Here is a 230,686-nt window from a genome sequence, read left to right as displayed (position 1 = left end):
CAAAGAAATCGGTCAGTGCGTATTCATCTTTCACCATCAACTCAATGGCTCGATAAGCACCTGAAAATATAATGCAAAACCTTGCCCAGTCGCAATACCACTTTCAATACATTTTGTACCTATCCCTATATCTAGTATTTTTTGGTTACTGACTAAATATCGGGTGGCATCTAAATACTTTCTTACCCCCGGATATCCAGATAATTTTATGTATTTACTGCCATTTTTCCCGACATATTCCGTTGCCGTTACCCCACCCCCTTTAATTTCCATCACGATTCTGCTAACAGACACCGCTTCTGCAATATTCCCAGCAAACGATGAGACAGGATCAGTACAGCCAAACATGGCTGTTTTCCACGATTGATTAGGATTAGGTGTGCATAACGTTTGTAAGAAATACGTCGCTTCCTGCGCAGTCAATATGGCATGAATGTTATCGTTATTTATTTAATTGAGTTGAGTTGAGTTGAGTTGAGCATGTAATTTCTGATAGTTAATATCTGCATGCTGTTTTTTAAAATCAAGATGATCTTCTAACCGATAGTCATCATCAACAAACGTTTTTAAAACCGGATCATATTTCACAAGTGCCTCACTCCCTCGAATTTTACTTAAGTCAACAAACTATTTCCCTGTAAGTGTACTTTAACGGAAAAATGATAGTTTTTAAATGTTAATAACATTCAATCTGCAATTTTCCATTCCCACCAAAAGAAACCCATTACTTGAAAACATTACGAAAATAGGTCATCAACAATACGTTATTTAAGAGCTACAGGCATTGAGCGATGGCGCAGTGCAGCCTCGATAATAACCAGACAGCAGTGCTGAGTACCGTGAATAGGCTGCCTGTACGGCAGTGAACTGCAGCAGACCTACGCCTTAGAGTTTGGTGCTTTTCTAAGCTGCCTGTGCGGCAGTGAACTGACTGACACCGCGTGAGCGGTCAGTGTCATATTTCTAAGCTGCCTGTACGGCAGTGAACCGAAACCAGTTCAACCTCACTCCGCTACTTAATTTCTAAGCTGCCTGTGCGGCAGTGAACAAATTCTGCCAGGCGGAGTTAGTTTTCTCCTCTTTCTAAGCTGCCTATACGGCAGTGAACGCATAGGCAAAAGTACATACAAGTTAGGCATGTTTCTAAGCTGCCTATACGGCAGTGAACATTTCACCAGGCCCCATAAACATACCTGCATCTTTCTAAGCTGCCTATACGGCAGTGAACGTAATACCCATCGTTTTCCTCTACATGCCAAATTTCTAAGCTGCCTATACGGCAGTGAACCTGAGAGAGCCTTTCTGCGCTTTGATTGTGTTTTTCTAAGCTGCCTATACGGCAGTGAACGAGAGGTTCGCGCTTTCCTGCTGAAATACTATTTTCTAAGCTGCCTATACGGCAGTGAACCCACTTGAGCAATAAACATCGCTTGTGCCACTTTTCTAAGCTGCCTATACGGCAGTGAACCGCGTGCCGCCACATTATTGGTTATTTTATGATTTCTAAGCTGCCTATACGGCAGTGAACGAACTCATAGTTACTCGGACGCTATTTACCTTTTTCTAAGCTGCCTATACGGCAGTGAACGGCAGGGAATAACGGTAAAATCTGTTTGGCCATTTCTAAGCTGCCTATACGGCAGTGAACCTGCGCCGCCTGCTGCTGCGCCTGCGCTCTCTTTTCTAAGCTGCCTATACGGCAGTGAACGATTTACGTAGCCACAGCGGGAAAGTGTGGCATTTCTAAGCTGCCTATACGGCAGTGAACAACTCTGGGTATTGCTCAGCGGGTTATGCGTTTTTCTAAGCTGCCTATACGGCAGTGAACCTGGTGGTGGCTAAACTAGCCGATGCCAATGATTTCTAAGCTGCCTATACGGCAGTGAACTCGGCGATGTGCTTGATTTTTGATAGGCGACTTTTCTAAGCTGCCTATACGGCAGTGAACTGGATTGACCCGCTGCTGACTGCGATTGATCATTTCTAAGCTGCCTATACGGCAGTGAACATAGGTTTCACCAACCTGATCGATCACATCACTTTCTAAGCTGCCTATACGGCAGTGAACAATTCAGCCATCATTGCCCGGAGTCTCTTCCATTTCTAAGCTGCCTATACGGCAGTGAACTCGTCGTGGTCGCCTGCGCTTCTTCCTGTGCGTTTCTAAGCTGCCTATACGGCAGTGAACCTAAAGACAGCCCTAAAGCCTTCCTGTTAAAATTTCTAAGCTGCCTATACGGCAGTGAACTGCCGCTGGCGGCGTCTGATTGGGTGCGATGTTTTCTAAGCTGCCTATACGGCAGTGAACTGAAATTTCGGGTTTCTGACCTGCTTGATATCTTTCTAAGCTGCCTATACGGCAGTGAACCATTATTAGACGGAGACAAAAAAGCGGACATATTTCTAAGCTGCCTATACGGCAGTGAACTGTAGCTCGATCACTCTAACGATTTGTTTTATTAGCAGCAATTGCCATTTTCTTCGTAAAAACCCTTTTTTTAACCCCATCTGTAACTCATTGATTTTTAATCCTGTGAAATAGGCCAAATAAAAAGGGTCTACGTTTGGGTAAAATTTTTTGCGGTCATCATTTTTCACATGCAACTGTGATAGTCTGATTTTCATCAGTTTTCTTAAGATTATATTTTTTCTTATCAAATAGTTAGCTTGCGATTTATTTCGCTGGCGTCATGGCTATTATCTATTACGGCAGAAAATACATTATGGATAACGCCTTTAGCCCTTCGGATTTAAAAACCATTCTGCATTCCAAACGCGCCAATGTTTATTACCTCCAACATTGCCGTATTCTCGTCAACGGTGGTCGTGTCGAATATGTCACGGAGGAAGGAAACCAGTCTCTGTACTGGAATATTCCCATCGCCAATACCAGCGTGGTGATGCTGGGAACCGGCACCTCCGTAACTCAAGCCGCCATGCGGGAATTCGCCAGAGCAGGCGTGATGATTGGTTTTTGTGGCGGTGGTGGTACACCGCTGTTTGCCGCCAACGAGGCTGAAGTCGCAGTATCCTGGCTATCGCCACAGAGCGAATATCGACCAACCGAGTATTTGCAGGACTGGGTCAGCTTTTGGTTCGATGATGAGAAAAGGCTGGCCGCCGCCATCGCCTTCCAACAAGTGCGAATAACGCAAATTCGTCAACACTGGCTGGGTTCTCATCTGCCCCGTGAATCGCGCTTTACCTTTAAATCCGACCATCTTCAGGCGCTTCTGGATCGTTATCAAAAAGGATTAACCGACTGCCGCACCAGCAATGACGTGCTGGTACAGGAAGCGATGATGACCAAAGCCTTGTACAAACTGGCCGCTAATGCCGTTAGTTATGGCGACTTTACCCGCGCCAAACGCGGCGGCGGCACCGATCTGGCGAACCGCTTTCTCGATCACGGCAACTATCTGGCCTATGGGCTGGCCGCCGTCTCAACGTGGGTGCTGGGCCTGCCGCACGGGTTAGCGGTGTTACACGGTAAAACTCGCCGTGGCGGGCTGGTATTTGACGTCGCCGATTTAATTAAAGATGCGCTCGTGCTGCCGCAGGCTTTTATTGCCGCGATGGAGGGCGAAGATGAGCAAGAATTTCGTCAGCGCTGTCTGACCGCATTTCAACAATCCGAAGCGCTGGATGTGATGATCGGCAGCTTGCAGGATGTCGCCAGCAAACTGAGTCAGGTAGTGCGATGAACATTCTGCTGATTTCAGAATGCAATAAGCGTGCGCTGGTCGAAACCCGCCGGATACTGGATCAATTTGCTGAACGCAAAGGCGAGCGCAGTTGGCAAACCGCCATCACGCTGGAAGGGCTGAACACGCTACGCAAGCTGCTGCGCAAAACAGCCCGTCGCAATACGGCAGTTGCCTGCCACTGGATTCGTAGCACAAACCACACCGAGCTACTGTGGGTCGTCGGCAATCTGCGACGTTTTAATGCGCAGGGAAGTGTTCCTACCAATACCACCAGCCGAGATGTTCTGCGCACAAAAGATGAAAATCCGTGGCACAGCGCAGAAGTATTCAGCCTGCTGGCCGCCATTGCTGGGCTATTTCACGATGTTGGCAAAGCCAATGCGCTATTTCAGGCTGGCCTGAGCGGTACTGGCCCACGCAGCCAACCCTATCGACATGAATGGGTATCGCTACGACTATTTCAGGCCTTTGTCGGTGAGCAGGACGATAAAGCCTGGCTAACCACGCTCAGCATGATTACCTCAGAAGCAGAAGTCGCGCTGCTGGCGACGCTGCAACAGGATAAACCGACGTTCAGCGATAGTCCATTCCGTACCTTGCCGCCGCTGGCGCAAACCATCGCTTGGCTGATTGTTTCTCACCATCGCCTGCCTGTGTTTAATAAATCGACAGAGCTTGCACCAAATAGTAGTGAACCGCAGTTAAGTTTCGCTGAGACATGGCTAACCGACCATCTTTCTCCACAGTGGAATGCACTCAACCATTGTCAGATCGGCTGGACGCCACACGAGCGAGAGCAAAACTGGCAGTTCCCTAATGGCACACCGCTGTACAGCGCGGTCTGGCGCGAGAAGGCACGAAAATTTGCGGGTCGCGCACTGAAGCTGCCCTCATTTATGCATTTCAGCCAGTTAGATCAACGGCTAACCGTGCACCTAGCCCGTCTCGCTCTAATGTTGGCAGACCACCACTACTCGGCAGGAGCGGCAACGGTTGGCTGGCAGGACATCACTTATCCGGTGTGGGCTAACACCGATCGTAAGACTGGGAAATATAAACAGAGGCTGGATGAACACTGCGTCGGCGTTGGGCAAAATGCCTTACTGCTGGGGCGAAGTCTGCCGCACCTGCGTGACACACTCCCCGCCATCACTCGCCACAAAGGGTTCCGTCAACGTAGCACGCACCCGCGTTTTCGCTGGCAAGATCGCGCGTTCGACCTTGCCTGTTCTATTCGTGAAACCAGCAAGCAGCACGGCTTCTTCGGCATCAACATGGCATCGACAGGCAGAGGAAAAACGTTCGCTAATGCACGAATTATGTATGGCCTGTCGGATGAATCTACCGGCTGCCGCTTCTCCGTCGCGCTGGGGTTACGCACGCTGACGCTGCAAACGGGCGATGCACTACGGCAGCGTTTGAAGTTGGACGAAGACGACTTAGCGGTGCTGATTGGTTCACAGGCGGTGCAAGATCTCCATGAAATGCGGAAAGAGAATCAACAACGCCAGCAGAATACGCCACAGACCGGCAGTGAATCCGCCGATCCGCTGTTCTCTGAACATCAATATGTTCGCTACGATGGCTCGCTGGATGATGGTCGGCTAAAAGCATGGCTGGAACGCAGCCCAACTCTGCATCAATTACTGAGTGCGCCGGTGCTGATCACTACCATCGATCACCTGATGCCCGCGACGGAAGGGCTACGCGGCGGCCACCAAATTGCCCCAATGCTACGATTATTAACCTCCGACCTGGTACTCGATGAACCGGATGATTTTGGTCTGGAGGATCTTCCTGCACTTTGCCGACTGGTTAACTGGGCGGGAATGTTGGGCTCACGCGTGCTGTTGTCGTCAGCCACGCTGCCGCCTGCGTTAATTCGTGCGTTGTTCGATGCCTATCTTGATGGCCGCGCCGCCTGGCAACAGGCTTACGGTACGCCAAATACGCCACTAAACGTCTGCTGCGGCTGGTTTGATGAATTTGACTGTCAGCACGAACAATATGGTGACGTGAAAGACTTCATGGTCAGACACGATGCGTTCGTTCATCAGCGGCTGAAAAATCTGACGAAAGATGAACTCCCGCTTCGACTGGCCGCTATTGTTCCCGTCAGTAGCCCCAGCAAAAACAAAGATGATGTTCATCTGTCCGTCGCGCAGGCGATCCATCCACGGATGTTCGATTTACATTCTCAGCATCACCAACAGCATGAAAACGGGAAAAACGTCTCACTGGGGCTGGTCAGAATGGCAAACATCGATCCGCTGGTTGCCGTCGCTCGACAGTTACTTGCCATCCCTTCACCGCCGGATACCTGCATTCATTACTGCATTTATCACAGCCAGCATCCGCTGGCGATGCGATCCCACATTGAACAGCGGCTTGATGCCGCGCTGATGCGTAACGATGCCGATGCTCTGTGGCAGGTGGAGGAAATTCGTCAGGCGATAGAAAATTCGCCGCAACAGCATCACGTCTTTGTTGTTCTGGCAACCTCAGTCGCTGAAGTGGGTCGCGATCATGATTACGATTGGGCGATTGTCGAGCCTAGCTCGATGCGTTCACTTATCCAGCTTGCCGGACGCATATTGCGTCACCGGCAGGACAAGCAGTATGTGCCTAAAACCCCCAATATCTATCTGCTTAGCCACAACATTCGAGCGCTTAGAGGGAAAGACATCGCGTACTGCAAACCTGGCTTTGAGTCGCAGGATGACAGCCTGGATACACACGATCTCCACCAGCTATTGCAGGAAAAAGAGTACCGCCACCTCAATGCCGCGCCGCGTATCGTGCAGCCAGCATCGTTTACCAAACCGCTTTCGCTGGTAGCGTTAGAGCATGCCGTGTTGGGGAAAACGCTGCTTGGTCTCAAAAATAAAAAGCTCGATGATCTGAAACGCCCTCCCGCGGCCTTTTGGTGGCGCGCGCATCCGCATTGGAATGGCGAACTACAGCGGCGTACGCCATTTCGTCAATCAGCGAAAGATGAGGCGTACACCCTGTGGATCGCCGATGACGATGAAGAACCGGTTTTCATGGTGCAGGACGATGGTCCGAGTGGCTGGAAGCAAAGCGATATTGCTCGCCCCGTTACGCTGAACATGGCAGAAGGCGTCAGTGCCTGGATAGAACAGGATTACCACGCCTTGTACCAACAGTTGGCGGAAGAAAAGCAGTGGGAACTGAGCTGGGTGAGCGCCCGATTCGGCGAAATTCGTCTGCGGGAAGAAGAAGACTGGTACTGGCACCCGATGTTAGGGGTATTTGGACAATGACAATAATAACAAGAGGAGGAGGAATGGAAGAGAATAAGCTGGCACAGTTCATTGTGTCCTACATCAGCACGCGAAAGCAGGCCAAGCTGGATGCTTTCGATAAAGAGGCGGAGAAGAAACGTGCGGCACTCAGCGGTGAAGCGCTGGCTGTAGCGGAACGAGAACTGGCACAGGCGCGGCAGGAGATAGAGCAGAAGCACGAGGCGTGCAACTGGTTAACCGATGCCGCCAGCCGCGCTGGACAAATCAGCCTAGTCACGCATGCGTTGAAGTTCACCCACAGTGATGCCAAAGGCAGCAGCGTCTTTAACGCCGAAACGGTAGCGAATGCTAAAACGCTCTCCACCGCGACGCTGGCACAACCCGCCATTGATGCCGTCGGCAACGCAGCCGCACTCGATGTCGCCAAGCTGCTACAGACTGAACACGACGGTGATTCGCTGGTCGCCGCCTTACAGCGTGGTGACAACCGCGCACTGGAAGCGCTGGCTGAAAACCCAGAGCAGCTTGCACAGTGGCTAACAGGGTTTCAACAGGTGTTCACCAATCGCCAACCCAGCTCACATAAGCTAGCCAAACAAATCTATTTCCCGCTAGCAAACGGCGAATACCATCTGCTCAGCCCGCTTTACTCCTCTTCGTTGGCACACGCGCTCCACCAGCGGATCAGTGCGGTGCGTTTTGGTGACGAGGCAAAAGCGATTCGTCAGGCGCAAAGAACAAATCAGTGGCACGACCAGCTCTCTATCAGCTATCCCAATCTGGCAGTACAGAATATGGGGGGCACTAAGCCGCAAAATATTTCCGCGCTAAACAGTAGCCGCAGCGGTCGTTCTTATTTGCTCAGCAGTGCGCCACCACAGTGGAATAGTATTGAAAAACCGCCGCAGCAGCATGAATCCATTTTCCGGCCACGCGGCGAGGTGGACTATCACACCAGAGCGACGTTAGCGCAGATGCAGCGCTTTTTACTCAGCGTCAAAGACGTAGAAAACAATCGCGACATTCGTCAACAGCGCCTGCGTTACCTCGACCAGTTGATCGATCAGCTCTTCTTCTATGTCGCCAGCGTGCAGAATCTACCCGTCGGTTGGAGCGCAGAGTCTGAACTGAAACGCGCCCAGCAGCTATGGCTCGACCCTTATCGTGCAGAAACGGATACGGTTTTCCGCCGTGAACGCGAAGCGGGAGACTGGCAACAGGCAGTAGCCTACGAGTTTGGCCGCTGGCTGAACCGTCGCCTCAAACATGAAAACCTGATTTTCGGCGAGGTCGAACGTCGGGAATGGTCTACCGCAGCCCTGTTCAAACGTCGTATGCGTGAAATGGAAAGCGCACTGAAAGAGGAGCTGGCATGAGCACGTTGATTATCCTCCGCCGTATCCAGGTCGAAAACGCCAACGCCATTGCTGGACTGACCTACGGCTTCCCCGCGATTACGCACTTTCTCGGTTTTACCCATGCGCTATCGCGTAAGTTACAGGCCAGCCACGGACTGACGCTGGAAGGCTGCGGCGTAGTAAGCCATCAGCATCAGCTACATGCCTATGGTTCTAGCTGGGAGCGGAGTTTTGCCCTGACCCGTAATCCACTCACCAAAGAAGCCAAAACGGCCGCTTTTAATGAAGAAGGCCGCATGCATATGACCGTCTCGCTGTTAATACGCTGCGACGGACAGATTCCGGCGGACACGACAGCGCTATGTGAACATTTGAAACAGCAGGCGCAATGCCAACGTCTGGCAGGAGGAACAGTGATTGATATCGAGCGGGTCACCGTCCAGTCGTTACCGGTGGACGAAGCGGAAACCCGTGGAGTCATGCGCCGCCTATTACCGGGCTTTGTGCTGCGAGATCGCACCTCACTACTGCATCGCCATTTTCAGACGTTACAGCAAGCCAACCCGCAAGCAGAAATGATCGATGCCTGGCTGGATTTTGCCGCGCTAAAGATGCAGGCAGAACGCGATCCTAGCGATGAAACCGTACAGTGGAAATACCTTCCCAAACCCGGCGACGGCGGTTTTCTGACGCCATTGATGATTGGCTACCGTGCCATTTCGCCACTTTATGCGCCCGGTGAGGTTGATAAAACCCGCGATCCACACACGCCGTTCTGTTTTGCCGAAGCCGCCTACGGCATCGGAGAATGGCAAGGGGCGCACCGCATCAGCGATATCCGCCAGATACTCTGGGAATATGACTATCAGAACGGCGATTATCACTGCCGCCAATTAGCGGATACCCATCCTGTAGCTGAAGACACTTCCTACGAATTCGATTACTAAAAAGGACGACATCATGGCAAAAGCAGCAACGACGTTAAAGACCGCATCAGTACTGGCTTTTGAACGTAAATTGGCTAACTCGGATGCATTGATGTATGCAGGAAACTGGGCGCAGCAGGATAACTGGACGGCCATTGCCATTCAGGAGAAATCGGTACGCGGGACAATCTCTAACCGCCTGAAAAATGCCCTCACTAGCGACCCAGCCAAACTGGATGCGGAAATTCAGAAAGCCAACCTGCAAAAAGTGGACGTCGCCGCCCTTCCCTTCGGGGCCGATACCCTGAAAGTCGTGTTCACTCTGCGGGTATTGGGTAATCTGGCGCAGCCCTCGGTCTGTAACGATCAGGAGTACCAAACCGCGTTGGGGCAAATCATTACCGGATACGCTCAGGAACAAGGTTTCAGCACATTAGCAGCACGCTATGCAGAGAACATCGCGAACGGTCGTTTTCTGTGGCGCAACCGTGTCGGCGCAGAGGCGATCCGTGTGGTCGTCACCAAGAAAGGTGAAAGAAGTTGGGAATTCAACGGTGAAGACTATTCACTGCGCCAGTTCAGCCAGCCGGCAGGCGATCTTGCCGCACTGACACAAGCGATTGAGAAAGGGCTGGCGGGTGACACCTCGGCGCTTTTTACCGTCGAAGCTTATGTACAGCTAGGTAACGGTCAGGAAGTCTTCCCTTCTCAGGAACTGGTGCTCGACGAAAAAGCGCGTAACGGCAAGAGCAAGATCCTCTATCAAGTGAATGATGTCGCGGCCATTCACTCACAGAAAATTGGCAATGCATTGCGCACCATCGACGACTGGTATCCGGCGGCTGATGAAGCGGGTCCGATTGCCGTCGAACCTTACGGCTCCGTAACCAGTCGCGGTAAAGCCTACCGACAGCCCAAAGAGAAAATGGATTTCTACACGCTGCTGGATAACTGGGTGATTAAAGGCGATGTTCCCATGCCTGAACAGCAGCATTACGTGATCGCCACGCTGATTCGCGGCGGTGTGTTTGGTGAAAAAGGCGAATAAGGTGGCGGTATGGATCACTACATTGATATTCGCGTCCAACCCGATCCCGAGTTCACTGCGTCTCAGCTATTGAACGCGCTGTTTGCCAAACTGCACCGGGCTCTGGGGCAATTGGCCGATGGCAAGATTGGGATTAGCTTTCCCGAAGTGGGTAAAACGCTGGGGGAATGCTTGCGGCTACACGGTACGGAAGACGCGCTCTCTGTGTTAGAAAAAACATTCTGGCTGAAAGGATTGCGGGATTACACACAGGTTTCTGAGTGCAAGGCCGTACCTGATGGTGTGAAGTTTCGTACCGTGCGCCGCATTCAGCTCAAAAGCAGCGCCGAACGTCTACGCCGACGCTCCGTTAGCAAAGGCTGGCTGACGGAAGCGGAAGCTGCGGCACGAATTCCCGACGCAATAGAGAAACGCAGCGCACTACCGTTTGTGCAAATAAAGAGCTTGTCCAACGGGCAGATGTTTTTTGTATTTGTGGAACATGGCCCGCTACAGAACGCCCCTACCGCAGGCCGTTTCTCTTCCTACGGTTTAAGCACGGAAGCCACCGTTCCGTGGTTCTAACCCTTTTTTAACGGCCAACTGCAAGCTATTGATTGTTAATTGCAGTTGGTCGTCTTAATAAAAAAGGGTTTTTGAGAAAAACCATATTCTCTTTAATAATCTGGTTGTTAGTGTGAAAACCTAACCGTTCACTGCCGTGTAGGTAGCTTAGAAATGATTGAAGTCGGCTTTCTGAGGCGTAATGTTGTTCACTGCCGTATAGGTAGCTTAGAAACATGCACCTTGGTTCAGATCAGCTTTTTGCGTATTCACTGCCGCACAGGCAGTTTAACAAGCCTCTGGGCTTCCATTGCGTTGGAACACGTCCAGCCAATCAGAGCAATTATTTAACCCAATCTTCCAGTATCAGTTCCGGTACTCGCTCAAATTCTCTCAGATTATTGGTGACTAGTATGGCCTTAGCGCTGATAGCATGACCAGCAATGGCCGTATCGTTTGGACCAATAGGTGTACCAGCGGCAGCTAGTGAAATTTTAATTTTTGTGGTGACGTCTACCGCTGCGCTATCCCAAGGTAATATCGCATCAAGTCGGCGGCAGAAAGCATCAACCAGCAGCATATGGCGCGGCGAAGCTTTTTTGCCAACCGCACCGAAACGCATTTCAGCGTACGTGATCGCTGATACCACGATTCGATCGCGTCGCAATGTGCATTGCTGCAACTTTTCAATCACCGCAGCCGGGTGTTCACGCATAATGAAGGAACAGATATTGGTATCCAACATGAACAAACGGCTCACAGTTCGAATCTCCCCTCTTCGACTACATCCTGACGTTCTGTCATAAAGTCAGCGTCAGCGCGCTCTTCTTGCAGAAACGAATGCCAATTGGGCTTGACCGGGCGCAACATGATGGTATCCCCCTCACGCACGATCTCTAGTTCATTGACGCCTTCAAAGTCCATATCACGCGGCAAGCGAATAGCACGGTTATTACCGTTTTTAAATACCGAAACAATACGCATAATGCACCTCCTCTTAATACAGAATTCAGCCAGCCGCTAGCCTAACTAAAATATAGGCTAAGTATAGATTTGAATCGTTCTCTTGTATATCCGCGGCATATGTACGCACCTAACATAGGTCTACCGAGAATAGATAAAATCGTTGCCACAGGGTTGGCACCCTTTTTTCACGGACACTTGTAAATAATTGATTTTTAATATCAATTAAGCGCTATGATAAAAAAGGGTTTTTCGGGAGAAATAGTTTATTTTCTTTTAAAATTAGGTAACTACCGTAAAATAGGAATGGTTCACTGCCGTATAGGCAGCTTAGAAATGCCGCAGAACAAAAAAATGTGGCCGCTGCTCGTTCACTGCCGTATAGGCAGCTTAGAAATGCCGCAGAACAAAAAAATGTGGCCGCTGCTCGTTCACTGCCGTATAGGCAGCTTAGAAACGATAAAAACCCCGACATGTGGGCGCAAATTAGTTCACTGCCGTATAGGCAGCTTAGAAAATAACGGACTTTCCGGCCACACCAATGTTTGCGTTCACTGCCGTATAGGCAGCTTAGAAACAGTCTGATGATCCGCCGAGCCCCGCAAGCGGCGTTCACTGCCGTATAGGCAGCTTAGAAAGTCACGACACCGAGCTATCAGAGTGGTTTACCGTTCACTGCCGCACTGGCAGCTTAGAAAAACAAACCGATTAGTGGAGTGATTGCGAAAATGTTCACTGCCGTGCAGGCAGTTCAGGGCTTATCGGGGATACGTTGCTGGTACGACTCGCTTCAAGGGTGTTATTCCCCATTCAGCGTGACAACCAGCGAGCGGCTGCCGCCGTGGTTGCGGTGTTCACACAGGTAAATGCCCTGCCAGGTACCGATGTTCAGGCGTCCGTTGGTGATGGGAATCGTCAGGCTATTTCCCAGCAGGCTACCTTTCAGGTGCGCGGGCATGTCGTCGCTACCTTCATAAGTATGGCGGTAGTAAGGTTCATCCTCCGGCACTAAGCGATTAAAAAAGCTCTCGAAATCCTGCAGCACCGTGGGATCGGCATTCTCATTAATCGTCAGCGCCGCCGAAGTATGTTTGATGAACACATGCATCAACCCGACTTTTATCTGGCGCAGTGCGACAACCTGCGCCAGTATTTCGTCAGTCACCAGATGGAAACCTCTGGCTTTCGGCTTCAGGCGGATTTCATATTGCGTCCACATGATTTGGCCTCTCGCTATCAGGCTTCGCGAGCCAGAATAGGTCGCAGGAAGCGCGCGGTGTGGGACTGTTCACAGTCCGCCACCGTTTCCGGCGTGCCGGAAACCAGAATTTCTCCGCCACCGCTGCCGCCTTCCGGCCCTAAATCGACAATCCAGTCCGCCGTTTTAATCACATCAAGATTGTGTTCAATCACCACGATGGTATTACCCTGATCGCGCAACTGATGCAGAACGGTAAGAAGCTGTTCAATATCAGCAAAGTGCAAACCGGTCGTCGGTTCGTCGAGAATATACAGCGTCTGTCCGGTTCCACGTTTTGACAATTCACGCGCCAGTTTCACACGCTGCGCCTCACCGCCGGACAACGTGGTTGCCGACTGCCCAAGGCGAATATAAGACAGGCCAACGTCGATCAGCGTTTGCAGCTTCCGCGCCAGCGCCGGAATGGCATCAAAGAACTCACGCGCTTCTTCAATGGTCATATCCAGCACTTCATGGATACCTTTGCCCTTGTATTTAATTTCCAGCGTTTCGCGGTTATAGCGCTTGCCTTTGCACTGGTCACACGGCACATAGACATCCGGCAGGAAGTGCATTTCTACCTTGATCACGCCGTCGCCCTGACAGGCTTCGCAGCGTCCACCGCGCACGTTAAAGCTGAAACGGCCGGGGTTATAACCACGGGTACGAGATTCCGGCACACCGGCAAACAGCTCGCGAATCGGCGTGAAAATGCCAGTGTAGGTTGCAGGGTTCGAGCGCGGCGTACGACCGATCGGGCTTTGATCGATATCGATCACTTTGTCGAAATGCTCCAGCCCCTGAATTTCACGGTAAGCGGCAGGTTCTGCCAGCGTTGCGCCGTTCAACTGGCGCTGCGCCAGTGGGAACAAGGTATCGTTGATGAGCGTAGATTTACCCGACCCAGACACACCGGTGATGCAGGTAAACAGGCCAACCGGCAGCGTCAGCGTGACGTCTTTCAGGTTGTTGCCCTTCGCGCCGATCAGCTTCAGCACTTTGGTTGGATCCGCAGGTACGCGATGCTTCGGTATTTCAATCTTGCGTTTGCCGCTAAGGAATTGACCCGTCAGCGAACCCGACACCGCCATAATCTCGTCCATCGTGCCTTCGGCGACAATCTGCCCGCCGTGCACACCCGCACCGGGGCCGATATCAATCACATGGTCGGCAGCACGAATCGCGTCTTCATCGTGTTCCACCACAATAACGGTATTGCCCAGATCGCGCAGATGAACCAACGTTTCCAACAGGCGCTCGTTGTCGCGCTGGTGCAAACCAATGGACGGCTCATCCAGCACGTACATGACGCCAACCAGCCCAGCGCCGATCTGACTTGCCAGACGAATACGCTGCGCCTCACCGCCGGACAGCGTTTCCGCCGAACGGGAAAGCGACAAATAGTTCAGCCCGACATTCACCAGAAACTTCAGCCGATCGCCAATCTCTTTCAGCACTTTCTCGGCGATTTGGGCGCGCTGCCCACTGAGCTTCATGTTCTTGAAAAACGTCATCGCATGGCCGATGCTCATATCGGAAATCTGCGGCAGCGTGGTCTGTTCGACAAACACGTTACGCGCTTCTTCACGCAGACGCGTCCCGCCGCAGCTGGCACAGGAACGGTTGCTGATGAATTTCGCCAGCTCTTCACGCACCGCCGTGGATTCCGTCTCTTTATAGCGACGCTCCATGTTGTGCAGCACGCCTTCAAACGGATGACGACGCACGGAGGTGTCGCCGCGATCGTTGATATATTTGAATTCGACGTTCTCTTTACCGGAGCCGTACAGAATCACTTTCTGCACTGCGGCGCTCAGTCCCTCAAACGGGGCATCTACGTCAAATTTGTAGTGCTCCGCCAGTGAGCGCAGCATCTGGAAATAGTAGAAATTGCGGCGATCCCAACCGCGAATCGCGCCGCCCGCTAGAGATAGCTCTGCGTTTTGCACCACGCGAGCCGGATCGAAGAACTGCTGCACGCCCAGACCATCACAGCTTGGGCACGCCCCCGCGGGATTGTTGAACGAGAACATACGCGGTTCCAGTTCGTGCATGCTGTAGCCACACACCGGACAGGCAAAGTTCGCCGAGAACAGCAGTTCAGGCTGCGTTGGATCGTCCATATCGGCCACGACTACGCTACCACCGGACAAATCCAGCGCGGTTTCAAACGACTCTGCCAGCCGCTGTGCCAGATCTTCTCGCACTTTAAAGCGATCGACGACAACTTCGATGGTGTGTTTTTTCTGTAGTTCCAGCTTCGGCGGATCGGACAGATCGCACACTTCACCGTCGATACGAGCACGGATATAGCCCTGTGAGGCCAAGTTTTCCAGCGTCTTGCTGTGCTCACCTTTGCGATCTTTCACAATCGGCGCCAGCAGCATCAGGCGTTTTCCTTCCGGCTGCGCCAGCACATTGTCCACCATCTGGCTGACGGTCTGCGCATCCAGCGGCACATCATGCTCTGGGCAGCGCGGTTCACCCACGCGAGCAAACAGCAGGCGCAGGTAGTCATGAATTTCGGTAATCGTCCCGACCGTAGAGCGTGGGTTGTGTGAAGTGGATTTCTGCTCGATAGAAATGGCGGGCGACAGCCCTTCTATATGATCGACATCCGGTTTTTCCATCAGCGACAAAAACTGACGGGCATAGGCGGAGAGGGATTCCACATAGCGTCGCTGCCCTTCGGCATACAGCGTGTCAAACGCCAGCGATGACTTACCCGAACCAGACAGACCGGTGATTACGATCAGTTTGTCACGGGGGATTATCAGATTGATATTCTTGAGATTATGGGTACGAGCACCACGAACTTCGATCTTATCCATTCACACACTTCCCGGAATAAAAACGGTTTGTCATCGTCTCCCGAACGGAGAGAACCGGTACGAAACGAACAATTATGGCACAAAAAAAACTGAATGAATATCCAGTATTAAACCCGTTTACTTTTGCAAACGCTGCAAATCTGACTTTCATTTCTGAAGCTATTTCGCAGGTATGACATAGAGTTTTCCACATGGTAAGATTGATCGTTTAGACTTAGAAAATAAATCTACCGATTCATCAGGAGAGACGAGCATGGCCAGCAGAGGCGTTAATAAAGTGATTCTTGTCGGGAATCTGGGTCAAGACCCGGAAGTCCGCTATATGCCGAATGGTGGTGCAGTTGCCAACATCACGCTGGCTACGTCGGAAAGCTGGCGTGACAAGCAAACCGGTGAGCAGAAAGAGAAGACCGAATGGCACCGTGTGGTTCTGTTCGGCAAACTGGCAGAAGTCGCGGGCGAATACCTGCGTAAAGGCTCTCAGGTCTACATTGAAGGCGCACTGCAAACCCGTAAATGGGCCGATCAGGCTGGCGTAGAGCGTTACACCACCGAAGTGGTCGTTAACGTCGGCGGCACCATGCAGATGTTAGGTGGACGTCAGGGCGGCGGCGCACCAGCAGGCGGTGGCAATGCAGGTGGCGGTCAACAGCAAGGCGGTTGGGGTCAACCTCAACAACCGCAGGGCGGCAACCAGTTCAGTGGCGGTGCGCAAGCTCAACAGCGCCCAGCTCAGAACTCGTCTTCCTCACAAAATAATGCTCCGGCACAAAGCAACGAACCACCAATGGATTTCGACGACGACATTCCTTTCTAAGGCTAACCTTAGAGATTATTGTCAATAATTCCATTATAAGCCTCCGATTTATCGGAGGCTTTTCATTTTATAGCGTACAGGAAAGTCACCAGTAAACAATCAACCAAGGAAATCATCACATCATGTGCGTTTCGTGCTCATCGAGATAATCAGAGCACAATCTGTACAGTTATTTCTCCATCGCTGCCGAAAAATAGCAGCGCCTCATCAATGAGGAATAAACGCTATATATGGAGATATAACGTATGGACAAAAATAGTGCACACCGCACCGCTAACAAAAACCTATCCCAAAACACCGCCAATAAGGCACCCTCGCCATCTTCTGGCAACGCGACAACCGATTATTCTTTGCCACCAAACACTTCTTTCAGGCTCGCAGCACTTGCTGTCACCGTCTCAGGTTTGCTTTTTTCTTCATCTACGCTAATGGCGGCAGAAACGGCAGAGACTGCCGATTTAGTTTTACGTAACGGCAATATTTACACCGTCAATCAAGGTCAGCCGTGGGCAGAAGCTGTTGCAGTACGTGATGGTCGCTACGTTTTCATCGGTTCAAATGCACAGGCAGCAGAGTTTATCGGCCCGAAAACGCAGGTGGTTGATCTCAACGGCAGCATGGCAATGCCGGGCATTAATGATGTCCACGCTCATCCGTTAGACGGTGGCTATGAAGATATTTACTCCTGTAATTTCTCACAAACAAGCTCACTGGATGACATGCTGAGCCAGGTCAGTGAATGCGCGCAAAAAGCCGGACCGGGAGAATGGGTGATCGGTTCTGCCTGGGGCAGCCCACGTATGGCGGAGCTTTCTACCGCTGAAGCGCTGGCGAAATTGGATAAAATCAGCAACGGGCGTCCGGTCATTCTGCGTGATGATTCTTACCATAACCGCTGGATTAACAGCGAAGCGATGCGTCTGGCCGCTATCACCGCGCAGTCCGTTAGCCCAGCCGGTGGCGTCATTGTTAAAGATTCAAAAACAGGCGAGCCAACCGGCCTGTTGCAAGAATTCCCCGCGTTCCAACATGTGCAAAGTCTGGTCCCCGTACGCACGGAAGAGCAACGGCTGACATCAGGGCGCGGAGCCGCCAAAACGATGGTGTCGTTAGGTATTACTGGCGTGCAGGAAGCGGTTAGCTCAGAAGTCAATCTGCGCATCTGGAGCAAGATTGACCGGGCAGAAGGTCTGCCTCTGCGTATTATCGGCTCGATCGTCTCCACTCCGCTGTTGGATGAAGGCGCTGCGGGTCTGGAGCTGGTTGCCAGACGTGATGTCTACCGCACCACAAACTTCTTCCCCGATCGTTTTAAATTTGTTTTGGATGGTGTTCCACCAGCTCATACCGCAAAGCTGATTGAGCCCTATCTGCCAACTCAGGCACACGGCGCTCACTATCACGGCGATACCCACTACACCACCGAGCAAGTCGTTGAGATCCTCTCCAAGCTAGATAAACAAGGGATTTCTACCAAGCTTCATGCTGCGGGAGATGGTTCACTCCGTCTGGCGCTGGATGCCGTTGAGCAAGTGCGTAAAATTAATGGGTCAAATGGCCCGATGCATCAAATCGCGCATACGCATTTGATCTCACCGCAAGATATGCCACGCTTCGCACAGTTGCGAGTTGCCGCCGATCTCTCGCCGATGCTGTGGTTTCCTTCCGATATGACAAACGCCAGCGTCGTGACCATTGGCGAAGAGCGTATGAAGGATTTTGTCCCCACGGTTAAATTGCTACGTTCTGGTGCGGTGGTCGCTGGCGGTTCTGACTGGCCAGCGGGTGGCCCAACGCCATCTCCCTGGATCGGAATTGAAGGGCTGGTGACGCGGCAGAATCCGCTGGGTGATGCGCCCGGAACACTGGCTCCCGAAGAGGCCGTCGATCTGCCTGAAGCAATTCGTATCTATACCATCAATAGCGCGAAAGCGATGGGCATAGAGAAAGAAACGGGATCGGTTGAGCTGGGTAAATCCGCCGATTTGATCGTGTTGGATCGCCATTTGTTTAACGTCCCGATCAAACAGGTTCATCGTGCCAACGTGGTCAAAACGTATTTCAAAGGTCAGCTCGTCCATTCAGCGCCAGAGAAATCCTAATGCGCGGCGCTGTCAGTAACATGAGATAAATATCAGGGGCGTCGATGCGGACGCCTCTTTAATCCCGCCTTCACTTTCTCCTAATTGGTCTGCACCTCTCTTAATAAGTGGAGGGGTATATCCGTCTATTTCATTGCTATAAATACCAACCTGATTTTCAGTACCTGTCGCCTAACAACATGAGAGTAAAAATGATGAATTCAGATCAGGAAATTATGGTTAACCCCGTTGAGTCAGATGATTACGATCAATGGCTGCCCTATTGGAAAAGTTATCAAACGTTCTATAACGTCCAGCTTACCGATGAAGTGACGGAAACAACCTGGGATCGTTTTTTTAAAGCGGATATTCCCGTGCACTGCGCCGTGGCAAGAGAAGGTTTACGCATTATCGGCTTCGTACACTTTGTTTTTCACGATTCCACATGGGGCGTAAACCGCTATTGTTACCTTGAGGATCTTTTTGTTGATCCCACCGAGCGCGGCAAAAACGTGGGGAAAAAACTTATTGAGTACGTGAGAGAAAAGGCGCAAGAAAAGCACTGCGATCGCCTGTATTGGCATACTCAGGAAACCAATAAAACAGCGCAGCGTCTTTATGATTGGGTTGCGGAAAAACCGGGTGTTATCGAATATAGAATGCCGCTTTAATTATCAAACATTCGGCAGTAAAGTGACGCGTCGAAAACACCGTATATATAACCTAAATAATTCGAGTTTCAGGAAGGCGGCAAGAGAAGGAATCCCGATGAGCTTACTCAGGTAAGTGATTCGGGTGAGTGAACGCAGCCAACGCACATGCAACTTGAAGTATGACGGGTATAAATGGATTTATAAAATGAACTACCAATCAACCCCCCTTTTTATCTACACCGTCAGGATCTTTTTTACGATTTGCCTCTGTGGCGCGCTGGCAGTTGCCGGTATCAGCGCCCCGGTCTTCTACCTTCTGGCGATGAAACTGGCTTACCCCGTCATCCTCTCTCTGCGATTACACAGTCTGAGTGAAAAAGGCATCGCTTTCTTGCCTAAGGAAAAGAGCGAATGGATGGTCTATGTACACGGTATCCCCGTGCGAGAAACCAGAACATCATTGACCAATCCGTATTTCTTTAGCGCCGAAAGCATCAGGACGTTTTCCCTACGAGCCTACACAGGAAAGCTGTTGATTCAGATCTGCGCCGTCATCTTGTTGGTGCAACAGGCTATGGCAATCAACTGGCCGTGGCTTTATCTTGGCGTGATTATTGTCGCGCTGTGGTTTGCTTATGCGCTTGCCATGACCGTGATTGAGCTCGTTTCAATTATGAGAGATCGCTGGTTTATCGAGAAACTCATCTCTCCCAGCCAAAGTGAGTGGTACGGCGGATATATCGATTTCCGCGACTACCGTGTCGCGGTTTTTGAACGACTGCTGTCACTGAAATAGCATCCTGCCTATTTCAGTCGCCGTACTGATTCTCAGACTCCCACCAGCCCCGCCCGTTCGGCGCGTTGGGCAATACAGTGATAACGTCATTTGCTGCGCCTGCAAAGCAGGCTCCATACCTTATTGGCGCATGCCGATCGCCAAACGATTAAAGGCACTCATCAGCGCGACAGCAAAGCTCAAATCGGCGATCTCTGCATCGCTGAAATGCGCCTTCAGCGGTTCGAAATCTTCATCAGGCGCGTGGCTACGAGCCACATCCACAAGCGATTCAGTCCAGGCTAGCGCCACACGTTCGCGTTCATTGAACTGCTCGCTCACACGCCAGCCAGCTAGGCTGTCCAGCTTAGCATCCGGCACGCCATCAGCACGCAGAGCCGACGCATGCATCTCCAGGCAGAAAGCACAGCCATTAATTTGCGAAACACGCAGATAGACCAATTCGATCAGTTGTTTTCCAAGGCTGCTCTTGTTCAGAGCTTTCTTGGCAATGCCGAACCCTCGATAGGCTTCTGCCGAAAGGGTTTGGTAGGGCAAGCGAAGCGTACTCATAGAAGATCTCCAATAAGAAATGAAAGAACGAGAAAATAAGTCAGCGCATGGTGTGTCTGAGCCCATGTTTCAACCGTCGGGGTAACCCGACCTTGCCACCCAGAGTGACCGCAAAGCAGTGGGTTCATGGCTCTTCACACCTATAGCGCTTGGCTGAAATGCAGGCCTTTGGAAAGTAAGCCCTGACGAAAATAGAAGCGTTGCGCCAGCGCATTGCTCAAGGCCGTATCGAGCACCAGATGAGCACAGTTTTGCCGCTGCGCTTCCTCGCGCATTGCCTCGATCAGCTGACCGCCAAGCCCCTGATCGCGGACACCTACAGCAGCCACAAGATCATCAACATAGAGGAATCGGCCATACAATAGATTTTCCTGAACGCGGTAACCCACCAACCCCATGACCAGATCGTCCTGCCATGCCGCCAGCAGACGATAGCCTTGCCCAGCTTGACGACGGGCCTGCGCAGTGAATGTGGCTGCATCAGGAAGATGAGGCCGCAGCTCCCGCATAACATCGAAGCAAGCCAGGTAGTCCTGATCACTCTCAATGAGGCTTAATCGAAAGGTGCTCATGCCAATCTCCTTGTAATGAAGCCAGTATGTTAGGAAAATCATGACCCACAAGAAAGGTGCAAGAATTGAGTAAATGAATGGGGCATAACGTATGGACATGCAGCAACTAAAGCCAAGCAGGGAACACGATGCACCGCTCTATTTACAGCTGTATCGACGCTACCGAGACGCTATTACCGCCGGAAAACTTCATCCAGGCGATCGCGTACCGTCCGTACGCAGCCTTGCCAGTGAGCTGAATCTGGCACGAGGCACGGTTGAAATGGCTTATCAGATGCTAGCCAGTGAAGGCTATTTCCTGGCTCGCGGCCCAGTGGGTACTATCGTCTCACCCCAGTTGGAAAAGCTGACCGAATCGAGATACAGCACCACATCCCTTTCTCAAATACCTTCGCGCTCGCAAATCGAGACCGCTCAAGTACAACCTTTCCAACTCGGCCTGCCTGCACTGGATGCCTTTCCCCGCAAGACCTGGGCGCGCCTAGCCGGGCACAATTTACGCACTCTGGATACGGCAGCCATGATCTCTCCAGATCCGGCGGGCTATGAACCGCTTCGTCGAGCCATCGCTACCTATCTGGGGATCTCGCGCGGCATCACTTGCACACACGAGCAGGTGTTCATCACCGCTGGCTACCGGGGAGCGCTGGAACTGGTGTGCCGTACGTTGTTGCAACCCGGCGATAGTGGATGGTTCGAAGATCCCGGCTATATCTTCGCTCGCCAGTTTTTGGCGCGAGCAGGTATGCATCTGGAACCCGTTCCGGTGGATGAGGAAGGCCTGAATGTGGACATCGGTCAACAGCGAGCCGCAGAGGCACGTTTTGCCGTGGTAACTCCCACGCACCAAAGCCCCATGGGGATGGCGTTATCATTGCCCCGACGACTGCAACTACTGGAATGGGCCAATCACCGCCGATCATGGATCATTGAGGACGACTACGACAGCGAGTTCCGTTACCACGGCCGGCCATTGCCTGCGCTGAAAAGCCTGGATCGCGACGGGCGCGTGCTCTACACCGGCACCTTCAGCAAGGTACTGTTTCCCGGCCTACGCTTAGCTTATCTGGTTGTCCCTGAACCGCAGATCGAACGCTTCAAGGATACGGCAAATCATTTTTGCTGCGCGGGATCGATCCTACCCCAAGCCACAGTGGCGGATTTCATGGAGCAAGGTCACTTTGCTCGCCATTTGCGCAGGATGCGTTCGCTGTATGCCATGCGGCGCGGCTATCTCGTTGATGAGCTTTTGCAAGCATTAGGTTCACACTTGACCGTCCAGCCACAGGCAGGCGGCATTCATGTGTTAGCTACGCTGGCCACCCGTGGCAACGACCAGTCTCTGGCAGCCGCCGCTCAATCTCATGGCCTTGCCATTCAGGCGCTGAATGACTGGCGAACAAGCAAAACATCACGCGGAGGGCTTCTTATGGGATTCACTAATGTGACCGAACCTGCGATGGCAAAGGCATTGGTGCATCGACTGGCAGCGGCCATCGGATTATCGTGAAAGGGTTATCCCACAGCCGGATCGCGCTGCTGCCCGTGAACTCAACCGGTAGTAGTCCCTACTCGCCGCACTGATTCTCTGACGACCACCTGCCCCGCCAGTTCGGTGCGTTGGGCAATACCGAGCGCCTGTGAGGGCGTCATTTGCTGCGCCAGCAGCTGAAGCGCGGCACGGGCGATCGTTTCAAACGGCAGATGTACCGTGGTGAGCGAAACCGGCAGCATGTCGAATGGCAGAATGTCGTCCATGCCCATCACCGACATATCTTCCGGCACCCGAAGTCCGTGCTGATACAGCGCGTCGATCACGCCGATAGCCTGATTATCCGCAGCGCAGAAAATCGCAGTGACGCCTAATCTATCGGGGTTCGCCGTCAGCCAGCGCAACAGCGCATCACGTGCCGTGCGCGGGTGGAAATCCGGCAGTGACAGAATCAGATCGTCATCCACCGCAATACCCGCCTGTGCGAGCGCATCACGATAGCCACGTTCACGCTGTTTGATCGTCATGCGCGACGTCCAGGTCAAATGCAGGATCCGCGTATGGCCCTGATCGATCAGGTAACGCACTGCGGCGGCGGCGGCATAGTGGTTGGCTGGCGTGACGCTACTCAGACGCATTGAGGGATCTTCACCATTGATCAGCACCGCCGGAATTCCACTTTCCGCGACGGCGTTCAGCAGCGTTGGGTGATCATCATTCACGATCAGAATGCCGCTCTCTTTTCCGCCCTGAAGTTCACGCAACAGCTGCTGTTCGTTAATGGTGTCGTGTTCCCCCAGAAACGGACGCAGTTGGATATTACGTTGTAAACACAGCGTTTTCAGGGCGTTAATCAACGTCAGCGACACCAGATTGTACTCACTTTCCAGCATCAGGTTGCGCGGCGTCGCCAGCAGAATGTGGCGCAACGGTTCCGTCGGTGCGACGGTCGCTTTGCCCACTTTATGCAGCGGATAGCCCTGTTCGGTCGCAATCGCCATGATGTGCTGCCTGACTTTGGCGCTGATCGGTGCCGTCCCGTTCAGCGCGCGGGAAACCGTGCTGATAGAAACCCCAGCGCGGTCGGCAATATCCTTGAGTGTCGCCATTATTTCATCCCCGTGTTGGCAATCCCCGTCGTGATGTATTTTTGCAGGAAGACGAATACCGCCGTCACCGGCAGAAGAGAAAGCATCGTCATTGCCAGTATATAGTGCCACTGCACCGAGAACTGCCCCTGAAACGCATTCAGACCGATTTGCAGCGTAAAATTATCCTGACTGGAGAGGACGATCAGCGGCCAGAGGAAGTCGTTCCAGCGCCAGATCACCGAGAAGATCGCCAGCACCGCCAGCGCAGGTGCGGTCAGGGGCAGGATAATCTTCCAGTAAATACGGAACTCGCTGGCGGCATCGATCCGCGCCGCCTCGATCAGCTCATCGGGGATCGTCAGCATGTATTGCCGCAGCAGAAATACGCCCGTCGGCGTCGCTATTGTGGGGATAATCACGCCCCACAGGTTATCGCCCATGTTCAGACCAATCACCACCAGAAACGTCGGCACCATCACCACCGACAGCGGGATCATCATGGTCGAGAGGAACAGCGTCAGCACCGTACCGCGACCGCGAAACTCGTATTTCGACAGCGCAAAGGCTGCCATCGAACTGAGTAGCAGAGTCAACAGTGTCGCCATCACCGTCACGAATACGGTGTTCTTCAGGTAGGTGGCAAAGTGGAACTTCGTGATCGGCGTCGTGTAGTTCTCCGTCTCCAGATGCAGCGCTTTCATCGGCACCAGATCCTTGGTCGACACACGCACCACCTCACTCGGCACATCTGGGTTCACCAGCTGTGCGATCAGCCCGATACGCCTGACCAACGCCATGGTTTTCGCTTCACCGTCTTCCTGCTTAACCTGCCACAGTTCCAGCGGCTTCGGGTACTCCGGCAGCGTGATGGTATCCGCCGCCTGCGGCAGAAAACTCGGCGGAAAGCGGTTAATTTCCGCGGGTGTTTTGAACGACGACATGGCAGCCCACATGACCGGAATCATCACCAGCAGCGTGCCGACCACCAGCCAGACCCAGCTCATGATGTCCGTAATATGGATGCGCCCCGGATGACGGGTGCGGGTAAGAAAGGCGATTATCTTCATCATCATGGCTCCCGTTATTTTTTCCCTTCCAGCCGACGCGTCAGCAGGAACTGCAATGCCGTCAGGATCATCAACACCACGCCCATCAGCACCGAAGCCGCAGACGCCAGTCCGTAAAGCGACGCATTCGACGAGAAAGCGGTCTGATAGATGTACTGCACAATAAAGCTGTTGGCCGTGCCGGGGCCGCCACCATTGGTTAACACCCAGGCTTCATCGAAGATCTGCACACTGTTGATGGTCAGCAGAATCACCACGACCAGAATGTTCGGAGCCAGCAGCGGCAGCGTCAGCCGATAAAAACCGCGCCAGCGCGAGGTGCCATCCACCGCCGCCGCCTCGTAGATATCACGCGGGATCGCCTGCAATCCGGCCAGCAGAATCAAGGTATAAAATCCGACGTGAAACCAGACAGAGACAAACACCACCCAGAAACGCGACAGTGTTGGATCGAGCAGAAAGGTAATCGGCTGTCCGCCCAGCGACGACAGCACCAGATTCAGCAAGCCGTTACGATTAAGAAACCACTGCCAGATCAGGCCAACCACCACCGGCGACAGCAGTACCGGATAGAAGAACATCGCGCGGAAAAAGCCCCGGGCGACAATCTTGCGATTGAGGATCAGTGCCGTCACCAACGCCACTAGCAGCGTGCAGAGCACGTTGAAAAAGGTGAATGACACGGTGTTGTAGACGCCGGTCCAGAACAGATCCTGTTCACAGCTCGACGGATCGGCGTAGTTGCCGCAGCTCAGCAGCGTGGAAAAGTTAGCTACGCCCACATACGGGCGCTCCCACAGCAGGATATTGGTGCCGCCGGTAAAGGCGTAGCACACCGACAGCAGAATCGGAATAAAGACAAAAACGGCGAACAGCAGCATGTTGGGCGCGATAAAAAACCACGGCATCACTTTGCGGCCACCGAACTTTTGTAGCAGATTCACCGCTTTTTCCACTGGCGTCACCAGCTTATCGATCAGCGATCCTGCGGGCAGTAAGGCAATCTTTTTCATGTCGTCCTCTCCCGTCGCGATAATTAATGCTCGGTGCCGCGCGGCAATGTGTCATCCGTTTCACCATCGAACAGATGGCAATACGTTGGCGGAAAGCGCACAAACACCGACTCGCCCGCAGCGAACTCACGGTGCTGCGCCAGATGGACGATCATCTCGTCGTCAATGCCGCCCATCCGCCCATAGATGAAAGTCTCATGCCCCATCATCTCGCAGCGATCGACGTACAGTGCAATTCCCTCGCCTTCTTCCACGACTTCACAGTGTGAAGGACGAATCCCGAGCGTGACGTTCTGCCCGACGGTGCCGATAAACGGCAGCACCAGACGATTGCCGGACGGGCACTGCACCTCGACGCCGTCGGCACAAGTGGCGACAATCTGCGCCGGGAACATATTCATGCGCGGTGAACCGATGAAGCCCGCGACGAACTTGTTTTTCGGCCGATTGAACAGCTCCAGCGGCGTACCAACCTGCTCGATGCGACCGGCATTCAGCACCACAATGCGCTGTGCCATCGTCATCGCTTCTACCTGATCGTGAGTCACGTAAATCATGGTGGTACGCAGTTTCTGATGCAGGCGGGACAGTTCGCCGCGCGTCTGCACGCGCAGCTTGGCATCGAGATTGGAGAGCGGTTCATCAAACAGGAACAGGTCAGGCTCACGCACAATAGCGCGACCAATGGCAACGCGCTGCTGCTGTCCACCCGACAGCGCACGCGGCCTGCGATCCAGATAGGGTTCCAGCCCCAGCATGCGCGCAGCCTCATCAATACGACGGATGATTTCGTCTTTGGGGAAGTGCAAGTTTTCCAACCCGAACGCAAGGTTCTTGCGCACCGAGAGGTGCGGGTAGAGCGCATAAGACTGGAACACCATCGCAATCTTGCGCTCTGCTGGCGTGAGATCGTTCACCTTGCGGTTATCGATCAGCAGCTCGCCGTTGCTGATTTCTTCCAGACCGGCAATCATGCGCAGCAGCGTGGATTTTCCACAGCCCGACGGGCCGACAAAGACCATGAACTCGCCATCATGAATCGTTAAGTCCACGCCTTTGATGATGCTCACCGCGCCGTAATTTTTGTGGACGTTTTTCAGTTCCAGACTCGCCATTGTCAGCCCTCGCAAACAGAATCTAACTGTGCCAATAACATCAGCATCACCAGCGCCTGCCCGTAAGGCACGGCAACATTGGGAATATCGCGATAGAACTGCAAATCATGTCCCATCGCTGTGCCGTCCGAGACACCTTGCACCACACCCTGTGCGTCAATCTGCGCCACCACGGCGGCATAGCCTTTTTCCAGCACGTCCTGCGGAAAATCGTGCAACATCCCTAGCCGACGCGCCGTCAAAATCCCTGCGATAAACCCCGCGCTAGCGGAGGTTTCCAGCGGTGAATCCGGGTCATCCAGCAGCGTGTGCCACAGGCCAGAATCGTGCTGGACGCGCGCCAGCGTTGTCGTTTGCTGTTCCAGAATCGCTTCCAGCGTGCGTAATACCGGTGCGGACAGCTGATCCTCCGCCAGCACGCGCATTTCCGGCAGCACCAGCGTGATCCAGGCGTTGCCGCGTCCCCAGAACGCATCGGCATAGTGATGGCGACCAACGAACGTCCAGCCGTGATACCACAGCCCGCTGCGCACGTCGGCCAGATAGCGCGCGTGGGTGAGGAGCTGATATTCCGCCTCTTCGATCAGATCGCGACGGGAGAGTAATTTCCCCGCGACCACCAGAAACAGACCGGCCATAAACAGCGTGTCGTCCCACAATTGCCCGGTGTTTGGTCGCTCTTTCACCGTGTGCTGGAAGCCGCCATCCTCGGTTTTTGGCAGCGAGTGCAGCAGCCAGTCCGCCCAGTCGCTCACGGTTTCACGCCACTGTGCAGACGCATCCGGCTTGTCCTGACACAGCAGCGCCAGCACCAGCATCGGTGCCGTCGAGTTGATCTGACGCGGCGGCAACCCAGCATCCAACTTTTGTTGATACCAATTCGCCAGCGTCGTCAGCATGGTGTCGTCCTGCGTCAGATGCGCCAGCTTCCAGAAACCGTACAGCCCGACGCCGACCTCCCAATCCCACTCCTCAAATTGAATCGTCAGCCCAGCATCCGGTGCGTCGTCCTGCGTTACGCTATCAATCGCTTTCAGGCGACAAAACGCCCGCGCCACCTGCGCCAGCAGCGCTTCGGTTTGTTGTCGGTTAAGTGAACCTGTCTGCATGTCATGGGTTTCCTGTGTTGAACTGCGGGACGACCGGGACATCGTCGGGAAAAATGAAAGGCCGCTGCGCCACGCTGAATCCTGCTTTGTGGCTAAAGGCCAGTTCGCCGTAATCGGGATCGTCAATACGCACGCCGTTGCTATCCTGAACCAAAGAGTGCCCTCGGAAGCGGGCAGCGAACGCGGCGAATCCTTGCGCGCCGTCGCCGCTGTCTACGGCAACGAACCAGACGTTCTGTTCGCCATATGCCCGTAGTTCGCCTTCTGCCTGCTGGCCTGCGGTCGAAAACGGCTGTAGCCCGGCGGGATTATGGAAGGCGGCATAGCCGTTGCCACCGCGCACGAAGCACCAGACGTCTTCAACGATGACGTCATCCAACGCGGTTTGTGGCAGATAGAGGTGAGTCCACGGGCGGATATCCTGTTGCAGATCGAATACCATCAGCGCGCGATTACGGTGCTGCATCAGGTGTGGCAAACGTCCGTTGCCCGCCCAGTAAGAAGGTCGGTGCACGCCGTCAGGGCGATCCTCGCCGGGATGGTTCACCCACAGACGGGCGGCATAGTGCGTACCTAGTCGCACATCCAGCAGATGTTGCTGGTGTCCGGGCTCGCCGGGGTGATGGTCGAACACGGAGGAAAAGGCGACATCACGCTGTTTCCAGGCAATGATACGGGCGCTACGGTTCAACCCCTGTACCCAGCGCGCCTCCGCGCCGTGCGGCAGTGACCAGTGCGCAATCCGATCCGTTGCTTCCGGCGGCTGATAGTCGCTCAGGCACAGCAGCGGCAGCGCGGCACAGTGTGGGATCAGCCAGCCTTCGCCCCACATCAGCGCACACAGGCCAGACAGCTCGGTCAACATGCCGGAACGAAGTTCTTTATCGTAGGCGCGTCCCATGGTGCCAACCGCGACACCGTTCTGATGCACCCACGCCGTCATCAGCATGATGCGGTCAATCACCACGCGGGATTTCTCCCGTAGATCGGCGTCCTGCGCCAGTTCATACAGCGCCACCAGCCCAATCAGATCGATGGGGTAATAGGCCGCCGAATTCCACTCCACCAGACCGTGTTCCAGAATGGAATCAAACCAGCGCGTCAGGCGTTCGTGGGCAATGGCTTTCTGCTCTAGACCACGACGGCTGCTGCACGGGAAGGTGTCATCAGGGAAGTTTTGTCCAGCTAGATATTGCGCGACGTGGAAACACAGGCAGTGGTTCTCACTCCAGAACCACATGGTGTCGTTGCCCGGCTCATCAATCCAGTAGCGGAAACCGAGAATGGCACTGCGCACGCGCCGCCAGTCCTGCGGCGGTAACTGTTGCCCCTGATAGCGCTGCCACAGCCAAATCAGCGGCACCAGTTGGAAATCAGCACAGTCTTCACGGCGGCTGATTTTTTGCAGCGCACTGTTGAGAATCGGCACAGCGGCATCGTTGCCCTCACCCGTCGCGACAATCGCCAACAGCCGTCCGAGGCGCTCAAAACCGTGCAGCGCAGTATGCCGCAACACCGTTTCACGCCGCGCTGCCAGCGTCGACAATGCGGGCAGCGTTTGCGATGGCAAACGCCCGAAGCTGAGGGTTCGCGTCAGCGTAATGCGATTGCAGGTCGCGGCGCAGACCAGATCGTAGTAGCCAACCAGAGCGGAGGGTAAATCCACCTGCCAGCCCAGATTCCCAGCGGGTAGCGTTTGTTTCTGCTGCCACACAGGCACTGACTCGTTGACGTTGCCAATCAAACAGTGCGCCATCGTCACGGACTCCGGCAGCGGCTGCGTGCTATTCAGCACCAGCACGGGCGGTTGGATCAGGTTGTTTTCCAACGTCAGCCCGTTAACCCAGCTATCCAGTGCAGTCAGTTGTTCGCTGAGCGCCGCATCGTCGTCAAGCTGCCAGAAGAGTGTGTCCTCTCCCTGATAGCACAGGCTGAACAGGTAATCGGTATCGCGCTCGCACAGCTCTTCGCTATGCACCACCAGCGTGTTCGCCCCGGCTTTCAGCGGCAGCGTGATATCACAGGTTTGTTCGGTGTTGCGGGTAAAGGGCGTAAAGCGAGTAACCAGTTCGCCGTTCAGCCACAGCGTGACGCCGCCGCAGGTGCTGAGCGTAAACGGTGCCGACTGCGCGCTGTCGCTATGAATCACGCAGCGGGAAAAGCGCTGAACGTGAACCGGACACGGCCAGAAATCACTGAAATTCACGCTTCGGCTTTCATCGCCGCCGCTCCACATCAGCGGGAAATGAAGATCGTCGGGTAACGTCACCTCGCGCTTTGCCTCTTCCTGCAAAAAGCGCACACGGCAGGGTAAAACGCCGACATCGACAAAGCCGTTGATAAAGCGGTAATTCACCTTATCCGGCAGCGTATCCGGCTCGGCGAAATAACGTTTTTCCGTCAGTTCGGTAATCAGAAACCGATTAATGACACCGTTCTTCTTTAATTTCCAACCGATATTCATGCGGAATCCTGTTTACGGTTTTGACGAATAAAATAACGAAAAGGTATGGCTGAATTTATTTGCACTCTCGCTGTGCATGCACTGCCAATATTTAGGGCACCGGGCGATTACCTGCACCATCAACTCGCAATCTCAATGCAAATTTGCATTAAATTGCCTTTTGCATTCATTTATTGACATTTCGCATTAATAAATAAGATTCTCATATTTATATATGTGATTAATATCACAAAAATACTTTATTTAAACCAACATTTAAAATATCTTTAATCTGCCTCACATAAATCAGTCGGGCTTCTGTCCATGATTGCATGATGAAAATGACAGATGAATGCAAATTTGCATTAATTAGGACAGAGAATAAATCACAGGAATAAAAATAACCTCGCAGGCAACGCCAGGGTATTTCAGCCATTAATCAAACCTATGATGTGGAGATGTTTATGATACGTCCCAATACCGCGTTATTTTTTTCCGCCCTTGCGCTGGGGTTATTCAGCAACAGCGCGTTAGCCGCCAAAACGCAAATAACATTTTTATATAGTGATGACGATCCCGAATTAGTGCATTTCATGGAGCAGAAAGTTAAATCCTTCTCCCAAAGTAATGACCGCATCGATGTGAATTTCGTCAGCACTGGCTATAACGCGCTGCAAACACAGCTGCCGATGCAGTTGGCGGCGGGCCTAGGTCCCGATATTGCTAAAACGACGCAGATGGGTCTACTCGGCTATACGCTGGATTTGCGCCCCTACCTGAAAGATCCTGCCGCCTTTGAGAAACGCTACAGCACGGGTATCGAAAAGGTTATGCGCGTCAAAGGCGTGCATAAAGCGGATGCGCTGCCGGGCTTTGTCGCGTCCTGGACCGCCGACCTGCCGTTTATTAACGTGACGCTGTTTGAACAGGCAGGCGTTCCGCTACCACAGCCGGGCTACACGATTGATGATTTGATGAAAGCCTCGAAGCTGGTCGCGGAAAAAACGGGTGTGCATATTCCCTTCACTATAGACCGCAGCGGCTTCCGCTTCTCCGGCCCGGCCTATTCTTACGGCGCACGCTACGATAAAGACGGGCTGATCAACTTCCCGGATGCGGCGGCACAGCAGTGGATTAAAGATCTGAAACGCTGGTCGGATGAAGGCGTGTTCCCACGCGAAATGTGGGGCGCGGCAGGCGGCGGTCAGTACAAGAGCATGGCGGACGATTTCGTGAACGGTAACATCGTGACCTATTTCTCCGGCAACTGGCTGTTGAACCAGTTCAGTAAGCAAATTGGCGACGGTTTTGACTGGAAAGTGCTGCCAGCGCCGTGCAAAGAGAAGTGTATCTCGATGGGTGGTGCGACCTTCATCATGCCATTCACCACCACCAAACATCCGCAGGAAGTCGCCGAGTTTATGGAGTGGCTGGGCAGCGAACCGCTACAGCGTGAGATCGCCGAGCGCTTCAATATTATTGTCGGCGCGGATATTGCCGATCTGCACTACCAGACTAAAGATAAGCACGTGATCGACGGCCTGAATACCGCGCGCGACGAGATCAAAAAGATCCCGTCTTACGTTTTCGACTGGGAACGCATGGAAAGTCTGGGCGCGAACGAGCTGTACCCCATCATCCTGACGCGCTTTACCCAATACCTTAACGATCAGGTGTCGTTTGATGAGTATCTGCGCCTGACGTCAAACGATGTGAAACGCCTCAACGAAACGATCGCGACCAATCAACAACAGCGGAAAAATGCGCCGTGAAATGGCTACTGAGGGAGATCGACATTGATGGCGATCGCCCCTTTGATCGCACGCGAGAAAGCGCATGGTGCGAACAGCGCTGGCCGGGACAAAGCCGCTATCTGCTGGTGACGGGCGGTTTTACCCGGTTGCTGCACTGGCATGACGGACTCCTGACCTGTCCCGGTAGTGACTGTTTCCCCATCGGCAACCCGGCCAGCCTCTCGCGGCTAGGGCTGTGGGCGGTGCAGGAGATGCTTCAGGCGGTTGAAGGCATCACTCCGCTTACGCCACTCAGCGACGCGCTGTTTCAACACTTCAATAAGCATGTCGATCGCGTGATCGACTGGTCAAAGCAGGCGCAGGCGACCGATTACGCCACGCTTGGGCATGTTGTGCTCACGCACCCGCAGGACGCGCTGGCGGTGCAGTTGCTGACACGCTGCGCCAGCGAGTTAACCCTGCTGCTGAGCAGTCTGCCGGACTCACTGACTGACACCGTTAGTCTCAGCGGCGATCTGGCGGTTGTCTGTCTTCCCTATCTGGATTCAGGAGCGAGCACATCATGACGACATGGCTCTATGCGGGTGTGGATGGCGGCGGCACAGGCTGTCGGGCGCGTATTTATCAAGCCGATGGTACACCGCTCGGACAAGGACACGGCGGTCGCGCCAATCTGCTGCTCGGCGTGGAGAGCGTGCGCCAGTCGGTGGACGATGCCATCGCACAGGCGTTGAAGCACAGCGGGCTTTCACCGGATGACGTATCACGGCTGAAAGTCGGACTGGCACTCGCCAGCGCGGAACATCGCACCGCCTATGATGCTTTTCTGGCGTTGCCTCACCCTTATGCCACTCAGGTGCTCAATACCGATGCACTCGGTGCCTGTCTGGCCGTCAATCAGGGGAAAGATGCAGGTGTGGTCATTGCCGGAACGGGCTCTTGTGGGCTGGCGTGGCAGAACCAGACGATTACTGCCTACGGTGGCCATGAGTTTCCGATTTCCGATCAGGGCAGCGGCGCACGCCTCGGACTGGCGGCGCTGCAACACACCTACGATGTGCTGCAAGGCTGGCGCGTGCCGTCTGCGCTCAGCCAGAACATTGACGATTTCTTTTCTGCCAGCGCAGCACACGCGCAGGCCGCGAACACGCTTGAGGCACTACAGACGTTTAGCCAAAAGGCGAAACCGGGCGACTACGCGCAGTTCGCCCGTCGCGTCTTTGATTGTGCTCAGCAGAATGATGATGTTTCCCACGGGCTGCTGGCGCAGACGGCCAGTGAAATCTGCCTGCTGTTGGCCGCCGTGGCACGCCACACCTCTCCCCGCTTATCGCTCATGGGCAGCATCGGCCTGCATATTCGGCCGTGGCTGCCGGACGAGTGGCAATCCCAACTCGCCGCGCCGATGGGCGATGCGCTCGACGGCGCACGATTGATTGCCTGTCATGATTATGCGCTATACAGCCATCCGTTATAAAAAATAAATAATGCCGGAGACATCAATGACATCACTCACTCGTAGAACCTTCGTCAAGCTCGGTGCAGGCAGCGCCATTACGCTAGCTGGCGGCTTTTTTCACGCGAATGCCGATGCAGAAACGCCCGCAGTGCCGCTGCGCATTGCCATTATTTCGGATGTTCACGTCCACAATATCTACGGCAACTACGATTTTGACGGCCTGCCAGATGCGCAGACCGGAAAGAAGCTGACCATTCGCACCCTGAAAGATTCGGTGAATTCGACCCGCATCTTCAACGAACCCTACTTTGCACTGCTGGCTGCGCTGGACGAACTGGCAAAACAGCAGGTGAAATACGTGGTGCTGTCCGGCGATTATTCTGATGACGGGCAACAGCCTACCGTTGAAGGCATTGCCGCCATCCTGACGCAGTATGAACAGCGTCACGGCATGCGCTTTTTCGCCACACCGGGCAACCACGACGTTAACCGCCCACAGGGTGATGATTCCTCAGAGAGAATGCTCAACGCTGACGGCAGCAACACCATGCTGAGCAGCAAATCCGACGTCAAACTCGGTGATGCACAGTCACTGATCGTCACGACCAAGATGCAGGCGCTCGGCTATGAGCGCGGCCTGCCGCTGATGAAACCGTTTGGTTTCTTTAAACGCGATGACTTCCTGCACTGGGAAACACCGTTTGGTGGCAGCGATGAACTCAGCCAGCGCCAGTATCTCGCCCGTTCACCGGACGGCAGCAAACAGTGGAACATTGTCGATGCCTCCTATCTGGTGGAACCGGAAGCGGGGCTGTGGCTACTTTCCATCGATGCCAACGTGTATCAGGTCAAAGACGGCCCGGAAAAACGTGAAGAGATTAAAGGCTACTCTACCAGCAGTGACACTGGCTGGAACGCCCTGCTGACGGAAAAGCCCTTCATGCTGCCGTGGGTGAAATCGGTAGTACAGCGGGCGAAAGCGCAGAATAAGAAGCTGCTGGTGTTCTCGCACTATCCACTGGTCGATTTCCTTGATGGCACGGTGGAGGACGAAAAACAGCTCTTTGGCAGCAACAGCTTCATCAAGCGTACGCCACGGCCGGAGGTTGCCGAACAGGCGCTGGCGGCAGGTATCCGTCTGCACTTCAGCGGCCACCTGCACGTCAACGACACGGGCGTGTATCGCGGTTCACAGGGGACGCTGGTAAATGTGGCGGTGCCATCGTTGGCCGCTTATCCGCCCGCCATGAAGTTGGCGACGCTGCATAGCGACCGAGTCGATATTGATACGCTGGTACTGCGCAACGTGCCGCAGTTCAACCACCTGTTCCCGTTTTATCAGAAAGAGCTGGATCGCACCGGCGAACCGCTGGGCGATATCCTGAAAAGCCGCGATTATTACGACTTCTTGCACCACCATCTGGCGCTGCTGGTACGTCAGCGCTTTCTGGTGAAAGACTGGCCGGAAGATTTATCGCCCCTGATCAATACGCTGAACTGCGCCGATCTGCTGTGGATCGCACAGCAAAAAGAGCCGCTCAGCGCCAAAACGCTGCCCGACATCGCCGAGCGTAAACCGAGTGCGGTAGCAGGCACCGATGGGTTACAGGATATTTCTCTGCTCACACTGGTGACCGACTGGTATTGTCTGCGCAACGGCAGCGATCTCGCCTGGCAGGATATTCCGGCAGCGCGGGTGAAACAGTATCGCGCACTGCTGGCAGCCTACACGCCGACGACCACACTACCGTCGGACAGCCTGCAACACCGCTTCGGCCTGATGCTGAAAATCCTCGCGGGCTATATCAACGATGAGCCCGCTACTCGCTTTGTTGTTGATATGCAGGGGAATTTATCAGCGGTGTGATGTGTTCCCATCTTCAAGCACGCTAATCGGTTTTATCTGTGAGTACTGGGGTGTTTCGTGCGCTTCGAGTACGGTTATCTTCATGCTACGTCGTAGCACGCGCCCGACATAGGGGGCTACGCCAGCCCCCTATGAACCCCGGCTTTTTGGCGGGAATTATGCCGCTAACGCGGTGCCTTCGGTGCTCATGACCGCTTTTCGAGCCGCCAGTGACGCGTTCCCTACGCGGCACTGGCTTTCGCGGCATCCATGCCGCTCACTCGGCGTTCATGTTCTCCTCAGCATAATTTTTTACGCCGGGAAGAACCATCGCGATATGCGTTGGCTGGGGTTTGTCAGCAGTGCTCGAAGCGCACGAAATCCCCCCATACCTGTCAGCAATCACACCAAATCCCTCTAGCGGCTGCTTACATACTTTTTTACCTATTGCCCCTATCGTCATCGCCAAAAAGTGATATGTTATAATATAACAATTGATATTTTACCGATGATAATGACAAGTTTTTACTCTCTCTCCGCGCTGAAGCGCGTGTTACTGGTTTCCCTGCTGTTGGCTCTGTTGTGGCTGATGGTCGGGTGGGCGGTGATGTTGCCATGATTGCCCTACAGGAATTGGCCTTTGGTTACCGTGGTCAACCGCCACTCGCGACGCTCAGCGGCTGTTTTCATCAAGGATCGCTGACGGCGATTATTGGTGCGAACGGTACGGGGAAATCCACGCTATTGAAAACGCTGGCGGGTTTGCTGCCACCGCTTTACGGCACGTTCAGCCTCGGTAACGGCGGCAAAGAGAATGCTATCGGCTATTTACCGCAGCTCTCCGAATTCGATCGGCAGTTTCCGATTAACGTACGCGATCTGGTGCTAATGGGGTCGCTGCCCCATCGCGGGTTGTTACGCAGCATTAACGCCAACTGGCACCGTAAAGCCATTGACGCACTCGACGCCGTCTCCATGGGAGATTTTGCCGACCGTCATATTGGCGTTTTGTCCGGTGGACAGCTACAACGCGTGCTCTTCGCGCGACTATTGCTGACACAGGCTCCGATCATTCTGCTGGATGAGCCTTTTACCGGCATCGATAGCCAAACCACGCAGACACTCTTGCAGATTATCGAACAGCTTCACGCCGAAGGCAGAACCATTCTGGCCGTGCTACACGATATGGAGCTGGTCGATCAGCACTTTCCGGCTGTCTTGCAGCTCACGCCGTACGGCCATCGCTGGGGAGATGCTCAACCTATATTACATAGCCTGCGCAAGGCCGAAAGTGATACGCCAACGCTCAGGATCGTTACGTCATGATGCTGTTTCACCTTATTGCTTCTCCTTTTGCCGAGTTCGGTTTTATGCGCCGCGCGCTGGTTGGTTGTCTGGTGCTAACGCTGAGCGCCGCGCCGCTGGGCTGTTTCCTGCTGCTACGGCGCATGAGCCTGATTGGTGATGCGCTGTCGCATGCGGTATTACCCGGTGTGGCAATCGGCTACCTCATTTCGGGGATGTCACTGCTGGCAATGGGAATCGGCGGCTTTATTGCCGGGCTGTCCGTCGCCATGCTTTCCGGCTTCGTCACCCGCCACACGGAATTAAAAGAGGACGCCAGCTTCGCCGGGTTTTACCTTGGTTCGCTGGCGCTTGGCGTCACGCTGGTTTCACTGCGAGGCTCCAGTATCGACCTGCTACATGTGCTGTTCGGATCAATTCTCGCGGTGGATCGCGCCGCACTGATCGACATTGCGCTGATCGGATCGTCGTCCTTGCTGGTGCTGGCGGTGATCTATCGGGCGCTGGTGATTGAATCGTTTGACGTGACTTTCCTGCGCATCAGTTCAGGCCGCTATCGGGCGCTGATCCACGGTCTGTTTCTGTCGTTGGTGGTACTGAATCTGGTCGCAGGATTTCAGCTGTTAGGCACGCTGATGACGGTCGGCATGATGATGCTGCCTGCCGCCAGCGCACGATTCTGGACGCAACGCCTGCCCGTCATGCTCGGTATTGCCGTGCTGCAAGGAATGGTCGCCAGCCTGATCGGGCTGCTGTGGTCTTACTATGCCGAGCTGCCTGCTGGCCCCGCCATCATCCTGACGATGACACTGTTTTTCTGTTTCTCGGTCTGTGTTGGTCACCACGGCGGGCTGCTACGCCAACGCCGCTGACCCACTCTTTGTCATTTCTCGTTATCTACAATTTTTGTGAGGGAAGAATGAAACGTTCACTGTTAGCCATAGCTCTATCCAGCCTGCTGCTCAGCCCACTGGCGATGGCAAAGAATCTTGATGTTGTTGCCAGTTTTTCCGTACTTGGCGATATGGTCAGCCACATCGGCGGCGACCGCGTCACCGTGACCGATTTGGTTAAACCGAATGGCGATCCGCATGAGTTTGAACCGTCGCCAAAAGATAGTAAAACGCTGGCTCATGCCGATCTGGTTTTCGTTAATGGACTGGGTCTGGAAGGCTGGCTTGATCGTTTGGTTACCGCCTCCGGCTACCGTGGCGACGTCATCACCGCATCCAATGGCATTGAAACACGCTCGATGGTGGAAGATGGCAAAACTGAAACCGATCCGCATGCCTGGAACAGCATGAGTAACGGTGTGGTCTACGCGCAGAACATCGTCAACGCGCTGGCAAAAGCGGATCCCGCGAATGCCGATTACTATCGTCAGCAGGGTGAAGCCTACATCAACCAGTTGCAGGAGCTGGATCGCTACGCGAAGAAAACCTTTGCCGACATTCCACCGGAAAAACGTAAAGTGCTGACCAGCCATGACGCGTTCGGCTACTTCAGCCAGGCCTACGGCGTGAAGTTCCTGTCGCCAGTGGGCTACTCTACCGAATCCGAAGCCAGCAGCAAAAAAGTGGCCTCGCTGATTAAGCAAATCAAGCAAGAGAAGGTGAAAAGCTACTTCATTGAAAACCAGACCGATGGCCGTCTGGTGAAGCAAATCGCCAATGCCAGCGGTGCACAGCCCGGCGGTGAACTGTATCCAGAAGCCCTAACCGACGCATCCGGCCCAGCCTCAACCTATACAGTTGCGTTTAAGCACAACGTCGATACTCTCGCCGCCAGCATGAAGTAAGAGCATGACCATTTGCCAGCACTCGGGGATATAGGAAAGAAAATGCCACGGATGGCACCCTCGCTTACACGAGCGTCAGATTGAACGTTTTGCCTTTCAGTTGTTCCTGCACTTCAGGGGCTAACGCACTGTCGGTAACAATATCCGTCAGCTCCGACAACGGCGTGACGCAGAACAGGGAATACGCACCATATTTACTGCTGTCAGCCAGCAATATCCGACGGCTAGCATTTACACCGAGATCTTGCTTCACACCCGCTTTCTCTTCCGTCGGCGTGGTGACACCTTTGTCCAGACTCCACGAGTTGCAGCTGATAAAGGCAATATCCGGATAAATGCTGCGTAACAGACGGCGGCCATGTTCGCCAATACAGGACTGGCTGCTGTCATCAATACGCCCACCGATAATCGTCACTTCAATCTGCTTGAACTCAGACAAAAACAGCGCAATTTGCAAATCGGCGGTAATCACACGCAGCGGCAGGTGCGTCAGGTTCCGCGCCAGCTCCAGCATGGTCGTTCCCGCATCCAGCACCACTGCACTGCCTGGCTTAACCAGCGTCGCCGCATAGCGCGCTATCGCCTGCTTTTCCTGAAGGCTACGCTGTAATTTCTCATTCGTGGTCGGCTGGGAAGGAATAAAACGATTGAGCGTCACGCCACCGTGACTGCGGCTGATCACACCCTGTTCGTCCAGTTTGATCAAATCACGACGGATCGTCGCCGGGGAAGCGTCGATCACGGACACCAGCTCATCGACCGTCACCAAATTATGGCTTTTTAGATAATCCATAATCTGATCAAGACGGCTTTGCCCTTTTACTCTATCCCCGCTCATGCGGAAAGCATCGGTTAATGTAGGATCCACGGCGATATCCATCTTGCTGTTGTTAAGCTATCTCAAGCGGTTAGTTCTTGGTTGCAGGATACCAGAAACCTTCCCAATCGCGGGAAGGAAGATATCCTGCAATGCGCACTGTATCGCGTTTTATTCGCTTACAAAACCGTGCTGACAGCAGCAGTCGTCACCGCCAATCAGGCCAGTTGCATCGCGAGCTGGATAGAGATCGCCATGCTTTCGCACTTCGCTTTACCTGTCCAGGCGATGTCAAACGCCGTGCCGTGGTCAGCGGACGTGCGGATAAATGGCAGCCCAGCGGTGATGTTCACACCATCATAGAAGCCCAGCAGCTTGAGCGGGATGTGACCCTGATCGTGATACATCGCCACCACCATGTCGTACTGGCCTTCATACGCCTGTAAATAGACGGTATCCGGCGGGCACGGGCCATAAACATCAATGCCTTTGGCCTTCATCGCTTCAACCGACGGCGACACGATCTTGATCTCTTCATCACCAAACAGGCCATTCTCGCCCGCATGCGGGTTAACCCCAGCAACGGCGATACGTGGGTGGGTAAAACCGACGCGTTTCAGGAAAACATCCGCCATCTCGATCACCGTTTCCACGCGATCGCGGTTCAGCGTATCCAGGAATTTACGCAGCGCGATGTGCGTTGAAACATGGATAACCTTCAATTTATCGGTATACAGCACCATCGCATAGTCGCGGCTGTTGGTCAGTTTAGCCAGCAGTTCGGTGTGGCCCGGATAAAGATGGCCTGCCGAGTGCAGCGCTTCTTTATTCAGCGGTGCGGTCGCAATCGCATGGACTTCACCCGCCATCGCCAGCGCGGTCGCTTTCTTGATGCAGCGGTAAGCCAAATCACCCGCCTGAGCCTGAACGACACCCGGCTTCAGCGCCTGCGGATCTTCCAGCGGTTCATCAATCATGTTGATTACGCCTGGCGCGAATACCGCGTCAGCCGGTTTATCAATGATTTTCAGCTCTACAGCTGGTGCCACATTCAGCGCCAGAATACGTCGCATCGTCTGTACGCAGCCCACCACCACAGCAGATGCGCCGGACAGCTCGCCTTCGGCCAGAGATTTGATAATAATTTCCGGTCCAATCCCTGCCGGATCACCCATCGTTACCGCAATAATTTTACTCACTGACCTTCTCCTCAATAAAACGTAAAACGTCGAGCAAAGTAGTTTCGTTGCCAAAACCCCCCGCTTTAGTCATCACAGGGGTCGTGCCGACAACGCTGTTCAGCAGGTATCCCCAAGGCACACAGGATGCGATTTGCCCCTTAATCTGAAAGCCGGTAGCGCCCAGTGCCGTTGCCACGGCAATCGCAATGTCACCACCGGATAAATACAGCCCACCCGGCAGATGTCGGTTAGCACTGTCCGCCGTCAGGCTGTCTAGCGCCTGAACAATGCTGCGCGTAAGTTCCCCCAGATAGTGGCTGATCGTTTCGCCAAGCTGCTGTCGGCTAAGGCCGAGCTGCTGGCACCGCGCATCGATCTCGAAGCGCTGATTTTCGTTGTGACAGGTACGAATGATGCAATGGTGGCCGTTCGTCAGCGCCTTCACCGCTTCCCGACACTGGGACGCCATGACGGTGGATGAATCGGGTGAAAAGAGCGCATTAATGTCGATCTCAACCAGCGCGACATCACTGCGCAGTTTGGCGGCTGCAATCTGTTTTTGAGCAATATCGCTCATCGACCCGACGACAGCCAGCAGTGGCTTTTCGGTGTTGCGCGTAAAATCCTGCGCGGTCGCCAGCGCTTCACTCAGGCCAGCCGAGCCGACCAGCAAGGGGCGAAACGGTAATGTTCTGGCGGCATTAACGATATGTGTCAGATCGTCCTGTACGTCGGTATCAAGAATAATCAGGCGTACGCCCTCGTCCGCCAACTGCTGCAAACGGTGGGCTAAATTGGCCTGACGCACCTCATCAAGGTGTATCTCCGCTACCGGTAAAGCCGTTTGCTCCGCCAGACGGGCAGCGATAGAGGCCGAGGTCACCGGCGTTTTTGGATCGCTGGCAAATTCCGTATCAGTAAGCAGACGACCATTAACCCAAACTTCACCTTGTCGGGTAACACGCCCCAGCGTCGGCGACGCAGCGGCAATCAGCGCGACAGGTACTGCTGCCGCCGACAACGCAGCAGCGACTTCCGCTCCCAGATTCCCACGCAGCGTCGAGTCAATCTTCTTAATAATCCAACCTTGTCCACCCGCGGCCTGCCAGGCGGCTACCGCTTCTGCGGTGCGTTGGGACGCCACGTCATCACGCGCCGCACGGCTGTCGGTGTTGATGACCACCGCATCGCCCAGTAAATCCGCATGCAGTTTATTAACGTCAAATACAACGCTAACTCGCGCGCCATGCTGCGCCAGACCGACGCCTGCATCATTGGCACCCGTAAAGTCATCAGCGACCACTAATACCTGTTCTGCTGATTGCTGCACGTTTGGCATACCTCATCCCCGGTTCATGATTACCTGATGATGATTATATTGAATCACATTTGATTATATGTGAGCAATATCAAATTATTTAAAAGGAATTTCACCTATAAATTATCACCACGATGTGGCAAATGGCGTTTAGTAGTGACTAAAACCGATCCATTTGACTGAAAGTAATCACCATCGCAACCATTATCATCGCGATAACGCTCTGGCGAAGAAGAGAAAAGGCAAGGTAATAAGCATGAATATCAATAGCACTATCCTCAGCGGTTACCGGGTACTTCAGGACATTAGTCACCTGTTGACAGGGAAACAGCACGTTTTATTTGTCACCGACAAAAACATCGTTGGACTACCTGACGTTCAGGCGCTGATCGCACAAGTTAAGCAAGCCGTTCCGCAGGTTCTGCTGGTTGATAATGTTCCTGCCGAGCCAAGCCAGCACGACGTTGCCCAGATATTGAGTCAGCTCACCCAAACCCAGACCGATCTGGTGATCGGCGTGGGCGGCGGCAGCGTATTGGATGTTGCCAAACTGCTTTCTGTGCTGTGCGCAGGCGATGAAACCGTCACGCTGGATAACCTGCTGGCAGGAGAAAAGCCGACTCGCCGCACGACATCTCTGCTTATCCCGACCACCGCAGGAACCGGCTCAGAAGCCACGCCGAATGCGATTCTGGCGATCCCGGAAAAAGAGACCAAAGTCGGCATTATTACGCCAGTGATGCTGCCGGACTATGTTGCGCTGGTGCCGGAACTGACCATCAGCATGCCGCCACATATTGCGGCCTCAACCGGTATCGATGCACTCTGCCACCTGATCGAGTGTTTCACCTCGACGATTGCCAACCCGGTCAGCGACAACTACGCGCTGATTGGCCTGAAGAAGCTGTTTGCCAACCTTGAAACGTCGGTGCGCGAACCAGGCAATCTGGAAGCCAAACTGAATATGCTGTGGGCGTCCTATTACGGCGGTGCCGCCATTGCCCACTCCGGTACACATCTGGTTCACGCCATGTCTTACCCGCTCGGCGGCAAGTACCACATTCCACACGGCGTGGCGAACGCCATCCTGCTCGCCCCTTGCATGCGTTTCGTGCAGGACGCCGCACAGGACAAATTCGCTCAGGCGTATGACTTACTGCCGGATGCCGATCTGACGCTCAGTACCGCGGAAAAAGCGCAGGCGCTGGTGACCTATTTCAGCGAGTTGGTCAAACGACTCAATCTGCCCAACACCTTACAGCAGCTTGGCGTGGAAAAAGATCACCTGCCCTATCTGGTCGATGCCGCGTTACAGGTTCAGCGCCTGATGAAAAACGTACCGACGCAGGTCAGTGCCGACGATGTGCGTGAGGTGTACCTGACTCTGTTTTAACAGCGCGGTGTTGAATAGAACGATTTTAAGTTTTCACCTTTTTGATTACGTGTTACGAGGAAGAACAATGAGTAAGAACATTACCGGCGTCCTGACCGCCATCGTCACGCCGTTTGATAACCAGGGCGAATTTAACCCCGCAGCCATGCGTCTTCAGGTTCAGCGCCAGATGCGCTATGGCAACGGTATTTTCTGTAACGGCACCAACGGTGAGTTTTTCGTTCTGCACACCGATGAGAAAGTCGCCGTCACGGAAACCTGCGTTGATGAAGTTGCCGGAAAAGTGCCGGTTGTCGGCCACATCGGTGAAATCTCCACGCGGGAAACCATCAAGCTCGGCAAGCGTATCGCCGCGCTGGGTGTCGATGCCGTTTCTGTCATCACCCCGTATTTCATTCCACTAAAACAGGAAGAGCTGATCGCCCACTACACCGCCGTCGCCGATGCGCTGACTGTGCCGGTGTTTCTCTACAACATTCCTGCACGCACGGGGAATACGCTGGCGCCGGAAACGGTCCGCACGCTGGCGGATCACCCGAACATCATCGGCATCAAAGACAGCGCAGGCAGCTATGAAAGCCTGAGCGGTTATGTGCAAGCGGTGAAAGGTGTGCAGGGTTTTAACGTACTGAATGGCCCAGACTCGCTCATTCACCAGGGCTTTGTTGATGGCTGCTCCGCCTGTATTTCCGGGCTGGCTAACGTGGCACCGGAACCGATCAGCCAGATTTGGCATCGTTTCCATGCAGGTGACATTGAAGGCTCGCGTCAGGCACAAGAACAGGTTGCCGAATTGCGTAAGACACTGTACGCCATCGCGTTCTCACCGGCTGTGGTGAAGAAAGCGCTGGCAATCATGGGTGAAGATGTCGGCGTCAGCCGCTATCCGATCCAGTTTTCCGCACAGGATGAAGACAACATCCGCAACATACTTAGTCAATTCTCGCAGTAACAGAGAAATTTCAATTTCCACTTAAGGCCGAGAAGATATGAACCATTTTAACTTAACTGATACCCTCATAATCGTTGGGATGATTGTATTTTATATCGCATTCACCTCATGGTTAACCTACAAGCTCCGCAGTAAATCGAACACCGAGTTCATGGAAGGCTCACGCGCGCTACCGGCGTTTATCGTCGGTATCCTGCTGATGACGGAATTCATCGGTGCCAAATCCACCATCGGTACGGCGCAGTCTGCCTTTGAGAACGGCTTTGCTGCATCATGGTCGGTGATTGGCGCCGCCATTGGTTTCCCGCTGTTTGGTATCATTCTGGTGAAGAAGATTTATAACACCGGGAAAATTACCATCTCCGGCGCGATTGCCGAGAAATACGGTACCAGCACCAAAAATATTATCTCGATCATCATGATCTATGCGCTGTTGCTGGTTAACGTGGGCAACTACGTCAGCGGCGCGGCAGCCATCGCCACCGTGTTGAAAGTCTCCCTGCCTGTCGCAGCCGTGATCACCGCTATCGTCAGTACCTTCTACTACTACTTCGGTGGCCTGAAAGGGACAGCCTACATCACGTTGATCCACAGTGCCGTGAAATACGTGGGGGTGATGATCATTCTGTTTGTGGCGTTAAAAATGACCGGCGGCTTCAAACCGATGATTGAACAAATGCCGGATTACTACTGGACGTGGGATGGGAAACTCGGAGCCAGCACCATCTTCGCCTGGCTGATCGGTACTATCGGTTCTATCTTCTGTACGCAGTTCGTGATTCAGGCCATTTCGTCAACCAAAGATGCCGCTAGTGCGAAACGCGCGACTTGGGTTGCCTTCTTCTTCTGTATGCCGATTGCTCTTGCTATCGCGGTCATCGGTGTCGCAGCGAAGTTTGCCCACCCTGAAATCAACAGCCTGTACGCGATGCCGGTCTTCCTGCAAGACATGAACCCATGGCTCGCCGGTCTGGTCACGACATCACTGGTCGCGTCTATCTTCATCAGCGTGAGTATGGTGGCACTGGCTATCGTTTCCCTGCTGATTAAAGATTTCTACGTTCCTTACTGGAAACCAACGCCAGAAAAAGAAATGAAAATGACCCGAATCCTCTCGCTTGTCGTAGGTTTCGCGCCGCTCGTTTTCGTTCTGTTCGTTCCTGAAATTCTGAAGCTGTCGTTCTTCACCCGTGCCATTCGTCTGTCGATTTCCGTGGTTGCCGTGATTGCGTTCTATCTGCCGTTTTTCAACAGCGCACGCGGTGCAAACGCCAGCCTGATATCAGCCTGCGTAGTTACCTCTGTTTGGTATATTCTCGGCAACCCATATGGCATCGATAACATGTATGTCGCATTGGTTACCCCAGCTGTCGTCATGCTGATCGACCGCATGATTCCGAACAAAGCGACCAAAATCAAAATTTCTCAAACTGAAAATAAATCAGGAGCCTGAGTCATGAGTAGCGAAACCATTACTGTGGAACGTAGCGGAAAGATTCATCACGCAGAAGGCGATGCCGCGCGTCTGGATGCCTACATTCCATCGGAATGTCCGCAGAATCATGCGGCCAACCTGCTCCACCTGCCGAACGGCGATGTGCTGTGCGTTTGGTTCGGTGGCACACAAGAAGGGATTGCGGATATCTCTATCTATATGTCCCGTCTTGTGAAAGGCAGCGATAGCTGGAGTAAAGCCGCTAAGCTGTCTGAGGATGCCACGCGCTCTGAGCAGAACCCGGTTCTGTTCCTCGCGCCGGATAACGTGCTGTGGCTGCTGTACACCGCGCAGAAATCCGGTAATCAAGACACGGCGATTGTGCGCTACCGCCAGTCCACCGATTTAGGTATCACTTGGGGCGAGATCGGCACGCTGCTCGATCAGCCGGGCACGTTCATCCGCCAGCCCATCACCGTACTGGAAAACGGCGACTGGCTGCTGCCCGTGTTCTACTGCCGCGTTCAGCCGGGTGAGAAATGGGTCGGTAACGATGATGACAGCGCCGTGAAAATCTCCAGCGATCAGGGTAAAACCTGGCAGGAATATCCGGTGCCAAACAGCACAGGCTGTGTGCACATGAACATCACCCCGTTGCTGGACGGCTCCCTATTGGCGCTGTACCGCAGCCGCTGGGCTGATTTCATCTACCAAAGCCGTTCAACGGATGGCGGTAAAACCTGGTCAGATCCGGTAGCAACCGACTTGCCGAACAACAACTCGTCTATTCAGGTGACTACGCTGAAAAACGGCCATCTGGCACTGGTGTTCAACCACATGAGCGCCGCCGATGCCACCGATCGCCGCCTGTCGCTGTACGATGAAATCGAGGATGAAGAAGACAAAGCCAGCGGTGCCAAAATGCCGGAAGTGCAAGCCGGTGGTCGTAGCGCTTTTTGGGGCGCACCGCGCGCACCGATGACGCTCGCCATTTCGGAAGACGGTGGTAAGAGCTGGCCGTGGCAGCGCAATATCGAAGTGGGTGACGGTTACTGTATGACCAATAACTCAACGGAGAAGCTGAACCGCGAGTTCTCTTACCCCAGCGTCAAGCAAGCGCCGGACGGTAAACTGCACGTGGCATTCACCTACTTCCGTCAGGCGATCAAGCACGTCGTGGTGAGTGAAGAGTGGGTCAAGGCGAACTAAACCGAGCTCAGCCCCTTGGCAAAACTATTTGCAAAACGAAAACGGTGATAATGGGATAGAAGAGTAAAGCGTCCGCGCCAAGGACAAAAACGTCAGGAACGTTTTTGAACGTCGCTTGCGACGGCCCTGAAAGGGGGAATCTCAAGGATGAGATTCCTATCTGCGCGGCTCGAGCTTACAGGGACGTACTTGCAGCGTCTTTACGATCTACCCATTATCACCGCTCGATGCACCTTGTCAGCGAGGGGGGTCTCTCTCGCTATCTTCAGGACACTATTATGATTGCAGGAAACCTCAACGCCCTCAAACTCGCCACGCTGCCCGATGCACTGTGGGCCATTCTGTCTGCACCGGGCATGTCGTTGGCTGAATTGAATGCGTTGCCAGAAGGCCGTTATCAGCCAGAAGGTGCCGAATGGTTTTATAACATCGGTACTGTAAATACCGCGCCGCGCGCCACACGACATACCGAATTCCACAGCAACTATCTCGATATTCAACTGATTCTGGAAGGTGAGGAGATTATCGGTTACGGTCTGAATGATGTGCATGGTCAGCCCGCGACTGAACGTAAGCCAGATCTCTATATTCTGGATAACCCACAGGTGCCACATCAGATCCATCTGCGGGCAGGCGACTTCGTCACCTTCTATCCAGGAGAAGCTCATCAGGCGTTGTGCGCCATTAACGACAGCCCTGCACCAGTCAAAAAAGCCGTGTTTAAAATCCCAGTCACGTTGTTGTGATTAGAACAGTTATACCCTAAATAATTCGAGTTGCAGGAAGGCGGCAACCGCGCGAATCCCCAGGAGCTTACATAAGTAAGTGACTGGGGTGAGTAAGAGAAGCCAACGCACATGCAGCTTGAAGTATGACGGGTATTAAGGAGACATTGCATGTCAGCGACAGCCCCTAAACACGCCCTGATTACTGGTAGCAGCTCAGGGATCGGTGCCGCCATCACACAAAAATTACTGGCGGAAGGCTGGCGGGTAACCGGCCTGTCACGCAAGCCGGGTGACCATTCACATCCACACTTTACCCACCGCGCGGTGGATATCATGGATACGCCCGCGCTGACGGCCATTCTGGACGAAATTGTGCAGGTTGATGCCATCATCCATGCCGCGGGCATCATGAAAGCCGCCCCGCTCGGCCAGCTTTCGCTAGAGGACGGTGAAACGCTGTGGCGATTGCATATCAACGCGGCGCAGGTACTTGCCGACCGTCTGGTCGATAAGCTGCCGCAAGGTGGCAGAATCGTGCTGCTGGGTAGCCGCACGTCCAGCGGTTCAGCGGGACGCAGCCAGTACGTCACGACAAAATCCGCGATGATCGGCATGGCAAGAAGCTGGGCAGCGGAACTGGCTCCGCGCGGTATAACGGTAAATATCGTCGCCCCGGGCGCAACAGAAACCCCGATGCTGACGATGCCGGGTCGCCAGAGCTCTCCTCCGAAGCTGCCACCGATTGGGCGCTTCATCCAACCACAGGAAGTGGCCGATCTGGTAGGTTACCTGCTCTCCCCTTCTGCCGCAGCCATTACCGGCCAGCAGCTGGTGATGTGCGGTGGCGCATCGCTATAATTCATCACGATTTCCATAGTTCATAGTTCATAGTTCATAGTTCATAACTACAGGCCAATATTCTTAAACGGAGATTGGCCTGAATTATTCCCCCTCCTCTCTTACGCCCCACTGTAACTCGCATTATATATGCGACACATCACTCCACTTTATTATTAATACATCCAATCGAAATAATTAACAAAATAATAATAAAACATCCAGCGACTAATAAAATAGAATGAGTTGATCCTAGTCAACTTATTAACACCATTATCAATCACTATTATTTAAATAGAGCCTACAATAGACCTGTGCGTATAAAATAATAAAAAATAAATCAGAAAAACATTCGTTAACTAAGAGTGATTTATTACCCATTGCCTAATGAGATAAAGATATAAATTTAAGATAATGATAATTAAAGATAAATACATAAAAATCAAACAACTTACAAATAAAAAATAACCACCATGAATAGTGATTCCAATATTCAGGCCGGTATTTTCCTGCCTATTCCACCATTCAGATATGACGCATTTATTTTCCCTTATCGCGCTTTATTGGAGTAGATAAATAACAGCAGGAGATTTTCGTATGAATAGTGACGCATTAGCACCAGAAAAAAATCATTTCCCGTTTAATAACAGTATATTGAATAATGAAAAACTGGCTACGTCGGGTGGCGTAAAAAAATCCTCCAGCGTCGTGGAGCAAGAGCCCCTTACCCCACGCATGCAACGTCTTCGCATCCGTTATTTAGAAGCGCGCCCCAGTATTTCTATTTATCGCGCACTGGCCTTCACCGAGGTAGCGAAGCACAATCCTGGCCTGCCGCCTATTCTGTTACGGGCAAAATCCTTTCGTAGAGCCTGTGAAACTGCCCCGATCCTGATTCAGGATGAAGAACTGATCGTCGGGCATCCCTGCGGTAAACCGCGAGCGGGGGCATTCTCTCCCGATATTGCCTGGCGCTGGGTACGAGACGAACTGGACACCATGAGCACGCGCCCTCAGGATCCGTTCCAAATTTCAGAAGAAGATAAAAAAATCATCCGTGATGAGATCGTACCGTTTTGGCAAGGTCGCTCGCTGGATGAAGTGTGCGAAGCACAATATCGTGAAGCTGGCCTCTGGGAATTCAGCGGAGAAACCTTCGTCAGCGATCTCTCTTATCACCAAATCAACGGCGGCGGCGATACCTGCCCAGGTTACGACGTGCTGCTCTTTACTAAAGGGATGAAGGGCATCAAAGCCGATGCGCAAGCAAAACTTGCTGAACTTGGTATGGAAGACCCAGCTCATATCGATCGTATCTATTTCTATAAAGCGGCGATTGAAACCTGCGACGGCGTCATGGTCTATGCCAACCGCATCGCAGCACAGGCACGTGAACAGGCGGCACAGGAAAACGATGCCTTACGGCGTGCCGAACTTCTGCTGATTGCCGACGTAAACGAGAACGTACCTGCCAATCCTCCCAAAACGTTACAGGAAGCCCTGCAAAGTATTTGGACGCTGGAGTCTTTGTTTGAAATTGAAGAAAACCAAACCGGAATCTCGTTAGGACGCGTCGACCAATACTGCTACCCAATGTATGAAGCCGACATGCAATCCGGCCGCCTGACGCGCGAACAGGCACTGGAAATGATGCAGATGTTCATTCTGAAATGTGCGGAACTGATGTGGATGTCCAGTGAGAGCGGTGCAAAATATTTCGCGGGCTATCAGCCGTTTATCAACCTGACAATCGGCGGGCAGAAGCGTAGCGGAGGCGATGCCTGTAACGACCTGACTTACCTGATCATGGATGCGGTGCGTTTTGTGAAAGTGTATCAGCCTTCACTCGCCTGCCGGATTCATAATCAATCGCCGCACGAGTACATGGAAAAAATTGTCGATGTGGTCAAATCCGGCATGGGTTTTCCGGCATGTCACTTCGATGATTCCCATATCAAGATGATGCTGCGCAAAGGCTTCGATTTTGAAGATGCGCGCGACTACTGCCTGATGGGCTGCGTCGAACCGCAAAAATCAGGCCGCATTTATCAGTGGACCTCCACGGGCTACACCCAGTGGCCGATCGCTATCGAGTTTGTCTTAAACCGTGGCCGTATGATTCGGTTCGATCGCGTTCAGGGGTTGGACACTGGCGAATTGAGTACGCTGGAGACTTTTGAAGCGTTTGATCGCGCTGTGAAAACGCAGATCGCGCACATTATCCGCCTGTCCGCGATTGGCACCGTGATCAGCCAGCGCGTACATCGTGATGTCGCCCCCAAGCCGTTGATGTCCTTGCTGGTCGAAGGCTGTATGGAAAAAGGTCAGGACGTGGCTGCCGGTGGTGCATTAATCAATCATGGGCCTGGACTCATATTCTCTGGATTAGCCACCTACGTCGATTCCATGATGGCCATTCGGAAACTCGTTTATGAGGATCGTAAGTACACACTGGAGCAGATGCGTGATGCTCTACTGGCTAACTTCTCAGGCGATGAAATGCTGCACAGAGACTGCCTGAATGCGCCGAAATTCGGTAATGACGACAACGCCGTTGACCAGCTCGCGCGCGATATCACCGAATGGACAGAACGCGAATGCCGCCAATACAAAATGCTTTATTCCACCTTTAGCCACGGCACCTTATCTATCTCCAACAATACGCCGATCGGCGCATTGACCGCCGCCAGCGCAAACGGGCGTCTGGCGTGGACGCCGCTCTCCGATGGAATCAGCCCAACCCAAGGGGCTGACAAAAAAGGGCCGACGGCAAGCATCAAATCGGTCAGCAGAATGAATGTGGAAAGCATGAATATAGGCATGGTGCATAACTTCAAATTCCTTAAAGGCATGCTGGACACGCCAGAAGGTCGCAACGGGCTTATCACCCTGCTGAGAACATCGTCCATTCTGGGTAATGGGCAGATGCAATTCAGCTACGTTGACGATGAGGTGTTGAGAAAAGCCCAGCAAGAACCGGAGAAATACCGTGATTTAATCGTCCGCGTGGCGGGTTACAGCGCGTACTTCGTTGAGCTATGCAAAGAGGTTCAGGATGAAATCATAAGCCGCACCATGATTGAAAAATTCTGAACCATCAGCAGACGAATATGAGTAAGGCGCACACCTTGAACAAGGATGTTTATCTTGCCGCAGGCGGGATGACATGTGGAGAGTGAGATGGAATCAGCAAAAGAAATCACAGGTCGAATATTCAATATTCAGAAGTATTCGATCTACGATGGGGACGGCGTTCGTACGCTGATCTTTATGAAAGGCTGCAATATCCGTTGCCCCTGGTGCGCAAACCCAGAGGGGATCAGCAACGCCTATCAGATCATGTTCTCTCAGGATAAATGCATCAACTGCGGCAAATGTGTGGAGGTTTGCCCGACGGGCGTTCACCGTATGCAAACGGACAGCAGCGAATGGCACCATCATCTCGATCGCACAGCGGACTGCATTGGCTGCCGGAAGTGTGAAACCGCTTGTCTGTCCGGCGCGCTGGACGTCATAGGAAAAGAGATGACGGTTACGGAGCTGATGGAAATCATCATGCAGGATTACCCTTTTTATATGTCCTCTGGCGGCGGCGTCACGCTGAGCGGCGGAGAAATGAGCCTACAAACGGACTTCGCTGTCGATCTGCTCACCGCCTGCAAGCGCATGATGATTCACACCGCTGTCGAAACGCAGGGCACAACCCTGAAATCCCACTACAGCAGGTTAGCCGCCGTGACGGATTTATTCCTTTTTGATATCAAACACATTGATACCCAGCAGCACAAAGCGCTATTTGGCATCGGGAATGAAAACATACGGCGGAATCTGGAACATCTGGTTGGGCTGGGAGTCGATATCGTCATTCGTATGCCACTCGTTCGCGGCTATAACGATTCGTACGATGCAGTTACCGACGCCATTCACTATGTTCAGGCGCTGGCACAGCGCGGCAGCATACGGCGCATCGACGTGCTGCCCTACCACCAACTAGGCCGCAAAAAATACGAAAGACTGGGGATGATTTACCCAATAAAAGAAGATCCCAGTTACAACGAGGAAGAGTTAAATCATTTGGAGACGTTCTTTAACGAATTTGATTTCGATATTCGTCTGGTTCGTCATTAAAGAGCAAACCAGATAGCGCATTCTTAACATAAATCAGGAGCAATATATGTCACTTAGAAAGCAATCCTGGCTTTGGATGTTATTAGTCATCCTGTCAGAAACGTCTGCCACCTCCACGTTAAAAATGTTTGATAATAGCCAAGGGATGACAAAATTCGCGTTATTGGCCGTTATTATTATGCTGTACTGTGTTTGTTATTATTCACTATCAAAAGCCGTAAAACATCTTCCTGTGGGGTTAGCCTATGCAACCTGGTCCGGTACGGGGATCTTATTGGTTTCGACGCTCAGTATTATTTTTTATGGTCAACATCCTGATATCCCAGCAATCGTTGGAATGATCGTTATTGCTACTGGCATAACGATCATGAATCTCTTTTCTAAAATGGGCGTGGATGAACCACCTGAAAAATTGGACAGCAGTGACCAAGTTCAGCCATTAGAGACAAAAATTATTCATTAAAGACAAGGATATTCATCATGTTCAACGGATTCTTATGGTTGGCGCTTTCGATTGGTTCGGAAATTACTGGCACATCGATGATAAAAAAAACCGATGGATTTAAAAAACGTACGCCTTCCATTATCGTTATTCTCGCTTACTGTCTTTGCTATTTTTCGTTAACACGTGCGATGGGCTATCTACCCGTGGGGATTGCCTATTCGTTATGGTGCGGCTTTGGCATCGTCGGCGTAACATTTATTTCAATGCTGCTCTATAAACAAAAACCTGATTTACCCGCTGTATTTTCAATGGCACTCATTATTAGCGGCGGTATTATTATGAATTTATATTCAAACATGTAAAAGACGTTCATTTTTATCCGCACCATCATAAATATTTATTATCTTATTCATCGCAACAACATCTACATCGCGGAGTCTTTCAGGCTCCGCCAGTTCCCTCATCACTCCCTCTTATCGACATTCCTAGCAGATATTTCCATCGCCAAATTTCCCCCTTCAGCAGCCAGATATGTGCATCGTTACTCATGAATAAAAGATGTCAGACCACACAAAAATCGTATGAATAAGGTAAAAATAAAAACAACTTTAATTATCTATCCTTATGAAATAGCTAATTAATTAAAGTATAAAACAATGATATTGATAATATGTTAGCTACTTAATAGCCAGCGATAGATATTTTCACACTTGAATAAAACAAACTCGTAACTATACTGAAAACCGCCTATTAATAAGAAACACCTATATTTTCTTAATATTAAATCCAATACCCAATCGGAGGGATGAGCATGGCTTATAATGATAAGATTAGTAAAATAATAGAAATGAAGCTATTTGACCCAAGAGTAAGGCATCATATTACATCACGTGATTATATGGATTTAACCGTAAAAAGGATGCGAGTTATTTTTCAAGAGGGATTGATTAATAACGAAATGTGGTTGGGGCAAGCGAATCAGGCCCAGTTCGATGAGCTGTGTAAAAACGTAGCACTATTCGGCACGTTAGACTTGTCATTAGGTATATCTCTTTCGGCACATCTTATCGCAGGCAATGTGATATTTACACAATCCAGTCCTCATCAGCTAAAACAGTATCGTGATGAGGTGGTTAATTTAGATCGTATTTACGCTTTTTGCTGCACAGAAATCGCCTGTGGTACTAATTTGCGTAATATAAAAACAACCGTGACTTACGATCATAAACAACACCGATTAATACTTGATTCCCCAACCCCAGATTCCGCTAAATTTTGGATCGGGAATGCGCTCTATTCTGCAACGGTCGGCATGGTACTGGCGAGACTGATCGTAAATAATCGTGATGAGGGCATTCACTGGTTTCGGGTTCCGTTGAGGGAGAAAGAAGGTGAAAGTCTGTTGCCTGGAATCAGCGCGATCTCTTGCGATCCCAAAGGCGGCGTTGAAGGGTATCAAATTTCCGGCCTGCGGTTTAATCAGGTCAGTTTACCGCCTGAAGCGATGATGCAGCGCCATTCTGAAATCACGTCCGATGGCGTGTTTCATAGCCAAACCTCTAAATCCCTGCGCTTCGTGTTGCTGTTTGAAACCTTTTTACAAGAGCGCATTTTTCCATTGAGCAGCGGTAGCCTGTCTGCAGCAGCCGCACTTTATATTACCTATAAATTTTCTGAGCACCGAGTCACATCATTAAAGCCAACATATCAAACCTTAATTATGGAGCCATTATTTTGTCAACGATTATACCCAGAGTTACTCAAGGCATTCTCTCTACACACTTTGAATAACATTATCATTGAGCAATTCAAAATAAATTGGGAGGATAAAAGCACGCATAAGCAATTGCAGATTTTAGTCGCCGTCGGGAAATATTTAGGATCCTCATTAGGGTTGGAAATCCTCCGCAAATGCCGAGCGATGTGCGGAGCTCAAGGTCTACATCACTACAACCAAATTATGTCCATGCAGATTGACTATGAGGCTAATATTACCTTTGCTGGTGATAACTCCGTCATGTCTTATCAGATTGCCAAGTATATCATTGGATTAAATAGATTTAAAAATCATGATATTAAACCAGAAAATGTCGCACAAGAAATAGAAAAGAAAGTTGTTAGTTCCTGCAATCAGCGCCGATTCACTCATGCAGAAGCACAGGCTCTTACCTATGCCTACGCACTGGATCTTATTATTCTAAACATCCAAAAAACAGAAGTTTTAGATAGTGAAATGCTACAAGATCTCAGCAATAGCTTTACACCATATATGTCAGACACTCTATCTTTCAATGTTATTAATCCTACGATAGAAAAGATAAATTACTTGATGAAGATACTTACTCCACCAATTTAATTAATTACCGCACCAATAATTAACCCTAATTACACAGAAGAGTTTACCTCAGATCTTTACGCGATGTCATAAATAGTCAATTAACATCTCACCTGCATCCCGGAGAAATATACTATGAATGTACCTATATCTAACCTGATAAATAGAGATGATAGCGAAAAATCAAAAAAAATCAGAAAAGTCATTATTGAGAATGGTAAGGAACTGCGAAATAAACACCCTATTCTAAATCACCAGAACCTATTAGGATTTAGTGCCTTAACTGCAATCACAGTCGTGATGGTGATCAGTTCCTTATTCTATATTTATGGTTATATTCCCTGGTGGGTGTGCCTAGTCGTCAATACGCTGTGCATTTCCGTTGCACATGAAATTGAACACGACCTCATTCACAATTTATATTTCAGAAAAAATCGTTTTCTCCACCATGCCATGATGACCGTCGTCTGGTTAATGCGCCCTAGCACCGCAAGTCCTTGGATGAGACGTGATGTGCACTTAATGCACCATCAGGTATCAGGATCTGAACATGACGTAGAAGAGAAGTTTTTGGGTAATGGTCGTAAGTGGGGGATTTTGCGCATCTTAATGCTCGGTGACTTAGTCGTCTCCGCGGCAGTGATGATGCACAATGCCAAAACTCCACAGGAAAAAAAGAAGCTGCTTGCCTTCTCTATCAAAGCCTTTTTCCCTTTCGCGGTGATCTATTCTGTTATCTGGTATTCTTTTTTAATTTTCCACGCGATGAAATTTTATTTCATCGCAACTGGAACCCCTATTTCCTGGTCTGACACGACGGCGAGCGTCGTTAATTTTATTAATATTTCCGTCGTCATTATTGTGGGGCCGAATATGCTGTGGTCATTCTGCCTGCATCTTATCTCGTCAAATTTGCATTATCATGGCGACAATGAAAGCGGCAATGTGATTCAGGAAACGCAGGTTCTTAACCCTTGGTGGCTCTACCCTATTAATTTCTTCTGCTTTAATTTTGGCAGCACACATGCGATACACCATTTCGTCGTGAATGAACCATTTTATATCAGACAGTTATCTGCACCTGTGGCGCTCAAAATCATGAGGGATATGGGGGTTCGTTTTAATGATTTTGGTTCTTTCAGTCGTGCTAACCGCTGGAACCAGAATCAATAATGAAGAAAGACAGCGCTTTCTGAAGCATGCCCTATGAAAGTGGCTGTCACCATCGCAATATATGAACGGCCGAAACTGATGTTTTGGCTGTTAATGTCCGAGGCTTATCTAATTCGTTATTGTTTTATCAATGACCATGCAGCAACATGCAGTGTGACGCGCCTTTCCGATACTTTTTATCCCCTGCTAGCTACTGCCGCGGGGTTCAAAGATGAATTTTACTGTTTCCAGTACCGGTGTGTGATCGTCGCTATCCATCATGGTTAACACCAGATGCCCAACCTCCGCACCCAGTTTTTCATAATCAAGCCGCATCGCGGTCAGTGCTGGGAACGAGTGTTCACATTGCTCAGAACCATCCAGACAGGCAATCGCCAGATCGTAAGGAACTTTCATTAGACGACGCTGGCATTCAAAAAGCGCGCCTAGCGCAATTTCTTCATGGCTACAGATGATGGCGTCCAGTTCCGGCTGATTTTGTAGCAGTTCCGTCATGGCATAGCGGCCAAACTGTAGGCTAGGTGCTTCTGGGATCGTGATCTTCAAATCCGCATTGTGATAATGCGCCAGCATGGCTTTATTCCAACCGTTCAACTGCTGTTTTTGCAGTCGGTTATCCGTGTGTGCACCGATATAAGCAACGTGACGATATCCCTTTTCCAGCAGCGAAAGGGTTAACTGCTCAACTGCATCGGCAAGGGCGATATCAATATTGATATTCGCACTCAGCGCGGCAGCGCCGGAAACGTTCACCGTAATGACGTTACTGGCCTGAATGAGATCTTGGGTACGTTGTGAAAGCTGCGCACTGAATAACACCAGCGCCGCTGGCCGCTGCTGCAAGAGCTTTTCAACCATTCCCGCTTCAGTGTGCTGACGATATTCATGGCAGCCCATGATCAACGACACGTTATGCTTACCAACCGCCTGCTGTAACGCTTGAACAAAACGAACGCTGGCGCGATCTTGCTGAAAAGGATAAAGCACCGCAATCGTCGGCTGATAGGCGGATGCCAACGCACCGGCCGCGCGATTAGGTACATAACCCAGTGTTTTTATCGCATTGTCGATTTTCTTCTGCGTGGCATCAGAGACTAGCCCCGGCTCCTTTAATGCACGGGACACCGTCATCGCGCCGACCCCCGCATGGTTCGCAATGTCCTGTAGCGTCACGCGGTTAGCGCTCTCGGTGAGCAGGCTAGCCTCTTGATTGGGCTCATAGCCTAATGTTCTGGCGGCCAGCTCCACTTTACTGCGTAACTTCTCAGAGACCAGATCGGGCTTACGCATCACGCGCGACACCGTCATCGTCCCTACGCCCGCGTAGTCGGCGACATCCTGTAGCGTAACCTTACCGGTACTACGACGCTTACGCATGCTCACTTCCTCTCCATTCCATTCGTCATTTTTCTCAGCACACAGGCGCAATAAAAACCTGTTAATTCATTATCTTAAGGCTACTTAAAGACACCACACCGTTCCGGTGACTGCATCACTCATGCCGTGCCACCCACAGTGTGCCTCCGTCTGAACGCGGGGAACACGTCTTAGCCCCGCTTGTGCTAAGCCGGTCACAGTTAATGATAGCCATATCAGTTAGCGCTATCTTTTTAGATGTTAATCACATTATTTTCGAGACTGGCACACTATCCTGCGTTCAGAATGATACAGAGGTGACTCTAATGCTTAACACTTTACTAACACCAGACGTTGTTCAAATCTTACCTGCCTGCGACGACTGGCGTCATGCTATCGCGTTGTCCTGTAAGCCATTATTAAATAATGGCTCGATTGAGCCCACCTACATTGAGGCGATCTACCGCTCTCATGAGGCCATCGGCCCTTACTATGTTGTCGGCCCAGGAATTGCCATGCCGCATGCTCGCCCGGAAGACGGCGTGAACAAACTCAGCGTCAGCCTGACGCTGATTCGTGACGGCGTGGCTTTCCATTCTGACGGTAACGACCCCGTGCATTTACTGATTGTTCTGGCCGCCACGGACAGCAATAGCCATATCGATATTATTTCACAGCTCGCTCAGTTGTTCGACACGCCTGATGACGTCGCCGCGTTAATTAACGCGACAGAGATAGAACAGGTGCTTTCCGTTATTTCTCGTTATTAATCGCCACCAGAGGACACAGATTATGAAAATTACAGTCGTATGCGGTAACGGCCTGGGTACCAGCCTGATGATGGAAATCAGCATTAAAAACATCATTAAAGAGCTCGGTGTGGCTGCAGACGTGGATCACGTGGACTTAGGTTCGGCGAAAGGAACGGACAGCGACATTTTTGTCGGAACCAAAGACATTGCCGATCAGCTTGTCGCACAGGCGGTAGGGGGAAAAATCGTGTCCCTGAATAACATGATCGACAAAGTGGCGATGAAAGAACGCCTGTCGGTCGCCCTGACAGAACTTGGCGCCTTATAAGCGAGAGGAGCAAAAATGGAATTCTTCCGTTTTTTAATGAGTGATGTGCTGTCTGAACCGTCAATATTAGTTGGTTTGATTGCGCTTATCGGTCTGATTGCCCAGAAAAAACCTGCCACGGAATGCATCAAAGGGACGGTGAAAACCGTAATGGGTTTCCTGATCCTCGGCGCGGGCGCGAGCCTGATTGTCTCATCGCTAGGCGACTTCGCCGCGATTTTCCACCATGCGTTCGGTATCGCGGGTGTAGTGCCTAACAATGAGGCGATTGTCGCGGTCGCCCAGAAAAACTTCGGCACCGAGATGGCGATGATCATGTTCTTCGCGATGGTCATTAATATCGCGATCGCACGCTTTACGCCGTGGAAATACATTTTCCTGACGGGTCACCACACGCTGTTTATGTCGATGATGGTTGCAGTGATTCTGGCAACGGCGGGCATGAAAGGGGTGTTGCTGATTACCGTTGGGTCGCTGGTGGTTGGGGTATCGATGGTGCTGTTCCCTGCTATTATTCACCCGTATATGAAGAAAGTAACGGGATCGGATGACGTTGCCTTTGGTCACTTCTCTGCGATATCACAGCTGCTGTCAGCGTTTATTGGTAGCAAGTTTGGTAATAAAGAGAAATCAACAGAAGACATGGAAGTACCGAAGAGCCTGCTGTTTCTGCGTGATACGCCAGTCGCCATCGCCTTTACCATGTTTTTCATTTTCATTTTCACCTGCCTGTTTGCTGGCCCCGAAGCGGTGAAAACGATGAACGCAGGTGGGAAAAACTGGTTCATGTTTTCGCTGATCCAATCCATTACCTTTGCCGCTGGCGTGTATATCGTGCTGCAAGGCGTGCGTATGGTAATTGCGGAAATCGTGCCCGCGTTTAAAGGCATTTCGGACAAACTCGTCCCCAACGCTAAACCAGCATTGGATTGCCCCGTCGTCTTCCCTTATGCGCCGAATGCCGTTCTGGTTGGCTTCCTGAGCAGCTTTGCCGCAGGGGTGATCGGAATGGTGCTGCTCTACCTGCTGGGTATGACAGTGATCATTCCCGGCGTGGTGCCGCACTTCTTTGTCGGCGCGGCAGCTGGGGTTTTCGGTAACGCTACCGGCGGGCGTCGCGGCGCAATTTTAGGCTCCTTTACCAACGGGTTGTTGATTACTTTCATGCCTGTTTTCCTGCTGCCAGTGTTGGGCAGTATCGGGCTGGCAAACACCACGTTCAGTGATTCCGATTTCGGCGCGGTGGGTATTCTGCTGGGCATTATTGTGCGCTAAGCGCCACAGTATTGATGTCATCCGAAACACCGATTTCAGTACGGAGAAAATGATGGAATTCTATTTAGATACGGCTGATGTAGCCGCAGTGGAACGACTCGCTGGCGTGTTACCGATTAAAGGCGTGACCACCAACCCGAGTATTGTCGCACGCGGAAAATCTGATATTTATAGCGTGCTGCGAGACATGCAGGCCGTTATCGGCGCAGAAGGACAGCTGTTTGCTCAGGTGATGTCACGCGATCCTGACGTGATGGTGGAAGAGGCATTAAAGCTCAGAGAGGTGATTCCTTCTCTGGTCGTCAAAGTGCCGGTAACACACGCGGGATTACGTGCCATTAAGCAATTGACGGAATTGGATATTCCCACGCTCGGCACCGCAGTGTACGGTGCAGGACAAGGGTTTTATGCCGCATTGGCGGGCGCTCGCTATATCGCCCCTTACGTCAATCGCATTGATGCACAGGGTGGAGACGGGATTGCGCTCGTGAAAGAGCTACAAACCCTGATTAACCTGCACAGCCCGCAGACTCAGGTACTGGCAGCCAGCTTTCGCACGCCGCGTCAGGTATTGGACTGCCTGCTGGCTGGGTGTCAGGCTATTACGGTTGACCCAGCCGTTGCCGAGCTGTTCCTGCAAGATCCTGCGGTTGACGATGCACTTAACCGCTTCGATCATGACTGGCAGGCACGCTTCGGTCATGCCAATCTTGGCTGACTGATGGAAAACACCATCCGTCTGGCGGGTGGTGTTTTCAAAATGATCGTGTTATCAAAACACTCGAATAACTAAAACGATCAATGCAGGATGAACTCGCGATACTTTTCCACCAGCGTCAGAAAATCATCCAGACCGCATAGAGACAGGCTCTCTTCGTCGTAATAACTCATGCCCTCCTCCAGCTCATCCGTGGTGAAAGACAGCTGATTCGCCTGCACCATCACTTCTTCTTCATCCAGCAGCAACGTATATTCGTGGCCCACGCGTCGCCACTGCCGCTCGCTGCCTGCGACGGAGCGCGCCGCATCCTCAACGTCAGTCAATATCGTTAGCTGGCCTTTCACTTCTTCATTGAACCAGTGCCCAATCGCTTCATGTCCCATCGACATACGAACGATGACCTGACCCGTCACATCCCGCAAAAATTCATAGTCCATGATGCCATCCCCACTGTGATGTTTCTTCTGTTCAGTTTAGTCGCCTCTACACCCTATCGTCGTGATGCACCTTCACCTTTGATGTTGCAGATGCACAAGGTGGAATGGAGCAGGCAGAAAAAAAGGAGGCACAAGGCCTCCTTCGGTGTAGGGATGCGAACTATAGCGAGTTAGACGGTAGTCTGGAAGATCACACCATCGGCTTTCTCAGTATATTGACCTAACTGGTCAAAATTCAGATAGCGGTAGGTGTCCTGCGCGGTTTTATCCACCTGCGACATATAGGTCTGGTACTCTTCCGGCGTTGGCAAGCGGCCCAGCAGCGAGGCAACCGCAGCCAGCTCAGCAGACGCCAGATAGACGTTGGCACCGGTTCCCAAACGGTTCGGGAAGTTACGGGTCGACGTAGAAACGACGGTCGCACCATCAGCCACACGCGCCTGGTTACCCATGCACAGCGAGCAGCCTGGGATCTCGATACGCGCCCCACTCTTACCAAACACGCTGTAGTAGCCTTCTTCCGTCAGCTGTGCAGCGTCCATTTTGGTCGGTGGCGCAACCCACAGACGGGTCGGCAACTGGCCTTTGTGGCTATCCAGCAGTTTACCCGCCGCACGGAAGTGCCCGATGTTGGTCATACAGGAACCGATGAAGACTTCATCAATCTTCTCGCCCTGCACGTCAGACAGCCAGCGCGCATCGTCTGGATCGTTCGGTGCACACAGGATCGGCTCTTTGATGTCGGCCAGATCGATGTCGATCACCGCCGCATACTCGGCATCGGCATCTGCTTCCAGCAGTTGCGGATCCGCTAGCCATTTTTCCATACCCTGAACACGACGTTCCAGCGTACGACGATCGCCGTAACCTTCGGAGATCATCCACTTCAGCAGCACGATGTTGGAGTTCAGATACTCGATGATCGGCGCTTTATCCAGCTTGATCGTACACCCTGCCGCAGAACGTTCCGCAGAGGCGTCGGTCAATTCAAACGCCTGCTCGACTTTCAGATCCGGCAGACCTTCGATCTCCAGAATACGACCAGAGAAGATGTTCTTCTTACCTTTCTTCTCAACCGTCAGCAGGCCTTGTTTGATGGCATACAGCGGAATCGCATGAACCAGATCGCGCAGGGTAATACCCGGCTGCATTTTGCCTTTGAAGCGCACCAGAACGGATTCCGGCATGTCCAGCGGCATCACGCCCGTAGCCGCAGCGAACGCCACCAGCCCAGAACCCGCAGGGAAAGAGATGCCGATTGGGAAACGGGTGTGGGAGTCACCGCCCGTACCAACGGTATCCGGCAGCAGCATACGGTTCAGCCAGGAGTGGATAACACCATCACCCGGACGCAGCGATACGCCGCCACGGTTCATGATGAAATCAGGCAGCGTGTGGTGCGTGGTCACGTCAACCGGCTTCGGATAGGCCGCAGTGTGACAGAACGACTGCATCACCAAGTCAGCGGAGAAGCCGAGACAAGCCAGATCTTTCAGCTCATCACGAGTCATCGGCCCGGTGGTATCCTGTGAACCTACTGACGTCATTTTCGGTTCGCAGTATTCGTCAGGACGAATACCCGCGACGCCACAAGCGCGACCGACCATTTTCTGCGCCAGTGAGAAGCCTTTTTTGCTGGCTTCAACCGCTTTGGAAATACGGAAGACATCGCTGTGCGGCAAGCCCAGTGACTCACGCGCTTTAGACGTCAGCCCGCGTCCGATGATCAGTGGAATACGGCCACCGGAGCGCACTTCATCCAGCAATACGTCGGTCTTCAGGGCAAATGTCGCCAGCACTTCATTCGTATCATGACGGCGTACTTCACCTTCATATGGATAGATGTCGATCACATCACCCATATTCAGATCGTTAACATCGACTTCGATCGGCAGCGCACCGGCATCTTCCATAGTGTTGAAGAAGATCGGGGCAATCTTGCCGCCCAGCACCACACCACCGCCGCGTTTGTTCGGAACATGAGGAATGTCTTCACCCATGAACCACAACACGGAGTTGGTCGCAGATTTACGCGATGACCCTGTACCGACGACGTCACCGACGTAAGCCAGAGGGAAGCCTTTCTTGTTCAGTTCTTCGATCTGTTTGATCGGGCCCACGTTGCCAGGCTGATCGGGATCAATGCCTTCACGGGCATTTTTCAGCATCGCCAATGCGTGCAGCGGGATATCAGGGCGTGACCAGGCATCAGGTGCCGGAGACAGGTCATCCGTGTTAGTTTCACCGGTGACTTTAAAGACGGTAACGGTAATTTTTTCCGCCAGTTTCGGGCGGGACAGGAACCACTCGGCATCAGCCCAGGATTGAATCACTTTCTTGGCGTGCGCATTGCCTGCTTTCGCCTTTTCTTCCACATCATAGAAGTTATCAAACATCAGCAGCGTCTGGGACAACGCTTTCGCGGCAATCGGTGCCAGCGTGTCGCTGTCTAACGCATCAATTAGCGGATGAATGTTATAACCACCTTGCATGGTGCCCAGCAGCTCAATCGCTTTTTCCTGGCTAACCAAGGGGGAAGTGGCTTCGCCTTTAGCGACGGCAGCCAAAAAACCAGCCTTCACGTAGGCGGCTTCATCAACACCGGGCGGAACACGGTTAATCAACAGATCAAGCAACGCGTCTTCTTCGCCTGCTTGGGGATTCTTGAGTGACTCAACCAGCGCGGCCATCTGCGTGGCATCTAACGGTTTAGGAACAATTCCCTGCGCAGCCCGCTCAGCTACGTGCTTACGGTATTCTTCTAGCACGACGTTCTCCTCGCTCTCATTGTCTTCATTATGCCCGGCGCTCTTGTTCCCACTTGTGGTGTCCATGCCTGGGTGTCAGCGTGTGGATGTAAGGTAGCAGAGTGTCCGGTCCAGCCTCGTCAGCATATCAGGATTTGAATTGATTGTTAATTCGTTCACATAATAGCAACATTAATTTTTATTCAACTGTGCTATGTGACCAATGTCACTATCACTGAAAAATACCGACATCAGCAGAATAGCATGTCCCTGACAGCGCACACTAACTATGCTGATTTAACCACGTAATATGTGGGTTTTTAACAACATAACGTGATTAAGCATCGTCTAAAGACGCAGCGATAATCAGAATGTTCGCAATAGAGTCTGGATAAGTGTTAACAGATGATAGGGCCCCACGGCAACAATGCCGGATGGCTTCATTGATAACAGGAAAGACTCCATGAAGATGAAACGGTATCTGCACGTGGTTTCTGCCACACTTCTGGCGTTCACCGCATCTGTCTATGCCGCACCTATCGAACTGGAGGGTATCGGCTTAACACGCGATATTCCTTGTAATGGTAATGATGTCAGTATTTCAGGCAACGGCAATAACATCGCCCTCACAGGCAAATGTGCCGCGATTTCCGTCACGGGTTCCGAGCACAACGTCACATTCGATACCGCCACATCGCTTACCGTGACCGGTTCCGAGATTGCCGTTACAGGTCAATCAACCGGAGACCTGACCGTCGCCGCCTATAAAAACACGATCCGCACTCACATTGTTGCCGATGATAAGCCAGTAAAGGTGAACGTAACCGGCACGGAGCATCATCTCGATTTTGATTTTAACGGGCCTGCTCTGGTCTCTTTCAATGGCATCAGTAACCGCCTCTCATGGGGCGGAACAGAGCCGAAATTCTCGTCTAGCGGCGCCAATAACGTCATCAAACAAAAACCCTAGTCTGGACAGATAACCACAAATGCCCAACAACGGGCGCTGGCGATGAAGAACATACGCCCCAATCAACCACTCGCCGATTGGGGCGCAATGTTCAGTACAAAAGTATTGAATCTATTCCTTTAGGGACGGGTCACATCAGGCCTTAAACGTCAGCCACGGGCGCAACCGTGCGACAGGTTGAATCAGCCCTGACTGTTCCTGAATATCAATCACGGGCGTAACCGGTTTATAGGCCGCAGGTGCTTCTTCCCGCAGGCGTTCGTCCTTCAGCGTAATACATTGCCAGGGCAGCGCATCGACTTGCTTCGCCGTATCGACCTTGTTACGCATACTCTGCCGACGCTCGGCACGCCCTGCACCGTGTGAACACGACCACAGCCAATCGGGGTTCCCTTTCCCAGTAACGAGATAGGAGTAATCTCCCATTGAACCGGGAATCAGCGCAAACTCCCCAGCTTTTGCGGGTGTCGCCCCTTTGCGATGCAGGTTCATTCCATGTTCCGGCAGAATGATGTTATGTGATAGATCAACAACCAGCTTGCTGGTATCCCGCGTAAATACCTGTTTCCAAGAAGAACGGATCAGTTCAGTCAGCACAATCCGATTGATCCACGCATAACGGGCAGCGACGCCCATGGCCTCCATATAATCCGCCGCGTGTTCATCAACCAGACCAAACAGACCGGATGCCGGATATTTCTCCCCAGTTGGCCAGCAGGTGCGCGCTTTATCAATCCCACGTTGGCCGACATAAAAGCCAACGTCTCGTGAACCGGTGTGAATCATAACGACGACTTCTCCTTCCTTCACACCAGCCTGATACGCCGCATGTCGGTCCAAAACGGCATCGACAATTTGCAGCTCAACGAAGTGGTTACCCGACCCGACCGTGCCCAGACTGGAAGGACGAATAATCGCACGAGGCGCAAAAAACGGTTCAGGTGCATGTCGACTATGAGCATGAATCGACTTAGTTCCGGCTATAGAAGCAAGCTCAGCCGACAGTCGTTGGAAGTCCACGCCCTGCCAAAGCCCCTGCATAGGCAGTGCCGCCAGCCACGCCGACAGCCCCTCATCAAAGAGCGCAGAAAACGAATCCGGCGTGACGGGAACATCGCGCTGATCCAGAAGTAACATATTTTTGAGCGCCTGAATCAGCGCGGGTTTGTGCTCATCGGCATCCGCATGATGCACGCCCGTGGTCAGCAAGCGCATGCCGCAATTGATATCCGTCCCAATCGCCGCAGGGATAACGAAGTTCTCCGTTGTGGCAACAATACTGCCGACGGGCGCAAGCGTACCGGGGTGGAAATCCGGCGTCGCGCGAGCGGCACAGACGTGCGCATCACTGCCCGGCATATGAACCGAGGCGAAATCCAGCAGTTGCTGAACCGCTTTTTCTTCCAGCGGCAACGCTTCCGGCAACAGAACCTGCGCTTCTGCGCACTGCCTGCGGAGATGATAAATAGAATGTTGGTAATCGGTGTCTATCCCCAAACGGGATAAACGTTTTTGTAAGCGAGTGAATGTAGACATGGTGCTACCTAGAAAAACAAAAAATCGCTCCTCCCGTTTCGAGGAGAAGGTTGTTTTTCCTGCAGCAGCAGATTCAGGAAAGGATGTCAGGTTATTGTAAGGAGGAACGACCTTATTGTAAACCGCAGGTAGCATAGCGCGGGTTCCATCACCCGCGGCTTTATCGATGCTAGTCATTCTCCTCACTCAAGGTCGAGGGTATGGTAAGCTCAATACATTAGGCATCACTAAATTAGTCAGTAACGCACGGCGGAGTGAATATGGCGTTGAGTAATTCGGATCGGGAATTCATGCAAGACGGCGCGGTAAAAGCAGCGGCATTGCTGCGCGCGATTGGCAACGAAAACCGGCTACTGGTGCTTTGCTTACTCATTGAGCACAACGAAATGTCGGTGGGTACGTTACTTGAGCATATCCCGCTGAGCCAGTCCGCCCTCTCGCAACATCTGGCAAAAATGCGTGAAGAAGGGCTGATTAGCTATCGGCGCGAGTCACAAACACTGTACTACCGCATCGAAAATCACGACGTAGAGAAAATCGTCGCCACCTTAAAAGCCCTTTTCTGTCCCTGATAGCGATAATAAAAAATTTCCGGGAGAAATTTTTAACGTTGCGCAGCAAGGGCCCGCGGGGTGACGGCCAGGGATGGCACGCCATAAAAAACGCCACGGGATTTCCCATGGCGTTTGCGACTCAGTATGACGGGTATAAGATTTAGAACGACGTCTTCACGCTGACAAAGAAAGTGCGTCCCGGTTCGTTATAGGTTGCCGCACCGGCACCCGCAATGGTGACAACATTATTGTTCACCACATCCTGCGCATTACCCGCACGGAACAGGCGTTTATCCAACAGGTTCTCTACACCGCCCGTCACGCTCAGGTTCTTGTTAAATTTATAGGTACTGCTTAACCCGAACAGTGCATAAGGGCTTAACTCATTGGTGGCGCTACCCGTTACGCGCTCACCTTTGTAGTTATATTTCTTCGGCTTCTGGCGACCATACCAGGTCACATCGGCCAGGAAGGAAAGGCTCTCCGTCGCCTGCCAGTCCACCGATGAGTTCAGCGTAAATTCAGGCGTAATCGACAGGTAGTCACCCGTGGTCTTATTCTTCGATTCCAGCATCCAGGTCAGGTTGTTACGCCAGTTGATCGTCTCCGTGACAGGAACGGTCAGGTTACCTTCCAGTCCCTGAATGACGGCTTTCGGTACATTGCCCCATTGGAAAATATTAGCATTAGCATATTGGGAATTAGTACCGCCCACCGCTTTACCAATGACAGTATTGCCTGCTTCAATTTTGTTACGGTAATCGTTATGGAAGTAGGTGACGCCCGCGATCAACCCATCGCGGTGAAACTCCAGACCAATCTCTTTATTCAGGCTGGTTTCCGCTTTCAGATCTTCATTGCCGATCAGGTAGCAAGATGTGCCGCCAGCACAGCCTTGGCCACGGCTATAGAGAAGGTAATTCTCGTTAGTCTGATACAGGTTCGGTGCTTTATAAGCACGAGCGATACCTAACTTCAGCGTGTAGTCGTCACCCAATTCCTGCGACAAATTGAGCGACGGACTCCAGTTGGTACCTGCCGTGCTGTGATGATCGACACGCAGTGCAGGCGTCAGCATAGTGCTGTCGGTCAATTGGACGTTATCTTCCACAAAGGCAGAAGCCAGACGAGCGACAGATTTCTCACTGCGACCACTGCTGCTAAGCGAACCCACACTGCCTGCTTCGGTTGTTGTCTGCGAGTTAGAAACCGGGTCTTTCATCTTCTGCTCGTTCCACTCAACCCCGAACGTTAAGACTTGATCGACCCAGACATTCAGCGGAAGATTCACTTCGTTATGCGCAGTGAAATTATCCAGCTTTATCGTGCCATATTGGTTTGGATTAGTGGTATCAAAAATCCCTTCTAAACCGCCAGATAGACCCTCAAGGATACGGGTATTATGCGTACGTTCGTATTGCAGATACGACGTAGAGCTGACGCCGCTGTCCCAGTAACCGCGATGTGTGACCGCAAAATTCTGCCGGTACATGCGGTTGGTTTCCTTGCCATAATTGCTGACGACAAGCGCGTTTGTGTTGGTATTTTGCGAATCGCCCGCATAGATATTACCCTGACGGCTGGAACCTGCTTCAAACTCCAGCGACTGCTGCTTGGTCATATCCCAACGCAGGAGGCCATTGATATCTTTGTTGCGTACCCCTTCACGCCCAGAAGGCAGTGAAGCTGACTGATTACCCGCGCGCACGGACTGATGTCCTTCATTAATATCGCGTGCATCGGCCTCAGTTTTATTCAGATTGCCGAACAGGCGGAAGCTTAGGCTGTCGGTTAGGCCGCCCATCAGGCTGAAATCGGTACGCTTGGTTGCACCTTCCGAGCTATGTTCCGGCTCGTTCAGGTAAGTATTCCAGGTACCGTGCCATTCTTGCGTCGGCTGTTTGGTGATGATGTTGACCACACCGCCCGCGGCACCGTTACCATAGCGCGCTGCCGCTGGGCCGCGCAGCACTTCAATGCGCTCAACCATGTCCGCAGGCACCCAGTTGGTGTCACCGCGAGTATCACGCTCACCGCGCCAGCCGTAACGTACTGCCGTACGGCTCGACACTGGCTTGCCATCCACCAGAATCAGCGTGTTTTCCGGTCCCATACCGCGGATATCGATCTGACGATTGTTGCCACGCTGGCCGCTAGTTGAGTTACCGGACAGATTGACACCCGGCATCGTGCGAATCAGCTCAGACAGATCGTTAGCAGGTGGACGTTTGCTGATATCCTCAGCCGTAATCACCGACACGCCAGGAGCCTGGCGAGTTTGCTCCGCAGCCGTCACCACCATCGTGTCTCCCGATAGGCTATTCTCGGTCTGATTCTGCACCTGAGGAGCAGGTTCTGTTGAAGGAATGGTCGAGGTCTGCGCCGCACTCAGAAACGAAGTCATCCCGCAGCTAACGCCAATGAGCGTCGCCAAATAACGGCGCGATTGTGGTAGTTTCATCAAAATTATCCTGCCCTGTAAGAAATGAATAAGTAGCCTGAAAAAGGTTCAACATCGCAGCCGGTACAGCGACACCTAACGACAATCAGCAAAAGTGCTGAATAACGGCGGAGATAAAACGCGCAGACGTAGCGGTTATCGGGAGAGAAGCGTCATGCAAACGGAGCATCACGTATCGTTGTTATGAAATACTGTCTGTAATCAATCAGCCCTTTTCTCCGCATTGCCAGAAATGGAAGATGCATTTATCGTGCAATGTGACCTCCCCAACGAAAAATGCTATTGAGAAGTATTTGCATTACCATTTTGGCGCGGTCATTGTTACATTTGTCATTCAGGACGGGGTTTGCTCTAGCAGCAAAATGTTTTGCCAAAGCATCAAAATGGAAGGCGCAGGTCGAAGGGTTTAATCAGGTAGGTAATCACGTGCGCAGCTTCACTCAGTCATCAAAGCCGATCTACAAAGATCACATCGTTCAGCAATCGAGTCTGGTCGCGAATAATTACCGTTTTATTGGTCCCCGGCTGATCGATAACACACCGGTGCTATTCGGATCGTTCACGGTTGTGCAGCTCAATCCGCATCTGATCCTACATACCGCAGATGTGATTAATCGCCACAACATGAAAACCCAAAACCTGCTGGATGGTGCGATCAAGCTGGCCATCGTGGTGAGCGGCAATGCACATATCTCATTTGGCCATCAGGAACTGCATCTGGGAGAGAGCCAACCCGCTTCCCTGATTGCACTAACGGAGCCGACGATGTTTACCCGCATCGGCAAGCGTGATGAATATGAACGCACCATTACGCTAACGTTCGACAGAGAATGGTTGTACGGCAATATGATGGATACCGTTGGCGACTGGCAGGCTATCCACGATTTCACACAGACTCACCTTGCGACACACTTATGGACACCGTCCCGACAGGCGCTGGCAATTGCCTTACAAACGCTGGATGCTAAACCTTGCCAAACGCCGCTCCAGCGCCTTTATCTGGAAACGCAGTGCATGAGCCTGATTATCGAAGCGTTTACGTCACTGACCGCCAGCGTGGCGCAGGAGAAAAATAGCGGTGTCAGCCTGCGCGGCTACCATCGAATTCAGCAGATCAGAGATATGCTGGAAAGCGGCAGCGCCGATCATCTTTCGATGAGTGAAATCGCCAAAAGCGTCAACATGAGCGAAAGCACACTGCAGCGCCATTTTCGCCAGACGTTCAATATGAGCGTTTTTGAGTACCTTCGTAACTGCCGTCTACAACGTGCCATGCTAGCCTTGCAAAAAGACGGCATCGGTATTGCTCAAGCAGCTAGCATCGCGGGCTACAACAGCCCCGCCAACTTTGCCACCGCGCTGCGCCGTGCATTTGGCATTACACCTGGGCAGCTAAAAGACCGCTTTTGATTCTAACCACTAATAACCAAATGGAATTTATTATTCCGTTTGGTTATTAATTGCTATTCAGCGATGCGCAGTAAATTAGTGTTTTTCTGCCAAGATGCCTGACAACTCATGACCAATCAGACTGATATCACCGCAACGCTTGCCCACCACATTATCCATAGCGAGCCAAACCAAGACGCGATTGATGCCGCCCGGGAAGGGGTGACTGACTTCATCTCCACCGCGCTCCCGATCGCACAGGGGGCGATTGCTGATAGCGGGCTCGCGCCGTTAAAGCAGGTATTTAGCGGCACGGACAGCCTGACGCGTAGTCTGATTTTGGGTTATGCCGGTCACGTACTGGATTTTGACGATTATCATCCTGCATTTCGCGGCCACCCTAGCACCGTCATTCTACCTGCGCTGTTTGCCCTTGCTGCGGAGGATTCATCCGTTACGGAAGATGCGTTTTTGACAGCCTATGTGGTAGGCGTAGAAGCCGCTGGCAGAATCGGGCTGGCGTGCGGCCCGCGTCATTACAGTCTCGGCTATCACAACACGGCCACGCTCGGCGCTATCGCCGCTGCGGCTGCGGCGGCACGTCTGTCTGATGCATCAATAGAGCAAACACAAACTATTCTTGGCTTAGCCGCCACACAGGCCGCTGGGTTGCGGGCGCAGTTTGGTTCAGCGGTCAAACCGTTACACGCCGGGCTTTCTGCCAGAGCAGGATTAACCGCCGTCAAGCTGGGGTTAGCAGGCTTCGAGGGCAACAAGCAGTTGGTGATTGATGCGTTTCTTGCCGCGCATGGCGATCAAAAACAGCAGCCAGCACTGCTGGTTGAAAACTGGGGAGCGCCGTGGCGCATTCTTTCTCCCGGTCTGGAGTTCAAGCGCTACCCAACCTGTGGCGGAACCCACAGCGCCGCCGAAGCCGCGTTTGCGTTGCGGGAGCAGTGGCATGAGCAAAATGGTGCGGATGCCGATCTGGCCGACGCTATCGAGCGTATCACGGTAACCTTCCCGCCGGGCGGCGACGTCGCTCCTTTCATCCGTAACGCGACAAATGGCGTAGAAGCACGATTCAGTCTGGAATATGTCATTGCAGCGGCACTGATTGAAGGGGAACTGAAGCTGGCGCATTTTTCAGAAGCGCCAGTTGAAGCAGCAATCTCAGCACTGGCGAAGCGCGTCATACGCCGCGCCGATGAAACAGCGCCACCTGATGAGCTTGACCCAGAAGCACGTTTTCATGAGGTCACCCTGCATTTGCGTAACGGCAGCCCGCTAATCCAGCGCACCACGCGTCAGGAAACCTCTGCACGGCCAACCGATCTACGAGCTAAATTGCAGCAAACCATCGGTTCTCTGGCTCATCTCGACAGCAACCAGATCGCCGATCGTTGCGCGTTACGGCAGGAAGGCGATCTACGCTATTTGCTTGGGCTGCTATTTTAACAATGCTGGTTTTAACAAAATACTGGCTTTAACGGGATGCTGATTGCTGTCGATAACCATCATTATCGGCAGCACTATTCTCGACAACAACCATACCGTCAGATCGACTTAATCTGCCTGATGGGAAATTAATTTCCCTTTTTCATCAAATATCGTCACGCCCGGTACTCTGGAATAATTCCCTTCGCCCTCTGATTTATAACGGGTCGCCAGTATATGGGGAGACTTGTATTCAAACTCAAAATAGCCATCATCAGGATTAGCAACGATTAGCTTGCCTGTACTGTTGATAAGACCTTGCTCTACTTTGAAGTAGCTATTATCAAAGTTGGTTTTGAAAAACGACGCCTCGCCATACTGAAACAGGTTCTTTTTCTCTTGTGCAGGAATAGCTGGGAAACGCGCCACATCAAGCTGACGTAATACATGCAGAAACATCAAGCGTTCCAGCGGCGTTCCTGCATCTTTCGGTACTAAAAATTGTAATGTGAGCCCACTTCCCACATTCACATCGTATTCATAGCCGACAAACGCGCTGTCGCCATAAATAAAAATGTCACCCGCTTCTTTACCTTCGGGGACGATCTCTTTGGTTTCAGCCATGAGTTCAGGAATCGATTCGGGAACGATCTTAAAATAAATGTCATATTTAAACACTTCTGATGGAAACCGTATTTCAATGCGCGTTTTTGACATGCTGCGTTTAATAAAACGCTCAGGCTTCTCCATACGTTGTTCGAGTTTTTTCCAAATAGCCTGATGCATTTCTGCGATATTAAATTCATCCGCAATCTTTACACCATACTTCGCTTCCAACGCCTGCGGAGATAATGCTAGATCGTACATCGACAGCGCTTGTTCGCCACGATAGCGTTCATCCATCGTACGCAGTACGGCAAATGCTTTGGCTAACGCGGCGGTGTCCTCAGCATTCGCTAACCCAATAAAATAGCGCTGTTTAGCCTCATCATATTGAAAATAAACAGCTTCCAATTTTCCTTGTTGATTATCGTATGCCGCGCCGTTTTCTGACTGGAACAAGATGCCCTTTTGCCCTTCCAGCCACAGTGCCAGATTAAAATCCGCTTTCGCCGCGCTAACGGTGAATAGGTCAAAATCAGTTTTATTCTGTCGATCTCGATAGGAATAGATCTGCGTATCTTTATTTTCCTGGTCGATAAGCAGACGTCCCATTCTGCGAATATAAATCCCGTGCTCCCACAAACTCAGCTTGTCATACATGGCAAACGGCAGCTTAATCGTAAAATGTTCTTCAGGATAAAAGGGAACTCCGGGGAAATCGCTCATCGGCTCACGGTTAAACGCCTCTTTCTCTTTAAGAAGTTGCGCCTGATAGGCTTTTTTGCGATCTTCAAAACGTTGCTTAATCTTGAGTAAATCGGGTGACTGTTCTTCCGTCTTTTTCAAGACCATCGTGATTTCACAGAAATAAAATGCACAGGCAGCGCTTTTATCCGATACGAACTGAACCTTGTTTTTCCCGATGATTGCTAGCGTGTGCCACGAACCGTTTATCTGTACTCGGTTATCTTTTATGTCCTCGGTATGTTCGCCATCTACGCTGTAGTAGTTCACCTGAGTCGGTGTCAGATTAAAATAGATGTCGTTTTTAATGCCTTTAAGACCTTGCGCGATATGTTCCTGAAGATCGTCTCTGTTTTTATTGGCTTCAGGACTTTTACTTTTATCAAAAACAACGCGAATATCCTCAACCAGATATTTCCCCTCACTAAATGTTTTTTCACCATTACAACCCGACAGCCATAGCACCATCATGATAATGCCCAGGTATTTCTTCATCACCTCATCCCTGTAAAATTGAAAAGCCCCTGAATGCTACAGCACACAGAGGCGAGTCATGCATCAGTAACCTGATGTTATCAAAAACTTATTACAATTCAGGCACCGCTGGCTAGGGTTTCAGCCATTGATCCAGAAAGCTAAAGACTTCTTCCTGCTGTTCCTGATAGAAGACGTGTCCCAGCTCAGGCCAGATCTTGGTTTGCAGCTTGATGTCCGCCCGCTGGGATTGCCACACCTTGTGCATCTTGGCGTAGGCATCTTCAACGGATTGCGTCGGGAACAGCTTATCTTTGCCACCGTTAAACAATAGCATCGGCTTCGGTGCCGCCACGCTAGCTACATCCGGGAAATCAAATCGCGTCGATTGTCCCGGATGCAGCATATAGAATGCCGACTGACCTCTCAGCACATTATTTCCCGGCGTCATTAACCCGTCGTATGTACCAATCCAAGATACCGCCGCGGTTGCCGCCACCTTGTCAGACAGTGCTGCTAGCTGCCAGGCACGATACGCGCCCATTGAAAAACCGACGACACCGATACGGTGTTTATCAACCTGCTCAAGCGATGCCAGAAAATCCGTCGCCCGCATATCTTCATAGGCCATCAGACCGGCGAGCGAGCGCCCGAGATTAAAGAAATTGCTCGCCAGCGCCTGCTGCTGCTCATATTTGATCGGCCCGCGCGATCCCCAACCTAACGCATCCACCGCCAGCACCACATAACCCCGCTTCGCCAGTTCATCGCCGACAAAACGACCAGTGAAGAACTTATCTGCCCACGCCTGTGCGGAAGCGAGCTGTTCGTCATTGCCCCACGGCTTGATCATCTTCTCTTTGCCGATATCAAACTTAGCGCCGTGATCGTGCAGCAGGATCACCGCCGGATGAGGCCCCGCGCTTTTTGGCGTCAGGAGCAACGCGTCTACGCGGCTTTCATCAGTCAGATTGAAAGCGACCTTTTCTGCCGTGTAACTGCCACGATCCTGTTTTTCGATCGCCTGCGGTGCAAAGTCTTTGGTGGAATTCGGTGTCAGAAGCAGCGAACGCAGCGTTTCTCTCGACTGGGATTGCCACTGGCTAAAATCCGTAAAATTTCCAGATAGCCAGGAATCGGAGTAGGTCATTTGCTGTTTAAGCTGCGGATAAAATGAAGGCAGTCCTTCATCCGTCACCGCCTGATCCGCCGCTATTTGAGAGTGAGGGTTCATATCGTTCGCCATCAGTGAAGGGCTGGCTAGCAACGCCGCCAGTAGCCAGACAGAGGAGCGTAAGGTATTAAGATTCATCATAACCTCAAAAATAAAACATCGTTTCTTTTTTGAGGTTTGATTGTAATTGACGCGGCTAAAAATAAATGGACGGAGCGCGCATTATGCGAAGCCGCAGGCAAAAAATTTGGCGCTGCGCCATCTTACCGCCGTGCCACGGGGAAACCGTGTTGTCTGGCAGACCAGACCACAGCGAGCGCAATCAATAACAACGCCAGCAGTACCGGAGAGAATGCAACAACGCCAAAACGCTCCAGCAGAACACCACCGATGATACCGCCCCCTGCGATAGCCATGTTCCAGACCGTGACCAACATAGACTGTGCGACATCAGCCCCCTCCTCAGCCGTTCTGACAATTGCCGTTTGGAACAATGTCGCTGCACCGCCAAAGGCGAGTCCCCAGACGGCCACCGCCGCATAGACCACAACGGGTACATCACCTGCCACGCCAAGCGCCAGTACAGAAAGGCAGAACAATGCCGAGCAGGCAAGCGTCAGGGCTCGCAAATGGCGATCAATCAGCACGCCAACGATCCAGATCCCCAGCAGTGATGTGATGCCGAATACCAGCAGCACCAAACCAGTCTGTTCGACCATGCCCGCCGCGGCAAGAAACGGCGCAATGTAGGTGTAGAGAACGTTATGCGCCAACACAAAGGCCAACACCACGCATAGCACGGGTCGCACGCCTGCTACGGTGAACACTTGCCCCAGCGACAGACGCTTACCTACTGGCTGCCCGGCAAAATCTGGTACCTGTACGCGTACCCACAACATGAGTATGACGGCTAAACCACTCATCATACCGAAACACATTCGCCAACCGATCAGGTTGCCAAGAAAGGTGCCAGCGGGCACGCCGAGTGACAACGCCAATGGCGTGCCGACCATCGCTATCGCAATAGCGCGTCCCTTCTGATGTTCAGGCACCATACGGGCTGCATAGCCAGCCAGTAGTGCCCATAGCAGACCCGCTGCAATACCTGCCAGAAAACGCGCCGCCATCGTCAGCACATAGCTACCGGAAAATACCGTAATCGTATTGGCAACGACGAAACCTGCGATGGCTGCCAACAGCAACGGGCGGCGACGTACACCTTGCGTCGCGGCGGTCAACGGGATCGCAGCTACCAGAGAACCCATAGCATAGATAGTGACGGTTTGTCCGACCCAGGCTTCGGACACCGCTAGCCCCTGCGCCATTTGCGGCAGCAGACCCGCAGGCAGCGCTTCGGTCAGGATAGTGATGAAGGCCGCCATGGCTAGCGCAAGCAGTGAAGCAATGGGCAAATTGTCGCGCTGTGTCCTCGTCATTGAAGTTGTGATTGAGGCTGTCATTGCTCTGTCTCCAACGCGCCATACACCGCATCACGCAGATCGGTAACAAAACGTCCCGACATCCCCTCATACATCGTGTTGGTGAAAGCCACCACGCTCAAACCTTGAGTTCGATCGACAAACCATGAATGACCGTAGGCACCGCCCCAGCGCCAGGTGCCTGATGACTCCGGCGACTCAGCTAACTGCGGATCGCGCAAGACCGAGAAACCGAGGCCAAAACCGCAACCCGGTGCATTGGGCAATTCCAGACCCTGTGTCTGATCGCGTCCCATCTCCTCGATCAGCGCGTCAGGCAGCGGTACACCGCCCCCTTTACGCAGCGCTTCTAACAGACGCAGCAGATCCCACGGCGTACCCGCCATGCCAGCACCGCCCGATGGAAAAGCCTGTGCATCAAAGATGCGGGCGAGACTGTAGGTGATGCCGATTGCCCCTTCAAAAGGGGAAACCGTTTCACCTTCGGCCAAGCGATGCGGCTGTGGAGTATCGTTCACGTAAGTCGTCGTCAGGCGCAATGGATCACGCACAACGAAGCCAGTATCGTGCATGCCCAGCGGGTCGGTCACCAGTTGGCGTACCGCCTCGTCCAGTGATGAACCGTGAATGTGCTCGATCAAGGCTCCCAATACATCCGTTGCCAGCGAATAGCCCCAGGCCGTTCCCGGTATGTATTGCAGTGGAACGCTGGCGATACGACGCAAATTCTCATTCAAGCTAATGCCGGAAGCATCCATACCATCCGATATCCCCGCTTGCGCGTAGGGACCATCCGCGTGAGCCTCGAAAAATCGATAGCTTAAACCCGCGGTGTGGCTAAGCAGCTGTCGCACGGTAATGCGCGCCGAGCTGCCATCGAGCAGCCGGGGCTGGAACGTTGGCATCCAGCGAGTAATATCCTCATCCAGATCGAGCCGACCTTGCGCCACAAGCACCAGCGCCGCTACGGACACGATGGGCTTGCTCACAGAAGCCAGCCGGAAGATGGCGTCCAGCGCCATCGGGCGAGCATTCTCTCGGTCAGCCCACCCTGCAGCCTGCTGATGAATCAATTCACCGTTGCGTGCTACCAGCACGACGGCACCAACCAAACGCCGATCATCTAATGCCTGTTGAACAACAGCCTGAATTTGGGCAGAGAGATGCGCTGACGGAGCATCAGTACACAGGGGAAATGCGGGAGTTATCACGAAATGTTCCTTTCATCAATGAGCGTTCCCGTTACGATAGAAAATCGACAATTAAAGAAAAAGTAGGCTACAGTTCCTCGATATACGGAATAAAACATCCGCAATGAGGAAGCAGTATGGACAGCCTGAATGGCTTTGTGGTGTTTGTGCAGGTGGCTGAAACGCGTAGTTTCGTTGCTGCGGGTCGATTACTGGGCGTGTCAGCGTCTGCCGTGGGGAAAAGCGTCGCACGGCTCGAAGAAAAGCTAGGCGTGAGGCTGTTTCATCGCAGTACCCGCAGCATCACACTGACGGCTGAAGGCTCACTATTTCTCGCGCGTAGCCGACGCATCCTGGCCGAAATCGAGGCAGCAGAGTTGGAACTGTCACAGACCAATGCCGCACCGCGCGGGCGCCTGCGGGTAAGCCTGCCGTTGGTTAGCTCACTCGTGCTCCCCGTGCTCGGCGACTTCATGCGCGAATATCCCGAAATCGAACTGGAGCTGGATTTCACCGATCGGATGGTGGATGTCATTGAAGAAGGGTTCGATGCCGTAGTACGGACAGGCGACCCCGTTGACTCTCGCCTCACCGCACGTAAGCTGGGCACCTTCGGTTTTCTGCTGGTGGCAGCGCCAGACTACCTTGCTCGTCGGGGAACGCCCAAGACACCTGCCGACCTGATGCAGCATGCCTGCCTGCACTATCGCTTTCCCAGCAGCGGAAAACTAGAGCAGTGGGCGCTGCGACTTGCCCCCAACGAACCAGAGTTGCAGTTGCCTACGTCGATGATCTGCAACAATATCGAAACGCGCGTCTGTTTTGCACTACAGGGGCTCGGGATCGCTTACCTGCCGGATTTCTCTATCCGCGAACAGTTGGCTGAGGGACTGCTACAGCCGATCCTGAGCGACTACGTGGAACGCGGCGGCGTCTTCCATATGCTGTGGCCTGCGAGCAAGCACCCGTCGCCAAAAGTGCGGGCACTGGTGGATTTCCTCTGTGCGAGGGTGTTTCCCGCGTCTGATACATAAAAAAAATCCGGCACCTTTACGGTACCGGATTGAATTCACGCTATTCGAACCTGAAAGAACTTACTTCTTCTTCGCTTTCGCATTCGGCAGGTCAGTGATGCTGCCTTCAAAGATTTCAGCTGCCAGACCAACAGACTCATGCAACGTTGGGTGCGCATGGATGGTCAGTGCGATATCTTCTGCATCACAACCCATTTCGATCGCCAGACCGATTTCGCCTAACAGTTCGCCACCGTTAGTACCGACAATCGCACCACCGATAACGCGGTGAGTTTCTTTGTCGAAAATCAGTTTGGTCATACCTTCAGCGCAGTCGGACGCGATAGCACGGCCAGACGCTGCCCATGGGAAGATCGCGGTTTCGTAACTGATGCCTTTCTCTTTGGCTTCTTTCTCAGTCAGACCCACCCAAGCGACTTCCGGTTCGGTATAGGCGATAGAAGGAATCACTTTCGGATCGAAGTAGTGTTTCTTACCGGAGATTACTTCGGCAGCAACATGGCCTTCATGCACGCCTTTGTGCGCCAGCATCGGCTGACCGACGATGTCGCCGATAGCATAGATGTGCGGCACGTTGGTGCGCATTTGCTTATCCACGTGGATGAAGCCGCGATCGTCAACTTCCACGCCCGCTTTACCTGCATCCAGGTTTTTACCGTTCGGTACACGACCGATAGCAACCAGAACCGCATCGTAACGCTGTGGCTCGGCTGGCGCTTTTTTACCTTCCATCGTCACATAGATGCCGTCTTCTTTGGCTTCTACTGCCGTCACTTTAGTTTCCAGCATCAGATTAAACTGCTTGCTGATACGTTTGGTGAAGACCTTAACGACATCTTTGTCAGCGGCCGGAATCACTTGATCGAACATTTCAACGACGTCGATTTGTGAACCCAGAGCATGGTAAACCGTACCCATTTCCAGACCGATGATACCGCCGCCCATCACCAACAGACGTTCTGGGACGCTTTTCAGCTCCAGCGCATCGGTAGAATCCCATACACGCGGGTCATCATGAGGAATGAAAGGCAGTTGGATCGGACGTGAACCCGCAGCGATAATCGCGTTATCGAAGTTGATCGTCGTTTTGCCGTTTTCACCGTCAACTTCTAGCGTGTTGGCACCCGTAAATTTGCCCAGACCGTTAACGACTTTAACTTTACGGCCTTTCGCCATACCCGCCAGACCACCGGTCAGTTGGTTGATGACTTTTTCTTTCCACAGACGGATTTTATCAATGTCGGTTTTAGGTTCACCGAACACGATACCGTGTTCCGCCAGTGCTTTGGCTTCTTCAATAACTTTGGCAACGTGCAGCAGGGCTTTGGAAGGAATACAACCGACATTCAGACACACCCCACCCAGCGTGGAGTAGCGCTCTACCAGTACGGTTTCCAGACCCAAATCCGCCGCGCGGAATGCAGCAGAGTAACCCGCGGGGCCGGCACCAAGTACCACTACCTGAGCTTTAATTTCAGTACTCATCATGACCTCTTAATTGTTTTCCGGCGGGTCTGTGACGTCACACCCGTCATCATTCAGATTTAGGGTGCATTTTTAATAACGCCCTCTTCCACCGGGACGTGTCTTTGCCACTGTAGTTTACAAAATCGTTAACAATTTTGAAACAACAAGCGACTAACGATTTGTCCTTGATCACTGACAGCTGTAACAAATAACAGCTTATCAGAAAAAAGCCGGCCGTCAGGCCGGCTTTTCGATTACATCACCAGACGGCGGATGTCAGACAACGTATTGTTAATGATGGTAATGAAGCGAGCACCATCAGCACCGTCAATGACACGGTGGTCGAAGGACAGAGACATCGGCATCATCAGACGCGGAGTGAACTCTTTACCATTCCAGACCGGTTCCATCGCGGACTTAGACACACCAAGAATAGCGACTTCAGGCGCGTTGACGATCGGCGCAAAGTGCGTAGTCCCGATACCGCCCAGGCTGGAGATAGTGAAGCAACCACCCTGCATTTCGCCTGCGGTCAGCTTACCGTCACGGGCTTTCTTGGAGATCGCCATCAATTCACGAGACAGTTCGACGATACCTTTCTTGTTCACGTCTTTGAACACTGGAACCACCAGACCATTCGGGGTATCAACTGCTACACCGATGTTGATGTATTTCTTCAGCGTCAGACGTTGAGCATCTTCAGACAGTGAACTGTTGAAACGTGGCATTTGCTCAAGCGCAGCAGCAACGGCTTTCATGATGAAGACAACTGGGGTGATTTTCACATCCAGTCTACGCTTCTCAGCTTCGACGTTCTGCTGTTTGCGGAACGCTTCCAGATCGGTGATATCAGTTTTATCGAAGTGCGTAACGTGCGGGATCATCACCCAGTTACGGCTCAGGTTAGCACCAGAAATTTTCTGGATGCGGCCCAGTTCCACTTCTTCAACTTCACCAAACTTGCTGAAATCGACTTTCGGCCATGGCAGCATGCCTGGCAGACCGCCGCCAGCGGCAGCAGTTGGCGCAGACTCAGCGCGTTTCACGGCATCTTTCACGTAAGCCTGAACGTCTTCGCGCAGGATACGGCCTTTACGACCAGAACCCTTCACTTTCGCCAGATTCACGCCGAATTCACGTGCCAGACGACGAATAACCGGCGTCGCGTGAACGTAAGCGTCATTCTCAGCGAAATCGCTCTTGCCTTCCGCTTTCGCAGCCGGTGCAGCAGCAGTTTTTGCCGCCGGAGCTGGTGCAGCAGCCGCTTCTTGCTTGGCAGCCGGAGCCGCCGCAGGTGCAGCGCCTTCTACTTCGAAGACCATGATCAGTGAGCCGGTTTTAACTTTATCGCCGGTGCTGATTTTGATTTCTTTAACCGTACCCGCGAACGGCGCAGGGACTTCCATCGAAGCCTTATCACCTTCAACGGTGATCAGTGATTGCTCAGCCGCGATTTTATCGCCAACTTTAACCATCACTTCGGTCACTTCAACTTCGTCGCCGCCGATATCTGGTACGTTAACTTCTTTCGCCGCAGAGGCCGCTGGTGCAGCAGCAGGTGCCGCTTCAGCTTTCGCTGCTGAGGCTGCTGGCGCACTGCCAGCAACTTCGAAGACCATGATCAGAGAACCGGTAGAGACTTTATCGCCAGTGTTGATTTTGATCTCTTTAACCGTACCCGCGAAAGGTGCCGGAACTTCCATAGAAGCCTTGTCGCCTTCTACGGTGATCAGAGACTGTTCAGCAGCAACGGTGTCGCCCACTTTAACCAGTATTTCGGTCACTTCAACTTCGTCACCGCCGATATCCGGTACGTTGACTTCTTTCGCTGCGGAGGCCGCAGGTGCAGCAGCCGGAGCCGCTTCTTTCTTCTCTTCTGCCTTAGCAGGTGCAGCGTCAGCTGCACCGTCGGCGGAATCGAAAATCATGATCAGTTTGCCGGTTTCAACTTTGTCACCGACAGAGACTTTAATCTCTTTCACGACACCAGCTTGCGGAGAAGGGACTTCCATAGAAGCCTTATCACCTTCAACCGTGATCAGCGACTGTTCAGCTTCAACTTTGTCGCCAACCTTCACCAGCACTTCGGTGACTTCAACTTCATCTGCACCGATGTCCGGTACGTTGATTTCGATAGCCATGTAATCTTTACCTCTTATGCCAGACGCGGGTTGACTTTATCTGCATCGATGTTGAATTTAGTGATGGCATCAGCAACCACTTTCTTATCGATTTCACCGCGTTTAGCCAGTTCACCCAGAGCCGCAACCACGACGTAAGACGCATCCACTTCGAAGTGGTGACGCAGGTTCTCACGGCTGTCAGAACGACCGAAACCGTCAGTACCCAGTACGCGGTAATCGCTAGCTGGGATGAAGTTACGGATTTGCTCAGCAAACAGCTTCATGTAGTCAGTAGATGCAACCGCTGGCGCATCGCTCAGTACCTGAGCCACGTAAGGTACGCGCGGGGTTTCGGTCGGATGCAGCATGTTCCAACGCTCACAATCCTGGCCTTCGCGAGCCAGTTCAGTGAAGGAGGTTACGCTGAATACGTCAGAACCGATGCCGTAGTCTTTCGCCAGAATCTGAGACGCCTCACGTACGTGACGCAGGATAGAACCAGAGCCCAGCAGCTGAACTTTACCTTTGCTACCTTCAACCGTTTCCAGCTTGTAGATACCCTTACGGATACCTTCTTCCGCACCCTGCGGCATCGCAGGCATGTGGTAGTTTTCGTTCAGCGTGGTGATGTAGTAGTAAATGTTCTCTTGCGCGTCGCCGTACATGCGGTGCAGACCATCATGCATGATCACTGCAACTTCATAGGCAAATGCTGGATCGTAGGAGATACAGTTCGGGATGGTCAGCGACTGAATGTGGCTGTGACCATCTTCGTGCTGCAGACCTTCACCGTTCAGCGTTGTACGGCCTGAAGTACCACCGATCAGGAAGCCACGCGCCTGTTGGTCACCCGCTGCCCAGCACAGGTCGCCGATACGTTGGAAACCAAACATGGAGTAGTAGATATAGAACGGAATCATCGGCAGATTGTTGGTGCTGTAAGACGTTGCCGCCGCCAGCCAGGAAGAACCTGCGCCCAACTCGTTGATACCTTCCTGCAGAATCTGACCTTTCTGGTCTTCTTTGTAGTAAGCAACCTGCTCACGGTCCTGCGGGGTGTACTGCTGGCCTTTCGGACTATAAATACCGATTTGGCGGAACAGACCTTCCATACCGAAGGTACGCGCTTCGTCAGCGATGATCGGAACCAGACGATCTTTGATCGATGGGTTCTTCAACATCACGTTCAGGGCACGCACAAACGCGATAGTGGTAGAGATTTCTTTGTTCTGCTCTTCCAGCAGCGTACGGAAATCTTCCAGCGTTGGCAGTTCCAGCTTCTCGTCAAAGTTCGGCTGACGAGACGGCAGGTAACCACCCAGTGCCTGACGACGTTCGTGCAGGTACTTGTACTCTTCGGAATCTTTATCGAAGGTGATGTACGGCAGGCTTTCGATGTTTTCATCGCTAACTGGCACGTTGAAGCGGTCACGGAAGTAACGCACGCCATCCATGTTAACTTTCTTAACCTGGTGAGCGATGTTCTTACCTTCCGCCGCGTCGCCCATACCATAACCTTTAATGGTATGCGCCAGAATAACGGTTGGTTTGCCTTTGGTGTCCTGCGCTTTTTTCAGTGCAGCGTAGACTTTCTTCGGATCGTGACCACCACGGTTCAGTGACCAAATCTGATCGTCGCTCCAGTCTTTAACCAGTGCAGCCGTCTCCGGGTATTTACCGAAGAAGTGCTCACGCACATAGGCACCGTTTTTGGATTTGAAGGTCTGGTAGTCACCGTCGACGGTTTCTTCCATCAGTTGGATCAGTTTACCGCTGGTGTCTTTACGCAGCAGTTCGTCCCAACGGTCACCCCACATCACTTTGATCACATCCCAGCCAGCGCCGCTGAAGATACCTTCCAGCTCGTTGATGATCTTACCATTACCGGTAACTGGGCCATCCAGACGTTGCAGGTTACAGTTGATAACGAACACCAGGTTGTCCAGTTTTTCACGAGTCGCGATGGTGATCGCACCCTTGGATTCTGGTTCGTCCATTTCGCCGTCGCCCAGGAAGGCATAAACGGTTTGCTTAGAGGTATCTTTCAGACCACGGTTTTCCAGATACTTCAGGAATTTAGCCTGGTAGATGGCACCAATCGGGCCCAGACCCATAGATACGGTCGGGAACTGCCAGAAGTCCGGCATCAATTTAGGGTGCGGATAAGAAGACAGACCTTTACCGTGAACTTCCTGACGGAAATTGTTCATCTGGTCTTCTGTCAGACGGCCTTCAAGGAAGGCACGAGCGTAAACGCCCGGAGAAATGTGGCCCTGGAAGTAGACCAGGTCGCCGCCGTCCTGCGCAGTGCGAGCACGGAAGAAGTGGTTAAAGCACACTTCATAGAAAGTGGCGGAAGACTGGAAAGAAGCCATGTGGCCACCCAGATCCAGATCTTTTTTCGAAGCACGCAGCACTGTCATGATCGCGTTCCAGCGGATTGCTGAGCGAATACGACGTTCCAGATCCAGATTACCAGGGTATTCCGGTTCGTCTTCCACTGCGATGGTGTTGATATATTGACGTGCAGCTGTACCAGCAGCAACGCTAACACCGCCTTTACGCGCTTCACCCAGAACCTGATCTATCAGGAACTGAGCGCGCTCAACACCCTCTTCACGGATGACCGATTCGATCGCCTGCAGCCAGTCGCGGGTTTCGATCGGATCCACGTCATTATTTAAACGATCTGACATGGTTATTCCTTATCTTCTCTAATAAGTTGGTTTGTTGGAGCCTGTCTTCGTGCATTCTGGCTTATGTTTGGCTATAAGCAAAACGCATGAAGACAGGCTCATCGTCGTGATTGCCGCATTCAGAACACCAAAAATACGTGTGCTCAGTCCTTGCGTTGCTGGAGCCGACGCAACGATCTCTCGCGCCGACTATGTTCCCGGTTAAGATCCAGCAATACTTCTTCAATAAACGCCAGATGGCGGTGTGATGCTTCGCGCGCCTTTTCTGGCTCACGGGCAACAATCGCCTCAAAGATGCTGGCGCGATGAATGCTCACCTGAGCCAGCACTTCACGGCTCAAATAAAGCAATTCAAAATTCTGCCTCACGTTCTGTTCGAGCATCGGCCCCATACAGCGCACCAAATGCAGCAAAACCACATTATGCGTGGCTTCTGTTACAGCAACCTGATACTGCATAACGGCTTCTGACTCGGCGTCCAGATCGCCCGCTTCCCTCGCCTTCTCAATCACGGCATGACAATCCCGGATACGTTGCAGATCCGACTCTGTGCCACGCAACGCAGCATAGTAGGCAGCAATGCCTTCCAGCGCATGACGCGTTTCAAGAAGATCGAACTGTGATTCGGGATGTGTGCTCAGTAATTCTGCCAGCGGATCGCTGACACTTTGCCATAGATTGGCTTGAACGAAGGTACCACCACCCTGGCGGCGCAAAAGTAAACCTTTGGCTTCCAGACGTTGAATGGCTTCTCTCAGAGAAGGGCGGGAAACATCAAACTGTTTTGCCAGTTCGCGCTCCGGTGGGAGCTTCTCGCCGGGGCGCAAGGTTCCCTCAAGGATCAGAAACTCCAGCTGCTGTTCAATCACATCTGACAGTTTGGGCTGACGGATCTTGCTGTATGCCATAGTGAATTCTTCTCTGCGAATGGCGCGGAGTCAATTGGTAATACCAATTTCAAAAACGTGACGCTAAAGTAACAAAGTATTCACCTTCTGTCCATAAGGACCTTGAGCTAAATCACCAATCCCACCAGATTTTAACAAATGCACGAGAAACATGCGGCAAAGTGATAGCCCGCCTGTGGTATGACCATTAATCCCCCCTGTCTATATTTTAACTTTTTTGAAACGTAAAGCAGGCGGTGCTGAACCGTTTAAACGCACAAATAGTGAATATTTATTCAAAAAATAAGATTTTTTATTCTTACAAAGATAGCGTGATCACACATAGCACCCTATCGGGGTAAGCACCATTTTTACAGCGGGGATAAAGAGATAATAAAAGGGAGTAAACCTAAAGAAGTACTCCCCTTCAAACCTCCACCGGTTTTTCATCATCAGGGGTTCAATCAAAGAGAGATAAAAACTTTGATGTGACGATAGTTTTTAATTATCAGACTATAAGAAATCAGTGCAATCTTGCGCACTTACCACTATTCTCTGGCAAACGGTAGATGTTTCATTATTTAAAGAAACACCATCCCGTAAAAATAAAATTACACAAACGTACAGTCACTAATACGTGTGTTCGTTCACACCGTGTTTTTTACTTGCACTGGCAGAGGATTAAATTTGATGGATAATCAACAAACGGACGGCACGCTAAAGCGTGGTTTGAAAAACCGTCATATACAGTTGATTGCCTTGGGTGGCGCGGTAGGTACTGGCCTCTTTCTTGGTATTGCGCAGACAATCAAAATGGCTGGGCCATCGGTCCTGCTAGGCTATGCGATTGGCGGCCTGATCGCGTTTCTCATTATGCGCCAACTGGGCGAGATGGTGGTTGAAGAACCGGTAGCCGGATCGTTCAGCCACTTTGCTTATAAATATTGGGGCGATTTCGCTGGCTTTGCATCGGGATGGAACTACTGGGTGTTGTATGTTCTGGTCGCCATGGCCGAACTCAGCGCCGTAGGGATTTACGTCCAGTACTGGTGGCCAGACATCCCGACCTGGGTATCCGCTGCCGTCTTCTTCCTGCTGATTAACGCTATCAATCTGGCGAACGTCAAAGTCTACGGTGAGATGGAGTTCTGGTTTGCCATCATCAAAGTCGCAGCGATTATTGGCATGATCGTCTTTGGTGGCTGGTTGCTGCTCAGCGGTACGGGCGGGCCGGAAGCCACCGTGACCAACCTGTGGGCGCAGGGAGGATTCTTCCCGAATGGCGGACTTGGTCTGGTCATGGCGATGGCCGTTATTATGTTCTCATTTGGTGGCCTCGAACTCGTCGGGATTACCGCAGCAGAAGCGGATAACCCAGAAAAAAGCATTCCACGCGCCACCAATCAGGTTATCTACCGTATCCTGATTTTCTACATCGGTTCACTCGCTATCCTGCTGTCACTTTACCCATGGGGCAAAGTGGTGGAAGGCGGTAGCCCGTTCGTCATGATCTTCCATGAGCTGAACAGCAACGTCGTGGCGACGATACTGAACGTCGTGGTACTAACAGCAGCGCTATCGGTGTACAACAGCTGTGTTTATTGCAACAGCCGCATGCTGTTCGGACTGGCGAAACAGGGAAATGGACCGAAAGTACTGGAAACCGTCGATAGCCGTGGCGTACCGGTTGTCGCTATAGGTATCTCTGCGCTGGCAACGGCGCTGTGTGTGCTGATTAACTACCTTATTCCCGGCAAAGCATTCGAGCTATTAATGGCGCTAGTCGTCTCTGCTCTTGTGATTAACTGGGCGATGATCAGTCTGGCGCACCTGAAATTCCGTGCGCAAAAGGATAAAGAAGGCACAGTGACCAAGTTTAAAGCGCTGCTTTATCCGCTGGGTAACTACATCTGCCTGCTGTTCCTGGCGGGTATACTGGTCATCATGTTCCTGACGCCGGGCATTCAGATTTCCGTCATGCTGATTCCAGTCTGGCTGGTTATTCTGGGCATCGGTTACTTCATCAAAAAGAAAAATCAGGCGAAGTAAACCTCAGCGTTAACTGCATCTTTTTCCATGGCCGACTCTGTCGGCCATTTTCATATTTGCCATGTCCATCACACTTTTCCTTACCCAACTCATTTGTCCATTTTTGCAACCGATTTCATACGCTCTTTTATCCCTATCGAGAGGAATAATCGTGTTTACACGTTAAGCACAGGAGTCGTATTCATGAAGAACAACGCACTGTCTGTTAAAGAAAAGATCGGCTACGGAATGGGTGATGCGGGATGTAACATGATTGGCGGGGCCATCATGCTATTTCTGAGCTATTTCTACACGGATATCTATGGGCTTTCACCTGCCTTGGTCGGCACTCTGCTACTCTCCATTCGCGTTATCGATGCTGTCACGGACCCGATTATGGGTGCAATCGCCGATCGAACCCAAAGCCGCTGGGGTCGCTTTCGGCCTTACCTGCTTTGGGTCTGCGTACCCTACGTTCTGTTCAGCGTACTCATGTTTACCACACCGGACTGGAGCTACAACGGCAAGGTCATCTATGCCTTCGTCACTTATTTTCTGATGTCACTGACCTACACTGCGATCAACATCCCCTACTGCTCGCTGGGTGGCGTGATCACCGCGGACCCGCATGAGCGGGTTTCCTGTCAATCATACCGCTTCATTATGGTAGGCATTGCCACGCTTATTCTCTCCTCGACGCTGCTGCCAATGGCCGAATGGTTCGGCGGCGAAGACAAAGCGCGCGGTTACCAAATGTCGATGGGTGTGATGGCGATTATTGCCTTATTCATGTTTCTGTTCTGCTTTGCCACCGTTCAGGAGCGGATCAAACCTGCCATCCCCACCAATGACGCGCTAAAAGCAGACTTGAGAGACGTCTGGAAAAATGACCAATGGCCGCGAATCCTGCTATTAACCTTGTGCAACGTCTGCCCAGGATTTATTCGCATGGCGGCCACGATGTACTACGTCACCTGGGTGATGGAAAAATCCGTCTCATTCGCCAGCCTGTTTATCAGTCTCGGCGTCGTCGGCATGATGTTCGGCAGCGCGCTGGCAAAACCGCTTACCGACCGTTTCTGTAAGCTGAAAGTGTTTTTCTGGGTCAACATCGCACTGGCGATCTTCTCCAGCGCCTTCTATTTTTTCAACCCTCACCTAACCAGTTTTATTCTGGTGATGTACTTCCTGCTAAATATCCTGCATCAAATCCCTTCACCGCTCCATTGGTCGCTGATGGCCGATGTGGATGACTACGGCGAGTGGAAAACCGGCAAGCGAATCACGGGGATTAGTTTCTCAGGCAATCTGTTCTTCCTGAAAGTCGGGCTAGCCATTGCAGGGGCGATGGTTGGTTTCCTGCTGTCCTACTATGGTTATGACGCCAATGCCAAACAGCAAAATGCAGAGGCAATGAATGGCATCATTATGTTGTTCACCATCATTCCCGGCGTAGGCTATTTGATCACCGCAGGCGTTGTACGTTTACTGAAAGTCGATCGCCAACTCATGCAGCAAATACAAATTGATCTGGAAAAACGCCGTAACAACTATCGGGAACTGAGCGATAGCCGTGGCGGTCAGGCACTCAACGTCAAAACAGGAGGAAAGAATGATGAACCCACATCAATGGCCTAACCCACTGATTGAACAACGGGCAGACCCTTTCATTCTTCGCCATACGGATGGTCAGTATTATTTTATTGCCTCGGTCCCCGAATACAATCGTCTCGAAATTCGTCGAGCCAGTTCGCTGGAAGCACTTTCCCACGCCACCCCGGTGACGATCTGGCGCAAGCATGAACGCGGCCCCTTAAGCTCGCTGATTTGGGCACCGGAACTGCATGTGATTGATGGCAAATGGTATGTCTATTTCGCCGCAGCACCGACGGAGGAAATCAAAGAGGGTTTATTCCAGCACCGTATGTTTGCATTGGAATGCGCGGATAGCGACCCGCTAACAGGCAACTGGGTTGAAAGAGGACGGATTTACACGCAGTTCGATACCTTCTCACTGGATGCCACGCACTTTGAACATCGGGGAAAGCGCTACTATCTATGGGCGCAAAAAGATCCCGCCATTGCAGGCAACTCGAATCTGTATCTGGCTGAAATGGAAAACCCGTGGACGCTGAAAGGCACGCCCGTCATGTTGAGCAAACCGGAACTGCCGTGGGAAGTGATCGGTTTTAAAGTCAACGAAGGCCCCGCCGTCATTAAGCACGGCGAACGCATCTTTATCACCTATTCAGCCAGCGCTACCGATGAAAATTACTGTATCGGCTTACTGTGGGCGAATGCGGATAGCAATCTGTTGAACCCGACAAGCTGGCATAAATCGCAGCAGCCGGTTTTCACCACCAGTTGGGAAAACCGGCAATTTGGGCCAGGGCATAATAGCTTTACCCAAACAGAAACGGGCGAAGATGTGCTGGTTTACCATGCCCGCAATTACACAGAGATCGAAGGCGATCCGCTGTATGACCCGAACCGCCATACGCGGATTAAAATGTTCAGTTGGGATCGTAACGGCATGCCCGCGTTCGGCGAGCCTCCCGCAGACAGACAATAGATGAGAAACGGGTGCGTTGGGAAATCAGACCAGCGCACCGTATATCGTCAGGAGTGCGACTACGACCACCAGCACCAGCGTCACCTTTTTCGCCAGCGTCACAGCGGCTTTGGGTGTTTCTACCGGCTCGATGTGGGATTCACGCGCCAGAGAAAATTGAGCGAGCTGAGTTAACACCCAGTATTGCGAGCTGCGGGAATCTCCCAGCGATGCGAACCAGGCAGGCAGCGCTTTTTCGCCGTGCCCCAGCAAGGCGTAAGCCGCACCGGCTAAACGAGCGGGAATCCAGTCAAGCCAATGCAGCAAGCTATCAACGCCGGACTGGGCGCGTTCCAGCGGTGTGTTGTGCCGTGCCAGCCAGGTCTGTCTGGCACGTAAAAATGCGTATCCCATCAGCGTAATCGGTCCATAAGGCCCAGCGACGACGAACCAGAATAGCGGGGCTAAATAGAACCGGAAGTTTATCCACAGCAATGCGTTTTGCAGTTCTTTCAATTGCTCACTTTCGCTCGTGCCCACTGGCAGACCGTGAATCAGCGCCAGTTCAGCCGCCATTTCACGGCTGGCGTCCGACTCGCCGCGCTGCGCCGCCTGCAAATAACGCCGATAGTGCTGACGAATTTCACCCGCGCCAATGCACATCAGGCTAATGACGATCCACAGCAAAAGAGAAATCAAGCCAAACAGAATACCGCTCGTTAGCCACAGCAACCCAGCCACCACGCACATACTGCACAGCGTCAGGAACAGCGTTTGAAATAAAGACGGAGGCGAAACATGCCGAAATATCACTTCAAGCCGGTGATCGATCTGCCAGTGCTCTCCCTGCTTGAACAACCGTTCCCATGCCAGCGTAAGCAACAGTGTAAACAGCGTCATTGGTCTAGGCTCCCTTTGTTCTCTGTCCAGTTTTCTTGTAGCAGAAGATGATAGCCGTCCCAGTCAAATGCTGGGCCGGGGTCGGTTTTACGACCTGGAGCGATATCGCTATGCCCGGTAATTCGTGACGGCGTGATGGGGTAATCCCGCATTAATAGGTGCGTAATCGCAGCCAAAGAGTGATATTGCTCCGTGGTAAAAGGCAGCGTATCCGTCCCTTCCAGCTCGATACCAATAGAGAAATCATTGCAGCGTTCACGGCCTTCAAACACCGAGACTCCGGCATGCCAAGCACGTTGATCGAAAGGCACATACTGTGTGGTTTGCCCGTCGCGGCGGATCAGACAGTGTGCCGCCACGCGTAAATGGGAAATATCGGCGAAATAGGGATGTGCCGTAGGATCTAAGGTAGCGGTAAACAGTTGATCAATATACGGACCGCCAAACTCACCCGGCGGCAGGCTGATATTGTGAATCACCAGTAAAGAAGGCACCTCATTATTCGGGCGACCATCATAATGCGGTGAAGGCGTGTGTGTAATATCGGATAACCAGCCATTTTCCAAAAGCATCGGCGATAACCTCGCATCGTATCGTTAGCCGGCTGAATCAGGCGAAAAATCAATTATACCCGTAATACTTCAAGCTGCATGTGCGTTGGCTGCGTTCACTCACCCGAATCACTTACCTGAGTAAGCTCATCGGGATTCCCTCTCTTGCCGCCTTCCTGCAACTCGAATTATTTGGGGTATAGAACCCAAAATCCTTGTATCCAAGATACCATGTTTCACGCCATCCTATCTATCCAACTAGATATCAATAGGTTTTACCATTCGTTTTGCGATTTTTCTGCGATTTTCCCGTCAACATTCAACCTCTACATCCTTTTTAGCAACGTAAAATCCCCAACACTATTATGTGATAAAAATCACATTACAAATGTAATATTGCAATAAAAGGCAATCGTTTTCGTGCATTGCGTCTATTTTTACTTAAAATGCATGACAAAATTATCTTCTGATTTTTTTAGATATTACCAAAACTTATTTTGCGGTCTTACGCACGACGTAAATAACGTCTAACACGATGGTACTTAACATGAAAAAAACTTTCGCCGCTGGTGCCTTGCTGGCACTGTCATGCTCAATGCCGGTACTGGCCGACAGCAATAAAGCCGAATACCTATCCGACTGGTGGCATCAGAGCATTAACGTCGTCGGCAGCGCCCACACGCGCTTCGGGCCACAACTGAACAGCACGACCTACCTGGAATATGAAGCATTTGCGCGTAAAGACTGGTTCGATTTCTACGGCTACGCCGATGCGCCTAAATTTTTCGGTGGCGATCCCGACAGCCGTGGCATTTGGGACAAGGGCTCTCCGCTGTTTGTCGAGATCGAACCGCGCTTCTCTATTGATAAACTGACAGGAGCTGATCTGAGCTTTGGTCCGTTCAAAGAGTGGTACATCGCCAATAACGTTATCTACGATCAGGGCCGCAATAGTGGTTCACGTCAGAGCACCTGGTACATGGGCTTAGGCACCGATATTGATACCGGCACCGATCTGTCTCTCTCATTGAACGGCTATGCCAAATACCAATGGCAGAACTACGGCGCAGCGAACGAAAATGAGTGGGACGGCTACCGTGTAAAAGTAAAATACTCTTACCCGCTGGGCTCGCTGATGGGCGGCAATGTCTCTTATATCAGCTTCACCAATTTCGATTTCGGTTCAGAACTGCGTGATAAATCGAATTCAAGCCGCACGAACAACTCCATTGCCTCCAGCCATATTTTGGCACTGGGCTACGACCACTGGCACTACTCTTTCGTCGCACGTTATTTCCACAACGGCGGCCAATGGGCTGATGGCGCAGAACTCAATTTCGGCAAAGGCCCGTTTGAAGTGAAATCTACCGGCTGGGGCTACTATCTGGTTGTCGGTTACAACTTCTAAAATGACATCTCCTTTCCGGCGAACGCACATGTTCGCCGGAAGGTTAATAACAGTAACAGTCTGAATTGTAATAATTATTCATTCTGGATGTCCTGATATAAACAAGGTAGCATAGACCTCCGAATCCCCCTTCGGAGTTTTGTCATGTCAACGCGTCGCTACAGTCAGGAACAACGCCAAAAAACCTTGCTTGCTCGTATTGCACAAGATATCCCCGCCAGCGTGCAATTGGCCTTGCGTGAAGATTTAGGTGGCATCGTCGATGCTAATCAAGATATTACCGCGCTTCTGTTACCCGACAACGAGATCGTCAGCGCACGCATTATCACGCGTGAAGCAGGTATCTTCTGCGGTACGCGTTGGCTTGAGGAAGTCTTTTCTCAATTGGGCAACACGACAACGATCGTCTGGCACGTCGCCGATGGCGAAGCCATCACTCCCAACCAAACGCTGTGTGATATCACCGGACCAGCCAAACAGCTTTTAACGGGTGAACGCACGGCGCTGAATTTCCTGCAAACTCTGTCCGGCGTCGCAACCGAAACCAGCCGCTATGTTGCCGTGTTGCAGGGAACGCGCACCCGGTTGCTGGATACGCGCAAAACTCTGCCAGGGCTGCGAACCGCGCTGAAATACGCGGTATCCTGCGGCGGCGGAGATAACCATCGGCTCGGTTTATCCGATGCTTTCCTGATCAAGGAAAACCATATCATCGCCGCGGGTTCAATCAAAAATGCAGTAGAAAAAGCGCAGGTTTTACGCAGCGATGTTCCCGTTGAAGTGGAAGTCGAATCGCTGGGTGAATTGCAACAGGCGTTAGACGCTGGCGCAGATATCATCATGCTGGATAATTTCAGCCTGGATGACATCCGGGAAGCGGTGAACTTAACGCAAGGCCGTGCGCTGCTGGAGATATCCGGTAATGTCACCCTAGACACGCTGCGCGGCTATGCCGAAACCGGTGTGGACTATATTTCGGTAGGAGCGTTAACCAAGCACGTACAGGCACTGGATTTATCCATGCGCTTTATCTAATCACATCCCTATTTCTACCGACGAGGTGCCATTTCGCACCTCGTTCGCATTTCTTCATCTCACCCTCCCCATCACATCGTAACAATACGGCTTCCCAGCTCCGCACGGACTTCCTGTCCTGATAATGTGAATAATGCGTACCTATCCGCAAAAATTTTTCAATCCTCTGCAAATTCCTAAAAATATGTCGTAGCGCTTTCCTGTTTTCATTTTCCCTGCTCGTCAGCCTTCACTCCCTTTTCTATGCTGCCAGTCATTCGTATGAATTGGTGCATCGCTATCTTTGTGCATCACAAAAATTTATACCCAACAACAGGGAAATCAACATGACAAAACAACAAGGATTCACACTGATTGAGCTGATGATCGTCATTGCGATCATAGCCATCCTCAGCGCCATTGGCGTGCCAGCCTATCAAGGCTATCTGCAAAAAGCAGCGCTGACAGACATGCTACAAACAATGGTGTCTTATAAAACACCAGTCGATCTCTGCGGTCTGGAAAATGCTGCTTTTACTGCCTGCAACATAGGAAATCAGGGAATTCCGAGCAGTAAATCTTCACGCTATGTCAGTGCTGTTAGCGTCGCTCAAGGAGTCATTACGCTAACTGGGCAATCCACGCTGCTAGGGCTGCGAGTTGTTCTGACGCCAACGTGGGATACCGAAACGGGCGCTTCACGCTGGACGAAAAACTGTGCCACGGATGACGGCGCAGAGAGCCTACAATCCGCCTGTCAGGACGTTTTCCGTTTCGATAATACGGCTGGTTAATCATGACTGATTCGTCCTTCTCCTCCGAGCATGTACTCAGCGAGCTACAGACACTGTGCCGACGTTATCAGGCATTACTACTTAACCTCGATGAACAAACGCTGTCAGTTGCCGTCACCACGTCTCCTTCTGCGGAGATGATTGCCGCACTGCGTTTCGCCAGCAATCGTCGAATTATGGTGGAACAATGGCCACAGGCCAGAATGGAACAACAGCTTAATCCAGTGAATGCCGTTGCCGAACCCACAGAGACTTACCAAACCAGCGCCGATCGTTCCAGCACCGGGCAACAGGATCAGGATGACGCCTCCCCAGTCGCGCAATTTATCCATCAAACGCTGCGCCTCGCCGTTCAGCGCCGCGCTTCTGATATCCACTTTGAGCCGTTGTCAGACAGCTATCGTGTGCGGCTACGGATTGACGGTGTGTTGCAGGCAATATCCGCGCCCCCTCCCGAGCTGGCAAACCGAATTACCGCGCGACTGAAAATCATGGGTAAGTTGAATATTGCCGAAAGGCGATTACCGCAAGACGGTCAATTCAGCCTGATGCTGGATCAACAAGCCTACTCGTTACGCATCGCTACCCTTCCCGTACAACAGGGAGAAAAAGTCGTACTGCGTATTTTGCAAACGCACCAGCAAGAACTGGCGCTGGATAAGCTCGGGCTCACCGCAAAAGCATTGCAGCAGGTTATTAGCGTGCTGAGCGCTGCACAAGGCATGCTGTTAGTCACTGGCCCAACGGGTAGTGGAAAAACGGTGACGCTTTATAGCGCAATACGCTGGCTGAACGATATCAGCCGCAATATCTGTAGCGTGGAAGATCCCGTCGAAATCCCTTTGCAGGGAATCAACCAAACGGCGATCAATCCTAAAGCCGAGCTGGGATTTGGTCGAATTTTACGTGCGCTGCTGCGGCAGGATCCAGACGTCATTATGATTGGTGAGATTCGCGATACCGAAACCGCAGAAATTGCAGTAAAAGCCGCACAAACCGGCCATCTTGTCATGTCCACGCTACATACCAATTCTGCCGTAGAAACCCTGACTCGACTCAGTCATCTGGGCATTCCCGGCTATCTGTTAGCCGCAGCGCTAAAGCTCATCGTCGCACAGCGTCTTGTTCGTCGGTTATGCCCGCACTGTAAGACACCGGGAGAGCCCCTACTCTCCCTGCCAAGCAACATATGGCAAGGGCCATTACTCCATTGGCAAGCCAGCGGCTGTAACCACTGTTTCTCTGGCTACTATGGGCGCGTCGCGCTCTATGAATTGCTCCCCATCACACCGGATTTTCAGGCAGCGTTAGCAGGCAACGCCAGCGTAGGGGAATTATCTGCCCTGTCACGCAACTCAGGTTTCCCAACACTACTGGCAGCAGGACTGGATCTGGTCAATGACGGCCTAACCTCACTTGCCGAAGTCTATCGTGTTGTAGGCGATGAACACTCAATAAATCAGGAAGCGCAATGAAGCTAGAACGCTTGTATCACTGGCAGGGCATCACGTCCGAGGGAGAATTTGCCGAAGGTGAGCTCATCAGCACACACCGCCAGCACGTCTATGCCAGCCTAATCACACAAGGCTACCAACCGCTTCTCGTAAAAGTCGGTCATTACCTGTCGCTCCGCTACTGGAAGCGCGAACAGCTCGGCGAGTTAATCAAACAGCTCGCTGCCCTGCTACAAGCAGGATTGCCGCTGCTGGAAGCATTAAAACTGGTGTCAGAACAGCATGAGCGCCCCGGCTGGCGCTGCGTATTACGAGACGTTCGCACTCAGGTTGCTCAAGGAAGTTCGCTATCTGAGGCATTGCACGTCTACCCTCATATCTTTCCCGTTCTGTACCGCACCCTCATTGCCGTCGGCGAATTAACAGGGAAACTAGATACATGCTGCCTACAGCTAGCTCAGCAGCAAGAAAAACAATCCAGACTGCAACAGAAAGTCATCAAGGCGTTACGCTATCCCTGTTTTGTTTTAGCCATCGCCATGTTGGTCAGTATGATGATGTTGATTCTGGTTTTACCTGAATTTGCGACGCTCTACTCCTCGTTTAACGCGCCATTACCGTGGTTTACCCGGCAGTTGCTTCATCTGGCAGACATCATCGCTGGTTACGGATTCATTGGGCTACTGGTACTGAGTTGTTTGAGTGTGGGATATGCCCGATTGAGGCAGAAAAAACCATTATGGAAAATAAGGGAACAAGAATGGTTGCTGAAGCTTCCCGTGGTATCCAGCCTGCTACGCGGTAAATCGCTGAATCAGATATTTACTATTCTGGCGATGACGCAACATGCGGGTTTGACGCTTCCTGAAGGGCTGGATGCCGCCGCAACGATCCGTCACCCGCTTTATCAGGCCGCGATTCAACAAATACAATCGCAGTTGCATCAGGGCACGTCGCTATACCATGCCACACAACATCACGCTGCGCTGTTTCCTGCACCTTGTCCACAGTTGATTCGCGTTGGCGAAGAAACCGGTGCGCTGGATGCGATCTTTACACAACTGGCAGAATGGCACGAGGGACGGGTACAACAGCAGGCAGACATGCTGACACAAACGCTGGAGCCGTTACTGATGATGGTCGTAGGGGGAATGGTCGGGGCGCTGGTGATTGGCATGTATTTACCTATCTTCCAACTGGGGAATGTATTGGCCGGTGCCTGAACCGACCAATACGACACGACAACGTCTACAAATCAGATCGCGCCACCACCGTTAACAGCGGAAAGACGGAATCTGAAGACACAACTATCCGTTGAAAATACGATTTTCCTGCTCGGCTACGCGAATAAACGTTGTGCGCTTCGTTAGCTCTTTCAAACGGGATGCACCGACATAGGTACAGGCTGAACGCAAGCCACCAAGGATATCGCGTACGGTATTATCTACCGGACCGCGCAGTGGCAGTTTCACGGTTTTTCCTTCTGCGGCACGGTACTCCGCCACGCCGCCGACGTGACGTTCCATCGCAGATGCGGAACTCATCCCGTAGAACAACATCATTTTCTCACCGTTTTCTTCAACGATGGTTCCTTCACATTCATCATGTCCTGCCAGCATACCGCCCAGCATGACAAAATCGGCTCCGCCACCGAATGCTTTCGCAACATCACCGGGCATCGCGCAACCGCCATCGCTCACGATTTGTCCGCCGAGACCATGCGCTGCATCAGCACATTCAATCACTGCGGAAAGCTGAGGGTAACCCACCCCCGTTTTAACACGCGTTGTGCAGACAGAACCGGGGCCAATACCGACTTTCACGATATCCGCGCCAGAGAGAATGAGTTCTTCCACCATTTCACCCGTCACCACGTTTCCCGCACAGATAACCTTGTCTGGACAGGCCTCACGCACTTTTTGTAGGAACGTGACAAAGTGCTCAGAATAACCATTTGCTACATCGATACAGATAAATTTCAGTTCAGACGACAGCGCCAGAATTTGCTTTAACTTGATGAAATCAGCATCAGATGTCCCGCTCGAGACCATGACATGGCGTAATACCGACTCTGGTGCACGCTGCACAAACTGGGACCATTGTTCGACAGAATAGTGTTTATGGACAGCCGTCAGGACATCAAAAGAGGCCAGGATCTCCGCCATACTAAACGTACCCACGGTATCCATATTGGCGGCGATAATCGGAACACCGGACCAGTTGCCTCCGGCGTGAAGGAAGGTGAATTGACGTTCTAGTTCAACGTCAGAGCGGCTTTTCAGCGTCGAACGCTTTGGCCGGATGAGAACGTCTTTAAAGCCTAACTTTAAATCTTCTTCAATACGCATGAGGTTCGAGTTCCTGGTGAGTGACGGCGGAATGCTCAGTATCGTTACTGGGCATAATCATGTTTGAAAAAATAATGCCCTTTACCAGTGACGTTATCATACGCAGGAATAATCCTGCGGCAAGACTGCGATTTTCACTTTATTTGGGATAAAATCAGAAAAATTTACCTATTGCCTAACAAGATGATAGCGTGGAGCAAACCACGGCTTATGCCTGATTGGCTCAAGGGAGTGGAAATGTATCCCTCTCCCTTGAAAATAGTAGAAATGTTAATTTTTCAACACGGGTGCAATGACATACATCGTAGCCTTAACGGGCGGTATCGGCAGCGGGAAAAGCACCGTAGCCGACGAATTTGCCAAATTAGGGGCCACTATCGTTGATGCAGATATCATCGCGCGTCAGGTAGTCGAACCTGGAAAACCCGCACTGGATGCCATTAGGCTCCGGTTTGGCGATCCCGTGCTCAATGACGATGGTTCATTGAACCGTACCGCGCTGCGCCAACGAATTTTCTCCTCGCCAGAGGAGAAACAGTGGCTGAATAATTTGCTGCATCCGTTGATCCATCAGGAAACACAGACCCGGTTTCAGACCATATCCACACCGTACATTCTGTGGGTCGTCCCTTTACTGGTGGAGAACGGTTTACAACAGCGAGCACAACGTATTCTAGTCGTCGATGTAGATAGAGAAACACAGCTTGAACGCACACTGGCCCGCGATGGAATCAGTCTGCAGCAAGCAGAAAACATACTGGCAGCACAGGCAACCCGAGAACAGCGCCTGGCTTGTGCCGATGATATTATTGATAACAGTCGCTGCCCAAACGAGCTGGCTCCACAGGTTGCGGAATTACACCGCCATTACCTGGAGTTAGCCGCCTCCGCAGCCGACAGGATGGCTAAGAATGAGTGACGCTTCCTCAACGATTTTATTTGAATATCCGCTGAACGAAAAAACACGTACCTGGTTGCGTATCGAGTCATTACTGCAGCAGTTGCATCAAAACCACTCCCTGACCGATATGGGAAGTGCTCTGACATTTTTTCGCGCTATCGCCGAGTTGCTTGATGTGCTGGAACGCGGAGATGTACGCACCGAATTGCTGAAAGAATTGGAGCGCCAACAGCAAAAACTGCTGCAATGGAGTGATGTGCCGGGCGTTGATATGGAGCGCATCCACTCGCTACGACGTCAGTTGAAAGATCTGTCCAGTACGCTAATGGCAGCACCGCGGATGGGGCAATTCTTACGTGAGGATCGCCTGATTGGCATGGTACGCCAGCGGCTCGGTATTCCCGGCGGGTGTTGCAGTTTCGACTTGCCAACGCTACATAGCTGGCTACATCAGCCTCAGGATCTGCGCGAGAAATTGGTTTCAGGCTGGCTTAATTCTTTGTCACCACTCAAACAAGCGCTGGATATGATCCTGGAACTCATCCGCCACTCAGGGATATTCCGACCGCAGACCAGCCTGAATGGTTTCTTTCAGGACAATGCCTCTGATGCGGATCTGCTGCGTTTGCGTCTTGAACAGATGCATCAACTCTATCCACAGATATCCGGCCATAAGACGCGCTATGCCATCCGTTTTCTGCCATTAGATAGCGAAAACGGCCATATTCCGCCTCGTTTAACGTTTGAACTGGCCTGCTGTTAGACTCAGCCCTGATAAACGAAAACGTGTTAAGCATCAAATAGGTATTCAGTACAAATAGAGTGAAAAAAATTTATGACAACAGAGATTACGACGGTGAAGTGCCCAACCTGCAAGCAGGCGGTCATCTGGGATGAAAACAGCATCTATCGCCCATTTTGCAGCAAACGTTGTCAGCTCATCGATTTGGGCGAATGGGCTGATGAAGAAAAGCGCATTCCGAGTGATGATATGGTTTCAGACAGTGAAGACTGGAGCGAAACGCGCTAATAGCTACGTTTCGCGATAACGACTTCAGACAGGATTCAATTAAAGCGACTTCAGCCAGCGGATCATCTCCGCATTCGCTGGCGGAAACTCCTCCTCACGTAATTCTTCTACGCTCATCCAGCGAGATTCCTGACCTTCTCGGCCATAGGGCTCCCCTTTCCACGTTTCAACCAGAAAGAAATGAAGCGTGATGATTCTCTCCGGCGTAGAAAACGTTTTATCGTTTAGCGGCTGAGGGGCGATGGCCTCGATACCCGTTTCTTCGTGCAGTTCACGAATCAGAGCCTGCTCGGGGGTCTCTCCCACTTCAACTTTACCGCCGGGAAACTCCCACATCCCTGCCATATGAACACCATCAGGGCGACGAGCAATGAAATATTGCTGTTCCGTATTGCGGATGATGCCCACCGCGACGGATAACTGTTTTTGCGTCATGACAATTCCTATCAGATTCTTATCAAGTAAAAGGCGGTCAATGACCGCCTTTGTACTTATCACATTTTAATCACTGGATTTAGCTCTGCAAGCGGCCGTGGCACTGCTTATATTTCTTGCCTGAGCCACATGGGCAAGGATCGTTACGTCCAATTTTACGGTCTGCCTGCGCCGGTGACCCCGTATTTAGGCTGTCTTCTTCCTGATGACTAAACTGCTGCTGCTGCGCCAAACGCTCTGCTTCTTCACGGCGTTGCAGCTCCAGCGCTTCGATTTCTTCCGGCATTCTCACCTGAACTTTGCTCAACGTACTGATCACTTCATATTTCAGTGATTCCAACATCGCGGCAAACATAGAGAACGACTCACGCTTATATTCTTGTTTCGGATCTTTCTGTGCATATCCACGCAGGTGGATGCCCTGACGCAGGTAATCCATTGCCGCCAGATGCTCTTTCCACAGGGAGTCCAGCGTCTGCAGCATCACGCCTTTCTCGAAGTTGCGCATGACTTCATTGCCAACCACTTCTTCTTTGCGGTGATAAACTTCAAGCGCCTGTTGGAAAATACGCTCACGCAGCGTTTCTTCGTGCAGTTCAGGCTCTTTATCCAGCCACGCCTTGATCGGCATATCCAGATCGAAATCGTTCTTCAGGCGCTGTTCCAGACCTTCCGTATCCCACATCTCTTCCAGAGACTGCGGCGGAATATAGCTGTCGATGGTCGTTTTAAATACATCTTCACGAATACTGGTGATGGTTTCACTGATATCGGACACGTCCAGCAGCTCGTTACGCTGCGTGTAGATCGCACGACGTTGATCGCTCGCTACATCATCGTATTCCAACAGCTGTTTACGAATATCAAAGTTACGGCTTTCTACTTTGCGCTGGGCGTTAGCAATCGCCTTGGTGACCCACGGGTGCTCAATGGCTTCACCTGGTTTCATACCCAATTTACGCATCATGTTAGAAACACGATCGGAGGCAAAAATACGCATCAGCGCATCTTCCATCGACAGGTAGAAACGTGATGAACCCGCATCCCCCTGACGACCGGAACGACCACGAAGCTGGTTATCGATACGACGAGATTCATGGCGCTCAGTACCGATAATGTGCAAACCGCCCGCCGTCAGCACGGCATCATGACGCACTTTCCAGGCTGCTTTAATTTCTGCAATTTGCTCATCATCTGGGTTTTCCAGATGTGCCACTTCTGCTTGCCAGCTACCGCCCAATACGATGTCCGTACCACGACCGGCCATGTTGGTTGCGATAGTGACAGCGCCAGACTGGCCCGCCTGAGCGACGATGTCTGCTTCCATCGCGTGGAACTTCGCATTCAATACATTGTGTTTGATTCCCGCTTTCTCCAACGCTTGAGAAACCACTTCGGATTTCTCAATGGAGATCGTACCGACCAGAATCGGTTGACCTTTTACGGAGCGGTCTTTGATATCTTCAATGATGGCATCGATTTTTTCCTGCTCGGTCATGTAGACCAGATCAGGCAAGTCTTTACGAATCATCGGACGGTTGGTCGGCACCACAATCGTATCCAGCTTATAAATGGAGCTGAATTCGAAGGCTTCGGTATCTGCCGTACCGGTCATACCCGCCAATTTTTCATACAGACGGAAGTAGTTTTGGAAGGTAATGGAAGCCAGCGTCTGGTTTTCATTCTGAATGGCCACCTTCTCTTTCGCCTCTACAGCCTGATGCAGACCATCGGACCAGCGACGTCCTTGCATGGTACGGCCTGTGTGTTCGTCAACGATGATAACTTCACCGTCTTTCACAATGTAATCCACATCACGGGCAAACAGCACATGCGCACGCAGCGCGGCGGTAACATGGTGCATCAGCATAATGTTCGTCGGAGAGTACAGTGATTCCCCTTCTTCCATAATGCCTTCTTTCACCAACAGCTCTTCTACCAGAACCAGACCACGCTCGGTGAGGTTCACCTGACGCGCTTTCTCATCAACAGAGAAGTGACCTTCGCCGTGGAAGGTATCCGAATCTTCTTTATCCTGACGAATGAGGTGAGGAATAATTTTATTGACGCTGATATAAAGCTCGGAGCTATCTTCAGCCGGGCCGGAAATAATCAGCGGCGTACGTGCTTCATCGATCAGGATGGAGTCAACCTCATCCACCAGCGCGTAGTACAGCTTACGCTGCACACGTTCTTCCGGGCTGAACGCCATGTTATCGCGCAGGTAGTCAAAACCGTATTCGTTATTGGTACCGTAGGTGATGTCCGCAGCATAAGCTTCACGCTTCGCTGGTGCAGGCATCCCCGGCAGGTTGATACCCACGCTCAGGCCAAGGAATTCAAACAAAGGACGGTTATTTTCGGCATCACGCTGTGCCAGATAATCGTTCACAGTAACCACGTGTACGCCACGGCCAGTCAGCGCGTTCAGGTACGCAGGTAACGTTGCCGTCAGCGTTTTACCTTCACCAGTACGCATCTCCGCAATGCAACGTTCGTTCAGTACCATACCGCCGAGAAGCTGCACGTCGAAGTGACGCATGCCAAAGACACGCTTACTGGATTCACGCACCACGGCGAAGGCTTCTGGGAGCAAGTTTTCCAGCTTTTCGCCTTTTTCCAGACGAACACGGAACTCCAGCGTTTTCGCTTGAAGTTCCTCATCTGAAAGTTTTTCCATTTCTGGTTCTAAGCGGCTAATAACATCAACATTTTTACGCATACGACGCAGCGTACGATCGTTACGGCTACCAAAAATTTTGGTTAGAATATTCATGACCATAATAGTTTTAATCTCACAAGTGCCACGTATCCAGTGGCAACACAATATCTAAAACCTGAGAAACTCAGCGAAAACGGGAGAAATTTCTTCAGCTAATTATCCATTACACTTTCAGCTGAGAAAATAGGGCCCTGCACGGATGCCGCGAATTTGGGCAAGCCAGATGCCGATTTGATGATGTGCCTGAGGATAAAAAGTGACTCGCCCAGCGTGGGGAGAGATCACAAAGGGGTACTGGAAATCCTGCGTCAGTAACGCATTTAACGTATCCAGTAAGACCAGAGAATGGGGCTGTAGGTCGTCAACCTGTTGCGTATTGACTGCCTGTGGCGTCGTCAACGCAAAAGAAAGATGGCGAATTACCGTACGAATCGCATGCTGATGCCAGTAATCAACGCTATAGGACGAGCGTCGATGCGCTTCTTTGAGCGCCACCAGATCGGTAAGGCTTAGTGATACACTATTCTGGCGACTAACGCTTGAGGTCGAATTAGGGAGTGAGGCAATATCCTGTGAGTCGTTCAGGCTTGTCGGCAGACCAAGACTCGCCGCGACCATCCCTAATAAGAGATGCGGCCAGAAATAACGTCTGCCAAATTGTCGCCAACGATTTAGAATACCAATCACGAGTAACATCCACCGGAGCCAGGCCTATGCGTGATAGCCGCCCACAATCACTGGAATTTCTGTTTGATAGCGCATCAATGTCGGGTAAAGGCCCGCTACAAGATGTGCAACAGCGCGCTATCGCCTTATTAAAACTCAACCGTGCCGTACGCGGATTACTGCCTGCACCGTTGCACCCATGGTGCCGCGTCGCTAATTACCGGCAAGGTTTGCTGATACTAGAAACCGCCAACGCCAGTTGGCTTATGCGGTTACGTTACGAACAGCCTGCGTTGCTCTCTGCATTACGCGCACAAATACTACCATCATTGGCTTCAATCGACATCAGGATTAATCCAACGCTTGCCGCAAAAGGGCATGAAATCGTGAAAAATAGTGACATTTCAGCGACGGAAAATAGCGAGGGCAAACCGTTGCGTCAATTGAGTGAGCAAAGTGCGGAGACATTGAGGACGTTAGCAGGCAATAGCCCAGAAAAACTCAGAAAGATATTAGAACGACTGGCTTCACTGGCCGGAGAGAGTACCAGTAAAACCAGTCGTAATAAGAAGTGATTACTTCAGGCGTTACGCCAGCACGATAGACGGTGCTTTAAACGCCAGTGGCATTTCAGCTTCGTCTTCAAAGGTCACGTATTCCCACGCTTCCTGATTTGCCAGCACAGCTTGCAACAATTTGTTGTTGAGAGCATGGCCAGATTTAAATGCAGAAAACGCACCGATGATGTTATGGCCACACATAAACAGGTCGCCAATGGCGTCCAGCATTTTATGGCGGACAAACTCATCTTCAAAACGCAGACCGTCTTCATTCAGTACGCGGTAATCGTCAACGACGATGGCACAATCCATACTGCCGCCCAGGCACAACCCACGAGACTGCAAGTATTCGATATCGCGCATGAAACCGAACGTACGCGCACGGCTGATCTGGCGAACAAACGCATCAGCAGAGAAATCCAAACGATAGCGTTGGTTGCCCGCATCAATCGCCGGGTGGTTGAAGTCGATAGTGAAATCCAAGCTGAAACCGTTAAACGGTTTCATTTCGGCCCACTTGTCGCCGTCTTCAACGCGAACTGGCTGTTTGATACGTACAAATTTCTTGGCGCAGTTCAGCTCTTCGATACCCGCATCTAACAGCAGGTAAACGAATGGGCTGGCGCTGCCATCCATAATTGGAATTTCTGGTGCGTCAACATCAATGACAATATTGTCAATGCCCAACCCTGCAAGCGCAGCGTTAAGATGCTCCACCGTAGAAATACGCACGTCATGCTCATTAACCAGGCAAGTACAGAGCATGGTATCACGCACGGATTTTGCATCAGCCGGAAAATCAACCGGGGGATTCAAGTCTGTGCGGCGATAGATGACCCCGGTATTTGCCGGTGCAGGACGCATGGTCAAAGTGACCTTCTTGCCGGTATGTAACCCGACACCAGTCGCCTGAACAATACGTTTTAATGTACGTTGTTTGATCATCATTTTATCTCGCATGTTACTGAACCTACCGACCTAGTATATACCAAGCTCGGTGGCACAGTTTAGCACAAAGAGCGGAGATTCCAACGTTATCTGGCAGCAAATTAGTCTGCCTGCTTACGCAGAAACGCCGGGATATCCAGATAGTCTGGCTCTTTATTCGTCTGCGGATTCTGGTCATTAACCACTTTAGCAGCCGGTTTTTCCTGCGCCAGCGGCGTCATACCGTGTTGCTGATAACGATGATCCATCACAGGTTGGCTGGCCTGTTTGTTCGTCACCAGAGTAATCTCAGGACGTTTGTCCATGCCGATACCGGTCGCAACAACCGTTACACGCAGTTCATCATTCATTTCCGGATCAAGCGACGTACCGATTACTACGGTCGCATTGTCGGACGCGAATGCACGAATGGTGTTACCTACTGTCTCGAACTCATCCAGACGCAGGTCAAAGCCTGCCGTGATGTTGACCAACACGCCACGTGCGCCAGACAGATCGATATCTTCCAACAGTGGGCTGGATATCGCCATTTCAGCCGCTTCTTCTGCACGGTCTTCACCACGCGCAACACCGGAACCCATCATGGCATAACCCATTTCGGACATTACGGTACGCACGTCTGCAAAGTCGACGTTCATCAGGCCCGGACGCGTGATCAGCTCGGCAATACCTTGCACCGCACCTTTCAGTACATCATTTGCCGCGCCAAATGCATCCAGCAGCGAGATGCCGCGTCCCAGCACTTTCAGCAGTTTGTCGTTTGGAATCGTGATCAGCGAGTCGACGTGCTTAGACAGCTCGGCGATACCCTGCTCCGCAAACGCCATACGCTTTTTGCCTTCAAAGTTGAAAGGCTTGGTCACCACAGCAACGGTCAGAATGCCCAGGTCTTTTGCTACTTCGGCCACAACCGGTGCAGCACCTGTGCCCGTACCGCCGCCCATACCAGCAGCGATAAACACCATGTCTGCACCTTCTAGTGCTGCACGCAGTGCTTCGCGATCTTCTTCAGCCGAATTACGGCCAACTTCCGGGTTAGCGCCTGCGCCCAGACCTTTAGTGATGCCACTACCGATCTGAATCGTCTGGCCAACAGCCGTTTTACGTAATGCCTGCGCATCCGTGTTGACCGCAAAGAATTCGACGCCTTCGATGCGCTCGCGCACCATGTGTTCGACGGCGTTACCGCCGCCGCCGCCGACGCCGATGACTTTAATCACCGCGTCGTTGGTTAATTCCATTGGTTCAAACATAATTTCTCTCCGTTTGTGCCTGTAACTGCGAGATCATAAAACTGTGCCAGGTGATCTCTTTGATAAAATTAAAATTCTTTCCTCAACCAGCTGTTGATTCTCTTGAACCAGTTGCTCACTGAGGCACGTTTTTCGACTTCATGCTCACCACCTAGGTGAGATTCTTTTCCGTAATGGAGCAACCCAACCGCTGTTGAGTAATAAGGCTCTTGGGCATAATCCGTCAGCCCTGTTATATTCATTGGTTGTCCAATACGCACCTGTGTGTGGAACACACGCTGCGCACAGGCCGCCAGACCGTCTATTTGCGCGGCACCGCCCGTCAGCACAATCCCTGCCGCCAGATGGTGTTTCACGCCTTGTTGACGCAACTGCTCCTGCAACTGTAAAAGTTCATCGTTCACCAGATTCAACAGCTCGGTGTAACGTGGTTCAATCACTTCCGCTAATGTCTGTCTTTGCAGACTGCGGGGTGGACGTCCCCCAACGCTTGGGACCTCCACATTCTCATCTTTGCCGACGATCGCACCTAATGCACAACCGTGGCGTACCTTGATCGCTTCGGCATCCGTCGGCGGCGTACCGAACGCATAGGCAATATCGCTGGTAACCACATTGCCTGCATACGGAATCACTTTAGTGTGTCGCAATGCACCGCCGGTATAGACCGCGATATCCATTGTACCGCCACCGATATCAACAACGCACACGCCCAGCTCACGTTCGTCTTCTGTCAGCACCGCATAGCTGGAAGCCAATCCCGCAAAAATCAGCTGGTCGACCTTTAAACCACAGCGTTCAACGGCTTTAACAATATTCTTCGCCATATCGTTATGGCAGGTTATCAGGTGGACTTTCGCCTGCATACGCACGCCGGATAAGCCAACTGGGTTTTTAATCCCTTCCTGATAATCGATCGCATATTCCTGTGGAATCACATGGAGAACACGGTGTTCATCGCGCACACGCACAGACTTAGCGGTATGCACCACGCTTTCCACGTCATCCTGCGTGACCTCTTCTTCTGAAATAGGCACCATCCCTATTTCATTCTGGCAACTGATATGTTTTCCCGACAGCGCCAGATACACGGAGGAGATCTGGCAGTCTGCCATCAACTCAGCCTGATCAATAGCGCGCTGAACACATTTAACGACCGACTCCAGATCGTTTACGCCGCCTTTATCCATACCGCGTGACGGGCAACTGCCTACGCCAATAATATTGACCATGCCATCGGGCAGAACTTCCCCTACCAGCGCAGCCACTTTTGCTGTACCGATTTCCAGCCCAACTACCAGTTTTCTGTCCGTCGACTTGATCATTGTTGTTTAGCCTGTGCCTGTTTCTGGTTACTGTTCTGTTGCTGATCAATGTCTTATTGCTGACCAACTCGTTGCCGATCAACATTTTGTTGATCAAGCAAGGCTGGAGCCCAGCCTATCGCGGCTCCGCTGTCGTACCGCAAATCCACATGGCTGAGACGTTTGTTTTCGCTCTGAGCCTGCCGCTGCAACAGCGGATATAGCTCGATAAAGCGTTGCAGACGTTTGGCCCTATCGTCCCGCCCCAATTCAAGGCGAGTATCATCATCTAATCCTAGCTGCCACGAATGCCGTGCACTCATCGCAACCATTTTTAACGTAAACTTCCCAGCAGCCAGCGTCTGACTCATTGTGCGATAACCTTCCAGCACTTCGGCTTCACTGCCTTCCGGGCCATACAGCAACGGCATCTTGCGGTTGCCGATACGTTCAGCGGGTACACTGAACGAATTTCCTTCCGCATCAACCATTAGCTGATCATTCCAACGCGCAACCGGAACATATTCAACCAGATGAATCTTTAATTCGTCCGGCCACTGCTTACGCACGCTAGCCTGTTTTATCCACGACAGACGCTCGATCTGCTGCTGGATCACGTTCACATCCTGTGTCATGAACGTTCCCGGCGAGCCCAACGACAAAATTGCCTGACGGATATCGTCGTTGGTGGTGTACTGCCGTTCCCCTGTTACTGCCATGCGGGAGAGCGGCAAGCGGCTGGCGTCTTTCATCCACCCGACCACCATCCAGCCTCCCCAGACGATCGTCCCTATCACCATCAGCAGGAAAATTACTCCTGCTAATTGGCCTCCATTACTGCGACGTGTTCCTTTCGTCGGTTCTGGCTCTCGTCCGCGTGTATTCAGCGCTGCCTGCGACATATCAGCCAGCGAGCTCCAGAATTTTCACGACCAGTTGCGAGAAAGTCAGCCCGCGTTGACGCGCGGCCATAGGAACCAGACTGTGGCTCGTCATACCCGGAGAGGTATTTACCTCAAGCAGATAAAAAGCGCCGTCGCTATCCAGCATGAAATCGACGCGTCCCCACCCGCTGCAATCCACCGCACGATAAGCCGCCATAGCCAGTACAGCTAACGCCTGCTCTTGCTCATCCGACAAACCGCTCGGACAGAAATACTGCGTATCATCTGATAAATACTTCGCTTCATAATCGTAAAACGTACCCGCAGGCTGAATACGAATAGAAGGCAATACTTCGTCACCCAGGATCGCAACCGTGTACTCTGGGCCGCTCAGCCATTTTTCGACCAGAACATCGTCATCGTGACGAAATGCTTCTTCGAGGGCTGCTGGCAGCTCACTGAGCGCGTTCACTTTACTCATGCCGACGCTGGAACCTTCACGGCTTGGCTTGACGATCAGTGGCAACCCGAGGTGGGTGAACTGCGCCAACAATGCACTTGCCGCCGTCTCTGAATATTGGCGACGATCCAGCGCCACGAACGGCGAAACGGGCAACCCCACCGCTTGCCATACCTGTTTGGTCCGGCGTTTATCCATCGTCAGTGCTGATGCCATGACGCCGCTACCGGTATAAGGCAGTCCCAGAAACTCCAGGACCCCCTGTAATGTGCCATCCTCACCACCACGACCATGCAAGGCAATGAAAACGTTGGTAAAACCTTCTTCCTTCAACGTCGTCACAGGGAAGTCGCGCGTATCAACCGCATGCGCGTTGATGCCCGCTTCTTTCAGGCCAGCCAAAACCGCCTGACCGGAAAGCAACGACACTTCACGTTCGGCAGAGGTTCCACCAAGCAATACAGCAACTTTCTCAGTCATGATGTTCCTCATTCGCTAATCTGCGGCTGTAATCTGGAGTCAGCCAGTTTACGCGCCAATTTACCGATGTTGCCGGCTCCTTGAACCAAGATCAGGTCTTCGCCTCGTAGCGCCTGTGACAACAGTTCCGGTAAAGTATCCACATCTGTCACCAGAATCGGATCAATCTTACCTCTTCCACGAATCGTACGGCACAGCGAACGGCTGTCCGCACCAGGAATCGGTGATTCTCCTGCGGAATACACATCCAACATCAGCAACACGTCAACCTGTGATAACACATGCGCGAAATCGTCATACAAGTCGCGGGTACGCGTATAGCGATGCGGCTGAAAAATCATGACCAGCCGCTTATCCGGCCACCCAGCACGGGCAGCTTTAATCGTGGCGTCGACTTCCGTCGGGTGGTGGCCGTAATCATCCACCAACATCGCCGTACCGCTTTGCCCATTAACCAATTCAAGCGGGTACTCACCGAGGAAATCAAAGCGACGTCCGGTGCCCTGAAAACGCTCGAGCGCACGCAGAATCGCCTCGTCATCAATACCTTCATCAGTCGCTACAGCAACCGCCGCCGCCGCGTTGAGCGCATTATGACGCCCCGGTGCATTCAGCGTGACGTTCAGCAGCGGTTTGTCTTTCCGCTCCAGCGTAAAGTGCCCTTGCGCGCCAGTCTGGCGATATCCAGCAACGCGGACATCCGCATCATCGCTAAAACCATACGTGGTGATATGACGGCCAACGCGCGGCAACAGTTCGCGAATAACAGCATCGTCAATACACATCACTGCCTGACCATAAAACGGCAAATTGTGCAGAAAATTAATGAACGTCTGCTTCAGGTTCTCAAAATCGCCCTGATAAGTGTCCATATGATCGGCTTCAATGTTGGTCACAATCGCCACCATCGGCTGCAAATGCAGGAAAGACGCATCGCTTTCATCTGCTTCTGCAATCAGGTAACGGCTTGATCCCAAACGCGCATGCGTTCCTGCCGCTTTAACCAACCCACCGTTCACAAACGTAGGATCCAATCCCGCTTCCGCGTAAATACTGGTGACCATCGCCGTTGTGGTCGTCTTACCGTGCGTACCCGCGATCGCAATACCGTGACGGAAACGCATCAGTTCCGCCAACATCTCGGCACGACGGATCACCGGAATACGCGCGTCATGCGCGGCGACAATCTCTGGGTTATCCGCAGTAATCGCACTCGACACGACAACCACACTGGCGTTCAGAACATTCTCTGCACGGTGGTGGAAATAAATCTGCGCGCCAAGTTCGGTCAACTGTTGCGTCACCGCATTCGGTGCCAGATCGGAACCGCTAATTTCATAACCTTCGTTGGCCAACACTTCGGCGATACCACCCATGCCAGCACCGCCGATGCCGACAAAGTGTATGTGCCGGACGCGATGCATCTCGGGCACGATTGAACGTAGTTTCGCCAGTTGTTGAGTATTCACTTTATTCTATCGTTACCTTGTAGCGTCGTCGCACAGCCTTCTGCCCGACAACGTTGTATTAATTAACCATGAGCCACATGTGTGGCCCGACTGCCTGCCGCTGCACTGACTTCCGCCGCAACCCGCTCGGTTGCATCTGGAATCGCCACTGCGCGGGCTTTTTGCGCCATTGTCAGCAATGTCGTGCGATCCCAACCGGACAACACGTCACTGACAGCTGCCACACTGAACTGTGGCTGCTCAATAATTTTTGCTGCGCCAGCCTTTTCCAACGGCAGCGCATTCCAGTACTGCTGCCGATCTTTATGCTGAAACGGCACAAACAGCGCTGGCAAACCAGCCGCCGCAATTTCACTGACGGTCAGAGCACCAGAACGACATACCACAACGTCCGCCCACGCGTAGGCTGCGGCCATGTCATCAATAAATTCGGTAATCTTGTGCTGCGTCTGCCCAACATCCTGATAAGCCTGCTGAACGGTTGATAACGCCCCTTTACCGACCTGATGCCAGATGGTGATACGATCGCCCAACTGTGCCGCCACGCCGGGTAGCGTTTGGTTCAGTACTCTTGCGCCCTGACTACCACCAACAACCAGCACCCTCACAGGGCCTGAGCGATCGGCTAATCGTGTTTCCGGCGCAGGCAACGCCAACACATCGGTTCTTACCGGATTACCCACGACATCCGCTTTAGGAAACGCGCCCGGAAACGCCTGCAATACCTTTTTAGCGATATGGGATAACCAGCGATTGGTCAGCCCTGCAATACCATTCTGCTCATGCAGTACGACTGGTATGCCACACAGCCAGGCAGCTAGACCGCCGGGGCCGGAAACATAACCGCCCATACCCAGCACCACATCAGGCTGGTAACGGCGCATAATCGCCCGCGCCTGACGCACTGCCTGAAAAATACGGATCGGGGCACTTAACTGCGCCCGAATGCCTTTACCGCGCAAGCCAGAAATGCGGATAAAATCAATTTCGATACCGTGCTTAGGCACCAAATCGGCTTCCATACGATCCGCCGTACCTAACCAGCGAACCTGCCAGCCCTGCGCCATCAGGTGATGCGCAACCGCCAACCCGGGGAAGACATGCCCGCCCGTGCCACCAGCCATCACCATCAAACGCTTGCCTTCGCCACTCATCGGGCACCTCTCGTAAACGCCTGCGCTTTCGTCAGACGCGTTTCAAAATCAATGCGTAACAGCAAAACAATCGCCGTCGACATAATCAGCAAACTAGAACCACCGTAACTGATCAGCGGTAGCGTTAGCCCTTTCGTCGGCAGCATTCCCGCCGCCGCACCAACGTTTACCAGCGTTTGAAAGCTGAACCAAACGCCGATCGAACACGCTAGAAAGCCCGAAAAGCGCTGATCAATCTCCAGCGCCCGCTTTCCAATAGACATCGCGCGAAAAGCGACGAAGAATATCATTAACAACGCCAAAACCACACCGATATACCCCAGTTCCTCACCTAAAATAGAGAAAATGAAATCGGTATGCGCCTCCGGCAAATATTCCAGTTTCTGTACTGAATTCCCTAGGCCTTGCCCCCAGAATTCACCACGCCCAAACGCCATCAGAGACTGTGTTAACTGGTAACCGTCGCCGAACGGATCTTCCCACGGGTTCCAGAAAGACGTCACACGCCGCATACGGTAAGGTTCAGCCACAATCAGCAGGCCAACGGCAAACCCGCCGGAACCAATGATCGCCAGAAACTGCCACATCTTGGCTCCGGCCAGAAACAACATCGCCAAGGTGGTAATAAACAGCACAACCACCGTACCGAGGTCAGGCTGGGCCAGTAACAGCACCGCCAACACGACCATCACGCCCATCGGTTTGCAGAAGCCCCAGAAGTTATTTCGGACTTCTTCAACCTTGCGCACCATGTAACTAGACAGGTAGCAAAACAGCGCCAGCTTTGACAGTTCCGCAGGCTGGATGCGCAATGGCCCCAGCGAAATCCAGCGGGATGCACCGTTGACTGAGCTTCCCACTGCAAGTACAACCAGCAGCATGACCATGGCAAGCAATAGCAGCACTGGGCTGTAGCGCTGCCATATCTCCATTGGGATACGCAGTGTGATTAACGACAAGCCAAATGCCAAACCCAAATAAATCGCATCGCGCTTCGCAAACAAAAACGGGTCACTGGCAAGACGCTGCCCAACAGGCATGGAAGCCGACGTAACCATTACAAAACCAATCACAGCCAGACCAAGCGTCAGCCACACCAGCGTTCTATCGTACAGAACGATGCTGAGCGTATCGCTTTCGCGCGTCCCCATAACCCAGCTCTTGATGCGTTCGATAAACGCCATTCCGAAGAACCGCATTAGCCTAGCTCCTCCGCCAGACGAGCAAATTCATCGCCTCGCTGTTCAAAACTGCGAAACTGATCCAGGCTGGCGCAGGCTGGCGACAGCAGCACCATATCGCCCGGCTTTATGCGTTCGGCGATAACGCGCATCGCTTGTTCCATTGTTTCTGTCTGCTCGGCAATTTCTGGACGTAACGCAGCCAACTGTTGCCCGTCACGACCAAAGCAATACAAGCGAATGCCCTCACCCTGTAAATACGGCACCAGCGGCGAGAAGTCGGCAGATTTTCCGTCACCGCCTAACAGCAGATGCAAAGTACCTTCTACCCTCAAGCCGCTCAATGCAGCCTCAGTGCTGCCCACATTGGTCGCTTTGGAATCATTGATCCACCGCACACCGTTTCGCTCAAAGGCCATTTGAAAACGGTGCGGCAGCCCGGTAAATGACGTCAACGCCGTCAGCGCAGACGTGCGCGGAATCTTCACTGCATCCGCCAGCGCCAGCGCCGCCAATGCGTTCGTATAATTGTGCTGCCCGACAAGCTTGATTTCACGGGTGTTGAGCACCCGTTCACCGTCCACTCGCAGCCAGGTTTCTCCCTGCTGGCGGTTAAGGTGATAATCGCCAACATCAACACCAAAACTGCGGCAGCGTGCATCCGCACCGCGAATCGGCATCGTCAGCGCATCGTCAGCATTCACAACACACAAATCTGCGTGTTCATAAATACGCAATTTCGCCGCCCGATATTGCTGTAAACCAAACGGGTAACGGTTAGTGTGATCTTCCGTCACATTCAGAATGGTTGCCGCAGCAGCGTGCAGGCTAGTTGTAGTTTCCAGTTGGAAACTCGATAGTTCCAGTACATACAGCTGAGCAGGTTGTTCCAGCAGTTGCAGCGCGGGTAGGCCAATATTGCCACCAACGCCAACCTGCCAGCCTGCGGCACGCGCCATTTCACCGACCAGCGTCGTCACCGTGCTTTTACCGTTAGATCCGGTAATCGCCACAATCGGTGCCTGAGCTTCACGGCAGAACAGTTCGATATCACCAACAATTTCAATGCCAGCGTCGGCGGCATCACACAGAATCGGCGTCGCCAACGCAACACCGGGGCTGGCGACGATCAAATCGGCGTTCATCAGCCAGTCTTCATTCAGACTACCGAGATGTCGTTCTACCTGCTCCGGCAGTTTATCCAGACCCGGCGGACTGATACGGGTATCCACCACGCGCGGTACGACACCACGCGCGAGAAAGAAATCAACACAGGAAAGCCCGGTCAGACCCAACCCGATAATGACGACTTTTTTACCCTGATAGTCCACCATGTCTTATCGTACCTTCAGCGTTGCCAGGCCAATCAGCACCAGCATCAACGAAATAATCCAGAAGCGCACAATCACGCGCGGTTCCGGCCAGCCCTTAAGCTCATAATGATGATGAATTGGCGCCATGCGGAAAATCCGCTGCCCGCGCAACTTAAAGGACCCAACTTGTAAAATCACCGACAGCGTTTCGACCACGAACACACCGCCCATAATCACTAACAAAAATTCCTGACGCAGCAGAACCGCAATCGTCCCCAGCGCGCCGCCCAGCGCCAGCGAACCTACGTCACCCATGAACACCTGCGCTGGATAGGTGTTAAACCACAGGAATCCAAGCCCCGCGCCAACAATTGCAGTACAGACGATCACCAACTCACTGGCATGACGGATATACGGGATATGCAGATAGCCGGCAAAATTCATGTTCCCTGTTGCCCATGCCACCAGCGCAAAACCAGCAGCAACAAACACGGTCGGCATGATTGCCAATCCATCCAAACCATCGGTCAGGTTTACGGCATTACTGGTACCGACAATCACAAAGTAGGCCAACGCAACATAGAGCAGACCCAATTGCGGCATCACATCTTTGAAAAACGGCACAACCAGCTGCGTGGCTGGCGTATCTTTACCGATGGAATACATGGTGAAAGCCACCACCAGCGCAATTACTGACTGCCAGAAATATTTCCAGCGGGCAATCAACCCCTTGGTATCCTTGCGGACCACTTTGCGGTAGTCATCAACAAAACCGACCGCGCCATAGCCTGCTAGCACGAGAAGTACGCACCAGACATACGGGTTAGACAGATTCGCCCACATCAAAACAGAAACGATAATGGCCACCAGAATCATCACGCCCCCCATCGTCGGGGTTCCACGCTTGCTGAAATGTGATTCTGGCCCTTCGTTACGCACTACTTGCCCAATCTGCAAACGTTGCAGCCAGGCGATCATATGTGGCCCCATCCATAAGGAAATAACCAATGCGGTCAGCAGGCTGACAATGGCGCGGAACGTCAAATAAGAAAAGACGTTAAAACCGGTATAAAGTTTGGCCAAATGTTCGGCCAGCCATACTAACATTGAGCATTCTCCTGTAATGCATGTACAACCTGCTCCATCGCAGCACTGCGTGAGCCTTTAACCAATACGCTGATGACGTTATGTTCTGACATCAGCACCTTCAAACGTGAAACCAGTGCAGCCTTATCCTGAAAATGCTCACCATTGCCGCTGGCAATGCCGATCAATTCACTCAACGTTCCTACACTCAATACGCGATCGATACCCGCAACACGCGCCGCTTCGCCCACTTGACGATGACACTCAGGAGCATCATCCCCCAGCTCGCCCATATCGCCGACGACCATAACCCGGTAGCCTGGCATTTCCGCCAGTACCTGTGCGGCAGCCGTCATCGACCCCACATTGGCGTTGTAGCTGTCATCCAACAGCAGCTTGCCTTCAGACAAAGCAATCGGAAACAGCCGTCCGGGCACCGCCTGAAGCTGGGATAATCCAGATTTAATGGCTTCCAGCGTCGCTCCGACGGACATTGCCAGCGCAGTCGCTGCCAGTGCATTCGAGATGTTATGACGACCAGGCAAAGGCAGCAGAACCTGAATTTCGCCAAATGGCGTGTGCAGCGTGAAACGCGTACCTTGCGCTAAAACGACTACATCGCTGGCAAAGAAATCAATGTCGCCAGCAGCCTGCGGCGAGAAACGCCAGACCGTTTTATGATTCAGCACGGCCTGCCAGTGCGGGAAATCGTTACTGTCTGCATTCACGATCGCTACACCGTCTACTGGCAAACCAGAAAAAATCTCACCTTTCGCCTGCGCCACACCAGCCAGTGAACCAAAACCTTCCAGATGCGCGGCGGCCAGATTGTTGACCAGCGCACTTTCCGGCCGCACCAGATCGGTGGTATAGGCAATCTCACCAATGTGATTTGCCCCCAGCTCAATCACCGCAAACTGGTGTTCCGCCGTCAAACGCAGCAGCGTTAACGGCACACCGATGTCGTTATTGAAGTTACCCGCGGTATACAGCACGGAACCGCACTGACGCAGAATCGCCGCCACCATCTCTTTAACCGAGGTTTTACCGGATGAGCCTGTCAAGGCAACAACACGCGCCGTTGACTGCTGGCGTACCCAGGCCGCCAATTGGCCCAGCGCCAAACGCGTATCGTTCACCAGCAATTGAGGCACATCAGTAGGTAAGCGCTTACTGACTAAAAGAGCCGCCGCACCGCCTTTCACCGCATCAGCAGCGTAATCGTGTGCATCAAATTTTTCGCCTTTCAGCGCGACAAATAAGCAACCAGACGATAGCTTGCGCGTATCGGTTGAAACATCTTCAATATCAATGTTTTCGCCAATCAACTGCGCATTCAGCACCGTGGCAAGCTGCTGCAAGGAAACGCGAATCATGCAATCACCCCCAGCAGACGGGCAACGGTGATGCGATCGGAATAATCAAGACGTTGATTACCAACGAGTTGATAATCTTCGTGTCCTTTGCCCGCCACCAGCACCACGTCATTTTCCTGAGCCTGCATGATGGCACTGGTAACCGCTTCAGCACGTCCGTGAATCACCTGAATTCGTCCGGCATCCAGCAATCCGGAGAGAATATCGGCAACAATGGCCTGAGGCTCTTCACTACGTGGGTTATCATCCGTCACCACAACGCGATCGGCCAGTTGTTCTGCGATGCCGCCCATAAGTGGGCGCTTACCTTTATCACGATCGCCGCCACAGCCAAACACGCACCAGAGTTTCCCCAGACAGTGCAAACGTGCGGCTTCAAGCGCTTTTTCCAATGCATCAGGCGTGTGAGCATAATCAACAACGACCGTTGGCTTTCCTTCAGCATGGAAAACTTCCATACGGCCACATACGGGTTGCAGTTGAGATCCGGCGATAACCAATTTATCGAGCGGATAGCCAAGAGACAGCAGCGTTGACAGCGCCAGCAGCATGTTACTGACGTTAAACGCGCCCATCAGGCGGCTTTCAATTTCGCCCTGTCCCCAGCTTGAATCAAATGCAATCGTGGCGCCGTTGTCGTGATAATCAATCTGTGTCGCTTTCAGCCAGCGCCCACGGCAGCCGGGGACCAAATTGTTTTCCATCGTCACAGCAACTGCGTCCGGGAGCTTTGCCAACCAACGCAGCCCGACCTCATCATCAGCGTTGATAATCATCTGCCCCACGCGATGCTCGGCAAACAGCGCCCATTTGGCCGCTTCATAACTTTCCATATCGCCGTGGTAATCAAGATGGTCGCGGCTCAGATTGGTGAACACCGCCGCGGCAAACGGCAACGCAGCCACGCGGTTTTGTACCAGACCGTGGGAAGACACTTCCATTGCGGCAAACGTCGCGCCTTGTTCTACCAGTTGGCTTAACACTTGCTGAATATCGACAGCGGAACCTGTCGTATTCTCTGTCGGAATCGCCCGGCCCAATAGGCCATTGCCGACGGTGCCCATCACAGCACTCGTTTCGCCTAATGCCTGGCTCCACTGTGCCAGAAGCTGAGTCGTCGTCGTTTTCCCGTTGGTGCCCGTTACCCCAATTAGCTGTAACTTTTCCGCAGGCTGCTGATAAAAACGGCCCGCCAACGCGGAAAGTCGCTGGTTCAGATTGCTGAGATACACGACTGGCACACCGTGCATTTCGCGAACGGTGCCATCAGCAGCCTCACCTTCTGCTTCGGCAACAATCGCTGCTACGCCTTGCGCAATTGCCTGCGGAATATAGCGCCGTCCATCTGCTTTGTGCCCGATAATCGCGACAAACAGATCCCCGGCAGCCGCAACGCGGCTGTCTAATGTCATTTCCCGCAGCGCGCGCGCCGGAGTGTCTTGCACCCACGGCGCAAGTAAATCGCGCAAATTACGATCTGCCACCTGATCCCTCTTCTCTATTAATTACAAACTCGTTTTTGTCGCCTGTCGGCAACGCATCCGGTTCGATATTCATCGTACGCAGAACGCCGCCCATAATGGCGCCAAAGATTGGCGCAGAAACCGCGCCGCCGTAATACTTCCCTGCCTGCGGATCGTTGATCACGACAACCAGAGCAAAACGCGGGTTGCTGGCTGGAGCCACGCCCGCCGTGTAGGCAATGTATTTGTTGATGTACTTGCCATCCGGTCCAACTTTCTTGGCTGTACCGGTTTTAATCGCGATCCGATAACCTTTGATGGCCGCTTTAGTACCGCCACCGCCGGGTAACGCAACGCTTTCCATCATGTGCACCACGGAACGCACCAGCGCTTCAGGGAAGACACGCTCGCCAGGAACAGGTGGATCAACTCGAGTAATCGACAGCGGACGGTAAATACCGAAACTGCCGATCGTGGCGTAGACTCGCGCTAACTGTAACGGTGTTACCATCAGCCCGTAGCCGAAAGAGAAGGTGGCCCTCTCTATGTCAGACCACCGTTGTTTTTGAGGGTATAAGCCACTGCTTTCTCCGACCAGCCCCAAATTGGTCGCTTTTCCTAATCCAAAGCGCGCGTAAGTATCTACCAGCGCAGAGGAAGGCATCGCTAACGCCAGCTTAGACACACCAACGTTACTCGATTTCTGAAGCACGCCCGTCAGCGTCAATTCGCTATAACGCGCCACGTCTTTGATCTCATGACCATTGACGTAATACGGTAGGGTGCTAAGTACACTATTTTCTTTCACAACCCCGCGCTGCAGCGCCGTCATCACCACCATCGGTTTAACGGTAGAGCCGGGCTCGAAAATGTCAGTAATTGCGCGGTTACGCATAATGTCTTGCGGCGTACCCGACAGATTGTTCGGGTTATAAGACGGGCTATTCGCCATTGCCAACACTTCGCCAGTGTTCACATCAACCAGTACGGCCGTTCCTGACTCAGCTTTGTTAAAGGCAACAGCGTTATTGAGTTCGCGGTAAACCAGCGCCTGCAAACGCTCATCAATACTGAGTGCCAGATTATGTGCAGCCTGACTGTCAACGGAGGAGATATCTTCAATCACGCGGCCAAACCGGTCTTTACGCACGGTTCGTTCACCGGGTTGCCCAGTCAGCCAGCGATCAAAACTTTTCTCAACTCCTTCAATGCCTTGCCCATCAATGTTAGTGAAACCGATAAGGTGAGAGGTCACTTGTCCAGAAGGATAATACCGGCGAGACTCCTGCCGCAGATTAATGCCCGGTAATTTCAACTTATGAATGTATTCGCCAATAGCCGGGTTCACCTGACGCGCCAGATAAACAAAGCGCCCTTTAGGGTTAGCATTGATCTTGGTTGACAACTGATCTAACGGGATATCAAGCGCATCGGAAAGTGCTTTCCAGCGTGTATCCAGAGTAATGCCACCACGTTCGTTGACTTCTTTTGGGTCAGCCCAGACGGCATTCACTGGCACGCTGACGGCCAAAGGTCGTCCGGCGCGATCGCTTATCATACCGCGCGCCGTTGGCACTTCCTGCACGCGCAGAGAGCGCATATCGCCTTCGCGCACCAGTCTGTCTGGGTTGATGACCTGAAGATAAGCCGCGCGAGCCATTAAACCAGCCATCGCAAGCAGGATACAGCCGCAAAGCAACGCAAAACGCCAGCTAACAAAGCTGGCTTGATCTTCTTGGCGCTTTAACTTTCCTGTACGGGCTGCTTTCATGCTTAGCTGGTTGCCTATTTAGTTCATTGCTTAACCACAATATTTTCCTGTGACGGATCAACATGCCCCATTTGCAGTTTTTCCGTCGCGATCCGCTCAACGCGGCTGTGATCCCCTAGCGAGTTTTCCTCTAGGATCAGATTTCGCCATTCAATATCCAACGCATCACGCTCCAGCAGAAGCTGTTCGCGTTCTGCTGTCAGTAAGCGCGTGCGGTGCGCCGTCGTTACCACAAAGACCGCAGAAACCAGCACAGCAACCATCAGCAACACTGGGAGCTTTGCATTACGCAGCAGATCCTCACCGATGACGCCGACCAGAGTATGCCGCTCGTTACCGATCATGCAGGCAATCTCTCAGCGAACCGCAGCACGGAACTGCGCGCGCGTGGGTTTTCTGCCACTTCTTCTTCCGAAGGCATCAGTTTCTTTCCAACAGGTTTTAACGTCTGCCCGCCTTGGCTGCGCAACTGCTCTTCCGTTAACGGCAAGCCAGCTGGCACCTGTGGCCCACGGCTTTGATGCCGAATAAACCGTTTTACAATCCGATCTTCTAACGAGTGGAAGCTGATCACCGACAGACGCCCCTGCGGAGCCAGTACGCTCAGTGCACCTTCTAACGCACGCTCGATCTCTTCTAATTCGCTATTGATATAAATACGAATCGCCTGAAAACTACGCGTTGCTGGGTGTTTGTGCTTTTCTCTAACCGGACTAGCAGCAGCGATCAACGCGGCCAGCTCTTTTGTCCGCGTCATCGGCTCAGTACGATTGCGTTCTACAATGGCGCGGGCAATACGTTTGGCAAAGCGCTCTTCGCCGAACGTTTTCAAAACCCAGACAATGTCGTCAGCTTCCGCTTTCATCAGCCATTCAGCAGCGGACGAACCGCGCGTCGGGTCCATACGCATATCCAGCGGGCCATCACGCATAAATGAGAACCCACGCTCAGGGTCATCAAGCTGCGGGGAGGAAACGCCAAGATCGAGCAGAACGCCATCGATCTGTCCGGTAAGCCCGAGTTCTGCGACATAATCCGCCATGGCGGAAAACGGTCCGTGAATAATAGAGAAACGAGGATCGTCAATCGCCTTGGCGGCTTCAATGGCTTGAGGATCGCGATCGATAGCTAACAGACGCCCTTCCGGCCCCAGTTGGGAAAGAATCAGACGAGAGTGACCACCACGGCCAAATGTGCCGTCGATGTATATGCCGCCGCTGCGAATGTTCAGGCCATTTACTGCCTCATCCAACAGGACGGTGGTATGTTTATAATTTTCCAGCATGACTATAGCGATAGGTCCTGCAACCGCCCAGATAAGGGTTCCTGAGTCGATTGTTCAGCGTCAATATCATCCTTGACCTGTTGATACCAAGTCTGTTCATCCCACAGTTCAAACTTGTTGAACTGTCCGACTAGCATCACTTCTTTTTTAAGGTCCGCATGCTGCCTTAGCGTATTCGCAATCAACAAACGTCCTGCACTATCCATTTGGCACTCGCTGGCATGCCCCAACAACAAACGCTGAACGCGACGTTCAGCGGGGTTCATGCTCGACAAACGAGACAGTTTTTGTTCAATAATTTCCCATTCAGGTAGGGGATAAAGCAGTAGGCATGGCTGATGCAGGTCAATGGTGCAAACCATTTGACCTTGCGATTCCCCGTTCAGCATTTCCCGGTATCGGGTAGGCACGGCAAGGCGCCCTTTACTGTCGAGGTTAACCAGCGTAGCCCCACGAAACATACCTGAGTTACCCCTCCATAACCTTTTTCACCACTTTACCCCACAAAATCCCACCTTTAAGAGTGTACGGAGGGTATGAAAACCTTGTCAAGCCAGAGCGGACGCGCTTTGGGATTATTCCTGAATGAATTGGGGCAGATATAGAGGTAAAAGGAATAAGGAGTCAGAATTAACAAAGATTAACGTCATGATAATTTAAGAGAAATTTATAGCGAAACGGGATCATTGCAAACATATAGCGACCAACTCCGGTATCTCGATTATTTTTATTGTCACAAGCTGATACTAAAGATGAAAGCTTTCAGAATAGTCTCATTCGGCCGAACACCTTGAATACCAAGGCCTGAGTGAGCACGCAGAATCATACCGTAGCTGTTAACATTTGCTCAATGTCACATTTTTAACATCAACATCGTTAATTTTATCTTAACCAGCCAATTTACTTTGCGTTAAGTACTCTCAACGACAAATCCGGCTTTCTGAAAAGAAAAGCAGATTCAGGAAACATGCCGAATAAATTGTACATCCCACCTTTCCAGAGAAACCTCAAAAAGGGACATCAGAAGCAGCCCTGTTTTATCGGTCATTTCCTCACTTCCTTTAATGCTTAAACACAATTAAATCCTCGCAGAAACGCCGCTCGCCCTAAAAAATACAAGTCATTGTTTTTAAAAATTTTAAATTCATTGCCGCGATAAAAAAACGAGAAATTTGTCGGATAGAAATAAAGTAGCGGGAAAGTATAAAAAACACTCAAAAATAAATATTTTTACCTAGTATTAAGCCAATCATTCAGTGATGTAAACTACGCAAATAAGATAAGGCATGACAAAAAACCACACAAATAAACCTAACCAGTTTATCCGCCCTAATAATGGAGCACCTAGGTATGTTTTCCCCTACGTCACGATTGCGAAGCGCCACCGCTGATACCTTTGCACTCGTTGTCTACTGTTTCATCATCGGCATGGCGATTGAAATCATGCTTTCCGGGATGAGCTTTGAGCAATCACTGTCTTCGCGCCTGCTATCTATCCCCGTCAATATTGCGATTGCCTGGCCATACGGGATTTATCGCGATCGCGTGTTGAATATGGCCAAACGCCACGGTGGTGACCATTTCCTGATACGCAGCGTTGCCGATCTGTTTGCGTATGTCAGTTTTCAATCCCCTGTTTATGCGGCGATTCTCTGGGCTATCGGGGCAAATCCGGCACAAATTCTGACCGCGGTCACTAGCAACCTGGTGATATCAATGGTGATGGGCGTAACGTATGGTTATTTTCTGGAATATTGCCGTCGGCTATTCCGAGTCGCATTGCCATAAAAATGAATTGAGATCGGATAAAGAAGAGACGCCATAGCAATCTATGGCGCAAAAATGCAGATAGAGATTACATACGGCTCAGTGAGCCACGGCGATACAGATTACGCCGGATACGATTCAAGCCAGGCTTCGGCCTTTTCGGTTCATCCAAACTAGCCAGCACCAACTCCAGTACGCGCTCCGCAACTTCACGATGGCGCTGAGCGACAGACAATACCGGGCACTCCAGATAATCCAACAGTTCGTTATCCCCAAAAGTCGCGATAGCCAGATTATTCGGCAGACGCCCGTTAATCTTCAGATTAACGTCCATCACACCCTGTAATAACGGGAATGAGGTGGTGAATAATGCCTCTGGCATAGGATTATTTTGCAAATAATCCATAAACGCGGCAGCAGAGGCCACACGCTCATAGCTATTGGAATAAAGATAATTCACTTCACGCGGATCGCCTGCCCATGCCTGACGAAACCCCTGCTCACGCAGGAAACTGACAGAAAGTTCAGGCAAAGCACCAAGATAGAGTACCGATTTCGCAGGCACTTTCCTTAATTCCTGCGCCAGCATTTCAGCATCTTCAAGGTCGGCACCGACCACACTGGTAAAGTGCTCACGATCTAACGCCCTGTCTAACGCAATAATCGGCAGGCCGCCGTTTATCCAACGCTGATAAAACGGGTGCTCAGGTGGCAACGCGGTAGAAACGATAATCGCATCAACTTGACGCTGTAACAGATGCTCAATACAGCGCATCTCGTTATCCGGCTGATCTTCGGAGCACGCAATTAATAACTGATACCCGCGCTGTCTGGCCTGACGTTCCAGATAATTAGCGATGCGCGTATAGCTGGTGTTTTCCAGGTCGGGAATAACCAGGCCAATTGAACGTGTGCGTCCAGCACGTAATCCAGCCGCGACGGCGTTGGGATGATAATTGTGCTCCCTGACGACAGCCATGACTTTCTCAACGGTCTTATCGCTTACGCGATATTGTTTAGCTTTCCCGTTAATGACATAGCTGGCTGTCGTGCGTGAAACACCCGCAAGACGCGCGATTTCATCCAGTTTCACGGTAACCCCTTAGTAGGCCGGAAAATAAGTAGGCCGGCTAAATAAAATAATATGATGACCATAAAATCATCATGGATATGGCGTAGATCTAACAGCAGAAGCTTTTGCACGGCAACTGCTTTTATCACGTTACCCACATATTTCAAGCTGCCACATCAATAATGGACGTCTTTTACGCTGAATATATTGCGTATATATAAAATAATGGCAATGAAAAGGCCCGATACAATTATATCGGGCCTCTTAAAAGAAAAAGCAGCGAAAAGTCGATTAACGCATGATTTTATCGCCGCGCGATACGCCGACGATTCCAGAACGCGCTACTTCAACAATTTCGGACACTTCACGCACGGCACTGAGGAACGCATCCAGTTTATCGCTGGTGCCAGCAAGCTGTACCGTATAAAGCGAGGCAGTGACATCCACAATCTGGCCGCGGAAAATATCGGCGCAACGTTTCACTTCTTCACGACCATAGCCTGTGGCCTGTAGCTTCACCAGCATGATCTCACGCTCAACGTGCGCACCCTGACCCAACTCACTGACGCGCAGGACATCCACCAGCTTGTGCAGTTGCTTTTCGATCTGCTCCAACACCTTCTCATCGCCTACCGTCTGAATCGTCATACGGGATAGCGTAGGGTCTTCGGTTGGCGCTACTGTCAGGCTTTCGATGTTGTAACCACGCTGAGAAAACAGGCCGACAACACGGGACAAAGCGCCTGATTCATTCTCAAGTAATACTGATAAAATCCGACGCATGATCAGGTCCTCTCCGTTTTGCTCAACCACATTTCATCCATCGCCCCGCCGCGAATCTGCATGGGGTAAACATGCTCGCTGCTATCGATGTTGATATCAACAAACACCAGACGATCTTTCTGCGCCAGTGCTTGCAACAGCTTACTTTCCAGTTCGTCCGGCGTATCGATAGAAATCCCGACGTGACCATACGCTTCAGCCAGCTTGACGAAATCCGGCAATGATTCCATATAAGAACTGGAATGGCGGCCAGAATAAATCATGTCCTGCCACTGCTTCACCATGCCGAGGAAACGGTTGTTCAGGTTGATCACAACAACCGGCAGATCATATTGCAGTGCCGTAGAAAGCTCCTGAATATTCATCTGAATGCTGCCATCACCCGTTACACAAATAACCGTTTCTTTCGGCAGCGCAAGCTTGATGCCCAATGCCGCAGGCAAGCCAAAGCCCATCGTGCCCAAGCCACCGGAATTCACCCAACGGCGCGGTAAATCAAAAGGATAATACAGCGCAGCAAACATCTGGTGTTGGCCAACATCCGATGCCACATAGGCTTTACCTTCGGTCAGCCGATGCAGCGTTTCAATCACTGCCTGCGGTTTAATCTTGTCGCTTTCGGTGTTGTATTTCAGGCAGTGACGCCCACGCCACTGTTCGATACCCTGCCACCAGTCGCGTAGCGCATCAAACTGCTGCGGTGCGCCATCCTGTGCCAGCAACTCCAGCATCAGGCTTAGCACCTGTTTGGCATCGCCAACAATCGGGATATCAGCGTTTACCGTTTTGGAAATCGACGCAGGATCGATATCGATATGCAACACCGTCGCATTCGGGCAGTACTTCGCCAAATTATTCGTCGTACGGTCGTCGAAGCGCACCCCTACTGCAAAAATCACATCGGCGTTATGCATAGCCATGTTGGCTTCATACGTTCCGTGCATCCCCAGCATACCGAGGCATTGACGGTGCGTTCCTGGGAAGCCCCCCAGCCCCATCAGGGAGGTTGTCACTGGCAGGTTAAGTTTTTCCGCCAGTGTCAGCAGCTCTTCGTGGCACTCTGCGTTAATCACGCCACCACCGCTGTAGATAATCGGTTTTTCTGCCGCTAGCAGGGTTTGCAGCGCGCGGCGAATCTGACCTTTGTGTCCTTGAACCGTTGGGCTATAGGAACGCATGCTGACGCTTTCGGGATAAACGTACGGCAGTTTATTCGCCGGATTCATAATGTCTTTCGGCAGATCGACGACCACAGGTCCCGGACGTCCGGTCGATGCCAGATAAAATGCTTTTTTCAGGATCGTCGGGACATCTTCAGCTTTCTTGACCAGAAAACTGTGTTTCACGATAGGGCGGGAAATTCCCACCGTGTCGCACTCCTGAAAGGAATCATAGCCAATCAGCGAGGTGGCAACCTGACCGGACAACACCACCATAGGAATGGAGTCCATATACGCAGTGGCGATACCCGTGATGGCGTTTGTCGCACCGGGACCGGAAGTGACCAGCACGACGCCAACCTCACCCGTCGCACGCGCATAGCCATCAGCCATATGTACCGCACCTTGCTCATGCCGCACCAAAATATGCTCGATACCGCCAACCGTATGCAGGGCATCGTAAATATCCAGCACCGCACCGCCCGGATAACCGAACACATGTTTTACGCCCTGATCGATCAACGATCGGACCACCATTTCGGCGCCTGACAACATCTCCATGGATCTGCCTCTTTTGTTCAGAAAGCGGAATCCGCCTCTGTATTGACCGGGGGGAAATCCCCGCGCTCATGTTGTGTTAATACTGTTAACTTTTAGTACAAGAATACGAAATATTATAGGGATTACTGATAACCCATTAACATAACGCCAGATTATGACGCAGACAAACGGCAAAAAACCACCGCCCTTAATCGGGACTAGGGGGAATCGAACGTGAGGGAAAAAGGAACTGAGATAAAATACTAACAGGGAACCTTCAGACCTGAGAGATCGTCCATAAAGGCCATAAATTACAGAATGAAATCTTGAGGCCGAAAAACCACATTTCTTTTCAGGAAACGAGCTTCTCGGCCTACGACATCATCAAGACTCTACGTACATCGCATCAATTTCCAACTGATAACGCTGGTTGATGATCTTCCTACGTAGCTTGAGCGTTGGAGTCAACTCCCCTTCTGCCATCGAAAACGGCACAGGCAATAACGTGAATTTCTTCACCTGCTCAACGCGGGAAAGCTCTTTCTGCATTTCCCGCAGGCGCTGCTCGAACAATTCAATGATATGGCTGTGGCGCAGCAACTCCAGACGATCGTGGTACTTCAAGTTGATGGAGTGAGCGTATTCTTCCAGCGCTTCGAAACACGGAACGATCAGTGCAGACACGTACTTACGCGTGTCCGCGATAATGGCAACCTGTTCGATGAAACGATCCTGCCCCAGCGTGCCTTCCAGATGCTGCGGTGCGATATATTTACCGCCTGAGGTTTTCATCAGATCCTTCAACCGTTCTGTAATAAACAGGTTACCGTTGGCATCCAACTCTCCCGCATCGCCGGTTTTCAACCAGCCGTCTTCGGTAAAGGTTTCTGCGGTTTCCTGCGGACGATGGAAATAACCCCGCATGATGGTTGCGCCACGCACCTGGATCTCTTTTTCCTCGCCAATGCGAACCTCAATACCCGGTAACGGCGTACCAATAGAGCCCAAGCGGAGTCGGCCTTCTTCCCAGCAGGAAATCGTCGCACAGGTTTCGGTCATGCCGTAACCATAGATAATGCGAATCCCGATCGACCGGAAAAACAGAATGATATTGTCATCCAGTCGTGCGCCCGCAGCGGGCATGAAGCGGATCTCGCCCCCCAGAAGCTGGCGCAGTTTTCCTAGCACCAGTCGGTCAGCATAGTGATGCATGACGCGGCGCAAAAGTCCGCCCTTCTTCGTCGTATGGCTAGCCAGAAAAGCGCGTTGCCCCTGCGCAACAGCCCAGTTGAATAACCGCTGGCGATACCAAGGAGCCTGAGCCACTTTTTCATGGATTGCGCTGTAAACTTTCTCATAAAAACGCGGTACGGCGCACATCACAGTAGGTTTCACCGCCTGCATCGCGCCGCGCACTAAATTCGTATCGCTGAGGTACACGTTCTGTGCGCCACAGTGCATAACAACGAAACTCCAGGCGCGCTCGAAGACATGGGAAAGCGGCAAGAAGCAGAGTGAGACATCATTTGCGGACATGCTTAAGCGATCGTCGTGTAGCTTAAGCTGCATCGCCATGTTGGTGTAATCCAGCATGACGCCTTTCGGCTCACCGGTGGTGCCAGAGGTATAAATCAGCGTAAACAGATCGTTGAGATCGCGGCTGTCGATGCGCGTCTGCCATTCATCACGCCAAAAATCGTCTACGGCCTGCGCTTCAAACTCATGCAGCGATTGCACAATATCGCTACCACGCAGATTGACGTCTTTATCCATCACGATGATATTTCGCAGTTGTGGGCAGGTATCGCGTAGCGCTAGCAGTGCATCCAACTGTTCCTGACCACCGACGAATATCGTGCGGATATCGGCATCATTGATGATGAATGCCGCCTGCGCTGTCGTATTCGTGGCATAGATTGGCACGCTGATCGCACGTAGGTGCAGCAGTGCCAGATCGGCGAGCGACCAATTCATTGAGTTATGAGAGAAAATCGCGACCCGTTCCTGAACATCCAGCCCTAGCGCCAATAACCCACTGGCAATGCGTTGGATGCGCTGCCCGGCCTGAGTCCAGGTGAGCTGCTGTTCGCCCGCAGGCGTCCACTCGCGCAAGGTAATGCGACCTGCGCAGTGATTGATCTGATCTTGAACCCGGTGAACCACATGGTATGGCTGTAAATGATTATTCATCTGTAAAAGAATTTCTAAGGGGAATGAATTTGACAGCGTTTCAGCGTACAGCTGTACATTATTTGGCGTGCAGTCTACCGTCATTGTTCAAAACCGCAACGATCTTTCGTTCATTCGCCGTTGGCTATCGCTGGTTTACTTGACGCACGTCACACCAATCAAAAGTTGACATAACCCTGATAATCGCGTACCAATAATGCAACACCGAATTTTAGATGACGAGACACGATACTATGTTCAAGTTTACTGTCCTACTAAGCCTACTACTAAACGCATCCTTCTTGCGCGGTAGGTTTGTGGGCAGAGTTCAGAACTAAGTTTCTCGCCACACGATACAAAAACCCGCGCTGATGCGCGGGTTTTTTTTTACTCGCCGAGCGCTAAGTACAAATAGATACGACAAGGAACTAAACCGATGAGCGAGCAAGTCATTATTTTTGATACCACATTACGCGATGGCGAACAGGCTTTACAGGCGAGTTTGAGTGTAAAAGAAAAGCTGCAAATTGCCTTCGCGCTGGAGCGTATGGGCGTTGATGTCATGGAGGTTGGCTTTCCCGTATCATCTCCCGGTGACTTTGAATCCGTTCAGACGATTGCCCGCAACATCAAAAATAGTCGTGTGTGCGGTCTGACTCGCTGCGTCGAAAAGGATATCGATGTCGCTGCAGAAGCACTGCGTGTCGCAGAAGCCTTCCGTATCCACACCTTTATTGCCACCTCACCGATGCACATCGCTACCAAGCTGCGCAGCACGTTGGACGAAGTCATTGAACGCGCCATTTACATGATCAAACGCGCGCGTAACTACACAGACGACGTTGAATTCTCCTGCGAAGATGCGGGTCGGACCCCCATTCCAGATCTGTGTCGCGTGGTTGAGGCCGCAATCAATGCCGGAGCTCGCACCATTAATATCCCGGACACCGTCGGCTACACCATGCCCCATGAGTTCGGTAATATCATCGCCTCGCTGTACCAACATGTTCCCAATATCGATAAAGCCATCATTTCTGTTCACACTCACGACGATCTGGGCTTGGCCGTCGGCAACGCAATGGCAGCGGTTCACGCAGGTGCGCGTCAGGTAGAAGGCACATTGAACGGTATCGGTGAACGTGCTGGTAACTGTTCACTGGAAGAAGTGATCATGGCGATAAAAACCCGTCATGACATCTTGAATGTCCATACCAACATCAACCATCAGGAAATCTACCGCACCAGCCAACTGGTCAGCCAGATTTGCAACATGCCTATCCCTGCCAACAAAGCGGTCGTGGGTGCCAACGCTTTCGCCCACTCTTCTGGTATTCATCAGGATGGCGTGCTGAAGAATCGTGAAAACTACGAAATTATGACGCCGGAATCCATCGGTCTGAAAGAAGTGCAGTTGAACCTGACTTCCCGCTCTGGTCGTGCGGCGGTGAAACACCGTATGGAAGAGATGGGCTATCAGGACAGCGATTACAATTTGGACGATCTGTACTCTGCCTTCCTGAAACTGGCGGATAAAAAAGGTCAGGTATTTGATTACGATCTGGAAGCGCTGGCCTTTATCAGCCGCCAGCAGGAAGAGCCTGAGTTCTACCATCTGGATTACTTCAGCGTTCAGTCTGGTTCCAGCGTAATGGCAACGGCCTCAGTCAAACTGATCTGCGGCGAAGAAACGCAGTCAGAAGCGGCGACGGGTAATGGCCCAGTGGATGCCGTTTATCAGGCAATCAACCGCATCACGGGTTATCAGGTTTCGCTGGTCAAATACCAACTGACGGCCAAAGGTCAGGGGCGCGATGCGCTGGGCCAGGTTGATATCGTCGCGGATTACCAGGGACGTCGTTTCCATGGCGTCGGTCTGGCAACGGATATCGTTGAATCTTCCGCACAGGCAATGGTAAATGTATTAAACAACATCAAACGTGCTCAGCAGGTAGAAAAAGAAATTCAGCGCCTGCAGCACAATAACCAACAACAAAACGATAGCAAACAACAAAACAGTCAGGAAACAGTGTGATGACAAAGAGCTACCATATCGCCGTTTTACCCGGAGACGGCATTGGCCCAGAAGTAATGGCACAGGCCCATAAAGTACTGGATGCGGTACGTCAGCGTTTTGGCATTCGCATTACCACCAGCGAATACGACGTTGGCGGTATCGCCATTGACCGTCAGGGCACACCGTTGCCGCAAGCGACCGTCGCAGGCTGTGAGCAGGCCGATGCGATCCTGTTCGGTTCCGTTGGCGGCCCGAAATGGGAACATTTGCCACCAGCAGAGCAGCCAGAGCGCGGTGCGTTACTGCCTCTGCGTAAGCACTTCAAATTGTTTAGCAACCTGCGTCCTGCGCGTCTTTATCAGGGGCTGGAAGCATTTTGCCCGCTGCGTAGCGACATCGCCGCAAAAGGCTTTGATATCCTGTGCGTCCGCGAGCTGACGGGCGGAATCTACTTCGGTCAGCCGAAGGGCCGTGAAGGTAGCGGTCAATATGAGCGCGCTTTCGATACCGAGGTGTATCACCGTTTCGAGATTGAACGCATCGCGCACATCGCGTTTGAATCCGCACGTAAACGTCGCAGCATCGTGACCTCCATCGATAAAGCCAACGTGCTGCAAAGCTCCATTCTGTGGCGCGAGATCGTCACGGAAGTCGCTAAAGCCTATCCAGATGTAAAACTGTCTCATCTGTATATCGATAACGCGACGATGCAATTAATTAAAGATCCGTCTCAGTTTGACGTGATGCTGTGTTCTAACCTGTTCGGTGACATTCTGTCCGACGAGTGCGCTATGATTACCGGTTCAATGGGCATGCTGCCTTCCGCAAGCCTGAACGAACAAGGCTTCGGCCTGTACGAGCCAGCTGGCGGTTCCGCACCGGATATCGCGGGTAAAGACATTGCCAACCCGATTGCACAGATTTTGTCACTGGCGCTGCTGCTGCGTTACAGCCTGGGGGCGGATGATGCCGCAGAGGCAATCGAAAAAGCCGTCAATACTGCGCTGGCTGAAGGCTACCGCACCGCCGATCTGGCAAGCGCCAGCAACGCGATCGGTACCAGTGAAATGGGCGACGTTATTGCGCGTTTCGTGGCGCAAGGGGCATAACCATGGGTAAGACGTTATATCAAAAATTGTTCGACGCGCACATCGTTCATGAAGCGCCGAACGAAACACCGCTGCTGTATATCGATAGGCATCTGGTGCATGAAGTGACTTCTCCGCAGGCATTCGACGGCCTGCGCGCGATGGGCCGCAAGGTTCGTCAACCGGGGAAAACCTTCGCGACCATGGACCACAACGTGTCCACGCAGACCAAAGACATCAACGCCAGTGGCGAGATGGCTCGCATTCAGATGCAGGAGCTAATCAAGAACTGTGCGGAATTTGGCGTTCAACTGTATGACCTGAACCACCCGTATCAAGGCATCGTTCACGTTATCGGCCCTGAACAAGGGATGACACTGCCGGGTATGACCATCGTTTGCGGTGACTCACACACCGCAACACATGGCGCGTTTGGCTCACTGGCCTTCGGCATCGGTACGTCGGAAGTGGAACATGTGCTGGCGACGCAAACCCTGAAACAGGGGCGCGCCAAAACCATGAAGATTGAAGTCACCGGTGATGCTGCACACGGCATCACCGCGAAAGACATCGTGCTGGCGATCATCGGGAAAACCGGTAGCGCAGGTGGCACCGGTCATGTGGTTGAGTTCTGCGGTAAAGCCATTCGTGCGCTGAGCATGGAAGGCCGAATGACGCTGTGCAACATGGCCATTGAGATGGGCGCGAAGGCCGGTCTGGTTGCACCGGATGAAACCACTTTCAATTACCTGAAAGGTCGTCAGTTTGCCCCGAAAGACGCCAACTGGGATGCCGCCGTTGCATACTGGAGCACGTTGAAATCCGATGATGACGCGCAGTTCGACACTATCGTCACGCTGGACGCCGCGCAAATTGCACCACAGGTCACCTGGGGCACCAACCCCGGTCAGGTTATCGCCGTTAATCAGGAAATCCCTAGCCCTGATTCTTTCAGCGATCCGGTAGAACGCGCCTCTGCCGCCAAAGCTCTGGCCTATATGGATCTGCAACCCGGCATTAAACTGACCGACGTGAAGATCGATAAAGTCTTCATTGGTTCCTGCACTAATTCACGTATCGAAGATTTGCGCGCGGCGGCAGAAATCGCCAAAGGGCGTAAAGTTGCCGCAGGCGTTCAGGCTATCGTCGTACCCGGCTCCGGCCCGGTAAAAACCATGGCGGAGCTGGAAGGGCTGGATAAAGTGTTCATCGAAGCTGGTTTTGAGTGGCGCTTACCGGGCTGCTCCATGTGTCTGGCGATGAACAATGACCGCCTGAACCCCGGCGAGCGTTGTGCATCAACCAGCAACCGTAACTTTGAAGGCCGTCAGGGGCGCGCTGGACGCACCCATCTGGTCAGCCCGGCAATGGCTGCGGCTGCGGCGGTGACAGGTCGCTTTGCCGACGTCCGCGAGTTGAATTAAGAGAGAAACCGACATGGCTAAATTTACCCAACACACTGGTCTGGTGGTTCCTCTGGATGCCGCTAACGTCGACACCGACGCCATCATTCCCAAGCAGTTTCTGCAAAAGGTGACGCGCACTGGTTTCGGCCAACACTTGTTCCACGACTGGCGCTTTCTGGACGATGCCGGTCAACAGCCTAACCCTGAATTTGTGCTGAACAAACCGCACTACAAAGGGGCGAGTATCCTGCTGGCACGGGAAAACTTCGGCTGTGGATCTTCCCGTGAACATGCACCGTGGGCGCTGACCGATTACGGCTTCAACGTCGTTATCGCCCCAAGCTTCGCCGATATTTTCTATGGCAACTCGTTTAACAACCAACTGTTACCAGTAAAGTTGAGCGACGAAGAAGTGGACGAGTTGTTCAAGCTGGTGGACGGGCAGGAAGGAATTAACTTCACGGTCGATCTAGAAAATCAGGTTGTTCAGGCGGGCAGCAAACGCTATCCGTTTGAAATCGACAGCTTCCGCCGTCACTGCATGATCAACGGGTTAGACAGCATCGGCCTGACGCTGCAACACGAAGCGTCGATTACCGAGTATGAAAAGAATCAGCCGGCGTTTCTGAACTGATTTGAGATTACGGATAGTCTGAAGCCCGCATTTTTGCGGGCTTTTTCTTTTTTAAATTAAGCGCTAAAGCAAGGCAGCAATCATATAAAAGGCCAGCATACTCAGGAGTACTGCGATCACAATATTTCTGATAAAAAATGAAATCACGACACTCACAATCGCGCCGAGGAAATAAGGATTATCAGGAAAGGCGCGAATAACGCCATGTTCCATTAAAATAATCGGCCCACAAATCGCAGTGAGTAAACAGGGTGCGGAATACTTTAAAGCACGATGGAGTAAAACAGGGATTTTTACCGGAACAGCAGGCTCAAGAAAGATATAGCGATTAAAAAACACGATCCCCGACAGAACGAATATCAATAACCAACTCATTTTTCTTCCTTAAGCATAGATGCGATGAACACCGAGAAAAACATACCACCGACACCGGCAATCGCGATGGCACCTTCTATCTTGAAATAGGTCAATAACATAGACAGCAGCAGAGAGAACAAAACGCCAGAGAAAGTACTGATCGTCTTGATCATCGGCACAACGATGGTGATGAACGTAGCAACGATAGAGTAATCAAGGTGGTACTTATCTAAGTCAGGCACTGCAGACGCCATGAGCACGCCAAGAATGCTAAAGATATTCCAAAAAATATAAAACGTGACACCTGCACCGATTAAATAACTGGCGCTGACATTGTTCTTTCTATCTTTCTTTTCACTGAGCGCAAAAAGCTCATCTGATAATAAAAACCCAATAGGTAGCCGTTTTCTTAATTTCAAGGTTGAAACGTATTCTCGCAACGTCAGGCCATATATCAAGTGCTGTGCGGTGATAAAGAAAACGGAGATTAATAGCGTCGCGACATTCGCCCCAGACATGAGCAACCCTAACGAGACTAATTGCGCCGCTCCCGCGAAAATAATGGCGGACATCCCGATACTTTGTCCGACAGATAATCCCGATTGGATAGCCATCGAGCCAGCAAGAATCCCCCAGGGCACAACCGATAAACAGAGAGGAAGCATTTCAACCACGCCAGTCATAAAGTGCTTCCACGGGCTAACCGTGTCTTTAGCTGCCGACGATGAACGCGTTACGGTGTTTTCCATATAACATTGCACTACCATAAATAAATCGATAGCGGGAAATTAACAAAACGCTTTTTAATAGTATTGGATAAAGTTGCTGCGCCTCAGAATCGAGAACGAGCCTATTAATACCCTAAATAATTCGAGTTTCAGGACAAAACGTTAACGTTTTGAACAACGCACAGGCAACTTGAGGTATGACGGGTTATGCGTTGCCTTTAGCAAACTCGCCTGGCGTCAGCCCCAACGAATTTTTGAAATGACGATGGAAGTGACTCTGGTCGGTAAACCCACACTGCACCGACACATCAAGAATAGTATTGCCTTTACGCAATAGGCCTTTCGCCTTGCGCAGACGCGCTTGAATCAAGTAAGCGTGAGGTGTAATACCAACAACCGCTTTAAACTGCCGTAAGAAGTGCCACACACTCAGTTCAGCGAGTTCTGCCAGTTCAACAAGAGCCAGTTCTCTCTCAGGATAGCTGTCCATAAAGGCTTTAACATTCAATATGTTTTGAGTCGCAATGGGAAGCATCTGTGGCGTCAGGCGAGTCTTGCTATAGCGCATCGTCAACCAGGTTAATGAAGACAGCAGCAGCGTTTCTTTCAATAGCATATTGCCCGGCTGAGCAAGCATATTGAACGTCATCAGTAACTGATCCGCCAGCCCGGGGTCGTGAACAACAGCATCAGGAAACCACGGAATGGCGTCCTTTGAGCGGTGAATATCCTGATTAATCGAACGAAAAAGATCGGGATGAGGATAAATGGCTCGATAGGCCCAGCCGGTTTCTACCTCAGAACTTCCCGTATGCACATCGTCCGCATTCACCAGGATGATGTCGCCTTTCGGCGCAACGTGCTCTGCACCTGAACGATAAAAGCGTTGAGCACCCTGTTCAATCACGCTGATGCAATAGGTATCATGAACATGACGAGGAAAACGCTGCTGGTAGTACTGCGCCTGCAACATATCCAGACCGCCGAGTGCGTCAAGGTGCCTGAAGTTTGTCTGCTCTTGCGCAACCGGCTTTTTATGCACGCATCAATCCTCTTATCGTTTGTACAAAATTGCTCTGGCAGAGAAGCAATAGCGAAGCTTCATCATCCAGAAACAGTGTACCTGTTTCATTGATTCTATCAGAAGCGGATTAACATCCCATGCTGGAAAAAACGTCGAAAAAAAAGCCAGCGACACAAGCCGCCGGCGTTCAATGATACATCTCTGCTTTTTACCGCTCTGGCTTTTTTACCAACGGGATTACATCAGGTGAAACCGGGATACCCCAAGATTTAACAGCTCAGCCTGCTGCTCCAGCGATGCGGCAGACGAGGAGGCTTCCAACACCAGCGTCGCATTTTGTTGCGTGACCCGATCCATTTCTGATATCGCTAACGACACCTGATTGATGCCGCTGCTTTGCTCATCGGAAGCCAGCGCAATCTCATTCATGATTCGGGTGACGTTATTAATTTCGGCGACAATCTCAGCCATCGCTTTACCCGCTTCAGAGGCCAGCGTCGTTCCCTCCGTCACTCTGGCTTCAGATTCTTTAATCAATGCGGCAATCTCCGTTGCTGCGTTAGCAGAGCGCTGTGCCAGATTACGCACTTCTCCTGCAACTACCGCGAATCCTTTGCCCTGCTCACCCGCACGGGCAGCTTCTACTGCCGCATTCAGCGCCAGAATATTGGTCTGAAATGCAATCCCATTGATGAGCGAGATAATCTCAGAAATTTTGCCTGAACTCTTGGCAATGTCATCCATAGAACCGACAACCTGTTCCACAATGCCGCCACCGTTCACCGCTTTAGATGACGTATCCGTCGCTGCCTTACTGGCATGATGCGCATTATCGGTATTTTGTTTCACCGCCGCCGTGAGCTGTTCCATACTGGCAGCCGTTTCTGCCAGCGCCGCGGCCTGCTGCTCTGTTCGTGCGGACAAATCTGTATTGCCGGCAGCGATTTTCGTCGAACTACTGTGAATCGACTCCGCACTATCGCGCACCGAGCCTACTGTCTCTGAGAGTGAATCCTGCATTTGCTGGATATTGTCCCCCAAAATGCCGATTTCATTTCTCCCCACATCTACACGCGCGCGCGTCAAGTCTCCCTGCGCGATCGCCTGTATACGCGATACCCAATACTGAATTGGGTTAATAATAACTCGGCGAATTAATAAGAACGTCATACCTGTTAACACGATGGCAAGAATAAATGCGCCCGTCATGAGCGTGTATCCCAGCGTTGAGTGTCTTTCAGCCGTCAAATTAATGTTTTTGGCCATATCAACCCGATAAAGGTAAGACGCTTTCAGCGGTACATCATACTCATCATCCAATTTAGACATGGTCGTCGACTCAAACGCATTGAGTTCCTCAACATTGCCTTTTTTCGCTATGTCAAACATGGGCTTAGTACCCCGTTCAACATAATCGCTATAACGCGCCTTTAGCTCATTATCACGGGCGAGTTCAACATCAGAACGGGCCGCTCTATTTTGATATCCGTTAAACATTTGCTGCGACATCACCAACCGTTCTTCTGCGGCTTTCATGCTGGCGTTGTAATTGTCAGTAAGACCATTATGTAAATGGTTCACGGCATGCAGCAAATTCATACGCGCCGCACGCATATGGTTAGCGCTATCAACTAACTCCATCCGAACATTCAGTTCCAGAGTTGATTCATTTAATGACAACTCCGCCTGCTTTAAAAAGTAGGATGATGTTGCGACAGCAACGGCAAAGAGCAGTAAAACACCAGAAAAAACAATAATAAAAAGAGGCGTCAACTTAATATTATGTACTCCAGGGGAGGAGTGCCAAGGTTCTGGTTTTTCGTAAAGCGCTATTGACTGATACGGTACATCGCTCATTTTTACATCCGTCGAGTTATTCAGAAAGTTGCTGTGAAGTAAATTTCAGGTAAACAAGGAAAAATAAAACGCCACCACGTGTTACACATTATTTAAATATTATAACAACGCGCGTTAAGTGCGAGAGAAAAAATAGGAACCTCTAAAAATAATTCTATCTACAAGATCGCCATCACGAAAAGCATTATTTCAACGATAATCATTTCAATTAAAAACAGTTCAAATCATAAACTATTACATAAGGTTATCGAATTATCTTGGCTACTACACGTCATTATTAGTATAGAAACACATTCATAGAATTGTTTAATTTTAATGACAATGGATTCCATTCTAATATTTTATTTTTGGTATTAAATCATCCGCACGTTAGCACTATTTGCATACCGCCCTCTGCAGGCAGACTTCCTCTCTTCTTCTCAACCTGCTTTTGCGAAACCGCACGCAGGCTCATCACGTCGTTTAATTTTCAGAGAAATAAGCGGGTATATTTCATTCTCACAAGGGTTGCGATATGCCAGAACCAAACGCATAATCATTACACGTGCTGTTACACGTGTAATTTTTTGGAGGCACTATGCCCGTAACAAGTGTTCGTCATAAAAAAACAGTCAGTGTGACACTGGAACCCATGTTGCTTCAGCAGGCACGTGAAGCCGGAATTAATCTATCCGCAATACTCACCGAAGCGCTGAAGAGAGAAATTCGCCTTTCAGAGGGAGAAAAATGGAAGCAACAGAACCAAAAAGCATTGCAGGAACTAAACCACATTACAGATAAACACGGCCTATTGTCCGACGATGACAGGACGTTTTAAGCATGCAATATAAAATTTACCGTAATAACGGTAACAGCCACTCATACCCCTACCTGCTCAATGTCCAAAGTGACATCATCGGGGAGTTACATACCCGACTGGTGATACCTTTATTTCCACTGAACAAAATTACCAAAGCACCAGCCCGAAGGCTAACGCCGATAATCACTGTCGAAGGCGATGACTATCTGATAATGACCCATGAAATGGCGAGCGTCCGCCGCTCGCAATGTGGTCATGAAGTTATGGATGCGCAGATGTACCGAAAAACAATCAAAGACGCCGTTGATTTCCTGCTTGATGGCTTCTAAGCGGGACCCTTTAGTCACTCAGACCATCAGCAAAACCCCAAAAAGCGATAAAGCAGATCTGCACCATAAAAAAAACCAGCGAGAAAACTCGCTGGTTGGTGAAACATCACCATTACTCAGAATACATTTCCTAGCACCACCTAGAGCCAATGACGGTATTCATCGTCGGACATTTCGTTCAGGTGCCACTGCGTCGCCTGCTGCAATAATGCAACGCGCTGTTGGGTAGACATCCATCGCAACCACTTCGCTTTACAAGTCGATAAGTAGGTTCGATAGAACTGGGACAAACGGGAAATTGTCATGAGCCACCTCCTCTCTTTCCTTGTTAGAAAGTATCGACGTAATATAGGGAAAGATAAATTGATGGCTTTAGTGCAGGGAGTTCCTCTTTTATGTCTTCGCCTCGATTGCAACAACAGTTCATCCGCCTGTGGCAACACTTTCAGGGACAAACCACCGACACCACGCTGCAAGAGCTGACGGGGGTACTGAACTGCTCACGCCGCCATATCCGTTCATTGCTGAATGCGATGCAGCAAGCAGGCTGGCTCATCTGGCAGGCCGAAGCGGGAAGAGGAAAACGCTCGCAACTCTCCTTTGTGTATACCGGATTAGCCCTACAACAACAGCGTGCCGAAGATTTGCTAGAACAGGATCGTATTGAGCAGTTGGTGCAGTTGGTCGGTGACAAAGAAGCGGTGCGCCAGATGCTATTGGCTCACCTTGGGCGGAGTTTCCGGCAAGGGAAGCATATTCTGCGCATCCTTTATTACCGCCCATTACGCAATTTACTGCCCAGTTCAGCACTGCGACGCTCGGAAATGCATATTGCACGGCAAATTTTCAGCGGGCTGACCAATATAAATGAGGAAAATGGGGAACTGAAACCCGATTTAGCTCATCACTGGCAGAGTCTATCTCCCCTGCACTGGCGCTTTTATCTGCGTCCGGCCATCCGTTTTCATCACGGTCGTGAACTCACGATGGACGATATCACCACCTCATTATTACGACTCACTCCGCTCCCGCTGTTCTCTCACATTGAAACCGTGACCTCACCGATGCCGTTTGTGATTGATATCAGGCTGAGCACCCCAGATAAATGGCTGCCGTGGCTCTTGGCCAGCGTGCACGCCATGATTTTGCCGCAGGAGTGGCAAACGCTGCCGAATTTCGCCCAACACCCGATTGGCACCGGGCCTTACGCGGTGGTACGCAACAACAGCAACCAGTTGAAAATTTGTGCCTTCGATGATTATTTTGGCTATCGGGCGCTGATTGATGAGGTCAACATTTGGGTCTTGCCGGACGAGCCGGAAGAAATGCCGGTGTCTGTCCAATTCCAGTCTGATGATTCTCACCATGAGCAGTTGGAAAGCCGAATGGAAGAAGGGGGTTATTTCCTGTTATTCGACAAACGCTCGCCGCTGAACCAGCGTCCAGAAGCGCTGCAATGGCTCAGGCAGGTATTTAACCCTATTTCGCTGCTCAGCCACGCCAATACCAGCAACCAGCGCGACTGGTCGCCCGCCTATAGCCTGCTGCCACGCTGGCATCACCATCATCCTGATACACCACAGTCCATTCCCGATGGGCTAACCGACGTCACGCTCACGTTCTATCAGGAACACCCAGAGTACCGGATATTAAGCGAGATTATGCGCACGCTGCTGGCGCAACAGGGCGTCACTCTGCACGTTCAAACTATCAGCTACGAAGACTGGTATCAGGGCAATGCTGAAAGCGATATCTGGTTTGGCAGCCTGAATTGTTATCTGCCGCTCGAATTCTCTCTGTTCGCCATGCTTTATGAACTGCCACTCGTGCAACATTGCCTGAATGACGATCTAGCGACAGACGCACAACAGTGGCGTAATCACACGCTCCCGATGGCGGAATGGAGTGAAAAACTCATCAAGAGTGGGCAACTGCATCCGTTATTGCATCACTGGCTACAACTTCAAGGGCAGCGCAGCATGCGCGGCGTCAGGATGAATATGCTGGGCTGGTTTGATTTTAAATCCGCCTGGTTTGCACCGCCGGAACACTAACTGCATTTGGAAAAAGTACGGGGCGCGTTGAATCGCTCCGCACCTTTCGGCCTATTTTTGCAACTGCATCCGTAAGAAATGCTCGACGTCGACCGTCTCGTAACCCTTACGTTCATTGAACGTGCCGGATTTGTCCCACCACATCCCCTCCCCCAAAGCAAACGCGGCCCGATAGCGCGCCATTGCGTCATCTGGAGCCACCTTCAGATCCCTGCGCAATTTGTCCAGAGTCCATAGTGTCTTCTCAAAAATCTTCCCCGTGATACGTTCAACGACATCGGCAAGTTGCCCGTATGAGATCGTGTCACCTGCCACGTAGACAACCTCATTAGCCAATCGTGGTTCGGCCAACAAGATTTCAGTCGTGAGCCAACCAATGTCTTCGGGGATCGTCACAGTCACTTTCGTATCCCAACTTCCCAGACCGTGAAGGATTCCGCGCTCCAGATCCACCACATCGAAGGCGGGCTCAAACAGGAAACTCGTGAACATACCAGTCGAAACAATCACCCATTCGGTACTCTGTTGGCTACGTAGCAACTGTCTCACGTCGTACTGTTCATCAAAAACCGGATGGCCGCTTTTTCGACCCACGACGTCATAATCAACACCGAATTGCCAAGGGAAATAGCGCGCGACGTTGGCAGCCAACACCGCTCTGGTTATTTTCATTTGAGTGCCCGGCCCTGCTACGAATCCCGAACAGTTCAATACCGTCTTATAATGCTTGAAAAGCCCCGTCAGAGCGTATTCATCAGAGGCCAGATCAAACCCGATAACGTCAACCCCTAATGCACTAAGTTCGGTCAGTGTAGCCATACCCTGCTCCGACGGATCGTTAACGGTGTCCGGTGAGACGAGTACCGTGACCGACAACGGCAAGGCACGCGCACGCACACGCGGTGCAAGAGCACGCAATACCGCCATACCGAGTTGCCCTGCGCCAAGTACAAGAATATCTTTCAATACTGTTCCGCGGTCATTCACGCCTTAACTCCTTCAAAATTTCAAATTATCTCTATCACAGGGAGTGATGAACGCCCCCATGCATTCAGTGTGCTAACATGCCCTTGGTCTGATAAGACTTGTCAGTACAAGGATATTTAGAGTTCAAGTATCATGTTATACAAAAATATGCAGATGATAAGATTCAGCCACATCACTTCATAATTTGAAAAAATCAAACGATAAGGTGATATAGCTGCTAATACGGCAGTACGTCTTATCAACGTTTCATCGCAAATGGGGAGACATCATCGTATGGATCGGTTTCAGGCCATGGAAACATTTATCCGTGTGGTCGATGCGGGTAGTTTCAAAAAAGCGGCGGAAACCCTGCATGTTCTGCCATCCACCGTCACCCGTAGCATCAAAGAACTCGAATCACATCTTGGCGCTCGGTTACTCAACCGAACGACGCGAGCACTCAGTATTACGGATGTTGGCCTGCGCTATTACGACAGTTGCAAAGCGATCTTGCGGGATGTGCACGCGGCGGAAAGCGTAACGGCACAGCAAAAGGAGGAACTACAGGGAACGATCAGAATCGGGGCGACACCTTCTCTGGTCAAAAATTTCCTGATCCCGGCACTACCCGACTTCTGTGAACGTCATCCTGGAATAAGGTTGGACTTCCACCTGGGTGATGCCACTGTGGATATTGTCCAGCAGGGTATCGATTGTGTCATCAGAACCGGAGAACCGCCGTTATCACGACTGGTCGCACGGCGCCTCGGTACGTTCCAGTGGACTATCTGCGCTTCCCCACGCTATCTCGAACAGCATGGATACCCCACAACGTTGGACTCGCTCAAAGAGCATACCGCAGTAGGGTATATCCACAGCCGGACTGGTCATTCGACGAACTGGGGGTTTCACGATGAGGCACACACCGTAGCGATTCCGCTAGCAGGACAGATCAGCGTAAATGACACCGATGCCTATCTCACCGCTGGCATAGCGGGTCTGGGTCTACTACGCATTGCCAGTTATATGGTACGCCAGCAACTTTCTGATGGGCATCTTGTCCGGCTGCTTCCTGATATCGAAGCACCGCGTGAACCTATTTTCATCCTCTACCCGCAAAGCCGCCACCTCTCGCCAGCTATCCGCGCCTTTATCGACTGGTGTACCGCGCTAATCGAGAAGGAAGCCGTGAAATGGTGAATGTCCACAGACAGGACAACAACAGCCATCACGTTAAGCGAAATTGCGCACGTACTGCGGCGTCCAAGTGTGCATATAAGCCTGGTTCGCGCCGCCGGAACACGGAGAACCTTTCGCTACCCGACTTAACCCTTTACAATGAGCCGTTCTCAACGGGGTGCGGAAAATTTTTCGCTGAGAAGATACCCGTCGAACCTGATCCGGTTAATACCGGCGAAGGGATTTGAGAGTGCGGCTTATTGCTGCCTCGAAGTCCTTTGCCACCCTATGATTCTCAGGAGTGCAAAGTGTTAAATCAATTATTACATCGTTCAGCCATCGTGCTGAAAACCAGCCTGCCTTGTCTATTACTGCTCTCAGCATCCGCCTTCGCCAAGCCCGCGCTTACCGTTTATACCTATGACTCATTCGCTTCAGAATGGGGCCCAGGCCCCGTCATCAAGACCGCGTTTGAAAAAGAGTGCGAGTGCGAATTGAATTTCGTCGCACTGGAGGATGGTGCATCGCTGCTGAACCGTCTGCGTATGGAAGGCAAAAACAGCAAAGCGGACATCATTCTTGGGCTGGACAACAACCTGTTGCAGGCTGCTGAGCAAACTGGCCTGTTTACGCCACACGGTCAGGACACCAGCGCCGTCACGGTGCCGGGCGGCTGGAGCAATAAAACGTTCATCCCTTACGACTACGGCTATTTCGCCTTTGTGTATAACAAAGACACGCTGAAGAACCCGCCGAAAAGCCTGCATGAGCTGGTGGACAGCAACGCACCGTGGAAAGTGATCTATCAGGACCCGCGTACCAGCACGCCAGGGTTAGGTCTGCTGCTGTGGATGCAGAAAGTGTACGGCAACGATGCGCCGCAAGCCTGGCAGAAGCTGGCGAAAAAAACCGTTACCGTGACCAAAGGCTGGAGCGAAGCCTATGGTCTGTTCCTTAAAGGGGAAGCGGATCTGGTGCTGAGCTATACCACGTCACCGGCCTATCACATTATCGAAGAGAAGAAAGACAACTACGCGGCAGCCACCTTTAGCGAAGGGCATTATCTGCAAATCGAAATCGCCGGGCAGTTGGCTTCCAGCAAAAATCCTGAGCTGGCAAAACGCTTTATGCAGTTCATCCTGAGCCCAACCTTCCAACAGGCTATTCCCACCACCAACTGGATGTATCCGGCCATTAAAACCGAACTGCCAGCAGGCTTCGCGACGCTCGCGGTTCCTGAGAAAGCCATGCAGTTCAGCGCGCAGGATGTTGCCGACCAAAGGACGCAGTGGATTCAGGCATGGCAACGCGCCGTCAGCCACTGATCGGCGGACGTCTGTGGCCAGGGCTACTGGCCACCACGCTGTTAATTTCCGTTGCCGTACTGGCTTTTGGCGCACTGTGGATACAGGCGCCAGAAAGTCAGTGGCGCACACTATGGCATGACAGCTATCTCTGGCATGTCATTCGGTTTACCTTCTGGCAGGCCTTTCTATCTGCGCTATTTTCTACCGTTCCGGCGATTTTTCTTGCCAGAGCGCTGTATCGACGGCGCTTCCCCGGCCACCGCTGGCTACTGCGCCTGTGCGCGATGACGCTGGTGCTGCCCGTGCTGGTAGCCGTTTTTGGCCTGCTCAGCGTGTATGGCCGACAAGGCTGGCTGGCCTCTGCGCTGGGCTGGCTTGATCTGAAATACACCTTTTCGCCTTATGGATTGCAAGGCATCCTGCTGGCGCATGTGTTCTTCAATCTGCCGCTGGCAACTCGGCTGTTGTTGCAGTCACTGGAAGGCATTGCCACCGAGCAGCGTCAGTTAGCCGCCAATCTGGGCATGAACAGCTGGCAGCATTTCCGTCTGTTGGAATGGCCTGCGCTGCGCAGGCAGATTTTACCCACTGGCGCGCTGATTTTCATGCTCTGCTTTGCCAGTTTTGCCACCGTTCTGTCGCTAGGCGGTGGCCCGCAGGCGACCACGATTGAACTGGCTATCTATCAGGCATTGAGCTTTGATTACGATCCAGCACGCGCGGCACTGCTGGCATTAATTCAGATGGTCTGTTGTCTCGGTTTGGTGCTGTTGAGCCAGCGGTTGGGGAGTATTTTGCCTGTCGGCAGTACGCAGCAGCTTGCCTGGCGTAACCCGCAGGATAGCGCCTTAAGCCGCCTCACTGACGGCCTGCTGATCGGCGCGCTGTTGTTGCTGGTTGTTCCCCCCTTGCTGGCCGTGGTGGTTGATGGCGTGAACCGCTCATTGGTTTCCGTGCTGCAACAGCCTGTGCTCTGGCAAACGCTGTTTACCTCGCTACGTATTGCCTTAAGCGCAGGATTGCTGTGTCTGGTGCTGACCATGATGCTGCTTTGGAGCAGCCGCGAGCTCAAGTTACGCCAGAAGCCACTCTACGGGCAGTTGATGAATCTGAGCGGTATGCTCATCCTCGCCATGCCGGGTATTGTGCTGGCAACGGGCTTTTTCCTGCTGCTGAATAACAGCATCGGGTTGCCGCAATCCCCCTACGTGCTGGTGGTGTTCACGAATGCGCTGATGGCAATTCCGTATGCCATTAAGGTGCTGGAAAACCCCATGCTGGACGTTGCTGAGCGCTACAATCGGCTCTGTACTTCACTGGATATTCGCGGCTGGCAGCGATTGAAGTTGATCGAACTCGTCGCGCTGAAACAGCCGCTCGCGCAAGCGTTAGCCTTTGCCTGCGTGCTGTCGATCGGGGATTTCGGCGTTATCGCGCTATTCGGCAATGAGCAATTCCGCACGCTGCCGTTCTACCTGTACCAGCAAATTGGCTCCTATCGCAGCGCCGACGGCGCAGTCACGGCACTGTTGTTGATGCTGCTGTGCTTTATGTTATTTACCCTGATTGAGAAACTGGCAGGCCGTCATGATCGCGCTTGAGAAATTGACCTACTTCTATCAGCACTTACCCATGCGTTTTGATTTTCACGTCAAACCGGGAGAGCGCATCGCCATCCTCGGCCCCAGCGGCGCGGGGAAAAGTACGCTGCTGAATCTGGTGGCTGGCTTTCTGATGGCAGACAGCGGCGAATTGAGGCTTAACGGTGAATCTCACCGCGAGACGCCCCCAGCCAAACGGCCGGTTTCGATTCTGTTTCAGGAAAATAACCTGTTTCCTCACCTGACGATTGGGCAGAACATCGCGCTGGGGTTGCACCCTGGTCTGCGGCTCAATGCGGCACAGCGCGAAACGCTGCGGCAGATTGCCGATCAGGTTGGTCTGACAGATCTTCTGGATCGCCTGCCCTCGCAGGTGTCCGGCGGACAGCGTCAGCGCGCGGCATTAGCACGCTGTCTGGTGCGTCACCAGCCCATTCTGCTGTTGGATGAACCGTTTTCTGCACTCGATCCTGCACTACGTCAGGAGATGCTCGATTTGGTTGAAAGTGTGTGTGAGGAGCGCCAGTTCACGCTGCTGATGGTGTCCCACAATCTGGATGATGCCATGCGGATCGCAAAACGTACGGTGCTGATCGTGGACGGGCAGATTTATTATGATGGGCCGACTCAAGCGTTACAGGATGGCAGCGCCGATGCCGCCGCCATCCTGGGAGTTTCACGCCCGTCTTCGGATTGAGAAGTTAAGGCAGAGCCTGATAGCGCAGGTTACTGAACGTGACCTCGCCTTCGCCCGACGCATACAACGCTGGCCGCAAACTGAGGAAGTCGTACGCCACGTTGTGATGGTAGCCAGACACTTCCATCTGCACCGGATATTTCTTCCACGGTTCCTGATCAGAGGTTCGGGTGTAAAACGTCACGATATGACGATCGTTTTTCATCCGAATTTGCACCTCATTGCCCGTAATGTGCGGCAGTTTCTTCTCTGCCCTTTCCAGCCCATAGCGATGCATCACCGTACCATCCTGATTAAACGACAGCCCGACGTAGAGTTTCGCATTGTAGAACAGCAGTAAACCGGCCTGTGCTCCAGGGGCGAAATTCGCCGTGACTTCAATTTGGTAAGCTTGATCGCCAGGGATCATCGTTAGCGGCGCACTGTCTTTCGGCGACGTTCCTTTTGCCTTCAGGTGCAGCTTGCCGTCGCTGAGCGTAACCCGCTTTAGCTCTTCCGCATTAGCACGGTAAAAATGCCAGCGGGCTGGAAATTTCTCGTCAGTGAAGCTATCAGACCAGCCGATACCGTGAGGCACCGCCTCGCCACCTTCCGGTTTACGAATCGGTTTGCCGGTATCGAATCCAGCAGAGGTAAACCAGCCGTCAGCACCCCAGACAATCGGCTCCAGCATCGCCTGCCGTCCCAGCGTCATAAAGCCGTTTTCATAACCGTGATACACCATGTACCAGTTTTTATCCGGCCCTTCGATCAGCGTCGCGTGACCGCGCGACCACCACTTCTCTGAACGATCCTGCGTGCGAATAATCGGATTATGCGGTGAGTTTTCCCACGGCCCGTTGATCGACTTCGATCGAGCCGCAATCACCATGTGCCCCGTTGGTGGCCCAGCCGTGCCGCCTTCCGCCAGCACCATGTAGAAGTAATCGCCGTGGCGCAGCATCTTCGGCCCTTCCTGCGAGAAGCTTTCCACATCCCACTCTTCTGGGTACTGCCATCCCTGATAGACCACCTCCATTTCACCGACCGTCGACAGCCCGTCATCCGTTAACTGCACACGGTTGCCGCCAGACATAAAGATGTAACGCTTACCGTCTTCTCCCACCACATGTCCGGGATCGCTGGCCGGATTTTTCAAGCCGGTATCTTTCGGCGGCGTCCACGGGCCGCGAATATCATCGGCGGTGATTACATACAGCGTTTTCTTTTTCGTCCCTTTAGCATCGATAATCCGGTTCGTCGTGAAGTAGAGGTAATATTTATCGTTGTACTTCACTAGATCTGGAGCCCAAATCGCGTCAACGGGCGTCGTTATCGCGGGGCCAAGCGGCTGCCAGTTCACCAAATCGCGCGAGTGCCAAATTAACAGTCCGGGGATATCGTCAAATGACGAGAACGTCATGTAGTAATCCTCCCCATCTTTGATAATCGTAGGGTCGGGATGATCGCCCGCGATGATAGGGTTGAGATAGCAGCCATTACCTAAATCCGCCTGACGCTGCTGTTCTATACCCCGCATCCACTCGTCGGCAGGGCCAGCCTGGCAGGCCATCGCCTGGCTTATCCCCATCGCCATCAGCAAAATGCCGCTCAGCGCGCCTTTCCCCATCGTTCGGGAGATACTCATTTATTGCTACCCCACTATCTCAATGATTATTTGATAGTTTATAACATTGAAACCGTGTTCCAGTTGTGAAAACTGTCACGATTCTCCGGCTTTTAGATGAAAACTTAAGCGGTAATCGCGCAGTGAAATATCAATATATTGTGACCAATTCGACATATTCCGTTTTTATCCCTTGTGGGTATTGTGTCTTTTTGTACTGCTGTGCTTATATGGATTGGCGATTGATTACTCATTCGAACACAACGCTCAACCATAAAGCGCTCGAATGTAAATAACCCGAACATAAATTAGGATTCCCGTGACGCACTACTCTTCTTCCACTTCAGCACTACTAAACACCGCGCATGTTGACGCGGTTGTCGTCGTGCGCGTGGTCGTCGTGGTCGTCGTCGGCAGCGCGCCGTAACGGGTTCCGAATCGAAGATTCTCAAACCCCGCCGGCGCCAGCCGAGCGGGGTTTCTTGTTTCTACCCTCCCCGCTCCGACCAGCACCGGCCCTGATGAAGGATGTAAACATGCGTTATACAGGCGCTCAGTTGATTGTTCGGCTGCTCGAACAGCAGGGTATCACCACCGTAGCGGGCATCCCCGGCGGCGCAGCACTGCCGTTATATGATGCTCTGAGCCAAAGTCAGACTATCCGCCATGTTTTGGCTCGCCACGAGCAAGGGGCAGGATTCATGGCGCAAGGCATGGCACGAGCCAGCGGACGCGCCGCGGTTTGTATGGCGTCCAGCGGCCCAGGGGCGACCAACCTGATTACTGCCATCGCCGACGCCAAACTGGATTCAATCCCGCTGGTATGTATTACCGGTCAGGTGCCTTCTAGCATGATCGGTACCGATGCGTTTCAGGAAGTCGACACGTACGGCATCTCCATTCCCGTCACCAAACATAACTATCTGGTTCGTGATATCAATGAACTGCCGCGCGTGATCCCAGAGGCCTTCCGTATCGCGCAGTCGGGTCGTCCCGGCCCGGTGTGGATCGATATTCCAAAAGATATTCAGAACGCGACCATTGAGTTGAGCGAACTGCCAGGCATTTTCCCTCTCGATACGCCACCGACTATTTCTCAACAGGAAATTGAACGGGCTGCGGCCATGATTAACGCAGCCCAGCGTCCGATTCTCTATTTGGGTGGCGGAATTATTAGCGGTGTCGCACACGAACAGGCAGTTCAACTGGCGGAACGCGCTAACCTGCCAACCACCATGACGCTGATGGCCTTGGGTGCCATGCCCGTCGATCATCCCCTGTCGCTCGGTATGTTGGGGATGCACGCCGCACGATCAACCAATCTGATCTTAGAACAGGCGGATTTGTTAATTGTGCTAGGTGCGCGTTTTGACGATCGTGCCATTGGTAAAGCGGAACAGTTCTGCCCACAGGCCAGCATCATTCACATCGATATTGATCCGGCCGAGCTGGGCAAGATCCGCCAGCCGCACGTAGCGATCAATGCGGATGTCGCCGAGGCACTGGATCATCTGCTGCCACATATCACCCCACAGCAGCGTGACGTATGGCGTGCAACTGTTAGCGGGCTGCAACAGGAATTCCCCTTCAGCATGCCGAATGCTGACGATCCATTAAGCCATTATGGTCTGGTTCAGGCTACGGCACAGGCGCTGACGGATGATGCCATCATCACGACTGATGTTGGCCAACACCAGATGTGGGTTGCTCAGTCTTATCCGTTACGTCGTCCGCGCCAGTGGCTGACATCCGGCGGGTTTGGCACGATGGGCTTTGGCTTGCCTGCGGCGATTGGTGCAGCGCTGGCTGAACCCGATCGTACCGTGGTGTGTTTCTCGGGTGATGGCAGCCTGATGATGAATATTCAGGAAATGGCGACCGCAGCGGAAGAAGGACTCAATGTAAAAATCGTCTTGATGAACAACCAGTCGCTTGGTCTGGTCCACCAACAGCAGGATATGTTTTTCCAGCAGCGCATCTTCGCCGCCGATTACCGCTACAACACCAATTTTCTCGCGATTGCCGCAGGTTTCGGCTTTGCAACCTGCGATCTGAATGCAGCAACCGACCCGCAAGCCGCATTGAAAGAAGCGCTTAACCAGCCGGGCCCAGCGTTAATCCACGTACGTATTGACGCCAATGAAAAAGTTTTCCCCATCGTGCCACCGGGCGCAGCGAACATCGATATGATCGGAGACTAATGACTATGCAAACTCAACCAACGTCAAATCAGGTCACGCTAGAACTCTCTGTACGCAACCACCCCGGCGTGATGTCACACGTTTGTGGTCTGTTTGCCCGCCGGGCATTTAACGTAGAAGGCATTCTCTGTATGCCACTGGCAAACGGTGAAGAAAGCCGAATCTGGCTACTCGTCAAAGATGACCAGCGACTACAGCAGATGATCAGTCAGGTGGAAAAACTGGAGGACGTCCTTCAGGTGCGTCGTCACGGGGAAGAAATGCGTATTTTCGAGCAGGTCGCCGAGTTTTACTGCTAGATGGCGTGGCCGGGGTCTTGCCCGGCCTGCCCACTCTCACCCGTTTAACACCTGCCATAACAGATGACGGTAAACTGGCATCAACGGGTGCTGAATCAGCACGATCAACGATGCAATCGCCGCCACAGATACCACGGGAGCCACCCAACGCAGACGTCTAAGCGGTAGCTTTTTGCTAAACCAATCTTGCTGTTTACGCTGATCGCTGCGCCACCAACGCCAGTTTAACCAGCCTGCGACCCACACCACGATGGCGGTTGCCAGCAATAACCACTTAAAGCCCGCGCTGTTCGTCCCAGCAGGAATATCAATCGCCACCCCAGCCAGAATACCGGGTAAGAAATAGGCCGGTGGCCACAGCAGGCAGCCGATGATATTCGGCACCGCGAATTTATACGGCGGCAACCCCAGCATTCCCGCCACCATCGGGATTAATGGCCGCGTTGGACCAACAAAACGCCCGATCAATATTGTCGGCATCGGGTGTTGATACAGGGCATATTCGGTTTTGTTCAGTAACGCCTGATACTTTTTCAGGAAAGACCAATTATGCAGCGGCGCTTTGAAACGCATGCCAATAAAATAAGAAATCCAGTCCCCTAGCAGACAACCGATAATTCCAGCCGCCCACGCTGGATACAGCCCCATTTGTCCGCTGCCGATCAGCGCCCCCAGCGTTGCCATCATCACCGTGCCCGGCAGCAGCAGCCCCACCAGAGCCAGAGATTCCAGAAAGGCAACCAGCATGACGGCGATCAGTGAATACGCGAGTGATTGGGTAACCAGATGATCCAGCCACGCTTCCATAAAACCTACCCGTACTTTATAAAAACAAGGATTGTCTGGATCATAGCAGAAGCCGTCAACTCCTGATTTTTCCGCTTCATCCGATGTGGTTAATGTAAAAGCCCAGCAATATCCTGCTGAAAATATGTAGCGCGATTTATCTATCCATGGTTGAAACACGCTCTGCGCTTCAGACAAAAGAACCCATGCGTTTTGATAAATATCAACTATTCGTCTTATAAAGAGGCATGTAATATCATTTTCTAATTCAAGCCGTTAGCCCTACTTCAGTAATGTATTTTTCTGGTCAATTCTTTTGCACCGACGGGCATCTACACTTATGATAGCGGTCATTTTTTGCCACTGTACCGCACTGCCACTATGTTTTTTAAACTACTCAAACATTTCGGATTACGACGCCTTATCCTATTACTGGCAGTGGCAAGCGCATTGGTGACGCTGGCAAACAGCTTTTATGCCAGCTATCGCGTCCAACGAGAGCTTCTGATTGATAACACGCTTGAGGCCAATCGCGTTTACGCCACCAAGCTCACAGCAATGACCCATTCTTTCTTTAAAGAATCACAGCAGCAGTTAGCCTACAGTGCAAATATTGTCGCCCCCCTGATGGATGATAAGGTCAGTCTGTTTAAAGAAGCTGACCGCCTGCGGCTGCAGACCAGCAATTTCAACTCTGTCGTCATTGCCGATGAAAAAGGTATCGTTAGAGCCACGTCGCCTGATACCTTCCAGTTAATCGGGAAAAGCCTGACAACAGACGGCGCACTCGAAGCCTTAAAAGAAAAGCGCCCTCTCATTAGCCAACCCTATATGTCTGCCGCCAATAACTTCATCGTGCTGATATCTTCACCGATTTTCACACGGGATGGGCGATACAAAGGCTTTGTTGGCGGATCGATTTATCTTAAGCAGCCTAGCGTTCTCAATACGCTATTAGATAAACACTATTACCGCGACGGCTCTTATATCTACGTCACTGATAAAAACAAAAAAATGCTGTATCACCGCGATATAGAGCGCATTGGCAAAACAGAAACCAATAACCTGAAGATCGACGCGCTACACGAAGATAATGGCAGCCAGCATATGGTGAACTATCTGGGTGAAAAAATGCTCGCGGGCTATGCCGTTGAATCCACCTCACAGTGGGAGATTGTGGCTCTACGCCCGACAGAAATTACGCTGAAACCACTGGATGGCCTGATGCTGAACGTTCTGCGCCACACGCTCCCGCTAGCGCTTTTAACCATATTCTGCGTCTGGCTGCTTGCCCGGCTCATCGCGCAGCCGCTTTGGCTATTGGCACGCAGCGCCAATAAGATGGATGCGACGGACGTTTCCGACGATATTAGAAATATCCATTCTTGGTATTTTGAAGCCTCACAGCTCAAACAGGCGATGTTACTGGGTATCGATTTACTCCAGCGTAAGATCGGTAAATTACGCTCTGAGGCACACTCAGACCCGATGACCGAACTGCTCAATCGTCGTGGATTGGATAGCGCTCTCCGCTATTGGCAAATGGGGCAGAAAAGCTTTGCCGTCATCGCTCTGGATATCGACCGCTTCAAACGCATCAATGATACCCACGGGCACGACGTGGGGGACAACGTCATTCGTTATTTGTCGCAGCTGATTCGTACCAACTCGCGCGATTCCGATATTCTGTGCCGCAGCGGCGGCGAGGAGTTCCTGATACTGCTGCCAGAAACCACGCTGGATATGGCACTCGACATTGCCGAACGGCTGCGGCAACGCACACAGGAATCAACCATTCCTGTTGTGGGAAGTGTTACGATCTCATTGGGTGTAGCGCTGTGGCAACCGGCCGTCAGCGATGTATCAATCGAACATACTTTCAAGCTGGCAGATAAAGCCCTGTATCAAGCCAAGCAGGAAGGCCGTAACCGCGTGGTTTCTGCCGTACACGACGAATATTAACCCCAATTTCCCTCTGTCTTTTATACAGGTGATGTCTCTGGACATTACCTGTATAAATAACCATACTTATCCCTACCATCCTTCCTTTCCCGCTTGCTATAAATAAAAGGCCGCTTAGTGACTCAGGTTCGTCAGGGGTTTCTACTGACCCGCCACTGGAACGATACGCCAGCAGGCACGCAGGTTGAATTTTGGCTGGCTACCGATGAGGGCCCGCTGCTCGCACGGCTGCCGATACAAGAGGCCATTGCCTTTATTCCTGCACAGCAGGAAGCCCGCGCAAGAACACTCTTACAGCAGGAAAAACGCTGGCAGTTAAAGCCGCTCGCCATGCAGGATTTCCATCATCAACCGCTGTTGGGACTGTATTGTCCGCAATACCGGCAGTTGATGCGGTTGGAAAAGTTGCTACGTGAAGGCGGTGTTCAGATCTACGAAGCGGATATTCGCCCACCGGAACGCTTTCTGATGGAACGCTTTATCACCGCACCCGTGTGGCTGAGCGGCACACCTACGTCAGGTAATCTGCTGACGCAGGCTCGCATGAAACCCAATCCCGACTATCGCCCGACGCTCAGGCTGGTGTCGCTGGATATCGAAACCAACCGCCACGGCGAGCTTTACTGCATTGGGCTGGAAGGCTGCGGACAGCGTCAGGTATACATGCTCGGCCCGCCGAACGGTACGCCTGCCGAACACGATGATTTCACGCTTGAGTACGTCGCCAGCCGTCCGCTACTGCTGGAAAAACTGAACACCTGGATGCAACAGCACGATCCCGATGCCATCATCGGCTGGAATCTGGTGCAGTTTGACCTGCGCGTTTTACAGAAACATGCCGAGCGCTACAACATTCCGCTCCAGTTGGGGCGTAATGGGCACGCACTGGAATGGCGGGAACACGGCTTTAAACAGGGACATTTCTTTGCTAGCGCAACCGGCCGTCTGATTATTGACGGGATTGAAGCGCTCAAATCTGCAACGTGGAATTTTGCCTCATTCAGTCTGGAGTTTGTCGCGCAGTCTCTCTTGGGGGAAGGCAAAGCCATCGATACGCCCTATCAGCGGATGGATGAAATTGACCGCCGTTTTGCCGAAGATAAGCCCGCACTCGCTCGCTATAATCTGCAAGATTGCGAATTGGTCACGCGTATTTTCGACAAGACCGAGCTGTTGCCTTTCTTACTGGAACGTTCTAGCGTCACTGGGCTGGCGGCAGACCGCAGCGGCGGCTCCGTCGCAGCATTTTCCCACCTCTATTTACCACGCATGCACCGCATGGGTTATGTCGCCCCTAATCTGGGCGAAGTCGCACTTGAAGCCAGCCCTGGCGGATTTGTGATGGATTCGCGTCCCGGCCTGTATGATTCGGTCTTAGTACTGGATTACAAGAGCCTCTACCCCTCGATTATACGCACCTTTTTGATCGACCCAGTCGGGCTGGCGGTAGGAACACAGAATCCAGACGCTCAGCATGCCGTCTCCGGTTTTCGCGGGGCATGGTTCTCCCGCGACCAGCACTGTTTACCTGCGATTGTCGAGCAAATCTGGCAAGGGCGTGAAGCAGCAAAGCGCACCAACAATAAGCCACTATCACAGGCGTTGAAGATCATCATGAATGCCTTTTACGGCGTACTGGGTGCCACAGGCTGCCGCTTCTTCGATCCGCGCCTCGCCTCTTCTATCACCCTACGCGGTCATGAAATTATGCGTAAAACGCGTGAGCTGATCGAAGAACAAGGCTATCAGGTGATTTATGGCGATACCGACTCCACGTTCGTCTGGCTTAAGCACGCACATAGCGAAGAGGAAGCCGCAAAGATTGGAAAATCACTGGTGCAACACGTTGATCAGTGGTGGACACAGCATCTGCAAGATACTCAGCAGTTAACCAGTGCGCTGGAGCTGGAGTTTGAAACGCATTTTCGCCGCTTCCTGATGCCAACCATTCGCGGCGCGGAACAAGGCAGTAAAAAACGCTATGCTGGCCTGATTGACACGCCACAAGGCGAAAAGATGGTGTTCAAAGGACTGGAAACCGTGCGTACCGACTGGACGCCGCTAGCACAGCAATTTCAACAACAACTCTATCTGCTGATTTTTCAAAAGCAGCCTTATCAAGACTGGCTGCGGGATTATGTCGACCATACTCTTAACGGTGATTTTGACGATCTGCTGATCTACCGTAAACGGCTGCGTCGCAAGCTTGATGATTATCAGCGCAACGTGCCGCCACACGCCAGAGCCGCGAAAATCGCCGATGACTATAACCGCCAGCAAGGGCGGCCGCTGCAATACCAAAACGGTGGCTGGATCAGCTATGTGATGACCGTCAATGGCCCTGAGCCGCTGGAAACCCGGCATTCACATCTGGATTACCAGCATTATGTAGAACGTCAGCTCCAGCCCGTCGCGGACGCCATTCTTCCTTTCCTTCATGACGATTTTGCTACACTGGTGACAGGTCAGATGGGATTATTTTAAATGCCTGGATGGGATGATCTTAAATGAAAGCGGTTAATTCACAGTACAGCAAGTTTGAGAGGTGACGAACGCGCCGTCATCCATTACCATAACGCCCTTTCTGAATTTGCATCAGCAGCATTATTGGCACCCGATAATGTAATCAGACATTCCCCCGACACAAACGACATCGAGCTAAGAATTTATGCCTTTTACACTTGGTCAGCGCTGGATCAGCGATACGGAAAGCGAACTTGGACTGGGAACGGTTGTTGCCGTCAATACGCGTATGATAACGCTGCTTTTCCCTGCCAGCGGTGAAAACCGACTTTATTCCCGCAGTGACGCCCCCATCACCCGCGTGATGTTCAATCCCGGCGACACCGTCACCAGCCATGAAGGCTGGCAGCTCAAGGTTGATGACGTGCGAGAAGAAAAAGGGTTGCTGGTGTATTGCGGCCAACGCCTGGACGATGAAACACCGGCGGAACTGCGCGAAGTCTTTCTGGACAGCAAACTGACGTTCAACAAACCGCAAGACCGCCTGTTCGCCGGACAGATTGATCGTATGGATCGCTTTGCCCTGCGCTATCGCGCCCGCAAGCATCAGAACGAGCAGGCACTGCAACAATGGGGCGGTTTGCGCGGCATGCGTGCCAGCCTTATCCCCCATCAGCTTCACATCGCGCATGAAGTCGGCCAACGCCACGCACCACGCGTTTTGCTGGCGGACGAAGTTGGTCTGGGGAAAACCATTGAAGCTGGTATGATCATCCACCAGCAGTTGCTGGCGGGTCGTGCCAGTCGCGTGCTGATTGTCGTACCGGAAACCCTGCAACATCAGTGGCTGGTCGAAATGCTGCGCCGCTTTAACCTGCTGTTCTCACTGTTTGACGACGGGCGCTATGCCGAAGCCAAGCTGGACAGCAGTAATCCGTTTGAAACCGAACAGCTGGTGATCTGCTCACTGGGATTTGTTCAACGCAGCGCCCAGCGTTTTGCGCAGTTAGTCAACGCCGACTGGGATCTGCTGGTGGTGGATGAAGCCCATCATCTGGTTTGGAGTGAAGAAAGCCCCAGCCCGGAATATCAGGCCATTGAAACACTGGCACGCGCCACCCCCGCCGTTCTGCTATTAACCGCAACGCCGGAACAACTCGGCCAACAGAGCCACTTTGCGCGCTTACGCCTGCTCGATCCCAACCGTTTCCACGACTATCAAGAATTCGTTGCCGAGCAGCAGCAGTACCGCCCAGTCGCCGACGCCGTCACGCTGTTATTAGCAGGCGAAAAAGCCCAAACGGCTGAACTGAATGCGCTGAGCGATCTGCTGGGTGAACAGGACATCGAGCCGTTGCTGAAAGCCATCAACAGCGACAGCGATGATAACCAGAAGGCGCGTCAGGAACTGATCACCATGCTGATGGATCGCCACGGCACCAGCCGCGTGTTGTTCCGCAATACGCGCCAAGGCGTTAAAGGCTTCCCGCAGCGTGTCCTGCATCAAATCCGCCTGCCGCTGCCAGCGCAGTATCAAACAGCAATCAAAGTTTCTGGCATTATGAATGCGAATAAGCCGCTGGAAACCCGCGCGCGCGACATGCTGTACCCGGAACAAATTTATCAACAGCTCGAAGGGGACGATGCCACCTGGTGGAACTTCGATCCGCGCGTGGAATGGCTGCTGAACTACCTGACCGCCAACCGTGATGAAAAAGTGTTGGTGATCTGCGCACAGGCAGCGACAGCGCTCCAGTTGGAGCAAGTGCTGCGCACGCGTGAAGCGATCCGCGCCGCCGTCTTCCACGAAGGGTTGTCGATTCTGGAACGTGACCGCGCCGCCGCCTATTTTGCGTCTGAAGAAGAAGGCGCACAGGTGCTGATCTGTTCAGAGATTGGCTCGGAAGGCCGTAACTTCCAGTTTGCTAGCCATTTAGTAATGTTCGATCTGCCGTTCAACCCCGATCTGCTGGAACAGCGTATTGGTCGTCTGGACCGTATCGGGCAGGCCAGAGAAATTCAGATTCTGGTGCCCTATCTGGAAAGCACTGCACAGGCGTTGCTGGTACGCTGGTATCACGAAGGGCTGGATGCGTTTGAGCACACCTGTCCGACAGGCCGCACCATCTATGATGCCCACCATACGCAGTTGATCGAGCGATTGACGACCGTTGGTGAACAACAGGGACTGGATGAGTTTATCCATACCTGCCGCCAACAGCACGACAGCCTGAAGCAGCAGCTTGAACAAGGTCGCGATCGCCTGCTGGAAATGCATTCTAACGGTGGCGAACAAGCTCAGCTGTTGGCACAGGCGATTGCCGAACAGGATAATGACGTCAATCTGGTGACATTTGCTCTGAACCTGTTTGATATCGTTGGCATCAATCAGGAAGATCGCAGCGATAACCTGATCATTCTGACGCCATCCGATCATATGCTGGTGCCGGACTTCCCTGGTCTGCCGCAGGACGGTTGTACGATCACTTTCGATCGCGATCAGGCACTCTCCCGCGAAGACGCACAGTTTATCAGTTGGGAACACCCGCTCATCCGTAACGGGCTCGATCTGGTGCTGTCCGGTGATACCGGAAGTTGTGCGGTTTCTTTGCTGAAAAATAAAGCGCTGCCTGTCGGTACACTGTTGGCTGAACTGGTTTACGTTGTGGAAGCTCAGGCACCAAAACACTTGCAACTGACTCGCTTCCTACCACCCACGCCGGTTCGCCTGCTGATGGATCGTAAAGGCACGAATCTGGCAGCACAGGTTGAGTTTGAGAGTTTCAACCGTCAGCTCAACGCGGTAAACCGTCATACTTCCAGCAAGCTGGTGAATGCAGTGCAATCCGATGTTCACGCCATGCTGCAACAGGCTGAAGCGCTAGTGGAAACGCAGGCGCGCCAGCTCATCACCGAAGCCCAACAGCAGGCCGATCTGCAACTGCGCCGCGAGTTGGAACGTTTGGAAGCGCTGAAAGCCGTCAATCCAAACATTCGTGAAGATGAGCTGACTGCACTGGAAAATCAGCGTGAGCAGGTGCTGAGCAACCTGCACGAGGCCAACTGGCGTCTGGATGCGATCCGTCTGGTCGTGGTGACGCATCAGTAATGTGCCGCCCGTCCTATGCGTTATGCGTAGTGATGGGCAGCCAGGTTTTTCAGCGTACGGATAGCAGCATATTAGGGAAAGCACGGGGATGAGGTTTCCGCAGGAATACCTCGCCCCGTGATAGGCCCGTGTATCTCGATCAAACAGCAACGACGTCCCTGTTTTTTGCGTATTTTGGAGCGTGAATGGAACCCTATAATCCGCCTACCGATCCCTGGTTGCACATTCTGTATCAGGATCAGCACATCATGGTGGTGAATAAACCCAGCGGTCTGCTGTCGGTTCCCGGCCGCGCGCCAGAACACAAAGACAGCGTGATGAACCGTATTCAGGTTGACTACCCAACGGCCGAATCCGTTCATCGTCTGGATATGGCAACCAGCGGCGTGATTGCCGTCGCACTAACGAAAGCCGCTGAGCGCGAATTAAAGCGCCAGTTTCGTGAACGCGAACCTAAGAAATCCTACCTTGCCCGCGTCTGGGGACATATGGCACAGGATGAAGGCGTCATCGATCTGCCACTGATCTGCGACTGGCCGAACCGCCCGAAACAGAAAGTCTGCTTTGAAACAGGAAAATCAGCACAGACCGAATATCAGGTACTTTCGCGTGACGATGATGGTACAACACGTGTCAAGCTGATGCCGATTACCGGTCGCTCGCATCAACTGCGCGTCCACCTGCTGGCACTCGGCCACCCCATCCTCGGCGATGGGTTTTATGCGCCCCCCGATGCCAAAGCGATGGCACCCCGCCTTTTACTGCACGCACAAGAGCTGGCTATCACGCATCCAGCTTTCAATACTCCGATGCACTTTCGCTGCGAAGCGGATTTCTGAGATAAACACGCGGTTGGTATTTTCAAGTCGGGCTTGGTGGGGCGATAAAATGTGGCGCGGTAAAATAGGGAAGTAATGAAGGGGAAAGAATCCGGATTATTTTGTCTGATTCGCGCTTTTCAACAATTCATAAGCAGCCTGAATATCCTGCGCTTTGCGTTTGGCCATCTCCATCATCCTCGGTGAAAGCTTCTTGGCGACCAGCTTGTCAGGGTGGTGTTCGCTCATAAGTTTGCGATAGGCGCGTTTAATCGTCGCGGCATCATCACTACTGCGCACACCCAGCGTACGACAGGCACTTTCGACCGTTGGTCCACGTGGCGGAGAGGGCGGGCGTTGGCCGCCATAAGAGTGTCCGTTAGAGTAGCCGCCGCTGGAATAATTATTGCTGCGACGTTGATGCGATTTACCGTTTTGGCGTGACTGATTCTGCCGAGACTGCTGCCCCGTGGGGCTTTCCATATTTCGCAGAAAAAACTCAAACTGCTCACGCGTCACGCCCAGTTCATCAGCAATCACGTACAGCACACGACGTTCATTCGGATGCAGAACACCGTCGACAAACGCGACCTGAAGCTGAATTTCCAGAAACATCTTAATTAAATCAAAACGCCCCAGACAGGCATCGCGAAGCTTGCGTAATTTTATTCGCAAAGGGAAATGACTGGTCTTTCCATCGCGGAAAGCCCGTTGAGCGGCAGCTCTGGCCTCACCAAATAGCTCAAGGCGATCCATCATTTTGGTCGCGATCTTGATATCCGCTTCCGTCACCCGACCTTTGGATTTGGTCAGATGCCCCATAGCCTGAAAGGTCGTGAGAAAGAACAATGACTGACGGGTGGACTGAGCAGAGAAATAATCACGGCGACGTGATGCCCGGGCTCTGTCAATCCAATGCCCCATCAGTAAACCCATGATCATTCCCCAGATGCCAGCACTTGAGACAATTCCCAGCGCCAACCCCAGCAACTTTCCCCAATACCGCATATACTCCTCAAATCCTCATGCCGTCAGCCAAAAATTGCTTTATCATACCTGTCATTTATCTTTGCACCTAACGGCGGTGCGTATAGGCGGTGGGGATTTAACACTGGCGCAACGCTAACGAGTGATATAGTCTCTGACCGTTTGCCGGCATGATGCCCCTGATGACGGAACACCTGATACCACGTATGAAAAAAAGTTTCCCAACTCTGCTGGCCACTCTGGTTTGGTCGGCGCTTTACAGCCAGCACGCGCTGGCCGATCTCGCTGAACAGTGCATGCTGGGTGTACCTACGTACAACAGGCCACTGGTAACCGGCGATCCCAATCAGCTGCCGGTCAATATTCAGGCCGACAAAACCGAAGCCAATTATCCCGACAACGCCAAATTCATCGGCAATGTTAACATCCAGCAGGGTAACAGCGTTATGACCGCCGAGCAGGTGGAGCTGAACCAGTTGGATCCGACAACGCAGGGTAGCACGCCTACGCGTACTATTACCGCGACGGGAAATGTCCACTACGACGACAATCAGGTCATCCTTAAAGGCCCTAAAGCCTGGGCCAACCTGAACACCAAAGATACCGACGTCTACGAAGGCGACTATCAGATGGTGGGCCGTCAAGGGCGTGGTTCCGCCGACAAAATGAAAATGCGTGACAGCAATCGCTACACCATTCTGGAAAACGGCTCCTTCACTTCCTGTCTGCCGGGAGATAATAGCTGGAGTGTCGTCGGTTCGGAAGTAATTCAAGACAGAGAAGAACAGGTTGCTGAAATCTGGAACGCGCGCTTCAAGATTGGTGGCGTGCCGGTGTTCTACAGCCCGTATTTACAACTTCCTATCGGCGATAAACGACGCTCTGGCTTTCTAATCCCCAATGCGAAATATGGTAGCAGCAATGGCTTTGAACTGCTGACGCCCTATTACTGGAATATCGCCCCTAATTTTGACGCCACCATCACGCCGCATCTGCAAACCAAACGTGGCATGCAGTGGCAGAACGAATTCCGCTATCTGACCACACCGGGCCTTGGCGTTATTCAGTTCGACTGGCTACCTAACGACAGTGAATACGCCAAAACCTCACCGCAAGACGATAATGATACCCGCTGGTTGTTCCACTGGGGTCACAGCGGCGTGATGGATCAGGTGTGGCGTTTTAACGCAGACTACACAAAAGTCAGCGACGACCGCTACTTTACCGATCTGGAGTCGACCTACGGTTCGACCACCGATGGTTACATCGCCCAAAAGCTCAGTGCAGGCTATGCGAACCAAAACTGGAATACCACGGTGTCCACCAGACGGTTCCAAGTCTTTTCCAACGCAACCAGCCGTGATGTCTACCGTGCTGAGCCGCAGCTTGATATCAATTATTACCAGAATGATATCGGCCCGGTTGATATGCATCTTTATGGTCAGGCGGTAAAATTTACCAACGTCAACGACAACCGGCCGGAAGCGACTCGTCTGCACATTGAGCCAACGCTAAATCTCCCGCTGGCAAACCGCTGGGCCAGCCTCAATACCGAAGCTAAGCTATTAGCGACACACTACCAGCAGGATAATCTGGAGCGTTACCGTACTTCCTCGACACCAAACATTGACCAAAGTACAAAAGATGCACTGAAAGACTCAGTGAATCGGGTCATGCCGCAATATAAAGTCGACGGAAAGATGGTCTTTGAACGTGAAATGGACTGGTCGCAGGCCTATACCCAGACGCTGGAGCCTCGCGCGCAATATCTGTACGTGCCTTATCGCGATCAGAGTAGCATCCATAGCTATGACTCCACGCTCATGCAGACCGACTATTCCGGCCTGTTCCGCGATCGCAGCTACAGCGGTCTGGATCGTATCGCGTCGGCAAATCAGCTTGTGACCGGTGTCACCACGCGTATTTATGATGATGCGCTGGTTGAACGTTTTAACGCTTCTATTGGTCAAATCTATTACTTCGATCGTCCGCGCACTGGTGACCGCAATACGTCGCTCGATAAGAGTGATAACAACGGCAGCCAGGTGTGGGCAGGTGACTCCTTCCTGAAAATCGATGACAACTGGGGTGTCCGTGGTGGTCTGCAGTATGACAATCGTCTGAACGAAGTCGCTCTGGGCGACGCCGTGTTAGAATACCGTCGTGATGCGGAACGTCTGGTACAGTTAAACTACCGTTACGCCAGCCCTGAATATATTCGCGACATGATCCCTAATGTCACGAACCCTGGCTTCCAGCAAGGTATCTCACAGGTTGGTGTCACCGCGAGTTGGCCGATCGTCGAACGTTGGGCCGTTGTGGGTGCTTATTATTACGACACCAAGGCCAATCAGCCGGCAAACCAGCTTATTGGCTTACAGTACAATACCTGCTGCTGGGCCGTGAGCGTCGGTTATGAACGTAAAATTACCGACTGGAACAGCGCCAGCCGCAGCAGCGAATACGACAACAAAGTGTCATTTAATATCGAATTACGTGGTTTAAGCAGTAATTACAGTCTGGGTTCCGACAAAATGCTGCGCTCGGGTATTTTGCCTTACCAGCGCGCGTTCTGATGTCATGCAGAGTGCTGAGCCGATAAACACAAACAGTCTGTCTTACGGAAATGTTGGAACTTTAACCCGCCTTGCGGATGAAATAATGGGAAAGGTATGAAGAACTGGAGAACGCTTATTCTCGGATTGGCACTGAGTGCCTCTACCGCGTTCGCAGCACCACAGGTGGTTGATAAAGTCGCAGCAGTCGTCGATAACAGCGTCGTACTGGAAAGTGATGTAAACAGTCTTTTGCAGTCGGTGAAACTGAACGCCCAGCAGGCCGGGCAACAGTTACCGGATGATGCCACGTTGCGTCATCAGATTACCGATCGCCTGATCATGGATAATATCATCCTGCAAATGGCGCAGAAGATGGGTATCCAGGTGACGGATGAGCAGTTGGATCAGGCAATCACTAATATTGCCGGTCAGAACCGCATGTCTATCGACCAGTTAAAGAGTCAGTTGGCTTATGAAGGTCTGAACTACAACACTTACCGTAGCCAGATTCGCAAAGAAATGCTGATTTCGGAAGTGCGCAACAACGAAGTCCGCCGTCGCGTTACCGTGCTGCCGCAGGAAGTCGATACGTTAGCGAAGCAAATTGCTAACCAGACAGGCGAGAATGATGAGTTGAATCTAAGCCACATTCTGATCCCATTACCGGAAAACCCGACTCAACAGCAGGTTGATGAGGCGGAAAATCTGGCTACGTCACTGGTGAAACAAATCAGTGAAGGGGCAGATTTCGGTAAGCTGGCCATCACCTATTCATCTGATTCTCAGGCGCTGAAAGGCGGCCAAATGGGTTGGGGCAAGTTGCAGGAAATTCCAACGCTGTTTGCTGAACGCTTAACACAGGTGCAGAAGGGCCAAGTCGTCGGCCCGATCCGTTCTGGTGTGGGTTTCCACATTCTGAAAGTTAACGATATTCGCGGCGGTAACAAAAGCGTCTCGGTAACTGAAACGCATGCTCGCCATATTTTGATCAAACCGTCTGTCGTGATGACGGACAGCCAGGCGCAAGCCAAACTGGCCGACGTTGCACAGCAGATCAAAAACGGCAGCACCGATTTCGCGGCACAAGCCAAACTGCTGTCTCAGGATCCGGGATCGGCCAATCAGGGCGGCGACCTTGGCTGGGCTTCTCCAGATATGTACGATCCGGCCTTCCGTGATGCGTTGCTGAAACTGAAGAAAGGCGAAATCAGCCAACCCGTTCACTCCTCTTTTGGCTGGCACCTGATTCAGTTGCTGGACACCCGTCAGGTTGATAAAACTGACGCCGCACAAAAAGAGCAAGCGTATCGTATGATCTTTAATCGTAAATTCGCTGAAGAAGCGCAAACCTGGATGCAGGAACAGCGTGCAGCGGCTTATGTCAAAGTGATTAATGGCGCCACTAACTAATGCAGACTAAGAGCAATACACCACGCGTTGTGATCACCCCCGGCGAACCCGCCGGGATTGGCCCCGATCTGGTGATTGCTCTGGCGCAGCAGGCCTGGCCTGTAGAGCTTGTGATCTGTGCGGATCCTGACCTGTTATTAACTCGCGCATTGCAGCTGTCTATGCCGCTGACGCTGCGTGACTATCAATCTGGCCAGCCCGCACAGCCACAACAGGCAGGTAGTCTCACCATCCTGCCGATCGCCGCACCAGCAACCGTCATTGCGGGTCAATTGAATGTGGCTAACAGCGCTTATGTCGTTGAAACATTAGCCCGTGCTTGTGATGGTTGCTTGAACGGCGAGTTCGCCGCATTGATTACCGGCCCGGTACATAAAGGCATTATCAACGATGCTGGTGTCCCTTTCAGCGGGCACACTGAGTTTTTCGCCGATCGCAGCAGCTGTGACCGTGTCGTCATGATGCTAGCGACGGAAGAGTTGCGCGTCGCTTTAGCGACCACGCACTTACCGCTTGCTGCCGTTTCTGCGGCAATTACCCGCCAGAGCCTGCATGAAGTCATCACGATCTTACATCATGATTTGCAGACAAAATTCGGCATCGTTCAACCACAGATCTATGTTTGTGGATTGAATCCTCATGCCGGTGAAGGCGGTCATATGGGCCGTGAAGAGCTGGATGTGATTAATCCAGCACTGGACGAGCTTCGGCAACAAGGCATCACGCTGATTGGGCCGTTGCCTGCCGATACCCTTTTCCAGCCAAAGTATCTGCAACACGCTGACGCCGTTTTGGCGATGTATCACGATCAAGGGCTCCCGGTTCTGAAATATCAGGGCTTCGGGCGCGCTGTTAATATCACACTGGGGCTACCGTTTATCCGCACGTCGGTCGATCACGGTACAGCACTAGAGCTGGCCGCAACCGGTAGCGCAGAGCCTGGTAGCTTCATCACGGCATTAAATCTTGCCATTAAAATGATAAAGAATAGTAATGAATAATCGCGTACACCAAGGTCACTTCGCCCGTAAACGTTTTGGGCAAAACTTTTTAAACGATCATTTCGTGATCGATAGCATCGTTTCGGCCATCCATCCTCAGCCGGGTCAGGCTGTGGTAGAAATCGGTCCGGGGCTCGGCGCGTTGACGGCGCCGATCGGCGACAGAATGGATCGTTTTACTGTCATTGAGCTGGACAGGGATCTGGCAGCACGGTTGGAAAAGCATCCGACGCTAAAAGATAAGCTGACGATTATTCAGCAAGACGCCATGACGATCGATTTCGCCGCGCTCGCTGAACAGGCCGGGCAGCCACTGCGTGTTTTTGGCAACCTGCCGTATAATATTTCCACACCGCTCATGTTCCATCTGTTCACCTATACTCAATCTATCCGCGACATGCACTTTATGTTGCAGAAAGAAGTGGTTAACCGTTTGGTGGCAGGGCCGAACAGCAAAGCCTTCGGACGTCTGAGCGTTATGGCACAGTATTATTGTCAGATAATACCGGTGCTTGAAGTGCCACCGGAAGCATTCAAGCCAGCGCCTAAAGTCGATTCTGCCGTAGTGCGGCTTGTGCCTCATGCCGTAATTCCCCACCCGGTCAGTGATATTCGCGTGCTGAGCCGCATCACCACGGAAGCGTTTAACCAGCGCCGTAAAACATTGCGTAACAGTCTCGGCAACCTGTTCACCCCAGAAACGCTCACCGAGCTGGGTATCAATGTCACCAGCCGCGCCGAGAATGTGACCGTTGAGCAATACTGCCGATTGGCAAACTGGTTAAGCGAGCATCCGGCAAAACAGGAATAACTGGAGTTCATCATGATTAATGCGCCCCGTGTTTGTTTACAGGTTCAGAGCTTCTATGTGGAATCACAATCGGAGCCTGATGAAGAGCGTTTCGTGTTTGCTTACACGATTACGGTTCGCAATCTGGGGCGTCATGAAGTCCAGCTTTTGGGGCGTTATTGGCTGATCACCAACGGTAACGGCCGCCAAACCGAAGTTCAAGGTGAAGGCGTAGTCGGTGAACAGCCGATTATCCAGCCTGGCGGCGAGTTCCAATATACCAGCGGTGCAGTCATAGAAACGCCTCTCGGCACGATGGAAGGCCACTACCACATGGTTGACCATCAGGGTAAAGCGTTTCAGGTCCCAATCCCCGTCTTCCGACTGGCAATCTCTTCACTGATACATTAATTATGTCTACTTATTTAGTTGGCGATGTTCACGGGTGTTTAGTTGAACTCAAAGCGCTATTGGCGCAAGTTTCCTTTAATCCTGAGCAAGATACGCTCTGGCTAACTGGCGATTTAGTCGCACGCGGGCCGGATTCACTTCAGGTTCTGCGCTTCGTTCGTTCTCTGGGTCCATCTGTCCGTATGGTGCTGGGCAATCACGATCTGCACCTGCTAGCCGTTTATGCAGGTATCAGCCGTAATAAGCCGAAAGATCGTCTCAACGACCTTCTCACCGCACCGGACGCCGACGAGCTAATCAACTGGCTACGTCGCCAGCCGATCTTGCAGGTGGATGACGATCTGAAGCTAGTCATGGCGCACGCGGGGATCACACCACAGTGGGATCTGCCGACAGCACTCATGTGCGCGCGCGAAGTCGAATCGATCCTGAGCAGCGATAGCTACCCGCTTTTCCTCGATGCCATGTATGGCGATATGCCGAACCACTGGAGCCCAGAGCTTAGCGGTCTGGCTCGTCTGCGTTTTAGCACCAACGTCTTTACCCGTATGCGCTACTGCTTCTCCGGCGGACAGTTGGATATGCTGTGTAAAGAGCCGCCTAATCAGGCACCTTCTCTGCTAAAACCGTGGTTTGATTTACCAAGCCAGATCGCTGGGGAATACGCTATTGTGTTCGGCCACTGGGCATCATTGGAAGGGAAAGGCACGCCGGAAAACATTTATGCGCTGGATACCGGGTGCTGTTGGGGGGGAGAACTAACTATGCTGCGTTGGGACGATAAGCGTTATTTCACGCAACCGTCACTCTCATCAAACACCGAACTCTCAGGTGATATAACGCTCTAACTCAGTAAGTAGGTGCACGGATGCATTTACCTCATCGCCAGCCGTACTATTCTCACCGAAATAGGAAAGTGTCATAGAAAGGGGAAGGTCATCCCAGACTGACTCTTTTTGGATGACGGAACGGCTAACGCCTCGGCGGGAATCGACCAGATGCCGCCACCAAGAAACCCCGCCAGACCAACAGCCTCTACACCGCCTGACGGTAATTCGCGGCGGCGTGGGTCGCTCAAACGGTCAGTATTCAGATTGCTGCTTCTGTTTGTCATATGTACTGTCTCCTACCTATCAAACACAGTGATTTACATGTATTTCGAATTAACCACATTTCAATTTAACTATATACCCCAAATAATTCGAGTTGCAGGAAGGCGGCAAGGGAAGGAATCCCGATGAGCTTACTCAGGTAAGTGATTCGGGTGAGTGAGCGCGGCCAACGCACATGCAGCTTGAAGTATTACGGGTATATTTCGATTTAACTACGCGAGCGACAGCGTGTTTCTATACTAACGATGGCAGGTGACGGAAATGTGACCGGCAAGCGTTGGAAAGCTAGGAGATGCCCTAACGCCAATCGTTTAAAGCTCGAGATACACGGGGTGACCACAGGGGTGAGGCGTCCCTACGGGAACCTCCCCCCTGTGTTTCCCCTAAAAACGAGCCTAAATGACCCACATTCGGAGGTACTCCTCAATATGAAGACTTCTGAGATTCAACAGCCTGTGTCACTCGCGGTTGAGAAGTCGCGGAGCATTGCACCACCAGCATACCCATAACGATTAACGCGACGCCGACTATTCGTCCCAGCGTCGCGGGCTTTACCGCCAGCCCCATCAAACCAAAGTGATCGATAATCAGCGATGCCACAACCTGACCGACAATCACGCAGACAATAAAGCCTGAAGCACCAAGCTGTGGCGTCAGTAATAACGCGGCAGTGATATAAACAACACCCGCCACCCCACCCAGCCAGATCCACCACGATCCCTGTAAGGCATTACCAACCGCTGGAACGGGTACCCGAGCAGCAAACAAGATCGGCAACAACACGCAGATGCTAACCAGCAGAGATACCAGCGTTGCCCACAGCGGATGGCCTAACGAACGCCCCAGCGCCGCATTGCTGGCGGCCTGAAAAGGCACAATGCTCCCGGCAAGCACAGCAATACCCAGTGGCAACAGCAGTGAAAGAGAAAAAGAAGAAAATAACGACATGGAACCCCCTGGCTCACAATATGAAATGCACAACGTCATTGAGATGTTCCAATACTCAAGCATCCATTAAACTGATGGAAATTCGTAATTCATACAGAAGGCATTCATAGAATGGATGATTTGCGTCGTATCGACATGAATCTGCTGCTAACGCTTCATGCTTTGCTGACGGAAAAACACGTCACGCGAGCAGCGCTGCGCCTGCACCGCAGCCAGCCTGCCGTCAGCCATTCATTATCACAGCTGCGTCAGATTTTTAACGATCCGCTATTAGTCCGGCGTGAGGTTGGTTTGACGCTAACGACCCGGGCTCAGGCGCTACTCGGCCCGCTGGAACACGCGCTTGAACAGCTGAATGTGTTGATACAAACCCCATCATTCGATCCGCGCCATAGCACGCGACATTTCCGTTTGGCCCTCTCTGATTACGGTACCAATGCGGTGTTGCCAACGCTCATGCGGCATTTGCGCATGCAGGCTCCCAGTATTTCACTGGCTGTCAGCCATGCTGGCCGTGAAATGATGCTGGCACAGTTGATCGATGGAGAAATCGACTTAGCCCTCGGCGTATTCCCTGAGCGCCCGCCCGAGGTACACGCCGAGGTTCTCTTTGAAGAGCATTTTTCCTGTCTGGCCGACCGTGCCACACTGCCGGAAAACGGTATGCTGTCGTTTGACGCGTGGCTGGCGCGGCCACATATTCTGGTCACGATGCATCCTGATTCGGCTAATGAAATTGACAGCACACTGGCAGCAAGCGGCCGAACGCGCAATGTTGTGCTGACATTGCCCCACTGGCATGCCGCCATCAATCTTATTGCCGGTACCGATCTGGTTTTAACCGCGGCGCGGCGTAGCATGGCCCGAATCAATACGCCAGATTTGCACATTTTTCCGCCGCCGTTCACGATCCCTAATTTTGCCTTCCAGCAGGTATGGCATACGCGTCGCGAGAGCGAACCAGCACATCGCTGGCTGAGAAAAGCCATTTGGGAGAGCTGTCAGGTAGTGGATTAACACCTAGCCAGAAAACGAAAAAACCCGCAGCGAGGCGGGTTTGGGCTATTCGTCGTATTACCGACGGAACGTTATCGCAGGAAAGTGCTCCTAGCGGCGTTCCAGAATTTCGAAGCAGTAACTGTGTGAGTTACGCTCGTCAGCATCATGAAATTCGCTGAAAACAGACTGCCATTCATCCGGCTCGTAGTCAGGGAAATGCGTGTCGCCTTCCACTTCAGCATCAATATGCGTCAGGTAGAGACGGTTAGCCTGCGACAGCATCTGCTGATAGACACTGCCACCGCCAATCACCATCACTTCCTCAACCTCACCTGCCGCCGCCAACGCGGCGTCCAGCGAAGAGACCCAGGTCACGCGCTCGTCATCACCTGGATGATTGCTGACGACAATGTTCAGTCTGCCGGGCAGCGGCTGACCGATAGAGCGGAAGGTATTACGCCCCATAATAATCGGCTTATTAAGCGTATTGCGCTTAAACCATGCCAGATCGGCGGGCAAATGCCACGGCATCGCGTTTTCCATGCCAATCACGCGATCCACTGCCAGTGCAGCAATCAAACTAATAACCATGGTGAAAAACCCTGTAGGTCAGAAAATTGCTGACACTATACGGAAAGCCCTTTCACTCGTCGATATGGAGACGAGACCGAAACGTAATATAAGAGTGCTCCGACGTGGTTTATACCCCCGGCCGTTTACGGTAGAGCCAGATTCCCGGTAAAGACAAACCGATAGACAGCGCTCCGACGATAAAGCTGGCCTTCAGGAAATTGGTCATCATGACGCTCATCAGCGCCTCGCTGTAGCCAAGATGCGAAATTTCCACCACCGAAATCATCGCCGTATAGGCAGAAATACCGGGAAACATCGGGATCACGGCTGCCACGGTAAAGACTTTCGGATGCGCCAGCAGCCAGCGTGACCAGCGGATGCCAGTGATACCAATCAGGATCGCCGCCAGAAACGACGCCCATTCGATATTCATGCCGAAATGTATCGCCAGAAATCGTACGCCGTGCCCGACGCCGCCCAACAGCGCACAGTAAGGTAGCACTTTCAGCGGCACGTTGAAGACCATTGCAAATCCCAACGCAGGAACCGCAGCCAGCACCATATCTTGCAAAAGTGCCCACAGTAAACTTAAGCCCATCCGCGTAACCCCCACAGCGACATCGCCATCACGACACCAATACAGGTTGCCAGCGTCAGTAAGCTCGCCACCGTCCAGCGTGCCAGACCGGTATTCACGTGCCCTTTAAACATATCCGCCACGGCGTTGATCAGAGGAAAACCGGGGACCAGCAGCAGCACACTTGCCGCCATCGCTACCGTCGACGTCTGAGAAAAAGCAGGCAAACGCATCAACAGCCCTGACGCCGACGTGGCGACAAATGCCGTAATACAGAAGTTGATCAACGGATTCAGATGTCGTCCGGTAAAGACCTGACGGACATACATTGCCAGACCGCTGGCAATCAGGGTGACAATAAAGGCATCCCACCCGCCGCCGTTCAAACGGCTGAAGCAGCCGCAGGAGAGCGCGACAACGGAAACCATCAGCCAACGCGGGTAACGCAGTGGCTTAATATTTCCCAGACGCTTCTCCACACCCGCCACATCCAGCAGTTTATGCTCGGCCATGATGACCGCATGCTGCACTTCAATCACAACGTGCATATTAATGCCGCGATCCACGTTCTTTCGCGTCGACGTCAGGCAATGCCCTTGCATGATGGTGGTCAAGACAATTGAATTTGCCGAGATTGAACTCTCAACGCTATCAGCACCCAATGCCACGCCAAGCCTTGAAGACAACTGCTCTACGACCATACTTTCTGCGCCATGCTGTAACAGCAGCAGCGCACATTGGATGCACAATCGGGTTATTTCCCGCTGCTGTGCCGCTTCACCCATCCGTTTTTCGCCACATAATGGTTCACGGTTCTCACGTTCACTGACCATGTTGTTATCTAATCCGCCCCTGAAATTAACCACAAAAAATTAAAGGACAATTGTTAACATATCGCCGCCGAATAACCAATAAGTGTGATGCGAATTCATTATTCTGGCGCTATGATTTCCCTCGGCCCTCTCTTTCTTCACTGCCTGGAATGACCATGTTAGAAACATCACTGTTTGTCGCGACCATCGCCACGCTGGGGATGCTCTCTCCCGGCCCCGACTTTTTCCTCGTTATCAGGAATGCGGCGCGCTATCCACGTGCTGCTGCAATGATGACCGCCTTTGGCGTAATCTGCGGCGTAGCAACCCACATGGCGTACTGCGTCGCCGGGCTAGCTGTCGTCATCACCACTACGCCGTGGCTGTTTAATGTACTGAAATATGCGGGTGCCGCCTATCTGATCTGGATCGGTATTCAAGCGCTATTCGCGCGCGGCGGAAGCAAAATGGACGTATCGAACCTCACACAGCAAAGCGTCAGCCTGAAAAAAGCGTTCCTACAAGGCTATCTCTGCAACCTGCTTAACCCGAAAGCCACACTCTTCTTTCTGGCGATGTTCACCCAGGTTCTGAATATTCACTCAGGCATCGGTGAAAAACTGTGGTACGCCATGATTATCTGGCTGCTCTCTCTCGTCTGGTGGCCGCTGTTGGTGGTGCTTTTCCAAAGCGAACCGGTACGCCGAGGATTAGCTAAAGTGCAGAAACTGGTCGATAAGCTACTGGGAACGGTGTTGATCGCGTTAGGTATCAAAGTGGCGTTGGGCTGATAGCTGTAAAGTGCTGGTTAATATGCAACCGCTTGGCTTAATGTAAAAACACCTTTCCAATTTTCACTGGAAAGGTGTTGCTGATTTTATTCTGACGCTGGCTCAGTAGCTGGCATGATAAACACGTAGCCGGTGGTGATCGGGATCGAGTGCCACGAACGTCAGGCCAAAATCCATTTGGATGATGTCCTGAGCGATAGTAATACCCCGTTCCTTCCAGCTTTCATAAATCGTGTTCAATGCATCCTCACTCTCGACACGAATGGCTAATTCGCTACCGCCGCCCGCCAGTTGGGCTACCGGCTTAACTTCATGCTTAGACCACAATCCCAATAGCAACCCAGAGTCAAAAGCGAACATCGCAAAGTTCTCCGACTTCTCAACGGGCTGAAAATCAAAGAGTTCACGATAGAAACATTCACTGGTAACGGCATCTTCTACATATAAAAGGACAAGATTTGGTGCGTTCATCAGAGATTACCTTGAATCAGGTGAGTAATAAGCAGAAGGCTTCTGCTTGCCTGAATGCATCGTAGTACGCACTGCTGCCAATTTTTGTCAGTAGTCATTACTGCCGGGGAATATCTTCTTTTTCATGCCATTCTTTTAGCAGTTGCTGACGACAACGAGGATAGCGTTGCTCCAAAACCGTCATGCCACGGATACGCTCTGTTCTGAAATGGCGGAATTGCTGGCGATGTTCGCACCAGGCAGCAATCACATGCGTTTGATCGAAAAACCCCAATGCAAACGGCCAGATAATGCGGAGAGATTCATTGCCTTGAAGGTCGCAATAAGCAATCTCAGTACGACGCTCTGCCCGGATAGCGTGGCGCAAGGCTGATAAATCGATCACAACAGATGGAGTAAATTCCGCCTTACCCACTAATAATCCAGAAGAGTCGAGCGCGTCACGCAGTTCCGATGGCAATACCGCAGCAATTTTCATCAGCGCATCACGGGCCGCTTCCCCCAAACGCTCATCCGTCCTTCTAGCTACCCAGCGCATACCCAACACCAACGCTTCAATTTCCTCTTCTGAAAACATCAGCGGGGGGAGCATGAACCCCGGACGCAAGATATATCCCAATCCAGCTTCTCCCTCAATATGCGCTCCCTGCAATTGCAGCGTGGCAATATCACGATAGAGGGTCCTCTGGCTCACACCTAATTTTTCAGCCAGATATGCTCCCGTTACGGGAAAACGGTGATGGCGTAATATCTGTAAAAGATCGAGTAAACGCTGCGTTCTGGACATCACCTTACCTTCGCTTCGGGCATGAAAAATCTGTTCAATATCGGGTTGAAACATAGTGATGGAGAAAAGATTTCAGGCTAAACAAAAAATACAAAAAAGCCAGCGCTGTTACCAACGCTGGCTTCATTTTTCAGCTTATAACCCTATCGAAGTAAGGTATCAGCCCTTAATCATCGCATGCATTTCCTGTACGGAAGTGACCTTCTCCGTCGGATCTGCCGTCAACGACATGGCTGTGGCGAAACCGCCGTTCAGCGTCGTGTCGTAGTGCACCTTGTATTGTAGCGCGCTGCGGCGAATCAGCTTAGAGTCTTCAATCGCCTGACGCCCTGCGGTGGTGTTAACGATGTAAGTGTACTCGCCATTCTTGATACGGTCCTGAATGTGCGGACGACCTTCATGCACCTTGTTCACCAGACGCGGATTAATGCCAGCCTCACCCAGTTCAATCGCCGTGCCGTGCGTCGCATCCAGTTCAAAACCGTGCTTCAGCAGCTTGGCCGCCAAATCCACCACGCGAGCCTTATCACCTTCACGTACCGACAGGAGTGCACGTCCGGTTTTCTTCATGTGTGAACTGCTGCCCAGCATCGCCTTGGCAAACGCTTCAGCAAACGTGCGGCCAACGCCCATCACTTCACCGGTCGAACGCATTTCTGGCCCCAGAATCGGGTCAACGCCAGGGAATTTGTTGAACGGCAGCACCACTTCTTTCACCGAGTAATACGGCGGGATGATTTCTTTGGTGACGCCCTGCTCAGCCAGCGTTTTGCCTGCCATCACTCGCGCGGCAACTTTCGCTAACGGGACACCCGTCGCTTTCGAGACAAACGGTACGGTACGCGCAGCACGTGGGTTCACTTCAATCAGATAAACTTCGTTATCCTTCACCGCAAACTGCACGTTCATCAGACCGCGAACGCAAAGTTCAAATGCCAGTTTCTCAACCTGCTGACGCATCACGTCCTGAATTTCTTTGCTCAGCGTGTAAGCTGGCAGTGAACAAGCCGAGTCACCAGAGTGAACCCCTGCCTGCTCGATGTGTTCCATAATGCCGCCAATCAGTACACGTTCGCCGTCGCAAATGGCATCGACGTCAACTTCGATAGCATCGTCAAGGAAGCGGTCTAACAGAACGGGGGCATCGTTGGATACGCTAACCGCGTTTTGGAAATAACGCTTAAGGTCGATTTCGTCATACACGATTTCCATCGCGCGACCGCCCAGAACATAAGAAGGACGGACGACCAACGGGTAGCCGATGCCACGCGCTTTTTCTACCGCCTGCTCAATCGTCGCTACCGTGGCGTTAGACGGTTGCTTCAGCCCCAGACGATTGACGGCCTGCTGGAAGCGCTCGCGGTCTTCTGCACGGTCAATCGCGTCTGGGCTAGTTCCGATAACCGGTACTCCAGCGGCTTCTAGCTCGCGAGCCAATTTCAGCGGCGTCTGGCCACCGTACTGCACGATAACGCCCTTTGGCTTCTCGATACGGACGATTTCCAGTACATCTTCAAACGTTACGGGTTCGAAGTACAAGCGGTCAGACGTATCGTAGTCTGTTGAAACCGTTTCAGGGTTGCAGTTGACCATGATGGTTTCATAACCATCTTCGCGCAGCGCCAGAGAGGCATGGACGCAGCAGTAGTCAAACTCGATCCCCTGTCCAATACGGTTAGGCCCGCCGCCCAGTACCATGATTTTGTCACGATCCTGAGTCGGGTTGGCTTCACACTCTTCTTCATACGTGGAGTACATATACGCCGTATCGGTCGAGAATTCAGCCGCACAGGTATCGACACGCTTATAGACTGGATGCAGGTCGAATTTATCGCGCAGCTTGCGAATTTCACTTTCCGCCACGCCAGCCAGTTTTGCCAGACGCGCATCAGCAAAGCCTTTACGCTTCAGCGCACGTAAGAAATCCGCATCCAGCGCGGTGATACCTTTTTCTGCAACCTGCTCTTCCAGACGCACGAGTTCTTCAATCTGCACCAGGAACCAGCGATCAACGTTGGTCAGGTTAAATACACCATCGACAGACATACCCGCGCGGAAAGCATCCGCGATGTACCAGATACGCTCGGCACCGGCATCTTTCAGCTCGCGGCGGATCTTGGTCAACGCTTCAGGGTCATCCAAATCGACTTTCGGATCGAAGCCAGTCGCACCGACTTCCAGACCACGTAGTGCTTTCTGCAAGGATTCTTGCTGTGTGCGACCAATCGCCATCACTTCACCCACAGATTTCATCTGTGTGGTCAGACGGTCATTGGCACCGGCAAATTTTTCGAAGTTAAAACGTGGAATCTTGGTAACAACATAGTCGATAGCGGGTTCGAAAGACGCTGGCGTACGACCACCAGTGATGTCGTTCATCAACTCATCGAGCGTATAACCGACGGCCAGTTTGGCCGCGATTTTCGCAATCGGGAAGCCCGTCGCTTTGGACGCCAGCGCAGAAGAACGTGATACACGTGGGTTCATTTCGATAACGATCAGGCGACCGGTTTTCGGGTTTACCGAGAACTGAACGTTAGAGCCGCCAGTTTCTACACCGATTTCACGCAGTACCGCCATCGAGGCGTTACGCATGATTTGATATTCTTTATCTGTCAGCGTTTGCGCTGGCGCAACGGTGATGGAGTCACCGGTGTGGATACCCATCGCATCGAAGTTTTCAATTGAGCAGACGATGATGCAGTTGTCGTTCTTATCACGCACCACTTCCATCTCATACTCTTTCCAACCGATCAGTGATTCATCGATCAACAGCTCTTTGGTTGGAGAAAGGTCCAGTCCGCGTTCACAGATCTCTTCGAACTCTTCACGGTTATAAGCGATACCGCCACCGGTGCCGCCCATCGTAAAGGAAGGACGGATAATGCACGGGAAGCCGAGGTCAGCTGCGACAGCCAGCGCTTCTTCCATATTGTGTGCAATACCGGAACGTGCGGTATCCAGACCGATTTTCTTCATCGCCACGTCGAAGCGGCGGCGATCTTCTGCTTTATCAATCGCATCCGCCGTTGCACCAATCATGGTCACGCCGAATTCCGCCAGCACGCCTTTGCGTTCCAGTTCCAGCGCACAGTTCAACGCCGTCTGGCCGCCCATTGTCGGCAGCACCGCATCTGGACGCTCTTTTTCAATAATTTTACGCACCACTTCCCAGTGAATCGGCTCGATGTAGGTCGCATCGGCCATTTCCGGGTCGGTCATGATGGTTGCTGGGTTGGAGTTCACCAGAATAACGCGGTAACCCTCTTCACGCAGGGCTTTACACGCTTGTGCACCCGAGTAGTCAAACTCACACGCCTGGCCGATGACAATCGGGCCTGCGCCCAGAATCAGGATGCTTTTAATATCTGTACGTTTTGGCATTTTCTCGCTCCTGATTATTTAGCTGAAGAACGGTAAGTCTGAATCAAGTCAATAAAGTGGTCGAACAGCGGCGCAGCATCATGCGGGCCCGGGCTTGCTTCTGGGTGCCCCTGGAAGCTGAACGCTGGCTTATCCGTGCGGTGAATCCCCTGAACCGTATGGTCAAACAAGGATTTATGCGTGACGCGCAGCGTGTCAGGCAGGTTATCTTCATCAACCGCAAAGCCGTGGTTCTGCGCGGTGATCATCACACAGTTGTTATCCAGATCTTTGACCGGATGGTTACCGCCGTGGTGACCCAGCTTCATCTTGATGGTCTTCGCACCGCTCGCCAGTGCCAGCAGTTGGTGACCCAGACAGATACCGAATACCGGAATATCCGTTTCCAGGAAGGTTTTGATCGCGCGAATCGCGTAGTCACACGGTTCCGGGTCGCCCGGGCCGTTAGAGAGGAAAATACCGTCTGGATTAAGCTTCAGTACGTCCTCAGCAGGTGTCTGCGCCGGAACGACAGTCAGGCGGCAGCCGCGATCCACCAGCATACGCAGAATGTTGCGTTTCACACCGTAGTCATAAGCCACCACGTGGTAAGGCAGTTCGCTTTCGTTTTTCGCCGCAGGCAATTCGCCTTCCAGCGTCCAGCTTCCCTGTAACCAGCTATAGCTTTCTGCCGTCGTCACTTCTTTTGCCAGATCCATCCCCTTAAGCCCAGGGAAGGCTTTCGCTTTCTCCAGTGCCACAACAGCATCAGGCGCATCACCCGCGATGATGCAGCCATTCTGTGCGCCTTTTTCACGCAGCAGGCGGGTCAATTTACGGGTGTCGATGTCGGCGATGGCGACGATGTTGTTGCGTTTGAGGTATTCAGACAGGCTTTCTTCACTTCGGTAGTTGCTGGCAATCAGAGGTAAATCGCGAATAACCAGACCTTGAGCCTGTACTGAGGGGGATTCTTCATCGTTGGCATTAGCGCCGACATTACCGATATGGGGATAAGTGAGAGTGACAATCTGGCGGGAATAGGAAGGATCAGTAAGGATTTCTTGATAACCGGTCATCGACGTATTGAAGACCACTTCCCCCACTGCCGATCCTTCTGCCCCAATGGCCCGACCGTGGAATTGGGTTCCGTCTTCCAGAACCAATAGCGCTGACTTAATCAAAACACCCTCCAAGGAATAAAAAATCACGTTATTTGCATATTAATTCAGATTCGAGCCACTAAATCAATGCAAAAACTACCTGTAAGGCCAATTTTTGGCAAATTGGGCGCATTTTAATGATGGTCTTCCCAATTGTCTACCCAAACCGCTTTTTTTCTCTTATTTTTATGCTTTCCGGAATAAATAACCGCCCACTGACGTAAAAAGCCCTATCAACTCAGATAAGTAAACGGTTGCGAAGCCACATTGTTAAAATAAGGCTAGAGAATCACCAGCAAAAGGCATTTAAGGAGTAAGATGAGTTAATCATCACTAAAAAATGGAATAAAATACAAATAAAAAAGCATGATGGAATCAAATAGAAACGAACCAGATAAAAACAAAGGTGAACGTTAAAATATCCACCCTTTTCAGCTAGATGTATTTTTTATTAAAAAATAAAATACTACAAATTATCCAAAGAAAGCACATCTCTCATATCGAAAATACCAGCTTCCTTCGTGTTAATCCAGATAGCGGCCCTTACTGCACCATTGGCAAACGTCATACGGCTGGATGCCTTGTGGGTAATCTCAACGCGTTCACCAATATCAACAAACATCGCCGTATGTTCGCCGACAATATCACCCGCTCGTACGGTAGCAAAACCAATACTTTTCGGATCGCGTTCGCCTGTATGACCTTCACGAGCGTACACGGCACAGGACTTCAGATCGCGTCCCAGCGCATCAGCAATCGCTTCGCCCATCGCCAGCGCGGTGCCAGACGGCGCGTCCACTTTGTGGCGGTGGTGTGCTTCAATGATTTCGATATCAGTATAGTCGCCCATGACCTTGGCGGCTTTTTCCAGCAGCTTCAGCATGACATTGACACCGACGCTGAAGTTCGCCGCAAACACAATTCCGATATCTTGCGCAGCCTGCTTAATCGCCGCTTTGCCTGCATCATCAAAGCCGGTTGTCCCAATAATCATGCCTTTACGATGCTGACGACAAAATGCCAAATGCGCTAATGTGCCTTCCGGGCGGGTGAAGTCGATCAAAATGTCGAAATCATTCTGTACTGCATCCAGGCTTTCATTCACGGTAATACCGTTTTTACCCAGTCCGGCGAGTTCACCAGCATCGCTTCCTAGCAGGGATGAGCCAGAACGCTCCAGCGCTGCGCCCAATGCCACACCGTCCATTTGATCAATAGCCTGAATCAGCTGGCGTCCCATACGGCCGCCCGCGCCTACAACCGCAATACGGATGGATGAATCCTTCATAAGGTCTCTCTCTTTTTGATTCTGACGACATAAAAATAACATCAGGTTAACGGGCACCGAGCACTATCGCCAGCGGATTTACGGCCAGATTAGAAAATACTGTTTGAAGCCGCAGAAAATCAGCAAAACTGTCTAAGCACAGGCATTAGAATCGCACCTGAAATGGATGAAAAACCGTAAGGCATTTAAAGGCAAGCAGAAACGGTCAAAAATAAACCACATGGAGTAACGCATAAAAATTCATTTTTATGCGTTAACATTTTTATGAGTGAATACAGGGAGGAAGATGAACGGGAATAGCAGTGATAGGGATAGGGCCGAAGCCCTACCGCAGAAACAGACTAATCAATCTGTTTGACTTCAACACGCAGCTCTTTAGGCACTTCAAAGACGATGTTTTCTTCACGGCCTTGCATTTCAACCGCAACCTTGCCGCCTAATTCTTTCAGGCGCTGAATCACCTGTTGTACCAAAATATCCGGTGCCGATGCGCCAGCAGTAACGCCAACATGCGAAGCGCCCGTCAACCATGACTCCTGAATATCGTCCGCGGAATCAATCAGATAAGCGGATTTCCCCGCTCTCTGTGCCAATTCAGCAAGACGGTTGGAGTTTGAGGAGTTTTTAGAGCCCACAACAAAGACGACATCCGCCTTATCCGACAAATGGCGAACCGCTTCCTGACGATTGGTCGTTGCATAGCAGATATCATCTTTACGCGGGCCAACAATCTGCGGGAAACGCTCACGCAACGCATCAATCACCGCATAAGTATCATCAACAGAAAGCGTGGTTTGCGTCATAAAGCACAGGTTGTTTTCATCTTTTACCTGTAACTGCCAGACATCATCAGGGGACTCAACCAGATACATACCGCCATCCGCATTGCTGTACTGCCCCATCGTCCCTTCAACTTCCGGGTGTCCGGCATGCCCAATAAGAATCGCTTCCACGCCCTTCTTACTGGCTCTGGCCACTTCCATATGCACTTTGGTTACCAGAGGGCAGGTGGCATCGAACACCGTCAGGTCACGATTTTTTGCTTCATTACGTACCGCTTGCGAAACGCCATGTGCAGAAAAAATCAGAATCGCACCATCCGGTACATCTTCAATCTGCTCAATAAAAATCGCGCCACGTTCGCGTAATCCGTTAACCACATAGCGATTATGTACCACTTCATGACGGACATAGATCGGCGTACCAAACAGCTCCAGTGCACGTTCCACTATGCTGATAGCACGATCGACACCCGCACAGAAGCCGCGCGGATTAGCCAGCAGGATCTGCATGGGACACCTCCTGTTGTACGGGATCGATATCCAACACGTCGAGATCGAAGGTAATTGCCTGACCAGAGAGGGGATGGTTGAAATCCACGGTGACTGACTCTTCGGTCACATCGCGGATAATCCCCGGCATATCGTTCCCGGCAACGCCGCTGAAGAGCATGATCGTACCCACATCCGGCACGCCGGTCTGGGCGAAATCACGACGCAAGAAGAACTGGATCAAGTTCGGGTTAGTCGGCCCAAAGGCCGACTCAGCTGGCAGCGTAAACTTGCGTTTATCGCCACGCTTTAATCCCAACAGATTTTGTTCCAGCGCGTCAGACAGGCTACTGTCGCCGAGGCGAAACAGCGCTGGCTTGCCGCGCTCACGCGTGGATTCGGCCACAGAGCCATCCTCCAGCGTCAGTATAAAATGCACCAGCAGCGCGCTGTTGTGCTGCACAGTCTCGGACATCAGTGACCCTTCTGCTTAACGGTATCAGTATCATCATGCGTACTGAAAAACCCTTCCAGTACGATGAGCGCCGCACCAATACAGATAGCGGTATCGGCCAGGTTAAAGGTGGCGAAGTGCCAGTTACCGACATAGAAGTCGATGAAATCGACGACGAATCCGTGCCATGTCCGGTCGAATAGATTGCCCAATGCGCCGCCGATAATCAGCGAATACGCAATGTTATTTAGCCTCTGCTTGACGCTGCCACGGTACATCATCACCAGCAGTGCAACCACAATAGCAATCGCAATGCCGGCAAAGAACCAGCGTTGCCAGCCGCCTTTATCCGCCAGGAAGCTGAATGCTGCGCCGTAGTTACGGGCGTAATGCAGATTCAGAGAAGGCATCACGGGTACCGTATCACCCAGTGCAAAGTGGGCAAGGATCCACTGCTTGCTACCAAGATCGATAACTAAAACCAGCACCGCCAGCCAGAGCCAGCGCAGTCCACTCGAACAAATTTTATTCATCAGACAAATTTACGCTCTTCGCCGTTGCCGCCCACGTTAGTCGCACAGCGACCACACACTTCAGGATGGTCGGCATTGCTACCGATATCCGTCTCGTAATGCCAGCAGCGTGGACACTTGTGCCCTTCTGCCTGAGATACGAACGCTTTTACAACAGTTCTAATTGAACTAACTGAATTTCCAAGCAACTCTTCAGTTGCAATATTTTCATTATTATTAGGGTATAATATTTCCATTGGTGTGCAACTTTCATCAATGGAGACTTGGGATGTTAGGAATATAAAACTAGCTTCGTGACGTAACTCGTCACGTAACAATTGGATAGTTCGAGTTTCTGTTGGAAAACTAACCCGAACAGATGTCTCTAAACTAGACTTAATACCTATCCCCTTCTGGTCTTCAATTGCTTTATTAATAATTGCTTTTATCCCACGAACATCGTTCCAAAAATCATTATCTAATTCTTCGTTGTCATCCAGCGCAAACAGACCGTCATACCATTCTTCGGTAAACACATACTGCGCACGTTCGCCCGGCAGGTAACTCCAGATCTCATCCGCCGTGAAGGACATAATCGGTGCCATCCAGCGCACCAGCGCTTCTGAGATATGGTATAGCGCAGTCTGGCAGCTACGGCGTGCAACGCTGTCGCTTTTTGCTGTGTACTGACGATCTTTAATGATATCCAGATAGAAAGATCCCATTTCGATCGAGCAGAACTGCATCAAGCGCTGTACGACACGGTGGAAATCGTAGCTTTCATACGCTTCGAGGATCTCATCCTGCGCGGCTTTCGCACAGCCAACCGCCCAGCGATCCAGCACAACCATGTCTTCTGGTTTCACACTGTCTTTCTGTGGATCGAAACCATTCAGGTTCGCCAACAGGAAACGCGCGGTGTTACGAATACGACGATAGGCATCGGCAGAGCGCTTCAGGATTTCATCGGATACGGCGATTTCACCGGAGTAATCCGTTGAACCGATCCACAGGCGCAGAATGTCGGCACCGAGTTTGTTCATCACGTCCTGTGGGCTCACGGTATTACCGATCGATTTGGACATCTTGCGTCCCTGACCATCGACGGTGAAACCATGGGTCAGTACCTGACGGTAAGGCGCTTTGCCTTTAATCGCGGTGGAGATCATCAGAGAAGACATGAACCAACCACGATGCTGATCGGAACCTTCCAGATACATATCCGCTTCGTGACCGCCAAATTCAGGACGAACATCGACTACTGACGCGTGCGTCGATCCAGAATCGAACCACACATCCAGCGTGTCTGGCACTTTGACGTAGTTATCCGCCTCTGCGCCCAGCACATCAGCCGGATCGAGATCCCACCATGCCTGAATGCCGTCCGCTTCAACACGTTTCGCCACAGCTTCAATCAGCTCAGCGGTACGCGGGTGCAACTCTTCCGTCTCTTTGTGGACGAACAGCGACATCGGCACGCCCCAAGTACGCTGACGGGAAATACACCAGTCAGGGCGGTTGGCGACCATCGCTTCGATACGCGCCTGACCCCAATCTGGGATCCACTGCACGCCTTTGATTTCAGACAGCGACTGCTTACGCAGGCCTTTCTGATCCATGCTGACAAACCACTGCGGCGTCGCACGGAAAATGATCGGCGATTTATGACGCCAGCAGCACGGATAGCTGTGCTGTAATTTCTCTACGTGCAGCAACATGCTTTTTTCACGCAGGATTTCAACGATCAGATCGTTGGCTTTGAAAACGAATTTACCATCCAGTTCAGGATAGGTACCGCTCAGGTAGCAGCCGTTCGGCCCAACCGGGTTAGCGATTTCAAGATTGTATTTCTGGCTGATCACATAGTCGTCAGGACCGTGACCACCGGCGGTGTGTACCGCACCGGTACCCGCATCCAGCGTTACGTGATCGCCCAGAATGGCCGGTACGTCGAAGCCCAGGAACGGATGCTTGAAACGCAACAGCTCAAGATCGGCGCCTTTGCAATCACCCAGAACTGCCCACTGGGTCACACCCACGCGTTTCATGACGCTTTCAACCAGGTCGGCCGCCAGAATCAGTGCCTGGCCGTCAATCTGAACCAGTTGATAATCGAACTCTGCGTTTAACGAGATCGCACGGTTTGCTGGCAGCGTCCACGGCGTCGTCGTCCAGATCACCAGAGAAACAGGGCCATCTACGCTGCTCACGCCAAACTTGGCTAATACCGCCGCTACATCGCTAGCGTTAAACGTCACATCAATGGATGGGGACGTTTTGTCGTAATACTCAACTTCTGCTTCCGCCAGTGCGGAACCACAATCGGCACACCAGTGAACCGGCTTAGCACCCTTGTGCAGGTGGCCGTTTTCAATGATGCGACCCAGCGCGCGAATGATGTTCGCTTCGGTTTTGAAATCCATTGTCAGATAAGGACGATCCCAGTCGCCCAGCACGCCGAGACGAATAAAGTCGGCTTTCTGACCAGCAACCTGCTCTGCCGCATATTTACGGCACTCAGCGCGGAATTCTGCCGCGCTGACTTTCTCGCCCGGTTTACCAATCAACTGCTCGACTTTCAGCTCAATTGGCAAACCATGGCAGTCCCAGCCCGGCACATAAGGGGAATCGTAGCCAGACAGGCCTTTCGATTTAACGATAATATCTTTCAGAATCTTGTTAACTGAGTGACCAATGTGAATGCTGCCGTTCGCGTATGGAGGGCCATCGTGCAGAATGAAGGTCTTCTTTCCCTTCTTCGCATTGCGAATAATCCCGTACAGATCCTGCTCATACCAACGTTTCAGCATGTCAGGTTCGCGCTTGGCCAGATCGCCACGCATCGGGAACCCTGTTTCCGGTAAGTTCAGGGTAGTCTTATAGTCACTCATTAGATTCTCGATTTCGTTTCGGCTAGAAAAATTAAACCGGTGTCTTTAACCCGAAGAACGTCCGGGCTGTCACCACATCATCGGCGATTTGCTGTTTTAACGCATCAAGCGAAGCAAAACGCTGTTCATTACGGATTTTTTTACGCAGTACGACTTCAATATGACGACCGTAAAGATCTATCGTCACGTCCAGTAAATGCACTTCAAGCTGCTGGCGTTTGTCACCGTTTACGGTTGGACGCGTACCAATATTGGCGACGCCCGGCAACGGTTCTTGCCCCAGCCCATAAACACTGACGGCATACACGCCGCTGACAGGAGAAACCTGACGTTTCAATGGGAGGTTGGCGGTAGGGAACCCAATGGTTCGCCCTAATTCTTTGCCATGTTCTACGCGTCCAGAAATGCTGTAAGGATGGCCTAGCAGGCTTTCTGCCAGTTCCAGTTCATCATGACTGAGCGCTTCACGTACCGCAGTGCTGCTGACACGCTTGCCGCCATTACAAAACGAATCGGTACTGATGACAGCAAACCCCGCCCCACACCCAGCCTTCTGTAATAACAGGAAATCTCCCTGACGACCAGCCCCGAAACGGAAGTCATCTCCGACAACAAGAAACTTCACGCCCAATTTCTTCACCAGCAGAGAAGAAACGAACGTCTCAGCATCATTGGCGGCAAACCGCGCATCGAACCTGACGCATAGCAGATAGTCCACGCCAGCCTGCGCCAGGTATTTCACCTTGTCGCGCAGACGCGTCAGCCGTGCGGGCGCTTTTTCCGCAGCAAAAAGTTCCAGCGGCTGTGGTTCAAAAATCATGACCATCACTGGCAACCCACGAGTGCGACCTTCCTGCTTCAGTCGTTCAAGCAGCATTTGGTGTCCGAGGTGCACGCCGTCAAAATTACCAATAGTGAGCACACAGCCGTAATGGTGTGCCCGAAGATTGTGTATACCGCGAATTAGCTGCATGGCTGGCCCAGAACAAAGGGTTAATATTATGGAAATCGGCGGATTATACCTTGTACAGCGAGTAAGGTTAACCCGCGATTCGCGCCTTTTGCAGCCACCCTGTAAATCGTGCCAGTATTTTCATGTTTTTTAGCTGAATCCTCGATGGATAACGCCCACAAGCAGAATATCTAGGTAGCGGATGCCGTATACAATCCGACTTTACCGATGGCAGACAGGGCTTTATCAAATTCAGGATGAATTTATGATGCGAAAAGCTGTATTCCACCGCGTGAAGCTGCTAAAATCCTGCGCCATCACAACGTAACAAGTGTCGACGTACAAACGACGCTTATTTGCACAAATCCATTGACAAACGAAGGCTAAACGAGCATATTCCACGGCCTTTGAATTGTCCTCGATTGAATATATTTGGGAGTTGGACCTTGGCTAATATCAAATCAGCTAAGAAACGCGCCGTACAATCTGAGAAGCGCCGTAAGCATAATGCAAGCCGTCGCTCAATGATGCGTACTTTCATCAAGAAAGTATACGCGGCGATCGCTACTGGCGATAAAGAAGTGGCACAGAAAGCGTTTAATGACATGCAACCGATCGTGGATCGCCAGGCTAGTAAAGGTCTGATTCACAAAAACAAAGCTGCACGTCATAAATCCAATCTGGTTGCGCGCATCAACGCCATGCAATAATCACGCATCTGCGTGTAGTTGCTAAAGAAAACCGGCCTAGGCCGGTTTTTTTGCGTCTGTTATTTCACGGCAAGTGCTTATCCATCCCCCCGCGACAGGCCTTCTGCGCTATCACAGAAGAGTGCTGAGAAATCCGCGTTACAGACACGCTGTACCGCCGGATGCTGGATCATTCTGGCCGCAAAAATCGCATAATACTCGTCCTGAATGTTCTCGATCCTACCGATCTCGACGATATCGCCCTGCTGGTAGATTTCATTGGCATACAGCGATGGCGCAACGAAAATCGCATCGTTATTGATACCGAACGCCGTCATCAGCGCCGCATCATCAAATTCACCCAAAATGTTCACCTGAATATTCTGCGCAGTAAACCAACTCAAGAGCTTTCGTCCCAACATGGTTCGCCGCCCTGGAATCAGCAGCTTACGTTGTTCAAGGCAGGCTGGAAAAGGCTGATCAGACTGCGGACGCTTACAGTAAAAACTGACGCCACACTCGCCCAGCTTGAGTGAAAACAACCCTTCCTGCTGCGTCGAATCAACCGGACAATCCGACAGAATCATATCCAGTTTATGCTGGCTCAACTGCTCCAACAGCATTTCATGCGTCGACTCAAAACAGCGCAGATGGATATGTTCCTGCTCTGTCACGACCGTTTCCAGCACTCTGCTCACCAGCCGTTTGGACAACGCATCTGCCACACCGACATCGAACAGCAGGCTTGATTCTTTGCTATAGTTCACAATATCCAACATTTCCTGGCTGAGCTGGAACATGCTATCCGCATAGCGAAAAACAAGCTGCCCCAGCTCCGTCGGTTCCAACCCTCGCCCTTTGCGTTTGAAAAGTTTTCCCTGTAAACGCTCTTCCAGACATTTGATTTGCCCAGTAATGGTCTGCGGCGTTAAAAACAGCATTTCTGCCGCACCGGCAACGGATCCCGACTTATAAACCTGCCAGAAATAATAGAGATGATTAAAATTCAAATGAGACACACCCGCCCCCTCTTCGCGCCTCTGGCATAGTATCAACCCTTACACGGCTGAACCGCCTTGTCCAGCGCGGGTAATACTCCGCGCAATGCCAGATAGCCAAGCAATGCTGCCAGCCCTGACGCCAGCAAGATCCCCAGCTTGGCGTAGGTAATCAACTCCGCATCGCCGCCAGAGAATGCTAACAGCGTAATGAATATCGACATGGTAAAACCGATACCACACAGCACAGAAACTGCCACGATCTGGCTAAAATGGACACCAACGGGCAGGCTCGCATAACCCAATCGTATCGTTAGCCAACTGAACAAGGTAATGCCCAGTGGTTTACCGAGCAGTAGCCCAGCGGCAATACCCAGGCTCAAAGGGGAAAACAGTTTTTCCAGCACAATTCCCTGCAATACAATGCCTGCGTTGGCAAATGCAAACAGCGGAACAATCAGAAACGCGACCCACGTTTGTAAGCCATGTTCCAGTGTGGTTGCCGGAGAAGGCTTCCCGTCAGATGTGCGCAGAGGAATAAAAAATCCGACAATTACCCCCGCCAGCGTCGCATGAACGCCACATTTCAGAATGCAAACCCACAAGACGATCCCTACCAGCAAATAGGCGGACGTTTTGCCAACCTGCTGCCTGTTCATATAGGCCAACACAGCAATCGCCAGCACCGCGCCGCCCAATGCAGGCCAGAAGATCTGCTGCGTATAAAACAGGGCGATGATCAAGATCGCGCCCAGATCGTCAATGATCGCCAACGCTAGCAGGAAAACCTTTAACCCTGCGGGAACGCGCTTACCCAATAACATCAACACACCAACGGCGAACGCGATGTCTGTCGCGGCAGGAATAGCCCAGCCAGCGCGCGTCACCTCATCATTTGCGTTAAAAAGCAGAAATAGCAAAGCGGGAAAAAGCATTCCGCCTACTGCAGCCGCCAGTGGCAACATCGCCTGCTGACGGCTGGCTAACGTGCCTTCGACTAGCTCACGCTTCACTTCCAGACCAATCAGCAGGAAGAAAATTGCCATCAGGCCATCGTTAATCCACAGCAGCAGGTTCTTATTGATTTCCAGTGCGCCAAACCGCATTTCCACTGGCATCATCAGGAATTGTTGATAGCCCGCAGCAGTAGCAGACCAATTGGCAAATACGATCGCCAAAACGGTGGCCATCATTAGCATCACGCCAGCGGCCGCATCCAATCGAATAAAGCGCCGAATCATTGTTATCATTGACTTAATCTCCCATCAGGCGCGAACGTCGATACCAAACATCCGCTTTCTTGCTGGCAAGATTACGCAATTCAATCACTCGTTAAAAGCAGATTAAAACTGGCTTAACACTCGAAAAAATCGATCTATTGAATTGAGATTGTATAGAGGAAGACATAAAAAAACGTCGGGAGCGTTTTTCAACGTTGCGTAGCAACGGCCTCAGGGTGACGGACAAAGATATCCGTCATAAAAAAACCGGCAGGTTTAACCCCACCGGTCTTTCTATCACGCGTTAACGATTGTCGATTAACGGGTCAAGTCGTCGAAAAACTTCTTCACGCCATCGAAAAAGTTTTTCGAGCGTGGGCTGTTTCTTTCACCAGACGGGCCACCGAAGCTCTCGTCAAGTTCTTGCAGCAGTTGCCTCTGGCGCTCGTTCAGATTAACCGGCGTTTCCACAACCACACGGCACAGCAGATCGCCCTGCGCACCACCGCGAACCGATTTCACACCTTTTCCACGCATACGGAACAATTTCCCGGTCTGCGTTTCTGCAGGCACTTTCAGCTTCACACGGCCATCCAGCGTCGGGACTTCAATCTCGCCGCCTAATGCTGCCATTGCAAAGTTGATCGGCACTTCGCAGTACAGATTGTTTTCTTCACGTTGGAAGATCGGGTGCGCTTTAACCTGCACCTGAACGTACAAATCACCTGACGGTGCACCGTGCTCGCCTGCTTCACCTTCGCCGGACAAGCGGATACGGTCACCCGTGTCCACACCCGCCGGAATTTTCACCGACAGCGTTTTGCTCTTCTCTACGCGACCATGACCGTGACATTTGATGCACGGATCCTTAATGATCTTGCCGCGACCGTGACAGTGCGGACACGCCTGCTGCACGGTAAAGAAGCCCTGGCGCATCTGCACCTGGCCGTTACCATGACAGGTTGGACAGGTGATAGGCGAGCTACCCGGCTTCGCACCGTTGCCGTGGCATACATCACACTCTTCCAGCGCAGGAATACGGATCTCTTTGGTGACGCCACGTACCGCTTCTTCCAGCGTCAACTCCATGTTGTAGCGTAAATCGGATCCACGGCTCGCGCGCTGACGGCGACCACCGCCAAAAATGTCCCCGAACACGTCGCCAAAAATATCACCAAAATCGGCACCGCCGCCGCCAAAGCCACCACCGCCTCCGCCCATACCACCTTGCTCAAACGCTGCGTGACCGTACTGATCGTAGGCTGCGCGTTTTTGCGAATCGATAAGGATTTCGTAAGCTTCTTTGATCTCTTTGAACTTGGCTTCTGCCTCGCTATCACCAGGATTACGATCCGGGTGGTACTTCATCGCCAGACGCTTATATGCTTTCTTTATTTCGCGATCGTCCGCGCTTTTAGCAACGCCTAGGCTTTCGTAATAATCTTGCTTCGCCATTTCTTTTCCTGCCCCTCAACATGCGTGCACGGGCGCAGAGTTTCCTCGACGCCCGTGCTGATTGCCAGCAATAGCCCTGTAGCTGCTATTGCGCCCGCTTAAGGGCGATTACTTTTTATCTTTTACTTCTTCAAACTCAGCATCAACGACATCGTCGTCGCGACGAGCAGAGGCATCATCAGCGGCGCCTTCAGCACCAGGCTGTGGCTGAGACGCTTCCAGCAGCTTGCCGGAAACCTGAACCAGTGCCTGAATTTTCGCTTCGATTTCTGCTTTGTCTTCGCCTTTCAGCGCGCTTTCCAGCGCTTTCAATGCGTCCTCAATGGCAGTTTTGTCATCAGCGGCCAGTTTATCACCCACTTCTTCCAGTTGCTTACGCGTGCTGTGCAGCAGGTGGTCACCCTGATTACGTGCCTGAACCAGCTCTTCAAACTTACGGTCAGCTTCAGCATTCGCTTCTGCATCGCGTACCATTTTCTGAATTTCTTCTTCGTTCAGACCCGAAGATGCCTTGATGGTGATCTTCTGCTCGCGGCCGCTGTTTTTGTCTTTCGCGGAAACGTGCAGGATACCATCCGCATCGATGTCAAAAGTGACTTCGATCTGCGGCATACCGCGCGGTGCAGCCTGAATACCATCCAGGTTAAACTGACCCAGAGATTTGTTGTCGTGCGCACGCTTACGCTCACCCTGCAGAACATGAATCGTTACTGCAGACTGATTGTCTTCCGCCGTTGAGAACACCTGACTGTGTTTCGTCGGGATCGTGGTGTTTTTAGCGATCAGCGCCGTCATCACGCCGCCCATGGTTTCGATACCCAGAGACAGCGGGCTTACGTCCAGCAGCAGAACGTCTTTCACGTCACCAGACAAGACACCGCCCTGAACCGCAGCACCGATGGCAACCGCTTCGTCCGGGTTCACGTCTTTACGTGGCTCTTTACCGAAGAAGTCAGCGACTTTCTTCTGTACCAGAGGCATACGCGTCTGACCACCAACCAGAATCACGTCCTGAATTTCAGAAACGGACAGGCCAGCATCCTGCAACGCCACTTTCAGCGGCTCAAGAGAACGGTTCACCAGCTCTTCTACCAGTGATTCCAGTTTCGCACGCGTCACTTTGATGTTCAGGTGCTTAGGACCAGTAGCGTCTGCCGTGATGTACGGCAGGTTCACGTCGGTCTGCTGTGCAGAAGACAGCTCGATCTTGGCTTTTTCTGCGGCTTCTTTCAGACGCTGCATTGCCAGCGGATCGTTGCGCAGGTCGAAACCTTGCTCTTTCTTAAATTCGTCAACCAGATAGTTGATCATGCGGCTATCGAAGTCTTCACCACCCAGGTGCGTGTCACCGTTGGTTGCCAGAACTTCGAAGGTCTTTTCGCCATCAACTTCATCGATTTCGATAATAGAAATATCGAACGTACCGCCGCCCAGGTCGTAAACCGCGATAGTACGGTTGCCGACTTCTTTATCCAGACCGTACGCCAGCGCTGCCGCTGTCGGTTCGTTGATGATACGTTTGACTTCCAGACCCGCGATACGGCCAGCATCTTTGGTTGCCTGACGCTGTGCATCGTTGAAGTAAGCCGGTACGGTAATAACCGCTTCGGTGATCGTCTCACCCAGATAGTCTTCCGCCGTTTTCTTCATTTTTTTCAGCACTTCAGCTGAAATCTGCGGCGGAGCCATTTTCTGATCTTTCACTTCCAGCCATGCATCGCCATTATCTGCCGCGATGATTTTGTACGGCATGATGTTGGAATCACGCTGAACTTCTTCGTCTTTAAAACGACGGCCAATCAGACGCTTGATAGCAAACAGTGTATTTTGCGGGTTAGTCACTGCCTGACGTTTAGCCGGTTGGCCAACCAGAATTTCACCGTCTTGCGTATAAGCAATGATTGAAGGCGTGGTGCGATCGCCTTCGCTATTTTCCAGTACTTTTACCTGAGTACCGTCAATAATCGCGACACAAGAGTTGGTTGTACCCAGGTCGATACCAATAATCTTACCCATCTAAACATCTCCACTAAAAAGTCATATTCGGTATGGTGGTTAAACCTACTGTGCGGGCGAAATGTCGTTTTTCAACAAGATTTCTCGTTTTCCAACGACACACCCTCGTTTTTCATCAGCAGCACACGTCTCATTTTCATGCTAACCACCGATGTAACGGCCCAACACACGCCTTTGCGGCAGGTCAAACTGTTTCGGTTGGAAATAAGATGGGGCCAACATTTCTATCATCAAGGGGGGAAGATGAAAAAAAATGACCTTTATCCCTCGTACGATCAAACTATTCTGCCTTCCCCATGTTGTGTCCACTCCAAACGCCCGATATGATGCCGCGCTCGCTACAGAAATGGGAACATTTCCCTACACAATGGCGGGCAATAACACCTAAACGACACCTATCCCAACGTGATTGGCGCATCCGCTAACCTTAATGCCGCGCCCGACGCGAAGGGACTATTAATAATCTGTTATTGCAGAGGATTTATGAGCACGAACACGTTGGCAAATCCTGGTCCATTAGGACTGATGGGCTTCGGGATGACCACTATTCTGTTGAACCTGCACAACGCAGGCTTTTTCCCACTTTCTTCCATCATTCTTAGCATGGGTATTTTCTACGGCGGTATTGCCCAGATCCTGGCTGGCCTGCTGGAATATAAAAAAGGGAATACGTTTGGCGTGACGGCGTTCACGTCTTATGGCGCATTCTGGCTGACGCTGGTTGCCATTCTCGTACTGCCTAAAATGGGTCTGGCGGAAGCCAGTGACGCGCAGTTCCTTGGCGTATTCCTTGGCCTGTGGGGCGTCTTCACGCTGTTTATGTTCTTCGGCACATTCGGCACCAACCGCGCGCTGCAGTTTGTCTTCGGCAGTCTGACCGTGCTGTTTGCTCTGTTGGCTGTGGGTAACTTTACCGGCAACCACGCACTGCTGACCTTCGCGGGTTACGAAGGTATCATCTGTGGCGCTAGCGCAATTTACCTGGCAATGGCTGAAGTGCTGAACGAGAAGTTTGGCCGCACCGTACTGCCAATTGGTGCACGTGGCGCGTCACACTAAGTTTTAACGCACGATAAGCACCGACGCGATAGACACTGTCTATAAGCACTAGCCCGCGTTAAATGCTAACGAGCCCTGTCAACCTGACAGGGCTCGTTTGTTTTTGACAAAGATAAAATACGTTTACACTTCGACGGGTGAGCGATCGCGCGCGTTGCTATCGGCAGAAGTACGTGAGTCAGCATCCAGATCGCGTTGCAAATAAACACCCAACAGCAATCCCACCGCGGCCAGCGTCAGAACATAGAATGCTGGTGCCATTGGCGTCACCTTCATGATCAGCGTAACAAAAACGGGCGTCAGGCCACCGAAAATGGCATAGGAAACGTTGTAGGAAAAAGAGATTCCCGAGAACCGCACGGCAGCCGGAAACGCCCGCACCATGACATAAGGCACGCCGCCCACCACGCCAACGCTGAGCCCTACAATTGCATAGCTGACAAAGAGCAACGTCGTACTGCTTGCCGCCGAACTGTAAAAGAACCAGCTACATGCCGCCAGCGACAGGCTACCTATAATGAACAGCTTACTGGCACCAAAGCGATCAACCAACAGCCCTGAACCGACGCAGCCCACCATCAGGGCAATCGTTGCCAGACAGTTCGCCTGCAATGCCAGCGCAGCAGGAATGCCGTGGACTTTTTGCAGGTAGGTCGGCGCCATCAGAATAACGACGACGATGCACGCAGACAGCAGCCAGGTCAGCAGCATTGAAACCACAATCGCACGTTTATGATTTAAGACGACCGATTTCAACGGCAACTCTTCTGCCAGTTTTTTCTGCGTCTGCATTTCCATAAAAATGGGCGTTTCCTGTAACCAGCGACGCAGATACATCGCCACAAGGCCAAATACCCCGCCGATGAAGAACGGCAGACGCCAACCGCCACCGGACATCTGCTCTGGCGTGAGCACCGTATTCAGCAGCGTCGCGATCAGCGAACCCAGCAGAATCCCCATGGTCAAGCCAGCAGTCAGCGTACCGCAGGCAAATCCAATACGGGCGCGAGGCACATGCTCGGCAACAAAGACCCACGCACCGGGAACTTCTCCGCCGATTGCTGCACCTTGTAATACGCGCATTAACAGCAGTAAAAGCGGTGCCGCAATACCAATAGCTTCATAGGTCGGCAGCAGGCCCATTGCCAGCGTCGGTAACGCCATCAGCAATATGCTCAGGCTGAACATTTTCTTACGTCCGCTCTTATCGCCAAAGTGGGCCATGATGATGCCCCCAAGCGGGCGAGCCAGATAGCCTGCGGCAAAAATACCGAACGTCTGTACCTGCCGCAGCCATTCAGGAATATCTGGCGGGAAGAAGAGATCGCCAATCACGGCAGCAAAGAAGACGAAAATAATAAAATCGTAAAACTCTAACGCGCCACCCAGCGCAGCCAGAGACAGCGTTTTATAGTCCTGCCGATTCAACCGGCGAGGATGGGCGTGTTGATCCTGAGTCATAAGTTACCGTGCATTGCCAGAGTGAGAAAAGAAGAACGCCACCGCAGTGTGTAAAGTAGAAATTACTATAGCGGCAAAATTTTTATACACCAGCAAAGCTGAATCTTATGTTTCAAATCGCCTAACTTCAGTCTTTTATTTCGCGCACGGCATTTTTAGGGCGAAAAGCTGCTACAACACCCGCATTGGTTTCAATATAAGGGCCTTCCAGCAGTTGGATACAATACGGTACGCTGGCAAAGATACCGGCCACAATCACCTTGCCATCAGCATCTTTTAAGCCTTCCAGCGTTTCCTTAATCGACTTGGGCTGCCCCGGCAGATTGAGAATCAATGCCTGCTTGCGTAGCACACCAACCTGACGGGAGAGGATGGCGGTAGGAACAAAACGCAGACTAATTTGTCGCATTTGCTCACCAAATCCCGGCATTTCTCGATCGGCAACGGCCAGCGTGGCATCCGGCGTCACATCACGACGCGCAGGCCCCGTGCCTCCCGTCGTTAGCACCAAGTGACAACCTCGCTCATCCACCAGCTCACACAGCGTTTGTTCAATCATCGGCTGTTCATCCGGTACCAGTCGCGTTTCCACTTCAAAAGGCGTGGTCAGAGCGCTACGGAGCCAGGATTCCAATTCTGGGATGCCTTTGTCCTGATAAACCCCGCCGGAAGCGCGATCGGATACGGAGACCAAGCCAATTCGCAATACGTTCATAAGCACCTCATTGTAAACAAAACACCAATTTTATCAGGATATTGAAGGCTTTTAGAAAACAATTAGCGTTCATGAGGAAATTCACACGACATCCGTTATTTCACATCATGTACGATATGACATTTGATAATAGTTATTAATTGTCGTCTCAAAAAAAAGCAATAGAATCACGTAAATTAATAATACCGTGGCGAAATTAAAATTTAAAAATAGTCGGCGAATAAAAAAGATCGCTTACCCATTAAGAGCGAATGAAATAAGCCGATATATTAAAGAGAAAAGGGTGATATCCGCCACGACAGAACATCACGTAAAATCAAATAATATGATAAAATTAAAGCACTTCTTTAGTATCACAATAAGTAAAAAAGCCTTATCAAGGAAGTCGCCATGAACGATCTTAAGTATAAGATACTTAAACTTTTTGCCCATCCGACGTACGCCTTTTTCCTGTTCGGGGCGATTTCCTTTATCCTCACCATCATTATTATGCATGAAGCCAACAAATCGACCTGGAAAGCAGAACGGACAAATCTCGATACCGCAATCAAGACCTACGGCTCCTACAGAAACAGCGGTGAAGTAACAGAAAGCGACATGGTTCGGCAATCCGGCACTTATTTGTCTTCACGTACCAGAACATTCGCGTTTAACACGCGGGATTCGCGTAGCGAATGCATAAACAAGCTTTCTTCTTCCGACCTCAACTTCAACGACATGGCCGTTATTCGCACCTGCCAAAATAAGCTGCCCTCTATTGGAGATTATGCAGGTAAAGACACGCTGACGGTTATCTTCCCTATTCTGTCACCAACCGATGAATTACTGGGTATTTGGATAAGGACGACGTCGGAACACCCACAGCCATCATTTATCCAGACGCTGCTTTCCCTGTCATCGACCCTCATTATTCTTGGCAGTGTGCTGATTTTTGCTATTTTAGGCAGCCTACTGTCAGTACTGACGAAAAAATATTTGGTGGAATTGCCGATCATCGCGCGGTATGACGATCTCACTGGCTATTTACGACGAGACGCTTTCTTTCTGGCAGCGAATAAAGCCTTTAGTATCGCCAATCTGACTAAGCGCCCCGTTAGCGTCATTCTGATCGACATCGACTACTTTAAGCAGGTGAACGATAGCTTCGGCCATAGCGTCGGTGATGATGCCCTGAAGTTTGTTGCTGATACCTTCAAAAAATCCTTTCGTCGTGACGATATTTTTGGTCGTATTGGCGGCGATGAATTCGCGATCGTGCTACCGAATATTGGATTAGACGATGCCTATACCATCGTGGATAAAGCAAGAGAACGCGTTAGCGAGACGCCTTGTGAAACGGCCGCGGGGAAAATCAGGTTAACGGTTAGTATTGGACTGGTGGAATACTATATCGCAGGGGAAGACCTCAGCGAGGTAATGAAGCGTGCCGATGACAATCTTTATATCGCGAAGAAAACCCGTAATGCGACGGCCAAATAGACTTCCTCCCTCCACGACATCAAACCGCAGACAAAAAAATAGCCGGGAGCCCCGGCTATTTTTATCAGCAGAATGTTTACAGTAAATCTGCAATCATCTTTTCCAGTTTTTCCTGGTCGATAGCAAATTTACGGATCCCGTCGGCCAGTTTATCAATCGCCATTGGATCCTGGTTATGCTGCCAGTAGAACTCAGCTTCCGTCATTTTCGCTGGGCGCACTTTCACGTCACCAACGTAAGACAGTTTGCGCACCAGTTCGCCTTCGCTTTCTGACAACTCTTTCAGCAAAGCTGGAGCGATCGTCAGGCGGTCACACCCGGCCAATTCCAGAATCTCGCCAACGTTACGGAAGCTCGCGCCCATCACAACGGTTTCATAGCCGTGCTCTTTGTAGTAATCATAGATTTCACTAACGGAAACCACGCCTGGATCTTCATGCGGCGCGAATTCTTTCTTATCGCCATTGGCTTTGTACCAGTCAAGAATACGGCCAACAAACGGTGAAATCAGGAACACGCCGGCTTCAGCACAGGCACGCGCCTGCGCAAAGGAGAACAGCAGCGTCAGGTTACAGTTGATGCCTTCTTTTTCCAGTTGCTCCGCCGCGCGGATACCCTGCCAGGTTGAAGCCAGTTTAATCAGGATACGCTCGTTGCTGATGCCCGCGTCGTTGTACAGCTTGATCAGGTGTTTTGCCTTCGCCACACTAGCTTCAGTGTCATAAGACAAACGCGCATCCACTTCTGTAGAGATGCGGCCTGGGATCAATTTTAAGATTTCGAGACCGATATTGACCGCCAGTTTATCCGTAGCATCCACGACCTGCTGTTTGCGATCGCTGCTCTGCTCACGCGCCCAGGCAATCGCCTCGTCGATCAGCTTGCGGTATTCAGGAATTTGCGCAGCGTTCAGAATCAGTGAAGGGTTGGTGGTCGCATCTTGCGGTTGGTACAGTTTCATTGCCGCAATATCGCCGGTATCAGCTACAACCGTGGTAAATTGGCGTAGGGAAGTCAGTTTATCCGTCATGTTGGCATGTCTCGTTGTTTATACGTGGTGCTCGTGAATGAAAATAGCTTGTACTCGTATATGAATCGACTTGTTATCTAATCCGGTGGCCGTCTGTTTTGCGCCGAAATCTGATAATAACACGCGCACTTTCCCGCGCAAGCCAGCCTTTTCCCCCTATTCCCTGCAACGGCGATTAGTTGCAGATAAGACGAGGCGTGTTATGGCTATACCCCAAATAATTCGAGTTGCAGGACAAAAACGGCAAGGCGTTTTTGAACAGCGCTTGCGCTGACCCCGAAGGGGTGAGGCCATAAGGCCGAATAACGCGGTAAGAGAGGGACAAATTCGTCGGGAACGAATTTGACCAGCCAACGGCTGGCCTTCGGTGAGAGACGGGATGTCTCTCATTTCATCCCGATGAGCTTACACAAGTAAGTGATTCGGGTGAGTGAACGCAGCCAACGCACATGCAGCTTGAAGTATTACGGGTATATCGCCGTTTTCTTATCGGGTTCTTGCTATAGTAGGCACATCAAGAATCAGACCGACAGGACATGGCGCATGCTTATTACTATTTCACCCGCAAAAACGCTCGACTACACCAGTCCTTTGGCAACGACGCGCTATACCCAGCCAGAGCTTCTGGACTATTCCAGCAAGCTGATTGGCGTGTGTAAAAAGCTGACGCCAGCACAGATCGCCTCACTGATGAGCATCAGCGATAAACTGGCTGACCTTAACGCGGGCCGCTTTAACGAGTGGCACCCCGATTTCACGCCAGAGAACGCGCGTCAGGCGCTGCTGGCGTTTAAGGGTGATGTTTATACTGGATTAGCCGCAGAAGATTTCAGCGAAGATGACTTCGATTTCGCCCAGCAGCATCTGCGTATACTGTCGGGTCTGTACGGCGTATTGCGTCCGCTGGATTTGATGCAGCCTTATCGGTTGGAAATGGGCACCAAACTGGAAAATAAAGTGGGTAAAGACCTCTACAGTTTCTGGGGCGACACCATCACCGAAAAGCTGAATCAAGCATTGCACGATCAAGGTGACGACGTGCTGATTAATCTGGCGTCGGATGAATATTTCAGAGCCGTCAAACCGAAAAAGCTCAATGCACGCCTGATCAAACCCATCTTTTTGGATGAGAAAAACGGTAAATTTAAGGTGATTAGCTTCTACGCGAAGAAAGCGCGCGGCCTGATGAGTCGTTTTATTATTCAAAATCGCCTGACTCAACCGGAACAGTTGAAAGCGTTTAATCTGGACGGTTACTTCTTTGAATCGGCGGACTCTTCAACTGATGAACTGGTATTCAAGCGCCACGAGCAGTAAGTCAAAAACGTAAAAAGGGCGGAATTCTCCGCCCTTATCCTTCGGTCTTTATCGCTACAATCTTATTCCGGCAGAGACATCAGGAATTCACGCAGCGGTGCAAAGTCATCTGGCAGGTTGTGCGACAGCAGATCCAGATCGGCACGCTCAGCCAGCGCTTGCGGCAGATCCAGCTCTTTGCCCAGAATTTCTTCTACGCTTTCCTTGAATTTCGCCGGGTGAGCCGTACCCAGGAACAGGCCAAACTCACCAGCTTGCAGCTGATCGCGCAGCAGACGGTAAGCAATCGCAGCGTGCGGCTCGGAGACATAGCCTAACGCATCCAACTGGTGCAGGGTTTCTTTCGTGGTGTCATCGCTCACCGCACCAAAGCCCAGCGTTTTCAACTGCCAGTTCTTACGGCGGAATAGCTCTTCCACGCGCGGCCAGTTGTTCGGCTGGCTCACATCCATCGCGTTAGATAAGGTTGCCACCGTTTTATTCGGTTCCCAGTTACCCTTGCTCAGGAAGCGCGGCACGGTGTCATTAGCATTAGTCGCCGCAATGAAACGCTTAATCGGCAGACCCAGCGATTTCGCCAGCAGGCCGGCCGTCAGATCGCCGAAGTTACCGCTCGGTACAGAAACCACCAGTTGGTTACGCGCTTCCTGCGGTAGCTGCGCAACGGCTTCGAAGTAGTAGCAGATTTGTGCCAGCAAACGGCTGATGTTGATAGAGTTCGCTGAGTTCAGACCAATTGCCTTTTTCAGCTCTTCATCATCAAACGCTTTTTTCACCAATGCCTGACAGGCATCGAAATCACTGTCGATAGCGATGGTGTGAATGTTGCCACCTAGCGTACAGAACAGTTTTTCCTGCAACGGGCTGATCTTGCCCTGCGGATACAGGATCACGACGCGGACATTTTTCAGACCGTAAAAGGCGTGCGCCACGGCCGCACCGGTGTCGCCAGAGGTCGCCGTCAGAATAGTGATTTTCTCGTCGCCAGAAACTTCAGTCAGCATTTGCGCCATAAAGCGGCCGCCGAAATCTTTAAAAGCCAGCGTCGGGCCGTGGAACAATTCTAGCGTAGCGATATCTTCTTCGACGGGTGCGATAGGTGCAGGGAACGCAAAGGCCGCTTTGACACGCTCAAACACGGTTTCAGCCGCAATTTCATCGCCTATATAGGCCGACAGAATACGGCTGCTACGGGTGACAAAATCCAGATCCAGCAAAGCATCAATTTCGGTGCGCTCGAACTCCGGCAATTCCAACGGGAAGAATAGCCCCTGCTGGCTCCCCAGCCCTTGCTTGATAGCCTGAGCAAAACTGACCTGCTCGTTATGATCTTTAAGGTTGTACAGTTTCATGCGTTATCCCAGTTGTCGTGCGCCAGTCGTATCAAGACGGCAAATATGAACAAAACCTTCATCGTTCTGCAAATAGTTATCCCGTAGCCAGTCGGCCAGACGCTGTGCGCTCGCCATGTCGTTGCAGACGGAGAATAACGTTGGGCCAGAGCCGGAAATACCGCAGGCCAGCGCCCCGATATCTTCAGCAGCCTGACGAGCGGCAGCAAAGCCGGGCAGCAGTTTAGTGCGATAAGGTTCTGCGATGACATCCTTCATCAGTTTCGCCGCCAGCTCGGCTTGGCCGGTGTGGCTGGCGTGGATAAAGCCCGCCAGATAGCGACCGTGGCTAATGCAATCCTGACGACGATATTGCGCAGGCAGAATCGCGCGCGCTTCGGCAGTTGAGACTTTAATTCCCGGATACGCCATGACCCACAGCCAGTCATCAAATGACGGCACTGGCTGGCTGATAATGCCGTTTTCTTCCAACATCAGTTGGACGCCACCGAGGAAACACGGGGCAACGTTATCGTAGTGAACGCTGCCGGAAATGCGCCCTTCCAGCTCGCCCATCAGCGTTAGCAGACGGGTGTCATCCAGCGGTTTGCCACAAAATTCGTTCATCGCCATCAGCCCGGCAACAACAGAACAGGCGCTGGAGCCTAGCCCCGAACCGATTGGCATGTTCTTTTCGAGCGTCATCGCCACCGGCACCGTTTTGCCGATTTCCTGACAAAACAGCTCCCAACATTGATACACAATGTTTTCTTTCGGGTTGTCTGGCAGTTTGCTAACAAAACGCCCTTCATTACGCAGGCTGAATAGATCGGCGGCCTCAACAGAGACACAATCCCCCAGCAGTGAACCGTCTACAGGCGAAACGGCCGCACCCAGCACATCAAATCCAACGCTGACGTTACCGATTGATGCAGGTGCATACACCTTAACCATAATTATGCTCCCAACTTCCATGACAAGGTGCGCAGCAGATCGGCGAACACACCAGCAGCGGTAACATCGTTACCCGCGCCATAACCGCGCAATACAAGCGGCAGTGGCTGATAATAGCGGCTGTAGAACGCCAGCGCATTCTCGCCATCTTTGACTTTAAACAGCGGATCGTTACCGCCAACCGCACTGATCTTGACCTTACAGCGACCTTCTTCAATGACGCCGACATAGCGCAACACTTTACCTTCATCACGTGCTTGTGCAACACGGCTGGCAAATTCATCATCTGCCGCTGGCAGGCGTTGCATAAAGCTGGCGACATCACCGGAAGCATCGAAGCTGGCAGGCAGAACGGATTCCACCTCAATATCACCCAGTTCCAGTTGATAACCCGCTTCACGCGCCAGAATCAGAAGCTTACGCGCTACGTCCATACCGGACAGATCGTCACGCGGATCCGGTTCGGTATAGCCTTTTTCTTTCGCCTGCGTGGTCGCTTCCGACAGCGACATGCCTTCATCGAGTTTACCGAAAATAAAGGACAGCGAGCCAGAGAGAATACCGGTAAAGCGAATCAGCTCATCACCTGCATTCAACAGATTTTGCAGATTCTCAATGACTGGCAGGCCTGCGCCGACGTTAGTGTCATACAGGAAACGACGACGGGATTTCGCCGCAGCGCTACGCAGTTGGTGATAATAGTTCATCGACCCGGTGTTGGCTTTCTTGTTTGGCGTCACCACGTGGAAACCGTCAGCCAGAAAATCTACGTACTGATCGGCTACAGCCTGATTCGACGTACAGTCGACAATAACTGGGTTCAGCAGGTGATACTCTTTAACCAGACGAATCAGACGCCCCAGATTGAACGGCTCACGAGCTTTTGCCAAATCTTCACGCCAGGTGTCCATCGAAACACCGTTAATGTTGGTCAGCATGGCTTTAGAATTGGCGATCCCACACACGCGCAGGTCGATATGCTTGTCTTTCAGCCACGGCTGCTGGCGGTGAATCTGTTCCAGCAGTGCGCCACCCACGCCACCCACGCCGATAACAAACACGTCGATCACCTGATCGGTGTTAAACAGCATCTGGTGTGCAACGCGTACGCCCGTGGTGGCGACATCATTGTTCACGACAACAGAGATAGAGCGCTCGGACGAGCCCTGTGCGATAGCCACGATATTGATGTTTGCCGTCGCCAGTGCAGAGAACAGACGGGCAGACAGGCCGCGCAGCGTGCGCATACCATCACCCACCACAGAGATGATCGCCAGACGTTCCATCACATCCAGCGGCTCCAGCACACCTTCTTTCAGTTCCAGATAGAATTCGTCTTCCAGCGTTTTTCTGGCACGCGCCAGTTCGTTCTGCGATACGCAGAAGCTGATGCTGTATTCAGAAGATGACTGCGTGATCAGCACCACCGAGATGCCCGCACGCGACATCGCCGCAAACACGCGCGCTGCCATGCCGACCATGCCTTTCATCCCAGGGCCGGATACGTTAACCATGGCCATGTTGTTCAGGTTGGTAATGCCCTTCACAGGATACTGCGTATCGGTGCTGTCCATGCCGATGAGCGTACCGGGAGCCTGAGGATTTTCGGTGTTTTTGATAAGGCAGGGAATTTGGAACTGGGCGATAGGAGCGATGGTGCGAGGATGGAGGACTTTGGCGCCGAAATAGGACAGCTCCATCGCCTCCTGATAGGACATCGATTTCAATAACCGGGCATCTGGTACCTGACGCGGATCGCAAGTATAAACGCCGTCAACATCGGTCCAGATTTCACAACAATCGGCACGCAGGCACGCGGCCAGCACCGCGGCGGAATAGTCTGAACCGTTGCGGCCCAGCACCACCAGCTCGCCTTTGTCGTTGCCAGCAGTAAAGCCCGCCATCAGGATCACATGATCTTTGGGGATCGCGCTTTCAGCGATACGACGAGTCGACTCAGTGATATCGACGGTAGATTCAAGATAATGTCCCTGCGCTAGCAGTTTCTCGACCGGATTAATGACGGATACCCCATAGCCGCGCGCCTGAAAGACCGCTTCCATGATGGCGATAGACAGTTTTTCCCCTCGGCAGATAATCGCGGCGTTCACGCTGTCAGGACACTGCCCCAGCAGAGCGATACCATGCAGAACGTGTTTCAGCTGTGCGAATTCCTGATCCACGAATGCCTTAAGGCGCGCGTGGTCAAAGCCCGCTTGGGATGCTGCAAGGCCTTGCAGCAGCGAAGAGAAGATAGTTTCGGCGTCGTTTAAATGAGGCAGGATATCTTGTCCGGCGACGGTTTTCTCAATCATCGCAACCAGATGGTTGGTAATTTTCGCCGGCGCGGACAATACGGTAGCCACCTGTCCCTGGCGCGCGTTATTTTCGATAATGTCGGCAACGCGGGTAAAGCGCTCCGCATTCGCTACTGAAGTCCCGCCAAATTTCAACACTCGCATTTTTATCTGTTCTCCTGAATTTCTGCCAACCAAAACGCTAAAAACGTTTTTTGTATGCCGCTTACAGGCGGCGTTTGAGGGATAACCTGCCATAAAAAAAAAGCCCGCACTGTTCGGTGCGGGCTTTTTCTGGAATCTTGGTATGCGTCAGCCCGCACCGTTACTGGTTGTATCGGTGATGGTAATAATCGTTGTGATTAGGCTGATAGTGCGCATGCTAAAATTAAATCTCATTAGAAGTAGAGTTATCTGCCCTATTAGTTAGGCTAATCGCCCTTTTAAGTCAACGGATTTCTTTTTTTTCTTCTCGCCGAACGAAAAAAACCTACCGCTGAACCCACTACCGAAACAGGAATCCGCCGGACAAACCATTGCCAAAACACACGTATCAAGATGTTCGACTGCCAAAAAAGCCATCTCTGCTATCTTATTTCGGCAATCTTTTTTCAATATCGTGCAGCAACCGATGGAGCATCGCCGTATCACGCTGCTCTAAACGTCCCAGCCGCTGATGCAGCCAGTCCCGCAACTTTTCATCATCCTCAACGGCCAAATTGACCAGTAGTCGCTCCAAACGATCGTGCAGCGCCGACAATTGGCCCGCTACCGCTGGCTGCACCGCCTCCGGCTTGACCTGCATGAGTTCAGCCAACTGGTAACAGTACACCATCACCGCCTGACCCAGATTTAACGAAGGATAATCCGCTTTCATCGGCACGCCAGTCAGCACATCGGCCAGTTCGAGTTCCTCATTCGTCAGGCCGACATCTTCCCGACCAAACACCAACGCCGCAGACGCCATCCACTGCACCTTCTCCTGCAATACCCCTGTCAGCTCCGCTGGCGTACAGTAATAACGATATTTAGCCCGGCTGCGCGCGGTAGTCGCGACAGTAAAATCAACATCGACCAATGCTTCAGCCAGCGTGGAGAATACCTGTACATTATCCAGAATATCCCCCGACGCATGCGCCACCCAACGGGCTGCGGGTTCCTGATGTACAGTACTACCGACAATACGCAAACTGCTGAACCCCATCGTTTTCATCGCACGGGCTGCCGCCCCTACGTTCTCTGCCCGGGCGGGCTCAACCAAAATAATATGAAACTGCATAGACTCCCCAGTATGGGTTACGTACGCTCTGGCACTATTTTCGCCAACAGCGAAATAACACGGACGTGTAATCAATCACGATTTATTGATAACGGCTCATTGGTAACGAGTCAGCAATAATTCTCTATCAACAGCTATCCATCCATCACTACGGGTGGAAAATTAACAATAAACCAACAGGATTTCTGGCATCAACTCGGCCTTCGGTAGGAAACATCAGTGATGTCCAATAAATGGGTGGGAAGAGAAAACCACAATAAAAACAAGGTAAATTATTTTATTTCAATAAGTTATAAAAACACCAACGACTGTGTAGCGTCAATTATGATTATTGGCATTTGCTATGCTAAATCGTTCATAAAAAGTGCTAAATTGTGACGTAAACTAGCAATCCTATAAGTGTTTATCACAAAATAGTTAACGTGCTAAAATGAAATTTGATATATGTCAACAGAACCGTAGATTTATCAGCAGGCAAAATCAGTGCTTACTGTTATGTTGCTGTTAATAAGGTTAAACTGTGCGCCACTTTGAGCGCAGTTAAATTAGCGCCACACTCACCCGCTAGCAGTACCTCTAAGCGGGTAGAGAATGAACACCAGTAACGCATTTACGTACTTGAGTCTGATGTTGAGCGAGAGCGTATATTTACCTCGATAAGCTCCAGGGAAATACCCGGAATAACTGGCGTTATAGCCAGCGGGCCAGCAGGGTATGACAGCGACTTCTGTACTTCCGATTTCTATAATTTAAGTTGGCAATTTTAGGTAGCAAACATGCAGACGCCGCACATTCTTATTGTTGAAGACGAGTTGGTAACCCGTAACACCCTCAAAAGCATTTTTGAGGCAGAAGGGTATGTTGTTCACGAAGCCACCGATGGCGCAGAAATGCACCATATTTTGTCTGAGAATGACATCAATCTGGTGATCATGGACATCAATCTGCCAGGGAAAAATGGTCTATTACTGGCACGTGAACTGCGCGAGCAAGCCACCGTTGCCTTGATGTTCCTCACCGGTCGCGACAATGAAGTCGATAAGATCCTGGGTCTGGAAATCGGTGCGGATGATTACATCACCAAACCGTTCAACCCACGTGAACTGACGATCCGCGCACGTAACCTGCTGTCACGTACCATGAATTTGGGTACAGGCACGGAAGAACGTCGTCTGGTGGAAAGCTATCGTTTCAACGGCTGGGAACTGGACATCAATAGCCGTTCACTGATCAGCCCAGCTGGCGAGCAATACAAGCTGCCGCGCAGTGAATTCCGCGCGATGCTGCACTTCTGCGAAAACCCGGGCAAGATTCAGTCTCGCGCAGAACTGCTGAAGAAAATGACGGGTCGTGAGCTTAAGCCACATGACCGTACCGTTGACGTCACCATCCGCCGTATCCGCAAGCATTTTGAATCGACAGCTGATACACCGGAAATCATCGCGACGATCCACGGTGAAGGCTACCGCTTCTGTGGCGATCTGGAAAATTAATCCCACTCAGCCGGAACAGGCTTCTGTTCCGGCTATTTTTCCCTTCTTATCGTACGTTACTCACTCTTTCCCCACGGCATAACTGGCACCGCGCTTAACGCATTCTTCGGCGAACCATCGACCAATCGATCGGAGTAAGCAAGGTAGATCAGAGAATTGCGCTTTTGATCGTAAAATCGAACAACCTGCAACTTCTTGAAAACCAGCGATGTTCTTTTCTGGAATACCACGGTTCCACGATCACCGCCGTTTTTGATTTTATCGGACAACGTAATCGGCCCAACCTGCTGGCAGGAGATTGCCGCATCTGACGTGTCTTCCGCCAACCCTAGCCCCCCTTTTATTCCGCCTGTTTTGGCTCGGCTGATGTAACAGGTCACGTTTGATACATCAGGATCGTCAAACGCTTCGACCACGATCTTATGATCCGGCCCCAGTAGTTTAAAGACCGTATCAACAGATCCCACCTCTTCCGCACTGGCGGTGCTAACAGCAGATAGCACTAACAGACCCACACTCATGATTCGCTTTATGTTCATAATTTCAGGCTCTGTGATGATTCATGACAAACAATTAATAACCACAATTAAAAAGAGGATGTACAAAATAAACGACTTTGATAATCCTCCTTATCCAAATTACCTGCGGAATATTTTCAAAAATCTTCGGCAGTACCAAAGTGAAAATATTGCTATGATGCGGGATCTCAATACGCTCGCGCTCAATGTGTTTGATGAGGAAGATTATGGATCAAGCCGGTATCATACGTGACTTGCTTAACTGGCTAGAAAGCCATCTCGACCAACCGCTATCACTCGATAATGTGGCAGCGAAAGCAGGTTATTCCAAGTGGCATCTGCAAAGAATGTTCAAAGACGTAACGGGCAATGCTATTGGTTCATATATCCGAGCGCGGAGATTGACCAAAGCGGCGGTTGCACTTTGTCTGACCAGCCGCCCCATCCTTGATATTGCTCTGCAATACCGTTTTGACTCACAACAAACGTTTACCCGTGCGTTTAAAAAGCAGTTTGCCCAAACGCCAGCGTCTTATCGTCGTTCCGATAATTGGAATACTTTCGGCATTCGTCCGCCGATCCGGCTCGGTGAATTTACCCTGCCACAGCCAGAATTTGTGGAACTCCCGGAAACGCAATTGCTTGGGCTGACGCAAACCTATAACTGTCGACTTGAACAGATCTGTAACTTCCGTACGGAAATTCGCGTCCACTACTGGCGCCAATTTTTGGGTGAAACCTGCTCTGTACCGCCAGTACTTTACGGGCTGCATCATTCGCGCCCAAGTAAAGAGAAAGACGACGAACACGAGGTGCTCTACACTACCGCGCTGGAACCCCAGTACCTGCCCGATGATGTCCACACTGGCGAACCCATTACGCTACCGGGCGGCGACTACGCGATGTTCGTATTTGAAGGGCCGAAAGACGAGCTACAGGATTTTATTATCACGCTGTATGACACCTGTCTGCCGACCTTCCAACTCACGCGCCGCAAAGGGTTCGATGCCGAACGCTTCCACCCAGACGGCACGTCGCGCGATGATATTCCCGACATCATCCGCTGCGAGTACCTCATCCCCATTCAGCATGCAGAGCCGATCTCAGCGCTGTAACTCATCCAGTGCCGGGATATCTAAATGAGAAATATCCCCGGCCGTTTCCACCACCCAACCAGATGCCAGCCACGGGCTTTGCTGATGATCGATGCGCGACAAGGAACAGTTGCGTAGTCGCAGACGCCGTTCAGCCGATGCAGGTAGCCCCAGAACCGTACTGAGTAAACACCCTAGTGCCATGCCGTGACTAACCAGCAATGGGCGGCTCCCGGCAGGCAATGCCAGACAACGTTCTAAGACACCGTGCATACGCGATGCGACATCCACCATCGATTCACCTTCCGGGATTCGGCCATTAGGTGTGCCATCCACCAGCCGTTTACGCCACCCTTCCTCCTCGGCGGTCAGCGAATCCAGATCGCGCGCTTCCAATACGCCCATGTTCAATTCGCGTAAACCGGGCTCCAGGATTATCTGGCAATCACCACAATATTTAGCGATGATTTCTGTCGTCTGGCGCGTTCTTCCGAGATCGCTGGTGAAGATATGCGTAATCCCTAACGTCCCGATTCGTTCAGCAACCTGTTGTGCCTGTTGCTCACCTCTTGGCGTCAGTGCACTGTCCGATTGACCCTGAATACGTCGAGCCACATTCCATTCTGTTTCGCCGTGGCGAACAAGATATACCTGTAACATGGTTATTTTCCGTTATACTGCGTCAAATTAACTAAAGGTACGAAACTGTTATGTATCACGTTGTCGCTGCAACTACCAACCCGGCAAAAATTAAGGCTATTAGTCTGGCATTCATCGATGTCTTTGGTGAAGAAAATTGCCGCATCGAAGGCGTTGACGTCGATAGCGGCGTTCCGCGTCAGCCTCTTGGTTCTATCGAAACCCGTACTGGTGCCAGAAACCGCGTCATGATGGCGCGCCAGGTAAGGCCAGAAGCCGATTTTTGGGTCGGTGTCGAAGCAGGCATTGAAGAAAGTATGACTTTCGCCTGGATGGTGATCGAAAATGCCCATCTGCGTGGCGAATCACGTTCTGCAAGTCTGGTTCTTCCAGAAAGTATATTACATGGTATTCGTGAAGGGCGGGAATTAGGTGATGAAATGGAGCGTTTGACGGGCGTTCAGAATATCAAACATAAAGGTGGTGCCATCGGCGTCTTCACCGACGGTAAACTGTCTCGTACTAGCGTGTACCATCAGGCGCTGCTGCTAGCGCTGGTGCCGTTCCATAACCCGATCTATCAGATTCCCGTTCAGACAATAAAACAGTAACCGTTACGCGTCATTACCCAACGGTTTATCTGCCGACAGCAACTGCGCTTCCAGCCAGATTTTCAACGCGGGGGGCGCGGCTTTCAGGCTATTTGAACCGCGCGTAATCGTGGCAATTCCTGCACCTAGCTCGCTTTTTAGCTCACGCTGGCTCATTTCACCCCGCATTAACTCTTGCACAATTCGCACCCGCGTTCCCAACGCGGTACGCTCATCCGGCGTCAGGAGCAGTTGAAGCAGCGGCAATTGGAGATCCTCCGCAATAGACTGCTGTAATAGCGCAACAAAGCGTAACCAATGCTCATTGTCTTGTTCAGAGAGTGCCGGGTCGATAAGCGATAACGGAGTCATAACGGGCTGCCATACTATTTAACTAGTACGGCAGCATAACACAATTTCGAAGAGCAATCGCAACGCCTAGTCTCAATAACGCCGCTGCCATTCTGCATCCGTCAGCACATTGGCTGGCTGATGAAGGAAGTTGCGATAGAAGACGTCGTAGGCAAGGACATTTTTCACGTAACCCCGTGTTTCCGAAAACGGAATACTTTCGATAAACGCAACGGGATCAATACGCCCAGCGCTGTTTCTCAACCAAGTATTCACGCGCGACGGCCCGGCGTTGTAAGCCGCGGAAGACAGAATGCGGTTACGGCCAAATGTCTGGTACACGTACTCTAAATAGCTTGTTCCCAACAGAATGTTGGTCTCAGGATCAAACAGCTGACTGCTGTTCGTGTAGAACGTGATATTGCTCATTTTAGCGGTATGCTGCGCCGTCGCGGGCATCAGTTGCATCAGGCCCGATGCACCAACAGGGGAACGCGCTTTTGGATTCCATGCGCTCTCCTGACGGGCAATCGCCATCGCATAGCTCTGGCTAATCCCTTTCCCCTGCGTTTCACGGCGGAATTCGTCATTCCAGGCGAGCGGGAAACGCTCTTCCAGATGATCCCACAGCTTCGCAACAATCGTCGCCTGCACGCTCAAATCCGCCCAGCGCTGTTCAAACGCATAGCGAGCCAGCGCTTCCTGCTGTGGTTTGCTACGATTCACCACCAGCCCAACCCACTCGCTACGCGCCAGATTATCCATCTGCCAGAACATCAATTCCCGTACACGGGTGATTTCCGGTAGCTGAGACAACGAAGGATCTGGCTTCACCGCCGTCATGATAGTAATGGGATAGCGTTCGTTCAGTTTCTGCGCCGCCGCCATAGGATAGAACCCGCGCTCCTGCATCAGGCCACGTAATATCGTCTCGCCTTCCTGACGTTTACCTTGATCCAACAGCGCCGTAGCACGCCAATAGCGCCATTCATCTTTCTGCAACGCCTCCGCCGGTAAGCGTGCCATCCAGCTCGTCAGCCCCTGACGATCGCCAGCCCCCAGCGCCATCCGCACCCGACGCTCCAGCAACGTAGTCGACGTACTTCGCCGCACCACATCATCCCGCCACTGTGCCTGCTCTGGCGTAGCGTCGTTACCCATCAAACGCCAGGCGATGGTTTCTTCCATATCCTGACGTTCTGCGGCGCTCATCTTCTGCAAACGGGAAATGACCGGCAACATCGAACGGGCATTATCCGTATCCTGACGCGCTGTGCGCGTAAAAGCCGACAGCGTGACTTTACGGGTGAAATCTGTGGGCCCCACGGTACGGGCGAAGCTCTCCAGCGAATTCGGATCGTTCTGAAGTTTCAGCAGCGCATCGCCCATCGTTTTATAATCATCGGGTAACTGCTTGATGAGATAACTCACCAGACTGCCGCTGCCTTCATCCATGGCCAGACGCGCGCGCTCCAGCGTCGTCAACGGCGTCTGTTCGCCTGCTTGCTGCCAGGCAGAGAAGAGTTTATCGCACACAGTAGGGAGCGAACGCCCGGTCAGCCAGATATCACGCGTGGCTTCCCACACGCCCTGACGCTGGCCGGTTGCCCACTGGGCATAATAAAAGTTACAGCGGGCACTGACCGGCTTCGGCGGCTGTGGGCTAAATGCCAGCAGCCCGTTCCAGTCCTGACGGCGCGCCAGTTCATTCACAAAGCTGGTGGTGAGGTTGCGGGCGGGCGGCAACGTGGGATGGGTGGCTATAAACTGTTTCACCTGCGTCGCACTGACCTGACTCAGATCCTGCGTGAGCGAGCGGTATTCAAGATAAGGATAAAGTGGGTAACTGCGCAGCGTCGGCATCAGCTGCACTACCGTGTCCATCTGGTTACTGTCCCATGCCTGCTTAACTTGCTGATAGCGCTGACGCTGCTCGTCTAAAGAATCCGCTAGCACATGACCGGAAGCCCCAGCCAGACAAACCGCCACAACGGCGTACCACCAATGACCTGCTTTCATCACCTGCATTAACCTCATCCGTTATCGAACTTGCTATCGGCATCCTTCATCGTATCGATACGCCAATCCTATACCCAAAATAATTCGAGTTGCATGAAGGCGGCAACCGCATGAATCCCCAGGAGCTTACTCAGGTAAGTGACTGGGGTGAGTAAGGGCAGCCAACGCACAAGCAACTTGAAGTATGACGGATATATCGGGCAGATCCAGTGTGGCACATCATGCCAGACAACGGTATGCCGATCCGCAAACCGATTCTGAAATTCATCAGACGGGCATACGTCTCAGATCGGCCATGGCAAATCGCCGGATAGCTGGGATCGCGGGCTGAAACCCGCTACACTTCGTACTTAGAGTAATGCGCTTAGAATAATCGAGCCGCTGCTAAAGCATATCCTTCAGCAGCGCTATTAATTACCCATGGTCACCCGCTTATGGTGACAAATCATAGAGATAAGAGAGAGGCGAAGTCGCAACGTGGCTCAATATGTTTATACCATGCATCGCGTCGGTAAGGTCGTTCCGCCGAAGCGTCACATTCTGAAAAACATCTCCCTCAGTTTTTTCCCCGGTGCCAAGATCGGCGTACTGGGTCTGAACGGGTCCGGTAAATCAACGCTGTTACGTATTATGGCTGGCATTGATACGGACATCGAGGGCGAAGCTCGCCCACAACCTGGAATCAAAATCGGCTATTTGCCGCAGGAACCGCAGTTAAACACGGAGCACACTGTACGTGAGTCTGTGGAAGAAGCGGTTTCAGAAGTCGTGACCGCGCTGAAGCGTCTTGATGAAGTCTATGCGCTGTATGCCGACCCAGATGCAGATTTCGATAAACTGGCCGCCGAGCAAGGTCGGCTGGAAGAAGTCATTCAGGCACACGACGGTCATAACTTGAATAACCAGTTAGAGCGCGCGGCGGATGCCCTGCGTCTACCTGAGTGGGATGCGAAAATCGCGACCCTGTCTGGTGGTGAGCGTCGCCGCGTTGCGCTGTGTCGTCTGCTGCTGGAAAAGCCAGACATGCTGCTGCTCGACGAACCAACCAACCACCTGGATGCCGAGTCGGTAGCCTGGCTGGAACGCTTCCTGCATGACTTCGAGGGCACCGTGGTGGCGATTACCCACGACCGTTACTTCCTCGATAACGTCGCAGGCTGGATTTTGGAGCTAGACCGCGGTGAAGGCATCCCGTGGGAAGGCAACTACTCTTCCTGGCTGGAGCAAAAAGATCAGCGCCTGGCACAGGAAGCCTCTCAGGAAGCGGCACGCCGTAAATCCATTGAGAAAGAGCTGGAGTGGGTGCGTCAAGGCGCTAAAGGCCGTCAGTCCAAAGGTAAAGCTCGTCTGGCGCGCTTTGAAGAGCTGAACAGCACGGAATACCAGAAACGTAACGAAACCAACGAACTGTTTATTCCACCAGGTGCTCGCCTCGGCGATAAAGTGGTGGAAGTCACCAACCTCAGCAAGTCTTACGGTGAGCGTCAGTTAATCGACGGACTTTCTTTCGCCGTACCGAAAGGCGCGATTGTCGGGATTATCGGTCCGAACGGTGCGGGTAAATCGACACTGTTCCGTATGATGTCTGGTCAGGAACAGCCAGATAGCGGCACCATTGAGCTGGGTGAAACGGTGAAACTGGCGTCAGTCGACCAGTTCCGCGACGCGATGGACAACAGTAAAACCGTCTGGGAAGAAGTCTCCGGCGGGCAAGACATCATGCGTGTCGGCAACACCGAGATGCCAAGCCGTGCCTACGTTGGCCGTTTCAACTTCAAAGGGGTTGATCAGGGCAAGCGTGTTGGTGAGCTATCCGGTGGTGAGCGCGGTCGTCTGCATCTGGCTAAGCTGTTGCAGGTAGGCGGCAACGTGCTGCTGCTCGATGAACCAACCAACGACCTGGATATCGAAACCCTGCGCGCGCTGGAAAACGCCCTGCTGGAATTCCCAGGCTGTGCCATGGTGATCTCGCATGACCGTTGGTTCCTCGACCGTATCGCCACGCACATTCTGGATTATCAGGATGAAGGTAAAGTGGAATTCTTCGAAGGCAACTTTACCGAGTACGAAGAATACAAGAAACGTACGTTGGGCGCAGAGGCGCTGGAGCCTCACCGCATCAAATACAAGAAGATTACTAAATAAGCCGTCACCAAACGTCATAAACAAATGGCCCGCATTGCGGGCCATTTTTCTTTCCAGTCATACTTCATCTACTGGGAATCAGAACGTTTCCCAGTTTTGATTACTGTTGCCTTTGCTACTTCCGGCTATCGCCATCGCTGGCGCTAAACGCGGTTGCGGCGCAGATTTAGGCAATGATGACCTCACTTGCTGGACGATACCGGACAGCTTGAATACCGCGACAGCCTGCGTCAAACGCGCAGCTTGCTCTTCAAGTGAAACAGCAGCTGCCGACGCTTCCTGCACTAACGCTGCATTCTGCTGCGTTGCGCTATCCATTTCAGACACGGCCTGACTGACCTGCCCAATACCACGACTCTGTTCATCAGAAGCGGAAGCAATTTCCCCCATGATGTCCGTCACGCTGACGACCGCACGGACAATCTCGCCCATGGTTGTCCCTGCCTGCGCCACCAGCCCAGAACCGGTATTCACCAACCTGCCAGATTCACCAATCAGCGTTTCGATTTCCTTCGCCGCCTGCGCACTACGCTGCGCCAGATTGCGAACTTCACCCGCAACAACAGCAAAACCACGCCCTTGTTCGCCTGCTCGAGCCGCTTCTACTGCGGCGTTAAGCGCCAGAATATTGGTCTGGAAAGCGATGCTGTTAATAACGGAAGTGATCTCGGAAATGCGTTTTGAGCTAGTGGAAATATCCTGCATCGTGTCCACCACGCCTTGCACAATCTGCCCGCCCTTCTCTGCTTTTTCAGAGGCATTCTTCGCCAACTGGCTAGCATGATGGGCATTATCAGAGTTCTGTTTCACCGTTGCGGTCAGCTGTTCCATGCTCGCTGCGGTTTCCTCCAGAGCGGCTGCCTGCTGCTCGGTACGTGAAGAGAGATCGACGTTACCCGCCGTAATTTCTGACGATCCTTGATAGATCGAATCCGCACCTTCACGCACGATCGTAACCGTATCCGTCAGCTCCGCCTGCATGTTCTGAATATTCGTACCCAACGTGCCTATCTCATTACGCCCCATCGCCATCGGTGGTAATGTCAGGTCACCCGCTGCAATTTTCTGGATACGTTCAACCAGTCTGTTGATTGGCGCAAGGATCACGTTGCGCACCATGATGTACGCCATGATCGCCATAATAATAGATAAGGCAAACGAGCCAGCCATCATCCAGTATCCCAGTTGGGCATTCTGTTCTGCCCGCTGATTGATATCCTGCGCAGTTTTTGTCAGTTCAGTCACTTTTTTACGTACAGGAACGCTAAACTCTTCATCTAACGTGCGCGCCAGCGTACTTTCCAACGACACCAGATCTTCAAATTCACCATCACTCGTGGCTTTCTGCATCAAGACAATCGCATTATCGCGATAGTTGGTATAAGCCTTGAGGATATCCTCGTCCAAGGCTTTTTCACTTTCCAGTCTGTCGGGACGCGCGAGATATTCATCAAGGCGTTTCTGTGAGGCTCTGACCCGGCCAGCAGCCTGGTCTGAAGCAGCTTTAAATACTTCGTGGTCGCTAATACGGTTTGCCGCACCCGCCTGAATGAGCAGCAGCCTGGCAACACGCAGCTGATCGAGACTACTGCTGATACCCGCGCGAATATCAGACAGCTCATTTGCTTTATCCAGTGAATCATTACTCTGCTTTAAGAAATAGCTCGCTGTGCCAATAGAAAGCGCAAAGAGAATCAGGATAATTGAAAAAAGAGTAATAAATAACGATACGAGACGTATATTGTTGATGTAACTCAACTTCTCTTTTTGAACAGACATCGATTGCATTCTCATTTTCACCATCACTGGTATACATTATCTCTATCACTAATCAATGTGACAGAGCCCGAATATCACCGTGACAAAACGCCACGCAGGACATGCCTTTCATAAAAAAGTCAAAAGGAACCAAGATTGTTATCGGCATTCCCAATCTAAAACGCACCTAAAATAAGTTGATAGAAATCACGTTTCAATAAAAATTTACGATTTAACATAAAAATGAAACAAAAATCTCTGCGCAATATACCACTGTTATTTTTTCAAAAGTATTGAGTAATCATCTAACGCGCGATGCTGTAAAACGAAGTCGATGAAACACGCTAACGCGGGTGAATTTAGCTTGCGGCTGGGATACACCAGATAAAGCTCATTGGCTTCCGCCTGCCAATCCGGCAGAACCCTAACCAACTTTCCAGATACTGCCTCATCTCGGCAGAGAAAATCCGGCAATAGCGTAATCCCCGCCCCCGCAATAGCGCACTCGCGGGCGTAAAGCAGATTGTCTGTAATGTGTGAGTCAGGCAATAGCCAACGATAGAGCTCTGAACCGCGATGAAGAAGCCACTCTGTCCAGGCGTGATGCGCAATACAACGGTGTTGTTGGAGCTGTTGCGGGTGAAGCAACGCCGGATGCCGTGCAAGATAGTCAGGCGATGCCAGCAAATAGCGCGGAGTCTGCCCGAGTGAACGTCCAATGAGTGACGAATCGTGAGGTTTGCCGGTGCGAAAAGCGACATCAAAGCCCTCCTGCACCAGATCGATCACCGCATCTGAAATCAGAACATCCAGTGATACCGCCGGAAAGCGCTGCTGAAACTCGGCGGTGAGCCGCGCCAGCAGTGTGGAACCTAACCCCGCAGGGCTGGTAATACGCAGCCGTCCGCTGGGATTATCACGCAAACGTTGTATGGCGAGATCGGCACGCTCACTGGCTTGCAGCATCTCCTGACAGTGAATCAGGTAACGCTCACCAGCAAACGTCAGATTTAGCTGGCGCGTCGTTCGGTTCAGCAATCGCAGGCCAATTTGTTGTTCGAGCTGGCTAATACGCAGGCTCAAACTGGATTTAGCTAACCCTGCTTTTCGCGCTGCCAGTGTAAAGCTGCCACATTCGGCCACCAGAGCAAACAGCGCCATATCCTGCAATTGTTTAAACATCATTGTTCATCTCAGTCGAACACTTCATTATTTATTGTCCATCTTATCAGCCCTATCTCAGTGTTCTACACTTGTCACATTCACAAGACCCTATTCTGAAAATAATGAGGAACACATCATGACCGCTCATGCGATAGCCGTTGATCCACAACAGCCAGAAAATTTCATCGCCATCACGCAGGACATCCCCGAACCCGGCGAATACGATCTGTTGATCGGCGTAAAAGCCATTTCCATCAACCCCGTAGATACCAAAGTTCATGCTGGGTTACGTCAAAATGGGTTACAACAACCCAGAATTCTCGGCTGGGATGCCAGCGGTATCGTGCTGAAAACCGGCAGCGCCGTTAGCCACCTCCAGGTAGGCGATGAAGTCTGGTACGCCGGTGATATCACTCGCCCCGGCAGCAATACCAGCCATCAGTTGATTGATTCACGTATCGTGGCACGTAAGCCCGTGTCTCTAGACTGGGCAGCGGCTGCTGCATTGCCGCTTACGGCGCTGACCGCATGGGAAGGACTGTTCGAGCATCTGAAAATACAGCAGGCCGACAGCGAGAAAACGTTGTTGATTATCGGCGGTGCAGGTGGCGTCGGTTCCCTCGCGATTTCTCTAGCGGCATTACGCAGCTCGGTGAACATCATCGCCACCGCATCACAGCCTGATTCGGCAGAGTGGTGCCGCCAGCGCGGCGCACATAAGGTCGTGGATTACCGGAATCTGGTCGAGGAACTGGCAAAGGAAGGGATTAAACAGGTTGATTATATTTTCTGCCTGAACGACACCGACGGCCACTGGGACGCCATCAGCAAACTGATTGCGCCAATGGGGCACATCTGCACCATCGTGGAAAACAAAAATCCTCTCGACCAAACAGCGCTCAAACTCAAAAGCGCAGCGCTGCATTGGGAACTCATGTTTACCCGCAGCATGTTCACCACGCCGGATATCGCGGAACAGGGAAACATTTTGCACGAAGTCGCGCAGTTGGTTGATGCAGGAAAGCTTCAAGGTACCGCTAGCGAAACGCTGCAAGGATTAACGGTAGAAACGCTGAAGCAGGCTCATGATAAAGTGCTGGAAGGGCATATGCGCGGTAAGATCGTTATCGCGCTCTAATAACGCAACCAGCCCCTTTCGGGGCTGATTATTTACCGATCAATTGATGCACTGATCAATCAAACATCAGAACAGCAGACGGGCACGAATCGTGCCGGGAATCGCCTTCATCAGCTGCAGTGCCGTTTGCGCACCGTCGGTTTCTACGTCAATCACCACATAACCAATTTCAGGTGTCGTTTGCAGATACTGCGCGGCAATGTTAATGCCCTTCTCAGCAAAGATCTGGTTAATCTTGGTAATCATACCTGGGCGATTTTCATGAATGTGCAGCAGGCGGCTCGCGCGTGCGCCATGAACCGGCAGTGACACCTCTGGGAAATTCACCGCAGACAGCGTAGAGCCGTTGTCTGAATATTTCGCCAGTTTCCCTGCGACTTCATCACCGATATTTTCCTGCGCTTCCTGCGTGGATCCACCAATATGCGGCGTCAACAGCACGTTATCAAACTCGCACAGCGGCGACAGGAATGGATCGCTGTTAGTTGCCGGCTCCTGTGGGAATACGTCAATCGCTGCACCGGACAAATGCTTGCTGCTTAGCACTTCACACAGCGCGGGAATATCAACCACCGTACCGCGAGCGGCGTTAATCAGGATGGCACCTGGTTTCATCAGTGCCAGTTCTTCCGCACCCATCATATTATGCGTGCTTTCATTTTCCGGCACGTGCAGGCTCACCACGTCGCTCATATTCAGCAGGTCGGACAGGTGGCGCACCTGCTGAGCATTGCCCAGCGGCAATTTACTTTCAATATCATAGAAGTAAACGTGCATACCCAGGCTTTCAGCCAAAATACCCAACTGCATACCGATATGGCCGTAGCCGATGATCCCGAGCTTTTTACCGCGAGCTTCAAACGATCCCACAGCCAGTTTGTGCCAAATACCACGGTGCGCTTTCGCGTTCGCTGCCGGGATACCACGCAGCATCAGCAGCATTTCGCCGATCACCATTTCTGCTACGGAGCGGGTATTGGAAAAAGGTGCATTAAACACTGGGATACCGCGTTTGGTCGCGGCCGACAGTTCAACCTGATTAGTCCCGATACAGAAACACCCTACCGCGATCAGTTTTTCCGCCGCAGCAAAAATCTCTTCTGTCAAATGGGTACGCGAGCGAATCCCCACAAAATGCGCGTCGCGGATAGAAGCTTTCAATGCTTCAGGATCCAGCGCCCCTTTGTGGAACTCGATGTTGGTGTAACCCGCTGCACGCAGGTTATCCAGCGCGCTCTGGTGCACGCCTTCCACTAACAGAAACTTAATCTTGTCTTTTTCCAGTGATACCTTTGCCATTTCCCGACCTTATTTTCAGACTTCAAATGTGACAGAGTGCTAAATAGCCTCTGCCAACATAACAAAAATTACGCAGTCAGCAATACAAACGATTGCTTCGCCCAAATCGCGCTACAGAGAAGCGCACCTGATTTATGGCAAAAAATATTGCCAAAGATGTGCATCGCCATATCGGCGATAAACAAAATAAGAAAATGTGATATTAAGTGCCAAAAATGAGCTGTTAACTAAATAGATTTTTTTAGCTAAAAAATTTCTGACGTGGCCGTCAACCACGTCAGAACACGCATACACTCATTTAACGACAGTTTTTACACCATCAGCCGTGCCGACTAATGCCACATCCGCACCGCGGTTGGCAAACAGCCCAACGGTTACGACGCCCGGGATACCATTAATGTGGTTTTCTACCGCGACCGCATCCATGATATTCAGGTTGTGTACGTCCAGAATGACGTTGCCGTTATCCGTCACCACACCCTGACGATATTCCGGCTGACCACCCAGCTTCACCAGTTCACGCGCCACATAAGACCGCGCCATCGGAATAACTTCAACTGGCAACGGGAATTTACCCAGCACATCAACCTGCTTTGACGCATCAACAATGCAGATAAACTGACGCGACAGTGCCGAAATGATTTTCTCACGAGTCAATGCTGCACCACCGCCTTTGATCATCTGCATATGCCCGTTGATCTCATCCGCGCCATCCACATAGACATCCAGCGAATCCACATCATTGGCGTCAAAAACGGGAATGCCCAGACTTTTCAGCTTTTCCGTTGAGGCATCCGAGCTGGAAACCGCGCCTTTGATTTGATGTTTTATCGAACCCAACGCATCAATAAAGTGTGCTGCCGTCGATCCAGTTCCTACTCCCACAATGGTGTCAGGGCGAACATAGTCAAGCGCTGCCCATCCCACTGCTTTCTTCAGTTCATCTTGCGTCATAATCTGCTTTTGGCCTGTAGAATCGATATACGAAAACGTGTGCGTATTATAGAACATGCGCGTTGGGGAAAGCGTGCAATTCACCTCATCACCGATGCATTATTTCACACACGCAATTTGACACGTACCGTGCTGAATCGTGATTTCACACGATAGCCAAAATAAGATTTCTGCATGGCAAACCAGCAAAATGTGGCATAGTGAAAAAAAACAGACTCATTCAGGGGACTTTGACTTTCATGAAACGCCCGGACTATCGAACGCTTCAGGCTCTGGATGCCGTCATCCGCGAACGTGGTTTTGAACGCGCTGCCCAAAAACTGTGTATTACCCAATCTGCCGTTTCGCAGCGTATTAAACAGTTGGAAAATCTGTTCGGCCAGCCGCTGTTGGTCAGGACCATCCCACCTCGTCCAACGGAACAAGGGCAAAAGCTCCTGGCTCTGCTTCATCAGGTAGAGTTACTGGAAGAAGAGTGGCTGGGGAATGAAACCAACAGCGATATTCCACTGCTGCTATCGCTGGCGGTGAACGCCGACAGTCTGGCAACGTGGCTGCTGCCTGCGTTACAGCCGGTGTTGGTCGATTCGCCGATTCGCCTTAATTTGCAGGTAGAAGACGAAACACGCACTCAGGAAAGGCTGCGCCGGGGTGAAGTGGTTGGTGCCGTGAGTATTCAGTCTCAGCCGCTGCCGAGCTGTCTGGTGGATAAACTGGGCGCGCTGGATTATCTGTTTGTCGCGTCCCCAGCCTTTGCCGCCCGCTATTTCCCGAATGGCGTGACGCGCTCGGCGCTGCTACGCGCCCCCGCGGTTGCCTTCGACCATCTGGATGATATGCATCAGGCTTTTTTACAGCAGAACTTTGATTTGTCGCCGGGCAGCGTTCCCTGCCATATCGTGAATTCATCGGAAGCCTTTGTACAACTGGCACGACAGGGCACGACCTGCTGCATGATCCCGCATCTGCAAATCGAGAGAGAACTTGCCAACAACGAATTAGTCGATCTGACGCCGGGGCTGTTTCAGCGCCGGATGCTCTACTGGCATCGCTTCGCGCCGGAAAGTCGGATGATGAGGAAAGTGACGGATGCCCTGCTCTCACACGGCCATCAGGTACTGAGGCAGTCATAACGTACTGAGAAAGTGCTACTGACGTCGTAGTAAAAACTAACAGGCCTGTCTAAACAGGCCTGTTAGTAGCGATCAACTCGCTAGCACATATCTTATTGCGCGCGCTGCAACTCAAATACGACATCCACCTGATCGTCAAAGTGAATGGTTTGCTGTTCATACGTTTGCGCCGCTTCGCTTTGTGCTGCCGCATCTGCCGTTTTAAACATCCGTGCCATTGGCATCGGCTGATAGTTGGCAACATGGTAGCGAACGCTGTAGATCGGTCCCAGCTTGGCGTTGAAGCCCTGTGCTAGCGATGCCGCCTGACTCGTCGCCTGTTCGATGGCTTTCTTACGCGCTTCATCACGATACGTTTCTGGATTAGCAACGCCTAACTCTACCGTGCGAATCTCATTTAACCCTGACTTCAGCGCGCCATCCAGCAGTTCGTTCAGTTTGTCTAACTGACGCAGCGTCACTTCTACCTGACGCACTGCACGATAGCCTTTCAGCACCGAACCGCCCGTTTTCAGATAGTCATATTCCGGCTGTGTGCGTAAATTGGCAGCATTAATATCTTTTTTCTCAATGCCGTTTTTACCCAGAAAATCGAAATATTGTGCAACGCGGGAATCAACCTGCTTTTTCGCCTCTGCCGCATTTTTCGATGACACGCTCACCTCAATCGCCAAACGTGCAATATCCGGTGTCGCGTCTACGCTGGATGTCCCCGACGTTACGATATGCGGGCCATCCGGTAGTTCCGCCGCCTGTGCAACTATCGACACACCGCCAAATCCTACTGCGGCAGCCAGCGCCAGTGCATTTAGCTTCATCATACCTCGCTTCACACTCTCTCCTTACTTATGTGTCATCACGCATGTGGCTCAGCAGTTTTTTGCTGCTTCGGCACAACACGTTCCAGAATGAAAGATACAAAAAGGGTATCTTTTACCAGATAACATAACGTATTACCGACTCCACACAATATAGGTGAATTTCTGAAACGTAGCGTAAAGCGGTGTCATTTATTTCTAACCACTATTGCCAGCCGTGACGCGCTAGTTGCAAAGCAATTCCCCACATCACCACACCGACAAAAAAGTTGATAACTCGCTGTACCCGAGGTGTATTCAGCCACGGTGCCAACCAAGCAGCTAATAGTGCCAGCGCAAAGAACCAGGTAAAGGAAGCGGTCACCGTTCCCAGCGCAAACCAGCGTCGAGCGTCATCCGCAAACTGGCTCCCCAAACTCCCCAGTACCACGAAAGTATCCAGATAAACATGGGGATTAAGCCAAGTCACCGCCAGCATGGTAGCGATAATGCGCCAGCGACTCTGTTTCATTACGTCAGCGCTAGCCAGCGTGATATTTTTGCTGAAGGCCGTTTTCATTGCTCCCCAGCCGAACCAAAGCAAAAACGCAACGCCGCCCCAGGTCACTGCGCCCAATAGCAACGAAGACTGGCTGAGCAACGCACTGCCGCCAAAAATACCCGCGGTAATTAACACCATGTCACTCACGGCACATAGCAGCGCCACCATCAGGTGATACTGCCGGCGAATGCCCTGATTCATCACAAATGCATTCTGTGGCCCCAGCGGCAGAATCATCGCCGCCCCTAACAGAATCCCCTGTAAATAGACCGCCCACATACTTCTCTCCTACGCCATTTATTGTTGTCGCGGGGAGTTTATGAAAGCCGATTAAATAAGTGAAATTGAATATTCTAACGCTACATTAGCGATGCTAATGCACTAACGGCAGAGAAAGGGAATGTTAGATAAAAGGACGATTTCTGGCGATGCACCATGCCAATATCAGGGCATGGTGCATACCTGTAAGATTATATCAGAGAGTTTATTCTGGCTGTTTCACTACAGGTTGTAAGTTATGCAAGTGCACATCCATTTGCGGATAAGGGATGCCAATACGGTGCTCATCCAGCACGCGTTTAAAGCTTTCCAGCAGATCCCAGTACACCGCCTGTGCGTTGCCGTTGGTCGTCCATACCCACACCACAAAATTCAGCGATGACGCCGCCATTTCATTCAGGCGGATCGTGACGCCTTTGTCATGCTGAATACGATCGTCAGCGGCGACAATATCGCCCAGCAGCTTTTTCACTACGTCGATATCGGCATCATAGGCCACGCCGACAATAATTTCGGTACGGCGATCCGGCTCACGCGAGCTGTTGATGATGTTGCCAGCGATGATTTTGCCATTTGGGACCACGATAATTTTTCCATCAGACGTGCGCAGCGTCGTCGAGAAGATCTGCACCTGCGTGACCGAGCCGGATACGCCGCCCAAATCGACCCATTCGCCGGTACGGAAAGGCCGGAAAATTACCAGCAAAACGCCCGCAGCAAAGTTGGCTAACGACCCCTGCAATGCCAAACCAACAGCCAAGCCCGCGGCACCCAGTACAGCAATCACCGATGCCGTCTGTACACCAACCCGACTCAATACTGCAATCAGAGTGAACGCGATAATGCCATAGCGGACCAGCGCAGACAGGAAATCTGCCACGGTTGAATCGATAGAACGTTTAATCATCAGTTTATTGACGGTGCCGGAGACGATCCGTGCGATCACCAGACCAACGATAAGGATCACTAATGCTGCAACAATATTCACGGCATACTGCAAAAACAAGTTCTGATGTGTCACCAACCAGTTCCCTGCCTGATCCAAACCCGTATTAAGTTCTTCCATTTAAAAGCTCCTGTTTTCTTAATCACTGGGAAAGCATAACGTCCGCATCTAAAACCGCAACATCGGCCCCAAAAATTAAGGCTCCCGTAGGAGCCTTAGCATCAAACTATGTCTATCGTCTTACTTAGAGCACATCAACCGCATTGAGCTCTTTGAAGGCTTGTTCCAGACGAGCAACCATGCTTGTCTGAGCGGAACGCAGCCATACACGTGGATCATAGTATTTCTTGTTCGGCTGATCGTCGCCTTTCGGGTTGCCCAATTGGGCTTGCAGATAGGCTTCGTTTTCTTTGTAGTATTTCAGGATACCTTCCCATGTTGCCCACTGGGTATCGGTATCGATGTTCATTTTCACTACGCCGTAGCTGACAGAATCTTTGATTTCCTGAGCGCTGGAACCAGAACCGCCGTGGAACACGAAGTCCAGGCTGTTGTGTGGCAGGTTATGTTTCTTGGAAACATATTCCTGAGAATCACGCAGGATGGTCGGAGTCAGCTTCACGTTACCTGGCTTGTATACGCCATGCACGTTACCGAAAGAGGCAGCGATGGTGAAACGTGGGCTGATCGCGTTCAGTTTGGTGTACGCGTAGTCAACATCTTCTGGCTGGGTGTACAGAGCAGAAGCGTCCATGTGGCTGTTATCCACACCGTCTTCTTCACCACCGGTACAACCCAGTTCGATTTCCAGGGTCATGTCGATTTTGGCCATACGCGCCAAATATTTAGAACAGATCTCGATGTTCTCTTCCAGAGACTCTTCAGACAGGTCAATCATGTGAGAAGAGAACAGCGGTTTGCCGGTAGCTGCAAAGTGTTTTTCACCCGCGTCCAGCAGGCCATCGATCCACGGCAGCAGTTTTTTCGCGCAGTGGTCAGTGTGCAGAATTACCGGAATACCGTAATGCTCAGCCATTTGGTGCACATGATGAGCGCCAGAAATTGCACCCAAAATTGCCGCCTGTTGACCTTCCGCTTTCAGGCCTTTACCTGCGGTGAATGCTGCACCGCCGTTAGAGAACTGAACGATGACCGGTGCGCGCACTTTGGCTGCGGCTTCCAGCACAGCATTGATTGAGTCGGTACCGACACAGTTCACTGCTGGCAAAGCGAATTTGTTTTCTTTTGCTACTGCGAAAACTTTCTGAACGTCATCACCAGTGATGACACCGGGTTTTACGAAATCAAAAATTTTAGACATGTTACGTGTCCCGTTTCGTTGGCCGTGGAGGGGTTAGAGAAATCGATGTTAAATCGACAGGCTGTCCCGACACGATATTGTGATAACTACCTGTCGAGACAACCACAGGAAAGGGTAAAAGCAGCCCTTACCTTACATTACTGCTTGGCGCGTTCTTCCAGCATAACGACTGCTGGCAGTTTTTTCCCTTCAACAAACTCCAGGAATGCGCCACCACCGGTAGAAATGTAGGAGATCTTGTCTGCAATACCAAACAGATCGATCGCAGCCAGCGTATCGCCGCCACCTGCGATAGAGAATGCGTCGCTCTCTGCGATAGCACGGGCGATGGTCTCGGTTCCTTTACGGAAATTCGGGAATTCGAAGACGCCAACTGGGCCATTCCATAGGATAGTTTTGGCACTCTTCAGAATTTCAGCCAGACGCTCAGCGGAAACATCACCCAGATCCAGAATCTGCTCTTCGTCTTTAATCGCGGTAACAGACTTCAGCGTTGCTGCCGCAGTTTCAGAGAATTCTGATGCCACGCGGACATCGCTCGGTACAGGAATATCACACGTTTCCAGCAGTTTTTTCGCTTCAGGAATCAGGTCTGCTTCGTACAGGGATTTACCTACGTTGTGGCCTTGTGCAGCAACGAAGGTATTGGCAATACCACCACCGACGATCAGCTGGTCAGCGATTTTAGACAAAGAATCGAGTACAGTCAGTTTAGTTGAAACTTTAGAACCGCCCACAATCGCAACCATCGGACGTGCAGGTTTGCTCAGTGCTTTACCCAGCGCTTCCAGCTCACCAGACAGCAGTGGACCCGCACAAGCGATAGTGGCAAATTTACCTACACCGTGGGTTGAAGCCTGTGCACGGTGCGCCGTACCGAAAGCGTCCATCACGAACACATCACACAGTGCTGCGTATTTCTTGGACAGGACTTCGTCGTCTTTCTTCTCGCCTTTGTTAAAGCGGACGTTTTCCAGTACAACCAGCTCACCTTCGGCGACATCAACACCATCCAGATAGTCTTTCGCCAGACGTACAGGAGAAGAGAGTTTCTCTTTCAGGTAGTCAACAACAGGCAGCAAAGAAAACTCTTCGTTGTACTCGCCTTCGGTCGGGCGTCCCAGGTGGGAAGTGACCATAACGCGAGCGCCTTGTTTCAGAGCGATTTCGATGGTCGGCAGAGAGGCACGGATGCGCGCATCAGACGTCACTTTCCCTTCTTTTACTGGTACGTTCAGATCCGCACGAATAAGAACACGTTTACCAGCCAGATCCAGATCGGTCATCTTAATTACAGACATGGTGAATCCTCTTGTTGATTCTCTTTTAAAGTTGCTTGAGCGAGATAGCGACCCCTGATCGCCACCGTCGTACTAGAAACCGCAGGCTGCCATCGCCCGTGTTGTATCCAACATCCGGTTGGCAAAACCCCATTCGTTATCGCACCAGACTAATGTTTTAATCAGATGCTGACCACTGACCCGAGTCTGCGTGCCATCGACAATGGCACTGTGCGGATCGTGGTTAAAATCAGCCGACACTAATGGCAATTCAGTATAATCAACTATACCACGAAACGACTCATGCGCTGATTTTTGCAATAGTGCATTAATTTCATTCACGTTTACGGCTTTCCTGACGCTAACGCTCAGGTCAATTGCCGTGACGTTAATCGTCGGCACCCGCACCGAGATCGCCTCAAAGCGATCGACAAACTGCGGAAAAATACGGGTGATCCCCGCCGACAGTTTAGTATCGACCGGAATGATCGACTGGCTGGCGGCTCGAGTACGCCGCAGATCGTGATGATAAGCATCGATCACCGGTTGATCGTTCATTGATGAGTGAATCGTCGTCACCGTACCATTCTCAATACCGAAGGCATCATCCAGCAGCTTGATCACCGGGATAACGCAGTTGGTTGTGCAGGACGCATTGGAAACAATGCGATGCCCTCTTTCCAACCGATCGTGATTGACGCCAAACACCACCGTGGCATCTAAATCCGTCGTTCCCGGATGAGAAAACAACACTTTCTTCGCACCTGCCGCCAGATGGGCTTCCCCATCTTCCCGGCTACCGTAGACACCGCTGCAATCCAGTACGATATCTACACCGAGTTCTCGCCAGGGCAATTGCTGAATCTCTGCCTGATGTAAAAGACGAATACAGTCATCACCGACATAAAGCTGATCGCACTCTTGACGAACATCCCACGAAAAACGGCCGTGGCTGGTGTCATACTTGAGCAAGTGTGCCATACCTTCCGAGCTCGCCAGCTCGTTAATAGCCACAACGGTAATCTCGGCTCGGCGGCCCGATTCATACAACGCACGTAAAACACTGCGGCCTATGCGGCCAAAACCGTTTATCGCAATACGGATCGTCATGGTGTTCCTTGTGGTTCCTTATGTCATGGCAGGGTTATCCAGCGCATAGAATATACCCTTCTTAGACACCAGAGAACCCCTGGCGGAACGCCGTCAACACAACAACTGAAACGCTTCAGCTAGCATAAACGAATTAACGCATAAAAGAAATATTCTCGTCTGGCACACGCCAGAAGAGTGACCTACGTCATAAAAATAAAAAAGCAGGAGTTAAGACGGATAACGAGTGTCGGGCAGTAGGACAAATTAAAGATGAAAAAAAACCGCCAGCGTTAGCTGACGGTTTTTCATATAGGGGTTAACGAGGGTGATTACTTCAGCAGCGCCTGCGCTTTTGCGACCACGTTATCGACGGTGAAGCCGAACTCTTCGAACAGCAGTTCAGCCGGCGCAGATTCGCCGAAGCTCGTCATACCGACAATCGCGCCGTTCAGGCCGACGTACTTGAACCAGTAGTCTGCAATACCCGCTTCAATGGCTACGCGCGCCGATACCGCTTTCGGCAGCACCGCTTCACGGTA

192 protein-coding genes, 1 pseudogene, 2 CRISPR repeat arrays, 1 riboswitch and 1 other annotated feature (2 of these 197 cut by a window edge) are annotated in these 230,686 nt (G+C 51.9%); of the genes and pseudogenes, 87 read left to right on the top strand and 106 right to left on the bottom strand.

All coding sequences use genetic code 11. From position 1 onward, the window contains the following. A pseudogene (locus tag DUT67_RS03870) lies at window positions 1-588 on the bottom strand (hypothetical protein) (it extends 284 nt beyond the left edge of the window). A 252-nt stretch (window positions 589-840) separates the two neighbouring features. Then, window positions 841-2,428: a CRISPR direct-repeat array (repeat unit 28 nt; unit sequence TTTCTAAGCTGCCTATACGGCAGTGAAC). A gap of 295 nt (window positions 2,429-2,723) precedes the next feature. Between DUT67_RS03870 and cas1f the strand changes: the two are divergent. From cas1f to cas6f, 6 genes are read left to right on the top strand one after another with little or no spacing between them, the layout of a single operon-like run. Beyond that, the gene (cas1f, locus tag DUT67_RS03865) at window positions 2,724-3,704 is read left to right on the top strand and encodes a type I-F CRISPR-associated endonuclease Cas1f (RefSeq protein ID WP_113632846.1); all 981 of its coding nucleotides are present in this window, start codon (window positions 2,724-2,726) and stop codon (window positions 3,702-3,704) included. After that, window positions 3,701-6,991 (top strand): type I-F CRISPR-associated helicase Cas3f, encoded by a 3,291-nt coding sequence (gene cas3f / locus DUT67_RS03860; protein ID WP_113632786.1) that lies wholly within the window; start codon window positions 3,701-3,703, stop codon window positions 6,989-6,991. Before cas1f ends, cas3f begins: the two co-directional genes overlap by 4 nt. Before the next feature lie 23 nt (window positions 6,992-7,014). Beyond that, the gene (gene csy1, locus DUT67_RS03855; protein ID WP_113626666.1) at window positions 7,015-8,349 is read left to right on the top strand and encodes a type I-F CRISPR-associated protein Csy1; all 1,335 of its coding nucleotides are present in this window, start codon (window positions 7,015-7,017) and stop codon (window positions 8,347-8,349) included. After that, the gene (gene csy2 / locus DUT67_RS03850; RefSeq protein ID WP_048262192.1) at window positions 8,346-9,278 is read left to right on the top strand and encodes a type I-F CRISPR-associated protein Csy2; all 933 of its coding nucleotides are present in this window, start codon (window positions 8,346-8,348) and stop codon (window positions 9,276-9,278) included. Before csy1 ends, csy2 begins: the two co-directional genes overlap by 4 nt. A gap of 13 nt (window positions 9,279-9,291) precedes the next feature. Continuing rightward, window positions 9,292-10,305 carry a type I-F CRISPR-associated protein Csy3 gene (gene csy3, locus DUT67_RS03845; protein WP_113626665.1) on the top strand — a complete coding sequence of 338 codons (1,014 nt, stop codon included), beginning with the start codon at window positions 9,292-9,294 and terminating at the stop codon, window positions 10,303-10,305. 9 nt (window positions 10,306-10,314) lie between these two features. Further along, window positions 10,315-10,869: a type I-F CRISPR-associated endoribonuclease Cas6/Csy4 gene (gene cas6f, locus DUT67_RS03840; protein ID WP_113626664.1), complete on the top strand. Its 555-nt coding sequence runs from the start codon at window positions 10,315-10,317 to the stop codon at window positions 10,867-10,869. Between the two features lie 322 nt (window positions 10,870-11,191). Here the strand turns inward: cas6f and DUT67_RS03835 are convergent, their stop codons facing one another. The 4 genes from DUT67_RS03835 to uvrA form a co-directional block, all read right to left on the bottom strand. Then, complete coding sequence (locus tag DUT67_RS03835) at window positions 11,192-11,608, bottom strand: type II toxin-antitoxin system VapC family toxin (protein WP_113632785.1); 417 nt, start codon at window positions 11,606-11,608, stop codon at window positions 11,192-11,194. Next, entirely contained in the window at window positions 11,605-11,832 is a 228-nt protein-coding gene (gene vapB, locus DUT67_RS03830; RefSeq protein WP_011095187.1) for a type II toxin-antitoxin system VapB family antitoxin, read from the bottom strand. Before vapB ends, DUT67_RS03835 begins: the two co-directional genes overlap by 4 nt. 288 nt (window positions 11,833-12,120) lie before the next feature. After that, window positions 12,121-12,569: direct repeats of the CRISPR family, unit length 28 nt; unit sequence GTTCACTGCCGTATAGGCAGCTTAGAAA. Window positions 12,570-12,610: 41 nt separating this feature from the next. Then, window positions 12,611-13,030 carry a secondary thiamine-phosphate synthase enzyme YjbQ gene (locus tag DUT67_RS03825; RefSeq protein ID WP_113632784.1) on the bottom strand — a complete coding sequence of 140 codons (420 nt, stop codon included), beginning with the start codon at window positions 13,028-13,030 and terminating at the stop codon, window positions 12,611-12,613. 17 nt (window positions 13,031-13,047) lie between these two features. Then, complete coding sequence (uvrA, locus tag DUT67_RS03820) at window positions 13,048-15,882, bottom strand: excinuclease ABC subunit UvrA (protein WP_113632783.1); 2,835 nt, start codon at window positions 15,880-15,882, stop codon at window positions 13,048-13,050. A gap of 253 nt (window positions 15,883-16,135) precedes the next feature. On the opposite strand from uvrA, the gene DUT67_RS03815 reads away from it, so the two are divergent. The 4 genes from DUT67_RS03815 (at window position 16,136) to DUT67_RS03800 (ending at window position 20,229) form a co-directional block, all read left to right on the top strand. Beyond that, window positions 16,136-16,699 carry a single-stranded DNA-binding protein gene (locus DUT67_RS03815; protein WP_048262203.1) on the top strand — a complete coding sequence of 188 codons (564 nt, stop codon included), beginning with the start codon at window positions 16,136-16,138 and terminating at the stop codon, window positions 16,697-16,699. Window positions 16,700-16,944: 245 nt separating this feature from the next. Next, the gene (locus tag DUT67_RS03810; RefSeq protein WP_113632782.1) at window positions 16,945-18,801 is read left to right on the top strand and encodes an amidohydrolase; all 1,857 of its coding nucleotides are present in this window, start codon (window positions 16,945-16,947) and stop codon (window positions 18,799-18,801) included. Between the two features lie 191 nt (window positions 18,802-18,992). Next, window positions 18,993-19,451: a GNAT family N-acetyltransferase gene (locus DUT67_RS03805; protein ID WP_113632781.1), complete on the top strand. Its 459-nt coding sequence runs from the start codon at window positions 18,993-18,995 to the stop codon at window positions 19,449-19,451. 187 nt (window positions 19,452-19,638) lie between these two features. Continuing rightward, window positions 19,639-20,229 (top strand): hypothetical protein, encoded by a 591-nt coding sequence (locus DUT67_RS03800; protein WP_039293551.1) that lies wholly within the window; start codon window positions 19,639-19,641, stop codon window positions 20,227-20,229. Between the two features lie 120 nt (window positions 20,230-20,349). Here DUT67_RS03800 and DUT67_RS03795 read toward each other — a convergent pair whose 3' ends face one another. Both DUT67_RS03795 and DUT67_RS03790 read right to left on the bottom strand, forming a co-directional pair. Continuing rightward, the gene (locus DUT67_RS03795; protein WP_113626774.1) at window positions 20,350-20,781 is read right to left on the bottom strand and encodes a carboxymuconolactone decarboxylase family protein; all 432 of its coding nucleotides are present in this window, start codon (window positions 20,779-20,781) and stop codon (window positions 20,350-20,352) included. Window positions 20,782-20,921: 140 nt separating this feature from the next. Continuing rightward, complete coding sequence (locus DUT67_RS03790) at window positions 20,922-21,353, bottom strand: GNAT family N-acetyltransferase (RefSeq protein ID WP_039293554.1); 432 nt, start codon at window positions 21,351-21,353, stop codon at window positions 20,922-20,924. A gap of 91 nt (window positions 21,354-21,444) precedes the next feature. On the opposite strand from DUT67_RS03790, the gene DUT67_RS03785 reads away from it, so the two are divergent. Then, window positions 21,445-22,863 (top strand): PLP-dependent aminotransferase family protein, encoded by a 1,419-nt coding sequence (locus DUT67_RS03785; protein WP_113632780.1) that lies wholly within the window; start codon window positions 21,445-21,447, stop codon window positions 22,861-22,863. Between the two features lie 41 nt (window positions 22,864-22,904). Here the strand turns inward: DUT67_RS03785 and DUT67_RS03780 are convergent, their stop codons facing one another. Genes DUT67_RS03780 through DUT67_RS03755 form a run of 6 tightly spaced genes read right to left on the bottom strand, consistent with a single transcriptional unit; the run spans window position 22,905 to window position 30,704 of the window. Continuing rightward, window positions 22,905-23,954, bottom strand: coding sequence for a LacI family DNA-binding transcriptional regulator (locus DUT67_RS03780; RefSeq protein ID WP_113632779.1), 1,050 nt, complete (start codon window positions 23,952-23,954; stop codon window positions 22,905-22,907). Continuing rightward, on the bottom strand, window positions 23,954-25,006 hold the full coding sequence (locus DUT67_RS03775) for a carbohydrate ABC transporter permease (RefSeq protein WP_113632778.1): 1,053 nt from the start codon (window positions 25,004-25,006) through the stop codon (window positions 23,954-23,956). Before DUT67_RS03775 ends, DUT67_RS03780 begins: the two co-directional genes overlap by 1 nt. Before the next feature lie 11 nt (window positions 25,007-25,017). Continuing rightward, on the bottom strand, window positions 25,018-26,016 hold the full coding sequence (locus tag DUT67_RS03770; RefSeq protein ID WP_039293560.1) for a carbohydrate ABC transporter permease: 999 nt from the start codon (window positions 26,014-26,016) through the stop codon (window positions 25,018-25,020). Window positions 26,017-26,039: 23 nt separating this feature from the next. Next, a complete protein-coding gene (locus DUT67_RS03765; RefSeq protein ID WP_113632777.1) occupies window positions 26,040-27,131 on the bottom strand; it encodes an ABC transporter ATP-binding protein in 1,092 nt (363 codons plus the stop codon). A 2-nt stretch (window positions 27,132-27,133) separates the two neighbouring features. Then, on the bottom strand, window positions 27,134-28,240 hold the full coding sequence (locus DUT67_RS03760; protein WP_113632776.1) for a glycoside hydrolase family 105 protein: 1,107 nt from the start codon (window positions 28,238-28,240) through the stop codon (window positions 27,134-27,136). A gap of 1 nt (window position 28,241) precedes the next feature. Further along, on the bottom strand, window positions 28,242-30,704 hold the full coding sequence (locus DUT67_RS03755; RefSeq protein ID WP_113632775.1) for a hypothetical protein: 2,463 nt from the start codon (window positions 30,702-30,704) through the stop codon (window positions 28,242-28,244). Window positions 30,705-31,147: 443 nt separating this feature from the next. Here DUT67_RS03755 and DUT67_RS03750 point away from each other — a divergent pair, with 443 nt between their 5' ends. The 7 genes from DUT67_RS03750 to DUT67_RS03720 all read left to right on the top strand — a co-directional run bounded on the left by DUT67_RS03750 (window position 31,148) and on the right by DUT67_RS03720 (window position 38,845). Further along, window positions 31,148-32,455, top strand: coding sequence for an ABC transporter substrate-binding protein (locus tag DUT67_RS03750; protein WP_113632774.1), 1,308 nt, complete (start codon window positions 31,148-31,150; stop codon window positions 32,453-32,455). After that, window positions 32,452-33,003 (top strand): glucosamine kinase, encoded by a 552-nt coding sequence (locus tag DUT67_RS03745; protein ID WP_113632773.1) that lies wholly within the window; start codon window positions 32,452-32,454, stop codon window positions 33,001-33,003. Before DUT67_RS03750 ends, DUT67_RS03745 begins: the two co-directional genes overlap by 4 nt. Next, complete coding sequence (locus DUT67_RS03740) at window positions 33,000-33,914, top strand: BadF/BadG/BcrA/BcrD ATPase family protein (protein WP_113632772.1); 915 nt, start codon at window positions 33,000-33,002, stop codon at window positions 33,912-33,914. The genes DUT67_RS03745 and DUT67_RS03740 overlap by 4 nt, the downstream gene beginning before the upstream one ends. Before the next feature lie 25 nt (window positions 33,915-33,939). Further along, complete coding sequence (locus DUT67_RS03735; protein ID WP_113632771.1) at window positions 33,940-35,763, top strand: metallophosphoesterase; 1,824 nt, start codon at window positions 33,940-33,942, stop codon at window positions 35,761-35,763. A 594-nt stretch (window positions 35,764-36,357) separates the two neighbouring features. Then, window positions 36,358-37,068: a metal ABC transporter ATP-binding protein gene (locus DUT67_RS03730; protein ID WP_048262229.1), complete on the top strand. Its 711-nt coding sequence runs from the start codon at window positions 36,358-36,360 to the stop codon at window positions 37,066-37,068. Beyond that, window positions 37,065-37,919 carry a metal ABC transporter permease gene (locus DUT67_RS03725; RefSeq protein ID WP_048262230.1) on the top strand — a complete coding sequence of 285 codons (855 nt, stop codon included), beginning with the start codon at window positions 37,065-37,067 and terminating at the stop codon, window positions 37,917-37,919. The genes DUT67_RS03730 and DUT67_RS03725 overlap by 4 nt, the downstream gene beginning before the upstream one ends. Window positions 37,920-37,966: 47 nt before the next feature. Beyond that, on the top strand, window positions 37,967-38,845 hold the full coding sequence (locus tag DUT67_RS03720) for a metal ABC transporter substrate-binding protein (protein ID WP_048262232.1): 879 nt from the start codon (window positions 37,967-37,969) through the stop codon (window positions 38,843-38,845). Window positions 38,846-38,909: 64 nt separating this feature from the next. Here DUT67_RS03720 and DUT67_RS03715 read toward each other — a convergent pair whose 3' ends face one another. The 3 genes from DUT67_RS03715 to dtnK all read right to left on the bottom strand — a co-directional run bounded on the left by DUT67_RS03715 (window position 38,910) and on the right by dtnK (window position 42,182). Continuing rightward, window positions 38,910-39,725: a DeoR/GlpR family DNA-binding transcription regulator gene (locus tag DUT67_RS03715; RefSeq protein ID WP_113626787.1), complete on the bottom strand. Its 816-nt coding sequence runs from the start codon at window positions 39,723-39,725 to the stop codon at window positions 38,910-38,912. Window positions 39,726-39,880: 155 nt separating this feature from the next. Further along, window positions 39,881-40,861, bottom strand: a complete 981-nt coding sequence (locus DUT67_RS03710; protein ID WP_048262237.1) for a D-threonate 4-phosphate dehydrogenase — start codon at window positions 40,859-40,861, stop codon at window positions 39,881-39,883. Continuing rightward, on the bottom strand, window positions 40,854-42,182 hold the full coding sequence (gene dtnK / locus DUT67_RS03705; protein WP_113632770.1) for a D-threonate kinase: 1,329 nt from the start codon (window positions 42,180-42,182) through the stop codon (window positions 40,854-40,856). The genes DUT67_RS03710 and dtnK overlap by 8 nt, the downstream gene beginning before the upstream one ends. 235 nt (window positions 42,183-42,417) lie before the next feature. Between dtnK and DUT67_RS03700 the strand changes: the two genes are divergently transcribed. The 12 genes from DUT67_RS03700 to DUT67_RS03645 all read left to right on the top strand — a co-directional run bounded on the left by DUT67_RS03700 (window position 42,418) and on the right by DUT67_RS03645 (window position 56,796). Beyond that, complete coding sequence (locus tag DUT67_RS03700) at window positions 42,418-43,554, top strand: iron-containing alcohol dehydrogenase (protein WP_113626789.1); 1,137 nt, start codon at window positions 42,418-42,420, stop codon at window positions 43,552-43,554. Between the two features lie 67 nt (window positions 43,555-43,621). After that, window positions 43,622-44,506, top strand: a complete 885-nt coding sequence (locus tag DUT67_RS03695) for a dihydrodipicolinate synthase family protein (RefSeq protein WP_014916605.1) — start codon at window positions 43,622-43,624, stop codon at window positions 44,504-44,506. A 37-nt stretch (window positions 44,507-44,543) separates the two neighbouring features. Beyond that, complete coding sequence (locus DUT67_RS03690; RefSeq protein WP_113626790.1) at window positions 44,544-45,959, top strand: sodium:solute symporter family protein; 1,416 nt, start codon at window positions 44,544-44,546, stop codon at window positions 45,957-45,959. 3 nt (window positions 45,960-45,962) lie between these two features. Next, window positions 45,963-47,150 (top strand): exo-alpha-sialidase, encoded by a 1,188-nt coding sequence (locus DUT67_RS03685; protein ID WP_113632769.1) that lies wholly within the window; start codon window positions 45,963-45,965, stop codon window positions 47,148-47,150. Between the two features lie 278 nt (window positions 47,151-47,428). Next, window positions 47,429-47,896, top strand: a complete 468-nt coding sequence (locus DUT67_RS03680; protein ID WP_040032668.1) for a YhcH/YjgK/YiaL family protein — start codon at window positions 47,429-47,431, stop codon at window positions 47,894-47,896. Between the two features lie 150 nt (window positions 47,897-48,046). Beyond that, complete coding sequence (locus DUT67_RS03675; RefSeq protein WP_113632768.1) at window positions 48,047-48,736, top strand: SDR family NAD(P)-dependent oxidoreductase; 690 nt, start codon at window positions 48,047-48,049, stop codon at window positions 48,734-48,736. A 576-nt stretch (window positions 48,737-49,312) separates the two neighbouring features. After that, a complete protein-coding gene (cutC, locus tag DUT67_RS03670; protein WP_113632767.1) occupies window positions 49,313-51,808 on the top strand; it encodes a choline trimethylamine-lyase in 2,496 nt (831 codons plus the stop codon). Window positions 51,809-51,895: 87 nt separating this feature from the next. Continuing rightward, window positions 51,896-52,843 carry a choline TMA-lyase-activating enzyme gene (gene cutD / locus DUT67_RS03665; protein WP_113632766.1) on the top strand — a complete coding sequence of 316 codons (948 nt, stop codon included), beginning with the start codon at window positions 51,896-51,898 and terminating at the stop codon, window positions 52,841-52,843. 46 nt (window positions 52,844-52,889) lie between these two features. Then, window positions 52,890-53,306 carry a multidrug efflux SMR transporter gene (locus DUT67_RS03660; protein WP_113632765.1) on the top strand — a complete coding sequence of 139 codons (417 nt, stop codon included), beginning with the start codon at window positions 52,890-52,892 and terminating at the stop codon, window positions 53,304-53,306. Between the two features lie 17 nt (window positions 53,307-53,323). Then, window positions 53,324-53,650: a multidrug efflux SMR transporter gene (locus DUT67_RS03655; RefSeq protein ID WP_113632764.1), complete on the top strand. Its 327-nt coding sequence runs from the start codon at window positions 53,324-53,326 to the stop codon at window positions 53,648-53,650. Window positions 53,651-54,099: 449 nt separating this feature from the next. Further along, the gene (locus DUT67_RS03650; protein ID WP_189339541.1) at window positions 54,100-55,644 is read left to right on the top strand and encodes an acyl-CoA dehydrogenase family protein; all 1,545 of its coding nucleotides are present in this window, start codon (window positions 54,100-54,102) and stop codon (window positions 55,642-55,644) included. 114 nt (window positions 55,645-55,758) lie between these two features. Next, window positions 55,759-56,796: a fatty acid desaturase gene (locus tag DUT67_RS03645; RefSeq protein ID WP_113632762.1), complete on the top strand. Its 1,038-nt coding sequence runs from the start codon at window positions 55,759-55,761 to the stop codon at window positions 56,794-56,796. Window positions 56,797-56,982: 186 nt separating this feature from the next. Here DUT67_RS03645 and DUT67_RS03640 read toward each other — a convergent pair whose 3' ends face one another. Further along, a complete protein-coding gene (locus DUT67_RS03640; protein ID WP_113632761.1) occupies window positions 56,983-58,173 on the bottom strand; it encodes a LacI family DNA-binding transcriptional regulator in 1,191 nt (396 codons plus the stop codon). Between the two features lie 305 nt (window positions 58,174-58,478). On the opposite strand from DUT67_RS03640, the gene DUT67_RS03635 reads away from it, so the two are divergent. From DUT67_RS03635 to fsa, 4 genes are read left to right on the top strand one after another with little or no spacing between them, the layout of a single operon-like run. Then, the gene (locus tag DUT67_RS03635) at window positions 58,479-58,922 is read left to right on the top strand and encodes a PTS sugar transporter subunit IIA (protein WP_113632760.1); all 444 of its coding nucleotides are present in this window, start codon (window positions 58,479-58,481) and stop codon (window positions 58,920-58,922) included. 22 nt (window positions 58,923-58,944) lie between these two features. After that, window positions 58,945-59,232 carry a PTS sugar transporter subunit IIB gene (locus DUT67_RS03630; protein WP_113632759.1) on the top strand — a complete coding sequence of 96 codons (288 nt, stop codon included), beginning with the start codon at window positions 58,945-58,947 and terminating at the stop codon, window positions 59,230-59,232. A 15-nt stretch (window positions 59,233-59,247) separates the two neighbouring features. Continuing rightward, window positions 59,248-60,507: a PTS ascorbate transporter subunit IIC gene (locus DUT67_RS03625; protein WP_048262265.1), complete on the top strand. Its 1,260-nt coding sequence runs from the start codon at window positions 59,248-59,250 to the stop codon at window positions 60,505-60,507. Window positions 60,508-60,559: 52 nt separating this feature from the next. Further along, on the top strand, window positions 60,560-61,225 hold the full coding sequence (gene fsa / locus DUT67_RS03620) for a fructose-6-phosphate aldolase (protein ID WP_011095277.1): 666 nt from the start codon (window positions 60,560-60,562) through the stop codon (window positions 61,223-61,225). Between the two features lie 80 nt (window positions 61,226-61,305). On the opposite strand, the gene yacL is transcribed toward fsa, so the two are convergent. Continuing rightward, window positions 61,306-61,665: a protein YacL gene (yacL, locus tag DUT67_RS03615; protein WP_039305843.1), complete on the bottom strand. Its 360-nt coding sequence runs from the start codon at window positions 61,663-61,665 to the stop codon at window positions 61,306-61,308. A 170-nt stretch (window positions 61,666-61,835) separates the two neighbouring features. Further along, window positions 61,836-64,433 carry a bifunctional aconitate hydratase 2/2-methylisocitrate dehydratase gene (acnB, locus tag DUT67_RS03610; protein ID WP_113626799.1) on the bottom strand — a complete coding sequence of 866 codons (2,598 nt, stop codon included), beginning with the start codon at window positions 64,431-64,433 and terminating at the stop codon, window positions 61,836-61,838. Window positions 64,434-64,875: 442 nt separating this feature from the next. Between acnB and DUT67_RS03605 the strand changes: the two genes are divergently transcribed. After that, window positions 64,876-65,382: a DUF3060 domain-containing protein gene (locus tag DUT67_RS03605; RefSeq protein WP_048262277.1), complete on the top strand. Its 507-nt coding sequence runs from the start codon at window positions 64,876-64,878 to the stop codon at window positions 65,380-65,382. 135 nt (window positions 65,383-65,517) lie between these two features. On the opposite strand, the gene DUT67_RS03600 is transcribed toward DUT67_RS03605, so the two are convergent. Beyond that, window positions 65,518-66,918 (bottom strand): RtcB family protein, encoded by a 1,401-nt coding sequence (locus tag DUT67_RS03600; RefSeq protein WP_113632845.1) that lies wholly within the window; start codon window positions 66,916-66,918, stop codon window positions 65,518-65,520. A gap of 260 nt (window positions 66,919-67,178) precedes the next feature. Here DUT67_RS03600 and DUT67_RS03595 point away from each other — a divergent pair, with 260 nt between their 5' ends. Further along, window positions 67,179-67,490: a metalloregulator ArsR/SmtB family transcription factor gene (locus tag DUT67_RS03595; protein WP_113632758.1), complete on the top strand. Its 312-nt coding sequence runs from the start codon at window positions 67,179-67,181 to the stop codon at window positions 67,488-67,490. 142 nt (window positions 67,491-67,632) lie between these two features. Here DUT67_RS03595 and DUT67_RS03590 read toward each other — a convergent pair whose 3' ends face one another. Beyond that, window positions 67,633-69,933: a TonB-dependent siderophore receptor gene (locus DUT67_RS03590; protein WP_048262282.1), complete on the bottom strand. Its 2,301-nt coding sequence runs from the start codon at window positions 69,931-69,933 to the stop codon at window positions 67,633-67,635. Between the two features lie 426 nt (window positions 69,934-70,359). Here DUT67_RS03590 and DUT67_RS03585 point away from each other — a divergent pair, with 426 nt between their 5' ends. Both DUT67_RS03585 and DUT67_RS03580 read left to right on the top strand, forming a co-directional pair. Next, a complete protein-coding gene (locus DUT67_RS03585) occupies window positions 70,360-71,343 on the top strand; it encodes an AraC family transcriptional regulator (RefSeq protein ID WP_048262284.1) in 984 nt (327 codons plus the stop codon). A 108-nt stretch (window positions 71,344-71,451) separates the two neighbouring features. After that, on the top strand, window positions 71,452-72,780 hold the full coding sequence (locus DUT67_RS03580) for an MmgE/PrpD family protein (protein ID WP_048262287.1): 1,329 nt from the start codon (window positions 71,452-71,454) through the stop codon (window positions 72,778-72,780). 108 nt (window positions 72,781-72,888) lie between these two features. On the opposite strand, the gene DUT67_RS03575 is transcribed toward DUT67_RS03580, so the two are convergent. The 4 genes from DUT67_RS03575 to DUT67_RS03560 form a co-directional block, all read right to left on the bottom strand. Then, window positions 72,889-74,601 carry a hypothetical protein gene (locus DUT67_RS03575; protein ID WP_113632757.1) on the bottom strand — a complete coding sequence of 571 codons (1,713 nt, stop codon included), beginning with the start codon at window positions 74,599-74,601 and terminating at the stop codon, window positions 72,889-72,891. 112 nt (window positions 74,602-74,713) lie between these two features. Then, entirely contained in the window at window positions 74,714-75,892 is a 1,179-nt protein-coding gene (locus DUT67_RS03570; protein WP_113632844.1) for a dienelactone hydrolase family protein, read from the bottom strand. A gap of 125 nt (window positions 75,893-76,017) precedes the next feature. Beyond that, on the bottom strand, window positions 76,018-77,214 hold the full coding sequence (locus DUT67_RS03565) for an MFS transporter (protein ID WP_262983995.1): 1,197 nt from the start codon (window positions 77,212-77,214) through the stop codon (window positions 76,018-76,020). After that, window positions 77,211-78,404 (bottom strand): serine hydrolase, encoded by a 1,194-nt coding sequence (locus DUT67_RS03560; RefSeq protein WP_113632755.1) that lies wholly within the window; start codon window positions 78,402-78,404, stop codon window positions 77,211-77,213. The genes DUT67_RS03565 and DUT67_RS03560 overlap by 4 nt, the downstream gene beginning before the upstream one ends. A 116-nt stretch (window positions 78,405-78,520) precedes the next feature. Between DUT67_RS03560 and DUT67_RS03555 the strand changes: the two genes are divergently transcribed. Further along, on the top strand, window positions 78,521-79,417 hold the full coding sequence (locus tag DUT67_RS03555; RefSeq protein WP_113632754.1) for a LysR family transcriptional regulator: 897 nt from the start codon (window positions 78,521-78,523) through the stop codon (window positions 79,415-79,417). Window positions 79,418-79,477: 60 nt separating this feature from the next. Here the strand turns inward: DUT67_RS03555 and lpdA are convergent, their stop codons facing one another. The 4 genes from lpdA to pdhR form a co-directional block, all read right to left on the bottom strand. Then, the gene (gene lpdA / locus DUT67_RS03550; protein WP_048262297.1) at window positions 79,478-80,902 is read right to left on the bottom strand and encodes a dihydrolipoyl dehydrogenase; all 1,425 of its coding nucleotides are present in this window, start codon (window positions 80,900-80,902) and stop codon (window positions 79,478-79,480) included. A 236-nt stretch (window positions 80,903-81,138) separates the two neighbouring features. Beyond that, window positions 81,139-83,025, bottom strand: a complete 1,887-nt coding sequence (aceF, locus tag DUT67_RS03545; RefSeq protein WP_113632753.1) for a pyruvate dehydrogenase complex dihydrolipoyllysine-residue acetyltransferase — start codon at window positions 83,023-83,025, stop codon at window positions 81,139-81,141. Between the two features lie 14 nt (window positions 83,026-83,039). After that, window positions 83,040-85,703, bottom strand: a complete 2,664-nt coding sequence (aceE, locus tag DUT67_RS03540) for a pyruvate dehydrogenase (acetyl-transferring), homodimeric type (RefSeq protein ID WP_048262300.1) — start codon at window positions 85,701-85,703, stop codon at window positions 83,040-83,042. A gap of 143 nt (window positions 85,704-85,846) precedes the next feature. Then, entirely contained in the window at window positions 85,847-86,611 is a 765-nt protein-coding gene (gene pdhR, locus DUT67_RS03535; protein WP_048262301.1) for a pyruvate dehydrogenase complex transcriptional repressor PdhR, read from the bottom strand. A gap of 669 nt (window positions 86,612-87,280) precedes the next feature. Here pdhR and DUT67_RS03530 point away from each other — a divergent pair. The 3 genes from DUT67_RS03530 to DUT67_RS03520 all read left to right on the top strand — a co-directional run bounded on the left by DUT67_RS03530 (window position 87,281) and on the right by DUT67_RS03520 (window position 91,190). Further along, window positions 87,281-88,639, top strand: a complete 1,359-nt coding sequence (locus tag DUT67_RS03530) for an amino acid permease (protein ID WP_048262303.1) — start codon at window positions 87,281-87,283, stop codon at window positions 88,637-88,639. Window positions 88,640-88,822: 183 nt separating this feature from the next. Then, the gene (locus DUT67_RS03525) at window positions 88,823-90,256 is read left to right on the top strand and encodes a glycoside-pentoside-hexuronide (GPH):cation symporter (protein ID WP_113626812.1); all 1,434 of its coding nucleotides are present in this window, start codon (window positions 88,823-88,825) and stop codon (window positions 90,254-90,256) included. Further along, complete coding sequence (locus DUT67_RS03520; RefSeq protein WP_189339544.1) at window positions 90,234-91,190, top strand: family 43 glycosylhydrolase; 957 nt, start codon at window positions 90,234-90,236, stop codon at window positions 91,188-91,190. The genes DUT67_RS03525 and DUT67_RS03520 overlap by 23 nt, the downstream gene beginning before the upstream one ends. 24 nt (window positions 91,191-91,214) lie before the next feature. Here DUT67_RS03520 and ampE read toward each other — a convergent pair whose 3' ends face one another. After that, a complete protein-coding gene (ampE, locus tag DUT67_RS03515) occupies window positions 91,215-92,069 on the bottom strand; it encodes a beta-lactamase regulator AmpE (protein WP_113626814.1) in 855 nt (284 codons plus the stop codon). Then, window positions 92,066-92,641: a 1,6-anhydro-N-acetylmuramyl-L-alanine amidase AmpD gene (gene ampD / locus DUT67_RS03510; protein ID WP_113626815.1), complete on the bottom strand. Its 576-nt coding sequence runs from the start codon at window positions 92,639-92,641 to the stop codon at window positions 92,066-92,068. Before ampD ends, ampE begins: the two co-directional genes overlap by 4 nt. Before the next feature lie 526 nt (window positions 92,642-93,167). Here ampD and DUT67_RS03505 point away from each other — a divergent pair. The 5 genes from DUT67_RS03505 (at window position 93,168) to hofC (ending at window position 98,513) form a co-directional block, all read left to right on the top strand. Then, a complete protein-coding gene (locus DUT67_RS03505) occupies window positions 93,168-94,028 on the top strand; it encodes a nucleoside-specific channel-forming protein Tsx (protein WP_113626816.1) in 861 nt (286 codons plus the stop codon). 144 nt (window positions 94,029-94,172) lie between these two features. Continuing rightward, window positions 94,173-95,063, top strand: coding sequence for a carboxylating nicotinate-nucleotide diphosphorylase (gene nadC / locus DUT67_RS03500; protein WP_113626817.1), 891 nt, complete (start codon window positions 94,173-94,175; stop codon window positions 95,061-95,063). Window positions 95,064-95,389: 326 nt separating this feature from the next. Then, window positions 95,390-95,836 (top strand): prepilin peptidase-dependent pilin, encoded by a 447-nt coding sequence (ppdD, locus tag DUT67_RS03495; protein ID WP_113626818.1) that lies wholly within the window; start codon window positions 95,390-95,392, stop codon window positions 95,834-95,836. Window positions 95,837-95,838: 2 nt separating this feature from the next. Then, window positions 95,839-97,311, top strand: coding sequence for a type II secretion system protein GspE (gene gspE / locus DUT67_RS03490; RefSeq protein WP_113632752.1), 1,473 nt, complete (start codon window positions 95,839-95,841; stop codon window positions 97,309-97,311). Continuing rightward, window positions 97,308-98,513, top strand: coding sequence for a protein transport protein HofC (gene hofC / locus DUT67_RS03485; protein ID WP_113626820.1), 1,206 nt, complete (start codon window positions 97,308-97,310; stop codon window positions 98,511-98,513). The genes gspE and hofC overlap by 4 nt, the downstream gene beginning before the upstream one ends. An 84-nt stretch (window positions 98,514-98,597) precedes the next feature. Here the strand turns inward: hofC and DUT67_RS03480 are convergent, their stop codons facing one another. Then, the gene (locus DUT67_RS03480) at window positions 98,598-99,638 is read right to left on the bottom strand and encodes a GMP reductase (protein WP_113626821.1); all 1,041 of its coding nucleotides are present in this window, start codon (window positions 99,636-99,638) and stop codon (window positions 98,598-98,600) included. Between the two features lie 292 nt (window positions 99,639-99,930). Here DUT67_RS03480 and coaE point away from each other — a divergent pair, with 292 nt between their 5' ends. The 3 genes from coaE to yacG all read left to right on the top strand — a co-directional run bounded on the left by coaE (window position 99,931) and on the right by yacG (window position 101,569). Further along, the gene (gene coaE, locus DUT67_RS03475; RefSeq protein WP_113626822.1) at window positions 99,931-100,557 is read left to right on the top strand and encodes a dephospho-CoA kinase; all 627 of its coding nucleotides are present in this window, start codon (window positions 99,931-99,933) and stop codon (window positions 100,555-100,557) included. After that, window positions 100,550-101,302, top strand: coding sequence for a cell division protein ZapD (gene zapD, locus DUT67_RS03470; RefSeq protein WP_048262328.1), 753 nt, complete (start codon window positions 100,550-100,552; stop codon window positions 101,300-101,302). The genes coaE and zapD overlap by 8 nt, the downstream gene beginning before the upstream one ends. A gap of 72 nt (window positions 101,303-101,374) precedes the next feature. Beyond that, a complete protein-coding gene (yacG, locus tag DUT67_RS03465; protein ID WP_039305782.1) occupies window positions 101,375-101,569 on the top strand; it encodes a DNA gyrase inhibitor YacG in 195 nt (64 codons plus the stop codon). A 39-nt stretch (window positions 101,570-101,608) separates the two neighbouring features. On the opposite strand, the gene mutT is transcribed toward yacG, so the two are convergent. The 3 genes from mutT to secM form a co-directional block, all read right to left on the bottom strand. Beyond that, the gene (gene mutT / locus DUT67_RS03460) at window positions 101,609-102,004 is read right to left on the bottom strand and encodes an 8-oxo-dGTP diphosphatase MutT (protein ID WP_113626823.1); all 396 of its coding nucleotides are present in this window, start codon (window positions 102,002-102,004) and stop codon (window positions 101,609-101,611) included. Between the two features lie 79 nt (window positions 102,005-102,083). Continuing rightward, entirely contained in the window at window positions 102,084-104,786 is a 2,703-nt protein-coding gene (secA, locus tag DUT67_RS03455; protein WP_048262332.1) for a preprotein translocase subunit SecA, read from the bottom strand. Window positions 104,787-104,897: 111 nt separating this feature from the next. After that, window positions 104,898-105,413: a secA translation cis-regulator SecM gene (gene secM / locus DUT67_RS03450; protein ID WP_189339540.1), complete on the bottom strand. Its 516-nt coding sequence runs from the start codon at window positions 105,411-105,413 to the stop codon at window positions 104,898-104,900. 26 nt (window positions 105,414-105,439) lie between these two features. Here secM and DUT67_RS03445 point away from each other — a divergent pair, with 26 nt between their 5' ends. Beyond that, complete coding sequence (locus tag DUT67_RS03445; protein WP_113632751.1) at window positions 105,440-105,967, top strand: DUF721 domain-containing protein; 528 nt, start codon at window positions 105,440-105,442, stop codon at window positions 105,965-105,967. A gap of 12 nt (window positions 105,968-105,979) precedes the next feature. Here DUT67_RS03445 and lpxC read toward each other — a convergent pair whose 3' ends face one another. The 16 genes from lpxC to mraZ all read right to left on the bottom strand — a co-directional run bounded on the left by lpxC (window position 105,980) and on the right by mraZ (window position 123,840). After that, on the bottom strand, window positions 105,980-106,897 hold the full coding sequence (lpxC, locus tag DUT67_RS03440) for a UDP-3-O-acyl-N-acetylglucosamine deacetylase (protein WP_039278868.1): 918 nt from the start codon (window positions 106,895-106,897) through the stop codon (window positions 105,980-105,982). Between the two features lie 104 nt (window positions 106,898-107,001). Next, complete coding sequence (ftsZ, locus tag DUT67_RS03435; RefSeq protein WP_011095311.1) at window positions 107,002-108,153, bottom strand: cell division protein FtsZ; 1,152 nt, start codon at window positions 108,151-108,153, stop codon at window positions 107,002-107,004. Between the two features lie 68 nt (window positions 108,154-108,221). Next, the gene (gene ftsA / locus DUT67_RS03430; protein ID WP_010298002.1) at window positions 108,222-109,478 is read right to left on the bottom strand and encodes a cell division protein FtsA; all 1,257 of its coding nucleotides are present in this window, start codon (window positions 109,476-109,478) and stop codon (window positions 108,222-108,224) included. A 53-nt stretch (window positions 109,479-109,531) separates the two neighbouring features. After that, complete coding sequence (ftsQ, locus tag DUT67_RS03425; RefSeq protein WP_113626825.1) at window positions 109,532-110,359, bottom strand: cell division protein FtsQ; 828 nt, start codon at window positions 110,357-110,359, stop codon at window positions 109,532-109,534. 1 nt (window position 110,360) lies between these two features. Next, on the bottom strand, window positions 110,361-111,281 hold the full coding sequence (locus DUT67_RS03420) for a D-alanine--D-alanine ligase (RefSeq protein ID WP_113626826.1): 921 nt from the start codon (window positions 111,279-111,281) through the stop codon (window positions 110,361-110,363). A gap of 8 nt (window positions 111,282-111,289) precedes the next feature. After that, window positions 111,290-112,750, bottom strand: coding sequence for a UDP-N-acetylmuramate--L-alanine ligase (murC, locus tag DUT67_RS03415; protein ID WP_113626827.1), 1,461 nt, complete (start codon window positions 112,748-112,750; stop codon window positions 111,290-111,292). 62 nt (window positions 112,751-112,812) lie between these two features. Next, complete coding sequence (murG, locus tag DUT67_RS03410) at window positions 112,813-113,904, bottom strand: undecaprenyldiphospho-muramoylpentapeptide beta-N-acetylglucosaminyltransferase (RefSeq protein ID WP_113626828.1); 1,092 nt, start codon at window positions 113,902-113,904, stop codon at window positions 112,813-112,815. Next, window positions 113,901-115,103 (bottom strand): cell division protein FtsW, encoded by a 1,203-nt coding sequence (gene ftsW / locus DUT67_RS03405; RefSeq protein ID WP_048262344.1) that lies wholly within the window; start codon window positions 115,101-115,103, stop codon window positions 113,901-113,903. Before ftsW ends, murG begins: the two co-directional genes overlap by 4 nt. After that, window positions 115,103-116,419 (bottom strand): UDP-N-acetylmuramoyl-L-alanine--D-glutamate ligase, encoded by a 1,317-nt coding sequence (gene murD, locus DUT67_RS03400; protein ID WP_113626829.1) that lies wholly within the window; start codon window positions 116,417-116,419, stop codon window positions 115,103-115,105. Before murD ends, ftsW begins: the two co-directional genes overlap by 1 nt. A 3-nt stretch (window positions 116,420-116,422) precedes the next feature. Further along, on the bottom strand, window positions 116,423-117,505 hold the full coding sequence (gene mraY / locus DUT67_RS03395) for a phospho-N-acetylmuramoyl-pentapeptide-transferase (RefSeq protein WP_010298023.1): 1,083 nt from the start codon (window positions 117,503-117,505) through the stop codon (window positions 116,423-116,425). Continuing rightward, entirely contained in the window at window positions 117,499-118,860 is a 1,362-nt protein-coding gene (murF, locus tag DUT67_RS03390) for a UDP-N-acetylmuramoyl-tripeptide--D-alanyl-D-alanine ligase (protein ID WP_113626830.1), read from the bottom strand. The genes mraY and murF overlap by 7 nt, the downstream gene beginning before the upstream one ends. Next, on the bottom strand, window positions 118,857-120,344 hold the full coding sequence (murE, locus tag DUT67_RS03385; RefSeq protein WP_113626831.1) for a UDP-N-acetylmuramoyl-L-alanyl-D-glutamate--2,6-diaminopimelate ligase: 1,488 nt from the start codon (window positions 120,342-120,344) through the stop codon (window positions 118,857-118,859). Before murE ends, murF begins: the two co-directional genes overlap by 4 nt. Then, a complete protein-coding gene (locus DUT67_RS03380) occupies window positions 120,331-122,094 on the bottom strand; it encodes a peptidoglycan glycosyltransferase FtsI (protein WP_113626832.1) in 1,764 nt (587 codons plus the stop codon). Before DUT67_RS03380 ends, murE begins: the two co-directional genes overlap by 14 nt. Window positions 122,095-122,117: 23 nt before the next feature. Further along, window positions 122,118-122,438 (bottom strand): cell division protein FtsL, encoded by a 321-nt coding sequence (ftsL, locus tag DUT67_RS03375; RefSeq protein ID WP_039305741.1) that lies wholly within the window; start codon window positions 122,436-122,438, stop codon window positions 122,118-122,120. Then, window positions 122,435-123,379 (bottom strand): 16S rRNA (cytosine(1402)-N(4))-methyltransferase RsmH, encoded by a 945-nt coding sequence (gene rsmH / locus DUT67_RS03370; RefSeq protein WP_113632750.1) that lies wholly within the window; start codon window positions 123,377-123,379, stop codon window positions 122,435-122,437. The genes ftsL and rsmH overlap by 4 nt, the downstream gene beginning before the upstream one ends. A gap of 2 nt (window positions 123,380-123,381) precedes the next feature. Next, window positions 123,382-123,840, bottom strand: coding sequence for a division/cell wall cluster transcriptional repressor MraZ (gene mraZ, locus DUT67_RS03365; RefSeq protein WP_048262358.1), 459 nt, complete (start codon window positions 123,838-123,840; stop codon window positions 123,382-123,384). A gap of 889 nt (window positions 123,841-124,729) precedes the next feature. Between mraZ and DUT67_RS03360 the strand changes: the two genes are divergently transcribed. Further along, entirely contained in the window at window positions 124,730-125,167 is a 438-nt protein-coding gene (locus DUT67_RS03360; protein ID WP_048262359.1) for an L-alanine exporter AlaE, read from the top strand. 67 nt (window positions 125,168-125,234) lie between these two features. Here the strand turns inward: DUT67_RS03360 and cra are convergent, their stop codons facing one another. The 4 genes from cra to DUT67_RS03340 form a co-directional block, all read right to left on the bottom strand. Further along, window positions 125,235-126,239: a catabolite repressor/activator gene (cra, locus tag DUT67_RS03355; protein WP_039305730.1), complete on the bottom strand. Its 1,005-nt coding sequence runs from the start codon at window positions 126,237-126,239 to the stop codon at window positions 125,235-125,237. A gap of 270 nt (window positions 126,240-126,509) precedes the next feature. Continuing rightward, window positions 126,510-127,001, bottom strand: a complete 492-nt coding sequence (gene ilvN, locus DUT67_RS03350; RefSeq protein ID WP_010681718.1) for an acetolactate synthase small subunit — start codon at window positions 126,999-127,001, stop codon at window positions 126,510-126,512. A gap of 2 nt (window positions 127,002-127,003) precedes the next feature. Further along, on the bottom strand, window positions 127,004-128,722 hold the full coding sequence (ilvI, locus tag DUT67_RS03345) for an acetolactate synthase 3 large subunit (protein WP_113632749.1): 1,719 nt from the start codon (window positions 128,720-128,722) through the stop codon (window positions 127,004-127,006). Window positions 128,723-129,085: 363 nt separating this feature from the next. Beyond that, window positions 129,086-130,891, bottom strand: a complete 1,806-nt coding sequence (locus DUT67_RS03340; protein ID WP_113632843.1) for a long-chain fatty acid--CoA ligase — start codon at window positions 130,889-130,891, stop codon at window positions 129,086-129,088. A 415-nt stretch (window positions 130,892-131,306) separates the two neighbouring features. Here DUT67_RS03340 and leuA point away from each other — a divergent pair, with 415 nt between their 5' ends. The 4 genes from leuA to leuD are packed head-to-tail and all read left to right on the top strand — an operon-like array spanning window position 131,307 to window position 136,012. Then, window positions 131,307-132,902 (top strand): 2-isopropylmalate synthase, encoded by a 1,596-nt coding sequence (gene leuA / locus DUT67_RS03335; RefSeq protein WP_048262363.1) that lies wholly within the window; start codon window positions 131,307-131,309, stop codon window positions 132,900-132,902. Beyond that, complete coding sequence (gene leuB / locus DUT67_RS03330) at window positions 132,902-133,993, top strand: 3-isopropylmalate dehydrogenase (RefSeq protein ID WP_011095330.1); 1,092 nt, start codon at window positions 132,902-132,904, stop codon at window positions 133,991-133,993. The genes leuA and leuB overlap by 1 nt, the downstream gene beginning before the upstream one ends. Window positions 133,994-133,995: 2 nt before the next feature. Then, entirely contained in the window at window positions 133,996-135,396 is a 1,401-nt protein-coding gene (gene leuC, locus DUT67_RS03325; protein WP_048262365.1) for a 3-isopropylmalate dehydratase large subunit, read from the top strand. 13 nt (window positions 135,397-135,409) lie between these two features. Beyond that, window positions 135,410-136,012 (top strand): 3-isopropylmalate dehydratase small subunit, encoded by a 603-nt coding sequence (gene leuD, locus DUT67_RS03320; RefSeq protein WP_113626836.1) that lies wholly within the window; start codon window positions 135,410-135,412, stop codon window positions 136,010-136,012. 63 nt (window positions 136,013-136,075) lie between these two features. On the opposite strand, the gene DUT67_RS03315 is transcribed toward leuD, so the two are convergent. The 4 genes from DUT67_RS03315 to DUT67_RS03300 form a co-directional block, all read right to left on the bottom strand. After that, window positions 136,076-136,387 carry an AzlD domain-containing protein gene (locus DUT67_RS03315; RefSeq protein WP_113626837.1) on the bottom strand — a complete coding sequence of 104 codons (312 nt, stop codon included), beginning with the start codon at window positions 136,385-136,387 and terminating at the stop codon, window positions 136,076-136,078. Next, entirely contained in the window at window positions 136,384-137,118 is a 735-nt protein-coding gene (locus tag DUT67_RS03310) for an AzlC family ABC transporter permease (protein ID WP_113632842.1), read from the bottom strand. The genes DUT67_RS03315 and DUT67_RS03310 overlap by 4 nt, the downstream gene beginning before the upstream one ends. A 184-nt stretch (window positions 137,119-137,302) precedes the next feature. Then, window positions 137,303-138,139 (bottom strand): AraC family transcriptional regulator, encoded by an 837-nt coding sequence (locus DUT67_RS03305; protein WP_048262372.1) that lies wholly within the window; start codon window positions 138,137-138,139, stop codon window positions 137,303-137,305. A 219-nt stretch (window positions 138,140-138,358) separates the two neighbouring features. After that, complete coding sequence (locus DUT67_RS03300) at window positions 138,359-139,978, bottom strand: methyl-accepting chemotaxis protein (RefSeq protein WP_113632748.1); 1,620 nt, start codon at window positions 139,976-139,978, stop codon at window positions 138,359-138,361. Window positions 139,979-140,555: 577 nt separating this feature from the next. On the opposite strand from DUT67_RS03300, the gene DUT67_RS03295 reads away from it, so the two are divergent. Together DUT67_RS03295 and DUT67_RS03290 are read left to right on the top strand one after the other, a co-directional pair. Beyond that, entirely contained in the window at window positions 140,556-140,795 is a 240-nt protein-coding gene (locus tag DUT67_RS03295) for a type II toxin-antitoxin system CcdA family antitoxin (protein ID WP_048262374.1), read from the top strand. Between the two features lie 2 nt (window positions 140,796-140,797). After that, on the top strand, window positions 140,798-141,106 hold the full coding sequence (locus DUT67_RS03290; protein ID WP_113632747.1) for a CcdB family protein: 309 nt from the start codon (window positions 140,798-140,800) through the stop codon (window positions 141,104-141,106). Window positions 141,107-141,246: 140 nt separating this feature from the next. Here the strand turns inward: DUT67_RS03290 and sgrT are convergent, their stop codons facing one another. Continuing rightward, complete coding sequence (gene sgrT, locus DUT67_RS03285; protein ID WP_048262378.1) at window positions 141,247-141,411, bottom strand: glucose uptake inhibitor SgrT; 165 nt, start codon at window positions 141,409-141,411, stop codon at window positions 141,247-141,249. Between the two features lie 90 nt (window positions 141,412-141,501). On the opposite strand from sgrT, the gene sgrR reads away from it, so the two are divergent. Further along, window positions 141,502-143,160 carry an HTH-type transcriptional regulator SgrR gene (gene sgrR / locus DUT67_RS03280; RefSeq protein ID WP_113632746.1) on the top strand — a complete coding sequence of 553 codons (1,659 nt, stop codon included), beginning with the start codon at window positions 141,502-141,504 and terminating at the stop codon, window positions 143,158-143,160. A 51-nt stretch (window positions 143,161-143,211) separates the two neighbouring features. Here sgrR and DUT67_RS03275 read toward each other — a convergent pair whose 3' ends face one another. After that, entirely contained in the window at window positions 143,212-144,087 is an 876-nt protein-coding gene (locus DUT67_RS03275) for an aromatic alcohol reductase (protein WP_368350133.1), read from the bottom strand. 333 nt (window positions 144,088-144,420) lie between these two features. Between DUT67_RS03275 and DUT67_RS03270 the strand changes: the two genes are divergently transcribed. From DUT67_RS03270 to thiQ, 4 genes are all read left to right on the top strand, one after another. After that, a complete protein-coding gene (locus DUT67_RS03270; protein WP_113632744.1) occupies window positions 144,421-145,326 on the top strand; it encodes a LysR family transcriptional regulator in 906 nt (301 codons plus the stop codon). Between the two features lie 143 nt (window positions 145,327-145,469). Next, a riboswitch (TPP riboswitch) is annotated at window positions 145,470-145,566 on the top strand. Between the two features lie 80 nt (window positions 145,567-145,646). Further along, window positions 145,647-146,630 (top strand): thiamine ABC transporter substrate binding subunit, encoded by a 984-nt coding sequence (gene thiB, locus DUT67_RS03265; RefSeq protein WP_145984881.1) that lies wholly within the window; start codon window positions 145,647-145,649, stop codon window positions 146,628-146,630. Next, window positions 146,606-148,213 (top strand): thiamine/thiamine pyrophosphate ABC transporter permease ThiP, encoded by a 1,608-nt coding sequence (gene thiP, locus DUT67_RS03260; protein ID WP_113632742.1) that lies wholly within the window; start codon window positions 146,606-146,608, stop codon window positions 148,211-148,213. The genes thiB and thiP overlap by 25 nt, the downstream gene beginning before the upstream one ends. Beyond that, complete coding sequence (gene thiQ / locus DUT67_RS03255; protein ID WP_113632741.1) at window positions 148,200-148,910, top strand: thiamine ABC transporter ATP-binding protein ThiQ; 711 nt, start codon at window positions 148,200-148,202, stop codon at window positions 148,908-148,910. Before thiP ends, thiQ begins: the two co-directional genes overlap by 14 nt. A gap of 4 nt (window positions 148,911-148,914) precedes the next feature. Here thiQ and DUT67_RS03250 read toward each other — a convergent pair whose 3' ends face one another. Then, on the bottom strand, window positions 148,915-150,537 hold the full coding sequence (locus tag DUT67_RS03250) for a family 43 glycosylhydrolase (protein WP_113632740.1): 1,623 nt from the start codon (window positions 150,535-150,537) through the stop codon (window positions 148,915-148,917). A 515-nt stretch (window positions 150,538-151,052) separates the two neighbouring features. On the opposite strand from DUT67_RS03250, the gene ilvB reads away from it, so the two are divergent. Then, complete coding sequence (gene ilvB / locus DUT67_RS03245; RefSeq protein ID WP_189339539.1) at window positions 151,053-152,717, top strand: acetolactate synthase large subunit; 1,665 nt, start codon at window positions 151,053-151,055, stop codon at window positions 152,715-152,717. Window positions 152,718-152,722: 5 nt separating this feature from the next. Next, window positions 152,723-153,016, top strand: coding sequence for an acetolactate synthase small subunit (gene ilvN / locus DUT67_RS03240; RefSeq protein WP_011095347.1), 294 nt, complete (start codon window positions 152,723-152,725; stop codon window positions 153,014-153,016). Between the two features lie 36 nt (window positions 153,017-153,052). Here the strand turns inward: ilvN (DUT67_RS03240) and DUT67_RS03235 are convergent, their stop codons facing one another. After that, complete coding sequence (locus DUT67_RS03235) at window positions 153,053-153,823, bottom strand: DedA family protein (RefSeq protein ID WP_113632738.1); 771 nt, start codon at window positions 153,821-153,823, stop codon at window positions 153,053-153,055. A 360-nt stretch (window positions 153,824-154,183) separates the two neighbouring features. Here DUT67_RS03235 and DUT67_RS03230 point away from each other — a divergent pair, with 360 nt between their 5' ends. The 4 genes from DUT67_RS03230 to rluA all read left to right on the top strand — a co-directional run bounded on the left by DUT67_RS03230 (window position 154,184) and on the right by rluA (window position 162,175). Beyond that, window positions 154,184-155,764 carry a sensor domain-containing diguanylate cyclase gene (locus DUT67_RS03230; RefSeq protein WP_113632737.1) on the top strand — a complete coding sequence of 527 codons (1,581 nt, stop codon included), beginning with the start codon at window positions 154,184-154,186 and terminating at the stop codon, window positions 155,762-155,764. 117 nt (window positions 155,765-155,881) lie between these two features. Continuing rightward, window positions 155,882-158,248, top strand: coding sequence for a DNA polymerase II (locus tag DUT67_RS03225; RefSeq protein WP_113632736.1), 2,367 nt, complete (start codon window positions 155,882-155,884; stop codon window positions 158,246-158,248). Between the two features lie 184 nt (window positions 158,249-158,432). Next, window positions 158,433-161,336 (top strand): RNA polymerase-associated protein RapA, encoded by a 2,904-nt coding sequence (gene rapA, locus DUT67_RS03220; protein ID WP_113632735.1) that lies wholly within the window; start codon window positions 158,433-158,435, stop codon window positions 161,334-161,336. A gap of 185 nt (window positions 161,337-161,521) precedes the next feature. Further along, window positions 161,522-162,175, top strand: coding sequence for a bifunctional tRNA pseudouridine(32) synthase/23S rRNA pseudouridine(746) synthase RluA (gene rluA / locus DUT67_RS03215; RefSeq protein WP_113632734.1), 654 nt, complete (start codon window positions 161,522-161,524; stop codon window positions 162,173-162,175). Between the two features lie 96 nt (window positions 162,176-162,271). On the opposite strand, the gene djlA is transcribed toward rluA, so the two are convergent. Continuing rightward, on the bottom strand, window positions 162,272-163,162 hold the full coding sequence (gene djlA / locus DUT67_RS03210; protein ID WP_048262402.1) for a co-chaperone DjlA: 891 nt from the start codon (window positions 163,160-163,162) through the stop codon (window positions 162,272-162,274). 185 nt (window positions 163,163-163,347) lie between these two features. On the opposite strand from djlA, the gene lptD reads away from it, so the two are divergent. The 6 genes from lptD (at window position 163,348) to apaH (ending at window position 170,159) form a co-directional block, all read left to right on the top strand. Then, complete coding sequence (gene lptD / locus DUT67_RS03205) at window positions 163,348-165,717, top strand: LPS assembly protein LptD (protein WP_113632841.1); 2,370 nt, start codon at window positions 163,348-163,350, stop codon at window positions 165,715-165,717. 96 nt (window positions 165,718-165,813) lie between these two features. Further along, a complete protein-coding gene (surA, locus tag DUT67_RS03200) occupies window positions 165,814-167,109 on the top strand; it encodes a peptidylprolyl isomerase SurA (protein ID WP_048262404.1) in 1,296 nt (431 codons plus the stop codon). After that, window positions 167,109-168,110: a 4-hydroxythreonine-4-phosphate dehydrogenase PdxA gene (pdxA, locus tag DUT67_RS03195; protein ID WP_048262405.1), complete on the top strand. Its 1,002-nt coding sequence runs from the start codon at window positions 167,109-167,111 to the stop codon at window positions 168,108-168,110. Before surA ends, pdxA begins: the two co-directional genes overlap by 1 nt. Beyond that, window positions 168,103-168,921: a 16S rRNA (adenine(1518)-N(6)/adenine(1519)-N(6))-dimethyltransferase RsmA gene (gene rsmA, locus DUT67_RS03190; RefSeq protein ID WP_048262407.1), complete on the top strand. Its 819-nt coding sequence runs from the start codon at window positions 168,103-168,105 to the stop codon at window positions 168,919-168,921. Before pdxA ends, rsmA begins: the two co-directional genes overlap by 8 nt. A gap of 12 nt (window positions 168,922-168,933) precedes the next feature. Further along, on the top strand, window positions 168,934-169,311 hold the full coding sequence (apaG, locus tag DUT67_RS03185) for a Co2+/Mg2+ efflux protein ApaG (protein ID WP_113626853.1): 378 nt from the start codon (window positions 168,934-168,936) through the stop codon (window positions 169,309-169,311). 2 nt (window positions 169,312-169,313) lie between these two features. After that, window positions 169,314-170,159, top strand: a complete 846-nt coding sequence (apaH, locus tag DUT67_RS03180; protein WP_113626854.1) for a bis(5'-nucleosyl)-tetraphosphatase (symmetrical) ApaH — start codon at window positions 169,314-169,316, stop codon at window positions 170,157-170,159. A gap of 71 nt (window positions 170,160-170,230) precedes the next feature. Here apaH and DUT67_RS03175 read toward each other — a convergent pair whose 3' ends face one another. Both DUT67_RS03175 and DUT67_RS03170 read right to left on the bottom strand, forming a co-directional pair. After that, window positions 170,231-170,425 carry a hypothetical protein gene (locus DUT67_RS03175; protein WP_113626855.1) on the bottom strand — a complete coding sequence of 65 codons (195 nt, stop codon included), beginning with the start codon at window positions 170,423-170,425 and terminating at the stop codon, window positions 170,231-170,233. Between the two features lie 421 nt (window positions 170,426-170,846). Further along, window positions 170,847-171,371 carry a DMT family transporter gene (locus DUT67_RS03170; protein ID WP_113626856.1) on the bottom strand — a complete coding sequence of 175 codons (525 nt, stop codon included), beginning with the start codon at window positions 171,369-171,371 and terminating at the stop codon, window positions 170,847-170,849. Window positions 171,372-171,482: 111 nt separating this feature from the next. On the opposite strand from DUT67_RS03170, the gene DUT67_RS03165 reads away from it, so the two are divergent. Beyond that, window positions 171,483-172,388 (top strand): LysR family transcriptional regulator, encoded by a 906-nt coding sequence (locus DUT67_RS03165; protein WP_113626857.1) that lies wholly within the window; start codon window positions 171,483-171,485, stop codon window positions 172,386-172,388. Between the two features lie 90 nt (window positions 172,389-172,478). On the opposite strand, the gene folA is transcribed toward DUT67_RS03165, so the two are convergent. The 3 genes from folA to DUT67_RS03150 form a co-directional block, all read right to left on the bottom strand. Beyond that, window positions 172,479-172,961 carry a type 3 dihydrofolate reductase gene (gene folA, locus DUT67_RS03160; RefSeq protein WP_011095362.1) on the bottom strand — a complete coding sequence of 161 codons (483 nt, stop codon included), beginning with the start codon at window positions 172,959-172,961 and terminating at the stop codon, window positions 172,479-172,481. A 109-nt stretch (window positions 172,962-173,070) separates the two neighbouring features. Then, on the bottom strand, window positions 173,071-173,541 hold the full coding sequence (locus DUT67_RS03155; RefSeq protein ID WP_048262415.1) for a threonine/serine exporter: 471 nt from the start codon (window positions 173,539-173,541) through the stop codon (window positions 173,071-173,073). Further along, window positions 173,532-174,305, bottom strand: a complete 774-nt coding sequence (locus DUT67_RS03150; protein ID WP_113632840.1) for a threonine/serine exporter ThrE family protein — start codon at window positions 174,303-174,305, stop codon at window positions 173,532-173,534. Before DUT67_RS03150 ends, DUT67_RS03155 begins: the two co-directional genes overlap by 10 nt. Before the next feature lie 203 nt (window positions 174,306-174,508). Here DUT67_RS03150 and DUT67_RS03145 point away from each other — a divergent pair, with 203 nt between their 5' ends. After that, window positions 174,509-175,123: a LysE family transporter gene (locus DUT67_RS03145; protein ID WP_010681757.1), complete on the top strand. Its 615-nt coding sequence runs from the start codon at window positions 174,509-174,511 to the stop codon at window positions 175,121-175,123. 102 nt (window positions 175,124-175,225) lie between these two features. Here DUT67_RS03145 and DUT67_RS03140 read toward each other — a convergent pair whose 3' ends face one another. The 10 genes from DUT67_RS03140 to ribF all read right to left on the bottom strand — a co-directional run bounded on the left by DUT67_RS03140 (window position 175,226) and on the right by ribF (window position 188,296). Beyond that, window positions 175,226-175,594 (bottom strand): VOC family protein, encoded by a 369-nt coding sequence (locus tag DUT67_RS03140; RefSeq protein ID WP_113632733.1) that lies wholly within the window; start codon window positions 175,592-175,594, stop codon window positions 175,226-175,228. Window positions 175,595-175,691: 97 nt separating this feature from the next. Continuing rightward, entirely contained in the window at window positions 175,692-176,381 is a 690-nt protein-coding gene (locus tag DUT67_RS03135; RefSeq protein WP_113632839.1) for a YafY family protein, read from the bottom strand. Window positions 176,382-176,540: 159 nt separating this feature from the next. After that, entirely contained in the window at window positions 176,541-179,765 is a 3,225-nt protein-coding gene (gene carB / locus DUT67_RS03130; RefSeq protein ID WP_113626860.1) for a carbamoyl-phosphate synthase large subunit, read from the bottom strand. A 14-nt stretch (window positions 179,766-179,779) separates the two neighbouring features. Continuing rightward, window positions 179,780-180,928 (bottom strand): glutamine-hydrolyzing carbamoyl-phosphate synthase small subunit, encoded by a 1,149-nt coding sequence (carA, locus tag DUT67_RS03125; protein WP_048262497.1) that lies wholly within the window; start codon window positions 180,926-180,928, stop codon window positions 179,780-179,782. A gap of 445 nt (window positions 180,929-181,373) precedes the next feature. Continuing rightward, entirely contained in the window at window positions 181,374-182,195 is an 822-nt protein-coding gene (gene dapB, locus DUT67_RS03120; RefSeq protein WP_113626861.1) for a 4-hydroxy-tetrahydrodipicolinate reductase, read from the bottom strand. A 341-nt stretch (window positions 182,196-182,536) separates the two neighbouring features. After that, on the bottom strand, window positions 182,537-183,487 hold the full coding sequence (gene ispH, locus DUT67_RS03115; RefSeq protein WP_113626862.1) for a 4-hydroxy-3-methylbut-2-enyl diphosphate reductase: 951 nt from the start codon (window positions 183,485-183,487) through the stop codon (window positions 182,537-182,539). After that, on the bottom strand, window positions 183,468-183,941 hold the full coding sequence (gene fkpB / locus DUT67_RS03110; protein WP_048262423.1) for an FKBP-type peptidyl-prolyl cis-trans isomerase: 474 nt from the start codon (window positions 183,939-183,941) through the stop codon (window positions 183,468-183,470). Before fkpB ends, ispH begins: the two co-directional genes overlap by 20 nt. Then, a complete protein-coding gene (gene lspA / locus DUT67_RS03105; protein ID WP_101749522.1) occupies window positions 183,941-184,456 on the bottom strand; it encodes a signal peptidase II in 516 nt (171 codons plus the stop codon). The genes fkpB and lspA overlap by 1 nt, the downstream gene beginning before the upstream one ends. Then, complete coding sequence (gene ileS, locus DUT67_RS03100) at window positions 184,453-187,323, bottom strand: isoleucine--tRNA ligase (RefSeq protein WP_113632732.1); 2,871 nt, start codon at window positions 187,321-187,323, stop codon at window positions 184,453-184,455. Before ileS ends, lspA begins: the two co-directional genes overlap by 4 nt. Before the next feature lie 31 nt (window positions 187,324-187,354). Beyond that, the gene (gene ribF, locus DUT67_RS03095) at window positions 187,355-188,296 is read right to left on the bottom strand and encodes a bifunctional riboflavin kinase/FAD synthetase (RefSeq protein WP_048262428.1); all 942 of its coding nucleotides are present in this window, start codon (window positions 188,294-188,296) and stop codon (window positions 187,355-187,357) included. A 425-nt stretch (window positions 188,297-188,721) separates the two neighbouring features. Here ribF and rpsT point away from each other — a divergent pair, with 425 nt between their 5' ends. Beyond that, window positions 188,722-188,985, top strand: a complete 264-nt coding sequence (gene rpsT, locus DUT67_RS03090) for a 30S ribosomal protein S20 (protein WP_048262429.1) — start codon at window positions 188,722-188,724, stop codon at window positions 188,983-188,985. Window positions 188,986-189,062: 77 nt separating this feature from the next. Here rpsT and nhaR read toward each other — a convergent pair whose 3' ends face one another. From nhaR to dnaK, 4 genes are all read right to left on the bottom strand, one after another. Then, window positions 189,063-189,983 carry a transcriptional activator NhaR gene (nhaR, locus tag DUT67_RS03085; RefSeq protein ID WP_113626865.1) on the bottom strand — a complete coding sequence of 307 codons (921 nt, stop codon included), beginning with the start codon at window positions 189,981-189,983 and terminating at the stop codon, window positions 189,063-189,065. A 32-nt stretch (window positions 189,984-190,015) separates the two neighbouring features. Then, complete coding sequence (nhaA, locus tag DUT67_RS03080) at window positions 190,016-191,212, bottom strand: Na+/H+ antiporter NhaA (protein WP_113626866.1); 1,197 nt, start codon at window positions 191,210-191,212, stop codon at window positions 190,016-190,018. A gap of 288 nt (window positions 191,213-191,500) precedes the next feature. Next, window positions 191,501-192,637, bottom strand: coding sequence for a molecular chaperone DnaJ (gene dnaJ, locus DUT67_RS03075; protein ID WP_113626867.1), 1,137 nt, complete (start codon window positions 192,635-192,637; stop codon window positions 191,501-191,503). A gap of 108 nt (window positions 192,638-192,745) precedes the next feature. Further along, complete coding sequence (gene dnaK, locus DUT67_RS03070) at window positions 192,746-194,653, bottom strand: molecular chaperone DnaK (protein WP_048262436.1); 1,908 nt, start codon at window positions 194,651-194,653, stop codon at window positions 192,746-192,748. 483 nt (window positions 194,654-195,136) lie between these two features. On the opposite strand from dnaK, the gene satP reads away from it, so the two are divergent. Further along, on the top strand, window positions 195,137-195,712 hold the full coding sequence (satP, locus tag DUT67_RS03065; protein ID WP_005973207.1) for an acetate uptake transporter: 576 nt from the start codon (window positions 195,137-195,139) through the stop codon (window positions 195,710-195,712). Window positions 195,713-195,835: 123 nt separating this feature from the next. Here the strand turns inward: satP and DUT67_RS03060 are convergent, their stop codons facing one another. Then, window positions 195,836-197,173, bottom strand: coding sequence for an MFS transporter (locus tag DUT67_RS03060; RefSeq protein ID WP_113626868.1), 1,338 nt, complete (start codon window positions 197,171-197,173; stop codon window positions 195,836-195,838). 127 nt (window positions 197,174-197,300) lie between these two features. Next, window positions 197,301-197,888, bottom strand: coding sequence for a molybdopterin adenylyltransferase (gene mog / locus DUT67_RS03055; protein WP_048262439.1), 588 nt, complete (start codon window positions 197,886-197,888; stop codon window positions 197,301-197,303). Between the two features lie 390 nt (window positions 197,889-198,278). Between mog and DUT67_RS03050 the strand changes: the two genes are divergently transcribed. Beyond that, window positions 198,279-199,367 carry a GGDEF domain-containing protein gene (locus DUT67_RS03050; RefSeq protein WP_048262441.1) on the top strand — a complete coding sequence of 363 codons (1,089 nt, stop codon included), beginning with the start codon at window positions 198,279-198,281 and terminating at the stop codon, window positions 199,365-199,367. A gap of 76 nt (window positions 199,368-199,443) precedes the next feature. Here the strand turns inward: DUT67_RS03050 and tal are convergent, their stop codons facing one another. Continuing rightward, entirely contained in the window at window positions 199,444-200,397 is a 954-nt protein-coding gene (gene tal / locus DUT67_RS03045; protein ID WP_113626869.1) for a transaldolase, read from the bottom strand. Between the two features lie 543 nt (window positions 200,398-200,940). Between tal and yaaA the strand changes: the two genes are divergently transcribed. Next, on the top strand, window positions 200,941-201,714 hold the full coding sequence (yaaA, locus tag DUT67_RS03040; protein ID WP_113626870.1) for a peroxide stress protein YaaA: 774 nt from the start codon (window positions 200,941-200,943) through the stop codon (window positions 201,712-201,714). Window positions 201,715-201,776: 62 nt separating this feature from the next. Here the strand turns inward: yaaA and thrC are convergent, their stop codons facing one another. From thrC to DUT67_RS03015, 5 genes are all read right to left on the bottom strand, one after another. Continuing rightward, on the bottom strand, window positions 201,777-203,066 hold the full coding sequence (gene thrC, locus DUT67_RS03035; protein WP_113626871.1) for a threonine synthase: 1,290 nt from the start codon (window positions 203,064-203,066) through the stop codon (window positions 201,777-201,779). Window positions 203,067-203,069: 3 nt separating this feature from the next. Further along, on the bottom strand, window positions 203,070-203,999 hold the full coding sequence (gene thrB / locus DUT67_RS03030) for a homoserine kinase (protein ID WP_113626872.1): 930 nt from the start codon (window positions 203,997-203,999) through the stop codon (window positions 203,070-203,072). 2 nt (window positions 204,000-204,001) lie between these two features. After that, the gene (gene thrA / locus DUT67_RS03025) at window positions 204,002-206,461 is read right to left on the bottom strand and encodes a bifunctional aspartate kinase/homoserine dehydrogenase I (RefSeq protein ID WP_113626873.1); all 2,460 of its coding nucleotides are present in this window, start codon (window positions 206,459-206,461) and stop codon (window positions 204,002-204,004) included. A gap of 93 nt (window positions 206,462-206,554) precedes the next feature. After that, window positions 206,555-206,670, bottom strand: a sequence feature (Thr leader region). After that, on the bottom strand, window positions 206,609-206,677 hold the full coding sequence (gene thrL / locus DUT67_RS03020; RefSeq protein ID WP_014916714.1) for a thr operon leader peptide: 69 nt from the start codon (window positions 206,675-206,677) through the stop codon (window positions 206,609-206,611). Its footprint overlaps the feature before it by 62 nt. A gap of 211 nt (window positions 206,678-206,888) precedes the next feature. Next, window positions 206,889-207,575, bottom strand: coding sequence for a tRNA/rRNA methyltransferase (locus DUT67_RS03015; protein WP_113626874.1), 687 nt, complete (start codon window positions 207,573-207,575; stop codon window positions 206,889-206,891). Between the two features lie 776 nt (window positions 207,576-208,351). Here DUT67_RS03015 and arcA point away from each other — a divergent pair. Further along, a complete protein-coding gene (gene arcA, locus DUT67_RS03010) occupies window positions 208,352-209,068 on the top strand; it encodes a two-component system response regulator ArcA (protein ID WP_048262454.1) in 717 nt (238 codons plus the stop codon). Between the two features lie 56 nt (window positions 209,069-209,124). Here arcA and creA read toward each other — a convergent pair whose 3' ends face one another. Next, on the bottom strand, window positions 209,125-209,607 hold the full coding sequence (gene creA, locus DUT67_RS03005; protein ID WP_048262455.1) for a protein CreA: 483 nt from the start codon (window positions 209,605-209,607) through the stop codon (window positions 209,125-209,127). A 206-nt stretch (window positions 209,608-209,813) separates the two neighbouring features. Between creA and robA the strand changes: the two genes are divergently transcribed. Beyond that, window positions 209,814-210,701, top strand: coding sequence for an MDR efflux pump AcrAB transcriptional activator RobA (gene robA, locus DUT67_RS03000; RefSeq protein ID WP_048262458.1), 888 nt, complete (start codon window positions 209,814-209,816; stop codon window positions 210,699-210,701). Here the strand turns inward: robA and gpmB are convergent. Beyond that, entirely contained in the window at window positions 210,690-211,340 is a 651-nt protein-coding gene (gpmB, locus tag DUT67_RS02995; protein ID WP_048262460.1) for a 2,3-diphosphoglycerate-dependent phosphoglycerate mutase GpmB, read from the bottom strand. The genes robA and gpmB overlap by 12 nt on opposite strands. Before the next feature lie 50 nt (window positions 211,341-211,390). On the opposite strand from gpmB, the gene yjjX reads away from it, so the two are divergent. Further along, complete coding sequence (gene yjjX, locus DUT67_RS02990; protein WP_048262461.1) at window positions 211,391-211,930, top strand: inosine/xanthosine triphosphatase; 540 nt, start codon at window positions 211,391-211,393, stop codon at window positions 211,928-211,930. A 3-nt stretch (window positions 211,931-211,933) separates the two neighbouring features. Here the strand turns inward: yjjX and trpR are convergent, their stop codons facing one another. Next, window positions 211,934-212,281 carry a trp operon repressor gene (gene trpR, locus DUT67_RS02985; protein ID WP_113626876.1) on the bottom strand — a complete coding sequence of 116 codons (348 nt, stop codon included), beginning with the start codon at window positions 212,279-212,281 and terminating at the stop codon, window positions 211,934-211,936. Window positions 212,282-212,353: 72 nt separating this feature from the next. After that, window positions 212,354-214,288, bottom strand: a complete 1,935-nt coding sequence (sltY, locus tag DUT67_RS02980) for a murein transglycosylase (RefSeq protein WP_113626877.1) — start codon at window positions 214,286-214,288, stop codon at window positions 212,354-212,356. A 468-nt stretch (window positions 214,289-214,756) separates the two neighbouring features. Here sltY and ettA point away from each other — a divergent pair, with 468 nt between their 5' ends. Then, entirely contained in the window at window positions 214,757-216,424 is a 1,668-nt protein-coding gene (gene ettA / locus DUT67_RS02975) for an energy-dependent translational throttle protein EttA (RefSeq protein WP_113626878.1), read from the top strand. Between the two features lie 78 nt (window positions 216,425-216,502). On the opposite strand, the gene DUT67_RS02970 is transcribed toward ettA, so the two are convergent. Both DUT67_RS02970 and DUT67_RS02965 read right to left on the bottom strand, forming a co-directional pair. Further along, window positions 216,503-218,203, bottom strand: a complete 1,701-nt coding sequence (locus DUT67_RS02970) for a methyl-accepting chemotaxis protein (RefSeq protein ID WP_053075322.1) — start codon at window positions 218,201-218,203, stop codon at window positions 216,503-216,505. A gap of 255 nt (window positions 218,204-218,458) precedes the next feature. Further along, a complete protein-coding gene (locus DUT67_RS02965) occupies window positions 218,459-219,364 on the bottom strand; it encodes a LysR family transcriptional regulator (protein WP_113628121.1) in 906 nt (301 codons plus the stop codon). A 118-nt stretch (window positions 219,365-219,482) separates the two neighbouring features. On the opposite strand from DUT67_RS02965, the gene DUT67_RS02960 reads away from it, so the two are divergent. Further along, on the top strand, window positions 219,483-220,484 hold the full coding sequence (locus DUT67_RS02960) for a zinc-binding alcohol dehydrogenase family protein (protein WP_113632731.1): 1,002 nt from the start codon (window positions 219,483-219,485) through the stop codon (window positions 220,482-220,484). A 66-nt stretch (window positions 220,485-220,550) separates the two neighbouring features. Here the strand turns inward: DUT67_RS02960 and serA are convergent, their stop codons facing one another. Together serA and rpiA are read right to left on the bottom strand one after the other, a co-directional pair. Continuing rightward, complete coding sequence (serA, locus tag DUT67_RS02955) at window positions 220,551-221,783, bottom strand: phosphoglycerate dehydrogenase (RefSeq protein ID WP_048262471.1); 1,233 nt, start codon at window positions 221,781-221,783, stop codon at window positions 220,551-220,553. Window positions 221,784-222,077: 294 nt separating this feature from the next. Then, window positions 222,078-222,737, bottom strand: a complete 660-nt coding sequence (gene rpiA, locus DUT67_RS02950) for a ribose-5-phosphate isomerase RpiA (protein WP_048262501.1) — start codon at window positions 222,735-222,737, stop codon at window positions 222,078-222,080. A 239-nt stretch (window positions 222,738-222,976) separates the two neighbouring features. Here rpiA and DUT67_RS02945 point away from each other — a divergent pair, with 239 nt between their 5' ends. Then, a complete protein-coding gene (locus DUT67_RS02945) occupies window positions 222,977-223,870 on the top strand; it encodes a LysR family transcriptional regulator ArgP (protein WP_048262472.1) in 894 nt (297 codons plus the stop codon). A gap of 92 nt (window positions 223,871-223,962) precedes the next feature. On the opposite strand, the gene DUT67_RS02940 is transcribed toward DUT67_RS02945, so the two are convergent. The 7 genes from DUT67_RS02940 to tkt all read right to left on the bottom strand — a co-directional run. Continuing rightward, on the bottom strand, window positions 223,963-224,688 hold the full coding sequence (locus DUT67_RS02940; protein ID WP_048262503.1) for an oxidative stress defense protein: 726 nt from the start codon (window positions 224,686-224,688) through the stop codon (window positions 223,963-223,965). Window positions 224,689-224,893: 205 nt separating this feature from the next. Continuing rightward, complete coding sequence (gene argO / locus DUT67_RS02935; RefSeq protein WP_113628118.1) at window positions 224,894-225,508, bottom strand: arginine exporter ArgO; 615 nt, start codon at window positions 225,506-225,508, stop codon at window positions 224,894-224,896. Window positions 225,509-225,713: 205 nt separating this feature from the next. Then, window positions 225,714-226,574 (bottom strand): small-conductance mechanosensitive channel MscS, encoded by an 861-nt coding sequence (gene mscS, locus DUT67_RS02930; RefSeq protein ID WP_113628119.1) that lies wholly within the window; start codon window positions 226,572-226,574, stop codon window positions 225,714-225,716. A gap of 124 nt (window positions 226,575-226,698) precedes the next feature. After that, window positions 226,699-227,775 carry a class II fructose-bisphosphate aldolase gene (gene fbaA / locus DUT67_RS02925; RefSeq protein ID WP_011095408.1) on the bottom strand — a complete coding sequence of 359 codons (1,077 nt, stop codon included), beginning with the start codon at window positions 227,773-227,775 and terminating at the stop codon, window positions 226,699-226,701. Between the two features lie 137 nt (window positions 227,776-227,912). After that, a complete protein-coding gene (gene pgk, locus DUT67_RS02920; RefSeq protein ID WP_048262479.1) occupies window positions 227,913-229,076 on the bottom strand; it encodes a phosphoglycerate kinase in 1,164 nt (387 codons plus the stop codon). Window positions 229,077-229,148: 72 nt separating this feature from the next. Further along, on the bottom strand, window positions 229,149-230,165 hold the full coding sequence (gene epd, locus DUT67_RS02915) for an erythrose-4-phosphate dehydrogenase (RefSeq protein ID WP_113628120.1): 1,017 nt from the start codon (window positions 230,163-230,165) through the stop codon (window positions 229,149-229,151). A gap of 311 nt (window positions 230,166-230,476) precedes the next feature. Next, on the bottom strand, window positions 230,477-230,686 hold the 3' end of the coding sequence (gene tkt / locus DUT67_RS02910; protein ID WP_368350110.1) for a transketolase. It continues 1,785 nt past the right edge of the window; only the last 210 of its 1,995 coding nucleotides appear in the window; the start codon falls outside the window, past its right edge; it ends in the stop codon at window positions 230,477-230,479.

Source organism: Pectobacterium peruviense (assembly GCF_003312355.2).
Taxonomy (GTDB): domain Bacteria; phylum Pseudomonadota; class Gammaproteobacteria; order Enterobacterales; family Enterobacteriaceae; genus Pectobacterium; species Pectobacterium peruviense.
The sequence above is the reverse complement of the archived record's forward strand: the minus strand, read 5'-3'. Positions and strand labels throughout refer to the sequence as shown.

What these genes read in the sequence shown, in the direction of transcription:
- cas1f (WP_113632846.1), top strand. Translation starts at nt 2,724, where the DNA reads ATGGATAACGCCTTTAGCCCTTCGGATTTAAAAACCATTCTGCATTCC.
- cas3f (WP_113632786.1), top strand. Translation starts at nt 3,701, where the DNA reads ATGAACATTCTGCTGATTTCAGAATGCAATAAGCGTGCGCTGGTCGAA.
- csy1 (WP_113626666.1), top strand. Translation starts at nt 7,015, where the DNA reads ATGGAAGAGAATAAGCTGGCACAGTTCATTGTGTCCTACATCAGCACG.
- csy2 (WP_048262192.1), top strand. Translation starts at nt 8,346, where the DNA reads ATGAGCACGTTGATTATCCTCCGCCGTATCCAGGTCGAAAACGCCAAC.
- csy3 (WP_113626665.1), top strand. Translation starts at nt 9,292, where the DNA reads ATGGCAAAAGCAGCAACGACGTTAAAGACCGCATCAGTACTGGCTTTT.
- cas6f (WP_113626664.1), top strand. Translation starts at nt 10,315, where the DNA reads ATGGATCACTACATTGATATTCGCGTCCAACCCGATCCCGAGTTCACT.
- vapB (WP_011095187.1), bottom strand. Translation starts at nt 11,832, where the DNA reads ATGCGTATTGTTTCGGTATTTAAAAACGGTAATAACCGTGCTATTCGC.
- DUT67_RS03825 (WP_113632784.1), bottom strand. Translation starts at nt 13,030, where the DNA reads ATGTGGACGCAATATGAAATCCGCCTGAAGCCGAAAGCCAGAGGTTTC.
- uvrA (WP_113632783.1), bottom strand. Translation starts at nt 15,882, where the DNA reads ATGGATAAGATCGAAGTTCGTGGTGCTCGTACCCATAATCTCAAGAAT.
- DUT67_RS03815 (WP_048262203.1), top strand. Translation starts at nt 16,136, where the DNA reads ATGGCCAGCAGAGGCGTTAATAAAGTGATTCTTGTCGGGAATCTGGGT.
- DUT67_RS03810 (WP_113632782.1), top strand. Translation starts at nt 16,945, where the DNA reads ATGGACAAAAATAGTGCACACCGCACCGCTAACAAAAACCTATCCCAA.
- DUT67_RS03805 (WP_113632781.1), top strand. Translation starts at nt 18,993, where the DNA reads ATGATGAATTCAGATCAGGAAATTATGGTTAACCCCGTTGAGTCAGAT.
- DUT67_RS03800 (WP_039293551.1), top strand. Translation starts at nt 19,639, where the DNA reads ATGAACTACCAATCAACCCCCCTTTTTATCTACACCGTCAGGATCTTT.
- DUT67_RS03795 (WP_113626774.1), bottom strand. Translation starts at nt 20,781, where the DNA reads ATGAGTACGCTTCGCTTGCCCTACCAAACCCTTTCGGCAGAAGCCTAT.
- DUT67_RS03790 (WP_039293554.1), bottom strand. Translation starts at nt 21,353, where the DNA reads ATGAGCACCTTTCGATTAAGCCTCATTGAGAGTGATCAGGACTACCTG.
- DUT67_RS03785 (WP_113632780.1), top strand. Translation starts at nt 21,445, where the DNA reads ATGGACATGCAGCAACTAAAGCCAAGCAGGGAACACGATGCACCGCTC.
- DUT67_RS03780 (WP_113632779.1), bottom strand. Translation starts at nt 23,954, where the DNA reads ATGGCGACACTCAAGGATATTGCCGACCGCGCTGGGGTTTCTATCAGC.
- DUT67_RS03775 (WP_113632778.1), bottom strand. Translation starts at nt 25,006, where the DNA reads ATGATGAAGATAATCGCCTTTCTTACCCGCACCCGTCATCCGGGGCGC.
- DUT67_RS03770 (WP_039293560.1), bottom strand. Translation starts at nt 26,016, where the DNA reads ATGAAAAAGATTGCCTTACTGCCCGCAGGATCGCTGATCGATAAGCTG.
- DUT67_RS03765 (WP_113632777.1), bottom strand. Translation starts at nt 27,131, where the DNA reads ATGGCGAGTCTGGAACTGAAAAACGTCCACAAAAATTACGGCGCGGTG.
- DUT67_RS03760 (WP_113632776.1), bottom strand. Translation starts at nt 28,240, where the DNA reads ATGCAGACAGGTTCACTTAACCGACAACAAACCGAAGCGCTGCTGGCG.
- DUT67_RS03755 (WP_113632775.1), bottom strand. Translation starts at nt 30,704, where the DNA reads ATGAATATCGGTTGGAAATTAAAGAAGAACGGTGTCATTAATCGGTTT.
- DUT67_RS03750 (WP_113632774.1), top strand. Translation starts at nt 31,148, where the DNA reads ATGATACGTCCCAATACCGCGTTATTTTTTTCCGCCCTTGCGCTGGGG.
- DUT67_RS03740 (WP_113632772.1), top strand. Translation starts at nt 33,000, where the DNA reads ATGACGACATGGCTCTATGCGGGTGTGGATGGCGGCGGCACAGGCTGT.
- DUT67_RS03735 (WP_113632771.1), top strand. Translation starts at nt 33,940, where the DNA reads ATGACATCACTCACTCGTAGAACCTTCGTCAAGCTCGGTGCAGGCAGC.
- DUT67_RS03730 (WP_048262229.1), top strand. Translation starts at nt 36,358, where the DNA reads ATGATTGCCCTACAGGAATTGGCCTTTGGTTACCGTGGTCAACCGCCA.
- DUT67_RS03725 (WP_048262230.1), top strand. Translation starts at nt 37,065, where the DNA reads ATGATGCTGTTTCACCTTATTGCTTCTCCTTTTGCCGAGTTCGGTTTT.
- DUT67_RS03720 (WP_048262232.1), top strand. Translation starts at nt 37,967, where the DNA reads ATGAAACGTTCACTGTTAGCCATAGCTCTATCCAGCCTGCTGCTCAGC.
- DUT67_RS03715 (WP_113626787.1), bottom strand. Translation starts at nt 39,725, where the DNA reads ATGGATATCGCCGTGGATCCTACATTAACCGATGCTTTCCGCATGAGC.
- dtnK (WP_113632770.1), bottom strand. Translation starts at nt 42,182, where the DNA reads ATGCCAAACGTGCAGCAATCAGCAGAACAGGTATTAGTGGTCGCTGAT.
- DUT67_RS03700 (WP_113626789.1), top strand. Translation starts at nt 42,418, where the DNA reads ATGAATATCAATAGCACTATCCTCAGCGGTTACCGGGTACTTCAGGAC.
- DUT67_RS03695 (WP_014916605.1), top strand. Translation starts at nt 43,622, where the DNA reads ATGAGTAAGAACATTACCGGCGTCCTGACCGCCATCGTCACGCCGTTT.
- DUT67_RS03690 (WP_113626790.1), top strand. Translation starts at nt 44,544, where the DNA reads ATGAACCATTTTAACTTAACTGATACCCTCATAATCGTTGGGATGATT.
- DUT67_RS03685 (WP_113632769.1), top strand. Translation starts at nt 45,963, where the DNA reads ATGAGTAGCGAAACCATTACTGTGGAACGTAGCGGAAAGATTCATCAC.
- DUT67_RS03680 (WP_040032668.1), top strand. Translation starts at nt 47,429, where the DNA reads ATGATTGCAGGAAACCTCAACGCCCTCAAACTCGCCACGCTGCCCGAT.
- DUT67_RS03675 (WP_113632768.1), top strand. Translation starts at nt 48,047, where the DNA reads ATGTCAGCGACAGCCCCTAAACACGCCCTGATTACTGGTAGCAGCTCA.
- cutC (WP_113632767.1), top strand. Translation starts at nt 49,313, where the DNA reads ATGAATAGTGACGCATTAGCACCAGAAAAAAATCATTTCCCGTTTAAT.
- cutD (WP_113632766.1), top strand. Translation starts at nt 51,896, where the DNA reads ATGGAATCAGCAAAAGAAATCACAGGTCGAATATTCAATATTCAGAAG.
- DUT67_RS03660 (WP_113632765.1), top strand. Translation starts at nt 52,890, where the DNA reads ATGTCACTTAGAAAGCAATCCTGGCTTTGGATGTTATTAGTCATCCTG.
- DUT67_RS03655 (WP_113632764.1), top strand. Translation starts at nt 53,324, where the DNA reads ATGTTCAACGGATTCTTATGGTTGGCGCTTTCGATTGGTTCGGAAATT.
- DUT67_RS03650 (WP_189339541.1), top strand. Translation starts at nt 54,100, where the DNA reads ATGGCTTATAATGATAAGATTAGTAAAATAATAGAAATGAAGCTATTT.
- DUT67_RS03645 (WP_113632762.1), top strand. Translation starts at nt 55,759, where the DNA reads ATGAATGTACCTATATCTAACCTGATAAATAGAGATGATAGCGAAAAA.
- DUT67_RS03640 (WP_113632761.1), bottom strand. Translation starts at nt 58,173, where the DNA reads ATGCGTAAGCGTCGTAGTACCGGTAAGGTTACGCTACAGGATGTCGCC.
- DUT67_RS03635 (WP_113632760.1), top strand. Translation starts at nt 58,479, where the DNA reads ATGCTTAACACTTTACTAACACCAGACGTTGTTCAAATCTTACCTGCC.
- DUT67_RS03630 (WP_113632759.1), top strand. Translation starts at nt 58,945, where the DNA reads ATGAAAATTACAGTCGTATGCGGTAACGGCCTGGGTACCAGCCTGATG.
- DUT67_RS03625 (WP_048262265.1), top strand. Translation starts at nt 59,248, where the DNA reads ATGGAATTCTTCCGTTTTTTAATGAGTGATGTGCTGTCTGAACCGTCA.
- fsa (WP_011095277.1), top strand. Translation starts at nt 60,560, where the DNA reads ATGGAATTCTATTTAGATACGGCTGATGTAGCCGCAGTGGAACGACTC.
- yacL (WP_039305843.1), bottom strand. Translation starts at nt 61,665, where the DNA reads ATGGACTATGAATTTTTGCGGGATGTGACGGGTCAGGTCATCGTTCGT.
- DUT67_RS03605 (WP_048262277.1), top strand. Translation starts at nt 64,876, where the DNA reads ATGAAGATGAAACGGTATCTGCACGTGGTTTCTGCCACACTTCTGGCG.
- DUT67_RS03600 (WP_113632845.1), bottom strand. Translation starts at nt 66,918, where the DNA reads ATGTCTACATTCACTCGCTTACAAAAACGTTTATCCCGTTTGGGGATA.
- DUT67_RS03595 (WP_113632758.1), top strand. Translation starts at nt 67,179, where the DNA reads ATGGCGTTGAGTAATTCGGATCGGGAATTCATGCAAGACGGCGCGGTA.
- DUT67_RS03590 (WP_048262282.1), bottom strand. Translation starts at nt 69,933, where the DNA reads ATGAAACTACCACAATCGCGCCGTTATTTGGCGACGCTCATTGGCGTT.
- DUT67_RS03580 (WP_048262287.1), top strand. Translation starts at nt 71,452, where the DNA reads ATGACCAATCAGACTGATATCACCGCAACGCTTGCCCACCACATTATC.
- DUT67_RS03575 (WP_113632757.1), bottom strand. Translation starts at nt 74,601, where the DNA reads ATGAAGAAATACCTGGGCATTATCATGATGGTGCTATGGCTGTCGGGT.
- DUT67_RS03570 (WP_113632844.1), bottom strand. Translation starts at nt 75,892, where the DNA reads ATGAATCTTAATACCTTACGCTCCTCTGTCTGGCTACTGGCGGCGTTG.
- DUT67_RS03565 (WP_262983995.1), bottom strand. Translation starts at nt 77,214, where the DNA reads ATGACAGCCTCAATCACAACTTCAATGACGAGGACACAGCGCGACAAT.
- DUT67_RS03555 (WP_113632754.1), top strand. Translation starts at nt 78,521, where the DNA reads ATGGACAGCCTGAATGGCTTTGTGGTGTTTGTGCAGGTGGCTGAAACG.
- lpdA (WP_048262297.1), bottom strand. Translation starts at nt 80,902, where the DNA reads ATGAGTACTGAAATTAAAGCTCAGGTAGTGGTACTTGGTGCCGGCCCC.
- aceF (WP_113632753.1), bottom strand. Translation starts at nt 83,025, where the DNA reads ATGGCTATCGAAATCAACGTACCGGACATCGGTGCAGATGAAGTTGAA.
- aceE (WP_048262300.1), bottom strand. Translation starts at nt 85,703, where the DNA reads ATGTCAGATCGTTTAAATAATGACGTGGATCCGATCGAAACCCGCGAC.
- pdhR (WP_048262301.1), bottom strand. Translation starts at nt 86,611, where the DNA reads ATGGCATACAGCAAGATCCGTCAGCCCAAACTGTCAGATGTGATTGAA.
- DUT67_RS03530 (WP_048262303.1), top strand. Translation starts at nt 87,281, where the DNA reads ATGGATAATCAACAAACGGACGGCACGCTAAAGCGTGGTTTGAAAAAC.
- DUT67_RS03525 (WP_113626812.1), top strand. Translation starts at nt 88,823, where the DNA reads ATGAAGAACAACGCACTGTCTGTTAAAGAAAAGATCGGCTACGGAATG.
- DUT67_RS03520 (WP_189339544.1), top strand. Translation starts at nt 90,234, where the DNA reads ATGAACCCACATCAATGGCCTAACCCACTGATTGAACAACGGGCAGAC.
- ampE (WP_113626814.1), bottom strand. Translation starts at nt 92,069, where the DNA reads ATGACGCTGTTTACACTGTTGCTTACGCTGGCATGGGAACGGTTGTTC.
- ampD (WP_113626815.1), bottom strand. Translation starts at nt 92,641, where the DNA reads ATGCTTTTGGAAAATGGCTGGTTATCCGATATTACACACACGCCTTCA.
- DUT67_RS03505 (WP_113626816.1), top strand. Translation starts at nt 93,168, where the DNA reads ATGAAAAAAACTTTCGCCGCTGGTGCCTTGCTGGCACTGTCATGCTCA.
- nadC (WP_113626817.1), top strand. Translation starts at nt 94,173, where the DNA reads ATGTCAACGCGTCGCTACAGTCAGGAACAACGCCAAAAAACCTTGCTT.
- ppdD (WP_113626818.1), top strand. Translation starts at nt 95,390, where the DNA reads ATGACAAAACAACAAGGATTCACACTGATTGAGCTGATGATCGTCATT.
- gspE (WP_113632752.1), top strand. Translation starts at nt 95,839, where the DNA reads ATGACTGATTCGTCCTTCTCCTCCGAGCATGTACTCAGCGAGCTACAG.
- hofC (WP_113626820.1), top strand. Translation starts at nt 97,308, where the DNA reads ATGAAGCTAGAACGCTTGTATCACTGGCAGGGCATCACGTCCGAGGGA.
- DUT67_RS03480 (WP_113626821.1), bottom strand. Translation starts at nt 99,638, where the DNA reads ATGCGTATTGAAGAAGATTTAAAGTTAGGCTTTAAAGACGTTCTCATC.
- coaE (WP_113626822.1), top strand. Translation starts at nt 99,931, where the DNA reads ATGACATACATCGTAGCCTTAACGGGCGGTATCGGCAGCGGGAAAAGC.
- zapD (WP_048262328.1), top strand. Translation starts at nt 100,550, where the DNA reads ATGAGTGACGCTTCCTCAACGATTTTATTTGAATATCCGCTGAACGAA.
- yacG (WP_039305782.1), top strand. Translation starts at nt 101,375, where the DNA reads ATGACAACAGAGATTACGACGGTGAAGTGCCCAACCTGCAAGCAGGCG.
- mutT (WP_113626823.1), bottom strand. Translation starts at nt 102,004, where the DNA reads ATGACGCAAAAACAGTTATCCGTCGCGGTGGGCATCATCCGCAATACG.
- secA (WP_048262332.1), bottom strand. Translation starts at nt 104,786, where the DNA reads ATGGTCATGAATATTCTAACCAAAATTTTTGGTAGCCGTAACGATCGT.
- DUT67_RS03445 (WP_113632751.1), top strand. Translation starts at nt 105,440, where the DNA reads ATGCGTGATAGCCGCCCACAATCACTGGAATTTCTGTTTGATAGCGCA.
- lpxC (WP_039278868.1), bottom strand. Translation starts at nt 106,897, where the DNA reads ATGATCAAACAACGTACATTAAAACGTATTGTTCAGGCGACTGGTGTC.
- ftsZ (WP_011095311.1), bottom strand. Translation starts at nt 108,153, where the DNA reads ATGTTTGAACCAATGGAATTAACCAACGACGCGGTGATTAAAGTCATC.
- ftsA (WP_010298002.1), bottom strand. Translation starts at nt 109,478, where the DNA reads ATGATCAAGTCGACGGACAGAAAACTGGTAGTTGGGCTGGAAATCGGT.
- ftsQ (WP_113626825.1), bottom strand. Translation starts at nt 110,359, where the DNA reads ATGTCGCAGGCAGCGCTGAATACACGCGGACGAGAGCCAGAACCGACG.
- DUT67_RS03420 (WP_113626826.1), bottom strand. Translation starts at nt 111,281, where the DNA reads ATGACTGAGAAAGTTGCTGTATTGCTTGGTGGAACCTCTGCCGAACGT.
- murG (WP_113626828.1), bottom strand. Translation starts at nt 113,904, where the DNA reads ATGAGTGGCGAAGGCAAGCGTTTGATGGTGATGGCTGGTGGCACGGGC.
- ftsW (WP_048262344.1), bottom strand. Translation starts at nt 115,103, where the DNA reads ATGCGGTTCTTCGGAATGGCGTTTATCGAACGCATCAAGAGCTGGGTT.
- murD (WP_113626829.1), bottom strand. Translation starts at nt 116,419, where the DNA reads ATGGTGGACTATCAGGGTAAAAAAGTCGTCATTATCGGGTTGGGTCTG.
- mraY (WP_010298023.1), bottom strand. Translation starts at nt 117,505, where the DNA reads ATGTTAGTATGGCTGGCCGAACATTTGGCCAAACTTTATACCGGTTTT.
- murF (WP_113626830.1), bottom strand. Translation starts at nt 118,860, where the DNA reads ATGATTCGCGTTTCCTTGCAGCAGCTTGCCACGGTGCTGAATGCGCAG.
- DUT67_RS03380 (WP_113626832.1), bottom strand. Translation starts at nt 122,094, where the DNA reads ATGAAAGCAGCCCGTACAGGAAAGTTAAAGCGCCAAGAAGATCAAGCC.
- ftsL (WP_039305741.1), bottom strand. Translation starts at nt 122,438, where the DNA reads ATGATCGGTAACGAGCGGCATACTCTGGTCGGCGTCATCGGTGAGGAT.
- rsmH (WP_113632750.1), bottom strand. Translation starts at nt 123,379, where the DNA reads ATGCTGGAAAATTATAAACATACCACCGTCCTGTTGGATGAGGCAGTA.
- mraZ (WP_048262358.1), bottom strand. Translation starts at nt 123,840, where the DNA reads ATGTTTCGTGGGGCTACGCTGGTTAACCTCGACAGTAAAGGGCGCCTT.
- DUT67_RS03360 (WP_048262359.1), top strand. Translation starts at nt 124,730, where the DNA reads ATGTTTTCCCCTACGTCACGATTGCGAAGCGCCACCGCTGATACCTTT.
- ilvN (WP_010681718.1), bottom strand. Translation starts at nt 127,001, where the DNA reads ATGCGTCGGATTTTATCAGTATTACTTGAGAATGAATCAGGCGCTTTG.
- ilvI (WP_113632749.1), bottom strand. Translation starts at nt 128,722, where the DNA reads ATGGAGATGTTGTCAGGCGCCGAAATGGTGGTCCGATCGTTGATCGAT.
- DUT67_RS03340 (WP_113632843.1), bottom strand. Translation starts at nt 130,891, where the DNA reads ATGAATAATCATTTACAGCCATACCATGTGGTTCACCGGGTTCAAGAT.
- leuA (WP_048262363.1), top strand. Translation starts at nt 131,307, where the DNA reads ATGAGCGAGCAAGTCATTATTTTTGATACCACATTACGCGATGGCGAA.
- leuB (WP_011095330.1), top strand. Translation starts at nt 132,902, where the DNA reads ATGACAAAGAGCTACCATATCGCCGTTTTACCCGGAGACGGCATTGGC.
- leuC (WP_048262365.1), top strand. Translation starts at nt 133,996, where the DNA reads ATGGGTAAGACGTTATATCAAAAATTGTTCGACGCGCACATCGTTCAT.
- leuD (WP_113626836.1), top strand. Translation starts at nt 135,410, where the DNA reads ATGGCTAAATTTACCCAACACACTGGTCTGGTGGTTCCTCTGGATGCC.
- DUT67_RS03315 (WP_113626837.1), bottom strand. Translation starts at nt 136,387, where the DNA reads ATGAGTTGGTTATTGATATTCGTTCTGTCGGGGATCGTGTTTTTTAAT.
- DUT67_RS03310 (WP_113632842.1), bottom strand. Translation starts at nt 137,118, where the DNA reads ATGGAAAACACCGTAACGCGTTCATCGTCGGCAGCTAAAGACACGGTT.
- DUT67_RS03300 (WP_113632748.1), bottom strand. Translation starts at nt 139,978, where the DNA reads ATGAGCGATGTACCGTATCAGTCAATAGCGCTTTACGAAAAACCAGAA.
- DUT67_RS03295 (WP_048262374.1), top strand. Translation starts at nt 140,556, where the DNA reads ATGCCCGTAACAAGTGTTCGTCATAAAAAAACAGTCAGTGTGACACTG.
- DUT67_RS03290 (WP_113632747.1), top strand. Translation starts at nt 140,798, where the DNA reads ATGCAATATAAAATTTACCGTAATAACGGTAACAGCCACTCATACCCC.
- sgrT (WP_048262378.1), bottom strand. Translation starts at nt 141,411, where the DNA reads ATGACAATTTCCCGTTTGTCCCAGTTCTATCGAACCTACTTATCGACT.
- sgrR (WP_113632746.1), top strand. Translation starts at nt 141,502, where the DNA reads ATGTCTTCGCCTCGATTGCAACAACAGTTCATCCGCCTGTGGCAACAC.
- DUT67_RS03275 (WP_368350133.1), bottom strand. Translation starts at nt 144,087, where the DNA reads ATGGCGGTATTGCGTGCTCTTGCACCGCGTGTGCGTGCGCGTGCCTTG.
- DUT67_RS03270 (WP_113632744.1), top strand. Translation starts at nt 144,421, where the DNA reads ATGGATCGGTTTCAGGCCATGGAAACATTTATCCGTGTGGTCGATGCG.
- thiP (WP_113632742.1), top strand. Translation starts at nt 146,606, where the DNA reads ATGGCAACGCGCCGTCAGCCACTGATCGGCGGACGTCTGTGGCCAGGG.
- thiQ (WP_113632741.1), top strand. Translation starts at nt 148,200, where the DNA reads ATGATCGCGCTTGAGAAATTGACCTACTTCTATCAGCACTTACCCATG.
- DUT67_RS03250 (WP_113632740.1), bottom strand. Translation starts at nt 150,537, where the DNA reads ATGAGTATCTCCCGAACGATGGGGAAAGGCGCGCTGAGCGGCATTTTG.
- ilvB (WP_189339539.1), top strand. Translation starts at nt 151,053, where the DNA reads ATGCGTTATACAGGCGCTCAGTTGATTGTTCGGCTGCTCGAACAGCAG.
- ilvN (WP_011095347.1), top strand. Translation starts at nt 152,723, where the DNA reads ATGCAAACTCAACCAACGTCAAATCAGGTCACGCTAGAACTCTCTGTA.
- DUT67_RS03235 (WP_113632738.1), bottom strand. Translation starts at nt 153,823, where the DNA reads ATGGAAGCGTGGCTGGATCATCTGGTTACCCAATCACTCGCGTATTCA.
- DUT67_RS03230 (WP_113632737.1), top strand. Translation starts at nt 154,184, where the DNA reads ATGTTTTTTAAACTACTCAAACATTTCGGATTACGACGCCTTATCCTA.
- rapA (WP_113632735.1), top strand. Translation starts at nt 158,433, where the DNA reads ATGCCTTTTACACTTGGTCAGCGCTGGATCAGCGATACGGAAAGCGAA.
- rluA (WP_113632734.1), top strand. Translation starts at nt 161,522, where the DNA reads ATGGAACCCTATAATCCGCCTACCGATCCCTGGTTGCACATTCTGTAT.
- djlA (WP_048262402.1), bottom strand. Translation starts at nt 163,162, where the DNA reads ATGCGGTATTGGGGAAAGTTGCTGGGGTTGGCGCTGGGAATTGTCTCA.
- lptD (WP_113632841.1), top strand. Translation starts at nt 163,348, where the DNA reads ATGAAAAAAAGTTTCCCAACTCTGCTGGCCACTCTGGTTTGGTCGGCG.
- surA (WP_048262404.1), top strand. Translation starts at nt 165,814, where the DNA reads ATGAAGAACTGGAGAACGCTTATTCTCGGATTGGCACTGAGTGCCTCT.
- pdxA (WP_048262405.1), top strand. Translation starts at nt 167,109, where the DNA reads ATGCAGACTAAGAGCAATACACCACGCGTTGTGATCACCCCCGGCGAA.
- rsmA (WP_048262407.1), top strand. Translation starts at nt 168,103, where the DNA reads ATGAATAATCGCGTACACCAAGGTCACTTCGCCCGTAAACGTTTTGGG.
- apaG (WP_113626853.1), top strand. Translation starts at nt 168,934, where the DNA reads ATGATTAATGCGCCCCGTGTTTGTTTACAGGTTCAGAGCTTCTATGTG.
- apaH (WP_113626854.1), top strand. Translation starts at nt 169,314, where the DNA reads ATGTCTACTTATTTAGTTGGCGATGTTCACGGGTGTTTAGTTGAACTC.
- DUT67_RS03175 (WP_113626855.1), bottom strand. Translation starts at nt 170,425, where the DNA reads ATGACAAACAGAAGCAGCAATCTGAATACTGACCGTTTGAGCGACCCA.
- DUT67_RS03170 (WP_113626856.1), bottom strand. Translation starts at nt 171,371, where the DNA reads ATGTCGTTATTTTCTTCTTTTTCTCTTTCACTGCTGTTGCCACTGGGT.
- DUT67_RS03165 (WP_113626857.1), top strand. Translation starts at nt 171,483, where the DNA reads ATGGATGATTTGCGTCGTATCGACATGAATCTGCTGCTAACGCTTCAT.
- folA (WP_011095362.1), bottom strand. Translation starts at nt 172,961, where the DNA reads ATGGTTATTAGTTTGATTGCTGCACTGGCAGTGGATCGCGTGATTGGC.
- DUT67_RS03155 (WP_048262415.1), bottom strand. Translation starts at nt 173,541, where the DNA reads ATGGGCTTAAGTTTACTGTGGGCACTTTTGCAAGATATGGTGCTGGCT.
- DUT67_RS03150 (WP_113632840.1), bottom strand. Translation starts at nt 174,305, where the DNA reads ATGGGTGAAGCGGCACAGCAGCGGGAAATAACCCGATTGTGCATCCAA.
- DUT67_RS03145 (WP_010681757.1), top strand. Translation starts at nt 174,509, where the DNA reads ATGTTAGAAACATCACTGTTTGTCGCGACCATCGCCACGCTGGGGATG.
- DUT67_RS03140 (WP_113632733.1), bottom strand. Translation starts at nt 175,594, where the DNA reads ATGAACGCACCAAATCTTGTCCTTTTATATGTAGAAGATGCCGTTACC.
- DUT67_RS03135 (WP_113632839.1), bottom strand. Translation starts at nt 176,381, where the DNA reads ATGTCCAGAACGCAGCGTTTACTCGATCTTTTACAGATATTACGCCAT.
- carB (WP_113626860.1), bottom strand. Translation starts at nt 179,765, where the DNA reads ATGCCAAAACGTACAGATATTAAAAGCATCCTGATTCTGGGCGCAGGC.
- dapB (WP_113626861.1), bottom strand. Translation starts at nt 182,195, where the DNA reads ATGAAGGATTCATCCATCCGTATTGCGGTTGTAGGCGCGGGCGGCCGT.
- ispH (WP_113626862.1), bottom strand. Translation starts at nt 183,487, where the DNA reads ATGCAGATCCTGCTGGCTAATCCGCGCGGCTTCTGTGCGGGTGTCGAT.
- fkpB (WP_048262423.1), bottom strand. Translation starts at nt 183,941, where the DNA reads ATGTCCGAGACTGTGCAGCACAACAGCGCGCTGCTGGTGCATTTTATA.
- ileS (WP_113632732.1), bottom strand. Translation starts at nt 187,323, where the DNA reads ATGAGTGACTATAAGACTACCCTGAACTTACCGGAAACAGGGTTCCCG.
- ribF (WP_048262428.1), bottom strand. Translation starts at nt 188,296, where the DNA reads ATGCAGCTAATTCGCGGTATACACAATCTTCGGGCACACCATTACGGC.
- nhaA (WP_113626866.1), bottom strand. Translation starts at nt 191,212, where the DNA reads ATGATAACAATGATTCGGCGCTTTATTCGATTGGATGCGGCCGCTGGC.
- dnaJ (WP_113626867.1), bottom strand. Translation starts at nt 192,637, where the DNA reads ATGGCGAAGCAAGATTATTACGAAAGCCTAGGCGTTGCTAAAAGCGCG.
- dnaK (WP_048262436.1), bottom strand. Translation starts at nt 194,653, where the DNA reads ATGGGTAAGATTATTGGTATCGACCTGGGTACAACCAACTCTTGTGTC.
- satP (WP_005973207.1), top strand. Translation starts at nt 195,137, where the DNA reads ATGAGCACGAACACGTTGGCAAATCCTGGTCCATTAGGACTGATGGGC.
- DUT67_RS03060 (WP_113626868.1), bottom strand. Translation starts at nt 197,173, where the DNA reads ATGACTCAGGATCAACACGCCCATCCTCGCCGGTTGAATCGGCAGGAC.
- mog (WP_048262439.1), bottom strand. Translation starts at nt 197,888, where the DNA reads ATGAACGTATTGCGAATTGGCTTGGTCTCCGTATCCGATCGCGCTTCC.
- DUT67_RS03050 (WP_048262441.1), top strand. Translation starts at nt 198,279, where the DNA reads ATGAACGATCTTAAGTATAAGATACTTAAACTTTTTGCCCATCCGACG.
- tal (WP_113626869.1), bottom strand. Translation starts at nt 200,397, where the DNA reads ATGACGGATAAACTGACTTCCCTACGCCAATTTACCACGGTTGTAGCT.
- yaaA (WP_113626870.1), top strand. Translation starts at nt 200,941, where the DNA reads ATGCTTATTACTATTTCACCCGCAAAAACGCTCGACTACACCAGTCCT.
- thrC (WP_113626871.1), bottom strand. Translation starts at nt 203,066, where the DNA reads ATGAAACTGTACAACCTTAAAGATCATAACGAGCAGGTCAGTTTTGCT.
- thrB (WP_113626872.1), bottom strand. Translation starts at nt 203,999, where the DNA reads ATGGTTAAGGTGTATGCACCTGCATCAATCGGTAACGTCAGCGTTGGA.
- thrA (WP_113626873.1), bottom strand. Translation starts at nt 206,461, where the DNA reads ATGCGAGTGTTGAAATTTGGCGGGACTTCAGTAGCGAATGCGGAGCGC.
- DUT67_RS03015 (WP_113626874.1), bottom strand. Translation starts at nt 207,575, where the DNA reads ATGCAGTTTCATATTATTTTGGTTGAGCCCGCCCGGGCAGAGAACGTA.
- arcA (WP_048262454.1), top strand. Translation starts at nt 208,352, where the DNA reads ATGCAGACGCCGCACATTCTTATTGTTGAAGACGAGTTGGTAACCCGT.
- creA (WP_048262455.1), bottom strand. Translation starts at nt 209,607, where the DNA reads ATGAACATAAAGCGAATCATGAGTGTGGGTCTGTTAGTGCTATCTGCT.
- robA (WP_048262458.1), top strand. Translation starts at nt 209,814, where the DNA reads ATGGATCAAGCCGGTATCATACGTGACTTGCTTAACTGGCTAGAAAGC.
- gpmB (WP_048262460.1), bottom strand. Translation starts at nt 211,340, where the DNA reads ATGTTACAGGTATATCTTGTTCGCCACGGCGAAACAGAATGGAATGTG.
- yjjX (WP_048262461.1), top strand. Translation starts at nt 211,391, where the DNA reads ATGTATCACGTTGTCGCTGCAACTACCAACCCGGCAAAAATTAAGGCT.
- trpR (WP_113626876.1), bottom strand. Translation starts at nt 212,281, where the DNA reads ATGACTCCGTTATCGCTTATCGACCCGGCACTCTCTGAACAAGACAAT.
- sltY (WP_113626877.1), bottom strand. Translation starts at nt 214,288, where the DNA reads ATGCAGGTGATGAAAGCAGGTCATTGGTGGTACGCCGTTGTGGCGGTT.
- DUT67_RS02970 (WP_053075322.1), bottom strand. Translation starts at nt 218,203, where the DNA reads ATGTCTGTTCAAAAAGAGAAGTTGAGTTACATCAACAATATACGTCTC.
- DUT67_RS02965 (WP_113628121.1), bottom strand. Translation starts at nt 219,364, where the DNA reads ATGTTTAAACAATTGCAGGATATGGCGCTGTTTGCTCTGGTGGCCGAA.
- DUT67_RS02960 (WP_113632731.1), top strand. Translation starts at nt 219,483, where the DNA reads ATGACCGCTCATGCGATAGCCGTTGATCCACAACAGCCAGAAAATTTC.
- serA (WP_048262471.1), bottom strand. Translation starts at nt 221,783, where the DNA reads ATGGCAAAGGTATCACTGGAAAAAGACAAGATTAAGTTTCTGTTAGTG.
- rpiA (WP_048262501.1), bottom strand. Translation starts at nt 222,737, where the DNA reads ATGACGCAAGATGAACTGAAGAAAGCAGTGGGATGGGCAGCGCTTGAC.
- DUT67_RS02945 (WP_048262472.1), top strand. Translation starts at nt 222,977, where the DNA reads ATGAAACGCCCGGACTATCGAACGCTTCAGGCTCTGGATGCCGTCATC.
- DUT67_RS02940 (WP_048262503.1), bottom strand. Translation starts at nt 224,688, where the DNA reads ATGAAGCTAAATGCACTGGCGCTGGCTGCCGCAGTAGGATTTGGCGGT.
- argO (WP_113628118.1), bottom strand. Translation starts at nt 225,508, where the DNA reads ATGTGGGCGGTCTATTTACAGGGGATTCTGTTAGGGGCGGCGATGATT.
- mscS (WP_113628119.1), bottom strand. Translation starts at nt 226,574, where the DNA reads ATGGAAGAACTTAATACGGGTTTGGATCAGGCAGGGAACTGGTTGGTG.
- fbaA (WP_011095408.1), bottom strand. Translation starts at nt 227,775, where the DNA reads ATGTCTAAAATTTTTGATTTCGTAAAACCCGGTGTCATCACTGGTGAT.
- pgk (WP_048262479.1), bottom strand. Translation starts at nt 229,076, where the DNA reads ATGTCTGTAATTAAGATGACCGATCTGGATCTGGCTGGTAAACGTGTT.
- epd (WP_113628120.1), bottom strand. Translation starts at nt 230,165, where the DNA reads ATGACGATCCGTATTGCGATAAACGGTTTTGGCCGCATAGGCCGCAGT.